The sequence below is a fragment of the Caulobacter sp. FG121 genome, assembly GCF_057809815.1.
In genome coordinates this window covers 1-225,483 of sequence record NZ_JBMDKR010000005.1, presented here as the reverse complement: position 1 = coordinate 225,483, position 225,483 = coordinate 1, and the positions used below count along the sequence as shown (strand labels likewise).

General features: G+C 68.1%; 215 protein-coding genes, 2 tRNA genes and 2 pseudogenes (1 of these 219 only partly in view). 106 read left to right on the top strand and 113 right to left on the bottom strand.

From position 1 onward, the window contains the following. Together ACODSL_RS14380 and ACODSL_RS14375 are read right to left on the bottom strand one after the other, a co-directional pair. Positions 1-721, bottom strand: partial view of a flavin-containing monooxygenase gene (locus ACODSL_RS14380; protein WP_488901385.1) — the beginning only. It extends 1,073 nt beyond the left edge of the window; the window shows 721 of its 1,794 coding nt (coding positions 1-721); it begins with the start codon at positions 719-721; its stop codon lies off the left edge, out of view. A 73-nt stretch (positions 722-794) separates the two neighbouring features. Continuing rightward, on the bottom strand, positions 795-2,429 hold the full coding sequence (locus ACODSL_RS14375) for a GMC family oxidoreductase (protein WP_488901384.1): 1,635 nt from the start codon (positions 2,427-2,429) through the stop codon (positions 795-797). 237 nt (positions 2,430-2,666) lie between these two features. Between ACODSL_RS14375 and ACODSL_RS14370 the strand changes: the two genes are divergently transcribed. After that, complete coding sequence (locus tag ACODSL_RS14370) at positions 2,667-3,461, top strand: hypothetical protein (RefSeq protein ID WP_488901383.1); 795 nt, start codon at positions 2,667-2,669, stop codon at positions 3,459-3,461. A 151-nt stretch (positions 3,462-3,612) separates the two neighbouring features. Here ACODSL_RS14370 and ACODSL_RS14365 read toward each other — a convergent pair whose 3' ends face one another. The 5 genes from ACODSL_RS14365 to ACODSL_RS14345 all read right to left on the bottom strand — a co-directional run bounded on the left by ACODSL_RS14365 (position 3,613) and on the right by ACODSL_RS14345 (position 8,332). Then, a complete protein-coding gene (locus tag ACODSL_RS14365) occupies positions 3,613-4,509 on the bottom strand; it encodes a DsbA family oxidoreductase (protein ID WP_488901382.1) in 897 nt (298 codons plus the stop codon). A gap of 14 nt (positions 4,510-4,523) precedes the next feature. Further along, positions 4,524-5,690 carry an acyl-CoA dehydrogenase family protein gene (locus ACODSL_RS14360; RefSeq protein WP_488901381.1) on the bottom strand — a complete coding sequence of 389 codons (1,167 nt, stop codon included), beginning with the start codon at positions 5,688-5,690 and terminating at the stop codon, positions 4,524-4,526. Positions 5,691-5,699: 9 nt separating this feature from the next. Beyond that, the gene (locus ACODSL_RS14355; protein ID WP_488901380.1) at positions 5,700-6,554 is read right to left on the bottom strand and encodes a TauD/TfdA dioxygenase family protein; all 855 of its coding nucleotides are present in this window, start codon (positions 6,552-6,554) and stop codon (positions 5,700-5,702) included. Positions 6,555-6,731: 177 nt separating this feature from the next. After that, positions 6,732-7,562: an enoyl-CoA hydratase/isomerase family protein gene (locus ACODSL_RS14350; RefSeq protein WP_488901379.1), complete on the bottom strand. Its 831-nt coding sequence runs from the start codon at positions 7,560-7,562 to the stop codon at positions 6,732-6,734. Further along, positions 7,559-8,332: an SDR family NAD(P)-dependent oxidoreductase gene (locus ACODSL_RS14345; protein ID WP_488901378.1), complete on the bottom strand. Its 774-nt coding sequence runs from the start codon at positions 8,330-8,332 to the stop codon at positions 7,559-7,561. The genes ACODSL_RS14350 and ACODSL_RS14345 overlap by 4 nt, the downstream gene beginning before the upstream one ends. A gap of 121 nt (positions 8,333-8,453) precedes the next feature. Here ACODSL_RS14345 and ACODSL_RS14340 point away from each other — a divergent pair, with 121 nt between their 5' ends. The 3 genes from ACODSL_RS14340 to ACODSL_RS14330 are packed head-to-tail and all read left to right on the top strand — an operon-like array spanning position 8,454 to position 11,397. Beyond that, positions 8,454-9,578, top strand: a complete 1,125-nt coding sequence (locus tag ACODSL_RS14340; RefSeq protein ID WP_488901377.1) for an acyl-CoA dehydrogenase family protein — start codon at positions 8,454-8,456, stop codon at positions 9,576-9,578. A gap of 14 nt (positions 9,579-9,592) precedes the next feature. Further along, a complete protein-coding gene (locus ACODSL_RS14335) occupies positions 9,593-10,849 on the top strand; it encodes an acyl-CoA dehydrogenase family protein (RefSeq protein ID WP_488901376.1) in 1,257 nt (418 codons plus the stop codon). An 11-nt stretch (positions 10,850-10,860) separates the two neighbouring features. Further along, complete coding sequence (locus ACODSL_RS14330) at positions 10,861-11,397, top strand: GNAT family N-acetyltransferase (protein WP_488901375.1); 537 nt, start codon at positions 10,861-10,863, stop codon at positions 11,395-11,397. A 1-nt stretch (position 11,398) separates the two neighbouring features. Here the strand turns inward: ACODSL_RS14330 and ACODSL_RS14325 are convergent, their stop codons facing one another. Genes ACODSL_RS14325 through ACODSL_RS14315 form a run of 3 tightly spaced genes read right to left on the bottom strand, consistent with a single transcriptional unit; the run spans position 11,399 to position 13,776 of the window. Continuing rightward, positions 11,399-12,166 carry a DUF6065 family protein gene (locus ACODSL_RS14325; protein ID WP_488901374.1) on the bottom strand — a complete coding sequence of 256 codons (768 nt, stop codon included), beginning with the start codon at positions 12,164-12,166 and terminating at the stop codon, positions 11,399-11,401. Then, a complete protein-coding gene (locus ACODSL_RS14320; protein ID WP_488901373.1) occupies positions 12,163-12,558 on the bottom strand; it encodes an OsmC family protein in 396 nt (131 codons plus the stop codon). The genes ACODSL_RS14325 and ACODSL_RS14320 overlap by 4 nt, the downstream gene beginning before the upstream one ends. Before the next feature lie 15 nt (positions 12,559-12,573). Then, the gene (locus ACODSL_RS14315) at positions 12,574-13,776 is read right to left on the bottom strand and encodes an acyl-CoA dehydrogenase family protein (RefSeq protein ID WP_488901372.1); all 1,203 of its coding nucleotides are present in this window, start codon (positions 13,774-13,776) and stop codon (positions 12,574-12,576) included. A 150-nt stretch (positions 13,777-13,926) separates the two neighbouring features. Here ACODSL_RS14315 and guaD point away from each other — a divergent pair, with 150 nt between their 5' ends. The 7 genes from guaD to ACODSL_RS14280 all read left to right on the top strand — a co-directional run bounded on the left by guaD (position 13,927) and on the right by ACODSL_RS14280 (position 22,295). Further along, the gene (gene guaD / locus ACODSL_RS14310; protein ID WP_488901371.1) at positions 13,927-15,225 is read left to right on the top strand and encodes a guanine deaminase; all 1,299 of its coding nucleotides are present in this window, start codon (positions 13,927-13,929) and stop codon (positions 15,223-15,225) included. A gap of 182 nt (positions 15,226-15,407) precedes the next feature. Beyond that, positions 15,408-16,346 (top strand): Flp pilus assembly protein CpaB, encoded by a 939-nt coding sequence (gene cpaB / locus ACODSL_RS14305; RefSeq protein ID WP_488901370.1) that lies wholly within the window; start codon positions 15,408-15,410, stop codon positions 16,344-16,346. 4 nt (positions 16,347-16,350) lie between these two features. Further along, positions 16,351-17,697, top strand: coding sequence for a type II and III secretion system protein family protein (locus ACODSL_RS14300; protein ID WP_488901369.1), 1,347 nt, complete (start codon positions 16,351-16,353; stop codon positions 17,695-17,697). Positions 17,698-17,706: 9 nt separating this feature from the next. Then, a complete protein-coding gene (locus ACODSL_RS14295) occupies positions 17,707-18,867 on the top strand; it encodes a hypothetical protein (RefSeq protein ID WP_488901368.1) in 1,161 nt (386 codons plus the stop codon). After that, the gene (locus ACODSL_RS14290; protein ID WP_488901367.1) at positions 18,867-20,252 is read left to right on the top strand and encodes a TadA family conjugal transfer-associated ATPase; all 1,386 of its coding nucleotides are present in this window, start codon (positions 18,867-18,869) and stop codon (positions 20,250-20,252) included. The genes ACODSL_RS14295 and ACODSL_RS14290 overlap by 1 nt, the downstream gene beginning before the upstream one ends. A 130-nt stretch (positions 20,253-20,382) precedes the next feature. Next, positions 20,383-21,345 carry a type II secretion system F family protein gene (locus ACODSL_RS14285; RefSeq protein ID WP_488901366.1) on the top strand — a complete coding sequence of 321 codons (963 nt, stop codon included), beginning with the start codon at positions 20,383-20,385 and terminating at the stop codon, positions 21,343-21,345. Between the two features lie 5 nt (positions 21,346-21,350). Beyond that, a complete protein-coding gene (locus tag ACODSL_RS14280) occupies positions 21,351-22,295 on the top strand; it encodes a type II secretion system F family protein (RefSeq protein WP_488901365.1) in 945 nt (314 codons plus the stop codon). Positions 22,296-22,469: 174 nt separating this feature from the next. On the opposite strand, the gene ACODSL_RS14275 is transcribed toward ACODSL_RS14280, so the two are convergent. Together ACODSL_RS14275 and hutI are read right to left on the bottom strand one after the other, a co-directional pair. Then, positions 22,470-22,949, bottom strand: a complete 480-nt coding sequence (locus ACODSL_RS14275; protein ID WP_488901364.1) for a hypothetical protein — start codon at positions 22,947-22,949, stop codon at positions 22,470-22,472. Between the two features lie 111 nt (positions 22,950-23,060). After that, positions 23,061-24,269: an imidazolonepropionase gene (gene hutI / locus ACODSL_RS14270; protein ID WP_488901363.1), complete on the bottom strand. Its 1,209-nt coding sequence runs from the start codon at positions 24,267-24,269 to the stop codon at positions 23,061-23,063. 66 nt (positions 24,270-24,335) lie between these two features. Here hutI and ACODSL_RS14265 point away from each other — a divergent pair, with 66 nt between their 5' ends. The 6 genes from ACODSL_RS14265 (at position 24,336) to ACODSL_RS14240 (ending at position 30,745) form a co-directional block, all read left to right on the top strand. After that, positions 24,336-25,664, top strand: a complete 1,329-nt coding sequence (locus tag ACODSL_RS14265; protein WP_488901362.1) for a formimidoylglutamate deiminase — start codon at positions 24,336-24,338, stop codon at positions 25,662-25,664. Then, a complete protein-coding gene (hutC, locus tag ACODSL_RS14260; protein ID WP_488901361.1) occupies positions 25,661-26,380 on the top strand; it encodes a histidine utilization transcriptional repressor HutC in 720 nt (239 codons plus the stop codon). The genes ACODSL_RS14265 and hutC overlap by 4 nt, the downstream gene beginning before the upstream one ends. Then, on the top strand, positions 26,377-28,047 hold the full coding sequence (gene hutU / locus ACODSL_RS14255) for a urocanate hydratase (RefSeq protein WP_488901360.1): 1,671 nt from the start codon (positions 26,377-26,379) through the stop codon (positions 28,045-28,047). Before hutC ends, hutU begins: the two co-directional genes overlap by 4 nt. After that, positions 28,044-29,552 carry a histidine ammonia-lyase gene (hutH, locus tag ACODSL_RS14250; protein WP_488901359.1) on the top strand — a complete coding sequence of 503 codons (1,509 nt, stop codon included), beginning with the start codon at positions 28,044-28,046 and terminating at the stop codon, positions 29,550-29,552. Before hutU ends, hutH begins: the two co-directional genes overlap by 4 nt. Next, positions 29,549-30,325, top strand: coding sequence for an N-formylglutamate deformylase (hutG, locus tag ACODSL_RS14245; protein ID WP_488901358.1), 777 nt, complete (start codon positions 29,549-29,551; stop codon positions 30,323-30,325). The genes hutH and hutG overlap by 4 nt, the downstream gene beginning before the upstream one ends. 81 nt (positions 30,326-30,406) lie before the next feature. Then, on the top strand, positions 30,407-30,745 hold the full coding sequence (locus ACODSL_RS14240) for a hypothetical protein (RefSeq protein WP_488901357.1): 339 nt from the start codon (positions 30,407-30,409) through the stop codon (positions 30,743-30,745). On the opposite strand, the gene ACODSL_RS14235 is transcribed toward ACODSL_RS14240, so the two are convergent. Beyond that, positions 30,684-32,096, bottom strand: a complete 1,413-nt coding sequence (locus ACODSL_RS14235; protein ID WP_488901356.1) for an amino acid permease — start codon at positions 32,094-32,096, stop codon at positions 30,684-30,686. The two genes, ACODSL_RS14240 and ACODSL_RS14235, sit on opposite strands and share 62 nt — an antisense overlap. A gap of 119 nt (positions 32,097-32,215) precedes the next feature. On the opposite strand from ACODSL_RS14235, the gene ACODSL_RS14230 reads away from it, so the two are divergent. Then, positions 32,216-33,979 carry a DUF885 domain-containing protein gene (locus ACODSL_RS14230; protein ID WP_488901355.1) on the top strand — a complete coding sequence of 588 codons (1,764 nt, stop codon included), beginning with the start codon at positions 32,216-32,218 and terminating at the stop codon, positions 33,977-33,979. A gap of 22 nt (positions 33,980-34,001) precedes the next feature. On the opposite strand, the gene ACODSL_RS14225 is transcribed toward ACODSL_RS14230, so the two are convergent. From ACODSL_RS14225 to ACODSL_RS14215, 3 genes are all read right to left on the bottom strand, one after another. Continuing rightward, on the bottom strand, positions 34,002-35,066 hold the full coding sequence (locus ACODSL_RS14225; RefSeq protein ID WP_488901354.1) for a sensor histidine kinase: 1,065 nt from the start codon (positions 35,064-35,066) through the stop codon (positions 34,002-34,004). A gap of 248 nt (positions 35,067-35,314) precedes the next feature. Next, positions 35,315-35,554 (bottom strand): DUF6356 family protein, encoded by a 240-nt coding sequence (locus tag ACODSL_RS14220; RefSeq protein ID WP_488901353.1) that lies wholly within the window; start codon positions 35,552-35,554, stop codon positions 35,315-35,317. Positions 35,555-35,618: 64 nt separating this feature from the next. Further along, the gene (locus tag ACODSL_RS14215) at positions 35,619-36,251 is read right to left on the bottom strand and encodes a TetR/AcrR family transcriptional regulator (RefSeq protein ID WP_488901352.1); all 633 of its coding nucleotides are present in this window, start codon (positions 36,249-36,251) and stop codon (positions 35,619-35,621) included. Between the two features lie 115 nt (positions 36,252-36,366). On the opposite strand from ACODSL_RS14215, the gene ACODSL_RS14210 reads away from it, so the two are divergent. Next, positions 36,367-37,179 carry a UDP-2,3-diacylglucosamine diphosphatase gene (locus tag ACODSL_RS14210; RefSeq protein WP_488901351.1) on the top strand — a complete coding sequence of 271 codons (813 nt, stop codon included), beginning with the start codon at positions 36,367-36,369 and terminating at the stop codon, positions 37,177-37,179. Continuing rightward, positions 37,179-38,273, top strand: coding sequence for a glycosyltransferase family 4 protein (locus ACODSL_RS14205; RefSeq protein WP_488901350.1), 1,095 nt, complete (start codon positions 37,179-37,181; stop codon positions 38,271-38,273). Before ACODSL_RS14210 ends, ACODSL_RS14205 begins: the two co-directional genes overlap by 1 nt. A gap of 237 nt (positions 38,274-38,510) precedes the next feature. Here the strand turns inward: ACODSL_RS14205 and ACODSL_RS14200 are convergent, their stop codons facing one another. The 5 genes from ACODSL_RS14200 to phnC all read right to left on the bottom strand — a co-directional run bounded on the left by ACODSL_RS14200 (position 38,511) and on the right by phnC (position 43,728). Next, positions 38,511-39,548, bottom strand: a complete 1,038-nt coding sequence (locus tag ACODSL_RS14200; protein ID WP_488901349.1) for a substrate-binding domain-containing protein — start codon at positions 39,546-39,548, stop codon at positions 38,511-38,513. A gap of 32 nt (positions 39,549-39,580) precedes the next feature. Next, positions 39,581-40,876, bottom strand: coding sequence for an OprO/OprP family phosphate-selective porin (locus ACODSL_RS14195; protein ID WP_488901348.1), 1,296 nt, complete (start codon positions 40,874-40,876; stop codon positions 39,581-39,583). Positions 40,877-41,069: 193 nt separating this feature from the next. Continuing rightward, on the bottom strand, positions 41,070-41,906 hold the full coding sequence (gene phnE, locus ACODSL_RS14190; RefSeq protein WP_488901347.1) for a phosphonate ABC transporter, permease protein PhnE: 837 nt from the start codon (positions 41,904-41,906) through the stop codon (positions 41,070-41,072). 8 nt (positions 41,907-41,914) lie between these two features. Then, entirely contained in the window at positions 41,915-42,937 is a 1,023-nt protein-coding gene (gene phnD / locus ACODSL_RS14185; RefSeq protein ID WP_488901346.1) for a phosphate/phosphite/phosphonate ABC transporter substrate-binding protein, read from the bottom strand. Beyond that, entirely contained in the window at positions 42,934-43,728 is a 795-nt protein-coding gene (gene phnC, locus ACODSL_RS14180; RefSeq protein ID WP_488901345.1) for a phosphonate ABC transporter ATP-binding protein, read from the bottom strand. The genes phnD and phnC overlap by 4 nt, the downstream gene beginning before the upstream one ends. Positions 43,729-44,005: 277 nt before the next feature. Between phnC and ACODSL_RS14175 the strand changes: the two genes are divergently transcribed. The 6 genes from ACODSL_RS14175 (at position 44,006) to ACODSL_RS14150 (ending at position 49,300) form a co-directional block, all read left to right on the top strand. Further along, positions 44,006-45,268, top strand: a complete 1,263-nt coding sequence (locus ACODSL_RS14175; protein WP_488901344.1) for a type III PLP-dependent enzyme — start codon at positions 44,006-44,008, stop codon at positions 45,266-45,268. Positions 45,269-45,384: 116 nt separating this feature from the next. Next, complete coding sequence (locus tag ACODSL_RS14170) at positions 45,385-46,431, top strand: 1,9-bis(guanidino)-5-aza-nonane synthase (RefSeq protein ID WP_488901343.1); 1,047 nt, start codon at positions 45,385-45,387, stop codon at positions 46,429-46,431. 77 nt (positions 46,432-46,508) lie between these two features. Next, positions 46,509-47,030, top strand: a complete 522-nt coding sequence (locus ACODSL_RS14165; protein WP_488901342.1) for a hypothetical protein — start codon at positions 46,509-46,511, stop codon at positions 47,028-47,030. Then, positions 47,027-47,833: an acid phosphatase gene (locus ACODSL_RS14160; protein ID WP_488901341.1), complete on the top strand. Its 807-nt coding sequence runs from the start codon at positions 47,027-47,029 to the stop codon at positions 47,831-47,833. The genes ACODSL_RS14165 and ACODSL_RS14160 overlap by 4 nt, the downstream gene beginning before the upstream one ends. Positions 47,834-47,876: 43 nt before the next feature. Beyond that, entirely contained in the window at positions 47,877-48,362 is a 486-nt protein-coding gene (locus tag ACODSL_RS14155; RefSeq protein ID WP_488901340.1) for a Fur family transcriptional regulator, read from the top strand. A gap of 5 nt (positions 48,363-48,367) precedes the next feature. After that, positions 48,368-49,300 carry a thioesterase family protein gene (locus tag ACODSL_RS14150; protein WP_488901339.1) on the top strand — a complete coding sequence of 311 codons (933 nt, stop codon included), beginning with the start codon at positions 48,368-48,370 and terminating at the stop codon, positions 49,298-49,300. Positions 49,301-49,418: 118 nt separating this feature from the next. On the opposite strand, the gene ACODSL_RS14145 is transcribed toward ACODSL_RS14150, so the two are convergent. Further along, on the bottom strand, positions 49,419-50,303 hold the full coding sequence (locus tag ACODSL_RS14145) for an alpha/beta fold hydrolase (protein ID WP_488901338.1): 885 nt from the start codon (positions 50,301-50,303) through the stop codon (positions 49,419-49,421). Between the two features lie 43 nt (positions 50,304-50,346). After that, positions 50,347-51,006 (bottom strand): glycine zipper domain-containing protein, encoded by a 660-nt coding sequence (locus ACODSL_RS14140; protein ID WP_488901337.1) that lies wholly within the window; start codon positions 51,004-51,006, stop codon positions 50,347-50,349. Between the two features lie 131 nt (positions 51,007-51,137). Between ACODSL_RS14140 and ACODSL_RS14135 the strand changes: the two genes are divergently transcribed. Then, positions 51,138-51,998, top strand: a complete 861-nt coding sequence (locus tag ACODSL_RS14135) for a crotonase/enoyl-CoA hydratase family protein (protein WP_488901336.1) — start codon at positions 51,138-51,140, stop codon at positions 51,996-51,998. Positions 51,999-52,044: 46 nt separating this feature from the next. Here the strand turns inward: ACODSL_RS14135 and ACODSL_RS14130 are convergent, their stop codons facing one another. The 4 genes from ACODSL_RS14130 to ACODSL_RS14115 all read right to left on the bottom strand — a co-directional run bounded on the left by ACODSL_RS14130 (position 52,045) and on the right by ACODSL_RS14115 (position 56,219). Beyond that, on the bottom strand, positions 52,045-53,256 hold the full coding sequence (locus ACODSL_RS14130) for a pentapeptide repeat-containing protein (RefSeq protein ID WP_488901335.1): 1,212 nt from the start codon (positions 53,254-53,256) through the stop codon (positions 52,045-52,047). Between the two features lie 79 nt (positions 53,257-53,335). Further along, positions 53,336-54,295, bottom strand: coding sequence for a magnesium transporter CorA family protein (locus ACODSL_RS14125; RefSeq protein ID WP_488901334.1), 960 nt, complete (start codon positions 54,293-54,295; stop codon positions 53,336-53,338). A 68-nt stretch (positions 54,296-54,363) separates the two neighbouring features. Continuing rightward, positions 54,364-55,053, bottom strand: coding sequence for a CHAP domain-containing protein (locus tag ACODSL_RS14120; protein ID WP_488901333.1), 690 nt, complete (start codon positions 55,051-55,053; stop codon positions 54,364-54,366). Positions 55,054-55,121: 68 nt separating this feature from the next. Next, complete coding sequence (locus tag ACODSL_RS14115; protein WP_488901332.1) at positions 55,122-56,219, bottom strand: acyltransferase family protein; 1,098 nt, start codon at positions 56,217-56,219, stop codon at positions 55,122-55,124. Between the two features lie 156 nt (positions 56,220-56,375). On the opposite strand from ACODSL_RS14115, the gene ACODSL_RS14110 reads away from it, so the two are divergent. The 3 genes from ACODSL_RS14110 (at position 56,376) to ACODSL_RS14100 (ending at position 59,307) form a co-directional block, all read left to right on the top strand. Continuing rightward, complete coding sequence (locus ACODSL_RS14110) at positions 56,376-57,179, top strand: TerC family protein (protein ID WP_488901331.1); 804 nt, start codon at positions 56,376-56,378, stop codon at positions 57,177-57,179. Positions 57,180-57,258: 79 nt separating this feature from the next. After that, positions 57,259-57,618, top strand: coding sequence for a hypothetical protein (locus ACODSL_RS14105; RefSeq protein ID WP_488901330.1), 360 nt, complete (start codon positions 57,259-57,261; stop codon positions 57,616-57,618). A gap of 93 nt (positions 57,619-57,711) precedes the next feature. Then, a complete protein-coding gene (locus ACODSL_RS14100) occupies positions 57,712-59,307 on the top strand; it encodes an MDR family MFS transporter (RefSeq protein ID WP_488901329.1) in 1,596 nt (531 codons plus the stop codon). 1 nt (position 59,308) lies between these two features. On the opposite strand, the gene ACODSL_RS14095 is transcribed toward ACODSL_RS14100, so the two are convergent. Beyond that, complete coding sequence (locus tag ACODSL_RS14095) at positions 59,309-61,471, bottom strand: primosomal protein N' (protein ID WP_488901328.1); 2,163 nt, start codon at positions 61,469-61,471, stop codon at positions 59,309-59,311. Between the two features lie 39 nt (positions 61,472-61,510). Here ACODSL_RS14095 and fsa point away from each other — a divergent pair, with 39 nt between their 5' ends. Genes fsa through ACODSL_RS14080 form a run of 3 tightly spaced genes read left to right on the top strand, consistent with a single transcriptional unit; the run spans position 61,511 to position 63,802 of the window. Beyond that, a complete protein-coding gene (gene fsa, locus ACODSL_RS14090; protein WP_488901327.1) occupies positions 61,511-62,164 on the top strand; it encodes a fructose-6-phosphate aldolase in 654 nt (217 codons plus the stop codon). A 55-nt stretch (positions 62,165-62,219) separates the two neighbouring features. Continuing rightward, positions 62,220-62,888, top strand: coding sequence for a DUF484 family protein (locus ACODSL_RS14085; protein ID WP_488901326.1), 669 nt, complete (start codon positions 62,220-62,222; stop codon positions 62,886-62,888). Beyond that, positions 62,873-63,802, top strand: a complete 930-nt coding sequence (locus tag ACODSL_RS14080; RefSeq protein ID WP_488901325.1) for a tyrosine recombinase XerC — start codon at positions 62,873-62,875, stop codon at positions 63,800-63,802. Before ACODSL_RS14085 ends, ACODSL_RS14080 begins: the two co-directional genes overlap by 16 nt. Here the strand turns inward: ACODSL_RS14080 and ACODSL_RS14075 are convergent. The 12 genes from ACODSL_RS14075 to ACODSL_RS14020 all read right to left on the bottom strand — a co-directional run bounded on the left by ACODSL_RS14075 (position 63,799) and on the right by ACODSL_RS14020 (position 82,327). Further along, entirely contained in the window at positions 63,799-64,713 is a 915-nt protein-coding gene (locus ACODSL_RS14075; protein ID WP_488901324.1) for an alpha/beta hydrolase, read from the bottom strand. The genes ACODSL_RS14080 and ACODSL_RS14075 overlap by 4 nt on opposite strands. Before the next feature lie 36 nt (positions 64,714-64,749). Next, on the bottom strand, positions 64,750-66,150 hold the full coding sequence (gene lpdA, locus ACODSL_RS14070; protein WP_488901323.1) for a dihydrolipoyl dehydrogenase: 1,401 nt from the start codon (positions 66,148-66,150) through the stop codon (positions 64,750-64,752). 257 nt (positions 66,151-66,407) lie between these two features. Then, positions 66,408-67,616: a 2-oxoglutarate dehydrogenase complex dihydrolipoyllysine-residue succinyltransferase gene (gene odhB, locus ACODSL_RS14065; protein WP_488901322.1), complete on the bottom strand. Its 1,209-nt coding sequence runs from the start codon at positions 67,614-67,616 to the stop codon at positions 66,408-66,410. A 40-nt stretch (positions 67,617-67,656) separates the two neighbouring features. Further along, positions 67,657-70,611, bottom strand: a complete 2,955-nt coding sequence (locus tag ACODSL_RS14060; protein ID WP_488901321.1) for a 2-oxoglutarate dehydrogenase E1 component — start codon at positions 70,609-70,611, stop codon at positions 67,657-67,659. Between the two features lie 258 nt (positions 70,612-70,869). Next, a complete protein-coding gene (gene sucD, locus ACODSL_RS14055; RefSeq protein WP_488901320.1) occupies positions 70,870-71,754 on the bottom strand; it encodes a succinate--CoA ligase subunit alpha in 885 nt (294 codons plus the stop codon). After that, a complete protein-coding gene (gene sucC, locus ACODSL_RS14050) occupies positions 71,755-72,954 on the bottom strand; it encodes an ADP-forming succinate--CoA ligase subunit beta (protein ID WP_488901319.1) in 1,200 nt (399 codons plus the stop codon). It lies immediately after the preceding gene. Positions 72,955-73,099: 145 nt separating this feature from the next. Next, positions 73,100-76,444, bottom strand: coding sequence for a trifunctional glycoside hydrolase family 18/polysaccharide deacetylase/glycosyltransferase family 2 protein (locus tag ACODSL_RS14045; RefSeq protein WP_488901318.1), 3,345 nt, complete (start codon positions 76,442-76,444; stop codon positions 73,100-73,102). Positions 76,445-76,585: 141 nt separating this feature from the next. Further along, the gene (locus ACODSL_RS14040; RefSeq protein WP_488901317.1) at positions 76,586-78,841 is read right to left on the bottom strand and encodes a TonB-dependent receptor; all 2,256 of its coding nucleotides are present in this window, start codon (positions 78,839-78,841) and stop codon (positions 76,586-76,588) included. 206 nt (positions 78,842-79,047) lie between these two features. Beyond that, positions 79,048-79,743 carry a TetR/AcrR family transcriptional regulator gene (locus ACODSL_RS14035; RefSeq protein WP_488901316.1) on the bottom strand — a complete coding sequence of 232 codons (696 nt, stop codon included), beginning with the start codon at positions 79,741-79,743 and terminating at the stop codon, positions 79,048-79,050. 81 nt (positions 79,744-79,824) lie between these two features. Beyond that, positions 79,825-80,358: a DUF2306 domain-containing protein gene (locus ACODSL_RS14030; protein ID WP_488901315.1), complete on the bottom strand. Its 534-nt coding sequence runs from the start codon at positions 80,356-80,358 to the stop codon at positions 79,825-79,827. A gap of 2 nt (positions 80,359-80,360) precedes the next feature. Further along, positions 80,361-81,818 (bottom strand): carotenoid oxygenase family protein, encoded by a 1,458-nt coding sequence (locus ACODSL_RS14025; protein WP_488901314.1) that lies wholly within the window; start codon positions 81,816-81,818, stop codon positions 80,361-80,363. A gap of 35 nt (positions 81,819-81,853) precedes the next feature. Continuing rightward, entirely contained in the window at positions 81,854-82,327 is a 474-nt protein-coding gene (locus tag ACODSL_RS14020) for a DUF2141 domain-containing protein (protein WP_488901313.1), read from the bottom strand. A gap of 56 nt (positions 82,328-82,383) precedes the next feature. On the opposite strand from ACODSL_RS14020, the gene ACODSL_RS14015 reads away from it, so the two are divergent. Then, a complete protein-coding gene (locus tag ACODSL_RS14015) occupies positions 82,384-83,205 on the top strand; it encodes a LytTR family DNA-binding domain-containing protein (RefSeq protein ID WP_488901312.1) in 822 nt (273 codons plus the stop codon). A gap of 3 nt (positions 83,206-83,208) precedes the next feature. On the opposite strand, the gene ACODSL_RS14010 is transcribed toward ACODSL_RS14015, so the two are convergent. Continuing rightward, complete coding sequence (locus tag ACODSL_RS14010; protein ID WP_488901311.1) at positions 83,209-83,760, bottom strand: GNAT family N-acetyltransferase; 552 nt, start codon at positions 83,758-83,760, stop codon at positions 83,209-83,211. A gap of 124 nt (positions 83,761-83,884) precedes the next feature. On the opposite strand from ACODSL_RS14010, the gene ACODSL_RS14005 reads away from it, so the two are divergent. Further along, positions 83,885-84,631, top strand: coding sequence for a 2OG-Fe(II) oxygenase (locus tag ACODSL_RS14005; RefSeq protein ID WP_488901310.1), 747 nt, complete (start codon positions 83,885-83,887; stop codon positions 84,629-84,631). Between the two features lie 104 nt (positions 84,632-84,735). Here ACODSL_RS14005 and mdh read toward each other — a convergent pair whose 3' ends face one another. Beyond that, entirely contained in the window at positions 84,736-85,698 is a 963-nt protein-coding gene (mdh, locus tag ACODSL_RS14000) for a malate dehydrogenase (protein WP_488901309.1), read from the bottom strand. Between the two features lie 225 nt (positions 85,699-85,923). On the opposite strand from mdh, the gene ACODSL_RS13995 reads away from it, so the two are divergent. Both ACODSL_RS13995 and ACODSL_RS13990 read left to right on the top strand, forming a co-directional pair. After that, positions 85,924-86,973, top strand: a complete 1,050-nt coding sequence (locus ACODSL_RS13995) for a MaoC family dehydratase (protein ID WP_488901308.1) — start codon at positions 85,924-85,926, stop codon at positions 86,971-86,973. Next, complete coding sequence (locus tag ACODSL_RS13990; protein ID WP_488901307.1) at positions 86,966-87,391, top strand: HIT domain-containing protein; 426 nt, start codon at positions 86,966-86,968, stop codon at positions 87,389-87,391. Before ACODSL_RS13995 ends, ACODSL_RS13990 begins: the two co-directional genes overlap by 8 nt. Positions 87,392-87,543: 152 nt before the next feature. Here the strand turns inward: ACODSL_RS13990 and ACODSL_RS13985 are convergent, their stop codons facing one another. Further along, a complete protein-coding gene (locus ACODSL_RS13985) occupies positions 87,544-88,281 on the bottom strand; it encodes a hypothetical protein (protein ID WP_488901306.1) in 738 nt (245 codons plus the stop codon). After that, entirely contained in the window at positions 88,278-89,141 is an 864-nt protein-coding gene (locus tag ACODSL_RS13980; protein ID WP_488901305.1) for an HpcH/HpaI aldolase/citrate lyase family protein, read from the bottom strand. The genes ACODSL_RS13985 and ACODSL_RS13980 overlap by 4 nt, the downstream gene beginning before the upstream one ends. Positions 89,142-89,606: 465 nt before the next feature. On the opposite strand from ACODSL_RS13980, the pseudogene mtaB reads away from it, so the two are divergent. Further along, positions 89,607-90,934: pseudogene (gene mtaB / locus ACODSL_RS13975) on the top strand (tRNA (N(6)-L-threonylcarbamoyladenosine(37)-C(2))-methylthiotransferase MtaB). A 199-nt stretch (positions 90,935-91,133) separates the two neighbouring features. Continuing rightward, entirely contained in the window at positions 91,134-91,820 is a 687-nt protein-coding gene (locus tag ACODSL_RS13970) for a hypothetical protein (protein ID WP_488901304.1), read from the top strand. Between the two features lie 3 nt (positions 91,821-91,823). Here the strand turns inward: ACODSL_RS13970 and ACODSL_RS13965 are convergent, their stop codons facing one another. Both ACODSL_RS13965 and ACODSL_RS13960 read right to left on the bottom strand, forming a co-directional pair. Beyond that, positions 91,824-92,057 (bottom strand): pentapeptide repeat-containing protein, encoded by a 234-nt coding sequence (locus tag ACODSL_RS13965; protein WP_488901303.1) that lies wholly within the window; start codon positions 92,055-92,057, stop codon positions 91,824-91,826. Further along, on the bottom strand, positions 92,050-92,688 hold the full coding sequence (locus ACODSL_RS13960; RefSeq protein WP_488901302.1) for a trimeric intracellular cation channel family protein: 639 nt from the start codon (positions 92,686-92,688) through the stop codon (positions 92,050-92,052). Before ACODSL_RS13960 ends, ACODSL_RS13965 begins: the two co-directional genes overlap by 8 nt. Before the next feature lie 199 nt (positions 92,689-92,887). On the opposite strand from ACODSL_RS13960, the gene ftsY reads away from it, so the two are divergent. From ftsY to ACODSL_RS13945, 3 genes are all read left to right on the top strand, one after another. After that, complete coding sequence (ftsY, locus tag ACODSL_RS13955; RefSeq protein WP_488901301.1) at positions 92,888-93,820, top strand: signal recognition particle-docking protein FtsY; 933 nt, start codon at positions 92,888-92,890, stop codon at positions 93,818-93,820. Between the two features lie 5 nt (positions 93,821-93,825). Then, positions 93,826-94,434, top strand: coding sequence for an inner membrane-spanning protein YciB (locus tag ACODSL_RS13950; protein ID WP_488901300.1), 609 nt, complete (start codon positions 93,826-93,828; stop codon positions 94,432-94,434). A gap of 244 nt (positions 94,435-94,678) precedes the next feature. Beyond that, positions 94,679-95,242, top strand: coding sequence for a MarR family winged helix-turn-helix transcriptional regulator (locus ACODSL_RS13945; protein WP_488901299.1), 564 nt, complete (start codon positions 94,679-94,681; stop codon positions 95,240-95,242). 125 nt (positions 95,243-95,367) lie between these two features. On the opposite strand, the gene ACODSL_RS13940 is transcribed toward ACODSL_RS13945, so the two are convergent. The 7 genes from ACODSL_RS13940 to ccmA all read right to left on the bottom strand — a co-directional run bounded on the left by ACODSL_RS13940 (position 95,368) and on the right by ccmA (position 99,207). Then, complete coding sequence (locus ACODSL_RS13940; RefSeq protein ID WP_488901298.1) at positions 95,368-95,646, bottom strand: hypothetical protein; 279 nt, start codon at positions 95,644-95,646, stop codon at positions 95,368-95,370. Between the two features lie 49 nt (positions 95,647-95,695). Continuing rightward, a complete protein-coding gene (locus ACODSL_RS13935; protein ID WP_488901297.1) occupies positions 95,696-96,211 on the bottom strand; it encodes a DsbE family thiol:disulfide interchange protein in 516 nt (171 codons plus the stop codon). Continuing rightward, positions 96,208-96,360 carry a heme exporter protein CcmD gene (ccmD, locus tag ACODSL_RS13930; protein WP_488901296.1) on the bottom strand — a complete coding sequence of 51 codons (153 nt, stop codon included), beginning with the start codon at positions 96,358-96,360 and terminating at the stop codon, positions 96,208-96,210. Before ccmD ends, ACODSL_RS13935 begins: the two co-directional genes overlap by 4 nt. A 5-nt stretch (positions 96,361-96,365) precedes the next feature. Further along, positions 96,366-97,088, bottom strand: a complete 723-nt coding sequence (locus tag ACODSL_RS13925; RefSeq protein WP_488901295.1) for a heme ABC transporter permease — start codon at positions 97,086-97,088, stop codon at positions 96,366-96,368. A 45-nt stretch (positions 97,089-97,133) separates the two neighbouring features. After that, positions 97,134-97,838 (bottom strand): Spy/CpxP family protein refolding chaperone, encoded by a 705-nt coding sequence (locus ACODSL_RS13920; RefSeq protein WP_488901294.1) that lies wholly within the window; start codon positions 97,836-97,838, stop codon positions 97,134-97,136. 101 nt (positions 97,839-97,939) lie between these two features. Continuing rightward, positions 97,940-98,605: a heme exporter protein CcmB gene (gene ccmB / locus ACODSL_RS13915; protein ID WP_488901293.1), complete on the bottom strand. Its 666-nt coding sequence runs from the start codon at positions 98,603-98,605 to the stop codon at positions 97,940-97,942. After that, positions 98,602-99,207: a heme ABC exporter ATP-binding protein CcmA gene (gene ccmA, locus ACODSL_RS13910; protein ID WP_488901292.1), complete on the bottom strand. Its 606-nt coding sequence runs from the start codon at positions 99,205-99,207 to the stop codon at positions 98,602-98,604. Before ccmA ends, ccmB begins: the two co-directional genes overlap by 4 nt. Before the next feature lie 201 nt (positions 99,208-99,408). Between ccmA and acnA the strand changes: the two genes are divergently transcribed. Together acnA and ACODSL_RS13900 are read left to right on the top strand one after the other, a co-directional pair. Next, positions 99,409-102,108: an aconitate hydratase AcnA gene (gene acnA, locus ACODSL_RS13905; protein WP_488901291.1), complete on the top strand. Its 2,700-nt coding sequence runs from the start codon at positions 99,409-99,411 to the stop codon at positions 102,106-102,108. A 214-nt stretch (positions 102,109-102,322) separates the two neighbouring features. Then, a complete protein-coding gene (locus ACODSL_RS13900; protein WP_488901290.1) occupies positions 102,323-103,021 on the top strand; it encodes a DUF1223 domain-containing protein in 699 nt (232 codons plus the stop codon). 130 nt (positions 103,022-103,151) lie between these two features. Here the strand turns inward: ACODSL_RS13900 and ACODSL_RS13895 are convergent, their stop codons facing one another. Further along, the gene (locus ACODSL_RS13895) at positions 103,152-103,886 is read right to left on the bottom strand and encodes an SDR family NAD(P)-dependent oxidoreductase (RefSeq protein ID WP_488901289.1); all 735 of its coding nucleotides are present in this window, start codon (positions 103,884-103,886) and stop codon (positions 103,152-103,154) included. 335 nt (positions 103,887-104,221) lie between these two features. Between ACODSL_RS13895 and ACODSL_RS13890 the strand changes: the two genes are divergently transcribed. Further along, positions 104,222-104,557 carry a DUF2794 domain-containing protein gene (locus tag ACODSL_RS13890; protein WP_488901288.1) on the top strand — a complete coding sequence of 112 codons (336 nt, stop codon included), beginning with the start codon at positions 104,222-104,224 and terminating at the stop codon, positions 104,555-104,557. A gap of 61 nt (positions 104,558-104,618) precedes the next feature. Here ACODSL_RS13890 and ACODSL_RS13885 read toward each other — a convergent pair whose 3' ends face one another. The 3 genes from ACODSL_RS13885 to ACODSL_RS13875 all read right to left on the bottom strand — a co-directional run bounded on the left by ACODSL_RS13885 (position 104,619) and on the right by ACODSL_RS13875 (position 108,684). Continuing rightward, positions 104,619-105,371 (bottom strand): Bax inhibitor-1/YccA family protein, encoded by a 753-nt coding sequence (locus tag ACODSL_RS13885; protein ID WP_488901287.1) that lies wholly within the window; start codon positions 105,369-105,371, stop codon positions 104,619-104,621. A 101-nt stretch (positions 105,372-105,472) separates the two neighbouring features. Further along, the gene (locus ACODSL_RS13880; protein ID WP_488901286.1) at positions 105,473-107,992 is read right to left on the bottom strand and encodes an ABC transporter permease; all 2,520 of its coding nucleotides are present in this window, start codon (positions 107,990-107,992) and stop codon (positions 105,473-105,475) included. After that, positions 107,992-108,684: an ABC transporter ATP-binding protein gene (locus ACODSL_RS13875; RefSeq protein WP_488901285.1), complete on the bottom strand. Its 693-nt coding sequence runs from the start codon at positions 108,682-108,684 to the stop codon at positions 107,992-107,994. Before ACODSL_RS13875 ends, ACODSL_RS13880 begins: the two co-directional genes overlap by 1 nt. An 82-nt stretch (positions 108,685-108,766) precedes the next feature. Between ACODSL_RS13875 and ACODSL_RS13870 the strand changes: the two genes are divergently transcribed. The 3 genes and pseudogenes from ACODSL_RS13870 to thpR all read left to right on the top strand — a co-directional run bounded on the left by ACODSL_RS13870 (position 108,767) and on the right by thpR (position 110,405). Then, positions 108,767-109,414, top strand: coding sequence for an arylesterase (locus ACODSL_RS13870; RefSeq protein ID WP_488901284.1), 648 nt, complete (start codon positions 108,767-108,769; stop codon positions 109,412-109,414). 277 nt (positions 109,415-109,691) lie between these two features. Further along, positions 109,692-109,875, top strand: a pseudogene (locus ACODSL_RS13865) (aldo/keto reductase); the annotation flags it as partial. Beyond that, positions 109,872-110,405 (top strand): RNA 2',3'-cyclic phosphodiesterase, encoded by a 534-nt coding sequence (gene thpR, locus ACODSL_RS13860; RefSeq protein ID WP_488901283.1) that lies wholly within the window; start codon positions 109,872-109,874, stop codon positions 110,403-110,405. The pseudogene ACODSL_RS13865 and the gene thpR, both read left to right, overlap by 4 nt. 7 nt (positions 110,406-110,412) lie before the next feature. On the opposite strand, the gene ACODSL_RS13855 is transcribed toward thpR, so the two are convergent. After that, the gene (locus ACODSL_RS13855) at positions 110,413-110,841 is read right to left on the bottom strand and encodes a hypothetical protein (protein WP_488901282.1); all 429 of its coding nucleotides are present in this window, start codon (positions 110,839-110,841) and stop codon (positions 110,413-110,415) included. A gap of 17 nt (positions 110,842-110,858) precedes the next feature. Further along, positions 110,859-111,359, bottom strand: a complete 501-nt coding sequence (locus ACODSL_RS13850; protein WP_488901281.1) for a hypothetical protein — start codon at positions 111,357-111,359, stop codon at positions 110,859-110,861. A gap of 194 nt (positions 111,360-111,553) precedes the next feature. Between ACODSL_RS13850 and ACODSL_RS13845 the strand changes: the two genes are divergently transcribed. Next, on the top strand, positions 111,554-111,934 hold the full coding sequence (locus tag ACODSL_RS13845) for a VOC family protein (RefSeq protein WP_488901280.1): 381 nt from the start codon (positions 111,554-111,556) through the stop codon (positions 111,932-111,934). Here ACODSL_RS13845 and dapF read toward each other — a convergent pair. Then, positions 111,931-112,761 carry a diaminopimelate epimerase gene (dapF, locus tag ACODSL_RS13840; protein ID WP_488901279.1) on the bottom strand — a complete coding sequence of 277 codons (831 nt, stop codon included), beginning with the start codon at positions 112,759-112,761 and terminating at the stop codon, positions 111,931-111,933. The two genes, ACODSL_RS13845 and dapF, sit on opposite strands and share 4 nt — an antisense overlap. 136 nt (positions 112,762-112,897) lie before the next feature. Here dapF and ACODSL_RS13835 point away from each other — a divergent pair, with 136 nt between their 5' ends. Then, positions 112,898-115,027: a prolyl oligopeptidase family serine peptidase gene (locus ACODSL_RS13835; protein ID WP_488901278.1), complete on the top strand. Its 2,130-nt coding sequence runs from the start codon at positions 112,898-112,900 to the stop codon at positions 115,025-115,027. A 2-nt stretch (positions 115,028-115,029) separates the two neighbouring features. Beyond that, positions 115,030-117,126 (top strand): prolyl oligopeptidase family serine peptidase, encoded by a 2,097-nt coding sequence (locus ACODSL_RS13830; protein ID WP_488901277.1) that lies wholly within the window; start codon positions 115,030-115,032, stop codon positions 117,124-117,126. A 145-nt stretch (positions 117,127-117,271) separates the two neighbouring features. Here the strand turns inward: ACODSL_RS13830 and ACODSL_RS13825 are convergent, their stop codons facing one another. Both ACODSL_RS13825 and ACODSL_RS13820 read right to left on the bottom strand, forming a co-directional pair. Next, positions 117,272-117,829 (bottom strand): PadR family transcriptional regulator, encoded by a 558-nt coding sequence (locus ACODSL_RS13825; protein WP_488901276.1) that lies wholly within the window; start codon positions 117,827-117,829, stop codon positions 117,272-117,274. Positions 117,830-117,918: 89 nt separating this feature from the next. Then, positions 117,919-118,503 (bottom strand): TetR/AcrR family transcriptional regulator, encoded by a 585-nt coding sequence (locus ACODSL_RS13820; RefSeq protein ID WP_488901275.1) that lies wholly within the window; start codon positions 118,501-118,503, stop codon positions 117,919-117,921. 50 nt (positions 118,504-118,553) lie between these two features. On the opposite strand from ACODSL_RS13820, the gene ACODSL_RS13815 reads away from it, so the two are divergent. Next, entirely contained in the window at positions 118,554-119,582 is a 1,029-nt protein-coding gene (locus ACODSL_RS13815) for an SDR family oxidoreductase (protein ID WP_488901274.1), read from the top strand. Between the two features lie 2 nt (positions 119,583-119,584). On the opposite strand, the gene ACODSL_RS13810 is transcribed toward ACODSL_RS13815, so the two are convergent. Then, positions 119,585-120,478 carry a hydrogen peroxide-inducible genes activator gene (locus ACODSL_RS13810; protein WP_488901273.1) on the bottom strand — a complete coding sequence of 298 codons (894 nt, stop codon included), beginning with the start codon at positions 120,476-120,478 and terminating at the stop codon, positions 119,585-119,587. Between the two features lie 145 nt (positions 120,479-120,623). Here ACODSL_RS13810 and ACODSL_RS13805 point away from each other — a divergent pair, with 145 nt between their 5' ends. Together ACODSL_RS13805 and ahpD are read left to right on the top strand one after the other, a co-directional pair. Further along, entirely contained in the window at positions 120,624-121,184 is a 561-nt protein-coding gene (locus ACODSL_RS13805; RefSeq protein WP_488901272.1) for a peroxiredoxin, read from the top strand. A 123-nt stretch (positions 121,185-121,307) separates the two neighbouring features. After that, positions 121,308-121,844: an alkylhydroperoxidase, AhpD family gene (ahpD, locus tag ACODSL_RS13800; RefSeq protein ID WP_488901271.1), complete on the top strand. Its 537-nt coding sequence runs from the start codon at positions 121,308-121,310 to the stop codon at positions 121,842-121,844. 124 nt (positions 121,845-121,968) lie between these two features. Here ahpD and ACODSL_RS13795 read toward each other — a convergent pair whose 3' ends face one another. Further along, positions 121,969-122,505: an SRPBCC family protein gene (locus ACODSL_RS13795; protein WP_488901270.1), complete on the bottom strand. Its 537-nt coding sequence runs from the start codon at positions 122,503-122,505 to the stop codon at positions 121,969-121,971. Positions 122,506-122,572: 67 nt separating this feature from the next. Beyond that, a complete protein-coding gene (locus ACODSL_RS13790) occupies positions 122,573-123,424 on the bottom strand; it encodes a glutamate racemase (protein ID WP_488901269.1) in 852 nt (283 codons plus the stop codon). Positions 123,425-123,545: 121 nt separating this feature from the next. Here ACODSL_RS13790 and ACODSL_RS13785 point away from each other — a divergent pair, with 121 nt between their 5' ends. After that, positions 123,546-125,663, top strand: a complete 2,118-nt coding sequence (locus ACODSL_RS13785; protein WP_488901268.1) for a M3 family metallopeptidase — start codon at positions 123,546-123,548, stop codon at positions 125,661-125,663. Between the two features lie 106 nt (positions 125,664-125,769). Here ACODSL_RS13785 and ACODSL_RS13780 read toward each other — a convergent pair whose 3' ends face one another. Continuing rightward, on the bottom strand, positions 125,770-126,354 hold the full coding sequence (locus ACODSL_RS13780; protein WP_488901267.1) for a hypothetical protein: 585 nt from the start codon (positions 126,352-126,354) through the stop codon (positions 125,770-125,772). A 275-nt stretch (positions 126,355-126,629) separates the two neighbouring features. On the opposite strand from ACODSL_RS13780, the gene ffh reads away from it, so the two are divergent. The 4 genes from ffh (at position 126,630) to ACODSL_RS13760 (ending at position 130,088) form a co-directional block, all read left to right on the top strand. Beyond that, the gene (gene ffh / locus ACODSL_RS13775; RefSeq protein WP_488901266.1) at positions 126,630-128,150 is read left to right on the top strand and encodes a signal recognition particle protein; all 1,521 of its coding nucleotides are present in this window, start codon (positions 126,630-126,632) and stop codon (positions 128,148-128,150) included. 24 nt (positions 128,151-128,174) lie between these two features. Beyond that, a complete protein-coding gene (gene rpsP / locus ACODSL_RS13770) occupies positions 128,175-128,738 on the top strand; it encodes a 30S ribosomal protein S16 (protein WP_488901265.1) in 564 nt (187 codons plus the stop codon). A 142-nt stretch (positions 128,739-128,880) separates the two neighbouring features. Further along, positions 128,881-129,402 (top strand): ribosome maturation factor RimM, encoded by a 522-nt coding sequence (rimM, locus tag ACODSL_RS13765; RefSeq protein WP_488901264.1) that lies wholly within the window; start codon positions 128,881-128,883, stop codon positions 129,400-129,402. Positions 129,403-129,524: 122 nt separating this feature from the next. Next, entirely contained in the window at positions 129,525-130,088 is a 564-nt protein-coding gene (locus ACODSL_RS13760; RefSeq protein WP_488901263.1) for a S41 family peptidase, read from the top strand. A gap of 37 nt (positions 130,089-130,125) precedes the next feature. Here the strand turns inward: ACODSL_RS13760 and ACODSL_RS13755 are convergent, their stop codons facing one another. Then, the gene (locus tag ACODSL_RS13755; RefSeq protein ID WP_488901262.1) at positions 130,126-130,977 is read right to left on the bottom strand and encodes an acyl-CoA thioesterase; all 852 of its coding nucleotides are present in this window, start codon (positions 130,975-130,977) and stop codon (positions 130,126-130,128) included. A 104-nt stretch (positions 130,978-131,081) separates the two neighbouring features. Here ACODSL_RS13755 and ACODSL_RS13750 point away from each other — a divergent pair, with 104 nt between their 5' ends. From ACODSL_RS13750 to ACODSL_RS13690, 13 genes are all read left to right on the top strand, one after another. Further along, positions 131,082-131,483 carry a hypothetical protein gene (locus ACODSL_RS13750; protein ID WP_488901261.1) on the top strand — a complete coding sequence of 134 codons (402 nt, stop codon included), beginning with the start codon at positions 131,082-131,084 and terminating at the stop codon, positions 131,481-131,483. 59 nt (positions 131,484-131,542) lie between these two features. Beyond that, positions 131,543-132,262 (top strand): tRNA (guanosine(37)-N1)-methyltransferase TrmD, encoded by a 720-nt coding sequence (gene trmD / locus ACODSL_RS13745; RefSeq protein WP_488901260.1) that lies wholly within the window; start codon positions 131,543-131,545, stop codon positions 132,260-132,262. 31 nt (positions 132,263-132,293) lie between these two features. Beyond that, on the top strand, positions 132,294-132,692 hold the full coding sequence (gene rplS, locus ACODSL_RS13740) for a 50S ribosomal protein L19 (protein ID WP_488901259.1): 399 nt from the start codon (positions 132,294-132,296) through the stop codon (positions 132,690-132,692). A gap of 297 nt (positions 132,693-132,989) precedes the next feature. Next, positions 132,990-133,370: a limonene-1,2-epoxide hydrolase family protein gene (locus ACODSL_RS13735; RefSeq protein ID WP_488901258.1), complete on the top strand. Its 381-nt coding sequence runs from the start codon at positions 132,990-132,992 to the stop codon at positions 133,368-133,370. Positions 133,371-133,452: 82 nt separating this feature from the next. Beyond that, a complete protein-coding gene (gene leuC / locus ACODSL_RS13730) occupies positions 133,453-134,877 on the top strand; it encodes a 3-isopropylmalate dehydratase large subunit (protein ID WP_488901257.1) in 1,425 nt (474 codons plus the stop codon). Beyond that, positions 134,874-135,719, top strand: coding sequence for a VOC family protein (locus ACODSL_RS13725; protein WP_488901256.1), 846 nt, complete (start codon positions 134,874-134,876; stop codon positions 135,717-135,719). The genes leuC and ACODSL_RS13725 overlap by 4 nt, the downstream gene beginning before the upstream one ends. Then, the gene (gene leuD / locus ACODSL_RS13720; protein WP_488901255.1) at positions 135,716-136,327 is read left to right on the top strand and encodes a 3-isopropylmalate dehydratase small subunit; all 612 of its coding nucleotides are present in this window, start codon (positions 135,716-135,718) and stop codon (positions 136,325-136,327) included. Before ACODSL_RS13725 ends, leuD begins: the two co-directional genes overlap by 4 nt. Further along, positions 136,324-136,623: a putative quinol monooxygenase gene (locus ACODSL_RS13715; RefSeq protein WP_488901254.1), complete on the top strand. Its 300-nt coding sequence runs from the start codon at positions 136,324-136,326 to the stop codon at positions 136,621-136,623. Before leuD ends, ACODSL_RS13715 begins: the two co-directional genes overlap by 4 nt. 7 nt (positions 136,624-136,630) lie before the next feature. Then, positions 136,631-137,686 (top strand): 3-isopropylmalate dehydrogenase, encoded by a 1,056-nt coding sequence (leuB, locus tag ACODSL_RS13710; RefSeq protein WP_488901253.1) that lies wholly within the window; start codon positions 136,631-136,633, stop codon positions 137,684-137,686. A gap of 9 nt (positions 137,687-137,695) precedes the next feature. Then, on the top strand, positions 137,696-138,412 hold the full coding sequence (locus ACODSL_RS13705) for an EcsC family protein (protein WP_488901252.1): 717 nt from the start codon (positions 137,696-137,698) through the stop codon (positions 138,410-138,412). Between the two features lie 51 nt (positions 138,413-138,463). Next, positions 138,464-139,036 carry a hypothetical protein gene (locus ACODSL_RS13700; protein WP_488901251.1) on the top strand — a complete coding sequence of 191 codons (573 nt, stop codon included), beginning with the start codon at positions 138,464-138,466 and terminating at the stop codon, positions 139,034-139,036. Positions 139,037-139,097: 61 nt separating this feature from the next. Beyond that, positions 139,098-140,327 carry an NAD(P)/FAD-dependent oxidoreductase gene (locus tag ACODSL_RS13695; RefSeq protein ID WP_488901250.1) on the top strand — a complete coding sequence of 410 codons (1,230 nt, stop codon included), beginning with the start codon at positions 139,098-139,100 and terminating at the stop codon, positions 140,325-140,327. 32 nt (positions 140,328-140,359) lie between these two features. Beyond that, the gene (locus ACODSL_RS13690; protein ID WP_488901249.1) at positions 140,360-140,680 is read left to right on the top strand and encodes a 2Fe-2S iron-sulfur cluster-binding protein; all 321 of its coding nucleotides are present in this window, start codon (positions 140,360-140,362) and stop codon (positions 140,678-140,680) included. A gap of 98 nt (positions 140,681-140,778) precedes the next feature. On the opposite strand, the gene ACODSL_RS13685 is transcribed toward ACODSL_RS13690, so the two are convergent. Continuing rightward, positions 140,779-143,100, bottom strand: coding sequence for a sensor histidine kinase (locus tag ACODSL_RS13685; protein ID WP_488901248.1), 2,322 nt, complete (start codon positions 143,098-143,100; stop codon positions 140,779-140,781). 94 nt (positions 143,101-143,194) lie between these two features. On the opposite strand from ACODSL_RS13685, the gene ACODSL_RS13680 reads away from it, so the two are divergent. The 4 genes from ACODSL_RS13680 to mmcB all read left to right on the top strand — a co-directional run bounded on the left by ACODSL_RS13680 (position 143,195) and on the right by mmcB (position 145,881). After that, entirely contained in the window at positions 143,195-143,599 is a 405-nt protein-coding gene (locus ACODSL_RS13680; RefSeq protein ID WP_488901247.1) for a metallopeptidase family protein, read from the top strand. Between the two features lie 22 nt (positions 143,600-143,621). After that, a complete protein-coding gene (locus ACODSL_RS13675; RefSeq protein ID WP_488901246.1) occupies positions 143,622-144,053 on the top strand; it encodes an SWIM zinc finger family protein in 432 nt (143 codons plus the stop codon). A 158-nt stretch (positions 144,054-144,211) separates the two neighbouring features. Continuing rightward, entirely contained in the window at positions 144,212-145,339 is a 1,128-nt protein-coding gene (locus tag ACODSL_RS13670; RefSeq protein ID WP_488901245.1) for a ferritin-like domain-containing protein, read from the top strand. A 110-nt stretch (positions 145,340-145,449) separates the two neighbouring features. Next, positions 145,450-145,881: a DNA repair putative endonuclease MmcB gene (gene mmcB, locus ACODSL_RS13665; protein WP_488901244.1), complete on the top strand. Its 432-nt coding sequence runs from the start codon at positions 145,450-145,452 to the stop codon at positions 145,879-145,881. Here mmcB and ACODSL_RS13660 read toward each other — a convergent pair. Both ACODSL_RS13660 and ACODSL_RS13655 read right to left on the bottom strand, forming a co-directional pair. After that, the gene (locus ACODSL_RS13660; protein WP_488901243.1) at positions 145,878-146,435 is read right to left on the bottom strand and encodes an ActR/PrrA/RegA family redox response regulator transcription factor; all 558 of its coding nucleotides are present in this window, start codon (positions 146,433-146,435) and stop codon (positions 145,878-145,880) included. The genes mmcB and ACODSL_RS13660 overlap by 4 nt on opposite strands. A gap of 84 nt (positions 146,436-146,519) precedes the next feature. Beyond that, the gene (locus ACODSL_RS13655; RefSeq protein WP_488901242.1) at positions 146,520-147,923 is read right to left on the bottom strand and encodes an ActS/PrrB/RegB family redox-sensitive histidine kinase; all 1,404 of its coding nucleotides are present in this window, start codon (positions 147,921-147,923) and stop codon (positions 146,520-146,522) included. Between the two features lie 54 nt (positions 147,924-147,977). Here ACODSL_RS13655 and ACODSL_RS13650 point away from each other — a divergent pair, with 54 nt between their 5' ends. From ACODSL_RS13650 to ACODSL_RS13640, 3 genes are all read left to right on the top strand, one after another. Beyond that, a complete protein-coding gene (locus ACODSL_RS13650; RefSeq protein WP_488901241.1) occupies positions 147,978-148,571 on the top strand; it encodes an SCO family protein in 594 nt (197 codons plus the stop codon). A 70-nt stretch (positions 148,572-148,641) separates the two neighbouring features. Then, positions 148,642-149,892 (top strand): polyhydroxyalkanoate depolymerase, encoded by a 1,251-nt coding sequence (locus tag ACODSL_RS13645; protein WP_488901240.1) that lies wholly within the window; start codon positions 148,642-148,644, stop codon positions 149,890-149,892. Positions 149,893-149,932: 40 nt separating this feature from the next. After that, complete coding sequence (locus tag ACODSL_RS13640; protein ID WP_488901239.1) at positions 149,933-150,676, top strand: M48 family metallopeptidase; 744 nt, start codon at positions 149,933-149,935, stop codon at positions 150,674-150,676. Positions 150,677-150,682: 6 nt separating this feature from the next. Here ACODSL_RS13640 and ACODSL_RS13635 read toward each other — a convergent pair whose 3' ends face one another. Further along, positions 150,683-152,629: a transglycosylase domain-containing protein gene (locus ACODSL_RS13635; protein ID WP_488901238.1), complete on the bottom strand. Its 1,947-nt coding sequence runs from the start codon at positions 152,627-152,629 to the stop codon at positions 150,683-150,685. 238 nt (positions 152,630-152,867) lie between these two features. On the opposite strand from ACODSL_RS13635, the gene recQ reads away from it, so the two are divergent. Further along, positions 152,868-154,628 (top strand): DNA helicase RecQ, encoded by a 1,761-nt coding sequence (gene recQ / locus ACODSL_RS13630; protein WP_488901474.1) that lies wholly within the window; start codon positions 152,868-152,870, stop codon positions 154,626-154,628. Here recQ and ACODSL_RS13625 read toward each other — a convergent pair. The 4 genes from ACODSL_RS13625 to ACODSL_RS13610 form a co-directional block, all read right to left on the bottom strand. Continuing rightward, a complete protein-coding gene (locus ACODSL_RS13625; protein WP_488901237.1) occupies positions 154,625-156,115 on the bottom strand; it encodes a tetratricopeptide repeat-containing sulfotransferase family protein in 1,491 nt (496 codons plus the stop codon). The genes recQ and ACODSL_RS13625 overlap by 4 nt on opposite strands. A gap of 27 nt (positions 156,116-156,142) precedes the next feature. Then, on the bottom strand, positions 156,143-158,569 hold the full coding sequence (gene gyrB, locus ACODSL_RS13620; protein ID WP_488901236.1) for a DNA topoisomerase (ATP-hydrolyzing) subunit B: 2,427 nt from the start codon (positions 158,567-158,569) through the stop codon (positions 156,143-156,145). Next, positions 158,570-159,715: a DNA replication/repair protein RecF gene (gene recF / locus ACODSL_RS13615; protein WP_488901235.1), complete on the bottom strand. Its 1,146-nt coding sequence runs from the start codon at positions 159,713-159,715 to the stop codon at positions 158,570-158,572. Positions 159,716-159,792: 77 nt separating this feature from the next. Next, positions 159,793-160,104 (bottom strand): DUF6665 family protein, encoded by a 312-nt coding sequence (locus ACODSL_RS13610; protein ID WP_488901234.1) that lies wholly within the window; start codon positions 160,102-160,104, stop codon positions 159,793-159,795. Positions 160,105-160,251: 147 nt separating this feature from the next. On the opposite strand from ACODSL_RS13610, the gene ACODSL_RS13605 reads away from it, so the two are divergent. Beyond that, positions 160,252-160,722, top strand: coding sequence for a VOC family protein (locus tag ACODSL_RS13605; RefSeq protein ID WP_488901233.1), 471 nt, complete (start codon positions 160,252-160,254; stop codon positions 160,720-160,722). 9 nt (positions 160,723-160,731) lie between these two features. Here ACODSL_RS13605 and dnaN read toward each other — a convergent pair whose 3' ends face one another. The 3 genes from dnaN to hrcA form a co-directional block, all read right to left on the bottom strand. Continuing rightward, a complete protein-coding gene (dnaN, locus tag ACODSL_RS13600) occupies positions 160,732-161,850 on the bottom strand; it encodes a DNA polymerase III subunit beta (RefSeq protein WP_488901232.1) in 1,119 nt (372 codons plus the stop codon). Between the two features lie 169 nt (positions 161,851-162,019). Continuing rightward, positions 162,020-162,652: a nucleotide exchange factor GrpE gene (grpE, locus tag ACODSL_RS13595; RefSeq protein ID WP_488901231.1), complete on the bottom strand. Its 633-nt coding sequence runs from the start codon at positions 162,650-162,652 to the stop codon at positions 162,020-162,022. Positions 162,653-162,658: 6 nt separating this feature from the next. Continuing rightward, complete coding sequence (hrcA, locus tag ACODSL_RS13590) at positions 162,659-163,735, bottom strand: heat-inducible transcriptional repressor HrcA (RefSeq protein ID WP_488901230.1); 1,077 nt, start codon at positions 163,733-163,735, stop codon at positions 162,659-162,661. 95 nt (positions 163,736-163,830) lie between these two features. On the opposite strand from hrcA, the gene rph reads away from it, so the two are divergent. Beyond that, the gene (rph, locus tag ACODSL_RS13585) at positions 163,831-164,544 is read left to right on the top strand and encodes a ribonuclease PH (RefSeq protein WP_488901229.1); all 714 of its coding nucleotides are present in this window, start codon (positions 163,831-163,833) and stop codon (positions 164,542-164,544) included. Positions 164,545-164,628: 84 nt separating this feature from the next. Here the strand turns inward: rph and ACODSL_RS13580 are convergent, their stop codons facing one another. Both ACODSL_RS13580 and ACODSL_RS13575 read right to left on the bottom strand, forming a co-directional pair. After that, positions 164,629-164,880, bottom strand: coding sequence for a helix-turn-helix domain-containing protein (locus ACODSL_RS13580; protein ID WP_488901228.1), 252 nt, complete (start codon positions 164,878-164,880; stop codon positions 164,629-164,631). A 15-nt stretch (positions 164,881-164,895) separates the two neighbouring features. Continuing rightward, positions 164,896-165,432 (bottom strand): DUF2975 domain-containing protein, encoded by a 537-nt coding sequence (locus ACODSL_RS13575; protein ID WP_488901227.1) that lies wholly within the window; start codon positions 165,430-165,432, stop codon positions 164,896-164,898. Positions 165,433-165,964: 532 nt separating this feature from the next. Here ACODSL_RS13575 and ACODSL_RS13570 point away from each other — a divergent pair. Together ACODSL_RS13570 and hemW are read left to right on the top strand one after the other, a co-directional pair. Next, positions 165,965-166,564: a non-canonical purine NTP pyrophosphatase gene (locus tag ACODSL_RS13570; protein WP_488901226.1), complete on the top strand. Its 600-nt coding sequence runs from the start codon at positions 165,965-165,967 to the stop codon at positions 166,562-166,564. Then, complete coding sequence (gene hemW, locus ACODSL_RS13565; RefSeq protein WP_488901225.1) at positions 166,561-167,715, top strand: radical SAM family heme chaperone HemW; 1,155 nt, start codon at positions 166,561-166,563, stop codon at positions 167,713-167,715. Before ACODSL_RS13570 ends, hemW begins: the two co-directional genes overlap by 4 nt. Before the next feature lie 142 nt (positions 167,716-167,857). Here the strand turns inward: hemW and ACODSL_RS13560 are convergent, their stop codons facing one another. Beyond that, positions 167,858-169,354, bottom strand: coding sequence for a CoA-acylating methylmalonate-semialdehyde dehydrogenase (locus ACODSL_RS13560; RefSeq protein WP_488901224.1), 1,497 nt, complete (start codon positions 169,352-169,354; stop codon positions 167,858-167,860). A 103-nt stretch (positions 169,355-169,457) separates the two neighbouring features. On the opposite strand from ACODSL_RS13560, the gene ACODSL_RS13555 reads away from it, so the two are divergent. The 7 genes from ACODSL_RS13555 to trxA all read left to right on the top strand — a co-directional run bounded on the left by ACODSL_RS13555 (position 169,458) and on the right by trxA (position 179,455). Further along, positions 169,458-170,333 carry a 1-acyl-sn-glycerol-3-phosphate acyltransferase gene (locus ACODSL_RS13555; RefSeq protein ID WP_488901223.1) on the top strand — a complete coding sequence of 292 codons (876 nt, stop codon included), beginning with the start codon at positions 169,458-169,460 and terminating at the stop codon, positions 170,331-170,333. Then, positions 170,333-170,791, top strand: coding sequence for a tRNA (adenosine(37)-N6)-threonylcarbamoyltransferase complex ATPase subunit type 1 TsaE (gene tsaE, locus ACODSL_RS13550; RefSeq protein WP_488901473.1), 459 nt, complete (start codon positions 170,333-170,335; stop codon positions 170,789-170,791). The genes ACODSL_RS13555 and tsaE overlap by 1 nt, the downstream gene beginning before the upstream one ends. Continuing rightward, complete coding sequence (amgK, locus tag ACODSL_RS13545; protein ID WP_488901222.1) at positions 170,757-171,872, top strand: N-acetylmuramate/N-acetylglucosamine kinase AmgK; 1,116 nt, start codon at positions 170,757-170,759, stop codon at positions 171,870-171,872. The genes tsaE and amgK overlap by 35 nt, the downstream gene beginning before the upstream one ends. After that, positions 171,869-172,591: an N-acetylmuramate alpha-1-phosphate uridylyltransferase MurU gene (gene murU / locus ACODSL_RS13540; protein ID WP_488901221.1), complete on the top strand. Its 723-nt coding sequence runs from the start codon at positions 171,869-171,871 to the stop codon at positions 172,589-172,591. Before amgK ends, murU begins: the two co-directional genes overlap by 4 nt. Next, a complete protein-coding gene (gene addB / locus ACODSL_RS13535) occupies positions 172,588-175,581 on the top strand; it encodes a double-strand break repair protein AddB (RefSeq protein ID WP_488901220.1) in 2,994 nt (997 codons plus the stop codon). Before murU ends, addB begins: the two co-directional genes overlap by 4 nt. Beyond that, the gene (addA, locus tag ACODSL_RS13530) at positions 175,578-179,045 is read left to right on the top strand and encodes a double-strand break repair helicase AddA (protein WP_488901219.1); all 3,468 of its coding nucleotides are present in this window, start codon (positions 175,578-175,580) and stop codon (positions 179,043-179,045) included. Before addB ends, addA begins: the two co-directional genes overlap by 4 nt. 74 nt (positions 179,046-179,119) lie before the next feature. Continuing rightward, positions 179,120-179,455, top strand: coding sequence for a thioredoxin (trxA, locus tag ACODSL_RS13525; protein WP_488901218.1), 336 nt, complete (start codon positions 179,120-179,122; stop codon positions 179,453-179,455). On the opposite strand, the gene ACODSL_RS13520 is transcribed toward trxA, so the two are convergent. From ACODSL_RS13520 to aroA, 10 genes are all read right to left on the bottom strand, one after another. Then, positions 179,452-180,771 (bottom strand): bifunctional folylpolyglutamate synthase/dihydrofolate synthase, encoded by a 1,320-nt coding sequence (locus tag ACODSL_RS13520; RefSeq protein WP_488901217.1) that lies wholly within the window; start codon positions 180,769-180,771, stop codon positions 179,452-179,454. The genes trxA and ACODSL_RS13520 overlap by 4 nt on opposite strands. 24 nt (positions 180,772-180,795) lie before the next feature. Next, positions 180,796-181,716, bottom strand: a complete 921-nt coding sequence (locus ACODSL_RS13515; protein ID WP_488901216.1) for an acetyl-CoA carboxylase carboxyltransferase subunit beta — start codon at positions 181,714-181,716, stop codon at positions 180,796-180,798. A gap of 4 nt (positions 181,717-181,720) precedes the next feature. Continuing rightward, a complete protein-coding gene (trpA, locus tag ACODSL_RS13510; RefSeq protein WP_488901215.1) occupies positions 181,721-182,554 on the bottom strand; it encodes a tryptophan synthase subunit alpha in 834 nt (277 codons plus the stop codon). Further along, complete coding sequence (gene trpB / locus ACODSL_RS13505; RefSeq protein ID WP_488901472.1) at positions 182,551-183,771, bottom strand: tryptophan synthase subunit beta; 1,221 nt, start codon at positions 183,769-183,771, stop codon at positions 182,551-182,553. Before trpB ends, trpA begins: the two co-directional genes overlap by 4 nt. Before the next feature lie 12 nt (positions 183,772-183,783). Next, positions 183,784-184,422, bottom strand: a complete 639-nt coding sequence (locus ACODSL_RS13500; RefSeq protein WP_488901214.1) for a phosphoribosylanthranilate isomerase — start codon at positions 184,420-184,422, stop codon at positions 183,784-183,786. After that, complete coding sequence (gene mscL / locus ACODSL_RS13495; RefSeq protein ID WP_488901213.1) at positions 184,422-184,877, bottom strand: large-conductance mechanosensitive channel protein MscL; 456 nt, start codon at positions 184,875-184,877, stop codon at positions 184,422-184,424. The genes ACODSL_RS13500 and mscL overlap by 1 nt, the downstream gene beginning before the upstream one ends. 16 nt (positions 184,878-184,893) lie before the next feature. Continuing rightward, positions 184,894-185,175, bottom strand: a complete 282-nt coding sequence (locus tag ACODSL_RS13490) for an integration host factor subunit beta (protein WP_488901212.1) — start codon at positions 185,173-185,175, stop codon at positions 184,894-184,896. 252 nt (positions 185,176-185,427) lie between these two features. Beyond that, positions 185,428-187,143 (bottom strand): 30S ribosomal protein S1, encoded by a 1,716-nt coding sequence (rpsA, locus tag ACODSL_RS13485; protein ID WP_488901211.1) that lies wholly within the window; start codon positions 187,141-187,143, stop codon positions 185,428-185,430. A gap of 122 nt (positions 187,144-187,265) precedes the next feature. After that, entirely contained in the window at positions 187,266-187,916 is a 651-nt protein-coding gene (gene cmk, locus ACODSL_RS13480; RefSeq protein WP_488901210.1) for a (d)CMP kinase, read from the bottom strand. 3 nt (positions 187,917-187,919) lie between these two features. Beyond that, on the bottom strand, positions 187,920-189,239 hold the full coding sequence (aroA, locus tag ACODSL_RS13475; RefSeq protein WP_488901209.1) for a 3-phosphoshikimate 1-carboxyvinyltransferase: 1,320 nt from the start codon (positions 189,237-189,239) through the stop codon (positions 187,920-187,922). A gap of 114 nt (positions 189,240-189,353) precedes the next feature. Here aroA and ACODSL_RS13470 point away from each other — a divergent pair, with 114 nt between their 5' ends. Continuing rightward, positions 189,354-189,833, top strand: a complete 480-nt coding sequence (locus ACODSL_RS13470) for a TIGR02300 family protein (RefSeq protein ID WP_488901471.1) — start codon at positions 189,354-189,356, stop codon at positions 189,831-189,833. 98 nt (positions 189,834-189,931) lie between these two features. Beyond that, positions 189,932-190,007, top strand: a tRNA-Ala gene (locus tag ACODSL_RS13465). Between the two features lie 50 nt (positions 190,008-190,057). On the opposite strand, the gene ACODSL_RS13460 is transcribed toward ACODSL_RS13465, so the two are convergent. Next, positions 190,058-190,363 carry a hypothetical protein gene (locus ACODSL_RS13460; protein WP_488901208.1) on the bottom strand — a complete coding sequence of 102 codons (306 nt, stop codon included), beginning with the start codon at positions 190,361-190,363 and terminating at the stop codon, positions 190,058-190,060. Positions 190,364-190,758: 395 nt separating this feature from the next. Here ACODSL_RS13460 and ACODSL_RS13455 point away from each other — a divergent pair, with 395 nt between their 5' ends. Both ACODSL_RS13455 and ACODSL_RS13450 read left to right on the top strand, forming a co-directional pair. After that, on the top strand, positions 190,759-191,184 hold the full coding sequence (locus tag ACODSL_RS13455) for an Hsp20 family protein (RefSeq protein ID WP_488901207.1): 426 nt from the start codon (positions 190,759-190,761) through the stop codon (positions 191,182-191,184). Between the two features lie 78 nt (positions 191,185-191,262). Beyond that, the gene (locus ACODSL_RS13450; RefSeq protein WP_488901206.1) at positions 191,263-191,520 is read left to right on the top strand and encodes a DUF1150 family protein; all 258 of its coding nucleotides are present in this window, start codon (positions 191,263-191,265) and stop codon (positions 191,518-191,520) included. Between the two features lie 129 nt (positions 191,521-191,649). On the opposite strand, the gene ACODSL_RS13445 is transcribed toward ACODSL_RS13450, so the two are convergent. From ACODSL_RS13445 to ACODSL_RS13410, 8 genes are all read right to left on the bottom strand, one after another. After that, complete coding sequence (locus ACODSL_RS13445) at positions 191,650-192,114, bottom strand: PTS sugar transporter subunit IIA (RefSeq protein ID WP_488901205.1); 465 nt, start codon at positions 192,112-192,114, stop codon at positions 191,650-191,652. A 54-nt stretch (positions 192,115-192,168) separates the two neighbouring features. Continuing rightward, on the bottom strand, positions 192,169-192,789 hold the full coding sequence (hpf, locus tag ACODSL_RS13440; RefSeq protein ID WP_488901204.1) for a ribosome hibernation-promoting factor, HPF/YfiA family: 621 nt from the start codon (positions 192,787-192,789) through the stop codon (positions 192,169-192,171). Between the two features lie 75 nt (positions 192,790-192,864). Beyond that, positions 192,865-193,485: an exopolysaccharide biosynthesis protein gene (locus ACODSL_RS13435; RefSeq protein WP_488901203.1), complete on the bottom strand. Its 621-nt coding sequence runs from the start codon at positions 193,483-193,485 to the stop codon at positions 192,865-192,867. Between the two features lie 54 nt (positions 193,486-193,539). After that, positions 193,540-195,036, bottom strand: coding sequence for an RNA polymerase factor sigma-54 (gene rpoN, locus ACODSL_RS13430; RefSeq protein ID WP_488901202.1), 1,497 nt, complete (start codon positions 195,034-195,036; stop codon positions 193,540-193,542). Between the two features lie 105 nt (positions 195,037-195,141). Continuing rightward, entirely contained in the window at positions 195,142-195,885 is a 744-nt protein-coding gene (gene lptB / locus ACODSL_RS13425; RefSeq protein WP_488901201.1) for an LPS export ABC transporter ATP-binding protein, read from the bottom strand. Next, on the bottom strand, positions 195,886-196,407 hold the full coding sequence (locus ACODSL_RS13420) for an LptA/OstA family protein (RefSeq protein WP_488901200.1): 522 nt from the start codon (positions 196,405-196,407) through the stop codon (positions 195,886-195,888). Positions 196,408-196,436: 29 nt separating this feature from the next. Further along, entirely contained in the window at positions 196,437-197,060 is a 624-nt protein-coding gene (gene lptC / locus ACODSL_RS13415; protein ID WP_488901199.1) for an LPS export ABC transporter periplasmic protein LptC, read from the bottom strand. 7 nt (positions 197,061-197,067) lie between these two features. Then, positions 197,068-197,685: a ribonuclease D gene (locus ACODSL_RS13410; protein ID WP_488901198.1), complete on the bottom strand. Its 618-nt coding sequence runs from the start codon at positions 197,683-197,685 to the stop codon at positions 197,068-197,070. A gap of 339 nt (positions 197,686-198,024) precedes the next feature. On the opposite strand from ACODSL_RS13410, the gene ACODSL_RS13405 reads away from it, so the two are divergent. Beyond that, positions 198,025-199,119, top strand: a complete 1,095-nt coding sequence (locus tag ACODSL_RS13405) for a hypothetical protein (RefSeq protein WP_488901197.1) — start codon at positions 198,025-198,027, stop codon at positions 199,117-199,119. A 34-nt stretch (positions 199,120-199,153) separates the two neighbouring features. Here the strand turns inward: ACODSL_RS13405 and ACODSL_RS13400 are convergent. Next, positions 199,154-199,240 (bottom strand) — tRNA-Leu (locus tag ACODSL_RS13400). A gap of 138 nt (positions 199,241-199,378) precedes the next feature. On the opposite strand from ACODSL_RS13400, the gene ACODSL_RS13395 reads away from it, so the two are divergent. Then, positions 199,379-200,344 carry a complex I NDUFA9 subunit family protein gene (locus tag ACODSL_RS13395; RefSeq protein WP_488901196.1) on the top strand — a complete coding sequence of 322 codons (966 nt, stop codon included), beginning with the start codon at positions 199,379-199,381 and terminating at the stop codon, positions 200,342-200,344. A 1-nt stretch (position 200,345) separates the two neighbouring features. Here ACODSL_RS13395 and ACODSL_RS13390 read toward each other — a convergent pair whose 3' ends face one another. Further along, positions 200,346-201,149, bottom strand: coding sequence for an undecaprenyl-diphosphate phosphatase (locus tag ACODSL_RS13390; protein ID WP_488901195.1), 804 nt, complete (start codon positions 201,147-201,149; stop codon positions 200,346-200,348). A 188-nt stretch (positions 201,150-201,337) separates the two neighbouring features. Between ACODSL_RS13390 and ACODSL_RS13385 the strand changes: the two genes are divergently transcribed. After that, positions 201,338-202,786, top strand: a complete 1,449-nt coding sequence (locus tag ACODSL_RS13385; protein WP_488901194.1) for an NAD(P)-dependent oxidoreductase — start codon at positions 201,338-201,340, stop codon at positions 202,784-202,786. A 5-nt stretch (positions 202,787-202,791) separates the two neighbouring features. Then, entirely contained in the window at positions 202,792-207,330 is a 4,539-nt protein-coding gene (gene gltB, locus ACODSL_RS13380) for a glutamate synthase large subunit (RefSeq protein WP_488901193.1), read from the top strand. Here the strand turns inward: gltB and ACODSL_RS13375 are convergent. Then, entirely contained in the window at positions 207,327-208,475 is a 1,149-nt protein-coding gene (locus ACODSL_RS13375; RefSeq protein ID WP_488901192.1) for a citrate/2-methylcitrate synthase, read from the bottom strand. The genes gltB and ACODSL_RS13375 overlap by 4 nt on opposite strands. 82 nt (positions 208,476-208,557) lie before the next feature. Here ACODSL_RS13375 and ACODSL_RS13370 point away from each other — a divergent pair, with 82 nt between their 5' ends. The 4 genes from ACODSL_RS13370 to queG are packed head-to-tail and all read left to right on the top strand — an operon-like array spanning position 208,558 to position 212,413. Continuing rightward, a complete protein-coding gene (locus ACODSL_RS13370) occupies positions 208,558-209,643 on the top strand; it encodes a citrate synthase/methylcitrate synthase (RefSeq protein ID WP_488901191.1) in 1,086 nt (361 codons plus the stop codon). 53 nt (positions 209,644-209,696) lie between these two features. Further along, on the top strand, positions 209,697-210,635 hold the full coding sequence (locus ACODSL_RS13365) for a cation diffusion facilitator family transporter (RefSeq protein ID WP_488901190.1): 939 nt from the start codon (positions 209,697-209,699) through the stop codon (positions 210,633-210,635). A 55-nt stretch (positions 210,636-210,690) separates the two neighbouring features. Beyond that, entirely contained in the window at positions 210,691-211,377 is a 687-nt protein-coding gene (gene fzlA / locus ACODSL_RS13360; protein WP_488901189.1) for an FtsZ-binding protein FzlA, read from the top strand. Beyond that, complete coding sequence (gene queG, locus ACODSL_RS13355) at positions 211,358-212,413, top strand: tRNA epoxyqueuosine(34) reductase QueG (RefSeq protein WP_488901470.1); 1,056 nt, start codon at positions 211,358-211,360, stop codon at positions 212,411-212,413. Before fzlA ends, queG begins: the two co-directional genes overlap by 20 nt. A 111-nt stretch (positions 212,414-212,524) precedes the next feature. Here the strand turns inward: queG and argE are convergent, their stop codons facing one another. Next, positions 212,525-213,694, bottom strand: a complete 1,170-nt coding sequence (gene argE, locus ACODSL_RS13350; RefSeq protein WP_488901188.1) for an acetylornithine deacetylase — start codon at positions 213,692-213,694, stop codon at positions 212,525-212,527. A gap of 129 nt (positions 213,695-213,823) precedes the next feature. Between argE and purU the strand changes: the two genes are divergently transcribed. After that, positions 213,824-214,666: a formyltetrahydrofolate deformylase gene (purU, locus tag ACODSL_RS13345; protein WP_488901469.1), complete on the top strand. Its 843-nt coding sequence runs from the start codon at positions 213,824-213,826 to the stop codon at positions 214,664-214,666. Positions 214,667-214,670: 4 nt separating this feature from the next. On the opposite strand, the gene ACODSL_RS13340 is transcribed toward purU, so the two are convergent. Beyond that, a complete protein-coding gene (locus ACODSL_RS13340; protein WP_488901187.1) occupies positions 214,671-215,369 on the bottom strand; it encodes a winged helix-turn-helix transcriptional regulator in 699 nt (232 codons plus the stop codon). Between the two features lie 168 nt (positions 215,370-215,537). On the opposite strand from ACODSL_RS13340, the gene ACODSL_RS13335 reads away from it, so the two are divergent. Then, a complete protein-coding gene (locus ACODSL_RS13335; RefSeq protein ID WP_488901186.1) occupies positions 215,538-216,683 on the top strand; it encodes an acyl-CoA dehydrogenase family protein in 1,146 nt (381 codons plus the stop codon). A 7-nt stretch (positions 216,684-216,690) separates the two neighbouring features. On the opposite strand, the gene ACODSL_RS13330 is transcribed toward ACODSL_RS13335, so the two are convergent. From ACODSL_RS13330 to ACODSL_RS13320, 3 genes are read right to left on the bottom strand one after another with little or no spacing between them, the layout of a single operon-like run. Beyond that, positions 216,691-217,206 (bottom strand): FKBP-type peptidyl-prolyl cis-trans isomerase, encoded by a 516-nt coding sequence (locus ACODSL_RS13330; protein WP_488901185.1) that lies wholly within the window; start codon positions 217,204-217,206, stop codon positions 216,691-216,693. A gap of 10 nt (positions 217,207-217,216) precedes the next feature. After that, entirely contained in the window at positions 217,217-218,419 is a 1,203-nt protein-coding gene (locus ACODSL_RS13325; protein WP_488901184.1) for a threonine ammonia-lyase, read from the bottom strand. Between the two features lie 29 nt (positions 218,420-218,448). Further along, positions 218,449-219,537, bottom strand: coding sequence for a GNAT family N-acetyltransferase (locus tag ACODSL_RS13320; protein ID WP_488901183.1), 1,089 nt, complete (start codon positions 219,535-219,537; stop codon positions 218,449-218,451). Positions 219,538-219,683: 146 nt separating this feature from the next. On the opposite strand from ACODSL_RS13320, the gene ACODSL_RS13315 reads away from it, so the two are divergent. After that, positions 219,684-220,958, top strand: coding sequence for a Xaa-Pro dipeptidase (locus tag ACODSL_RS13315; protein ID WP_488901182.1), 1,275 nt, complete (start codon positions 219,684-219,686; stop codon positions 220,956-220,958). 114 nt (positions 220,959-221,072) lie between these two features. Here the strand turns inward: ACODSL_RS13315 and yihA are convergent, their stop codons facing one another. The 5 genes from yihA to ACODSL_RS13290 form a co-directional block, all read right to left on the bottom strand. Further along, on the bottom strand, positions 221,073-221,642 hold the full coding sequence (gene yihA / locus ACODSL_RS13310; protein WP_488901468.1) for a ribosome biogenesis GTP-binding protein YihA/YsxC: 570 nt from the start codon (positions 221,640-221,642) through the stop codon (positions 221,073-221,075). 65 nt (positions 221,643-221,707) lie between these two features. After that, positions 221,708-223,636, bottom strand: coding sequence for a membrane protein insertase YidC (yidC, locus tag ACODSL_RS13305; protein ID WP_488901181.1), 1,929 nt, complete (start codon positions 223,634-223,636; stop codon positions 221,708-221,710). Positions 223,637-223,643: 7 nt separating this feature from the next. Continuing rightward, positions 223,644-224,045 carry a ribonuclease P protein component gene (locus tag ACODSL_RS13300; protein ID WP_488901180.1) on the bottom strand — a complete coding sequence of 134 codons (402 nt, stop codon included), beginning with the start codon at positions 224,043-224,045 and terminating at the stop codon, positions 223,644-223,646. Between the two features lie 63 nt (positions 224,046-224,108). Further along, positions 224,109-224,246, bottom strand: a complete 138-nt coding sequence (rpmH, locus tag ACODSL_RS13295) for a 50S ribosomal protein L34 (RefSeq protein WP_488901179.1) — start codon at positions 224,244-224,246, stop codon at positions 224,109-224,111. 101 nt (positions 224,247-224,347) lie between these two features. Beyond that, complete coding sequence (locus ACODSL_RS13290) at positions 224,348-225,331, bottom strand: NADPH:quinone oxidoreductase family protein (protein ID WP_488901178.1); 984 nt, start codon at positions 225,329-225,331, stop codon at positions 224,348-224,350. Positions 225,332-225,483: the final 152 nt, after the last annotated feature.

Sequence of the window (225,483 nt, the reverse complement as noted above, 5' to 3'; positions counted from 1 at the left end):
CGACCCGCTTGTCGGCCAGTCCGGTGAGGTTCCCGAAGGAGTCGCCGCCGGTGTAGGCATAGTCCCAGCGGCTGGTGTGGAAGCTGTGGCCCTTGAAAGTCTCCACACCGGGAATGCCGGGCAGTTTGGGCCGGTGCAGCGGGCCATTGGCCATGATGACGAACTTCGCCTTCATGGCGTCGCCGCGGTTGGTTCTGATGATCCAGCGCGAGGACGCCTCGTCCCAGCTCATGTCGGTGATTTCGGTCTGGAAACAGACGTCGCGGTAGAGGTCGAAGTGCTCGCCGATCCGGCGGCAGTGGGCGAGGATCTCGGGCGCGCGGGTGTACTTCTCGACCGGCAGGTAGCCGAGCTCCTCGAGTAGCGGCAGGTAGATGTAGGATTCCACGTCGCAGGCCGCGCCGGGATACCGGTTCCAGTACCAGGTGCCGCCGAAGTCGCCGCCCTTTTCGATCATGCGCAGATCCTGGACGCCCGCCTCGCGCAACCGCGCGCCGGCGAGCAGGCCGCCGAAACCGCCGCCGATCACGACGACCTCGATCTCGTCCGTCAAAGGCTCGCGGGTGAAGCCCGGCTCCACATAAGGATCGTCGAGGTAATGGGCGAAATCGCCCTTGATCTCCTGGTACTGCTCGTTGGCGTCATCGCGGAGCCGCTTGTCGCGCTCGAAGCGGTACTTTTCGCGCAGCGCCTGCGGGTCAAATCCGAGATCGTCGGCCATCGTCATCTCCCAGCGCGCCTGTTGTCCGTACCGGCGTTTCGAAAAGACTCTTCACCGGTGGACGCGAGGGAAATCAAGAGGTCCGCCGCGCCAAAATGTCGGACCTCCGTCGATCCTCGATCATCATTCGCGCGGCCTTTTCGGCGATCATCATGGTCGGCGAATTGGTGTTGCCCGAGGTGATGCGCGGCATGACCGAGGCGTCGGAGATCCGCAAACCCGCGACGCCGAACACGCGGAGGCGTTCGTCGACGACGGCCGCCGGGTCCGAGGCCAGGCCCATCTTCGCCGTGCCCACGGGGTGGAAGATGGTCGTGCCCAGATCGCGGGCGGCTGCCAGCAGTCCGGCTTCGTCCTCGACGCTGAAGCCGGGCTTCATCTCTTCGGGTCCGAAACGCTTCAGCGGCGGCTGTCCGATGATCCGGCGCACCAGTCGCATCGAGTCTACGGCCACGCGACCGTCCTCTGGCGTGGCGAGATAGTTGGGCTGGATCGCCGGCGCGGCGTCAGGATCCGGACTGGCCGCATGGATCGAGCCCCGACTGGTCGGTCGCAGATTGCAGACGCTGATGGTGATGGCCGGGAACGGGTGCAGCGGGTCGCCGAAGCGGTCCAGCGACAACGGCTGGACATGGAACTGCAGGTTCGCGGTCGCCTGGTCTGCCGATGATTTCGCGAAGGCTCCCATCTGCGACGGCGCCATCGACATCGGCCCGCGCCGCAAGGCCGCGTACTCCAGCGCCATCAGCGGGCGACGCCAGAGAGAGGCGTAAAGAGCGTTCATCGTCGGTACGCCGCTGACCCGGTAGATCGGCCGGATCTGCAGATGGTCCTGCAGGTTTTCACCTACGCCGGGCAGGTGGCGGACGGCGTCCACGCCCAGGGCGCGAAGCCGCTCGCCGTCGCCGATGCCGGAGCGTTCCAGCAGCACCGGCGTGGCCACCGCGCCGGAGGACAGCACAACCTCGCCGTCGGTCCGGGATTCGACCGTTCGGCCGTCGCGGGTCCAGACCACGCCGACGGCCCGGCCGTCCTCGATCAGCACCCGGTCGACCCGTGCGCGGGTCTCCAGCGTCAGATTGGGTCGCTTCAACGCCGGCTTGAGAAAGCCCCGCGCCGCGCTCCAGCGGACGCCGGCCTTCTGGTTGACCTGGAAGTAGCCGCTGCCCGCATTGTCGCCGCCGTTGAAGTCCGGGACCGCCGCCACGCCCTCCAGGGCCGCCGCCTCGGCGAAGGCGTCGAGCACGGACCAGCGCATGCGCGGGTGCTCGACCCGCCACTCGCCGCCAGACCGGTGATGCTCCGTGGGCGGCGCGATATGGTCTTCCTGGTCGAGAAACAGCGGCAGCACATCGTCCCAGCCCCAGCCGGTCAGGCCCAGCTGACGCCAGCCGTCATAGTCGGCCGCCTGGCCGCGCATGTAGATCATGGCGTTGATCGCCGACGACCCGCCGATCACCTTGCCCCGCGGGTATTTCAGGCTTCGGTCGTTGAGCCCGGGTACGGGCTGGGTCTCATACATCCAGTCCGCGCGCGGGTTGCCAATCGAGAACAGGTAGCCGACCGGGATGTGGAACCAGATCCAGTCGTCCTTGCCGCCGGCCTCGAGCACCAGCACCCGGGTCTTCGGGTCGGCCGACAACCGGTTGGCCAGCACGCAGCCTGCCGATCCGGCGCCGACGATGATGTAGTCGAAGGTTTCGGCCATTCCGGCGATGCCTGCCCCAAGCGGTCCTTGCCCCTTTAAATCCGCTCATCCTCGCGAAAGCGAGGACCCAGGTGTTTTTGAAACAGCGGCTCACCTTTCGGGTTGGCCAGGCGCTCCACCTGAACCGTGAGCCGAAGCTCGGAAAAAACCTGGGTCCTCGCTTTCGCGAGGATGAGCGGAAGGGTGGGGCGCTACGGTCAGGATTGCACAGTCCGTATCCTCCGATACCCTCCTCCCATGACCCATGCTCGCACCCTGACCGCCTTCAACACCGCAACCGCCAGCGAGAACCGGATCCATGCCGACGATGTCGCCAGCCGGTTCGGTTTCACCGGCGGGCTGGTGCCGGGTGTCGATGTGTTTGCCTACATGGCCCATGCCCCCGTCGCTCTTTGGGGGCGAGACTGGCTGAGCCAGGGCCGGATCCGGGCGAAGTTCGGCAAGCCGGTCTATGACGGCGACGCGACCACGGTGACCGCCGGGGAACAGACGGACGGCTCACTGGCCATCGCCGTGTCGGCGCGCGGCTTGGACTGCGCCAGCGGGACGGCCTGGCGGTCGGACGATGCCATCGCGCCCGCGATCCTGCCCGTGGCCGACCTGCCCCGCCCGGAAGATCGCCCGCCGGCCTCAATGGACAGTCTGCCGGTAGGCCGAGTGCTGGGCACGCTGAACGAGATCTACTTCGCCGACGTCGGCCTCTCGCACCTGCAGAACACCCGCGAGGACCCGGCCCTGTTCGACGGCGGTGACATCGCCAACCCCGCCTACATGTTGCGCCGGGCCAACTATGTGCTGGCCCAGTCGGTCCGCCTGGGTCCGTGGATTCACCTGGAAAGCGACGCCCGACTGCACGGCCTGATCCGCGACGGAGAACAGCTCGAGACGCGGGGCGTGGTCGTGGCCAACGAGGAGAAGAACGGCCACCTGATCGTGACCCTGGACTTCACCGTGTCATCGCGGGACCGGCTCGCCATGTCGGGACGACACTGGGCGATCTATGAGCCGAGGCAGGTCCGGGAGAAGGGGTAAGGGCGACTGCCACACCCGTCATCGTCGGACTTGTTCCGACGACCCATGCGCGGGGTGGCGGCCGATCGTCCGCGTAAAAAATCATATGCCGAGAACTTGGGTCGTCGGAACAAGTCCGACGATGACGGGAAATTTGGAGGAGCAGTCTGGGTTACGCCACCCGCTCCGCCATCCCTCGCGCCGCCGCCTCAGACGGCGAAAACCACACCATGCCATCGCCCCAGTCGTGGCCGACCGCGTCAGCAGGCGCGACCGCCTCCTCGCCGCAGAGGAAGGTCAGTTCCTGTCCGGTCAGCACGCCCCACCGCGCCAACGCCTCGGCCGGCGTCGGGTCGGGCCGCGGGTCGGCGGTGGCGCCGGGCATCGCCGCCTCCAGCGCCGCTTCATACTCGTCATAGCGCACCCAGCCCGCCGCCGTGTGCTCCCCGCCCGGTCCCCGGAAGATCAGGGTCGGCAGGGCGTAGCGGTCGTGGCCCTCGGAGTGTTTCAGCTCCCCGTTCATCGGGCTGTCGTGCTTGAGATTGCGCACGAAGTCGTTGGGGTCGCGTGTCTCGGCCCAGTCGGCCCTGTAGGCGGCCGCCACCGTCGGCAGGGCCTGATCCGCGCGCCAGCGGGCCTGATCGAGGCCGGGCACGCCCACCGTGGCGGCGGCGAATTCGTCTGGCGTCTGCGGCCCGACACCGAAGATGAAGATCTGCTCGCGGAATCGGCGCAGCACCCGGTCGGCCACGTCCTGGCCCTGCAGCTCGGCCGCCTTGACCGCCGCGCCCATCGGATCGGTCGACTGCAGCATCAGGTGCATGGGGTTGGGATAGGGCATGCCGGTCAGTTTCCAGACCCGCTTCCAGTACTCTCGCATCGGCTCGGCGGCGCTGACCCGGTCCCAGCTCTCCTTGCCCGTGGCTGCGTCGCCGACCAGCCCGCCCATGACCTTGCGCCAGGTGAGGTGATGGCCATGCCGCCACTCCAGCCGTCGCAGCAGCGGCTCGGCGCCCCAGGCGGTGGAACAGACGGCGTCCGTGTACTCGACGACCTCGACTTTCGGCATGGCGTTCGCCTTCCCTATCGTTTCAGACCCAGCTTATCGCGGGCGATGACCCAGCGGTGCACTTCTGACGGGCCGTCGTAGATCCGCATGGTCCGCATCTGGCCGGCCATCATCTGCAGCGGCAGCTCCTTGGTCATGCCCATGGCGCCGAAGGCCTGCATGGCCTGGTCGATGACCTCCCAGCCCAGCTCGGTGCCGAACACCTTGAGCATGGAGATCTCGACGCGGACGTCGCGGCCCTGGTCGAGCTTCCAGGCGATGTCGTAAGCCATCAGCCGCGCGGCGTGGATCTTGGTCGAGGCGTCGGCGACCCACCACTGGATGGCTTGGCGGTCCGCCAGTTTTGCGCCGAAGGTTTCACGCTGGCCGGCATGCTCGATCATCATGTCCAGCGCCCGCTGGGCGAGGGTGTAGCCCCAGATGCCCATCTGCAGCCGGCGCGTCGACAGCCGCGTCTGCATCGGCGCGAAGCCCTGCCCCTCCTTGCCGAGCAGCTTGGAGGCCGGCACCCGGCAATCTTCGTAGACCACCTCGTAGGTCACCTGCCCCCCGATCATCGGGATGGCCCGAAGGACGTTGAAGCCGGGCGTTCCCTTGTCGACAAGGAAGGCCGAGATGCCGCCGCGCGCGCCCTTGGCCGGGTCGGTGACCGCCATGGTAACGGTGAAGTCGGCTTCCTTGGCCTTGCTGATCCAGATCTTGCGGCCGTTGATCACCCAGCCGTCGCCGTCACGGACGGCCTTGGTGATCATGCCGGCCGGGTCAGCGCCGGCGCCGGGTTCTGAGATAGCGATCGCCGAGATCGCCTCCCCGGCCACGTAGGGCGCGAGATACTGGATCCGCTGCTCCTCGTTGACCGTGGCCATCAGCATTCGGAGGTTCGGCGAGTCCGGCGGCAGGACGTAGGGGGTAATGGTCTTGCCCATCTCCTCGTAGACCCCGACCATGGCGACCATCGGCAGGTCGGCCCCGCCGACATCCTCCGGCGCGTCGAGGCCCCAGAGGCCCAGATCCTTGCTGACCTTGTCGATGGGTTCGCGCTCGGCAGCGGTCAGGGCGATCGACTCCCCGGCGGCGTCACGCGCCAGTACGGCGGGCTCCAGGGGAATCAATTGATCGCGAACGAACTTCGCGACCAGGTCCTTGAGCATCTGGTGCTCTTCGGCGAGTTGGAAATCCAAGTCAGGTCCTCAGGCAAAGACGGGAATGGGCTGTTCGCCCGCGACGGTGGTTCTGTGCATCACCCGCCGATGGCCGTCATAGCCGCCCGTGGCGTTGTGCAGACAGCAGCGGTTGTCCCACAGGATCAACATGTCTGGCCGCCATTTGTGGCGATAGACGAACTGGTCCTGCAGCATGTGGCGGTAGAGGAAGGTCAGCAGGTTTTCGCTCTCCGCCTCGGTCATGCCGGCGACGCCGAGGGTGTAGATCGGGTTGACGAAAAGCGCCTTGCGACCGCTCACGGGATGAATGCGGACCAGCGGATGCTCCTGCTGGCTGTCGGCCTCCACGCAGTTGATGATCTGCATGGAGCGCCCGGGCTTCTCGTTGGCGTAGACGCCGTTGGCGCCATAGGGCCGGGTCGCCGAATGGATCGTCGTCAGGCCGTCGAGGAAGCCACGCATCACCGGGCTGAGCGCCTCGTAGGCGCGGCAGCCGTCCGCGAACTCGGTGTCGCCGCCGACCGGCGGGATGACCTTGGAGTGCAGAATGGTCCCGGCGGGCGGGGCGGTCTGGAAGCTCCAGTCGCTGTGCCAGGCGCCGCCGAACACGCTGTTGGTCTCGTCCGGCTCGCGGCGCACCTCGAGGATGTGTGGCCGGTCGGCGAGCGGCTTCACATAGGGATCGAGGCCGAAGTCGCCGAACTGCAGGGTGAAGGCCTCGAGCTGATCATGGTCGAGCGGCTGGTCGGGGAACCAGACGACGCCATGCTTCGCCCACGCCGCCTTGACCGCCGCCAGCTGGTCAGCGGGCAGCGGCTTGCCGATGTCGAGGCCGGTGATCTCGGCCCCGAAGCCGGAGGCGTTGGGTGTGACGGTGACCATGTGTGCCTCCCCTTTTGTTTTACAGTCGGCCTGATGCGGTCGCAGGGCAAGATTGCGTGGTTCGAGACGCTCGGCCGGGGCCTCGCTCCTCACCATGACGATCAGAGGTGATGGCGCAGAAGCCCGTCATCCTGAGGAGCGAGCCTCAAGCGAGCGTCTCGAAGGACGCACCCAAAGCTAACCCTTCGTCTTCGTGTAATCCGGCTCGCGCTTCTCCAGGAAGGCCCGCACCCCCTCGGCGAAGTCGCCGTCGCTGCTGGCCAGGATCTGGTTCCGGTCTTCCATGGCGATCGTCGCCTCTAGACCGTTGGCGTCGATGGCGTGGTTCAGCGCCTCCTTGGTCAGGCGCAGGCCGAGCGGCGTCGCGTGCAGCATGTCCTTCACGAATCCGCGGGCCTCGGCCTCGACCTGGTCGGGCGCGACGACACAGCTCGCGAGTCCGAGCTGACAGGCGCGGTCGGCGCTGATGAACCGGCCAGTCAACATGAACTCGGCCGCCACCGAACTTCCGACCATGCGCGGCAGGAAGTAGCTGACCCCGATGTCGCAGGCCGACAGGCCGATGCGGATGAAGGCGGCGTTCATGCGCGTCCGCGGGGTGACGATGCGGACATCGCTGGCCAGGGCCAGGGCGAAGCCGCCGCCGGCCGCCGCGCCGTCCACGCAAGCGATGATGGGTTGCGGACAGCGGCGCATGGCGATGACGATCTCGGCGATGCTGCGCTGGGAGTCCAGGCCGTCGGCGATGCGGCGCGGACCGTTGCTTTCCGTGCGCTCCTTCAGATCGAGGCCGGCGCAGAAGGCGGGGCCGGCGCCGGACAGCACGACCACGCGAACGTCCCGTCGCCAGTAGAGGTTCACGAACAGGTCGCGCAGCTCGGCCGTCAGACGACGGTTGAGGGCGTTCAGGCTGTCAGGGCGATTCATCGTCACCCAGAGGGCGTCGCCCTCCTGGCGCAGCGCCAGATGCTCATAGGGCTCGGACGCCATGGTGATGGTCACGCTCATCGGGTCTGTCCTCCATCGACGGGCACGACGGTCCCGTGAACAAAACTGGCTTTGGGGCTCATCAGGAAGGCGGCGACCGAGCCGATTTCCTCGGGCAGGCCGTAGCGCCTCATCGCCACCTCGCGGTTGATCCAGCGCTGCCAGTTGGCGGCGCGCGGGCCGTCCATCCGCTCCTGCCAGGTCCCGCCCGGAAAGATGATGTTGCCCGGCGCGATGGCGTTGACCCGCACGCCTGCCGCGCCGGTGATCTTGGCCAGTTCCTTGGTCAGGTGGTTCATGCCGGCCTTGGCCGTGCCGTAGGTCAGCGGCGTGCCGAGGGCGCCCAGGCCCGCGATCGAGCTGATGAACAGGATCGAGCCCTCGCCGCGCGGCGTCATCATGCGGTTGGCCGCCCGCGCGAGGCGCCAGGCCGAGGTGAGGTTCTGGGTGAATCCCGCGTCCCAGGTCTCATCATCGACCTCGGCGCCCGCAGGGCAGGGATGCAGGCCGACATTGGCCACGGCGCCGTAGATCGGGCCGAGCGCCGCTTCAGCGCCCGCGAGGGCCGCCTCGATGACCTCGGTCTTGCGCAGGTCGCCGGTCATGGCCCAGAGATTCCCCTCGCCGTACTGCGCGGCGAGACGGGCGCGGGTCTCTTCCAGCGCCTCGGCGCCGCGCGCGGTGATCGCGACCTTCGCCCCCTCGGCCAGACAGGCCTCGACGATGCCCAGGCCGATGCCACGGCTCGCGCCGGCGACAAAGATGGTCCTGCCCTTAAGTCCCAGATCCACGACGTTCTCCCTTTTCGTTGCTGCCATCTGACGCCCTCGCCGCAACGTCATGCAAGCGGGGCTTGGCTGTCGTTGGGTGAAGGGGTTCAAGTAGCCGCCAAACCGGGTCCGGGAGGCGCGTATGAACTTCGATTTCTCCGACGAGCAGAAGCAACTACAGGATCAGGCGCGACGGTTCCTCGCCGACAAATGTCCGCCGTCTGCGGTCCGCGCGGTGCTCGAAGGCGGACAGACCTATGACCGCGACCTGTGGATCGAGCTGGGCGAGATGGGCTTCCTCGGCGCGGCGATTCCGGAGGAATACGGCGGTGTTGGCCTGGGCCATCTCGAGCTCTGCGTCATCGCCGAGGAACTGGGTCGCGCCATCGCGCCCGTGCCCGTGTCGTCGTCCATCTACCTTGCCGCCGAGTTCCTTCTGGCCGCCGGCAATGACGCGCAGAAGCAGGCGTGGCTGCCCAAGCTGGCCAGCGGCGAGACCATCGGGACCTTCGCCTATGGGGAGGGCCTGGGCCGCGTCACCGAGTCGTCAATCAAGGCGACCGTCGCCGGCGGCAAGCTGAGCGGGACGAAGTCCCCGGTTCCGGATGGCGAGATCGCCGACCTGGCGGTTGTCGCCGCGCGCGAGGGCGGCAAGGTTTCCCTCTACCTTGTCGACCTCAACGGTCCGGGCGTGACCCGCGAGACGGTCGAGAGCATCGACCCGACGCGCGGACAGTCGGTCCTGACGTTCAAGGACGCTCCCGCCGAGCTTCTGGGCCCGGCGGGTGAAGGCTGGCGACTGGCGGCCGAGGTCATGGACCGCGCGGCCATCCTGCTGGCCTTTGAACAGGTGGGCGGGTCCGACCGCGCGCTCGAGATGGGCCGCGACTATGCCCTCGACCGGATGGCCTTCGGCCGGCCGATCGGCTCGTTCCAGGCGGTCAAGCACTTGCTGGCCGACATGTATGTCTCCGCCACCCTGGCCCGCTCCAACGCCTACTACGGCGCCTGGGCGCTCTCGACAGGCTCGTCCGAGCTGCCTGTCGCGGCCGCAACCGCGCGGGTTTCGGCGACCCAGGCCTTCCAGCACTGCTCGAAGAACAACATCCAGGTGCATGGCGGGATGGGCTTCACCTGGGCCTTTGACTGCCACCTCTATTACCGTCGGTCGAACAACCTCGCCCTGACCCTGGGCTCGCAATCGACCTGGGAAGACCTGCTGATCGACCGCCTGCGCCAGCGCAACGACGCTCCGGCCGCGGCTTAAGAGGGATTGGGATCATGAACTTCGACGATACACCCGAAGAAGCCGCCTTCCGCGCTGTCGCCCGCGACTGGATCCAGGCCAACGCGCCCAGGGAACTGGAAGCCGAGCTCAAGAGCGGCGGCTTCGGCAACAATGGCCTCAAGAGTGTCGATCCGATCCAGGTCGCCAAGGCCTGGCAGAAGAAGAAGGCCGACGCCGGCTGGGCCTGCCTGCACTGGCCAAAGGAATACGGCGGCCGCGGCGCCTCGCCCATTGAACGCGTGATCTGGGGCCAGGAAGAGGGCGTCTATGGCGCGCTCAGCGGCCTGTTCATCATCGGCCACGGCATGTGCGGTCCGACGGTGATGGCCTGGGCCGACGAAGCGACCAAGGAGCGGCTGTTGCCGCCGCTGGCCTCCGGCGAACACATCTGGTGCCAGCTGTTCAGCGAACCGGCCGGCGGCTCCGATCTGGCTGGACTGCGCACCGCCGCCGTGCAGGCCACCGATGGATCCGGCGACTGGATCATCAACGGCCAGAAGATCTGGACCAGCGGCGCCCAGCACAGCGACTATGGCATCGTCATCACCCGCACCGACGCGACCGTGCCCAAGCACAAGGGCCTGACGATGTTCTGGCTCGACATGAAGACGCCCGGCATCGACGTGCGGCCGATCAAGCAGGCCAACGGCCAGTCGGGCTTCAACGAGGTCTACTTCACCGACGTCCGCCTCAAGGACAGCCAGCGCCTGGGCGCCGTTGGCCAGGGCTGGAGCGTGTCGCTGACCACGCTGATGAACGAGCGCCTGTCGATCGGCTCGGGCATGCCGACCGGCTTCCCGGAACTGTTCGACTTCTGCATGAACCTGCGCACCGAGGACGGCCTGGCCATCGACGACCGGTCCGTGCGCTCGCGTCTGGCCGGCTACGCGGTCAAGGCCAGCGGCCTGAAGTACACCGGGATGCGGGCCATCTCGGCCCTCTCGAAGGGTGAGACCCCCGGGCCGGAAAATTCGATCGGCAAGCTGGTCGCCGGCGCGACCATGCAGGAGCTGGCGATGTACGCGCTGGACCTGCAGGGCCAGGCCGGGCTGTTGTCCGACCCGACCCAGGCGGCGGCCGGCGCGCGGTTCCAGCAGATGCTTCTGCGCTCGCCCGCGACCCGCGTCGAGGGCGGCACCGACGAGATCCTGCGCAACATCATCGCCGAGCGCGTTCTGGGACTGCCCGGTGACATCCGCGTGGACAAGGACGTGCCCTTCAAGGACATTCCAACCTCCGGGCGAGGCTAGGAGCAGGTCACATGGCTGGCGAACACGCGGGCCTCACGGTCAGCGTGACGCCGGCCGGCGAGGCTGAGCGGGCCCTGATCGAGGGCCTGTTCCAGTTCTACCTCTATGACTTCTCCGAAATGGAGCCGCCCGAGGACGCCAATCTGGCGTTCGAGGAAGACGGCCGCTACCGGCCGTTTCCGCCGCTGGCGACCTACTGGGACGAGGCGGACCGCTGGCCGCTGCTGATCCGCGTCGGCGGCCGACCGGCCGGATTCGCCCTGATCAACGCCCACTCCCACAAGGGCGGTCCTGTCGGCCGCAACATGGGCGAGTTCTTCGTGGCGCGGAAATATCGGGGCGGCGGCATCGCCACCGAGGCGCTTCGACAGGTGTTGGCCCTGCATCCCGGCCAGTGGGAAGTCGCCGTCGTGGCCCGCAACGCCCGCGCCAAGGCCTTCTGGCCACGCGCGATCGCCGCGGCCGGCGTGCGAGATCTCGTGCTCGAAGAACGCAATGATGAGCACTGGCAAGGCCCAATCTGGTCGTTCCGCGTTTGCCCGGACTGACTTACTTCGCCTTGCGAAACGGTTTGACGCGCAGCCGCGTGCGGTGGTCGTCGGCAGCGGCCACCTGGCCGGTTTCGGTCTGGCCTCGCAGGTAGACCTTCTGCCATTTCTCCGCCTGGGCCGTTGAGCCCGGCGTCTTCAGATCGGCGTTGAAGGTGTTCCGGCTGGCCGACCAGGTGTCGTATTCGGCTTTCAGCACCGGATCTGACGACAGCGCCCTCACCTCGGGAGTCAGAGCTTCGATCTCGCCCCGTTTGACCGGGAAGATGTGGCAGATCGGCTCGTCCTTCTCGAACCGAAGCAGGACGTTGGGCCTCGTGAAGACCCAGTTCATCGTGAAGCTGAAAGGCATCCAGTCGGTTTCGACCACGCCGGTGAGCGGATAGATGCCGTCCTTGGGCCGGTTGACGGGTCCCTGAACCACGAGGTCGTAGCCCGGTTCGGTCCGGAACAGCGCGGGGATGTGGAACGTCAGGATGCCGTGGCCAAAGTGGCTGACCGCCGGCGCGGTCGTCCCCGTATCGGCGCCGACGACCACGGCATCCAGGCCGGGCTGCCCCGTCCATCCGGCGGCGAAGCCCGACGGCGACAGCATCTCCCAGCCGTGGCCATTGGCGATGTTCAGCGGGAGGCAGCGATAGGCGAACCGCTCGTGGGTCTGCTGCATCCACTCCCGCTCGAGCGGCGCGGGCCGGATGATCAGCGGCGCGTCGCCGATGACAAAGGCGGTGATCTTGCCGGGGTCTTTGGCCGCCGTGTCGTCGCTCACGCGGCCCCCGCGAGGCTGGTGGAGATGTCGGCGCCGCCCTTGAGAGTCAGGGTCACAGGGGTGCGTTCGGCGATGTCGGCGAGCCGCGCGCGCTGCTCGGGATCGAGAGTCCCGGTCAGGTGAAGCACCCGCTCGATCTTCGAGCGGTCACCGTCCTTGTAGTGTTTCAGGTCAACCTCGACTCCGGTCAGCGGCCAGCCCTTCCGCTCGGCATACATCCGCAGGGTGATGGCCGTGCAGGCGCCGAGACTGGCAAGAAGAACGTCGTACGGCGCCGGCCCCGCGCCCTGGCCGCCGAGCGCCGCCGGCTCATCGACGATCAGACTGTCCTGTCCCATCACGACCTGCGTCGCCCAGTTCGTCGTTCCGATCGTCGCGACCGCGTGCGCCATGAAAGCCTCTTCCGGCTAGAGCCTCAAAACCAGCTTGGCCATGATGTCACGCTGGATCTGGTTCGAGCCACCGTAGATCGAAGCCGCGCGATTGTTGAGATAGCGGGCCATGGCGATCAGACTCTGATCCGGACCAACCGCCGTCTGGTTCGAACCGGGTTCGCGCGCGCCGGGCTGATCGACCGCCGCGTAGTGGTTGGCGATCTCGATAGCCAGTTCGTCCAGCCGCTGGGTGCATTCCGTGGACTGGGTCTTGAGCATCGACGACGCAGGACCCGGGTTCTTGCCGCCGGCGAGGGCCGACATGACGCGGTGTTCGGTGATCTCGATCGACTCCACGAGGATCTCGGCCTCGGCGAGACGGACGCGGAAATCGGGGTCATCGATCAGGGGCGAGCCCTCGTCCGACACCTCGTTGGCCGCCATGGCCTTCAGCTTGGCGACCCCGCCGCGCAGACCCGGGGCCGAGCTGCCGCCGCGCTCGAATTCCAGCAGATACTTGGCGACCGTCCAGCCGTCGTTCTCCTCGCCCAGACGGCCGGATTTCGGGACGCGAACGTTGTCGAAGAACACCTGGTTGACCTCGTGCTCGCCGGCCAGGGTGATGATCGGCTTCACCTCGATGCCGGGCGAGTCCATTTCCAGCAGCAGGAAGGTGATCCCCTGCTGCGGCTTGCCGCCGGACCAGGTGCGGACCAGACAGAACATGCGGTTGGCGAAATGGGCGTGCGTCGTCCAGATCTTCGAGCCGTTGAGCACATAGTCGTCGCCATCGGACTCGGCCCGCATCTGGAGAGAGGCGAGATCCGACCCCGAGCCCGGCTCGGAGTAGCCCTGACACCAGTAGTCTTCGCCCGCGAGGATGCGCGGCAGGTAGAAGGCCTTCTGCTCTGGCGTGCCGTACTTCTGGATGCAGGGACCGACCATGCGCAGGCCCATCGGCGACAGCGGCGGCGCGCCGGCGCGCGTGCATTCAGCGGCGAAGATGTAGCGCTGCATCTCGTTCCAGCCACAGCCGCCGTACTCGACCGGCCAGCTCGGCGCGACCCAGCCCTTTGCGTGGAGAATTTTCTGCCAGGGGATCGAATACTGCTTCTCGATGAAGACGCTGGTGACCATCCTGCCGGCCTGACGCAGTTCGGGCGTCAGGGACTCGTCCAGAAAGGCGCGGACTTCGTCGCGGAAGGCCAGCTCTTCGGCGGTCAGTTCGAGATTCATCGTCGCGGATCCCTTGTTTTCCGCACCTGATCAGAGTGCTCGCCGTTCGCCTAGACCGGTGGACGTCGCGTGACGCAAACGGTTTTGTCGGCTCCCCGTCGCGAGGCTTTTTCTTGCCAGCCCGGGCGGCTCAGGGTCCAACCTGTCGCCATGTCCGACATTCGCGCCTGGCGCGCCGCCATAGTTCACTGCCTCGACGATCCCCGCCACGCCGGGCCAGGAGCGGTCGTGCATCACGACGACGGTCTGCTGCTGATCGAGGACGGTCACGTCGCGGCCTGTGGTCCGTGGGCGGAGCTTGCGCCCGACCTGGCCGCCGATGTGCCGGTCGAGCACCTGCGCGGGCGGATCCTGACGCCGGGATTTGTCGACACGCACATTCACTTCCCGCAGATCGACATGATCGCGGCCTTCAGCGGGCAGCTGCTGGACTGGCTGGACGAGAAGACCTTCCCCGCCGAGCGGGCTTTCGCCGACCGGTCCCATGCGGATGACGCGGCCCAGGCGTTCCTCGACGCGCTTTTGCGCAACGGTACGACAACGGCGATGGTCTTCGGCTCGGTTCACAGATCGTCGGTGGACGCGCTGTTCGAAGCCGCGCTGGCGCGCAACATGCGTCTCATCGCCGGCAAGTCGCTGATGGACCTCGGCCCGGATGGCCTGAGCGATACGGCAGCGGGCGGCCGCGCCGAAACCGAGGCCCTGATCCGCGACTGGAGCCGGCGCGGGCGGCTGGGCTACGCCGTCACGCCGCGGTTCGCGCTGTCTTCGTCCCCGGAGCAACTGGCGACCGCCGGCGAGATCCTGCGGACTCACGACCATGTCTGGATGCAGACCCACCTCGCCGAGAACGCGCGGGAGGTGGACGCGGTGGCGCGCGCTTTTCCGGACTCCCGCGACTACCTCGACGCCTATGACCGGTTTGGTCTGGTCACGGACCGTTCGGTGTTCGCCCATGCGATCCATACGACCGACAGATCTCTGCACCGCATGGCAGACGCGGGCGCGGCGATCGCGCACTGCCCGACCTCGAACCTGTTCCTCGGCAGCGGCCTCTTCGATCTGGCCCGGGCCGATGCTCACGGCGTGCGTGTCGGCCTGGGCACCGACGTTGGCGCGGGAACGAGCTTCTCGCTGCTGACCACCGCCGCGTCGGCCTGCCATGTCGCGCAGATGAAGGGCAGTCCCCTCGACCCGCTGCGCGCCTTCTACCTGGCGACCCTGGGCGGCGCCCGCGCGCTTGGACTGGAGGGCCGGATCGGCAGTTTCCGTACGGGATGCGAAGCCGACTTCGTCGCGCTCGACCCGGCGGCCACGCCGCTGCTGGCGCGCCGCCTGTCCGGCGTGAGCGACATCCGCGAGATCCTGTTCGCCCTGATGGTGCTGGGCGACGACCGCGTGGTCGCCCGGACCTGGGTGGCGGGCGCTGTCGCGCACGATCGCGGCTGACGCCCGGCTCCGCGCGGCCATTATGGTTGCCGCCCGTTAGGGCTAATACTTGCCCTCTGAACGAGGTTTACGCCTATTCATTGTATTCGTTGAATATATTTCAAGCCCTGATCTGTAATCCTGATTTCAGTATCGGGGAGAGCGCCGAAAAATCGGCTGCTCGATTACGGGGGTTCCGCAGCATGCGAGTCGCCACCATCGCCAGTCTTGGCGCGTCCGCTCTTCTGGGAGTCGGCGCGCTCTTCGTGGCCAAGGTCTGGCTGCCCAATTCGACGCCTGGCGCATCCCGGGCAGGGGCGGCGGAGCTGCCGGCGGAAGCCCTCAAGCCCGTGGTCGCGGCGTCAGGCGCCGTGGCCTTCGGCCAGAAGCTCGAAGCCAAGAACCTGACCATCATCCGGATGCCGGCAGGGTCGGTCCCCGAGGGGGCCTACAGCAGCCTGCAGCAGGTCATCGGTCTCGACGGCGGCGCGCCGGTAACCCTGACCGCGCTCGTCAACCACGAGCCGATCCTGCCGACCAAGGTCAGCGGGGGCGGTGCGCGCGCCTCGGTCGCCGCGACCATTTCGCAGGGCATGCGCGCCTACACCATCAAGGTTGACGACGTCGCCGGCGGCGGCGGTCACATCCTGCCCGGCGACCGCGTCGACGTCATCCTGGTGCAGGAGATCGTCAGGAGCGGCGCGGTCGAGGGCGCGGCCACAACCAAGAACGTCATCGCCACCCTGGTTCTCCAGAACGTCCGTGTTCTGGGCATGGACCTGGTCGCTGATCCGGCGGCGACGGAAAAGTCGCCCCCCAAGACCGCCACGCTGGAGGTCACCGCGCTCGATGCCGGCAAGCTGTCGGCGGCCGGGCAGGCCGGCACGCTGTCGCTGGCCCTGCGCCGCAGCGGGTCAACCGATGTGGCGCAGCTGCAGCCGATGACCCTTCCGGAGCTGCTGCGCACGCCGGACGGGATCGGCGCTTCGCCCATCGTCGCGACGCCCGCCCCGGCGCGGAAAATCCAGGTGCGTCGCCGCGCGCCTTCCGTCCCGGCGGCGACCGCCGCGCGCGGCCTCGTGATTACCCAGGGCGGCAAGCGGGAAACCGTGTCCGTGCCGACAGAGCGCTTCGGGAGCTGACCTCATGCGTCGTATCGCCATCGTCTGCGCGGCGGCTCTCGCCTGCGCGCCTGTCGGCCCGGCCTGGGCCCAGGCCGTCGTCGCCAGCTCGCTCGTCGGCGAACTGGCTCCCAGTCGCGTCATCACCTTGTCCAAGGACAAGTCGACCGCATTCCGGTTGATGACCAACGCCGGCGAAATCGTCGTGGCCCAGCCCGACATCGCCGAGATCGTCGCCAACACCGACCGCAGCGTCTACGTCCGGGGCAAGACGCTCGGGACGACGAACATCCTGATCTACGACCCGGCCCACCGCCTGATCGAGGTGATCGACGTGCGCGTGGCGCAGGACGTCGAGTCGCTGCAGGCGGATCTGCGCAACGCGCTTCCCGGCGAGCCCATCCGGGTCATCCCCATGGCCGGAGGCGTGTTGCTGTCAGGCCGCGTCTCGACGAGCTCGGTCGCCGCCCGGGCCAAAGCCATCGCCGAGCGCTACGCTCCGGGCGGCGTCACCTCGGACCTGACCGTCGAGGCCGCGCAGCAGGTGATGCTTGAGGTGCGGATCATCGAGGCCAGCCGCAGCTCCCTGAAGGACTTCGGCATCAACCTCGATATCCAGAACAGCTCGGGCATCGTGTTCGGTTCGGGAACCGGCCTGATCGGGCTCAATGCGCCGCAAGGCACGCTGACCCTGTCGACCAATATCGGCCCCACCACCATCGAGGCGACGCTTCGGGCGCTGGAAGAGCGGGGCGTGATCCGCACCCTGGCCCGACCGAACCTGGCCGCCATCTCCGGCCAGGAGGCCACCTTCCTCGCCGGCGGCGAGTTCCCTTATCCGGTCCCGACCGGCCAGGGCGACATCACCATCGAGTTCAAGCCGTTCGGGGTGAACCTGAAGTTCACGCCGGTGGTCCAGGACGGCGGGCTGATCAATCTGAAGGTCGCGCCGGAGGTCAGTCAGCTCGACTATCGGCAGAGCCTGCGTCTCTCCAACGTCGAGGTGCCCAGCATCCTCGTGCGTCGCGCCGCCACGACCATTGAACTGAAGGACGGCGAGACCTTCGCCATCGCCGGCCTGTTCCAGCAGGACTACGCCAACACCGCGCGACAGATCCCCTGGGCCGGCGATGTGCCTGTCCTTGGCTCGCTGTTCCGCTCCTCGCGCTGGAAGAAGCAGGAGACGGAGCTGCTGATCCTGGTCACGCCGCGGCTTGTCACCGCCTCGGAGAGCCGGGCCCTGGCGCCCGATCCCTTCAAGGGATCGATCGAGCCGAGCGCCATCGACCTGATCCTCAACGGCCTGAGCCTGGATCGCGCCATGGCGCCTGCCGGCCCGTCCTACCCTGACTCCGCGTCGACCGGCTCCTGAGGTGATGTGATGAGTTTCGCCGGACGACGTGTACTGATCATTGGAGCCGCGCTGGTCGATCTGGCCGCCCGGGCGCTGGGGGGCGCGGTCATCGAGACCGTCGTCGCCGAGACGCTGAACGGGCGCGCTCTGCAGAACGCCCCGCCCGATCTGGTGCTGATCAACGCCGATGAGGCGACCGCGGAGGCCCTCGCCTCGGCGATCGCCACCCTGGGTCGGGTGCCCGCGCCGCCGCCGACCCTGCTGGTGGGCGGCAATCTGCCCATCGCCCTCGTGAGGGCCCTGCTGAGACTGCCTCACTCGGACGTGCTTGAGTCGCCGTTCACCGCCGACGATCTGGTCCATGCGGCCTCGCCCTTGCTTTCGGCCCGGGTCGCACCGGTCCAGAGCGCGCCGTCGCGCTGCTGGACCGTGATGGGCGCGGTCGGCGGCGCCGGTGCGACGACGGTCGCCATCGAGATCGCCTGCGCCCTGGCCGAACGCCTGCCTGGCCCTCGACGCGTGTGCCTGATCGACCTGAACCTCGCTGATGGCGCGGCGGCGGCCTATCTCGCCGCGCCGGCCAACATGCTGCTCAGTCGCGCGTCGCAGGCGCCCGAGCGGATCGACCCGTCGCTGCTCGACGCCTTCGTTTCGCAGGCGCCGGGCGGCATCGATCTGCTGGCGGCGGCCCGCGACTGCCATGCGTTCGACACCACTTCCGCGGAGGCCGTCCTGCGCATCCTCGATGTCGCCTGCCAGGTCTATGACGCCGTGGTCGTTGATGCGCCTCGCCATCGACGCACCTGGACGCTCGACGTCCTGTCAGGCTCGGACGAACTGCTGGTCGTCTCCGAGCTGACCGTGCCCGCCCTGCTGGCGGCGCGATCGCTGGCAGGCGAGATCGAGGCGGAACTGCCCGACGGCCCGCCGCCGCGCATCGTGCTCAACCGTCTGGCCAAGCGCGTGTTTGGCCCCGCCCCTTCGATGGTCGAAGCGGAGAAGGCGCTGCAACGGCGCGCCGTCGGCGGGATCACCTCCGACTGGGAGGCCGCCGCCGCCTCGGCCAATCTGGGCGGCCCCATCGCCCAACACCGGCCCAAGTCGCGCATCGTCAAGGACGTCGGCGACCTGGTCGACCGGCTGATGGCCTCGCCCGCCATGCGCGGCGACCAGGCGAGGGTCGCCTGATGAGCCGGTTCTCCCTGCGCCGGGCCGTGCGCGCCGAGCCGTCCGCCGCGCCGGCCGAAATTCCGGTCCTGATCGTCGAGACCCCGGCGCCTGCCCCGGCCGCGCCGCATGTGTCGGACGAACAGCTCGACATGCGCCTGCGCCTCCACGCCCGACTGATCGAGGAGATCGACCTCTCCAAGCTGGGCGAGCTGGACGAGGGCGAGATGCGCCGTCAGGTGCGCCGCCTGGTCGGCGACTTCGCTCGCGACAGCCGCCTGGCCCTCAACACCGCCGAACTCGACCAGATGGGCGAGGAGGTGTTCGACGAGATGGTCGGCCTCGGCCCCATCGAGCCTCTGCTCAAGGACGAGTCGATCAACGACATCCTGATCAACGGGCCGTTCCAGGTTTACGTCGAGCGGCGGGGCGAGCTGGAGCTGACGCCGATCCGCTTCCGCGACAACGATCACCTGCTGCGCATCGTCAATCGGATCGTCGCCGCCGTCGGCCGACGCATCGACGAGTCGAGCCCGATGGTCGACGCCCGCCTGGCCGACGGCAGCCGGGTCAACGCCGCCATCGCCCCGATCGCCATCGACGGGGCCTGCGTCTCGATCCGGAAGTTCTCCAAGAAACCACTGAGCTTCGAGCGGCTGGTCGCCGTCGGCGCCATGCCGGCCTGTGTCGCCGAGTTCCTCGCCGGGGCGGTCAAGTCGCGCGTCTCGACGGTCATCAGCGGCGGCACCGGCTCGGGCAAGACCACCCTTCTCAACGCCTGTTCAGCGGCCATCAGCGAGAAGGAACGTCTGATCACCATCGAGGACGCGGCCGAACTGCAGCTGCAGCAGCCGCATGTCGTGCGCATGGAGACGCGGCCGCCGAACATCGAGGGCAAGGGCGAGATCCGTCAGCGGGAGCTGGTCAAGAACGCCCTGCGCATGCGACCCGACCGGGTCATCCTGGGGGAAGTGCGAGGCGAGGAAGCCTTCGACATGCTCCAGGCCATGAACACCGGCCACGAAGGCTCTATGGCCACAATTCACTCGAACTCCGCCCGGGAGGCGATCACCCGCCTGGAGCAGATGGTCGCCATGGGCGGCATGACCCTGAGCGCCGAAGCCGTCCGTGGGCAGATCGCCGCCGCCGTCGGCATGGTCGTTCAGGTCATGCGTCTGTCGGACGGCAAGCGGAAGGTGATGAGCGTCACCGAGATCACGGGCATGGAAGGCAATGTCGTGCAGATGCAGGACATCTTTGTCTTCAACCGTCTGCGGACGGAGCCCGACGGCACGGTCATCGGCGAGTTCCGCGCCACCGGCCTTCGCCCCAAATGTCTCGACGAGATGATCCGCAAGGGCATTCATTTCGACACCGCCAACTTCGATCCGGCGCGGGTGCTGTGATGGGGAGTGTGCGTCCTTCGACACGCAGCCTGCGGCTGCTGCTCAGGATGACGTGCCTTTGCGTACGTCATGGTGAGCAGCCGGCGAAGCCGGCGTGTCGAACCACGCACCATGCCGGGAGCGCGTTCTGATGCCCGAGGTCGATCCCCGCGTCGTGTTCATGATCCTGATCGGGGCAGCCGTGTTCACGGCGGCGCAAGCCGTCTGGGGGCTGGCGCGGGTCGCGGGGACCAAGCGCAAGGTCAACAAACGGCTGGCCGTAGCCCAGTCAGTGACGAACCTCGCCGATCTGGTCGTCGAACTGCGCAAGCAGCGCGGGCTCGACGAACACGGAAACAGCCGCATTCTCGTGCGCTGGTTCTCCGACCTGGTGATCAGGTCCGGCGTCAGCTACCAGCCGCGCGCTTGGGCCTTGACCGCCGCGGGTCTGGGTTTGGGAGCCTACCTGCTGGTGTTCCTGTGGACGAGGAACCCGCTGCTCGGCCTTGCCGCCGCGCCCGTGGTCGCGCTGGGCCTGCCGTTGCTGTGGCTCAAGTTCAAGGCCGGCGCACGGGCCAAGGCCGTGGGCCTGCAGCTGCCCAACGCTCTGGAGATCATCGTCCGCAGTCTGGAAGCCGGACACCCGGTGCCGACGGCCGTGGCTCTGGTCGGCCGTGAGATGCCCGACCCGCTCGGCAGTGAGTTCGGCATGGCCGGCGACGAGATCGCCTATGGCGCCACGCTGGAACAGGCCGTCGGCCGCGTCGCGGACCGTTGTCGTCATCCGGACGTCGATCTGTTCGCTGCGACCATCCGTCTGCAGGAACGGTCAGGCGGGAACCTGACGGGGCTGCTGAAGATGAACGCCAAGGCCGTCCGTGAGCGGCACAAGATGCGGCTGAAGATCAAGGCGGCGTCGGGCGAGGGCCGCGCTTCGGCGATCATCCTGACGTCGGCGCCGTTCGCGGTGTTCGCCATCCTGCAGGTGGCCAGCCCGCACTTCTATGGCGACGTGATCCATGAGCGGACCATCCAGATGGGCCTGGGCGCCCTCGGCTGCTGGATGTTCATCGGCAACATGGTCATGCGCAAGATGATCGACATGAGGATCTGAAGCCCATGGACCCGATCCTGCTCCAGACCCTGCTCACAGGATTCGCCGTGGCGCTGATCAGCCTGGGCGTCGGCGGCGCGGCCGTGATCGGGCTGCGCGAGGCGCGGGTCGGCGCCCGAAGGCGGGCCCGGCTCTCGGGCGACACGGTTGTTGTCGGCGGCGCAGGAGGCGGCGCCGCCGCTCTTGCGGGCGTTGTCAGTGGCGTGAAGCGCCTGGGCGACCGGATGGCCATTCAGGATCCCGCGCAAATCTCGACCATCCGCGCCAAGCTGATCCAGGCCGGCTGGTTCAGCCGGGAATCCGTGGCCGTCTATCTCGGCGCCAAGGCCGTCGCCCTGCTGCTGGCGACCGTGGCGACCGTCTTCACCGTGCCCTGGGCCATCACGGGCGGGGGCGGCATGGGCGCGATTCTCCTGGCCGGGACGTTCGCCGTCGCCGCCATTCTGGGTCCCGAGCAGGTGATCAAGGCGCGGCGGCGCAAGCTTGAGCTGGAGTACATGGATGGCTTTCCCGACCTGCTCGACCTTCTGGTCGCCTCGGTCGAAGCCGGCCTGTCGCTGGACGCAGCCGTGACCCGCGTCGGCGAGGAACTGAGCCGCCGCTACGTGCACCTGGGCGAACACCTGCGGTTCCTGACGCTGGAACTGCGGGCCGGCCGGTCACGCCGCGATGCCTGGTCAAGCTTCGCTGAACGGCTCGGCATCGATGATGCGCGCGCCCTGGCGACCATGCTGCGTCAGTCCGAAGAGATGGGCACAAGCCTGGGCGACACCCTGACCGTCTTCTCCGAGGACATGCGCGCCAAACGCATGCTGCGCGCGGAGGAGAAGGCCATGAGCCTGCCCGCCAAGCTGATGGTGCCGCTGATCCTGTTCATCTTCCCCTGTCTGATGGGGGTGCTGATCCTGCCGGCGGCCTATCGCATCAGCCAGACGCTGATGGCGAACTGACGATCTCCTGCGATCGCTCCCCTTCGTCCGTCATCCTCGCGCTTGTCGCGAGAACCCATGCACATTGCGATGAACGGAAGGACGCGGCGCCATCCGCTGAACGCCATCCGGCAGAGTGTTCATGGGTCGTCGGAACAAGTCCGACGATGACGGGAAGGGCGTGACGTCCCGTCGCTAGAGCGCCAGCACCAGAATCGGCAGGACCGTCCCCGCAGCCAGCAGGGCCAGCGCGACCGGCCGCTGACGCGTGTTGCTCATCGCCATCCAGATGCCGAGGATGCTGGACAGGGCCATGCCCGCGGCCATGACCAGGAAGGCCCATTTGACCAGGGTCTCGCCGAGTGGCGCACCCTCTTCCTCGGCTTCAGGCTTTACGATGACCGGCTTCGCGGCGGCCTGCGGCGGGCGGGCCCGGACGGGCCGCAGGGCGAATTTCTGGTGAATGTGCACCTGGCCCAGCTTCTCGATCACGGGCAGCGGCTTGTATCCGCCTTCGGCTTCATGCAGCCCGAACAGTTGCAACATGCCGGTCATCGCGAACAGCAGCAGGCTGGGCGCGACGAACACCGCGACCCAGAAGTGCAGCTGGCGGATGAAGCGCAGCCGCACGGCGCGGGCGCTGTGGGCGATCTGTTCGGGGGACTTGTCGGACAAGGAAGAACTCCTGGACGGCGGCTGATCGCCGCGATGACATGACTCGCCCCACTGTCCGATGGGCCCGGACGGGCCACCGCGCCATGACACCGATCAATCTGGGACGCGCGGTCAGGCCACCACGGGCACGCCCGCGCGCCAGGAACGGTGCAACAGGCCGCCGCCCAGCCAGTAGCTGAGCTCGGCCGGGCGCTCGATGTCCCAGACCGCGAGGTCGGCCAGCTTTCCGGCCTCCAGCGTGCCGGTCTCGTCGCCCAGGCCCAGCGCCCGGGCCGCGACCCGCGTTGTCCCGGCCAGGGCTTCCTCCGGGGTCAGACGAAACTGGCTGCAGGCGAGGTTCATCGCCGCCCGCAGGGAGAGCATCGGCGAGGTGCCGGGGTTGCAGTCGCTGGCCACGGCCATCGCAACGCCCTCGGCGCGCAGGGCGGCGACCGGCGGCTTCCGGGTCTCGGCCAGGGCCACGAAGGCGCCGGGCAGCAGGACGGCGACCGTGCCCGCCCGGGCGAGCGCCTCGACCCCAGCCTGCGACGTGAACTCCAGATGGTCAGCCGAGAGGGCGCCATAGAAGGCCGCCAAGGACGCGCCGCCGCCGTCGGACAGCTGGTCCGCATGCAGACGGACGGGCAGGCCGAGCGACGCGGCCTTGTCGAACAGGCGCGAGACCTCGGCCGTCGTGAAGGCGATGCCTTCCAGATAGGCATCGACGATATCGACCAGTCCGGCCGCGTGGGCGGCCGGCAGGGCTTCGTCGATGATCATGGCGACATAGGCGTCACGGTCCTGGTCCTTTGGAACCGCGTGCAGGCCGAGGAAGCTGGTCATCACGCGCACATCGCCATCGAGGTAGCGGGCGGCGCGGAGCATCTTCAGCTCGGTCTCCTGGTCCAGGCCGTAGCCGGACTTGATCTCGATCGTGGTCACGCCTTCGGCCATGAAGGCTCCAAGCCTCTTGCGTGCCGCCCGGATCAACCCGGCCTCGGTCGCCGCCCGTGTGGCCGCCACGGACGACCGGATGCCGCCTCCCGCGTTGGCGATCTCCTCGTAGGTCGCCCCGCCGAGCCGGGCCTCGTACTCGCCGATACGGTCCCCGCCGAAGACCAGATGGGTGTGGCAGTCGATCAGGCCGGGCGTGACCCAGCGGCCGTCGAGTTTCACCGTGCTGACGGCCTGGAAATCCGGCGCATCGGCTCGCGGACCCAGCCAGACGATATGGCCATCACGCACCGCGATGACGGCGTCCTCCAGCGCGCCATAAGGCGAGCCGTCGACCGTCATGGTCGCCGCGCGGCATCCGGTGAGGAGGAGATCGATGCGCTCCATCGGCCTGTCTTGCCACCCGTCACTGTTCGTGGATAGTCTGCACCTGTCTAGACAGGATTAGACAACTTGACCAACACCTTCCATCTCGACCTGGCCCGGTTGCCTGACGGCTGGACGCGCGACGTGCGGATCACTGTCGAAAACGGGGTGATCACAGGGCTGACGAGCGGCGCGGAGCCGATCGACGAGCGACTGAAAGGCGCGGTCGTCCCGGCCGTCACCAACCTGCACAGCCACGCCTTTCAGCGGGCCATGGCCGGTCTGGCCGAGCGGGCCCGCGCCGGCGTCGAGGACTTCTGGGCCTGGCGCGAGGCGATGTACCGCTTTCTCGACCGGCTGACGCCCGACCAGACGGAGGCCATCGCCGCCATGCTCTACGCCGAGCTGGCCGAGGGCGGCTATGCTGGCGTCGTCGAGTTTCACTATCTGCACAATGACCCGGACGGGCGGGCCTACGCCGACCCCGCCGAGACCGCCCACGCCCATCGCCGCGCGGCCGCCACCGCCGGCTTCGGCCTGACGCTGGCGCCAGTCCTCTACAGCCATTCGAGCTTCGGCGGCCTTGCGCCGAAACACGGCCAGCGGCGGTTCATCAAGTCCACGGACCAGTTCCTGCGCCTGCTGGAGGCCAGCGGAGCCGACGCCATGGCCTTCCACAGCCTGCGCGCCGTAACGCCCGAGCAGATCCGCGAGGTGCTGGCCGCCGTCGATACGTCCATGCCGATCCACATTCACGCAGCCGAGCAAACCGGCGAGGTCGACGATTGCGTGGCCTGGTCCGGCGCGAGGCCAGTGGAATGGCTGCTGGCCAACACGCCGGTCAATGACCGCTGGACCCTGGTGCACGCCACCCACATGACAGACGCCGAAGCCGCAGGCCTCGCCCGCAGTGGCGCAACTGTGGCCCTCTGTCCGTCGACGGAGGGAAACCTCGGCGACGGCTTCTTCAACGCCGACGCCTTTCTCGGCGCGGGCGGCGCGTTCGGCATCGGCTCGGACAGCCATGTGACGACCAACGCCGCCGAGGAGCTTCGCTGGTTCGAGTACGGCCGGCGACTGCAGGCGCGCAAACGGACAATGAGCGGCGGGACCGGCGAGCATGTCGGCGCGGGCCTCTGGCTCTCGGCGGCCCGGGCAGGGTCCCGGCCCACCGGCCGCAAGACCGGCGCGATCGCCATCGGCGCCCGCTGTGACCTCGTTGTGCTGGATACCGACCATCCGACGCTGACCGGCCGGAACGGCGACCTGATCCTCGACAGCCTGGTGTTCGCCGGGGCCGGCGCCATCGACCAGGTCTGGTCCGGCGGCAAACGCATCGTCGAGGGCGGGCGGCATGTCCACCGCGACGCCATCGCGGCTGCCTATCGCAAGGCCGTCGCAGAGCTCGCCGCGTGACCGCCGCCCGCGCCGCCCGCTACCAGACGGTCAAACGCCATGTGCTGGGCGCCATCCGCACCGGCCGCTGGCGGGTCGGCGACCGCATCGCCTCTGAGCACGACCTGGTCCGGGAGCTGGGCGTCGCCCGCATGACCGTCCGCCGGGCGCTGGACGAGCTGACCCGCGAGGGGCTGATCGTCCGCCGCGCCGGGGTCGGGGCCTTCGTCGCCGGCGAGCCGTTGGCCGAAAGCCATCCTCTGGAGATCCGCGACATCGCCGCCGAGGTCGCCTCGCGCGGCCATGTCTGGCGGGCCGAGGTCGTGGCGCTGGAGGCCGTAACCGCCGACGCGGACCTGGCCCTGCGCTTCGGCGTCACCGTCGGCGCGCCGTTGTTCCGCTCCGAGATCATCCACTGGGAGGGCGAGACGCCGATCCAGCTGGAACAGCGCTGGGTCACCCCGGCCATCGCGCCCGACTACCTTGCGCAGGACTTCACGACCGGCACGCCCGCCGCCCATCTGCTGGCCACGGCGCCGATCGCCGCCGGCGAACAGATCGTCCGGGCTGAAGCCGCCGACGCCCGCACCGCCGGTTTGCTGCGCATACCGGCCGACGCGCCGGTGCTGACCGTCGCCCGCCGCACCTGGAGTCGGGGGCAGGTCGCCTCCGCCGCCCGCCTGATCCACCCCGGCCACGCCTTCCAGCTGGCCGGACGCTTCGGAGACCGCCCATGACCACCAGCAACAGCCGCATCGTCCGCGCGCCTCGCGGGACTGAAATGTCCTGCAAGTCGTGGCTGACCGAGGCAGCGCTCCGCATGCTGATAAACAACCTCGACCCGGACGTGGCCGAACGGCCGGAGGACCTGGTCGTCTACGGCGGCATCGGCAAGGCCGCCCGCGACTGGGCCAGTTTCGACGCCATCGTCGCGACCCTTCGCCGGTTGAACGACGACGAGACCCTGCTGGTCCAGTCGGGCAAGCCGGTCGGGGTGTTCCGCACCCATGCCGATGCGCCGCGGGTGCTGATCGCCAACTCCAATCTGGTGCCCAAATGGGCGACCTGGGAGCATTTCCACGAGCTCGATCGCAAGGGGCTGATGATGTACGGCCAGATGACGGCCGGTTCGTGGATCTACATCGGCAGCCAGGGCATCGTTCAGGGCACCTACGAGACCTTCGTCGAGGTCGGCCGGCAGCATTTCGGCGGCGACCTGACCGGCAAATGGATTCTGACCGGCGGCCTCGGCGGCATGGGCGGCGCCCAGCCGCTGGCGGCGACCATGGCCGGCGCCTCGATGCTGGCCGTCGAATGCCAGGCCCGCTGCATCCAGCGGCGACTCGAAACCCGCTATCTCGACGAGGCGACCGAGGACCTCGATGACGCCCTGGCGCGCATCGAGCGGGCGACGAAGGAGGGCCGCGCGATCTCTGTCGGCCTGCTGGGCAACGCCGCCGACGTGTTCCCCGAACTGGTCCGGCGCGGCGTGCGCCCCGACGTGGTCACCGACCAGACCAGCGCCCACGACACCATCAACGGCTATCTGCCCCGCGGATGGTCGGTGGAACGCTGGGAGCAGGCGCGGCTGAGCGATCCGGCCGGTGTCGACCGGGCGGCCCGGGAGTCCATCGTGCCCCATGTCCAGGCCATGCTCGACTTCCACGCCATGGGCGTGCCGACGCTCGACTACGGCAACAACATTCGCCAGGTGGCGAAGGACGAGGGACTGGAGAACGCCTTCGACTTCCCCGGCTTCGTGCCGGCCTACATCCGCCCGCTGTTCTGCCGGGGCATCGGCCCGTTCCGCTGGGCGGCCCTGTCTGGGGACCCCGAGGACATCTACAAAACCGACGCGGCGATGAAGCGTCTGTTCCCGGACAATGTGCATCTGCATCGCTGGCTGGACATGGCGAAGGAGCGGATCGCCTTCCAGGGCCTGCCGGCGCGGATCTGCTGGATCGGGCTCGGCGAACGCCACCGGGCCGGTCTGATGTTCAACGAAATGGTCGCCAGCGGCGAGTTGAAAGCGCCGATCGTCATCGGCCGCGATCACCTCGACAGCGGGTCGGTGGCCAGCCCCAACCGCGAGACCGAGAGCATGATGGACGGCTCGGATGCGGTCAGCGACTGGCCGCTGCTCAACGCGCTGCTCAACACCGCCGGCGGCGCAACCTGGGTCTCCCTGCACCACGGCGGCGGGGTCGGCATGGGCTACAGCCAGCATGCCGGAGTGGTCATTGTCGCCGACGGCACACCGGAAGCGGCGAAACGGCTGGAGCGTGTCCTGTGGAATGATCCGGGCACGGGCGTGATGCGCCACGCCGACGCCGGCTATGACATCGCCATAGACTGCGCCCGGGAGCAGGGCCTCGACCTGCCATCGCTGGAGGCCGCACGATGAGCGCCATCATGCTCGGTCACGCCGACGTCGGACTTGCCGTCGTCGAGTCCGCCCTTGCCGGGCCCGTGACCGTCGGTCTGACCGATGACGCCCGGACGGCTGTCGCGGCTTCCGCCGCCGCCATCGACGCGATTCTCGCCGATGGTCGCACGGTCTATGGCGTGAACACCGGCTTTGGCCTGCTGGCGAAGAAGACCATCGCCCCCGACCATCTTACCGAGCTCCAGCGCAATCTTATCCTGTCCCACTGCTGCGGCGTCGGCGCGCCTCTGCCCGACGATGTCGTGCGGGTGATCCTGCTGCTGAAGATCGCGGGCCTGTCGCGCGGATTTTCGGGCGTGAGGCCAGAGCTCATCGCCATGCTCATCCGGCTGCTTGAGCGCGACATCCTGCCGGTGATCCCGGAAAAGGGCTCGGTCGGCGCCTCCGGCGACCTGGCGCCACTCGCACATTTGGCCTCGACCCTGATCGGGGTTGGCGACCTGAAGCTCGGCGGGAAGATCGTTCCGGCGGTGGCGGGTCTGAAGGCCGCCGGGCTGGAGCCCATCCTCCTGCGGGCCAAGGAGGGGCTCGCCCTGATCAACGGCACCCAGGTGTCGACGGCTCTGGCGCTGAAGGGGCTGGTGCTGGCGCGTCGGACGTTCAGCGCGGCGCTGGTCGCCGGCGCCCTCAGCGTCGACGCCCTCGCCGGCAGCGATGTTCCGTTCGATGCGCGCATCCACGCCGCGCGCGGACAGCCTGGCCAGATCGAGGTGGCCCGCCTTCTGCGCGGCCTGCTGGCCGGAAGCCGGATCCGGGCCAGCCATGCGGACTGTGATCGGGTGCAGGACCCCTACAGCCTGCGGTGTCAGCCGCAGGTCATGGGCGCCGTGCTCGACCTGCTCGACAACGCGCAACGCACGCTTCTGATCGAGGCGGGCGCCGTGACTGACAATCCGCTGGTGTTCGCCGACACCGGAGAGGCCCTGTCCGGCGGCAATTTCCACGCCGAGCCCGTGGCCTTCGCCGCCGACACGCTAGCCTTGGCGATTGCCGAAATCGGGGCGCTCAGTGAGCGGAGAACCGCCCTGTTGGTGGATCCGAACATGAGCAGTCTGCCGGCCTTTCTGGTTCGCGACCCGGGTGTCAATTCCGGCTTTATGATCGCCCAGGTCACCGCCGCCGCACTGGCCTCGGAGAACAAGAGCCTCAGCCACCCTTCAAGCACCGACAGCCTGCCGACCAGCGCCAACCAGGAGGACCATGTCTCGATGGCCACCTATGCGGCCCGGCGACTGACGGCCATGGCGGAGAACAGCGCCGCCATCGTCGCCATCGAACTGCTGGCCGCCGCCCAGGGGATCGAGTTTCGCCGGCCCTTGCAGTCCTCGCCGTCGCTGGAAAAGGCATTCGGCGCCATCCGCTCGGTGGCCGCCGCCTATGATCGCGACCGATACTTCGCCCCCGACATCGCCGCCGTGACGACGCTGGTCCTCGAGGGCGCGTTCGACGGGATCCCCGCATGACCGACGTCTTCGTCTCCCTAGGCGCGTCGCCGCTGATCATCAGCTTCCCGCATGTCGGGACCGATATTCCCGACGCCATCGCGGCGCGGATGACGGCGGCGGCGCTGCAGCTGGACGACACCGACTTCGAACAGCCGGCGCTCTACGACTTCGCCGCTGAACTGGACGCCACAACGATCACCGCGCGCTGGTCGCGCCTCGTCATCGACGTCAACCGCCCGCCGGACAATACACCGCTCTATCCTGGGCAATGGGGCGCGGGACTGGTCCCCGAAGAGACGTTCCTGGGGGAAGCGATCTACCGCGACAGCGCGCCGGACGAGGCCGAGATCGCCGACCGGCGCGAGTGTTACTGGCGCCCCTATCATCAGGCCCTGGCCATGGCGGTCGCAACGGCGCTCGACCGCCATGGCCACGCCATTCTCTGGGACGCCCATTCGATCAGCGCCGTCGTCCCGCGGCTCTTTGAAGGGACCTTGCCCGACCTGAACATGGGCACCGCCGCCGGCGCGGCCTGCGCCGCAGCCGTCAGCGCCGCAGCCTTCGCGGTCTGCAAGGACAGTCCCTATTCGGCGGTTCTCAATGGACGCTTCAAGGGCGGATACATCACCCGCACGTATGGAACACCGGAGACGGGCGTCCACGCCATCCAGATGGAGCTGGCCAAGTCGACCCATCTGGGCCCCGACAACCGCGTTGACGAGGTGCGCGCCGCGGAACTGCGGCCGGTTCTGCGAGGGGCCATCAAGGCCGCGCAAGGCGCACTGGGCTGATCGTTCGCGATTGACCCTCATCAAAGCGATCAGCTGAGGCGCACGCTACCTTGGGGCGAAGATCAGGCTCCAGGTTCAGTGATGAAGTTCTCGGTCAAAGTCTCTCCGCTCAATATCGACCTTCTGCGCCGCGTCGGCATCGGCGTGGCCATGAGCGAACTGGCCTATCTGGCCTACTGGATGAGCCGGGACCTCGGGCTGCTGGCGCCCGCGGCGTTCGTCAGGGCGTCGACGGGAGGGCAGGACGCGCTGGCGCAACTCGTCGGAGGCATGATCATGGCTGCGGCGATCGGGGCGACCTGCGGACTGGTCACGGCGATCGCCGTTCGCATAGCCGGCAAACCCATCGCCATCCCCGTCAGGCTTTCGCCAGATCACTCGTCGTCCGGAACCAGACCAGGTAGGCCGCAAGGCCGATGACGTTCCAGATCACGAACACGATCATGGTGAAGGTGCTCAGACCCGCGAACAGATAGGCGCAACCCAGCACGGCGAACGGTCCGACCAGCCACCAGAGTGGTGTCTTGAAGCGACGCGGTCGCGCCGGCTGCTGCATCCGCAGGATCATCATCGACAGGGCCGTGGCGATGAACGCCGCGAGAGTTCCGGCGTTGGCCACCGAGACAATCCGGCTGAGCGGCAGGGCCCCGCCGAGCACCGCGGCGATGAACCCGGTGAACAACGTCACCGCCACGGGCGTGCCGAGGCGGCTGTGCACCTTTGACAACCCCTTGGGCAGCAGGCCGTCCCGGGCCATGGCGAAGAACACCCGCGTCTGGCCGTACATGAACACCATGATCACGGTCGGCATGGCGATCACCGCCGCGAGCGCGATCAGGCTGGCCGCCTGCGGGTGGCCGAGACTGCGGATGATGAAGGACAGCGGCTCGGGGCTCTTGGCGAACTCGGCCGGGGCCATGGCGCCGATCGCCGCCGCGGCGACGCCCATGTAGATCAGCGTACAGAGCAGCATCGAGCCAACGATCCCGATGGTCAGGTCGCGGGCCGGGTTCTTCGTCTCCTCCGAGGCCGTCGAGATGGCGTCGAAGCCGTAGAAGGCGAAGAAGATGATCGAGGCGGCGCCCATGACTCCCATCTTCACGCCATCGACCTCATGGGCCCAGAAGCCCTGCGGCATGAAAGGCGTGAAGTGGGCGGCGTTGAACGCCGGCAGGGCGAGGATGATGAAACCGGCCAGGGCGATCAGCTTTACGATGACCAGCACGAAGTTGACCCGGGCGCTCTCGCGTGTGCCCAGGGCCAGCAGCCCGGCGACCAGCAGGGCGATGACCACCGCCGGCAGGTTGACGATTCCGCCCGCCTCGGGGCCCTTGAGCAGGGCCTGGGGCGCATCCGGCCACCAGCTGAGGATCAGGGCGCCGGCATAGCCCGCCCAGCCGACCGACACGGCGGCGCAGACAACGGTATATTCGAGGATCAGGCTCCAGCCGACGATCCAGGCCACCGTCTCGCCCATCACCGCGTAGCTGTAGGTGTAGGCGCTGCCCGCACGGGGCATCAGGGTGGCCATCTCGGCGTAGCAGAGGGCGGCGGCGGCGCAGACCGCGCCGGCGATCAGGAAGCTGAGCATCGCGCCCGGTCCCGCGAGACCTGCGGCCTCACCGGTCAGGGTGTAGATGCCGGTGCCGACAATGGCCCCGACACCGAGCGCCACCAGATGCTGCCAGCCCAGCGTGGCCTTCAGGCCCGTGTGGCCTTCGACATGACCGATCTCACGGTCGATGGCGATGCGTCGCGTCAGGAAGCTCATCGGCCCCTCCCCCCAATTTGAAGGGGGACCATGACCCGCTCCGGGCCGGTTCGCCAAGCCCCGGGTTGCGGGCGGACGCGGGCGGCGCCAGCTTGGCGGCCGTTCCAGAGGACCTCGTCATGTTGAAACGCCTAGTGCTCGCCGCCCTGCTGCTCTTCCTGCCGGCCGCCGCCTGGGCGGGTCCCGCCGACGAGGCCGCCTTGACCGGTCTGGTCAACGACTACGAAGCCTGGAACGTCGCCCAGAACCCGATCAGCGCGGGCCAGAATGGCGACCGCGCCGCACTGCGCCTTTTGCCGGACGTCACGCCGGCCGCCGACGCGGCGCGCAAGAAAGCCCTCGAGGGCTTCGAAGCGCGGCTGAAGGCCATTCCCGCGGCGGGCCTTTCCGTCGACTCGCAACTGAACCGCGCGTTCCTTGACCGCCTGATTCGCGACAATCTCGGCTTCATCGCCTTCGACACAGCGCGGTTCGCCTTCACCGGCGACGACGGCTTCAACCAGACCGCCGGCTATCTGGCGGGCTCGACACCGGTCAATTCGGTCGACGATGCGGAGGCCTGGATCGCCCGGCTGGAAGCGCTGCCGAAATACTACGACGACAACATCGCCAACGCCCGGCGCGGGGTGAAGACCGGCTGGGTTCAGCCACGCATGATCAGCGACATCGTGCTGGGACAGGCACGCGCCGTGCTGACCGTGGCCCCGGAGGCCGACCCGCTGCTGGCGCCTCTGAAGGTCATGCCGGCGACGATTCCCGCCGCGACGCAGGCCGCGCTCAGGGCCCGCGCCATCGCCGTGATCGCCACTAAGATCCGCCCGGCCCAGCAGCGCTTCGCGACCTTCATGGCGTCGGAATATCTGCCGAAGTCGAAGGCCGCGCTCGGCGTCGGGGGTCTGCCCGGCGGCCGGGACTACTACGCCTTCCTCGCCCGGCGTTTCACGACCACGGACCTGACGCCGGACCAGATCCACCAGCTGGGCCTGAGCGAGGTCGCCCGCATCCGCGCCGAGATGGACGCCGTGCGCGCGGCGTCCGGCTTCAAGGGCACGCATGCCGAGTTCCTTGCCTTCCTGCGCAGCGATCCGCAGTTCTACGCCACGAGCCGGGAGGAGCTGCTGGAGAAGGCCAGCACCCTGGCCAAGCGCATCGACGACCAGCTGCCCCGGTTCTTCTGGACGCTGCCGCGCCTGACCTACGGCGTGCGGCCGGTGCCGTCAGAGATCGAGAAGACCTACACCAGCGCCCGCTATTTCCCCGGCAGCGCCAGCCAGGGCATCGCCGGCGGCTTCATGGTCAACACCTACGCGCTCGACCAGCGTGGCCTGTATGAGCTGCCGGCCCTGGCGCTGCACGAGGCGGTGCCCGGGCACCATCTGCAGATCGCCCTGGCCCAGGAGCTTCAGGGTGTGCCGGCCTTCCGCCGCGACGCGGACATGACCGCCTTCGTCGAGGGCTGGGCCCTCTATTCCGAGAGCCTGGGGACCGAGATGGGCATCTACCGCACGCCCTACGAAGACTTCGGCCGGCTCTCGATGGAGATGTGGCGGGCCTGCCGGCTGGTGTCGGACACCGGCATCCACTGGCTGGGCTGGAGCCTCGAGGAGGCCCGCAAATGCTTCACCGACAACACGGCGCTGTCGTCGCTGAACATCGAGAACGAGCTGGCCCGCTACGTCGGCTGGCCGGGCCAGGCGCTGGGCTACAAGGTCGGCGAGTTGAAGATCAAGGCTCTGCGCAAACGCGCCGAGACGGCGCTGGGCCCGAAGTTCGACATCCGCCGGTTCCACGACGCCGTGCTGCTGGCAGGCCCGCTGCCGATGGACCTGCTGGAAATCCGCGTCGACCAGTGGATCGCGGCGGTGAAGGCGAAGGGCGGCTGATCCGCCGCCGCCCGGAACGCCCCTACAGCGCCGCGTAGTTCGGCGACATTATCGACACCGCGAAGCCCTCCGGGCCGCTGGAAACGGTCATGCGCGCGTCGAGCTGTTTCACCAGGTCATTGACGATGGTCCGGGCCAGGGTCCCACGGGTCCGGGCGGCCTCGCCGGCGCCGTTGCCCACGCCGTTGTCGGACACCAGCAGCTTCCAGGTCTCGCCGCGAGTCTCGTAGTCGACGCAGATCTGCGCGTCGGCCTTGTGAACCGGGAAGGCGAACTTGATGGAGTTGATCACCAACTCGGTGACGGCCAGGCCGATTCTGACGGCCCGGGTCGAGGCGAGCGGACCGCTGGCGGCTCTCGCCGTGATCTGGATGGGCTGACGGTCGCTGACCATCGAATCCCTGAGTCCGCCGGCGATATCCGACAGGTAGCTGCTGACCTCGACGACATCGAGACGCGCTGCGTCGCAAAGATGGGCCTGCACCTGGCCTACGGACAGCACGCGCAGATAGGCGTCGCGCAGGTGGTACCGGACTTCCTCGGACTCCACGTTCCGGCTCTGGATCCGGAGCAGAGCGGCGAGCATCTGCATGTTGTTGCCGAGGCGGTGCTGAACTTCCCGGAGCAGGATGTCCTTGTCCTTGAGGCGACGGCCCGTCTGCATCAGCAGGTAAGTCTTGTCCTGATCCAGTTCGCGCTGGACCGTGATGTCCGTGAACGTGACGACCAGAGTCGGCCGCCCGTCGTCGCTGCGCGGCAACATCCGCGCGGAGAGCGCCAGCACGTGCCGGCTGCCTGACGCGAAGGTCTGCTCGACCTGTATGCCGTCCGCGGCGACGGCGCGGTTCCCGCCAATCATCGACAGGAACAGGCGAATCTCGGGCCGGTCCAGCTGACCATCGCCCAGCGCGTAGATCGGCCGCCCTTCGGACAGCGCGCGATCAAAGCCGAACAGGTCGAAGAAGGTCTGGCTGGCCGTGATCAGGCAGAGCCGGTCATCCAGAACGACCACCGGTTCAGGCGCGCTATCCATGACAGCGAAAGCAAGAGCCCGGTACTTCTCGGGGCTTTGTGGAACGAAAAGCATGACCGTTTGTCCGGCAGCGGCGCTGGGACTTTCAATGTTCAGGCGATTTCGAAGTCCCCGGTAAACCTTTGATTTACCATGGTTAACAAAGGATTAACGGCGAGAATGCGAGAAATATTCGCCGCGATTAAACGCCTCATATTGGCGAGACAAATTGTCGCGCCCAAGATTCATGAACGTCTACGATTTCGCCGGCGAATACATCGAGCGATCTATGCTCTGACGATCCAGACGAAAATAACGCCACTTCAGACTCCCGCCCCTTCCCAGTCGCCGTAGCCGGCTTCGGCGGGACCGCGACCGGTAAGACGGTTGTAGAGTTTCTTGATCGTACGGCTTCCCGTGGTCGGAAACAGCCAGGGGCAGAGGCCGTGGATCACCGAGGCCAGACCGCCGAGAATCATCGCGAACCCGAAGCTCGTCGCCACGCCCAGATGCTTGCCGTAGCTCTCGCCGACGGAATGGGGGTGATCGGTGAAGGGATTCATGACCGGCTCCGGGCGATGCGGTGTGGCTCAGTGATGGCCTGAGCCGTGCCGCAGGGTCAACCGGCTACTCCGGCCAGAGGTCCGTCACACCGCCCTTGCGGTTGAGCATGTGGGTGGCCCGCTTGATCACCGTCAGCAGACGCTCGACCCGGTCTTCCTTGTCGTAGGTGACCTGTGCGCGCGCCATGCCTTCCAGCATGAAGCGGGCAAGGTCCCGGCTGGCCTGGAAGCGCGGACCGGCGCCGGCGTGCAGCATCTTGAGAAAATGGTCGCCGATCTGGGCGCGGTCGAAGTCCGCCAGCGACGGCGCCAGCAGCTCACGGACCAGCGGGTCGGTGCGCGAGGCGGCCTCAAGCTCGGCGAAGGCGACGAACGGCGTGCGGTGGAGCAGGTCCCAGTAGGTCTCGATCGCATGTTCGGTGACGTCGGCCCCGGGCGGCAGGCTGTCGGCGGCGTCGCGAAACAGCGCCGCGCGTTGACCCTGAATGTGGTCGATCGCCGCCTCGAGGAGGATCTCGCGGGTGGGAAAATGGTAGAGCATCGCGCCGCGCGTGATGCCGGCGGCTTCGGCCACCGCCGCGTTGGTCGTCGCGGCGTAGCCCTGCTCGGCGATAACCCGCACCGCCTCATCAAGGATCCGCGCCCGGGTGCGACGGGACTTTGGAGTATCACGCTGAACTGGAGACGCCTCGGACATGCCGCCCATCTAGGCGCTGGAATGTTGCGTCGCAACGGACTGATCCCCCACTTCACGAGACTGACATGCAATCAGCCTAGCAGCGTCGCAATCACCGCCTGTTTCAGGAGCAGGGATGACCGACGACGACCAGGTTTTCAGCTGCCGGGCGGTGTTCATCAGCGACGTGCACCTCGGCACGCGCGGATGCCAGGCCGAGATGCTGCTCGACTTCATCCGGCATCTGGAGTGCGAGCAACTCTATCTCGTCGGGGACATCATCGACGGCTGGAAGCTGAAGAGCGGCTGGCACTGGCCGCAGAGCCACAACGATGTGGTGCAGAAGGTGCTGCGCATGGCCCGAAAGGGCGTGAAGGTGACCTACGTGCCGGGGAACCACGATGAGGTCGCCCGCGACTTCTGCGGCGTGCACTTTGGCGGCGTGGTCGTCGTGCGAGACGCGATCCATGAGACCGCCGACGGCCGGCGATTCCTGGTCGTTCACGGCGACGAATTCGACGGCATCGTGCAGCATGCGCGCTGGCTCGCCTTCCTCGGCGATTGGTCCTATAGAACGCTCCTGCTGCTGAACACTTTGGTGGCGCGCGTGCGCCACCGGATGGGTTTGGGGTACTGGAGCTTTTCGGCCTATCTGAAGGTCAAGGTGAAGAACGCCCTGCAGTTCATCGAGAATTTCGAGGAAGCCGTGACCGACGAAGCGCGTCGGCGCGGTGTGGATGGCGTCATTTGCGGCCACATCCACAAGGCGGAAATGCGCGATCTCGGCGGCATCCTGTACGTCAATGACGGGGACTGGGTCGAAAGCTGCACCGCCCTGGTCGAGCATCACGACGGCCGGCTCGAAATCGTGGAGTGGGCGAAGCGGCGTTCCTGGTCCAGTATCACCCGCAGCGACCCTGTCGCCCTGCCGGAGCCCGCCGCCGCCTGATGCGTATCCTCGTCGCCACTGATGCCTGGGAGCCCCAGGTCAACGGCGTTGTCCGTACGCTGACGCGTACCGTCGCCGAAATGCGCGCCATGGGTCACGAGGTCGAGGTCATCAGCCCCGACCAGTTCAACACCGTGCCCCTGCCGACCTATTCCGAGATCAAGCTGGCCGTCGGCGCCTATGAGCCGATCCAGGAGCGGTTCAAGTCGTTCGAGCCCGAGGCGATCCACATCGCCACCGAAGGCCCCGTGGGTCTGGCCGCCCGGCGCGTCTGCCTGGAATGGAAGCTGCCGTTCACAACCAGCTACCACACGCGGTTTCCCGAGTACGTCTCGGCCCGCCTGCCCGTGCCGCTGGCGGCCGGCTACGCCTACATGAAGTGGTTCCACAAGCCGTCCGGCCGGATGATGGTGGCGACCGACACCATGCGGGACGAGCTGGAACGTCACGGCTTCCGCAACATCTCGTCCTGGTCCCGCGGCGTGGACACGGACATCTTTCATCCGCGGCGGGACGATGAGCCTGACGTGTACGCCGGGCTGAAGCGGCCGATCTTCCTCAACGTCGGCCGCGTGGCCGTCGAGAAGAACATCGAAGCCTTCGCCAGCCTCGACCTGCCGGGAACCAAGGTCGTCGTTGGCGACGGACCGCAGCGGGCCGAGCTTGAAGAGAGCTATCCGGACGTGAAGTTCGTCGGCGCGAAGTATGGCGATGAGCTGGCGGCCTATTTCGGCTGCGCCGATGTGTTTGTCTTTCCGTCGCTGACCGACACCTTCGGGCTGGTGATTCTGGAAGCCATGGCCGCAGGGCTTCCGGTGGCGGGGTTCAATGCTCCGGGACCGGCGGACCTTATCCCGGGCTCCAACGCCGGCGTGCTGGCGCCGGGACGCACCGACGGTCTGGCCGAAGCCGCCATCGCCTGTCTCGACCTCGACAGGACCGCCGTGCGCGCCTTCGCCGAAAAGTTCAGCTGGCGGTCCTGCGCCGAGCAGTTCGTGCGCAATCTGGATCCCTATCCCGAGCCCGAAAAGACGCGCTTCTGGCGGCGTCTGCGACGGCTGGCGCGGCTGCGGCGCGGTCCCAAGGCGGCTTAGAGATTACGGATCCTCCCCTCGAAGAGGGGAGGGGGACCAGCCGGAGGCTGGTGGAGGGGGCAGCGCGGATACGAACAGCCCCATCCTGAATTCCGGTCTTTCCGGGGAGCCCAGCGCCGCCCCTCCACCATGCTCCGCATGGTCCCCCTCCCCGCTCCGCGGAGAGGTCATTCATTCAACGAAAAACGCCGCGGCCCTTTCGAGCCGCGGCGCAATTCTCTGGACCGAAGTTGGTCCTTAGGAGGTCGGGCGCGCCATGGGCGTTCCGGCCTTGAAGGTCGCCTTGCCGGCTTCGTGGGCGGCGGGCGGCAGCGGGATCAGGCCACGGCCCTGGAGATAGCCGCCACGACCCGAAGCGGCGTCAGAGAGAAACTCCTCCACGAACTCGCGCAGACCCGGCGTCACGCCGATGTTGGACTTCTTGATGTAGATGAACAGCGAGCGCGACAGCGGGTAGCTGCCGTTGGCGATGGTCGTGGCGTTCGGGAAGATGCCGTTGACCGAAGCGCCCTTCACCTTGTCGGCGTTCTCTTCGAGGAACGAGTAGCCGAAGATGCCCAGCGAGCCCGGGGTGCGGGTCAGGGTCTGGACGATGGCGTTGTCGTTTTCACCAGCGTCGATCCAGCCATCCGCGCGCAGCGGGTCGACCAGCGCCTTGAAGCCCTTTTCGTTGTTCGAGCGCATCTCGTCGAGGATCGGGAACTTGCGCGCGCCGGCCTCGATGCCGAGCTCGACGAACGCGTCACGGGTGCCGGACGTGGGCGGCGGACCGTAGACCACGATGCGGTTGCCCGGCAGGCCGGTGCCGACGTCGTCCCAGGCGGTGTAGGGGTTGGGAACGAACTTGCCGTAGCGCAACACCTTGGCCGACAGGCCGAGGTACAGGTACTCAAGCTTGAAGTTGTAGTCCGCGCCGTCCTTGTCGGTGGCGATGACGATGCCGTCGAAGCCGATCTTCAGGGCGATGATGTCCTTCACGCCCTTGGCGGCGCAGGCGTCGAATTCCGACTTCTTCATCGGACGCGAAGCGTTGGCGATGTCGGGGAAGCCTTCACCGGTGCCGCCGCAAAACGCCTTGAAGCCGCCGCCGGTGCCCAGGGATTCAATCTTGGGCGCCTTGGAGCCGGTCTTGCGGGCGTAGTTCTCCGCGACGCGGGTGCTGAACGGGAAGACGGTCGAGGAACCGGCGGCCCAGACGTAGTCCCGGGCCGCGTGGGCCTGGGAGGCGATGGTCATGACCGCGGCCGCGGCGACCGTTCCGAGAATTTTCTTCATGGGATGATCTCTGATCTCGAGGTGACGGCTGACTAGAAGTCGATCTGGGCGCGGAGCTGGAACTGGTCCACATCCACGTCGCGGCCGACGACCGGGTTGTCGTTGGTAGCCTTGGTGTAGTTGGCCTGGAAGCGAACGTACGGCACGGGGTAGTAGTTCACGCCCGCCGTCCAGCTCGTATATTCGCCTGAGTCGCGGGCCGCTGTACGCGCTGCGGCGTTGCCCGCCGTGTTGTAGACGTCCGTGGCGTCGGCCCAGTCGTAGCGCAGGCCGAGTTCAACACCGCCGAAGCCGCCGGCGGTGACCGGGTTCAGGATCTTCGGACGACCGAACTCGCCCTTCTTCGGGTCGTAGTTGCGCATTTCGCCGGTCGGCCAGAAGCTGACGAAGGCGTAGCCAACCTTGACGTTGGGGTCGCCGCCGACGGTCGCGCCCGTGCCCGTCGTGAGGCGGGTCACGGCGATGTCGGCGTATTCGGCCTGGACCGAGAGGCTGTTGTGGACCCAGGCGAATTCACCGCCCCAGGTGGTGTCGGTGTCGCCCATGGCGCCCGACGTCAGGTAACGACCGCCGAAGTTGGTCATCGGGCGGGTCTGGTAGCTGAAGGCAGCTTCATTGCCGTGGTCGCGGTAGCGACCGAACAGGGCGAGGTGAACCTTGTCCGTGTCCGTCAGGATCGGGGCGTAGCTGGCGCGGGCGGTGAAGCCGAGGCGCTCCTGCAGGTCCGGCTTCAGGGCAATGGAGGGCGCGCCGGTGACGGCCGTGGTCAGGTCGGCGTTGTTGATCGAGTCGCCCTGGACGGCGCCCGTCAGGGTCCAGTCTTCACCGTTCATCTTGACGACGGCGCTGACGAGGTAGCTGTCGGGACCGATTTCCCCGTAAGGCCCGCGGTCCATGAAGGTCGTGAAACGGGTCGAGGTGAGGTTCTCGAGGCCGGCGGCCTTGATGTTGCCGAACAGGATCGAGGTGTTGTCGTTCGGCTTGTATTCGATGACCACGTCATCCCAGGCCCAAGCCCCGCCGTTCACGGCGCCGCCTTCGGCCTTGTAGGCGAAGTAGTTGTTGATCTGACCTTCGACGCCCAGGAACACCTGGCGGCCGCGGAAAGCGCGGGTGGTGAAGTCGGCGCCCACTTCGCGGTCGACGTCCTGGAAGACCGCGTCGATCAGGATCCGGCCACGGACCTTGAAGGAGACGCCATCGTTGGTGAATTGCGGAGCGCCCTTCCAGGCGGTCGTGGTTTCTTGCGCGGTAGCGCCCGACACGAGGGCCAGCGCCATGAGCGCGCCCAGTGCAGACCCGCAGGCCAGCGAGGTCTTGGTCATCATAGTGGGATCCTTGTCGATCTCACCCGACGCCCCTCGCGTCAGGTCGGCGGACTCCTAGGCGGGCCCCGCGACGGTCAGGCGACAGCATCAGGAAGGTTCGACGACAGCCGCGCGTCAGTTGTGTGACAGACAGTCTCTATACGGACGATTACTCGCCGTGAAACTACGCTGAAAAATCTTCGTTTTCAGGAAGTTAGAGAAGACGACTGCGGATCGCCGATGACAGCAGGTCGATGCCCGACACCGCGACAACGATGACAAGGACGATGCAGCCGGTCTCGTCGTATTTGAACGACTGGGTGGAATCCAGCAACACCTGCCCGATGCCGCCCGCGCCGATCAGGCCGAGGACGGTGGCCGCCCGGCTGCTCGATTCGAAGCGGTACAGCGCATAGCTGACCCACAGCGGCGCGACCTGGGGAATGACGCCCCAGACGATTTCATGCAGGCGGCCGGCGCCCGTGGCGCGGACGCCCTCAACCGGTCCCTTGTCGATGGCTTCGACGGCTTCGGAGAACAGCTTCGCCAGCACGCCGCCGGTGTTGAACATCATCGCCATGACGCCGGCGAACGGACCCAGGCCCACGGCCGTGATGAAGATCAGGGCGACGACGAGATCGGGGATCGAGCGGACAAGATCCAGAACCCGGCGGACCGGCTGCTGGATCCAGGAGGGGGTGATGTTCTTCGATGCAAGCAGGCCCAAGGGAATGGCGACGATGATCGCCAGCGCCGTGCCCCACAGCGCCATCTGGATCGTCTGCCACATCTTGCCGGTGTAGAGACCCCATTCCTTGTCCATGAAGTCGCTGGGCGTCCAGGCCGGGTCCCAGAAGCGGAACGGCGCGAAGAAGCCGCCGACGAACTCGCCCATGCGGCTCTCGCTGCTGAACAGCATCGGGAACTTGTCGATCTCGGCCGGATGGAAACTGATGACCAGCAGCAGGCCGACCCCGCCCCAGAGGAGGAGGTCGAACATCTGCGCGCTGAGCGGCCGGCGCGGCGGAGTCAGATCGACGGTCTCGGTCATGCCTGGTCTCAGTTCGCGGCGGGGGCCGCGGCGCCGGCCTTGGCGACGATGGCGGCCTGCTTTGCCTTCAGGGCGTCGAGCGCGGACTGGGCAGCGGCGATCTTGGCCTTGTCACCGGCTTCCTCGGCCTCGCCCAGGTTTTCGGCGGCTTCCCAGATCTCAACCGGAATCAGGTGCGAGCCATCGGCGGGCTTGAAGCCGCCGATGCTCAGCTTGGCCATGTTGGCGCGCTGGCGCTCGGCGTCCGGACCCGTGCCCTGGCCATAGGTCAGGAAGAACTGGCGCAGCTTTTCCTTGACCACCGGATCAAGGTCCTTGCGCCAGACCATCGGATCTTCCGGCAGCGTCGGCGACTCCCAGATGACCCGCACACGATCGGCCTGGCCTTCGCCACGGTCCTTGTTCAGACGCAGGGCAGTAGAGTTGTTGGTCGCGGCGTCGAGCCGCCCGTTGGCCACCGCGAACAGGTTCGCGGCGTGGTTGGCCGACAAGACCGTCTTGAAGCAGGTCTCGGGCTTGACCCCGCGCGGCAGGAAAACCTCGACCATCGGCACGAGCGTGCCGGACGTCGACTTCTTGTCGCCCATGCCGAAGTTCAGCGTGCGATCACACTTGAACAGGTCGTCCAGCGTCCGGATCTTGCTGTTGGCCGGGACGATGATCAGGGACTTGTAGCCGTCGGTGCCCGACGGATCGAAGGTGCGCGCGAAGACCTCGCCATTGGACCGGCGAACGGCTTCCAGGCCGGACTGGTTCGAAAACCAGCCCACATCCGTCTGCTTGAAGCGCATCGCCTCGATCAGGGCGCTGTAGCTGCCCGAGAAGAACGGCTTCACCTTGAGACCGGTCTGCTTCTCCATGTCGGCCAGGATCGGCGCCCAGTAGGACTCCATGTTCTGGGCGGACTCGGTCGACAGGATCGAGAAGGTGACGGTGTCCGGGGTCCCGGTGGTAGCGGCCTTTGGACCGCAGCCGGCCAGCGCGAGCGCCGCGACGGCCCCCAGGGCCAGGAATGAGCGGCGAAGAATCATGAGGGGGCTCCTTCCCAGAAGACGTCTTCGAATTCCGGGCCGTAGATATCGATGAGTTTGTCGCGTTTCAGACCGGACGCCGGGCCGTCATAGACCATCTTGCCGGCTTTCAGCGCGACGACGCGGTCGCAGTATTTCAGGGCGTAGTCGACCTGGTGCAGGGTGACGATGACCGTCAGCCCGTCCTTCTGGTTCAGCTCGCGCAGGATCTCCATGACCTTCCGCGCCGACACCGGGTCGAGCGATGCGACCGGTTCGTCGGCGAGAATGATCTTGGCCTTCTGGACCAGCGCGCGGGCGATGGCGCCGCGCTGCTGCTGCCCGCCCGACAGCGTGTTGGCCCGCTGGCCGGCATAGTCTGAGACACCCACCCGGTGCAGCGCCTGCATCGCGGCAGCCTTTGTCTCCTCCGGCCAGCGGCCGAACAGACCCTGGGCGAAGCCGATGCGACCCAGCGATCCGAGCGCCACGTTGGTGAACAGGCTGAGACGGCCGACGAGATTGAACTGCTGGGCGATGAAGCCGATGCGGATGCGCGCGTCGCGCACCTTGTCGCTGAGCTTGCCCTTGACCTGAACCTTGCCGCCGAAGGCCTCGATGACACCGGCGCCGGCGTCGATGGTCTGGAGGCCGTCCACGGACCGCAACAGGGTCGACTTGCCCGAACCGGACGGTCCGATCAGCGCGACCATTTCCCCGCGGGCGACGTCCAGCGAGACCCCGTCGAGCGCGCGGCGGGAACCAAAGGTCTTGGAGACCGAGCGGATCGAGAGGACGGCGTCTGTCGTCATGGTTTCGGCAGGAGTCCTAACACACAAGCCCAACTGTCATGGAAGGGGCATGCAAAAGTTTCGTGACGGCAAGGCATATCCTTCCACGGGACCGGCTGCAAAGTCCCGTGACGTCCCCCGATGCGGGAAATGCGCTCGCCGCCCCCATCGGGAGCAGCAGAAAAGTCTCTTTACATCGCGACCAAGCGACTCTACATCGCGCGCTCCCGGCGGACCCCGTGTCCATCTGCGCTGCTAACGCCGGGCTAGGTTCAACAATCTTTGGGGGTTACGTGAATTGCACACGTACCATAAGCCCCTGGACCTGGTCCGTGAGCGGTCACCGGAACGTCCTGTCGCCCTTGTGCGACAAGGCACCGTTGCCGTAGCGGCGCGCTGGTTCCAGGAGAATTTCAAGGGCGACGTCCTCTACGCGGTGAAGGCCAATCCTTCGCCGTGGGTCATCAGGACCCTCGTGGAAAATGGCGTTACGGGCTTTGACGTAGCATCGATCCCCGAGATCGAGCTTGTGGCGGAGCATGCCCCGGGATCACGCATGGCCTTCATGCACCCGGTGAAGAGCCGCGCCTCGATTTCGGCCGCCTACTTCGATCATGGCGTTCGGACCTTCTCGTTCGACACCCAGGACGAGCTGGACAAGATCCTCGACGCCACCGGCAACGCCAGGGACCTGAACCTCATCGTCCGCATGGGCGTGTCGACCGAAGGCGCGGCCTACAGCCTGTCGGGCAAGTTCGGCGTCGACAGCTTCAAGGCTCCGTCCCTGATGCTGGCCGCCCGCCGCGCGACCCAGGACATGATGGGCGTGTCGTTCCACGTCGGCAGCCAGTGCATGCGTCCGACCGCCTTCCAGGCGGCCATGGCCCAGACGGGCCGGGCGCTGGTGCGGGCCGGCGTGTTCGCCGATGTCATCGACATCGGCGGCGGCTTCCCGTCGATCTACCCGGGCATGATTCCACCGGACATGAGCGATTACATCGCGGCCATCGATCGCGGCTTCAACGAGATGCCGGTGTCGGAAACGACCGAGCTGTGGTGCGAGCCCGGCAGGGCGCTGGTCGCTGAATCGACTTCGCTGCTGACCCGAGTCGAGCTGCGCAAGGGCGACGCCCTCTATCTGAACGACGGAGCCTATGGCTCGCTGTTCGACGCCGCGCACGCCAAATGGCCCTTCCCGGTCAAGAGCTATCGCGGCGGCGCGGACGCCCGCGAACTGGAGGGCAATCTGAAGCCGTTCCAGTTCTATGGCCCGACCTGCGATTCCATCGACCACATGCCCGGGCCGTTCTGGCTGCCCGAGGATGTGCAGGAAGGCGATTTCGTCGAGATCGGCATGCTGGGCGCCTACGGCGTGGCCATGTCCACGCGGTTCAACGGCTTCGGCGCCGTCGAGACGGTGGCCGTGGACGATGACGCGCCGATGGCCTCGATGTTCGGCCTCGCCCGTCGCTCGATCCCCGTGCCGCGCACGGAGAATACAAACGTCGTCAGGCTGTCGCGCCCGAAGGGTAAGGCCGGCCAACGGAAGCGGAAGAAGTAGGTCGCATCCATCCGCCCACGAGGCGGTTTCACCTGATCAGCGCCAGCCCGTCGCTCCGTCCGGGCTGGCGCCAATTTCCATTGGACGGGCGCTCAAACCTTGGGGAAACCAAAGCGATGAACGCTCCCGTTTCGAACACCAAAGCCCAGCTGCTCGCCAACGTCGTCGAGCACATCGACATCACCAGCTTCGACGCCCGTCCCATCATCGATGCGATGCGCAAGATGAGCTTCAGCTCGCGTGACACGGCGCGGGCGGCGGACATCTTCAACATGGCCCTCGAAGACAAGGCCTGTTCGCCCTGGCTGATCCTCGCCGGATCGACCAGCGCCGGCGGCTGCATGCACGTCTACCGGGACATGGTGAAGTTCGGCATGGTCGACGCCATCGTCGCCACCGGCGCCTCGATCGTCGACATGGATTTCTTCGAGGCCCTCGGCTTCAAGCACTACCAGGCCGCCGGCCCGGTCGACGACAACGTGCTGCGCGACAACTACATCGACCGCATCTACGACACCTACATCGACGAGGAAGAGCTCCAGAACTGCGATCACACGATCCTGGAGATCTGCAACCGCCTGGAGCCCCGCGCCTATTCCTCGCGCGAGTTCATCTGGGAAATGGGCAAGTGGCTGAGCGAGGGCAATGCAAAGAAGCCCGGCAGCCTGATCCAGACCGCCTACGAGGAAGGCGTGCCGATCTTCTGCCCGGCCTTCGTCGACAGCTCCGCCGGCTTCGGCCTGGTCAAGCACCAGAAGGAGCGGATCGCCGCCAAACAGCCCTACCTGATGATCGACGCGGTCGCGGACTTCCGTGAGTTGACGGATATCAAGATCGCCGCCGGCGTCACCGGCCTGTTCATGGTCGGCGGCGGGGTGCCGAAGAACTTCGCCCAGGACACGGTCGTGTGCGCCGAAATCCTCGGCATCGAGGCGGAGATGCACCGCTACGCCGTGCAGATCACCGTCGCCGACGTGCGCGACGGCGCCTGCTCGTCCTCGACGCTCAAGGAAGCGGCCAGCTGGGGCAAGGTCCAGACCACCCATGAGCAGATGGTCTTCGCCGAAGCCACCACGGTGGTGCCCCTGATCGGCTCGGACGCCTATCACCGCGGGGCGTGGAAGAACCGGGTCAAGCCGCGCTGGCAGAAGCTGTTCGCCTGATCCGGCGGCTATTGCCAGGATTGAAGGACCGCGCGAGGCTTTCCGCTTCGCGCGGTTTTTCGTTTGGGGGTTCAGACTTGCGTCTCGTGATCATCACCGCGGCCATCGCGGCCGTCTCGCTGTCAGCTTGCAGCCGGAAGGAAGAGAAGACGTCCACCACTTCTGACGGCTTCCACATGGAAACGACGCGGGAAGAAAGCTCGACGACCGTCCAGGTCACGATTCCGCCGCCTGCACCCCCAACCAATGCGCCCGGCGCGCCACCGGCGCCGCCCGCCCCGCCCATAAAGGTCACGACGCCGGACTTCGCGCCGCTCTATCCGGGAGCGACGCTGAAGGCGACCAGCACGACGGTGACGAACGGACACCAGGTGGGGTCGGTGACCTATCTGACCACGGCCTCGCCGAAGGCCGTCATCGACTTCTACAAGCCTCGCGCGGCCGCCGCCGGTTTCACGACGAGCGCCGACGCCAACATCGGCGTAGGCCTGATGTACGCGGCGACCGGGGCGTCGAAAGACCAGACGCTGCAGGTGATCGCCACCGCCGAGAAGAGCGGAACCGCCGTGGTCCTGTCGTGGACCGGACCGAGGTCGTGAGCCGCCGCCCGGAGGCGCCTCGCGTGGACCGCGCGCGGATTTCGGCCATAGCCGGCCTCGCCCTCCTGATCGCGGCCGGCGCCGGCGCGGCCTCGGCGGGGCTGCCCTGGAAGGGCTATCTCGGGGCGGCCGGGCCGGACACCGTGGCCATCCTGCCGCCAGCGCCAGCGGCGGGCTCACCCGTCGCCGAGGCTGACCGGGCCATCTTCCTCTCAACGCGATCTCTTCAGGGGACGCCGCGCTGGGATCTGGCCGTCAATGATCTGTCCGAACGTCGCATTGTCAGCGACCTGAGCTGCGCCGTCGGCGTTGAACTTCGGGAACAGGACCTGCCTGCCCTGCGCGGCCTCTTGTTGAAGATGGCCCCGGACGTCGGCCGCGCCGTCAGTCGGCCCAAGAAGGTCTGGGGTCGTCCCCGCCCCTATCTGGCCAACGAGGGGCCCATCTGCACGGACCGGACGGCCGGGCTGGCCCACAGCCCGGACTACCCGTCGGGCCATGCCACCTGGGGCTGGGCGGTCGGGCTGGTGATGGCCGAACTGGTTCCGGACCGGTCTGGCGCGATCCTGGCGCGCAGCAAGGCCTTCGGCGAGAGCCGCCTGGTGTGTGGCGTGCACAACGCCAGTTCCGTCGCCGCGGGCCGGACCAACGCGGAAATCCTGGTGGCGGCGCTGCACACGTCGCCCGCGTTCCGCGCGGACATGGACAAGGCCCGCGTCGAGCTGGCCGGCGTGATCGCTGACGGCCGCCCTGCAAGCAACTGCGCCGCCGAGGCGGCGGCGATGGCGACCCCGTTGCCCTAGCCGCCGCTTGCTCTCCGGCGCGCGGCTCTCTACCTCTCGGTGGATGGCCCATTCCCACGCCTGTGACCACGACCACCATGAGCACGGCCTGACCGGCGACGCCCTGTCGCGCGGACTGACGGCGGCCGAGGCGCGGTGCGCCGCCGCCGGCCAGCGCATGACGCCGCCCCGTCGGCGCGTGCTGGAACTGCTGCTCGAGGCCGGCCAACCCGTGAAGGCCTACGACCTGATCGCCGCCTTCGGCGCTGACGGCGCGCCCGCAAAGCCGCCGACGGTCTATCGAGCGCTGGATTTCCTGTCGAAACAGGGCCTGGCCCACCGCATCGAAAGCCTGAACGCCTTCATCGCCTGTGGCGGCGGGGGCGAAGGACACGCGGCGGCGTTCCTGATCTGCGACTGCTGCGGCGCCACGCGTGAAATCGCCCCGTCCGGCGTGGGCGAGATCGAGAGCACGGCCGCCGCCCAGGGCTTCAACCTGACCAGTCTGATGGTCGAGGCGCACGGCCTTTGCAGCGACTGCCGGGCCTGACCGATATGACTGACGGCATCGAGCTCTGGCGGGGCGGCGTCAACACATGGGAATGTGACGAGATGGGGCACATGAATGTGCGCTTCTACGTCACCAAGGCTGTCGAGGGACTGGTCGGTCTGGCGGCGGCGCTCGGGCTGCCGCATGCCTTTGCAGCCCACGCCGGTTCGACCCTGATGATCCGCGAGCAGCACATCCGCTTCCTCAAGGAGGCCCATGCGGGGGTCGCTCTGCACATGACCGGCGGCATGCTGGAGATGGGCGAGGACACCGCGCGGGTGCTGATGCTGCTGTGGCATTCGGATTCCGGCGCCCTCGCCGCCAGCTTCCAGACCGTCATCGCCCATGTGACTCCGGCCGAGGGGCGCGCCTTCCCCTGGACCGCCGGGACGCGGGCGCTGGCGGAAACCCTGACGATCGACCTGCCCGACCAGGCGGCCGCCCGCAGCGTGTCGCTGGGGCCCGTCGAGTCCACGGCCAGTCTTGCCCGCGCCGACGACCTCGATCTGGTGCGTATCGCCCAGGGCGCCATCGCGCCGGCCGACTGCGACCTCTATGGCCGCATGCGACCCGAACTGTTCATCGGCCGGGTGTCGGACGGCATTCCGCGTCTGATCCGCAGCTTCCGCGAAGCGGTGGTGGGCGGGGCGGTGGAAAAGCCGAAACGCGTGGGCGGGGCTGTTCTGGAATACCGGCTGATCCACCTCGACTGGCCGCGCGCAGGAGACAGGTTCGAGATTCGCTCCGGGCTGAAGGATGCCGATACCCGCACCAAGCGCATGGTCCACTGGATGATCGATCCCGACAGCGGGCGGCCATGGGGCGTTTCGGAAGCGGTGGCGGTGACATTCGACCTCGACTCCCGCAAGATCGTGCCGATCACCGATGCTGCCCGCGCCGAGCTCATGAAGTACGCGAAAGCCGGGCTGGCGCTGTAAATCCTCCCCCATCGGGGGAGGTGGATCGCCGTCAGGCGAGACGGAGGGGGTCCGCTCAGATCGCGGGTGACCCCCTCAGTCAGACCTGCGGCCTGACAGCTCCCCCGATGGGGAGCAACTACGCGGCCGCCTCGAGCAGCGCGGCCCGCACGAGCTCCGGACGTTCCATCGGCAGGAAGTGGCTCGTACCAGGGATGACCTCCAGCCGGACATGGCCGTCGCCCAGCACCTGGTTCTCATAGCCCTCGATCCCGCAGGTCGAGCCGATCTCGGCCTTGAGGATGCGGATCGGCTGACGGGCGGCGGTGAAAGCGCCGATCGGGTCGTGGTGATCGGCGCTGAAATTGGCGGCCTCCCAGGCCGGGCGACAGGACAGGTGGACCAGTCCGTCGTCGCCCTCGATCAATCCGTCGACAAGGTAGCCGCGCAGGGACGCTTCGGACCAGCTCCTGAAGGCGCCGCGGCCGTTGTAGGCCTGAAAGGCCTCCTCGCGACTGGCGAAGCTGGACCGGCGGCGACGGGCGCCCATCGCCAGCGGCGAGTTCTTCATGCCGTCCGGCCCGGCGGCGGCGACGCGTTCGCGGGTCACGACCACCGGATCGAACAGGACCAGCCGTCGGGCCGCGTCCGGACGCATCGCGGCGGCGTGCAGGCTGACGGTGCCGCCCATCGAATGACCTGAAAGCACCGTCGGCGTCTCGCCGAGCGCATCGAGCAGCGCCAGCAGGTCATCGCGGAACACCATCCAGGCGTCATGCCCCTCGGGATCCGCCGGCAAGGTCGTTCGGCCATGCCCTCGCTGATCGACGGCGAGAATGCGCAGCCGGGCGGCCAGCGGCGACAAGATGTCGGCGTAGGTCCCGGCGTTGAAGCCATTGGCATGGAGAAAAAGGACATCGAGCGGCCGGTCGGCCGGGCCGAACTCGTAGCCGGCGATGGTTCCCTCGGGAACCGCGATGTCACGGCGGCGGGCGGCGGGGAAAGGCGAGGCGGGGACAGTCATCCCCGCCTGCCTAGCGTCATCACCCAGCGTCAGTCGAGAGACGTCAGATCTTGCGCACGTCCCAGGCGCCGCCCGGCTTGCGGCAGGCGCGGTAGCGTTCGGTCTCGCGGCCGTATTTCTTGGTGTAGGCGGTCTGCTCAAGGGTTTCGCAGCCGTCCTGGCGCGGCGCGGCGCGCACCACGGAGCGGGACACATAGCCGCTCTGGACCTTCAGCCAGCCCGAATTGTAGATCACGCCGCCAAAGGTCTCGCCGGCGGCCAGCTGCCCGATCACCCGACCCGTCGTTGACGGGCGCGCGCGGATGTTGACGTTGCCGGGCGCATACCAGGAGCCGCTGTTGGCGGTCGGCAGGACCCGGATTTCCCCATAGGCGCCCGAATTGGGATTGCGCCAGCTCGCCGGACGGCCGGTGGCGAGGGCCTCGTTGAGCGCCTCTTCGGCGCGGCGCTGGTCCTCCTCCTGCATCTTGCAGCCGATCGACGAGCCGATCGCCGCGCCGATGCCGGCCCCGACAACAGTCCCCGCTCCACGTTCGCGCTTGGCGACCTGGTTGCCGATGACGCCGCCGATAATGGCGCCGATGACGGCTCCGCCTTCCTGCTTGCCGCCCGCGGCGTCGCAGCTGAAGACGCCGGCGTTGGCGATGCCCGGTGCGCCGGCAAGGGCCAGAACGGCGACGGCGGCGGTGATGGCTGTGCGCATGATAATCTCCCGATTGATGCCAGACGTGCCAGGATAGCAGTCTAGCGCCGGTTCGCCCCTTGTTACGTCCGGGCTTGGCTTTCCCGACGTCATCTCACGACAATGTGTCAAATCCTGCGAGGACTGGACCCATGAACGCCCACACCACCGAGACCGCCGCCTGGACCTGCTTCAACGTTTCCATCGAAGACGGAGTTGCTCACCTCCAGATGAAGCGCCCCGAAGCCATGAACACCATGAACAAGGCGTTCTGGGCGGAATTGCCGGTCATTATTCGGGACATCAACGACAACGCGCGCGCGCGCTGCATCGTGATTTCCTCGACCGGAAAGCACTTCTGCGCCGGCATGGACCTGTCCGTGTTCGCCAACGTCGGCGAGAGCGGCGGCCAGACCGACCGGCACGTGGCCGGCGAGAGCTTCCGCAAACATGTGCACGCGCTCCAGGACACGTTCAGCTGCCTGGACGAAGCCCGCATGCCCGTCATCGCGGCGATCCAGGGCGGCTGCATCGGCGGGGCGGTCGACTTCACCAGCGCCTGCGATATTCGCTACTGCTCGGCCGACGCCTTCTTCACGATCATGGAGATCAACATCGGCATGACCGCCGATGTCGGCACCTTCCCGCGTCTGTGCAAGCTGATCCCGGAGGGCTGGGTGCGCGAACTGGCCTATACCGGCCGCCGCCTGCCGGCACAGCGCGCGCGCGATATCGGCCTGGTCAACGAGGTGTTCGACACCCACGAGGACGTCATCGCCCACGCCCTGGCCACCGCGCGTGAGATCGCCAGCAAATCGCCGCTAGCCGTCGCCGGCAGCAAGGTCATGATCAACTACGCCCGCGACCACACCATCAAGGACGGCCTCGACTACATCGCGGTCTGGCAGACGGGCATGTTCTCCGGCCCGCATATGGCCGAGACTTTCGCCGCCAAGCAGGAAGGCCGCGAGCCGGTGTTCCCGGATCTGCTGCCGCTTCGGAAGGGGCTGTAGAATTCAGCGGTGATGCTCCCCGCCCTGCGGGGAGGATCAACAGGGGCTAGGTCTCGAGTTCGGCCCCGACCAGATCCGCGCCGTCGAACCGCACGCCGTGGAGGTCCGCCTCGAGGAAGCGGGCTCGCCGGGCGTGGCAGTCCCGCAAGTCGGCCCCGCGAAGAATGGCGCGGGTCAGGTCGGTGCGGATATGGCGGCCCTCGGCGATCATGAGCGGACCCAGCCGGGCGCCGCGCAGGTCTGCCTTGTTGAGTTTGGCGCCGACCAGTTTGGTCCCGCGAAGATCCGCGTCCTTCAGGCTGACGCCGCGCAGGTCCGCGCCGGTGAGGTCGCAGCCCTGCAACTGAGCGCCCTCCATGTCGAGACCGAAGAAGACAGAGCGCGGCGCCGCCATGCCGGTCAGCATCCGACGACGAAGCTGGCGCAGCGGCCGGAAATCTACCCGCGACACCTTCATCGCCGCGCCGTCCGCCCCGCTCGATTTGCAGTACCGCTCATGCTCGCCGATCAGGTCGCCTAGCGGTCGGTCATCGACGTAGACAATTGGCGGCGGCGCGCGCAGCGTTTCGCTCAGATCGACCCGTTCGAAGCTGGCGTCGTCGAGATTGACCCCAGCGATCACGGCGTCCTGCATCCGGGCTCCGGAGAAGTCGGCCTGAAAGACCTGGGCGCCCGTCAGGTTGGCGCCATCGAACACGGCGTTGATCAACCGGGCGCCATTCAGGCAGGCGCCTGACAGATCGGCGTCGGAAAAGTCGGCCGCGATCGCATGCGCGCCGGTCATCTGGACGCCGGCGAGATTGGCCCCCTGGAGCACGGCGTAATCGAGTTCCCCGACGCGGCGCTCGTGCTTGAGAATATGAAAGCCCTGGCCGGCCGTCTGAAGGGCGATCTGGCCCTCGCGCAGATCGCAGCCCGCCATGTTGGCGTCGGCGAGGTTGGCGCCCCGGAGGCAGGCTCCCCGCAGGTCGGCCTGGGTCAGATCGGCATGGCGCAGGTCCGCCTCACGAAGGTCGCAGCCAAACATGATGGCCCGCGTGAGGTTGGATCCGTTTAGAGTGGCGCCGGCGAGCCGCGCGCCCGTCAGATCGGCATCGCTCAGATCGATACCGCCAAGGTTCATGTTCGACAGGTCGGCATGGGTGAAGCTGGCGCGCTTGCCGCCGCTCCGGCCGCTCAGATACCGGCCGTGCGCCTCGATCATCGCCTTGACGACGCTGAAGTCGAGCGCGTGGATGAGGCTGGGAGCGGCGGCCATTCAGAACCTGATTCCAAGGGTCAGGGAGCTTGCCGCCTATCGGCTTAATGAACGGTTGTTTCTGAACGCCCCGCGACGATCAGAGCCACCCCCGTTTGCGGAACCACCACAGCGGCAGAAGCATGGTCGCGGCCATAAGTCCGAGCGCCAGCGGATATCCCCAGGGCTGCGCGAGTTCCGGCATGTGCTGGAAGTTCATGCCGTACACTGACCCGATCAGCGTCGGCGGCATCAGCACGACCGCCCAGACCGAGAAGACCTTCATGATCTCGTTCTGGTCGGTGTTGATCAGACCGACGGCCGAATCGAGCAGGAAGGTCACATTTTCCGTCAGATAGGCGGAGTGGTCGGTCAGGGACTGGGCGTCGCGCTGCAGGGAGCGCAGACGGTCGCGGTGCTCCTTGCTGTCGGCGATCTCGTCGGAAAGGGCCGCGAACGACAGCAGGCGAGCCAGGCTGACGAGGCTGCTGCGCGCCTTCGCGGCAATCGACTGCGCGCGACCAAGCCGCCGCAGGATCGGCTTGAACGGCGCCTTGTGTGACGGCCGGAAAATCTCGGCGGAGATGACCTCAACGTCGGCTGAGGTCTTCTCGAGGATATCGGCCACCCGGTCGATCAGGGCGTCGAGCAGGCCGAGGAAGGCCTCCACGCCACCCCGGCAGAAGTCGGCGTCACGGTCCGCCTGGGCCGCATAGGCGACGAAGGCGCGGGGGTCGACATAACGGATGGTGATCAGCCGGCCGCGCGCCAGCACGAAGGTCACGGGCTCCAGCGCCGGATCGTCGCCGTCCGCGCCGACCAGCACGAAGGCGGTCATGAAGCTGGCCCCGTCTTCCTGGTAGAGACGCGAGGAGACCTCGATCTCGGCCATCTCCTCCCGCGTCGGCAAGAGCACGCCCAGCGCCTTCTCGGCGATGAGCTCCTCGGCCCGCTCGGGGTTGGTCAGGTCAATCCAGGCGACGTCGTCGGGCAGAACCCAGTCAGGACCAGCCTCGACGGGCGCGAGACCGCCTCCACCGCAACGAAGCACCCTGAGCATGGACGTGAGATCTCCGGACCCGCCCTCGAATGGCGCGGCCGGCGGGCAGCGTCAACCGGCGAGGCCGATCAGTTGCCGGGATCGTCCTGGGACTGGCCCTGTCCGGTCGCGGCCGCGATGAGCGCGGCGATGCGGTCGGTGGCGTCGGCGGCCTGGTTGATGACGCCCAGCGGGGACGGAATCGGGCCGACGGTCGAGGCCGTCTGGGTCGCGGCGGTCCGGGCCATGGTCACGCCCTGGGCGCTCCAGTAGCGGGGATCGGTCTGGGCCAGCTGAACGGCCTGGCGGTTCTGATAGATGAAGCCATAGGTCGGATAGACCGAGGTGCCGAGGTCGCGGATCGGGTCGTACCAGACCTTGACCATGCTCCAGTCGCCGACGGGTGAGACGTCGATGACGGTGACATCGGTCTCGATCTGACCGCGCGCGCCGCCGATCTGGGACCAGTTGGCGTGGGTGATCTGGATGACGCGGTCCGTGACGAGGCGGCTGACCACGGCGACGTGGCCCAGCTGCATGCGGGCGGTCGGCTTGAAGCAGAGAACGGACCCCATCCGCGGCAGACGACCGGTGTCGTACGTGCCCACGGCCTGACCCCACCAGGTCCTGGCGTCGCCATAGATCTGGATCCCCGACAGAAGTCGGGCGAACGGCACACACTGCCAATAGATGTCAGCCAGGGCGTTCGCCGTGGGCGAAAGGCTGATCACCACCGCAGCGGCCAGGGAACCAAGATAGGTTTTGGTCCGTTGGCGCATTCAGGAGGTCTCCCCCGTCACTGGAAGTGAGGGGATAACCATCTCACGCGAGAATGAAAAGAGTCTTTTCAGGCGCCGGCCGCGACAACTCGTCGTGTCCGCCATGAGTCGGCCATGAGTTTCATGCGCTCGCGGGCAGGCTTCTCGATCAGATGATAGGACGCCGCCGACAGTGGAACGAGCGCCCCGATGAACACAAGCCACAGGCCCAATGGCAGTTTTTCATCGGTCAAATTTAGAACTCGCGCGGCGGCATTCACAAAGATGATCTTCCACGGCACGCAGATCATATAGGTCGAATAGCTTATCTCACCGAGATACACGAAGGCTGGCCAGGTTCCGAAAGACGAACCGTGTTGCGCGAGGCCCGCGAGGCTCAGGATCAGGCCCCCGAACGTCGCCACGGTAACCATGTCCGGAGCGCCAAGGCCGGCCGACGCGAACAGGGCGGCGCCTGAAAAAAGGGCGCCGGCGGCGGCCATGCGGACGCCGCGGACCGCGCCGGACCGCCACAGGCCGTGCATCGCGCAGCCAAGCGCGAAACACGGGACGATTCTCAGAGCGCCCCAGGCGATGGTCGCTTCGTTGAGCGACTCACCGGTCAGGGCCTGGAACGTCGGATAGAGCACGGCGATGCCGGCCAGGGTCCCTGCGGCATACAGCCAGGGCCGGTTGCGCATCGACCAGGCCAGGGCGGCGAAGGCGGGGAAGCTCAGGTAGGCGAACCACTCGGCCGAAATGGACCAGGAAGGGTGATTGAAGGCCGCCGCCGGCGCGAAGCCCCAGGCCTGGACCATCAGCAGGTTCGCCGGCAGGGCGTCCCAGCGCAGGATGTCTGAATCGATCGACAGCCCAGCCATTCCGGCGCCAACGCCGAGCGCGATCATGCCGGCGAGCGTCGCCAGATGCAGCGGATAGACCCGGGCCAGCCGGTTCCACAGGAAGGCGCCATATCTGAACCGGCCCTCCCCGAAGGCCGTCAGATAGACGTGGCAGAGGATGAAGCCGCTCAGCACGAAGAACAGTTCGACGCCCAGATAGCCCTTGCTGACCAGGGCGGGCGTGAAATCGACCGCCAGCTTCGGCCAGTAATGAAACAGCACGACCCAAAGCGCCGCGAAGAAGCGAAGTGAGGTCAGAGGCCGGATGTTGGCGGCGTCCTGCATGTCCGTATCCCGTTCCGGTTCGGCGCTGGAGCTCAGCGCGTCAGAAGCGATTTCTGCCCGCACGGTCGGAGAATCGATCAACAGCGGTTCAACCGGGCGTGCGACTTGCTATGTAGACAGCATCAGGTTCACCAGTCGTGAAAGGCCCGCTCCCCGATGGACAGTCTCCTTCAGCTTGCCGCTGATCCTTCCGCCTGGGCGGCCCTCGTCACCCTGGTGGTCATGGAGATCGTGCTCGGGATCGACAATCTCGTCTTCATCTCGATCCTGTCGAACAAGCTGCCGGAGGCGCAGCGGGCGCGGGCGCGGAGCATCGGCCTGTCACTCGCCCTGCTGATGCGCATCGCGCTGCTGTTCGGCATCGCCTGGCTGGTGGCGCTGACCCAGCCCGTCTTCGACCTCGGCATTACCGGTCCGCTGAACGAGGACGGGCACGCGACATTCGAGACCGCCTTCTCCTGGCGCGATCTGATCCTGATTGCCGGTGGTCTGTTCCTGTTGTGGAAAGCGACCAAGGAGATCCACCATTCGGTCGACCCGGCGCCGACCGGCGACGTGATGGACGCCAAGAACACGGCCATCAGCAACTTCGGTGCGGCGATCGTACAGATCCTGATGCTCGACCTGGTCTTCTCGATCGATTCGATCCTGACCGCCGTGGGCATGACCCATCACGTGCCGATCATGATCGTGGCGGTGACCATCGCCGTGGGAGCGATGTTCTTCGCCTCCGGGCCGCTCGCCAACTTCATCAACAAGAACCCGACCATCGTCATGCTGGCCCTGGGCTTCCTGCTGATGATCGGCTCGGTGCTGATCGCCGACGGCTTCGGCATCCACGTGCCCAAGGGCTACATCTACGCTGCCATGGCGTTCTCGGGCCTCGTCGAGGGACTGAACATGGTCGCGCGCAAGAGCCGGGCGAAAGGCTCGTCCGACGAACCGCCGACCGTGCACTGACGGCCTTACCCCCTTTCCGGGGACGACACCCCTGGTCGCAGATGGCTAGCCTCCAGTCACTTCGCGGCTGGAGGGTTCGATGCGCAAAACTGTCCTGGCGGGCTTTGCTGTCCTGATGACGGGGGTCGGACTTTCAGGTCCGGCGGCCGCGGACCAGGTGGTGGGCGACTACCGGCAGACCCCGGTCTATGGCGAATGCCGGCGGCAGACCATCAACGACAACCAGTGCTACTGCGTGACACAGTGGGTCTACGGAAACGGCTGGGGTCTGGACAAGACCATCGTCGTGAAGGTCATGCAGGCCTACCCGCTGACCAGCCAGCAGACCGTCGGCGACGAGATCTATCGACGGATTGACGCCGACGGCGACGCCATCGACCGGGCGGTCTCCCTGATGGTCGACGCCACGAACTACTGCTCGAAGTTCGAGGCGCGCTAGTCCCGCGACGGACTGCCAACTGGATTGGAGGCAAAGGCTTCTGTAGAAGCCCCGGACGTCCACCGTTCGGGCGTTTCACCGATTGCCCCGACCGTGTCCCAGACCCAGACCTTCACCGCCGACGAACGTCGCATCACCCTGATCGGCGTGATGATCGTCTTCCTGTTGTCGGCGCTCGACCAGACGATCGTGGCCACGGCCATGCCGCGGATCATCGCCGAGCTGGACGGACTGTCGCTCTATTCCTGGGTCACCACGGCCTATCTGCTGACCTCGACGGTCATGGTGCCGATCTGGGGCAAGCTAGGCGACCTCTACGGCCGCAAGCCCGTGCTGCTGGCCGGGATCAGCATCTTCCTCGTCGGGTCCTGGCTGTCCGGCCTGTCCGGCGAGTTCGGCGACATGCCCCTGCTCGGCGGCGGCATGACCCAGCTGATCGTCTTCCGCGCCCTGCAAGGCATCGGCGGCGGGGCGCTGTTCACGACCGCTTTCGCCATCATCGCCGACCTGTTCCCGCCGCGTGAGCGCGGAAGGTTCGCCGGCCTGTTCGGCGCGGTGTTCGGCCTTTCGAGTGTGATCGGGCCGGTGGTTGGAGGCTATTTCACCGACCACGGGACCTTCCATATCGGCGCCCATGTGGTCGCCGGCTGGCGCTGGGTGTTCTACCTCAACCTGCCGCTCAGCCTGCTGTCGCTGTTCATGATCATCGTGAAGATGCCGCGCCTGAGTCACCGGGCGTCCGGCGCCATCGACTGGATCGGGGCGGGCCTGATCATCACGACCTTCGCTCCATTGCTGTTGGCGCTGAGCCTCGGGGGCCACAGCCTTGGCTGGAGCTCGCCGACGATCCTGGGTCTCTTCGCCCTGTCGGCCGTGGCCTTCGTGCTGTTCCTGCAGGCCGAACGCCGGGCCAGCTCTCCGATCCTGCCGCTGTCGCTGTTCAGCAACCGCGTGTTCGCCCTGTCGAACCTGGCCGGATTTCTGATCGCCATGGCGTTCCTCGGCGTGGTGACCTTCCTGCCGCTTTACCTACAGCTCGGCCGCGGGCTTCCCGCGACCGCCAGCGGCCTGCTGATCCTGCCGCTGATGGGCGGCCTGATCGTCTCCAGCACCCTGTCGGGACGCATGGTCACGCGCACGGGTCGCTACAAGCCGTTCATGCTGGCCGGAGTGTCGATGCTGCTGGTCGGGGTCACCCTTCTGAGCTTCGTCGGCCCGCACACGCCGTCCTGGGACCTCAGCCTGCGGCTGGTGCTGGTCGGGTTGGGACTCGGCCCGGGCCAGAGCCTGTTCAGCGTCGCGGCCCAGAACGCCGCCCCGCCGACCCAGATCGGCGTGGTCACCAGCGCAAACCAGTTCTTCCGCCAGATCGGCTCGACCCTCGGCGTGGCGATCTTCGGCGCCCTGCTGACCCACAATCTCGGCAAGAGCATGGGCGGCGCCAGCGTCGACATCGGCGCGCTGGAGGGGCTGGCGCTGAAGGCCCAGGCCGCCGGTCAGTCAGCGGGCGTCGACCCGGCCCTGCGCGAAACCCTCTCCCATGCCATCACCGGCGTGTTCAGCGCGAGCCTGCTGGTCATCTTCGCCGGACTGGTCGTGGTGTTGTTCATCCCGGAAATCCCGATGCGCAGCCGCCAGGTCCCCGGAGAACCGGTGCTGGCCGAGGAGCCTGCCCCGGCGCAGGCCTGAACTACAGGAAGCTGTAGGGGTCCACGTCGATCACCACCCGCACCGAGTTCGGCGGTCGGACCCGCGCGCGCCATGCCGACAGGAATCCCTGCAGGTCGACACTGCGATCAGCGCGGATGAGGAAGCGCTTGCGCCGCCGCCCGCGCACCAGCGCCAGCGGGGCGTCGGCGGGCCCGTAGATATCCACGCCGTCGACATTGGGGACAGCGGCCGCCAGGGCCCTGACGTAGGCCTCCAGCGCGACCGGATCGGGGCCTGAACAGATGATCGCCGCCAGCCGGCCGAACGGCGGCAGACCGGCCAGCTCGCGGCCCGACATCTCGGCGGCGAGGAACGCGTCGCGATCCTGGGCCGCCAGCGCCTGCATCACCGCATGGTCGGGCGCATAGGTCTGCAGCATGGCCCGCCCGGGCCGCTCCCGACGCCCCGCTCGACCGCTGGCCTGGGCCAGCAGCTGGAAGGTCCGCTCCCCGGCGCGCAGGTCGCCGCCACGCAGGCCGAGATCGGCGTCGACGACACCGACCAGTGTCAGCAAAGGAAAGTCGTGACCCTTGGCGGCGGCCTGGGTGGCCACCAGCACGTCGATTTCACCGTCAGTCATCGCCTTGACGATCGAGCGGGCCCCCTCGGCGTCGTATACCGTGTCCGAGGAAAACACCGCCACGCGGGCTTCGGGGAACAGGAAGCGCACCTCTTCCTCGACCCGCTCCACCCCGGGGCCGATCGAGACCAGACTGTCCTGCGCCCCGCAATGGGGGCAGCGGTCGGGCTTGGGCATCGAAAAGCCCGTCAGATGACAGACCAGCCGACCCGTGTAGCGATGCTCGACCAGCCAGCTGTCGGTGTCCGGCGCCTTCATCCGCTCGCCACAGGCGCGGCAGAGCACCAGCGGCGCATAGCCCCGGCGGTTAAGGAACAGCAGGGTCTGTTCGCTGCGGCCGTAGGTCTCCTTCATCGCCTCAATAAGCGGCGGCGACAACCAGCGGCCGGGCTCGGGCGGGGTCTCGCGCATGTCGATCAGCGAAACGTCCGGCAGTTCGGAGGCGCCGTGGCGCGAGGCCAGCTTGAGCCAGCGGTAGCGGCCCTGCTCGGCGTTCCACAGACTCTCCAGCGAGGGCGTTGCCGAAGCCAGCACCACCGCGCATTTCTCGAGGCTGGCGCGGGCCACGGCGAGGTCGCGGGCCTGGTAGATGAAGCCCTCTTCCTGCTTGAACGAGCCGTCGTGCTCCTCGTCGACGACGATCAGGCGCAGGTTCGGGAACGGCAGGAACAGCGCCGACCGGGCGCCGACGACGATGCGCGCCCTGCCTCTTGCGACACCTTCCCACACCTGACGACGGCGGGGCGGCGGTACGGCGGAATGCCACTCCGCGGGCTGAACGCCGAAGCGGTCCTCGAACCGCGCGATGACGGCCTGGGTCAGGGCGATTTCGGGCAGCAGCACCAGCACCTGCGCCGCCGGGTCGGCGTCGAGCGCGGCGGCGACCGCCTCGAGATACACTTCGGTCTTGCCTGATCCGGTGACGCCGTCGAGCAGGGCCGCCTGGAACCCGCCCTCGGCCACCATGCCAGCCAAAACCCTGGCCGCGGCCTTCTGGCTGGCGTTCAGCGTCGGTCCCGGAAGCGTCGTGTCCGGTTCGGGGAAAACGGTTTCAGGCGTGAACAGCCGGATCTCGAGACAGCCCTCGTCCAGCAGCCCCTTGACCACCCCGGCGCCGACCCCGGCCTTCGCCGCGAGTTCCGGACCCGGCAGGGGTCCTTCGGCGGCGGCGGCCAACACCTTTTCCCGGGCCGGCGTCATCCGCGCGGGCTCGGTCCCGGTCGGCGCCAGCAGTTTGATCGGCTTCGGCTTCGGCGGGCGCAGGCCGCGCAGGGCCATGGCAAGCGGCTGGCCCGGCAGGTCGACCGAATAGCGCGCCGCCCATTCCACGAAGCGCAGGGTGGCTTCAGGCATCGGCGGGTCATCGAGCCGCTCCGTCACCGGCTTGAGCGGACGGTTTCCGCCGGCCGCCTCTCGAAGCGCCGTCACCACGCCCCGCACCGCGCGCGGCCCCAGCGGCACCGCGACATGGTCGCCGACGGCCAGATCGAACCCTTCGGGCTCGTCATAATCGAACGCCTCGGGCAGCGGCATCGGCAGCAGAACGGACGCGATTCGGCTCACGGGTGGCGCCCCGCGTTCCGGCTCGCTAAAAGCCCGCTCATGCAACTGTTCCTCGACACCACCGACACCGCCGTCCTCAAGGACCTCGTCACCACCGGCCTCGTGGACGGGGTGACCACCAATCCTACCCTGATCGCCAAATCCGGTCGGCCCATGGCGGAGGTCATCGCCGAGATATGCGGTCTCGTCGAGGGCCCAGTGAGCGCCGAGGTCGCGGCGATGGATGTCGAGGGCATGCTGGCAGAAGGCCGCAAGCTGGCCGCCATCGCCCCCAACGTGGTCGTCAAGGTCCCGCTGACCCGCAACGGCCTGATCGCCACAGCCGAATTCGCGGTCGAAGGCATCCAGACCAACGTCACCCTGTGCTTCTCGGCCAGCCAGGCCCTGCTCGCGGCCAAGGCCGGCGCCTCCTACATCTCGCCCTTCATCGGTCGCCTCGACGACCATGGCGCCGACGGCATGGAGCTGATCAGCGAGATCCGCGCCATCTACGACAACTACGGCTACGACACCGAAATCCTCGCCGCCTCGATCCGCACGCCGGCCCATGTGACGGCCGCGGCGCTGGCGGGATCTGACTGCGCGACAATCCCGCCCGCGACGTTCGAGGCCCTGTTCAAGCATCCGCTCACCGACAAGGGCCTGGAGCAGTTCATGGCCGACTGGGCCAAGACCGGGCAGTCGATCCTCTGAACGGATTGGTAGGAGGTCGGCGCTAGCGTCTCCCCGGTTGAACCGGGGAAAGACCATGAGCACGGCCAGACAGTTGGATTCGGCGGCGGAAGAGTTGCGCCAGGTCCTGCGATCCCACCCCGAGCTGATTCGCGACGACGCGGCGCTGTTGGCCGATCTGGGCCTGCGTGTGGATTCGGCCAACATCGTCGACTTCGGCCCGGCCGCCCTGGCCAAGGTCAGCGCCGCGCACAAACGCGAGACGACCGTCCGTCGCAAGCTGGAGGCCATGGCGCGGGCCAACTTCTCCGCCCAGGCCCAGACCCATGCCGCGGTGATCGACATTCTGGAGTCGCGCAATCACTCCGATCTGGCGCGACGGGTCGACGAGTTGGCCAGCCTGCGCTTCGGACTGGTCGCAGCGACCATCGCCGTTGAGGGCCCGGGCCGCACGCCGGCCGGCTGGTATGAACTGGTCGAGGGGCAGACCGACCTGATCCTCGGGCCGCAGCGACTCGCCCGCATGGGCTTCCATGCCCCGGCGCTGGGCCTGTTCGGCGACAAGGCCGAGCAGGTCCATTCGATGGCCATGGTGCGGGTGGCGTTCTGGGAGCCGGGCCGTGAGGGCGTGCTCGCCTTCGGCTCGCCGGACGCACAGGGCTTCACGGCCGACATGGGCGCCGAGCTGGTGGCCTTCCTGGCGCGGGTGGTCGAGCGGACGGCCGAGCGATGGCCGGTGCTGTGACCAGCGCCCGCGAGGCCATGACGGCCTGGCTGGGCCATCTGGCCAACGAACGGCGGGTCTCGCCGCGCACTATCGAGGCCTATCTGGGCGCGGTCTCGCCTTGGCTGACCTTTCTCGAACACCATCGCGCCGAGAGCCTGTCGGCCGCCGATATGGGATCAGTCACGCCGGCCGAGCTGCGCGCATATCTGGCCCATCGCCGCGACGGCGATCGGCCGTTGTCGGCGCGGTCGGTGTCGCAGGCCCTGTCGGCCGTGCGCTCGTTCCACGGCTTTCTTGATCGGCGGCTGGGTATTCCCAATGCGGCGCTGGCGCTGGTGAAGGGGCCTCGCGTCAAGCCGTCCGCCCCCCGCCCCGTGACCGAGGACCAGGCGCGCGGCCTGATCGAGGAGGCCGCCTGCGACCCTGAACGCGAGGGTTGGGCCGCCCTGCGCGACGAGGCGGTGCTGACCCTGCTGTGGGGCTGCGGCCTGCGGATCAGCGAGGCCCTGTCGCTGAAGCGGTCGGACGCGCCTCTGGGCGACAGTCTGCGCATCCTCGGCAAGGGCTCGAAGACGCGCATCGCGCCCGTGCTGCCGGCCGTACGCGAGGCGGTCGACGCCTATCTGGCCGCCCTGCCCTTCGCGCTGGATCCGGACGAGCTGCTGTTCAGGGCCGCCCGGGGAGGCCCGCTAAGTCCTCGCCACGTCCAGGCGACCATGCAGTTGCTGCGCGGACGCCTCGGCCTCTCCGACCGCGCCACGCCTCACGCCCTGCGTCACAGCTTCGCCACCCATCTGCTGGGCGCCGGCGCCGACCTGCGCTCGATCCAGGAGTTGTTGGGTCACGCTTCGCTGTCGACGACGCAGAAGTACACCGCCGTCGACGCCGCGGGCCTGCTGGCGGCCTATGGCAAGGCGCATCCGCGCGCCTAGCCGAGTTTCGCCTTCATCCAGGCGCCGGCTTCGTTGATCGCGCGCCAGCTGGTGGCCATCTGGTCGGCGAAGGCGTGCCAGACGTGGATCATCTCCGGCCAGATCTCCAGCCGCACATCCACGCCAGCCAGGCCCGCTTTCTCAGCGACCGCGCAGGCGTCGGACAGCAACACCTCGGCGCCGCCGACATGGATCAGTAGCGGCGCGAGGCCCGTGTAGTCACCGAGCGCCGGCGAGGCGAGCGGGTCGGCCGGATCGTGGCCATTGAGGTAGGCGGCGGCGAATTCGTCGAGGCCGGCCTTGCTGAGCATGGCATCGACCGGCTCCAGCGCCGCATAGGCCGCACCGACCTGGCGCAGGTCGGCCCAGGGGCTGATGACGAACAGGCAGCCCGGCTGCGGCAGGCCGGCGTCACGGATAGCCAGCGCCAGCGCCAGGGTCAGGCCGCCGCCGGCCGAGTCGCCGGCGATGGCGATGCCTTCGGGGGCTACGCCCTCCAGCAGGTGGCGATAGGCCTTCAGCGCGTCATCGACCGCCGCGGGAAAGGGATGCTCCGGCCCGAGGCGATAGTTCGGCACGATAGCCGGCACGCCCATGACGGCGGCGAAGCGGGAGACCATGACGCCGTGGCTCAGCGGGCTGCCGATGCAGTAGCCGCCTCCGTGCAGATAGAGCAGCGCCTTGCTCTCATCCGCGCCGGGCGGGGTCAGGCGTTCGCTGTGCAGGCCGTCGATGTCGATGCCGACGCGGACCGTCCCTTCGGCGAGCGGGCGCAGGCCGAAGGCGTCCATGCCCATGCGGCGTTCCTCCCAGCTCTGGGCCGGCGCGCCCACCGGACGGGCCATCGCCAGCAGCTGGCGGACCATGCCGATATCAGGGTCTTTCCAGACCGGTTCGCTGGTGTTGGACATATGCGCCTCCCCTTGTTGGCAGGGAGGCTAGAGGCCCTACGCCTGCATCGTCCAGCCCTCAACGCCCATCGCCGCCTGGCGCAGGGCCTCGGAGCGGGTCGGGTGGGGATGGCAGGTGCGAGCGACGTCCTCGGACGAGGCCGAGAACTCCATCGCCACGCAGTATTCGCCGATCATGTCGCCGACGTTGGGGCCGATCATGTGCACGCCGAGAATTCGGTCCGTCTTCGCGTCGGCCAGCACCTTCACGAAGCCCTCGCCCTCGTGGTTGATCTTGGCGCGGCTGTTGGCGGTGAAGGGGAACTTGCCGACCTTGTAGGCGACGCCCGCGGCCTTCAGTTCCTCCTCGGTCTTGCCGACCGTGGCCACTTCCGGGGCGGTGTAGATGACGCCGGGGATCAGGTCGTAGTTCACGTGGCCGGCCTTGCCAGCGATCAGCTCGACGCAGGCGACGCCCTCGTCCTCGGCCTTGTGGGCCAGCATCGGGCCGCTGGTCACGTCGCCGACCACCCAGACGCCGCCCACGCCGGTCTTGAAGTGGTCGTTGGCGATGACGCCGCGCTTGTCCGACGTGATGCCGACCGTCTCCAGGCCGAGACCCTCGGTGAACGGCCGGCGGCCGATGGCCACCAGAACGTAGTTGGCCGCCAGGGTCTGGGCGTCCCCCCCCTTGACCGGTTCCATGGTTATCTCGACGCCGCTGGCGCTGGCCACAGCGCCGGTGACCTTCTGGCCCAGCTGGAACTTGAAGCCTTGTTTGGTCAGCGAGCGCTGGAAGGTCTTGGCGGTCTCCTCGTCCATGCCGGGGCAGACGCGGTCCAGGTATTCGACCACCGTCACCTCGGCGCCCAGGCGACGCCAAACGCTGCCCAGCTCAAGGCCGATGACGCCGGCGCCGATGACCACCAGGTGTCCGGGCACTTCCGGCAATGACAGGGCGCCGGTGGAATCGACGATGCGCTTGTTGTCCACCGCCACGCCGGGCAGCGGGGTGGGCTCCGAGCCCGTGGCGATGATGATGTTCTTGGCCTCGAGGGTGGTCTCGGCGCCGTCGACGGCCTTGACCACCACCTTGCCGGGTCCGTCGATGCGGCCCCAGCCCTTGATCCACTCGACCTTGTTCTTCTTGAACAGGAACTCGATGCCCTTGGTCAGGGCCGTCACGCTATCGGCCTTCTGGGCCATCATCTGGGGCAGGTTCAGCTTCGGCTTGACCTCGATGCCGAGCGTCGCGAATTCCGGGCCGGCGGCGGCGGCGTAGAGCTCGGAGGCGTGCAGCAGGGCCTTGGAGGGCATGCATCCGACGTTCAGGCAGGTGCCGCCGAGGGTCTCGCGGCCCTCCACAAGGGCGACCTTCAGGCCCAGCTGGCCGGCGCGGATCGCCGCGTTGTAGCCGCCGGGGCCGCCGCCGATGATGATGACGTCGTATTGGGCCATGAATGGAGCCGCCTGTTGATTGTGCGCACAACATATGGGGCCTGCTCGCCCCTTGCGCGAGGCGGTTTAAGGCCCTGACGCCCTAGGTCAACATCGCGGCGACAAAAACAGCGGAGGCGGCGCGGATATCATCCGCGCGCCCCTCCGTTGCACCAGGCGCTGACCATCTGCGGCGCGGGTCAGAACCGGAAATGCCGCCGTCGACGCGCCTTCTGACTGCGCGCGCTGCCCGCGACCATGACGGAGGCGGACAGCGATCAGACGTCCAGCAGCAACCTCTGCGGGTCTTCGATGGCTTCCTTGACCTTGACCAGGAAGGTCACCGCGCCCTGGCCGTCGACCACGCGGTGGTCGTAGCTGAGGGCCAGGTACATCATCGGGCGGACCACGACCTGGCCGTTCACGACCATCGCCCGGTCCTTGATCGCGTGCATGCCGAGGATGCCCGACTGCGGCGCGTTGAGGATCGGGGTCGACATCAGCGAGCCGTAGATGCCGCCGTTGGTGATCGAGAAGGTGCCGCCCTGCATGTCCTCGATGGCCAGATGGCCGTCGCGAGCCTTTTTGCCGAGGGCGCCGATGGCCTTTTCGATCTCGGCCAGACCCATGGCCTCGGCGTCGCGGACGACGGGGACCACAAGGCCCTTCTCGGTGCCGACGGCGATGCCGATGTCGTAGTGGTTCTTGTAGACGATGTCTGTGCCATCGATCTCGGCATTGACGTCCGGCACCGCCTGCAGGGCCGCGACGCAGGCCTTCACGAAGAAGCTCATGAAGCCGAGTTTCACGCCGTGCTTCTTCTCGAAGCTGTCCTTGTACTGGTTCCGCAGCGCCATGACCGCGCTCATGTCGACCTCGTTGAAGGTCGTCAGCATGGCGGCGTTGTTCTGGGCTTCCTTCAGCCGGCGCGCGATGGTCTGGCGCAGGCGGGTCATCTTCACCCGCTCCTCGCGCTCATGCAGGGGGCGCGGCGCGGACGGAGCGGCGGCCGGAGCCGGGGCGGCTGCGCGGGCTTCCAGCGCGGCCAGGGCGTCGCCCTTGGTGATGCGGCCATCCTTGCCTGTGCCGGGCACGGCGGCGGGGTTCAGGCCGGTTTCGGTGACGATGCGCTGAACCGACGGGGCCAGCGGAGCGGCGGCGGCCGGTGCGGCCACGGGAGCCGGCGCAGGCGCCGCGGCGGGCGCGGGAGCCGCTGCCGGGGCAGCCGCTGGCGCGGACGGTGCGGCCGCGGCGCCGGCGGCGACAACGCCGAGCAGGGCGCCGGGCGTCACCGTCTCGCCGTCGGCGGCGGCGATCGATTCCAGCACGCCGTCCGTGGGCGAGGCGACCTCAAGGCTGACCTTGTCGGTTTCGAGCTCAACGAGGATCTCGTCTTTCCGCACCGCGTCGCCGGGCTTCTTCGTCCAGCGGGCGACCGTCGCTTCGGTGACGGATTCGCCCAGGGCGGGAGTCATGATGTCGGCCATCGTCAGGTCTTTCGTATCTCGTCAGGTCGTCAGGGCGGCGTCAGGCGAAGGCTTCGGCCAGGAAGGTCTCGAGTTCTTTCAGGTGCCGGCTCATCTGGCCGGCCGCCGTCGAGGCGGAGGCGGGGCGACCGACATAACGGGCGCGCTTGGCCTTGATCGACAGGCGATCGAGCGTCAGTTCCAGCCACGGGTCGACGAACGTCCAGCCGCCCATGTTCTTCGGCTCTTCCTGGCACCAGACCAGCTCGGCGTTGGCGAAGCGCGCCATCACCTGCATCACCGACTTCATGGGCCAGGGATAGAACTGCTCCAGACGCAGGATGTAGACGTCGTCGCGACCGGTCTTCGCCCGGGCGTCGATCAGGTCGAAGTAGACCTTGCCCGAGCAGATGATCACGCGGGTGATCTTGTCGTCGGGCTTGAGCGTGATCCCGCCCACGTCGCAGCCGGCTTCGGCCCCGTCGACCATCACACGGTGGAACGACGAGCCCTCGGCGAGGTCGGACAGATTGCTGACCGCCTTCTTGTGCCGCAGCAGGCTCTTGGGGGTCATGACCACCAGAGGCTTGCGGAACTCGCGGTGCATCTGGCGGCGCAGGGCGTGGAAGTAGTTGGCCGGCGTCGAGCAGTTGAGGACCTGCATGTTGTCCTCGGCGCAGGACTGCAGGAAGCGCTCGAGACGGGCCGAGCTGTGCTCGGGGCCCTGGCCTTCGTAGCCGTGCGGCAGGAGCATCACGAGGCCGCTCATCCGCAGCCACTTGCGTTCGCCCGAGCTGATGAACTGGTCGATGACCACCTGGGCGCCGTTCACGAAGTCGCCGAACTGGGCCTCCCAGAGGGTCAGCGTGTTCGGGTCGGCAAGGCTGAAGCCATACTCGAAGCCGAGCACCGCTTCCTCGGACAGGGCCGAGTCGATGACCTCGAAGTTGGCCTGACCCGGACGCAGATTGTTGAGGAAGGTGTAGTGCTCCTCCGTCGTCTGGTCGATCAGGTCGCAGTGCCGCTGGGTGAAGGTGCCGCGCACGCTGTCCTGACCGGACAGACGCACGGGAATGCCTTCGTCGAGCAGGGTGGCGAAGGCCAGATGCTCGGCCGTGCCCCAGTCGAGGCCTTCGCCGGCGTCGATGGCCGCGCGGCGGCCCTCGATGACGCGGCGGACCGTCTTGTGGGCGTCGATACGCTCCGGAATCGTGGTGATGGCCCGGCCGAGATCGACCAGCTTCTGCATCGCCACGCCGGTCTGGCCACGACGATCCTCGTCGCCGTGCTGGGCGAGGCCCGCCCACTTGCCGTCGAGCCAGTCGGCCTTGTCGGCCTTGTAGGTCTTGCCGGCGTCGAACTCGGCATCGAGGAAGGCGTCGAACTCGGCGATCCAGCCGGCCACGTCGGCCTCGGTCGCCACGCCCTCGGCGATCAGCCGGCGGGAATAGAGTTCGCGGGTCGATGGGTGGTCCTTGATCTTCGCGTACATCAGCGGCTGGGTCATCGTGGGGTCATCCCCCTCGTTGTGACCGAAGCGCCGGTAGCAGAACATGTCGACGACCACGTCCTTGCCGAACTTCTGGCGGTACTCGGTGGCCACCTTGGCGGCGTAGACCACCGCTTCGGGGTCATCGCCGTTGGCGTGGAAGATCGGCGCCTCGACCATCAGCGCCACATCCGAGGGATAGGGGCTGGTGCGCGAGTAGCGCGGGTCGGTGGTGAAGCCGATCTGGTTGTTGACGATGAAGTGGATCGTGCCGCCGGTGCGGAAGCCGCGCAGGCCTGACAGGGTGAAGCACTCGGCGACCACACCCTGGCCGGCGAAGGCCGCGTCGCCGTGCATCAGCAGCGGCAGGACGTGAGTGCGGCCGGCGTCCGGCGTCTCGCGCAGGGTGAAGGCCTGCTTCGCCCGGGCCTTGCCCAGCACCACCGGATTGACGATCTCGAGGTGTGACGGGTTGGCGGTCAGCGACAGGTGGACGTTGTTGTCGTCGAACGAGCGGTCGGACGACGCGCCCATGTGGTACTTCACGTCGCCCGAGCCCTCGATGTCAGAAGGCAGGGTCGAACCGCCCTGAAACTCGTGGAAGATGACGTGGTAGGGCTTGCCCATCACGGCGGCCAGGACGTTCAGGCGGCCGCGGTGCGGCATGCCCAGCACGATGTCCTTCACGCCCAGGGCGCCGCCGCGCTTGATGATCTGTTCGAGGGCCGGAATGGCCGCCTCGCCGCCGTCCAGACCGAAGCGCTTGGTGCCCGGGAAGCGGCGATGGAGGAATTTCTCGAAGCCCTCGGCCTCGATCAGCTTCTTGAGGATCGCCACCTTGCCCTGGGGCGTGAAGACGATCTCCTTGTCGCGCCCCTCGATGCGCTCCTGCAGCCAGCCCTTCTCCTGCGGATTGGAGATGTGCATGTACTGCACGCCGACCGCGCCGCAGTAGGTGCGGCGGACGATGGCGAGGATCTCGCGCAGGGTCGAGGTTTCAAGACCCAGTACGTAGTCGAGGAAGATCGGGCGGTCGTAGTCGGCCTCGGTGAAGCCGTAGGTCGTCGGGTCCAGCTCGGTGGCGTCGCCCGGCGGCATGGCGATGCCCAGCGGGTCGAGGTTCGCCCGAAGGTGGCCGCGCATCCGGTAGTTCCGGATCATCATGATGGCGCGCAGGGAATCCAGCGTGGCGGCGCGGACGTCGGCGGCGGGCGCCGCCGGCTGGCGGGCCTCGATGGCCTTGCCGAGCTTTGCCTCTACCGACGGCCACAGACCGTCGAGCGCCGACAGCCAGTCCGGCCGCGCGGCGGGGGTCGGGTTGCTGGTCCAGCTGGGCTTGGCGGCGGACGCCTGGATCGACTCGGTCCGGTCGGACAGCGAGGCGAAGAAGGCCTGCCAGGAAGGATCGACCGAGCCCGGATTCTCGGCCCAGCGGGCCTGGAGGTCTTCCACGAAGGCGGCGTTGCCGCCGTACAGGAAGGAGGTTTCGGTCAGAACCTGATTGATGATGCCTGCGTCGTCCGCCATCGGTCTCGCGCCTTCAGCCCTCGGGGGTCAGGGCTGTGTATCTGCGGGGTATATAGTCTCTGTTAACCCCGGGTGGACCCCGGGAAATTCCCGTGAGGGATGTTTTTTGGGTGCAGAGCACAAATAATCCTCCCCATCGGGGGAGGTGGCTCGCCAAGGGCGAGACGGAGGGGGTCCGCTCCGGTCTCGGGTGACCCCCTCAGTCGCCCCGGACCAAGTCCGGGGCGACAGCTCCCCCGAAGGGGAGCATCTATGGAATCAGCCCTTGAGCACTTCCAGCAGAGTCTCGCCGAGACGCGCGGGCGAGGACGACACGCGGATGCCGGCGGCTTCCATGGCCGCGATCTTGTCTTCGGCGCCGCCCTTGCCGCCCGACACGATGGCGCCGGCGTGGCCCATGTGACGGCCGGGAGGGGCCGTACGGCCGGCGATGAAGCCGACCATCGGCTTCTTGCGGCCGCGCTTGGCTTCGTCAATCAGGAACTGCGCCGCGTCTTCCTCGGCCGCGCCGCCGATTTCACCGATCATGACGATCGACTTGGTGGCTTCGTCAGCGAGGAACAGCTCCAGCACGTCGATGAACTCGGTGCCCTTGACCGGGTCGCCGCCGATGCCGACGGCCGTGGTCTGGCCGAGGCCCGCGTTGGTGGTCTGGAACACTGCTTCATAGGTCAGGGTGCCGGAGCGCGAGACGACGCCCACGGTGCCCTTGGAGAAGATCGAGCCCGGCATGATGCCGATCTTGCACTCGCCCGGCGTCAGGACGCCCGGGCAGTTCGGACCGATCAGGCGGGACTTGGAGCCCTGCAGCGCCTTCTTGACCTTGACCATGTCCAGCACCGGGATGCCCTCGGTGATGCAGACGATCAGGCCGATCTCCGCGTCGATGGCTTCCAGGATGGCGTCGGCCGCGAAGGGCGGCGGGACGTAGATCACCGAGGCGTCGGCGCCCGTGGCGTCCTTGGCTTCGCCGACCGTGTCGAACATCGGCAGGCCCACGTGGACCGTACCGCCCTTGCCGGGCGTCACGCCGCCGACCATCCTGGTGCCGTAGGCGATCGCCTGTTCGGTGTGGAAGGTGCCCTGGGCGCCGGTGACGCCCTGGCAGATGACCTTGGTGTTGGAACCGATGAGAACCGACATCTAGCGAGCACCCTTCACGGCCGCGACAATCTTTTCCGCGCCGTCCGACAGATCGTTGGCGGCGATGACGTTCAGGCCGCTTTCGTTGATGATTTTCTTGCCCAGTTCGACGTTGGTGCCTTCGAGGCGAACGACGAGCGGAACCTTCAGACCGACTTCCTTGACCGCGGCCACCACGCCTTCGGCGATGATGTCACAGCGCATGATGCCGCCGAAGATGTTGACCAGGATGCCTTTGACGGCGGGGTCGGCGGTGATGATCTTGAAGGCCGCGATGACCTTCTCCTTGGAGGCGCCGCCGCCGACATCGAGGAAGTTGGCCGGCTCGGCGCCGTACAGCTTGATGATGTCCATGGTCGCCATGGCCAGACCGGCGCCGTTGACCATGCAGCCGATTTCGCCGTCCAGGGCGATGTAGGCGAGGTCATGCTTGCTGGCTTCGATTTCCTTGGAGTCTTCCTCGGTCTCGTCGCGCAGGGCCTTGATGTCCGGGTGGCGGTAGAGGGCGTTGCCGTCGAACGACAGCTTGGCGTCCAGAACCCGCAGGTGGTCGTCAGCGGTGACGATCAGCGGGTTGATCTCCAGCATGGCCATGTCCTTGGCCAGGAACGCCGTATAGAGCTGGCCGAGCAGCGTGGCCGCCTCCTTGGCGAGGCTGCCGGTCAGGCCGAGGGCCTTGGCCAGCGCGCGCTGGTGGGTCGGCCAGACGCCGGTGGCGGGGTCGATTGAGAAGGTGTGGATCTTCTCGGGCGTGGAATGCGCCACATCTTCGATGTCCATGCCGCCTTCGGTCGAGGCGACAACCGAGACCATGCTCGACTGACGATCGACCAGCAGCGACAGGTAGAATTCCTTGGCGATGGCCGCGCCCTCTTCGATGTAGAGGCGGTTGACCTGCTTGCCCTTGGGGCCCGTCTGGTGGGTCACGAGCACGCGGCCGAGCATCTCGGCGGCGTTGCCGCGGACCTCGTCGACCGACTTGACCACACGGACGCCGCCCTTGGCGTCGGGGCCGAGCCCTTCGAACTTGCCCTTGCCGCGCCCGCCGGCGTGGATCTGGCTCTTCACGACGAAGACCGGCGTGCCGAGCGTCTCGGCGGCCTTGGCGGCTTCATCGGGAGTGAAGGCGGCAAAGCCGCGCGGAACGGGGACGCCGAATTCGGCCAGAACGGCCTTGGCCTGGTGTTCGTGAATGTTCATCGAGAATCCGGTCGCGGGACATGTCGGGAAACCCACCGGACGGCAGGTGGCGGCGGTTATAGGCGCCCCGTGCTGACGCCGCAACCGCGCGCGCGTGATTGGCAAGGCTCTGGCGCGGATCGGCGAATTCGAGCCTGAACCTTGCTCAGAGAGGGCCCGAGACCGAAACAGTCGCCTTCCGTTCCAGACGGCCCCAGCCGACTCGCGCGCCCCGCACCGCCGTCGCCAGCGACTTGACGACGACATAGTACATCAACTGTCGGTAGCCGAACCGCTGGGCGGGCAGCAGCCAGAAGTCCTTCCAGGGCGCACGGCGCTCGAGCGCCATGCCCAGCGCCCCGGCCGACAGGTCGACCATGATGAAGGCGGCCCAGTAGAACAGGTTCCGCCAGCTGTCGTCCGGGGACCAGTCCACGTGCCGGAACACGGCGCCGAATATCGCGCTGCCGAGACTCCAGACGACCGCCAGATCGACGACCGGCGCGACGACGGCCAGCAGGATCTGGAACAGCCAGATTTGCGGCAGGGCGACGAAGCCGAGCACCGGATGCTTCGTGCTGAACATGGCGCTGCGGTGTTTCCACAGACACTGCAGGGTGCCGAATGACCAGCGGAAGCGCTGTTTGAGCAGGCCGCGGACGGTGTCGGGCGCCTCGGTCCAGGCCAGCGCCTCAGGATCGAAGGCGACCTTCCAGCCTGCCCGCTGGGCGGCGATCGTCAGGTCCTGGTCCTCGGCGAGCGTGTCGGCCGGATAGCCGCCGAGGTCGATCAGGGCCTGACGCCGCCAGCCGCCGACCGCGCCCGGCACCACCGTCACGGCGCCGAGCGTCGCCAGCGCCCGGCGTTCGAGGTTCTGGGCCGTCACGTATTCCAGCGCCTGCCAGCGGGTTACGAGGTTCAGACGGTTGCCGACAAGGGCGTTGCCGGCCACGGCGCCGATCTTCGGATCCTGGAACCAGCGGACCAGCTTGCCGATCGTCGGCGGCGGGAACTGGGTGTCGGCGTCCAGGGCGATGACGATCTCGCCCTTCGCCATCGTCAGTCCGCGGTTCAGGGCCCTCGCCTTGCCGCCATTGGGGAAGCTCATCAGCGTCACGCGCGGCTCTGCGCCGAAGGCCTCGCGGACCCGGTCGGCGGTCGCGTCGCCGCTGCCGTCATCGAGAACCAGCACCTCGAGCGACGTCCAGTCCGATTCGAGTATCCGCGAGATCGCGCTGACGATCACCTTCTCCTCGTTGAAACAGGGGATCAGAACGCTGACCAGCGGCCCGGACTTCGGATCGATGTCCGCCGGCGCCCGCCGGGTGCGGCCGTGGGTCAGCGCCAGACCCGCGAGAAATACCAGCCGGGCCATGCCCAGCACGATGGCGCTGAGGAACAGCACGGTCATGGTGGTCTGAGCCGCGCGGAAGAAGCCGAAGCCCATGCGGTCGAGGGTCAGTTCAACAGGGTCGCGTGTCGCGGCAGGCATGGCCTGGGCCGACGTCATGCCGGCCAGCTCACCGACGGTGGTCAACCGGTAGCCGTGTGCCCGGATCGCGTCGATCAGGCCCGGCAGGGCGGCGACGGTGCGGCTGCGGTTGCCGCCCGAGTCGTGCAGCAGGACCACCTGACCCGGCCGGTCGCCCGGATGATCGAGCCGGTCGAGCACGCGTTGGATGATCTGGTCGGAGGTGGGCTTCTGCCAGTCATCAGGGTCGATGCGCAGGCCGACCGTCAGGTAGCCGAGCCTCTGGGCCGTCACCAGCGGCATGACCTCGGCCGGGGTCGAGGGTTCGGCGTCGCCGAAATAGGGCGGCCGGAACAGACGCATCGATCGTCCGGTGATCACCTCGAACAGCCGCTGGGTCGCGTTCAGTTCGACCGCCGTCTCCGCCAGCGGCGTCTCAGCGATGTTGGGATGGGTCCAGGTGTGCCCGCCGACCTCGTGGCCCTCACGCACCTCGCGGGCCACCAGACCCGGGCTGCGCTGCATGTTTTCGCCGATGACGAAGAAGGTCGCGGGCGCCTGTTTGGCCTTGAGGATGTCGAGGATCCTGCCGGTCCAGCGTGGGTCAGGCCCGTCGTCAAAGGTCAGGGCGACCGGGCCGCGCGGACGGCCGAAGCGCTCGATGATGTAACCGGTCGGGATGGCGTCGTAGTGCTCGCGCGCGATCAGGCCGGTGTCCGGATCGAACGTCAGGGTGCGCCGACCGGCGGTCGGCCGGCGGCCGACGCGGAGCACCTCGCCTTCACCATGGAAGTCGACAGTCTGCCCGGCAGCCAGGCGCCTCAAGCCACTGGCGCTGGCCTCGCCCGGCGGATGGCCCAGCACCGTCCAGACGCCAGGATCCTCCATGCCCATGCGCCAGATGGCGTAGCCGCGCGGCCGCCAGGAGTCCGAGGCCTTGACCGCGTTGAACACGGTCGTGGCGTCGAGGAACCAGACGACGTGGGCCAGACCCGCGTCGTCCTGGTAGCGAAAGGTCGGGTTGAGGCTGTCGTCGTCGGTGGCGATGTCGACGCCGGAATCGGCGGCCAGCTGCAGCGCCTCGTGGAAGGTCACCGCCGCGCCGGGCGCGTTGTCCTGTCCGACCGGCCAGTCGTAGCCATAGGCGCCAAGGGCCAGAATCGTCTTCGCCGGATCCAGGGTCCGGCCCCGCCGGTCGAGTTCAATCTGGAACCAGTCCTGCCCGGCGTTGGGACCCGGGTCGCCGCGTCCATAGTGCTCGTCATAGGCCATCAGCACGAGGGCGTCGGATGCCCGCTGCAGCCTGCGCAGCGGCCAGCCTTCGCCGTCGAACGGCGCCGTCACCCAGACCTCGCGGCCGATTGGCTTCAGCGCCGCGCGAACCTGCGTCACAAACCCGGGATAGGCGCGCAGGGAGACCTCGGAAAGATCCTCAAGGTCGAGCACATAGCCGCCGTAGCCGCGCGTCTGGGCCAGAGCGGTCAGCCGGGCGATCAGCCGCGAGCGCGCGGCGGGGCTGGCTAGAAGGCGGTCCCCATCACGGCCATTGAAGCTGCCGTTGGCCGAGTTGTGCACGAGCGGCAGGACGGCCGGATGGTTGGGCGCGGCAGCGATGCGGGCCACGGCCTGGGGGTCTCCGGTGACCACGACCTCACCCGCAGGACCACGCATCTGGATCCACTGTGGCGAGACCACATCGAGCCGCCCGATGTTGGCCCGCAGCGATGCGCGGGACGCTTCGTCCCACGAGACATAGAAGCCTACGGTCAGAGGCTTGGCGCGTCCGGATGTCTTCGATGTCGCCAGCCGGGGCACCCTGCGCCAGGCCGGCCGGCCGCGGATCCGACGGGCGGTCTCGACGTGCAGCGCCCGCAGCACCTGCGGGTCCTTGAGCGCCAGGTCGGGCAGTCGCGGGGCAAAGGCGAAGGTGACGAAGAAGCCGGCCACGACGGCGGCGGTGAGCGACAGGACGATCCCGAGCACGACCCCTGCGCGCCTGGCCCTGCGGCCGGTCGGATCGTGGAAGATGTCCTTGTGCATGTGGTCCGACGTCCTGACAGGAGCCCGGACGCGGCATTGGCTCAAATTGTGGTCGGATGAAGGACGGAGCCGGACACGAAAACGGCGGCGGTCCGGATGGACCGCCGCCGCTGTCACGACCCTCGGGGGGTCAGGTCGAGACTAGTACTTCGCGGAGATGCGGAAGGTCCAGGTCTGCGGCGCGCCGTAATAGGCGGTGCGGATGCCGCCGACCGAGGAGAACTCCTGGGCGTCGGTCTTGTAGAGCTCGTCGGTCAGGTTCTGGCCGTAGAGGCCGGCCGAGAAGCGGCGGTCAGCGCTGTCCCACACGAGGCGGGCGTCCATGATCCAATGGTTTTCATCCCACATGCCCGGCAGGTGGACACGGCTGTTGGTCGCGGTGTTGTCGACCGACAGCGCCATGGCGGACCGGTAACGGGCCTGGCCGCCGAGCGTGACCGAACCGGCGTCGCCGAGATTCCACTCATACTGGGCGCCGTAGCGGGCGGTCCAGCGCGGCGCGAAGGCCGGCTCCTGGAAGGCCCGGCTACCGCCAGTAGCGGTGAAACGCACGTCGGCGAACTCGTCATAGCGGGCGTCGAGCAGGCCGAGCTGGGCATCGAGGCGAAGCCCCGAGACCGGCAGCACGATCAGTTCGAGTTCCGCGCCTTCGATCTTCATGGCGCCGGCGTTGATGACGGTCAGTTCCGGGCTGGGCAGACCGGTGCCGGGATCGGTGACCGTTCCCGAGACGCGGGCCTGGAAGTCCTTGTAGTCGTTGTGGAAGACCGCGAAGTTGGCGAGGACGCGGTTGTCGTAGAAGGTCGTCTTGAGGCCGGCCTCGATGCTGGTCACTTCTTCCGGATTGTAGGGAGCCTGTTCGCCCGGGTTGTTGGCGCGGCCGTTGAAGCCGCCCGACTTGAAGCCCTTGGAGTAGCGGACGTAGCCCATCACGTTGTCGGCCGGCTTCCAGTCCAGCGAGACCATCGGCGACACGTCGTCCCAGGTTTCGTTCAGATTGTTGAAGGCGAAGGCCGGGTTGGCCGTGAAGATGGGGTTCGACGAGAAGGTCGAGGTGGTCCGCGAGTAGGTCTTCTCTTCCGAGGTGTAGCGCAGGCCGCCCGACAGGTTGACCGTGTCGGTCAGGGCGTAGGTGGCGTTGAGATAGATGGCCTGGCTGGTGGTCTCCAGGTCGTCGTTGACCGTCCGCGTGAACGTCGGGTTGGCGAACAGCGGGCCGATCAGGTTGTCGGCGAAGGCCGCCTGTTCGGAGGTGATGTTCTCCTTCATCCAGAACACGCCGCCCACGAACGTCAGCGGACCGCCGGCGTCATAGGCCAGCTGGAATTCCTGGCTGGTCTGGTTCTGGTCGACGCCGACGAAGACGTCGCCGAGTTCGAACTGGGTGGCGTCGATGTCGATGTAGTCGTCGGTCTTGAGGTTGCGGTAGGCGGTGATCGACTTCAGCGTGAGGGCGTCGGAGATCTCCCAGGTCACGTTGGCGGCGTAGCCGTAGTGGGTCAGCTTGGTCGAGTTGGGCAGGCCGGGCGTCGTGCGGGTCTTGAAATTGTAGGTCGGCGGCGGGTTCGGGATCGCCAGAATGACGCCGCCGAACAGGGTCGTCAGCGTGCTGGTGGGCTGACCAACCGTCATCGCCGCGTCGTCACGGCTGTAGTCGGCGGACAGATCGACACGCACGGAGTCGGTCGGGGTCCAGGACGCCTGGCCGCGGATGGCCATGGTGTCCTTGTCGTTGTACTCGGCGTGCGTGACCGGGTCCGTGACGTAGCCGTCGCGCTTCGAGATCAGGCCCGAGACGCCGAGCGCCAGGGTGTCGCTGACCGGACCGGAGACCGAAGCCTTCACTTCCTGCTGGTTGTAGCTGCCGAAGCCGGCGGCGATGCCGGCGCGGAACTGGTCGCCGGGACGCTGGGTGACCACCTTGAGGGCGCCGCCGATGGTGTTCTTGCCGTACAGCGTGCCTTGCGGGCCGCGCAGGACTTCGATGCGCTCGATGTCGAACAGGTCGAACTGGGTGCCGCGAATACGGCTGTAGTAGACGTCATCGACGTAGACGCCGACGGCCGGGTCGAAGGTCTGCAGCGCGTCCGGCTGGCCGATGCCGCGGATGAAGATGTTGGTCGCGTTCGAGGAACCACGGCCCTGGCCGAGCACCAGGTTCGGCACCGAGCCGGTCAGGCCGGTGACGTCGGTCGCCTGGACGCGGTCGAGCGCCTTGGCGTCGAAGGCGGTGACGGCCGCCGGAACGTCCTGCAGACGCTCTTCGGTGCGGCGGGCGGTGACGACGATCTCGCCAACGGTCGTGTCACCGGTATTGGCGTCCTGCGCCACGGCCACGCCGCTTACGGCCGTCCAGGCCGCACCGGCCAGCAGCATGCTCTTCCACATGGTCTTCATTCCTGTCGCCCTCCCAATTGGCGTCGCCACGACCGCAGTCGCCAGGCCGGTCCGTTAGCGGACGCAGTTGATTGTTAATTTCACCAGATCGCGAATTGTGCTGACCATCGGGCACGAGGGCGGCGCGCGGAAGGGCCCGCGCGCACCGTCGCCCTAGTTTTTCACCATGTGATGAATTGGCGCCACAGAGGCGCCGACGTCGCCCGTCAGCCGGCGCGGTTGCGAACCACGGCCTCAAATCCGGCGGCGCAATAGGCGTAGAGCCGGCGACGGGCCGACTCCAGATCGCTCGAATGACAGAGTCCGTCGGACAGCTGGTCGATGCGGCCGGTCTCCGCGACGGTCAGCATCATCGACCCGGTCAGGAACTGGTAGCACCAGTAGAGATCGCGCACGTCGGCGCCCGGCAGGGCCTTGCCGAGCAGGTCTATCAGCTGGCGCACGACCGGGTCGAAGAAGCGGTGCATGACCTCCCCGCCCCAGGCCGGCGTCGTGTTGATCTGGGCCACCAGGTTCAGGAAGTTCTTCCAGCCCGGACCGCCGTTGAGGGCGCGCTCGGCGAGCGGATCGATGAAGGCGGCGATGACGCCCTCGGCCGTCATGGTTCCTGGATGAGCCGCCTCGTAGGCGGTCATCGCGTCAGCACGGGCCTGGTTGATGACCTCGGCCCGCCGCAGGAGGACGGCGTCGAACAGCTCGCGCTTGGCCCCGAAGTAGTAGTGGATCAGGGCCGTATCCACGCCCGCTTCCGTCGCGACCTGGCGCGTCGTGACGCCGTAGAAGCCATGTCGCGCGAACAGGCCTTCCGCCGAATCCAGGATCACTTCCTTGAGGTCGACCTTGGCGCCCTTGGACGGACGACCCCGTCCGATATTGCGCGCGCGCGGCTTGGCGGAGGTCATCGCGAAGCGGATCCAGACGGGCTCACCGGTCGTGAGCGCCTTCTGCGATACGCCGCCGCCTCGCCCGCTGGCAAGGCCGGTTCAGCCGAAGAACAGCTTCCACATCAGCCGGCCGGGCAGGAAGGTGAAGGCGCCCGCGACGATCGAGGCGCCCCAGAACAGACTGGTCATGGCCCGGCGGTGGACATTCACATTGTGCTTGCGGGCGGCCCAGACGGCGAAGGGCAGCGTCACCAGGGTCCAGCCGCTGAGCAGGTGGATCAGGGACCAGTAGTCGCCGTTCAGGCCGACGATGAACAGCGAACTGGCCGCCGTCGCGCCCATGAACAGGGTCCATGTCCAGCCGAGCGTGCGGTGCAGGGTGTTGCCCTTGCGAAGGGTCAGGATCGTCGCGCCGAGCCCCACCCCGAAGACCGCCGCCAGCATGTGGACCTTGATCACGGCGGGCTGGGCCATGAACAGCGGAATGTCCGGACCGTGCGGCGTGGCGTGCAGGGCGGCGCGCAGCAGCTGGGGTCCGAACAGGACCACGGCGGTCACGCCGGCGGCCAGCGTCAGCAGGGTTCCCGCGAAACGGCTCGCGGGCAGGGTCTTGGCGAAGAGGTTCAGGCTCATGGTCAGGCTCCCGTAAACAGGCCGTGCAGGCTCATCGGCAAGGCGACGTCGGCCCGCCAGGTACAGATCGGTCCGGCCGATACCCGGTGCGCGTCGAAGACATGCAGCTCGGTGGCCTTGGCGTCGAGGTTGATGCCCGTCCCGACCAGCCAGCCGTCGAACTCGGCGGAGCCATCCGGGCGCGGCACGAACAGGACTTCCTCGACGAGGTGGCGAGCGCCGAAGTCGAAGCTGTCGATGCGGTCATGCTTCCAGTCGCGCACGGCGACGGACTGGAACAGCGGACTGTCCCCGCGTCCGCCGCCGAGACAGGCCGTCTTCGTGCGGGTCAGGCCGGCGAAGCGGGGATCAGCCTTGGGAAACTCGGCCATCAGACCGGCGCGTTCGACCCTGGCCTTTCCGTCGGGGTGGAGGCTGATCAGGCGCATGTCGGGGCGCGCTGTCGCGGTCGGCTTGCGACCCGCCACCATGTCCCGGGCGCCCTGCATGGCGAAGGTCGGATCTGCGTCGGCGCAGATGTCGAACCGGATCGTTCCATCCGCCTCTTCCCAGGCGTCGCCCATGTGGAAGAACGAGAAGGCTTCGGTTTCGTAGATCCGGCGTTTCGTCAGGTCCGCCTTGTCGACGACCAGGATCTGGGCGCCGGTCTCCGGCTGCCAGGCGTAGCTATCGACGATCGGGGCGACAAAGCGGGTCTGCACCCAGGGCTGCAGCACGATCACCAGATGCCGGGCCGTGGCGGTGAAATCGTGCAGATAGCTGGCGCGCGGCAGGTCGATGAGACTCGCCATCCGCAGGGAGGCGTCGGCGCCCAGATGCCAGACCAGCGCCTTGTTCCCGCTGACGCCGAGGTTCCACACCGTTCCATCCGGTTCGAACCGCGGGTGCGCCAGGAAGGGCATGCCCTTGAGATCCGGCCGCAAGGTCTTGAGGCCCTTCGTCTCGAGCGTCGTCGCATCCATCAGCGTCGGCGAACCGGCTTCCCAGAGGGCCCAGAGATCGCCGCCGGCCATCATCACCGAGATGTTGGCCGCGTTGACGTCGTCCGGGCCGCCAACCGCCGCGCCCTTGCCGCCCATGGTGCCGAAGCCTGGCGTGATCACAGCGTCCGCGGCGGTGTCGACGCGGCGCTTCCGGGTATCGACGAAACGGGCCGACAGCGTGACCTGCCCGTCGTTGATCGCGTAGCGACGAACGAGGCCGTCGCCATCGAACCAGTGCCCGACCGAACCGCCCGGCCGGTGGAACTTCGCCGGTCCATTGCGGAACAGACGGCCCTGCAGGCCCGCCGGCGCCTTGCCGTCGACCAGGGTCATGGCGCGCGGCGCGATATCGGCCTCTATATCGGTCACGGCCAGGGTCCAGTCCCCGATCCCCGCCGTAGCGGCGTAAAGGACGTCCGGGTTCAGGGCGACGGCGGCGAGGCCGGCGGTGGCGGTCAGGAAGGCGCGGCGGTTCATGGCGGGTCTCCGGTCAGGCGGTCAGAGGGCGCAGGTCAGTCGATGGTGATCGACTGGGCGTTCTCGCCGGCCGTCACCTCGAACACCGCGTCGGCCCAGGCGGGCGGCGCCATGTGACCCTGCGCGTTGTTGGACGCCGCATAGGGCTCGAGCGGAATGCCGAAGGGGTTGGTGTTCATCCGGCCGTCGCCGTCGACGTCGTGGTAGGCCTTGATGGCGTAGCGGCCGGGCGTGAGCCCGGTGATCGTCGCGCTGGCGTCGGCGCCCGATACGGCGATGCGGACGCCCTGGACGGGCTTGCCGCCGGAGAAGGCCCCCTCGCTGTCGAAGACGCCCGCCATGATCGCACCGGTCGGGGTCTGGATGCCGGTGAAGGTGACGGTGATGCTGGCGGCCGGCGCCGCGTCCTGGGCTCGCGCCGCATTCAGCGGAAGGAAGGTGAAGGCCGCGGCCTGCAGGCTGGCGATTGACAGGAAGAGAGCGGCGGTCTTGATCCGGGGGGAGGTCATCTGGGCTGCCTTCGTTTGGCGGGTTGCGATGACGACGGCTTAGACGGGGCGGCCGGATGGCGCAGTCGGACATGCGTGGAGAACAGCCTTCCGTTCGCGAACGGACAGGCGGCGCCGTTCACGCTTCGTGGATCGACGGCTTCGTCCAGGCGCGGCACCTGCGGGGCCTAGGGCTCGCCGCGCTGGCCGGCGGCTTCCTGGCGGCGGCCGGCGCCTTCCAGACGGGCGACGCGCCGGTGCTGGCGCGATTCCTCTACTGGATTCCGGTCATGCTGATCGGCGCCGTGGGCGGGATCATCGTGTCCGTGCTCGTCGATCAGGGCGGCTGGTTCGATGACAATCCGCCGCTGCAGGGCGCCGTGATCGCCGTGAGCCTGAGCGTGCCGCTGACCGGGGTGATCTGGGCGGTAACAAGCCTGGCCTTCCATGACGGCCGTCTGGTTCCCGCCCAGGCGGTGATGTTCGCCGGTCCGGTGTTCATCGTCACCTCCGTGATGACGGCGCTGAACTACTTCACCCAGAAGGAGCCGCCCGCGACCCATGCGGCGCCTTCCGGGGCCGCGCCGCCGCGGTTTCTCGAACGCCTGCCGAGCAAGCTGCGCGGCGCCGAGATCTTCGCCATCGAGGCCGAGGACCACTATCTGCGGCTGCACACCAGCAAGGGTCAGGATCTGATCCTGATGCGCCTGTCAGACGCGGTCGCCGAACTGGAGGGCCTGGAGGGCGCACAGGTCCATCGGTCCTGGTGGGTGGCGAAATCGGCCGTCGCCGACGCCCGTCGCGGGGATGGTCGGGCGACCCTGACTTTGAACGACGGCGCGACCGTGCCGGTCAGCCGCGCCTATGCCCGCGCCCTGCGGGAGAGCGGCTGGATCTGACGGTCAGGCCCGGCGACGGGCCTGCCACTGCTCGCGGCTCTGGCCCCAGATGTCGATCGGCAGCTCGTGATAGGGCGGCGGCATGGCCATGACGTTGGCCTGCATCAGGTAGGATCCGAGACGCCGCGCGACCTTCTGCGAGCTGAAGTTGCCCGGATCGATGCTGTGGATGACCTCCGTCCAGCCGAGATTGTCGAACGCCCAGTCGATCGTCTTCTCGGCGGCTTCGAGCGCGTAGCCCTTGCCCCAGAAGGCCCGCCGGAGGCCCCAGCCGACCTCAGTGCCCGGCCACTCCTCCGGTTGCCAGGGACCGACGCGGCCGACCCAGTCGCCGCTGGACTTCTCGATCACCGAGAACATGCCGTAGCCCAGGATGGCCCATGACCCCGCCATCGAGGCCAGGCCCCGCCAGCTCTGGGCCCGCCCCTGCAGGCCGCCGATGAAGCGCGACGCCTCCTCGTCCCCCATCAGCTCGACCCAGCCCTCCAGGTCCTCCTGACCCGGCGGGCGAAGGATCAGACGGTCGGTTTCGAGGGTCGGGCCGGGAGCGATCATGACGTCGTCTCTAGCGCAGCTCCGGGAAAAAGGGCGCCGCCTTTGTGGTTTGGCCGACGGCCCGCCCCGCTTGACATATCCCGAGGCCGGCCCGAGCTAGGCGCCTTCCCCCTCAGGAGGCGTCATGGCCAACGACCTGCAGCTTCGGCTCAATCCGGCCCTGGACGCCGAGGTTTTCGCGGAGATCTATCGCCGCGACCGGCTGGTGCAGATTCCGGATGTGTTCGAGCCGGAGGTGGCCGCCTCGATCCGCGAGCTGCTGGTGCGTCACACACCCTGGCGTCTCGTGCACGGGGCAGAAGAAGGGCCGACCTTTCTGACCGGCGATCAGATCAAGGCCATGGGCCAGCCGGCTTTCGGCGCGATCATGCAGCGGGTGATGCAGCGGGCCGCCGAGAACCACGGCTACCTCTACAACGTCTATCCGATGATCAAGGCCCATCTCGAGGGCTGGGATCCCGGCCATCCGCTGCATCAGCTGACCGAGTTCCTGCAGTCAGACGAGATGCGCGAGTTCGGACGGAAGGTGATCGGCGCGGACCGGATCACCAAGCTCGACGCCCAGGCCACCTGCTACGGCCGCGGACACTTCCTGACGCGGCACATCGACGAAGGCGACCGGCTCGAACGCCGCGCCGCCTATACGCTCGGCTTCAGCAAGGGCTGGCAGCCGGACTGGGGCGGTCTTCTGGCCTTTCTGACGCCGGACCTGAATATCGAGAGCGGCTGGACGCCCGGCTACAACGTGCTGACGCTGTTTGACGGACTGCGGGTCCATTCGGTCACGGCCGTCTCGCCGTTCGCGCCCGAGGCCCGCTACTCGATTACCGGCTGGCTGAGGGATGACCCGCCGGCGGGCGCGGGACGATAGGACAGTGGGGCGGCGTTGAAATCAAACCGGCGGAGCAATGAAGGCAAGAAAAAGGGCGGCCGCCTTTCGGCGACCGCCCTCTCGGATATCGAAGCGCGAAGGAATCAGACCAGCGAGGGGTCGATGACCTTGCAGGCTTCCATCAGGCCCTGAACCGAGGCGACGGAGGCGGCGAACATGGCCTTCTCTTCGTCGTTGGTTTCGAACTCGATGACGCGTTCCGCGCCGCCGGCGCCGATGACCACGGGCACGCCCACGTATAGATCCTTGAGGCCGTACTGGCCGGTCAGGAAGGTGGCGCAGGGCAGGACGCGCTTCTTGTCCTTCAGGTAGCTGGTGGCCATGGCGATGGCGCTTTCGGCCGGGGCGTAGAAGGCCGAACCGGTCTTCAGCAGGGCGACGATCTCGCCGCCGCCGCCGCGGGTGCGCTTGACGATGCCGTCGAGCTCTTCCTGGGTCATCCAGCCCTGCTTGACCAGTTCCGGCAGCGGCAGGCCGCCGACCGTCGAGTGGCGCACCATCGGCACCATGTCGTCGCCGTGGCCGCCGAGCGTCCAGGCGTGGATGTCTTCCACCGACACGCCGGTCTTTTCAGCGAGGAAGTAAGCGAAGCGCGCCGAGTCGAGGACGCCGGCCATGCCGATGACCTTTTCCTTGGGCAGGCCCGAGAACTGCTGCAGCGCCCAGACCATCGCGTCGAGCGGGTTGGTGATGCAGATGACGAAGGCGTTCGGGGCATGAGCCTTGATGCCCTCGCCGACGGCCTTCATGACCTTCAGGTTGATGCCCAGCAGGTCGTCGCGGCTCATGCCCGGCTTGCGCGGCACGCCGGCGGTGACGATGCAGACATCGGCCCCGGCGATGTCCTCGTACGAATTGGCGCCCTTGAGGGCCACGTCCTTGCCGAAGACGGCCGAGCCTTCGGCGATGTCGAGCGCCTTGCCCTGGGGCGTGCCCTCGGCGATGTCGAACAGGATCACGTCGCCCAGCTCCTCGCGGGCGGCGATGTGAGCCAGGGTGCCGCCGATCATGCCGGCGCCGATAAGGGCGATCTTCGCGCGAGCCATCTGTGGCGTCTCCGAATTGGGAAAAAGGATCGCGCGGGGTCTAGACCCGGGCGGGTTCCGCCTCAAGCCCCCTTTCGCGGATGCGAAGAGCGCGGCAATAGGACCTTGCGTGGTTCGAGACGCTTGCCCGTGCTCGCTCTTCACAATGACGACCTTTGAAGTTCGTCATCCTGAGGAGCCCGAAGGGCGTGTCGAAGGACGCAGGATGGCGCAGCGGAGCACCCCATGTCCAAGACCGATCCCGGCAACTACTTCGAGGACTTCCGGCTGGGGCAGGTGCTGACCCACGCCACGCCGCGCACGGTCACGGTCGGGGATGTGGCGCTGTACAACGCCCTCTACGGGCCGCGGTTCGCGCTGTTCTCGTCGGACGAATTCGCCAGGTCCTGCGGCCTGCGCGGATCGCCGGTCGATCCGCTGATCGCGTTCCACATGGTCTTCGGCAAGACGGTGCCGGACATCAGCCTCAACGCCGTGGCCAACCTGGGCTACGCCGAGGGGCTGTTCCTCAAGGCGCTGTATCCCGGCGACACGGTGACCGCGACCAGCGAGGTCATCGGGCTGAAGGAGAACTCCAACCGCAAGACCGGCGTCGTCTATGTGCGCACCACCGGCGAGAACCAGCACGGCGAGACGGTGCTGAGCTATGTGCGCTGGGTGATGGTGCGCAAGCGCAGCGAGGCCGCCGCTGTCCCTGAGCAGGCGACGCCGACGCTGTCCGTAGCCGTGGCGGCGAGGGATCTTGTCCTGCCCCTGGGCATCGACTTCAGCCGCTACGACTTTCCTCTGGCCGGCGCGCCGCACGCCTTCGAGGACTACGCCATCGGCGAAAAGATCGACCACGTCGACGGCATGGCCATCGAAGAGGCCGAGCACCAGATGGCCACGCGGCTCTACCAGAACACCGCCAAGGTCCACTTCAACCAGTATGAACGCGCCAAGGACCCGACGGGCCGGCGACTGGTCTATGGCGGGGTGGTGATCTCCACGGCGAAGGCGCTGAGCTACAACGGGCTGCAGAACGCCGGGCTGATGCTGGCGATCAACGGCGGGCGGCATGTGAACCCCTATTTCGCCGGGGCGACGGTGTTCGCCTGGAGCGAGGTGCTCGACAAGGCTGATCTCGGCAAGGGCGTTGGGGCGCTGCGGCTGCGGCTGGTGGCGACGAAGGACCGGCCCTGCGCGGACTTCCCGGACAAGGATTCGGCCGGCGCCTATCCGCCCGAGGTGATCCTCGACTTCGACTACTGGGCGGCGGTTCCCAAGCGTGGCTGAGTTCGCGCCCGATCCGGCCTTCGAAGGCGGCTCGGTCGCGGTCGGCGACCTGCCGCTCTGTCATGTCCGCCTTCAGACCGACGCGCGCTGGCCGTGGCTGATCCTGATCCCCCGCCTGCCCGGCTTGCGCGAGATCGAGGACCTGCTCGCCGCCGATCGTGCGCGGCTGATCGAGGAGTCCGTGCTGGCCGGGCAGGCCGTCCGGGCGATGGGTGAGGCGCTGGGCCGGCCGGTCGAGAAGCTGAATCTCGGCGCCCTGGGCAACGTCACGCCCCAACTGCATGTGCATCTGGTGGGACGCCGGGCCGGCGACGCTGCCTGGCCGGGGCCGGTGTGGGGCGTTGGGATGGCTGAGGCTTATAGCGCCGACGCGCTGGAGCTTGCGATAGGCACCGCGGGCAACGCCTTGAACTTCTAGATCCGCTCATCCCGGCGAAGGCCGGGACCCAGGCGTTTTTGAAACCGCAGCTCACCTTTGCAGCTAGCCACAGACCTTGCCTAAACCGTGAGCCGAAGCTCTGAAAAAACCTGGGTCCCGGCCTTCGCCGGGATGAGCGGAATTATCGAACCCTAGTTCCGCTTCATCACCACCGAGTGCACGCCGGCCTCGTCCATCAGGTCGCCGCGCCAGGTTCCGTCGGCAGCGGGGGTCAGGCTGAGGACGGCGGTAGGCCTGCCCGGCGCCCGGGTGATGCGGATGGTCAGGACGGTCGGCTGGCGATCGAGGCTGTCGATCAGGCCGACACGGCTGACCGGGACGTCGAGGCTGCGCCAGGCGCCCTCGAGCTGGCCGTAGCCCTGGCCGCGATCGACGAGCTGCAGCGACAGGACCGGCGCGCCGGCGGCCGTGCGGATGGTCCAGCCGCCATCGAGCGGGCCCTGCAGGCCCTGGGAGGCGGCGGCCGAGCCGCGGATGCGGCTCTCGTAGGTCAGGTCGAGCACCGTCGGCGGGCCATCGGGGCTCTTGCCGACCTCGTCGATCATTACCGGCTGGCCGGGATCGGGACGCCGCGCGGGCGACGTGACCAGCGGTCGGGCCAGCAAATAGGTCGTCGAGGGCGCGGGCGGAGGCGCATAGCCAGGGGGCAGCGGCGCGGGCCGGTCCGCGGGCATCGCGTCCGCCTCTTCATCGGTCGTCTGGTCCGGCGGCAGGGCGGCGGAAATGGCGTCGCCGATCGGATCGGTAGCGGGAGGCTGCGCGTCCGGCCCGACCGGAGACGACGTCGGCGCCGGCCCTGTCGGGGGTTGGGCCGCCGCCCCGCCGGCGCCCAGCGCCAGCGTCAGAACAAGGGCGAGGCCGAGCCTCAAGCGGCTTCCGCCAGGGCGATGGCCTCGGCCACGGCGACCAGCCGCTCGGCCTGGGCCAGGTGCAGCAGCTCGGCCATCTTGCCGTCGACACGGATGGCGCCCTTGCCCTGGTTGTCCGGCAGGGCAAAGGCGGCGATCACCGCCCGGGCCCAGTCGACCTCGGCCGGGGCCGGCGAGAAGACAGTGTTGCAGACGTCGATCTGTTTGGGGTGGATCAGGGTCTTGCCATCGAAGCCGAAGTCGACGCCCTGGCGACAGACGGCTTCCAGCGACGCCTGGTCCTCGATGTCGTTGTGCACGCCGTCGAGGATGGTCAGGCCGTGAATCCGCGCCGCGGCGACCGCCATCGACAGGGCGGCGAAGAACGGCTCCCGACCCGCCGTCAGGCGATAGCGCATCTCCTTGGCCAGATCATTGGTGCCCATGACGAAGGTGGTCAGCTGGGTCGAAGCCGCCGCTTCGGCGATGCTGTCGAGCGCGAACAGCGAGCGGCCGGTCTCGATCATCGCCCACAGGGCCGTGTCGGCGTGCAGTGGGCCGGAGTAGGCGGCGACGTCCGCGGCGGAATTGACCTTGGGAACCAATATGGCGTCCGGCCGGGCCTCGGAGGCGGCGCGCAGGTCGTCGGCGCCCCAGGGGGTGTCGGAGCCGTTGACCCGGATGACCAGCTCGCGCCGGCCGAAGCCGCCGTCGCGCACGGCCTGGACCGCCTGTTCGCGGGCCATCTCCTTGGCCTCCGGCGCCACCGCGTCTTCGAGGTCGAGGATGACCACGTCGCAGGGCAGCGTCTTCGCCTTCTCGATCGCCTTGGCGTTGGAGGCGGGCATGTAGAGGGCGCTGCGGCGGGGACGGGAGGTCATGGGTCGGTTCTGCGTCTCAGGCTGGGGTCTGCTGCTTCTCTACTGTCATCCCGGACGGGCTGGAAGGCCGATCCGGGACTGGGAGGAGGTGTGATGCAAAACCGGGCCCGAAGTGGGGCCGTCATCTCCCGGAGGGCGTCCACGACAGACCCCCTTCCCCCTCGATGGGGGAAGGGTCGGGGATGGGGGTGTGGCTACGGCGTTGCGGGAAGGCCGTTGTTTCGGCGCCGGCGCCAACGTCTGCCCTTCGCCTGGCAGAGCGGCCACACCTCCACCCAACCCTCCTCCATCGAGGAGGAGGGCTTTTCGAGGGTGAACGTTGAAACAGGCGATGATGAAGGATAGCCCTTGCGTCTTGATGGAATCGGCGCGCGGAGCGGAGCGCCTAGTCAAGGACGCCCGTCCGCGCCATGCTCCGCCAAGGCATCAGGGCGGGTGTGCAATCGGGTTTAGAGAGCTCACTCAATCTGCTACACAACCCACCAAGGGCGGCCGCATCGGCCGCCCGCTGTGTTTGCGCCATGACCTCTCCCGCCCCCCTCGCCGCTGACGCCGACGACGTCCAGGTCGTGACGTTCGGCTGCCGGCTGAACGCCTATGAGAGCGAGGCCCTGCGCGCGCGGGCGCAGGCGGACGGGCTGGAGAACGCGGTGGTGTTCAACACCTGCGCCGTTACCAACGAGGCCGTCCGGCAGGCGCGGCAAGCCATCCGCAAGGCGCGGCGCGAGCGGCCGGACGCCCGGCTGATCGTCACCGGCTGCGCGGCCCAGATCGATCCGGCCGGCTTCGCCGCCATGCCGGAAGTCGACCTGGTGCTGGGCAACGCCGAAAAGGCGCAGCCCGGCGCGCTGGCCGATACGTCGGCGCGGGTGCGGGTCAACGACATCATGTCGGTGCGGGAGACGGCCGGCCATCTGATCGACGGGCTGCGCGACCGGGCGCGAGCCTTCGTCGAGGTGCAGAACGGCTGCGACCACCGCTGCACCTTCTGCATCATCCCGTTTGGTCGGGGCAATTCACGCAGCGCCGCCGCCGGCGAGGTGGTCGAGCAGGTGCGCCGGCTGACCGCCGAGGGCTATCGCGAGGTGGTGCTGACCGGGGTCGACATCACCAGCTGGGGCGCCGACCTGCCGGGCCAGCCGACGCTGGGCCAGCTGGTGTCGCGGATCCTGAAGCTCGTGCCCGACCTACCCCGCCTGCGGCTGAGCTCGATCGACGCGGCCGAGATCGATCCGGACCTGATGCGCTGCCTGGCCGAGGAGCCGCGGCTGATGCCGTATCTGCACCTCAGCCTGCAGGCCGGGGACGATCTGATCCTCAAGCGGATGAAGCGCCGCCATCTGCGGGCAGACGCGTTGAAGCTGATCGCCGACGTGCGCGCCGTGCGGCCGGATACCGCCTTCGGGGCCGACCTGATCGCCGGCTTCCCGACCGAGAGCGACGCGGCGTTCGAGAACACCCTTGCCCTGGTCGAGGAGGCAGGGCTGTCGTTCCTGCACGTCTTCCCCTACAGCGCCCGCCCCGGCACACCTGCGGCGAAGATGCCGCCCGTGAAGGGCACGGTGATCAAGGACCGCGCCCGCCGCCTGCGCGAAGCCGGCGAGGCGGCGCTGCAGCGGCATCTGGAACGACAGGTGGGCCGGGTGCTGAACGGGTTGGTGGAGAAACCCGGCGTGGCGCGGGCGGATGATTTCACGGAGATCGCGTTTGTCGGCGAGGCGCCGGTGGGCGAGATCGTGCCGATGCGGGTGACGGGGGTGACCGGCGGGAAGGTCCTGGCGGCGCTCCTCTGATGTTCCTCCCCCGGAGGGGGAGGGGGACCATGCGGAGCATGGTGGAGAGGGAGACGCCCGCGACGGATCATCCCGCGCGACGCTTTCAGGCTGCTGATCCTCCCTCTCCGACCCGGCGCTGCCGGGCCACCTCTCCCTCTGGGAGAGGAGGAAATTCAGGCGTAACCTCCCTGCCAAGTCACCCTGGGGAGGGACGATCATGACCACCATCAACAGCCGCCTCTGGCCGGCGCTGACGGCCATAACGGGCGTCGGCGCGCTGGCGATCACTGTCGCCTTCCGCATGCTGACCGAGGTCAAGGCGGCGGGAGCCTGCGCCGCCGGGGATGCGGTGCTGAAGTTCGAACTGGCGACGAAGATGTCGGACCTCGACGCCATCTTCGGCGGCCCGGCCTGTTCGTCGAAGGTCATCGCCGCCATGGACGCGGTGAACCACCTCGATATCGCGGCCTACATCCCGGCCTACACCGCCTTCGGCATCTGCGCGGCGATCTGGCTGGGCGGGCGCCTGTGGGAGCCGCTGGTCCAGGCGGCCGTCGCCCTGGCGCTGCTCGCCTTCGCCGCCGACATGGTCGAAACCACCGGCCTGTTGCGGATGACGCGGGACCTGGGCGCCGCCGAGCCGCTGCTTGGGCGGGTATCGACCGCGGCCTGGATCAAGTTCGCGGCTCTGGCGGCGCATGCCTTCATGCTGGCGCTGGTCTGCCTGAGGTCAACGCCCCGCAGGCGAATTCTGGCGGTGTTGCTGGTGCTTCCGGCCATCGGCGTGGTCGCGGCAAGGATCGATCCAGGCAGCCTCGGCCTGATGACCCTCGGCTTCGTCCTCAGCTGGACGCCGATGCTGCTGGTGGCGCTGAAGGAAACCGTCTGGCCGCGGAAGATCTGACGGTCAGCCCTTGCGGTCAGTCTTCGCCAGCTCCGCCTGCAGCAGGGCGTGAATGTCGTAGCCGTAGATCGTCAGCCCCTCGACGTTGGCGTTGTCGATGGTCACGCCCGACAGATTGACGTCGTTCAGTCGCGCGCCGCGCAGGTTGACGTTTGTGAACTCGGCCCCGGACAGGTTCACGTCGTCGAACACGGCGCCGGCCAGGTTGCGGTTCTGGAAGCGGACAGGCTCACTCATCAGCATCGTCTCCCGTGGATGCGCCGCCGAAGCCGGGCAAGCTCCAGCCGAATTGAAGGGCGCCGCCGCGGATGGCCAGGGCGACAACGAAGCCCGCGCCGGCCGCGAACAGCCGGTCCGCACCGATGCTGGCGAGGGTGACAAACACCGCCGCGCCCAGCAGGGCGGCGGTCACGTAGATCTCCCGGCGCAGCAGCACGGACGGCTCGTTCGCGAGAATGTCGCGCAAGACGCCGCCGAAACAGGCGGTCAACACGCCCATGACCACGGCCGATATGGGGTGGACGCCGAGGCTGAGCGCCTTGGCCGCCCCGACCACGCCGTAGGCGGCCATGCCGATGGCGTCGAGCCAGAGCAGAAGGCCCATCCGCCAGGTCCGCGTCCCCAGCAGCCAGACGGCGATGGCGGCTCCAAGGCAGACGACGAGATAGCCCGGCCGGGCGACCCAGAAGACCGGCGCGCCGATCAGCAGGTCGCGCAGGGTCCCGCCGCCGACGCCGGTGATCGCCGCGAAGAAGGCGAAGGTGATGATGTCGTGCCTGCGCCGCGCGGCCGCCAGCGCGCCGGTAGCGCCGAACACGGCTACGGCGGCGTAGTCGAACAGGATGAAGCCGAGATCGAGCGGGGACATGGTGGCCGTTCTGCCACGAGTGGGCGCGCCGCCAAACTCCCTCGTCATCCTCGCCCTTGTGGCGAGGACCCCTCTCGAAGCGCAACGAACCTGTCACGCTGGAACACCCCGGGTGCAGCGGAACGAGGGATCCTCGCCACAAGGGCGAGGATGACGGCAGGGGTGGAGCCCGCGCCCGCTAACCGCTAAGAGCCCGCCCATGGCAGAGCAGAAACAGGGCTGGTTCCAGCGCCTCACGTCGGGGCTGTCGCGGACGACCCGCGAGATGACCGAGCAGGTCACCAGCGTGCTGGTGAAGAAGCCGCTCGACCAGGAACAGCTGGACGCGCTGGAAGAGATGCTGATCGAGGCTGACCTCGGTCCGCACGCGGCCGCGCGTATCACAGAGGCCTTCGGCAAGGCCCGCTTCGGCAAGTCCTCCACCGAGGACGAGGTCAAGGAGGCCCTGGCCGAGGCCGTGGCCGCCGAGCTGGTCCCGCGCCAGGGCGTGTTCGATCCGCTCTCGGGGCCCCGGCCCTATGTGGTGCTGTTCGTCGGGGTCAACGGCTCGGGCAAGACCACCACGCTGGGCAAGATCGCCCAGGACCTGCGGCTGAAGGGCGCCAAGGTGCTGATCGCCGCCGGCGACACCTTCCGCGCCGCGGCCGTCGAGCAGCTGAAGATCTGGGCCGACCGCTCGGGCGCGGCCTTCCTGTCGGCGCCCATCGGCGCGGACTCGGCCAGCCTGGCGTTCGACGCCGTCGAAAAGGCCCAGGCCGAGAACTTCGACGTGGTGCTCATCGACACCGCCGGCCGCCTGCAGAACAAGCAGGACCTGATGAACGAGCTGCTGAAGGTCATCCGGGTGATCAAGAAGGTCGACCCTGAGGCGCCGCACGAGACGCTGCTGGTGCTGGACGCCACGGTCGGGCGCAATGCGCTGGCCCAGGAGAAGATCTTCGGCAACCAGGTCGGCGTGTCGGGCATCGTCATGACCAAGCTGGACGGCACCGCGCGCGGCGGGGTTCTGGTGCCTGTCGCCCAGGCCTCGGACTCGCCGATCAAGCTGATCGGGGTGGGCGAGGCCATCGAAGACCTGCAACCTTTCGACGCCCGGGCCTTTTCACGCTCGCTGGTCGGCCTGGAGAGCTGAGAAAAATGAACGACATGCAGCCTGTCAAGCCGAAGCGGAAGGGCCCCGCGTGGGTTCGCCACGCGGTCGATTACGGCCCACTGCTGGGATTTTTGATCGGCTTCCTGGTCACGCATGACCTTCAGAAGGCGACCTGGGTTCTGGTGCCAGCGTCCGCTGTTGCGTTGGCCATCGGTCTCGCCGTAGAGCGCCGGATCGCTCCTGTTCCACTATTCGCCGGCGGCGCAGCGTTGGTGTTTGGCAGCCTTGCTCTGATCTTTCAGGACAACAGGCTGCTGATGATCAAGCCGACAGTCGTGAATGGCATTTTCGCGGTGCTCCTGTTCGGCGGCCTGCTGATGAGGAAAACGCCCTTGAAGCTGCTGATGGGCGAGGCGGTGTCGATGTCCGACGCCGGCTGGAGAACCCTTTCGATTCACTACGGCCTGTTTTTCCTCGCAGTCGCCATTCTGAACGAAGTCGTCTGGCGTACTCAGCCAGAGACCGCTTGGGTCTGGTTCAAATTTCCCGGCATTGCGATCCTGACGCTCTTGTTTTCCCTGACCCAGGTGCCGTTCATGATGAAGCACATGCATGTGCCAGCGGACGCCGACACACCCAATCCTGAGACCTAGCCCACTCTCAATCCTCTCCCGTAGGGAGAGGTGGCCCGGCGGAGCCGGGTCGGAGAGGGAAGCGCCGCTGTTCGGTGATCCTCCGCGCCATCTTCCGCTACCCCTCGCAACTCCCTCTCCACCATGCTCCGCATGGTCCCCCTCCCCCTCCGGGGGAGGAATGAGACTGATACGGATCGTCTGTCGTCAAACCGACGTGTAGGGTGATTATGGTCCGTCCGCGGTTGGACCCGGGAGACAGACGATGGGCAAGGACAAGGCCGGCAAGCGCGGCGTGGCGACGGAGGCCTCCGTTGGCCACCTTCTTCATCGCGCGGCGCAGCGCGCACTCGATTTCTATGCGGAAGAAGGCGGCGCCGGCGGCGTGACACAGCGTCAGCACGCGGTGCTGATGGCGGTCGCCGCCAAGGAAGGCGCGGCCCAGGCCGACCTGGTCGCCGCGACCGGCGTCGACCGCTCGACCCTCGCCGACATGATCGCCCGGATGCTCGACAAGGGCCTGCTGGCCCGCGAGCGCTCCGCCGCCGACGCCCGGGCCAACGCGGTCCACCTGACCGACGCGGGCCGGGCGGCGCTGGCCGAGATCGGGCCCCGCGCCGACGCCGCTGACGCCCGCCTGCTGGCCCTGCTGCCCAAGGGCAAGCGCGCCGCCTTCCTCGAGGCGCTGGCCGCGCTGTCGTCCGACGCTCCGCCCAAGCCGAAAAAGGTCAAGGCGCCGAAGGCCGACAAGCCGGTGAAGGCCCCGAAAGCGGCCAAACCCGAGAAGAAGAAAAAGAAGAAGAAGGGCGAAGCGGTCGCGCCGGAATAGGGCGTTGCGCTCATAGGTCGTCATCGTCGGACTTGTTCCGACGACCCAAGGCCTTGTCAGGGACAGTTTCCCTCCTGCACCACCGAGATCATGGGTCCTCGCGACAAGCGCGAGGATGACGGTGCTTAAACCCGGATATCCAGCAACGAGCCGGGGCGCAGAATGCGTGTCGGTTGCTCGGACGGCTGGGCCGTCGGCATGCGCTGGACCGGCTGCGGCGCAGCCTGGGTCTGGGCAGCCGCGGCACGCACCGGGGTCGTCGGCGCCTGGGCCTGCTGCGGCGCCCCCGTGGCCTTGCCGAGGGCCGCGTCGAAGAAGGCCCGCTGTGCGCCCGACTTGGCAGGCCCACCGCCCTGACCGGGCGGCGGAATGTTGGCCCATACGTTGGGGCGGACAGGATTCACGGGCGTCTCGGCGCTATGGTTAACGAGACCGTAAAATGCCCCGTCGTGGTTAACGCCGCGTTGCCGCGATGATCGCCAGCTCGGCGTCCGGCGTAAGCTGGCCCGTGTATTTGGCGGTGATCAGGCCCGTCGCATCGACGAGATAGCTCTCCGGCACGCCGGTCAGGCCGAACTCGAGTCCCGCGCGGCCGTCGCGATCGAGCAGATGGACCGCGAACGGATCGCCGACCCGTCCGAGGAAGGCGCGATTGTTGTCCGGCGCATCCTTGTAGCCGACGCCGATGATCGTGACGCCCTGGGCCTTGAGCCGCATCAGGGCCGGGGCCTCCAGCTCGCAGGGCGCGCACCAGGAGGCGTAGAAGTTGATCAGCACCGGACCCGGCGCGGCCTGACGGATCGGGACCGTCTGACCGGTCTCCAGGCGCGGCAGGCTGACGTCCGGTGCGGGCCGGCCGACGAGCGCGGCCGGCTGGACATGCGGATCGCGCTTGAGCGAGTAGCTGACGAACAGCACCGCCAGCAGCGCCAGCACCACCAGCGGCGCGAAGGCGAGGACGCGTTTCACGACTTCGCCCGGGTGCGCGCCTCGACCTCGCGCTTCCACCGACGAGCGCGGGCGAGGCTGTCGGCGATCATCCAGCCGAACGCCAGGGCGGTGATCGCGAAGGCCGGCCAGACGTAGGCGGCGTATTTTCCGGCGTCGAAATCAAACATGGCCGTCAGCTCTCCGCCGCCTGCAGGGCCAGCACCGCCGCGCGGCGACGCCAGACCTCGGCCCGGATGCGCACCAGCCACAGCGACCCGAAGGCCGAGGTGTAGCCGAGCGCCATCAGCGCCATGGGAATGAGATAGGACGGCGGCAGGCGGTTCTCGGCCTTGGCCGCGAACACCGTCGCACCCTGGTGCAGGCTGTTCCACCATTCGACCGAGAAGTGGATCACCGGCAGGTTCACGAGACCCACGAGGGCCAGGATGGCGGCCGCGCGGCCGGCCTTGGTCTCGTCGTCGATCGCCGCGCGCAGGGCCATGTAGCCGAGCCAGAACAGGAACAGCACCAGCACCGAGGTCAGACGGGCGTCCCAGACCCACCAGGTTCCCCACATCGGCTTGCCCCACAGGGAGCCGGTGACCAGGGCGAGCGCGGTGAAGGCGGCGCCCAGCGGGGCGCAGGCGCGTGCGGCGGCGTCGGCCAGGGCGTGTCGGTAGACGAGCGAAAGGAAACTGGCGACGCCTAGGCAGAGGTAGCTGAACATGGCCATGTAGGCGGCCGGAACATGGATGAACATGATCCGGACGGTATCGCCCTGCTGGTAGTCCTCAGGGGCGATGAAGGTGAACCAGAGACCTGCCGCGACCAGCAGGGCCGCCAGCGCGCCAAACGCCGGCGCGGCCCTTCGCGAGAAGGCCATGAACCGGTCCGGGTTGGCGAGAAAGGCGAACATGCCCGCCGACTACTCTTCGCGAGGCCGGCGGGCAAGCTGTGGCGACTACTGACCGCCGTCGTCGTCGCCGTCGACTTCGATCTCGAAGCCCTCATCGTCGTCCTGGCCGTCGATGATGAAGACACCACCGCCCGGCGCGCCGGCCGCCCCGGGGCCGCCCGGATGCATGACGCGCACCCGGCGCTCCATGCCCGGGCCGCGCATGCCGCCCATCCGGCCCATTCGCATGCCTGGACCATGCATCGGGCCCATGCCCTGATGCAGGGCGTCGAACGCCGTCTTCTGCGAGGGCGTCAGCTGGCCGTAGAAGGCGCGGATGGCGTCGTTGTGCTTTTTGAACATCGCCTGATGCTCGGCCATCATCTTCTCGGCCATGGCCAGACGTTCCGGCGTGGTCTTCGGCATGTCCATCGGCTTGGGCGGGGCGGCGCCTTCGGCCGGCGGCGCCGGGGGCGTCATGGCGGCGAGGAACGCCTTCAGCGCGCCTTCCTGATCCGGGCGCAGCTGCAGGATGTCGCGCATGTGCTGGGCGTGCTTCTCCGGGTCCATCGGACCGTGCATGCCAGGCATGCCGCCCATCCCGGGTCCGTGCATGCCGGGACCGCCCGGGCCGCCCATGACCACGACGCGACGCTCGACCTGGGGCGCGTCATGGTCGTGGGCAGGCGGCGTCTGCGCCGAGGCGGCGGCGGTCAGGCCGAGGGTCAGGACGCCGGCCATCAGGGCGACGCGGGTGAAGTTCGAAGTCATGGGATTGCTCTCCAATCCGGTTGGTGCAGCCCGCTGTATGGATGCGTCGTGTGGCCGGCGTTTGTCTGAAGAACACCGGTTTGTTTCAGACCTGTCGCAGATCAGTCCAGCGCATTGCGGCAGGCGGCGGCCATCGCCAGCGGGCTGAGGGCCACGGCGGCTGCCGCCCAGCCGCAAAGCAGCAGCAGCCCGGAGGTTCCGCCCGTCGCCGAAGCGGCCTGGGCCAGAGCCCCGCCGCCGAAGATCACCGGCGGCGCGAACAGGGGCAGGACGATCACGGCGATCAACACCCCGCCCCGACGGCTGCCCAGGGTCAGGGCCGCGCCCATGCCGCCGACGAAGGCGAACGCCAGTCCACCGACAAGCGCGCAGAGCAGGATGACCGGCGCCAACGCGGCCGGAGCCCCGAGCATCAGGGCCGCGACAGGCGCCGCGAACGCCAGCGGCAGACCCGTCGCCAGCCATTGGGCCAGCGCCTTGACCGCGCAGACGGCTTCCAGCCCGGGCTCGCCGAGCGCCAGCAGGTCCAGCGCGCCGTCCTCGAAGTCGCGCTCGAACAGGCGCTCGAGCGAGAGCAGCGAGGCCAGGGCCAGGGCCAGCCAGGCGATCCCGGGGGCTATGACCGCCAGCCGGGCCGGTTCGGGTCCAATCGCCAACGGCAGGAGAGTCGTCACGCCGGCGTAGAAGGCCAGCGCCGGCAAGGGGCCACCACCGCGACCCCAGGCCAGCGCCAGCTCGCGACGCAGCAGGACGATGAGCGGGCTCAAGCGCCGATCTCCACCGCTCGCGCCGGCACCGGCAGAGGATCGTGCACGGCCGCCAGCAGCATGCCGCCGCCGGCCAGATGATCCTTCAGCAGGCCGCCGATGCGTTCGCGCCAGACGCTGTCCAGCGGGGCCAGCGGTTCATCGAGCAGCCACAGGGCGCGCGGCGCCGCGATCAGCCGGGCCAGACCGACGCGGCGCCGCTGGCCGGCTGAGAGCTTGCGGACTTCCAGATCGAGCAGACGGCCAAGATCCAGGGCTTCGGCGGCGCGGGCCAGGCCGGCGTTGCCGCCGCCCGACCAACGGGCGGCGAACGCCAGTTCCTCTCGCGCGGTCCGGCCGCCCTTGAGGCCGTCGTAATGGCCGATCAGGTGCAGGTCCCGCGCCCGCGCCTCGTCAGCGTCGGCCGAGCCTTCGAACCGCACGGTACCTGCTTCCGGACGCAACAGGCCCGCGACCGCGCGCAGCAGACTGGTCTTGCCCGCGCCGTTGCGACCGACCAGGGCGATGGCCTCGCCGGCAGAGGCCCTGAACGACAGATGTTCGAACAGGAGACGCTCGCCGCGGCGGATCGCAAGGTCTTCGACAGCCAGTCCTGAAATCATCGCAAGTCCCCGGGACGGGTCGAAAAGTCCCTGACGCGGGCATGGACGGATGGCGCGACCGGGCGTATGCAGCGCGCCATCGGCCCCGCGCGTCCGCGCGCGGAGATACGCCGCGCCGGGGGGGACGCTGTGAGTCCTTTCCGAGCGCGCGATCCCGGAAGTGGTTTTCGGGCGGCCGAGAACAGGAAAGGACTCCCCCACATGGCGTCTATCGACAGCTTGCATACCCGCCGGACCCTCGCGGTCGGCGGCACGAGTTACGTCTACTACAGCCTGAGCGCGGCGGAAGACGCCGGTCTGAAAGGCGTGAGCCGCCTGCCCGTGTCAATGAAGGTTCTGCTCGAGAACCTGCTGCGCAACGAAAACGGCGGCGACACCACCGAAGGCGACCTGAAGGCCGTCGCGGCCTGGGTCGACAACAAGGGCAGCGTCGAACACGAGATCAGCTTCCGCCCGGCGCGGGTGCTGATGCAGGACTTCACCGGCGTGCCGGCCGTCGTCGACCTGGCCGCCATGCGTGACGCCATGAACGTGCTGGGCGCGGACCCGACCAAGATCAACCCGCTGATCCCTGTCGATCTGGTCATCGACCACTCGGTGATGGTGGACTTCTTCGGCACCGCCAAGAGCTACGGCGAGAACGTCGACCGCGAGTACGAGCGCAACATCGAGCGCTACCGTTTCCTGCGCTGGGGCTCCTCGGCGTTCAACAACTTCCGCGTGGTGCCCCCGGGCACCGGCATCTGCCACCAGGTGAACCTGGAATACCTGGCCCAGACCGTCTGGACCGCGCCGGACGCCGGCCATCCCGAACATGACGTCGCCTATCCCGACACCGTGGTCGGCACCGACTCGCACACGACCATGGTCAACGGCCTGTCGGTTCTGGGCTGGGGCGTCGGCGGCATCGAAGCCGAGGCCGCCATGCTCGGCCAGGCCATCCCGATGCTGATCCCGGAAGTGATCGGCTTCCGCCTGACCGGCGCCCTGCCGGAAGGCGCGACCGCCACCGACCTGGTGCTGACCGTCACCCAGATGCTGCGCAAGAAGGGCGTCGTCGGCAAGTTCGTCGAGTTCTTCGGCAACGGTCTGGCCAACCTGACCATCGAGGACCAGGCGACCATCGCCAACATGGCCCCCGAATACGGCGCCACCTGCGGCTTCTTCCCGATCAGCCAGTCGACGATCGACTATCTGCGCGCCACCAACCGTGACGCCCAGCGCGTCAATCTGGTGGAAGCCTACGCCAAGGCCCAGGGCCTGTGGTTCGACCCGGAAGCCGAAGAGCCCGTCTTCACCGACGTCCTGGAACTGGCGCTGGACGACGTGCTGCCCTCGCTGGCCGGCCCCAAGCGTCCGCAGGACCGCGTGCTGCTCAGCGACTCCGCAGCCGCCTTTGAAACCGCGCTCGGCGACGAGTTCGGCAAGAAGGAACAGACCGACCGCCGCGTGGCTGTCGCCGGCGAGACCTTCGACGTCGGCCACGGCGACGTGGTCATCGCGGCCATCACCAGCTGCACCAACACCTCCAACCCCAGCGTCCTGATCGCCGCCGGCCTGCTGGCCAAGAACGCGGTGGCCAAGGGCCTGAAGGTGAAGCCCTGGGTAAAGACCTCGCTGGCCCCCGGCTCGCAGGTCGTCACCGACTACCTGGCCAAGGCCGGTCTGACCAAGTCGCTCGACGCGCTCGGTTTCAACCTGGTCGGCTACGGCTGCACGACCTGCATCGGCAACTCCGGCCCGCTGCCCGACGCGATCAGCGCCGCGGTCAACGAGGGCGATCTGGTCGCCTGCTCGGTGCTGTCCGGCAACCGCAACTTCGAAGGCCGGGTGAACCCGGACGTGCGCGCCAACTACCTGGCCTCGCCCCCGCTGGTCGTGGCCTACGCGCTTGCCGGTACGATGCGTATCGACCTGACCAAGGAGCCGATCGGTCAGGACAAGAAGGGCAATGACGTCTTCCTGAAGGACATCTGGCCGACCTCGAAGGACATCGCCGACCTGCAGCGCAAGTCGGTGACCAGCGAGATGTTCGCCAAACGCTACGGCGACGTGTTCAAGGGCGACAAGAACTGGCAGGCCATCAAGGTCGAGGGCGGCCAGACCTACGCCTGGGACATGGGCTCGACCTACGTCCAGAACCCGCCCTACTTCGAGGGCATGTCGATGACGCCTTCGGCGGTGAAGGACATCATCGAGGCCCGCGTGCTCGGCGTGTTCGGCGACTCCATCACGACCGACCACATCAGCCCGGCCGGCTCGATCAAGAAGACCTCGCCCGCCGGCGAGTATCTGCTGCAGCGTCAGGTCCGCTTCGAGGACTTCAACGGCTACGGCAGCCGTCGCGGCAACCACGAGGTGATGATGCGCGGCACGTTCGCCAACATCCGCATCCGCAACAAGATCACGCCGGACATCGAAGGCGGCGTGACCAAGCACTTCCCGTCGGGCGAGGTCATGTCGATCTATGACGCCGCCATGCGCTACGAGAGCGAGGGCCGTCCGGCCGTCGTCTTCGCGGGCAAGGAATACGGCACCGGTTCGTCGCGCGACTGGGCGGCCAAGGGCGCCAAGCTACTCGGCGTTCGCGCCGTCATCGCCGAGACCTTCGAGCGCATCCACCGCTCGAACCTCGTTCAGATGGGCGTGCTGCCGCTGCAGTTCCTGTCGGACGGCTGGCAGCGCCTGGGCCTGACGGGCGAGGAGATCGTCTCGATCCGCGGCCTGCAGGACCTGTCGCCGCGCAAGCAGCTGATCGTCGAGCTCTATCGTCCGTCGGACGGCCGCATCGCCCGCTTCCCGGTGCGCTGCCGCATCGATGGCCCGACCGAGCTGGAATACTTCCAGAACGGCGGCGTGCTGAACTACGTGCTACGCAACCTCGCCGGCCCGACGGGTTAAGACCTGTGGATGCTCCCCCCTTGGGGGAGCTGTCCGCCCCCGGGTCCGGCCTTTGGCCGGCCGGAGGATAAACTCCACGGACTGAGGGGGTCCTCCCAGACCTGCGCGGACCCCCTCCGTCTCGCCTCCGGCGAGCCACCTCCCCCGATGGGGAGGATCACTTCACGGCCTCGTGAAACGCGCGGCCGGTCCATCTCCGATTAAGTGCGCCGCGATGCGGAAAGCTTTTCTCGCCCTCCTTTTGTTGCTGCTGTCGCCGACGGCCTCGCCTGCCCAGGCGCGGCCGGCTGTCGTCGTCGAGCTGTTCACGGCCCAGGGCTGCTCGTCCTGCGTGGCCGCCAACGCCATGGTCGGCGAGCTGGCGGAGCGACCCGACGTCCTGGCCCTGACGTTCGCGGTCGACTACTGGGACTATCTCGGCTGGCCCGACACCTTCGCCAAACCTGAGTTCACAGATCGCCAGAGGGCCTATGCCCGCAAACTGGCCCTGCGTGAGGTCTATACGCCACAGGTGGTCGTCGGCGGTCGTGCGCAGGCCTCCGCCGTCAAGAGCGACGCCGTCGATGTGCTGCTGGCGGCGGCCCTGAAGTCTCCAGGCCATCCCCCCGACATGCTGTTCATCGGCAACCGACGCGTCGCGGTCGGCTCCGGCCCCGCGCCGCGCACCGGAGCCGACGTCTGGCTGGTGCGCTATGATCCGCGTTCGCTGGAGATCACCCCCAAGCGCGGCGACAACAAGGGTCAGGCCCTGGTCCAGCGCAATGTCGTCCGCGAGATCGTCCGCATCGGCGGCTGGCGCGGCCGACCGACCGCCTATCGCATCCCGGCGACAAAGCTGGAGGGCCTGGCCATGGCCGTGATCGTCCAGGCCCCGAAGGGCGGGAAGATCCTCGGCGTGGCGGTGAAGCAATAGGCCGGGTTGCGTCCTTCGAGACGCGATCCTGAGGGATCGCTCCTCAGGATGACGAACACCTTAACCCGTCATGGTGAGGAGCGAGGCCCCAGCCGACCCCGGACCTGATCCGGGGCTCGAACCATGCAAACTACACCCGCAGCATCAGCCCGCCATCGACGCCCAGCGCCTGACCGGTGACGAAACCGCCGTCATCGGACGCAAGAAACAGCGCCGCGCGGGCGATGTCGATCGGCTGGCCGAGACGCTTCAGCGCGGCCTTCTTCGCCCACAGGGCGGCGATCTCGTCGTGCTGGAAGCTGGCCGCCGTCATTCCGGTGGCGATGGCCCCCGGCAGAATGGCGTTGGCGGTCACGCCCTGACGGCCGAGTTCGAGGGCGAAGGTTCGCATCATCCCGACCACCCCGGCCTTGGAGGCGGAATAGGCCACCAGGCCGTTGTCGGTGTGCCTGGCCATGATCGAGGCGGTGAAGATCAGCCGGCCGACGCCCGACTTCACCAGATGCGGCACGGCCTCACGACTGATGCGGAAGGCGGCGCGCAGGTTGACGGATATCTGGCGGTCGAACGCCTCGTCGCTGGTCTCACCCACCGGCGTGGAGCCTGAGACCCCGGCATTGTTGTAGACGATGTCCAGCCCGCCGAAGGCGTCGACGGCCTTCGCCACGATGGCGCCCGGCGCGGCGTCCTCGCTGATGTCCTGGCCGAAGGGGACGATGGCCGGGTTGTCGAAGGTCAGGTCAGCGGTGGGCCGGTCGACGGCAAGGACCCGGGCGCCCTCGCTGGCGAACAGTTCGGCGCTGGCCCGGCCGATGCCGCTGGCCGCGCCGGTGACGATGGCCCGACGGCCTTCAAGTCTGCCCATGGTCGATCCGCCCTGTCCGTTGTGCTTTGGACAAAAGGAAACCCCCGCTGCCGGAGGGGAAGGCAACGGGGGTTCATTCAGGAGAGGGGTTTAGAGTGTCGGCCGATCCGAAGCCCGCGATCCAGGGGGGGCTGGGGGGGCTGTTCAGGATCCGGGACCTGCGAGGCTTCTGACCGGCCGACAGTCAGAACTTGATGCCCGTTACAGGCGGGCCCGCGTCCGAAATGAGGTCATTTAAGGGCGCTGCGTGACCGACGTTCCACAATCCGGCGAACCGTGGCCATTCGGCGACGCCTCTCGCCAAACCGGCCGGTTTGGGTCTAGCCTGACGGGGCATGGCGTTCGATCCGACATATGCGCAACCGTCCGCCGCCGTCGTGTTTTTCGAGCGGCGCGAACTGGAGCGGCTGCTGCGGCTTTATGGGCGAATGGTCGCCGCCGGGGAGTGGCGCGACTACGCCATCGCCGGTCTATCGGAGAGCTGTGTGTTCAGCGTTTTCCGCCGCGCCTCGGAACAGCCGCTCTATCGCATCGAGAAGCGTCCGGCGCTGGCGCGCAAACAGGGTCAGTGGGCCGTGCTGACCCAGTCGGGCCATATCCTGAAGCGCGGCCACGAGCTGGAGCAGGTGCTCAAGGTGTTCGACAAGGGCCGCTTCACGGTCGTCGAGTAGGCAAGAAAAAGGCCCCGCCGGGTTCCCGACGGGGCCTGATCGATTCGGTTCTCAGCGATCGCTAGCTGCGACGGCCGCCCATGAAGGCGAGCAGGAACTGGAACAGGTTGATGAAGTCCAGATACAGGCTCAGCGCGCCCATATTGGTCGCAACGGCCATGCCCTCGCCACTGTCCTTGACCTGGTAGTAGGTCATCTTCAGCCGCTGGGTGTCGTAGGCGGTCAGGCCGGCGAAGATCAGCACGCCGACGACGTTGATGATCCAGTAGATGGCCGGCAGGTGCAGGAACATGTTGACCAGGCTGGCGATCACCAGGCCCCAGACGCCCATGATCAGGAAGCTGCCGAAGCCCGACAGGTCCTTCTTGGTCGTGTAGCCGACCAGGCTCAGCGCGCCGAAGGCGGTTGCCGTGATCAGGAAGGTCATGAACACCGAGGCGCCGGTATAGATCAGCAGCCAGATGCCCAGGCCCGCGCCGATCGCCGTGACGATCGACCAGTAGTAGATGCCTGAGCTGCGGGCGGTCATGTTGCGCATGCCGAACATGGCGACCAGCACCATGGCCAGCGGCGCGAAACGCACGATGTTGCCGAGCAGGGTGAAGCCGGCCAGCGCGCCTGTCGGCGTGGTGATATACAGCAGGCTGGTGATCGCGGGGATGCTCGACGTCGCGTAGGCCAGCACCGCCGACAGCAGCAGGCCCAGCGCCATCTTGTTGTAGACGCCGAGCATGAAGGCGCGGAGACCCGCGTCCATGGCCATGTCGGTCGCCTGCGGGATCGAGCGCGCAGGTCCGCGTCCGAAGTCGCTCATTGAAGTTGCCCTTTCCGTCGCGCCCATCGTGGACGCTTGCTGAATATCGGGAGTGCGAGCGCCGGGCGCAAGCGGTGAAGGCATAACGGTTCCGTCAGGCCCTATTCCGCCCGCAACACCGGAGCGGGGCGCTTCGACAGGGCCTGCATGGCTGCCAGCAATCCGCCCAGCGTGGCGAGGCCGACCGCGGCGCCCAGCAGGGTTCCGACGCCGGCCCAGTCAACGCTCCATTTTGCCTCGAACACCTTGACCACCACCGGCCAGGCGGCGGCGTAGCCGAGGGCCACCCCCGCCAGGCCAGCGATCAGCCCGACCGCGCCGTACTCGACACCGTAGGCCGTCAGGATCTGCAGGCGGGAGCCACCGAGCACCTTGAGCGTGGCGGCTTCGCGCGCCCGCGCCCTCGCTCCGGCGGCGATGGCTCCGGCCAGCACCAGCAGACCGGCGAGGGCCGCGACCGAGGCAGCGCCCTGGATGGCCAGCACCAGCCGGCCGAGCATTTCGGTGGCCGCCTCCAGCTGCTCGCGCACGCTGATCACATTGACCATCGGAAAGTCCTGGCCGAGCGCGCGGGTCACGGCGGCTCCCTGTGTGCGGTCGCCCTTGGCGATGGCGACTTGCGGCAGGACGGCGCCTTCCAGCGCTGCAGGATCGATGATGATCGGGAAGGCCGGCCCGAAACCGCCCCAGTCGACCTTGCGCAACGCGGCGACCTTCACGTCGAGCTCGCGCCCGAGGACATTGAGGGTGACGCTGTCGCCGACCTTCAGGCCCGCGCCGCGGGCGGCGTCGGCCTCCATGGCGATGACCGGTTCGCCGGCGTAGTCGGCGGGCCACCAGCGGCCTTCGAGGACGCCGGACTCCTTCGGCTCGGGACCGATGACGGAGATCTGGATGTCGTTGTCATAGGCCCAGCGCTCGCTGTCCTTGATTGCCTTGAGGTCGACCAGCTCGCCCTTCACGCGGGTGATGCGGCCGGTGGTGAAGGGCGCGCGCAGCCAGTTGCGGTCAGTCAGGGGAACACCGAAGGCCCTGCCGACGGCGGTGTCGAACTCGGCGGCGCGGTCGCCTGGAATCTCGGTGAAGACCATGGCCGGGGCGGTTTTCGGCGCCACTTCGCTGACCTGGGCCAGCAGGCTGGACTGGATCAGCACGACGGCCGCCAGCAGGGCGACGCCGAGGCCAATGGCCGGAGCCGCCGTGCGGGCCGCGGAGCGGGGTCCGGCGAGGTTGGCGATGCCGATGCGCACAGCGCCGCTCGCGATGCCCCGCAGTCGTCCGGCCAGCAGGGCCGCGCCGCGTCCCAACGCCCAGAGCAGACCAAAAGCGAAGGCCACGCCGGCGATCATGATCCCGGCCGCCATCGGCGTGGGAGCCGTGACGATGGCCAGGGCGGCCAGACCGGCGCCGGCCAGCAGGGCGACGACCACCTCGGGTCCGAACGCCAGTCGGCCGGTCAGGTCGCGGCGGAACAGCGATGACGGCGGCGTCGCCCGCGCACGGGCCAGCGGGGCCAGGCTAAAGGCGGCGGCGGCGAGCAGGCCGAACAGCGCGGCCTTGAGCAGCGGCATCGGATAGACGGCGAACAGGGCCGGGACCGGCAACTGGTTCTTCGCAAGCTCGCCCAGCACCAGCGGCGCGACGGCGCCGACCGCGAGCCCGATCGCTACTCCCAGCGCCGACAGCACGGCGATCTGGATCAGGTAGAGGTTGCGGATCAGCGCGCCCTCCGCCCCCAACGCCTTGAGCACGGCGATCGAGGGCTTGCGCTGTTCGAGATAGGCCGAAACCGCGCCGGCCACGCCCAGTCCACCCGCAACCAGCGAGGCCAGGCCGATGAAGCCGAGGAAGTATTCCAGCTGGTCGATCAGCCGCTTGATGCCGCCGCCGGCGTCGTTGCGACCGCGCGCCTCGAAGCCGTCGGTCTTGAGGGTCTTTATCAGGCCGTCGATGCCGGCGTTGGTCGCGTACTGCGGTTTGAGCGCGATGCGCACCGCCTCGTTGGTGTTGGGCATGCCCGGCTGCAGAAAGCCGCCGTTCTGGACCGCCGCGAGCGTGGTCAGGACGCGCGGACCGAGGCCGAAGCCGCGTCCCAGCCGGTCGGGCTCCTGGACCAGGACCGCGCGGGCGATGAACGGGGCCTCGCCGATCAAGAACCGGTCGCCGAGCTTCAGGTGCAGCCGGTCGAGCAGGGCCTGTTCGACCACCGCGCCGGTGGCGTCGCCATCAGGCGCGAACGCCGCGGCCAGCGAGGGTGCGCCTCGCAGCTCGACCTTGCCGGCGAGCGGGTAGGTGTCAGAGACGCCGCGCAGTTCGACCAGCCGGCGGTCTCCGGACGGGGCCTCGGCCATGGCGGAGGCGGCGGCGGAGAAGGCGGTCTTGCCCAGCCCGTTGAAGCGCGACACCTCGGCCGGGGTGAACATCCGCCGGTCGATCGTCACACGCAGGTCGCCGCCGAGGATCTCGCGGGCCTGGACGGCGAGGCCGGCGCGAAAGGCCTCGGCCGTCGAGCCGGCGGCGGCGATGGCCGCGACGCCGAGCGCCAGACAGGCGAGGAAGATGCGGAAGCCGGCGACGCCGGACCGCAGTTCGCGCAGGGCGAAACGCAGCGAGAGGGGCATCAGGCGTCGCCGACGATCTGGCCGGCGGCCATGGTCACCTGACGGTCGGCGCGGGCGGCCAGGGCCGCGTCATGGGTCACCAGCACGAGGGCGGCGCGGGTCTCGGCGACGAGGTCGAACATCATGTCGGCGACGCCGGCGGCGTTGGCGGCGTCGAGGTTGCCGGTGGGCTCGTCGGCGAACAGCAGGGCGGGCTCGATGGCCAGGGCCCGGGCCAGGGCTACGCGCTGCTGCTCGCCGCCTGACAGCTGGGTCGGGTAGTGGCGCAGCCGTTCGCTGAGGCCCACGCGGGCCAGCCAGTCGCGGGCCGTCTTCGCGGCGCCGGCGATCCCGGCCAGCTCCAGCGGCGCGGCGACATTTTCCTCGGCGGTCATGTTGGGCAGCAGGTGGAAGGCCTGGAACACCAGCGAGACCTTGCCGCGCCGAAGCCGGGCCCGACCATCCTCACCCAGCGTCGCCAGGTCCTGGCCGAACAGCCGGACAACGCCGGATGTGGGCCGCTCGAGCCCGGCCGCCACCGCGATCAGCGACGACTTGCCCGAGCCTGACGGCCCGACCACCGCGACCCGCTCGCCGGCCGCGACCGACAGGCTGACGCCGCGCAGGATTTCCACCGGACCCGCAACGGACGGCAGCGTCAGGGTCACCGTTTCAAGCGTCAGCGGCGGGGGCGTCGGGGTGGCGTCAAACATGGCAGCGGGGGTCTTCTTCCGGAGGAGAAATGGCGCAGGGGCTGTTGGAGCTTGCCTCGTTCACCCTACATAGGGCGTAGCCATGGCCAGCACACCTTACGGACCCGTCACACGCCGCGTTTTCGGCGCCCTGATCCTCGGGGCCGCCGCCGCGCCCGCGCTGGCGGCCGGCAAGCCGCGCATCGTCACCATGCTCGGCGACTCGATCACCGCCGGCTATGGCCTGCCGGCCCGCGACGCCCTGCCCGCGCGGCTGGAGGCTGATCTGGCCAGACTGGCGCCGGGGACCCGCGTCCGCGCTGCCGGGGTCAGCGGTGACACCAGCGCCGGCGGCGCGGCCCGCGTCGACTTCAGCGTTCAGGCCGACACGGCCGTCTGCGTCGTGGCGCTCGGCGGCAACGATCTGCTGCAGGGGCTCGACCCGAAACAGACCAAGGCCAATCTCGACCGCATCATTCGCCGCCTTCAGGCGCGCAAGATCACCGTGGTTCTCGCCGGCCTGACCGCGCCGACGGCCATCGGCAGGAGCTATGCCCGCGAGTTCGGCGCCGTCTATCCGGCGCTGGCGGCGCAGCATCACGTGGCGCTCTATCCGAACCTGCTGGAAGGCGTGGCCGGCATTCCGCGTCTCAATCAGCGGGACGGCATCCATCCGAACGCCACGGGCGTCACCATCATCGCCGCCCGGCTCGCGCCGGTCGTGGCCAAGGCGCTGGCGGCCCGGAGATAAATTCAGGCGCATTGCGTGGTTCGAGACTCGATCCTGAAGGATCGCTCCTCACCATGACGGACATTTTGCAACACGGTTCGTCATCCTGAGGAGCGAGCCTCGCGAGAGTCTCGAAGGACACACCAACGGGGGATCCATGCAGTATTCGAAACTGGGCCGGACCGGCCTCGATGTCAGTCGCGTGTGCCTGGGCGCCATGACTTGGGGCTCGCAGAACACCGAGGCCGAGGCGCATGCCCAGATGGACTACGCGCTCGAGCGGGGCGTGACCTTCCGGGACCCGACCCAGTTGGCCCTGAAGTTCTGCGACAGCCGCCCGTTCGTCACCGCGACCATCATCGGCGCGACGTCGATGGCGCAGCTGAAGACCGACATCGACGCCTTCGACCTGACGTGGACGGAAAAGGCTCGACAAGGCCGTTGACGCGATCCACGTGCGGCGGCCCAATCCCTGCCCATGATCCGCCTGTTCGCCGCCATCGCCGTGCCCGAGGAGATCGGTGAGCCCCTGCTGCGCCGACAGCACGGTCTTCCCGGCGCGCGGTGGCGGCCGCTGGAAGCCCTGCACATCACGCTGCGGTTCTTCGGCGATGTGCAGGAGCGGGACGCCGAGGACCTCGATCTTGAGATAGAACGGATCACCAGCAGCCCGTTCGGCGTGACGCTGGAAAGCGTCGGCGCCTTCGGGGAGGGTTCGGACATTCATGCGGTCTGGGCCGGGGTGGCCAAGAGCGCGCCGCTGCGGATGCTGGCCGGACGCTGCGAGACCGCCGCGCGACGGGCGAAGCTGACCGCCGACAGCCGCGCCTATCGCCCGCATGTGACGCTGGCCTATCTGCGCCGGCCAGATCCGGCCGACGTGGCGAGCTGGATTCAGGCCAACAGCCTGCTGCGGTCGCCGGCCTTCGCCGTCGATCGCTTCGGCCTCTACTCAAGCCATCTGACCGGCGAAGGGTCGCGCTACGTGCTCGAGCGGGAATACCGGCTCTAGCGCGAGATCAGTTGGCGCCGTTCCAGATTTCCACGGTCGGGTTCTGCAGCACCCCGTCGCCGCCGGGCACGCCGGTGACCTTGTAGCCGAAGTTGCCGCTGCCGCCGCCGTTGTCGACCAGCAGGAAGACGATCTTGTTGGGCGGGACCGAGGTCAGCATCTTCACCTGGGTGAAGCCGCCGTCCGCGCCATTCACGAGGGGCTGGGTGTAGACCGTCCATCCCCCGGCGTTCGGCGCCGGAATGTCAGCCGCCGGCCGGCAGCCGAAGAACTTGATCGGGGCCTGGGTCGGATCGACTTCCCATGCGGACTCCGACAGGCACTTCGGATCGAGGATCACGCCCGCCGCGCCCATGGCCATGCCGGACTGGGCGGTCGAGACGGCGGGGGCGGCGCAGACCAGCGCGGCGACCGCGGCGAAAATCGGAAACTTCATGACTGTCTCTCCGAACCTCAGGACGCCGACATGACGCTGAGCGTGATGGTGTAGAGCTTCTGGGCCGGCGTCGGGTGGCAGCTGGCGTCAGGCTCATCGGCGTTGCAGACGCCGGCGGCGGTGTCGTAGCTGACGCTGACCGCCACAAGCTGGCCGTCCTTCTTGTAGCCCGCAGCGGTTCCGGTGGAGCCGTCAGCGTCCGCGCCCGGATCGCGGGTCCAGCCGGCGCCCAGCATCATCGCGTCGAGCTTGGCGGCGATCGCCTGGAATGAGCCGGGGAACACCGTGCCATCGCCGTTGAAGGCGATCTGGCAGCCCTGGACGTTGGCCATGCCGGGGTAGCCGACACTCGCCGGGCCGACCATGGCGCTGGTCCCGAGGACGGCGGTTGACGACGTGTAGAGCGAATTGCAGGTGGCCGAGACCGCCGCGCTCTGGGCGAGAGCCGCGGTCGGCGCGACCACCGGCAGGGTGAGGGCAAGCGCCGCGCAGGCGGCGAGGACGGCGATTGAGCGCATGGCAGTCTCCGGGTCAGGGCTTCCACAACGCGACCGGGATCGGTCGCCCTGTCGAAATCGGAGGCAGCCTAGACCGCTCCCGGGTTTCGCGGAACGGTGGTTTCCTCAATTCGGGTTACTTGAGACTGATGGCTTCCCAACCCGCTCGACCCTGCTATTGGTACATTTTGAAAAGCAACTGACTGGAGAGCATCATGGCCAGCGTCAGCTACATCACCGTTGGATCCAACGATCTTGAGACCGCCAAGGGCTTTTATGACGCCCTGCTTGGCTCCATCGGCATGAGGGGGGTGTTCGAGCACCCGAGCGGAGGGCGGCTCTATCGCGGCAAGGACGGCTGCCTGTTCGGCGTGCTGGGCCCTTATGACGGCGGGGCCGCGAGCGTCGGCAACGGCATGATGGGCGGATTCAGCTTCGACACCCGCGACGAGGTCTCTTCGTTTCACGCGAAAGCTCTGGAGCTGGGCGGCGCCTGCGAGGGGCCTCCCGGCGAGCGTATGGGCGGGTCGTGGTTCGCCTATTTCCGCGATCCGGACGGCAACAAGCTGTGCGGATTTACCTTCGCGAAGGGCTAAAGCCGGCCCGTGAACTCCAGCGTCACCGGGCCGGTCATGATCACGTGGCCGTCGGACTCGCGCCAGTCGATGTGCAGTTCGCCGCCGTCCATCTCGATGGTGGCTGAGCGGCCGGTCAGGCCGCGGCGGGCGCAGGCGACGAGGGCGGCGCAGGCGCCGGTGCCGCAGGCGAGGGTCATGCCCGCCCCGCGTTCCCAGACCCGCAGACGGATGCGGTCCGGGGCCTTCACGTAGGCAAAGCCGACGTTGACCCCTTCCGGAAACATGGGGTGGTGCTCGATCAGGCTGCCCGAGCCCTTGACCAGGGCCTCGCTCGGCTCCTCGTCGACGAAAAAGACCACGTGCGGATTGCCCATGTTGACCGCGCCCGGCGTGTGCAGGTGCGGCGCGTCGATCGGGCCGACCTGCAGCTCGATGCCCTTCGTATCCATCTCCTCGGCCAGGGGGATGTGATCCCAGCGGAGTTCCGGCGGCCCCATGTCGACAGAGACGCGCCTGTCTCCCAAGGCGCGGGTCGCGGCCAGAAGGCCGGCCCCGGTCTCGATGACGACATCATCGCGGCCAGCCGCCTCCATCAGCAGCCAGGCCACGCAGCGGGTGGCGTTGCCACAGGCGTCGACCTCGCCGCCGTCGGCGTTCCAGATGCGCATGAAGGCATCCGCGCGGGTGGTCGGCTCGATGCCGATCAGCTGGTCACAGCCGACGCCGTTGACCCGGTCCGCGATGGCGCGCGCCTCGTCCGGCGTCGGCCGGAAGGCTTCCCCACGCGCCTCGACCACGACGAAGTCGTTGCCAAGGCCGTTCATCTTGAGAAAGGGGCGGGACATGTCAGGGGAGATATAAGGGGCAAACGCCGCTGCCGCACCGTTGAATTCCATTCTTACAGACCGGTAATGTGCGCGGGGGTTGCCTGCCCCCGGCGTCAACCTATGCTCGCGCACTGTCTTGCCTGCGGGGTCTCCGATGAAGTTTTCAGCCTTTCTCGCGGCGGCCGCCGTGCTGGTGGCGGCCCCGGTGCTGGCCGCGACCGAAGCGCCGTTCGAGTGGCTTGAGCAGGTCGACAGCGCGCGATCGATGGACTGGGTGAAGGCCGAGAACGCCAGGACCCTGCCGGTGCTGACCGGAGATGCGCGGTTCGCGCCGCTGCAGGCGGACGCGCTGAAAATCCTGTCCGCCAAGGACCGCATCGCGATGCCGACCTTCATCGGCGATCAGGTGTTCAACTTCTGGCAGGACGCCGGCCATGTGCGCGGGATCTGGCGGCGGACGTCGCTGGCCAGCTACCGGACAGCTGACCCGCAGTGGGAGACCGTGCTCGATCTGGACGCCCTGGCGACCGACGAACACGCCAACTGGATCTGGAAGGGCGCCGACTGCCGCCCGGTGACCCATGACCGCTGCCTCGTGGAACTCTCCAACGGCGGCAAGGACGCCGTCGAGATCCGCGAGTTTGACCTGAAATCGAAGGCCTTCGTCGAGGGCGGATTCCGGCTGCCCGAGAGCAAGCAGACGGTCGCGTGGCTTGACCCCGACACCCTGATCCTGACCCGGAACTGGGGACCGGGCACGACGACCGAGTCCGGCTATGGCTTCGTCATCAAGACGTTGAAGCGCGGCCAGACACTGGACCAGGCCGTCGAGGTGTTCCGCGGCGATGGGAAGGACGTCAGCGCCAGCCCGCGTGTCCTGCGCGACGGCAGCGGTCGACAGGTCGTTCTGCTGGAGCGGGGAACGGACTTCTTCCACACCCAGTATTCGCAGCTTGACGCCAACGGCGTGACGCCGCTGTCGCTGCCGCAACGGTCACGCCTCTACGGCCTTGTCGACGGCGACCTGATCTTCTCCATCGAGGAGGACTGGACCCGTCCTCGCTGGAAAGGCGACGACAAGCCGGTGACATTCACGGCCGGCTCCCTGGTGTCGGCGACTCCGTCGGCTCTCAAGCCTCTCAAGGCGAACGAGATTTTCGGCAACGACTGCGACCCCTGCCTGTTGCTGGCCAGCGGGCCGCGGCGGTCGATCGATCAGGTGGCCGTAACGGACCATCGCGTGATCGCCGTCGTCTATGAAAACGTCCGCGCCTCGGTCATGACGTTCGTCGATCGCGGCGAATGGGGCTGGCGGGGCGCCGCCCTGCCGACCATCGAGAATGCCTCTGCCGCCCTGGTGGCGACATCCGACTCGGGCGACCAGCTCTTCTATTCGGTCGATGGCTTCACCACCCCGACGTCGCTGAAGCTGGCCGACGCCGTCGCGGCGACAGCCGAAACGGTGAAAGCCCTGCCCGCCCGGTTCGACGCCTCCGGGTTGATGGTCGAACAACATGAAGCGACGTCGAAGGACGGGACGAAGATCCCCTACTTCATCGTCACGAAGAAGGGTCACAAGCACGACGGCTCCAACCCGACACTGTTGCACGCCTACGGCGGCTTCCAGCTCAGCAAGCTGCCGGTCTACGACCCGATCGTCGGCAAGCTGTGGCTGGAGCGCGGCGGCACCTACGTGGTGGCCAACATCCGCGGCGGCGGCGAGTTCGGTCCCGCCTGGCACGAGGCGGCGCTGAAGGCCAACCGCCAGCGCGCCTATGACGACTACTTCGCGGTCGCCGAGGATCTGATCAGGCGTGGCCTGACCTCACCCCGGCGCCTGGGCGCCTATGGCCGCTCCAACGGCGGCCTGCTGATGGGCGTGGCCATGACCCAGCGACCGGACCTGTGGAACGCGGTGGTCGTGGAGAGCCCGCTTCTGGACATGATGCGCTATCATCTGCTGCCGGCCGGCGCGTCCTGGATCGGCGAATACGGCGACCCGACCATTCCCGAGGAGGCGGCCTGGATTGCGAAATACTCGCCGTTCCAGAACCTCAAGGCCGGGGTGAAATACCCGCTGGCCTACATCACTTGCTCGACCAAGGATGACCGCGTCCATCCGGGTCATGCCCGCAAGTTCGCCGCCATGCTGGCGCAGCTGGGCAGCCCCTATCTCTACTACGAGAACACCGATGGCGGTCACGCCAACGGGGCCGATCCCACCGCCAACGCCCGGCGCTGGGGGATGCACTACACCTATCTCACCCGCCAGTTGATGGACTGAGTATGCGCACCTTTCTGATGGCCCTGACCATGACCGCCGCCGCCTTTACCGCTTCCGCCGCCCCCGCGCCCACGCCCGAGGATCCCTTTACCTGGATGGAGGAGATCGAGGGGACCCGCGCGCTGGACTGGGCCCGGGCCGAGAACGCCCGGTCCCTGCCGGTGCTGGAGTCCGACGCGCGATACGCCGGTCTGCACCAGGCGGCGCTGGACATCGTCAACGCCAAGGACCGCATCCCGGGCGTCGGTTTCAGCGGCGACGGCACGCTGGGCAACTTCTGGCAGGACGCAACCCATGTGCGGGGCATCTGGCGCCGCACCTCGCTGGACAGCTTCCGCAAGGACGAGCCGGTCTGGGAGACGGTGCTGGACTTCGACGCCCTGGCGAAGGCCGAGGGCAAGAACTGGGTCTACAAGGGCTCGACCTGCCTGGCGCCCGACGACCGCTACTGCCTCGTCCAGCTGTCCGACGGCGGCAAGGACGCGGTGACGCTGCGCGAGTTCGATACCGTGACCAGGACCTTCGTCGACGGCGGCTTTGCCTCGCCGGACGGCAAGCAGAACGTCACCTGGCTGGACAAGGACACCCTGCTGATCGCCCGCGACTGGGGCGAGGGCACGATGACCAAATCGAGCTACCCCTATGTGCTCAAGGCCTGGAAGCGCGGCACGCCGCTGGCCTCGGCGACCGAGGTATTCCGCGGCACGGTTGACGATGTGGCCGTCTCCGCGTTCGTTCTCCGCGACGCCGACGGCGTGGCCCAGGCAACGATGATCTCGCGGGGCGTCAGCTTCTTCGAGAGCGAGACCTATCTGCTGACCGACAAGGGGCCGGTCCGGCTGCCCTTCCCGCTGAAGAGCTCGATCCAGGGTCTGGTCGGCGGCAAGCTGGTGTTCTCCGTCGAGGAGGACTGGGCCGCCCAGGGCCTGAAGCAGGGCGATCTGGCAGCGTTCGATCTGGCGGCCTTCAAGGCTGACCCGAACGCGGCGCGCGCAACGCTGATCCTGCGACCGACAAAGGCCCAGGCAATCGAGGACGTCGGCATCACCCGCAACCGGCTGGTTGTCGGCCTGCTGGAAAACGTTACCGGCAAGGCGCTGGTCTTCACCCCGGGCGACAAGGGCTGGACCAGCCGGCCGCTCGACCTGCCCGCCAATGTGACCATCGCGGTCGGCTCGGCCTCGGACCGTGACGACAAGGTCTTCTTCAGCGTCGCGGGCTATCTGACCCCGAGCACCCTGTGGCTGGCCGACGCCGCCACCGGCAAGCTGGAGACGCTCAAGTCCCTGCCGCCCAAGTTCGACGCCAGCAAGGACGTCGTCGAACAGTTCTGGGCCACGTCGAAGGACGGGACCAAGGTCCCCTACTTCGTGGTGCGGCCAAAGGACCTGAAGTTCGACGGAACCGCCCCGACCCTGCAGTACGCCTATGGCGGCTTCCAGGTGTCGCAGCGGCCCGGCTATTCGGCGACGGTCGGCAAGCTGTGGCTTGAGCGCGGCGGCGTCTATGTCGTGGCCAACATCCGCGGCGGCGGCGAGTTCGGTCCGGCCTGGCACGAGGCGGCGCTGAAGGCCAACCGCCAGCGCGCCTACGATGACTTCTTCGCCGTGTCCGAAGACCTGATCGCCCGCAAGATCACCAGCCCACGCCATCTGGGCATCGTGGGTGGGTCAAACGGCGGCCTGCTGATGGGCGTGGCCCTGACGCAGCGGCCCGAGCTGTACAACGCCGTGGTCATCCAGGTGCCGCTGTTCGACATGCTGAACTACACCCACATCGGCGCGGGCGCGTCGTGGGTCGGCGAATATGGCGACCCGGCGATCCCGGCCGAGCGCGCCTGGATCGCCGCCTACGACCCCTACAGCAACCTGAAGGCCGGCAAGCCCTACCCGCAGGTGTTCATCGAGACCTCGACCAAGGATGACCGGGTGCACCCGGCTCACGCCCGCAAGGCCGGGGCGCGGCTGGAAGCGCTGGGCTACAGCTTCCTCTATTACGAGAACATCGACGGCGGGCACTCGGCGGCCGCCAACCTCGGCGAGACGGCGAGGCGGGTGGCGCTGGAGTACACGTACCTCAGCCAGCGGCTGATGGACTGAGGTCTTCAAGATGCTCCCACTTCGGGGGAGCTGTCGGCGAAGCCGACTGAGGGGGTCCGCTCAGACGCCGACCTCGGGCGACCCCCTCCGTCCCTCCTTCGCCCTGCGGGCTTCGGAGGGCCACCTCCCCCGATGGGGAGGATTTCTAGGCCCGGTCCACCGCCGCCGCGGCGGCGTCCAGTGCATCACAGATCGACTCGATCTGTTGCTTGGTCAGCGCGCCGCCCGTGGTCTTGAGCTTGAGCGCGTTGCGCAGGTTGTCCCGCGCCCGCAGGATCTGCGGCGAGAAGGCGGTGCTGGCCGCGGCGGCCTCGGCCATGCGCTGGAAGATGCCGGCCGTCTGGCCCTCGTTGGACCGCAGGTGCGCTTCGCCCTCCGGGGTGATGGTGTAGAGTTTGCGCCCGCCGGCCGCGTCGGCGGCGGTGACGAAGCCCATTTCCTCAAGCCAGGTCAGGGTCGGGTAGACCACGCCGGGGCTGGGCGAATAGGCCCCGCCGGCGCGTTCCTCGACTTCCTTGATCAGTTCGTAGCCGTGGCGCGGCTGGTCGGCGATCATCCGCAGGATGACCAGCTTGAGGTCCCCATGGTCGAAGAACCGGCCGAAGCGGCCGCCGCGACCCATGTGACGCCCGTGGTGTCCGCCGAAGCCGTGACGGCCGAAGCGTTCGTGTTTGTGGTGGTGAAAGCCAAAGTGGCGATGCATATCTGATCCTTTCTAGATATATCGGAATCTTAGATATATCGGATCGGCGCGGAGTCAATACCGATATATCGAATTGTATCTGAAAAGATCTAGCGGCGCAGAACCGCGCGGGCGGTCATTCTGCAGAGCGCCTTGACGCTGTCGCGCCAGGCGGCCTCGCTGCGGACCTCATGCTTGAGGCCGCTGGCCAGCAGCGCCAGGGTCCTGCCGAAGTCCGCCGCGTCTTCAAACGCCGCCAGATCGATCTGGCCGGCCGCCGCCGCTTCGGAGGCGCGGGCCGCAAGCGTCGCGGCAAACCCGGCGTCCAGCTCGGCGACCATGCTGGCGGTCAGGGCCGCGTCGACCGACATGAGTTCCGCCCCGTGCGGCGAGGCGTGGAGCAGTGTGTAGAAGGTCAGATCCTTGGCCAGGATGGTGGCCTCGAGGTTGGCGGCGAAGTCGACGTCCGGCGACCATGCGGCCTGGGCGCCGTTCAGCGCCTCGACCTTCAGGTGGTCGGCGAGCGCATTGAACAGGGCCGGCTTGTTCTCGAACCACAGATAGAGCGAAGGCCGGGACACCCCGGCCTCCCTGGCGATGTCGGCCATGCTGGCGCGCTGGTAGCCGTAGCGCGCAAAGACCACGAGCGCGGCATCGAGCGCCCGGATCCGGTTCAGGTCTGACAAATTAGACATTTAATGCACAATATGTCAGATTGCGAACCTGCTGGATAGGGAGATGAACCATGGCGGATCGTGGACTCGTGCTGGTGACAGGCGGCTCAGGCTATATCGCCGGCTTCTGTATCGCACAGCTTCTCAATGAGGGCTGGCGGGTGCGGACGACCGTTCGGTCGCTGACGCGCGAGGCGGGGGTTCGGGAAGCCCTGACGGCCATCTGCCGACCCGACGAACGACTGACCTTCGCGGCCGCCGATCTAAATTCGGACGCCGGCTGGCCGGAGGCCGTCGCCGGATGCGACTACGTCCTGCATGTCGCTTCGCCGCTTCCGACCAGCAATCCGAAGGACGACGACGAGCTGGTCCGACCGGCCCGGGACGGCGCGCTGCGCGTGCTCAAGGCGGCCCGCGACGCCGGCGTAAAGCGTGTGGTGATGACCGCCTCGACGGCGGCGGTCTGCTACGGCTACGGCAGCCGCGACAAGCCCTACACCGAGGAAGACTGGTCCGATGAGACCAACCGCAAGGATACCTCGGCCTATGAGCGGTCCAAGACCATCGCCGAACGCGCCGCCTGGGCATGGCACAAGGCCGAGGGCGACAAGCTCGAGCTGACGACCATCTGCCCGGGCGCGGTGCTGGGACCCGTTCTGGGCTCCGACTTCTCGGCCTCGATCGAGATCGTGCGCAAGCTGCTGAAAGGAGAGCTTCCGGGTCTGCCGCGCTTCGGCTGGCCGCTGGTCGATGTCCGGGACATCGCCGACCTGCACGTCCGCGCCATGACCAGCGCCGCCGCGCCGGGCCAGCGTTACCTCGGCGCCGGTGACTTCCTGTGGATGCGCGACATCGCGAAGATCCTGAAGGACAACCTGCCGAAGGACTCGAAGAAGGTCCCGACCAACGCCGTGCCCAACTGGGTTATCCGGATGGCGGCGATGTTCGATCCGCTGGTGCGCGACCGACTGTTCGAACTGGACAAGCACCGGCCGGTGTCATCCGCCAAGGCGATCTCGCAGCTGGGCTGGTCGCCAAGATCCAACGAGGCAATGATTCTGGACACGGCCCGCAGCCTGATCGGCCACGGACTGGTTTAACGTCACACGCCGCGCAGCACTTCCGCCAGCATCCGGCCTTCGTTGGCCCGGCTGCTGCCCGCGCGCCAGGCGACGACGATCTCGCGGGTGGGGTGATCGGCCTGCAACGGCCGGGTGGTGACGCCGACGTGCTCGGTCAGGCCGGCGTTCACCGCCATCGCGGGAAGGAAGGAGACGCCCAGCCCCGAGCCGACCATCTGCACCAGCGTCGGCAGGGAGGTGGCGGCGAAGGTCTCCTCGTTGGTCGACTTGGGCGGCTCCAGCCCGCAGGCGGCCAGGGCATGGTCGCGCAGGCAATGGCCGTCCTCGAGCAGGATCAGGTCGCGGGGCGCGAGGTCCTCGGGATTGACCCGGGTCTGTTTCAGGATCGGATGGCCGTCCGGTGCGGCGGCCAGCAGTTCGTCATCTTCGACATGGGCCCAGGCGAGGCCGGTCATGTCATAGGGCAGCGCGATCAGGGCCGCGTCCAGGGCGCCGGCCTTGAGGGCGGCGATCAGCCGGTGGGTCAGGTCTTCGCGCAGGAACAGCCGCAACCTGGGGAACTGCTCGCGCAGCACCGGCAGCGCCCGCGGAAGCAGGAAGGGCGCGACCGTGGGAATGACGCCGAGCCGGAACCGGCCCGTCAGGGGCTGGCCGGCGCCCTGGGCGGCCTGCACCAGATCATCGGCCTGTTCGAGGATCACCCGCGCGCGGCGCACGGCCTCCTCGCCGGCGGCGGTGAACAGGACTCCTGACCGGGCGCGGTCGACGACCGGCGCGCCGAGAATCTTTTCCAGTTCGGCGATGCCGGCCGACAGGGTCGGCTGGGTGACATGGGCCGCCTCGGCCGCCCGGCTGAACGAGCCATGGTCGGAGAGGAGCTTGAGATACTGCAGCTGTCGGATCGTCGGGAGCATGACGACAAGATAGCTCCGCTCTATCGACTCGGAAAGAACAATCAATTGGCCCTATAGCGAGGCCGCGCCTATCTCTCCCTCACAGCCGGACGACATCCCGCCTCCCCGCGGCGTCCGGTCCCATTCGATCCAGGAGAGACACAGTATGTACGGCGTTGGTCAGAAGCTTCCCGAGTTCAAGATCGTCGGCGTGAAGCCCGGCTTCATGCGTCACGAGGAGAACGGCGAGAGCGCGTTCGAAACCCTCACCAACGCCAGCTTCGACGGCAAGTGGAAGGTCATCTTCTTCTACCCGAAGGACTTCACCTTCGTCTGCCCGACCGAGATCGCCGAGTTCGCCCGCCTGGGCAAGGAATTCGCCGACCGCGACGCGGTGGTGCTGGGCGGCTCGACCGACAACGAGCACAGCAAGCTCGGCTGGCGCCGCGAGCACCCCGATCTGCACAAGCTGCCGATCTGGAGCTTCGCCGACAACAGCGGCAAGTTCGCCCGCGCCCTGGGCGTGCTCGATGAAGAGGAAGGCGTGGCCCAGCGCGCGACCTTCGTCGTCGACCCGCACGGCACGATCCAGCACGTCTATGTCACCAACCTGAACGTGGGCCGCGCGCCGGCCGACACCCTGCGGGTGCTCGACGCGCTGCAAACCGACGAGCTGTGCCCCTGCAACCGCGCGGTCGGCGGCGACACCCTCGACCTGGCCGCCTAGGCCAGCCCCCACACGCGGCCCCTGCCCCCCAGGGCCGCGTCGACCGGGAGCTCCGCGCGCGTTCAGTCCCTCCGGCTGGCGCGGGGCTCCCGGCCCTTCCTCCTCCGACATTGCGAGACCATCATGTCCCTCGACGCCCTGCGTGAGGCGCTGCCCGCCTACGCCAAGGATATCAGCCTGAACCTGTCCTCGCTGGCCGGCGAGACCCTGCTGACCGACCAGCAGAAGTGGGGCGCGTTTGTCGCCTCGGCCCATGCGGTGGGCGTGCCCGCCGTCGTGCGCAACATCGAAGCCGCCGCCCGCGCCGCCGGGCTGGGCGACGAGGCCCTGAACGCCGCCAGGGGCGCCGCGGCCATCATGGCGATGAACAACGTCTACTACCGGTCGCTGCACCTGATGAAGAACAAGGAGTACGCGACCCTGCCCGCGCGGCTGCGCATGAACCTGCTGGCCAATCCGGGCGTGGACAAGGTCGACTTCGAGCTCTGGTCGACGGCCGTCTCGGCGGTCAACGGCTGCGGCATGTGCCTCGACGCCCACGAGGCCGAGCTGAAGAAGCACGGCGTTCCGAACACAGCCGTTCAGGCGGCGCTGCGGATCGCGGCGGCGGTCAACGCGGCCAGCCGCGTGATCGCGGGCGAGATGGCGGCGGCGGCCTGATCCGGGATGCTCCCCCCTTGGGGGAGCTGGCAGGCCAAAGGCCTGTCTGAGGGGGTCACCCGGGACCGGAGCGGACCCCCTCCACCACGCTGCGCGTGGTGCCCCTCCCCCGGTGGGGGAGGATCTAGGGAGCTGGCTTCCCCGTCTCCACATAGGCCTTGAGCCGGCCAAGCTGTTCGCCGACGACGCCGTCGATGCCGGCCGCGTAGCCGACGATCTCCGGCCGGGCGCCGCCGACGTTGAAGGTCTCCACCACCTCGGTCTTGCCGTCGGCGGTCGCCTTCAGCGTGAAGGTCAGGGCCGCCGAGACACCTTCGCCCTGCAAGGGTCCGAGGGGCGCGCTGACGCGAAGCGTCTGGCCCGGCATGACCATCACGACCTCGCCATGCTTGACGCCGCCGCCCTTGGGCAGGACCTCGCAGAAGCAGCCGCCCGGCGTCAGCGGCATGGTCATGTTGGCGCTGTCGCCGGAATAGCTGTGCTCGCCGTTCCACCATTTGCCGACCTGACCGAGCGCGGCCCAGACCTTGTCCGGCGAGGCGGCGATGGTCGCGCGGTTCTCCAGCCGGAAGCCGGCGGCCCAGGTCTGTTTGACCTCGGCCTGGGCCGGCGCGGCGGCAAACAGCGCGAAGGCGGCGACACCAGCGAGTGCGAATTTCATTAGATGGTCCCCCAAGTCGGCGATCAGCCTATCGGGCGGAACGGCGGTCTCTCAAGTTAACTCGCGGTCAGGCCGCCTCGAACGCCAGCGGCTCGCCCCAGAAGGTCGCGACCAGGCCATTCTGCGGTCCCGGCGCGCCGGTGGTCAGGAAGCGGCGCAGGCCGGTTCCGCCGGCGATGTATTCCGGATGACGTTCCATGTAGCGGCCGAGCGCCTCGGCGGTCGCGCCGGGCTGATGGATCAGAGGCGTGCCGGGCGGCAGGGCGTCACGGAACAGGTCGGCGACGATCTCGTAGTGGGTGCAGCCCAGCACGGCCCGGTCCGGATGACGACCGATGCGCCGCCGCAGGGCGTCGACGTGGCCGGCGATCACGGTCGCCAGGTCGGCATGGTCGGCATTGTCCTCGATCATGCGGGCAAGGTTCGGACAGGGTTCCGAGAAGACGGCCAGGTCCTGTTTGCGCTTGTCGATCTCGATCTCGAAGACCCGGCTGCTCGCCGTCCCCGGGGTCGAGAAGACCCCCAGGACGTCGACCTTGGTCACCTGCTCGCCGCGACGCTCGGCCTCATGTTCCCAGGGCAGACCGGTGGCCGCCTCGATGGTCGGGACGATGATGCCCAGCACGTTCAGCGCCCGACCCGTCTCGCGGCGATAGCCCGGCAGCCAGGTCTGCTGCAGGCGGCGCAGGGCGATGGCCGAGGCCGTGTTGCAGGCCAGCACGACCAGGCTCGCGCCCTCGTCGAACAGGCGAATACAGCCGGCCCGGGTCAGGTCGACGATCTCCTCGCCGGGCCGCCCGCCGTAGGGCGCGTTGGCCTGGTCGGCGAGATAGACGAAGTCGGCCGAGGGGAACCGCTCGACGAGCGCACGGTGGACGGTGAGGCCGCCCACGCCGGAATCGAAGACGCCAATGGACATGGAATCGCCTTTAGCGCTCCGCCCGCGAGGCGTCCATGCGGCGCATTACAGCCCGTTCATGTGACGGATGGGCAAAAAGGGGGATAGGGTCCCCGCAAACCGGACTTCGGGAGAACCCTCCGTGCATCGTCGTACCTTTCTCGCCACCACCGCGGCCGCCGCGGCGATGAGCTCTGTCTCGGGCAGCGCGCTCGCCGCCACGGGCAATCCGTTGTTGCCGCCCTTCGCCGGACCGCACGGCGGCGTCCCGCCTTTCGACCGCATCAAGACCACGGATTTCGCCCCGGCGCTCGACGAGGCCATCGCCATCAACCGCAAGGAAATCGCTGCGATCGTGGCCAACCCGGCGGCCCCGAACTTCGCCAACACCATTCTGGCGATGGAGAACGCCGGCCGTGAGCTGACCCGCACCGCCGTGATCATGGGCGTCTACACCTCGACCATGAGCGACAAGCCGATGCAGGCGGTCGAGCAGGAACTGACTCCGAAACTGGCCGGCTACGGCGACGAGGTGACCCAGAACCAGGCCCTCTTCAACCGGGTGAAGGCGGTCTACGCGACCCGGGAGACCGCCGGCCTGACGGCCGAGCAGCAGCGGCTGGTGTGGCGCTACTACCAGAACTTCGCCCGCCAGGGCGCGGCCCTGAGCCCAGCGGCCAAGACCCGTCTCGGCGCGATCAATCAGCGGCTGGCGACCCTCTACACGACCTTCAGCCAGAACGAGCTGGCCGATGAGGAAAACTACACGCTGGTGCTGGGCGAGGGCGACCTGGCCGGCCTGCCGGACTCGATCAAGGCCAACGCCGCCAGCGCGGCCGAGGAAAAGGGCCTCAAGGGCAAGTGGGTGATCACCAACACGCGCTCCTCGATGGAGCCCTTCATCACCTATTCCAGCAACCGCGCCCTGCGTGAGAAGGGCTGGCGGATGTGGATGATGCGCGGCGACAACGGCGACGCGCACGACAACAACGCGGTGATGACCGAGATCCTCAAGCTGCGCGCCGAGAAGGCCGGGTTGCTCGGCTACAAGACCCACGCTCACTGGATCACCGCCGACCAGATGGCCGGCACGCCTGACAAGGCGATGGACCTGATGCTGCGCGTCTGGAAGCCGGCCGTGGCCCGCGTCCATGAGGAAGTGGCGATGATGCAGAAGGTGGCCGACGCCGAGGGCGCGGGCATCACCATCGAGGCCTGGGACTACCGCTATTACCTCGAGAAGGTCCGCCTTGCCGAGTACGACCTCGACCAGAACGAGGTGAAGCCCTACCTGCAGCTGGAGAAGATGCGCGAGGCCATGCACTGGGCCGCGGGCCAGCTCTACGGCTTCAAGTTCACCCAGGTCAGCGGCGTGCCGGTCGTTCATCCCGACGTTCGCGTCTGGGAAGTGACCCGCGGCGGCCAGCGGGTCGGCCTGTGGTACTTCGACCCCTACGCCCGCGCCGGCAAGCAGTCGGGTGCCTGGATGAACGAGTACCGGACGCAGGAGAATTTCGCCGGGAATGTCACGGCGATCGTCTCCAACAACTGCAATTTCATCAAGGGCAAGCCCGGCGAGCCGGTGCTGATCAGCTGGGACGACGCCTCGACGCTGTTCCACGAGTTCGGCCACGCCCTGCACGGCCTGAACTCGGCGGTGCATTACCCGACACTCGCCGGCACGAACGTGGCGCGCGACTTCGTCGAGTTCCCCAGCCAGCTCAACGAGCACTGGCTGCCCACCAAGGAAGTGCTCAACCGTTTCGCGCTGCACTACAAGACCGGCAAGCCGATCCCCGCCGCCCTGGTGGCCAAGATCGACCGCGCCAGCAAGTTCGGTCAGGGCTTCGGCACCGTCGAGTATCTGGCCAGCGCCCTGGTCGACATGAAGGCCCACCTCGCCGGCAGCACGCCGATCGAGCCCCGCGCCTTCGAGAAGGCCACGCTCGCCGAGATCGGCATGCCGAAGGAGATGATCATGCGTCACCGCATGCCGCACTTCGGGCACATCTTCTCGGGCGACGGCTATTCGGCCGGCTACTACGACTACATCTGGGCCGACACCCTGACCGCCGACGCGGCCGAGGCGTTCGCCGAGGCGCCGGGTGGCTTCTACGACAAGGCGACCGCCAAGCGGCTGCACGACAGCATCATGAGCGTGGGCAACACCATCGACGCGGGCGAGGCCTTCCGCCGCTTCCGCGGCCGGGACGTCGACACCAGCGCCCTGATGCGCGACCGGGGCTTCCCGGTCGCCTGATTGCGTGGTTCGAGACGCGCCCCCGGTCGGGGGCGCTCCTCACCATGACGGGCCCTGGCGTTCGTCATCCTGAGGAGCGGCGAAAGCCGCGTCTCGAAGGACGCACTCAGCCCGAAGTCGCTCTGCTCTTCATCCCGAGGATGGCCGCTATCACCGCCCCGGCGACCGTGTAGCCCACCAGCTGGATGATGATCGCCGCGTGGGTGAAGGCCGGCGGGTAACCGTACCAGATCAGGTTCGAGCCATTGGTCGCGACCGCGACCAGCCCCCCGACCGCCACGGCCGCCGCGACGCGCGCGCCGAAATTCGACACCGCCAGGATCGAGATCAGCCAGGCCAGGACCAGAGTCTGGAAAATCTCCAGCGCCAGTTCCTTGCCGATGTAGGGCCCCATCGCCGTGTCACGGCCGGGTGGGTGGTAGACCAGCAGGCCCGAGGCTTCCTTGGCGGTGCGCTCTTCCATCGTCTTGCGGGCGGCCGCGTCCTCGGACTTGGTCCCGTTGCCCGAGCCCGGGAAGATATAGAGGCCGTCCTTGTCACCCAGCGCACCTTGAAGCGTGGCGATGACGGGCGCGTCGTTCGGAATTTCCTGAACTCCCATCTGGCCCAACGGCAGGGCGGTGTGGGCCAGCGATGTCCAGATAAACATGGCGATGCCGCCCAGCAGGCCGGCGATAAGCAGTCTTCCCATAGTCGGATCTCCCCCAGAGATTGAAAACGGTACTGGGCGGGAGGCTATGCCCATGGCGCGGGGCCGTCGAGCCGGACTCGCGCGGCTTGATTTCCCACCCTTTTCCGCCCATAAGGCCGGCCTTCCGGCGCAGATGCAGTTCAGCGCCCTCTACCGTCACGACCCCTGACAGACGCAAGTCGGGACGAGGACGGCGAGGCCCCCCGTCGACGTGATCGTCCACGGGGGCGAATTGCGTTTGGGCTTCACGACCTGGGACGACGGTTCAGAACACGATGTTCGAAGGCCTTACAGAACGACTTGGCACTGTCTTCGACCGGCTCTCCGGTCGCGGGGTGCTGGGCGAAAAGGACATCGACGAGGCGCTGCGCGAGGTTCGCGTCGCCCTGCTCGAGGCCGACGTCGCCCTGCCGGTGGTCAAGGACTTCATCAGCAAGGCTCGCGAGGACGCGCTGGGCGAGGCGGTCATCCGCTCGATCCGCCCGGCCGACCAGGTGGTCAAGATCGTCTATGACGGTCTGGTCGAGATGCTCGGCGGCGAGGAGCCGACCGGCCTGCAGCTGGCGCTGAACCCGCCGTCGGTCATCCTGATGGCTGGTCTGCAGGGCTCGGGCAAGACGACCACCTCGGCCAAGCTGGCCCTGCGCCTGACGAAGATGGACCGCCAGAAGGTCCTGATGGCCTCGCTGGACACCCGCCGCCCGGCCGCCATGGAGCAGCTGGCGACGCTGGGGACCCAGATCGGCGTCGACACCCTGCCGATCGTGGCCGGCCAGTCGGCCGTCGACATCGCCAAGCGCGCGCTGCAGGTGGCGAAGCTCAGCGGCTACGACGTGGTCATCCTCGACACCGCCGGCCGTACGACGCTGGACGAACAGATGATGAGCGAGGCGGCGCAGATCGCGCAGATCGCCTCGCCGACCGAGACCCTGCTGGTCGCCGACAGCCTGACCGGTCAGGACGCCGTGCGCACGGCCAAGGCCTTCCACGACCGCCTGCCGCTGACCGGCCTGATCCTGACCCGCGCCGACGGCGACGGGCGCGGCGGCGCGGCCCTGTCGATGCGGGCCGTCACCGGCCTGCCGATCAAGTTCCTCGGCGCCGGCGAAAAGGTCGAGGCGCTCGACGTGTTCGACGCCCGTCGCGTGGCCGGCCGCATCCTCGGCCAGGGCGACATCATCGCCCTCGTCGAGAAGGCCGCCACCGAGCTGGACCAGGCCAAGGCGGAGGCCACGGCCCGCAAGCTGGCCAAGGGCCAGTTCGACCTGGAGATGATGTCCGACCAGCTGGCCCAGATGGAGCGGATGGGCGGCCTGCAGGGCGTGATGGGCATGCTGCCCGGCGTCGGCAAGATGAAGCAGCAGATCGCCGAAGCGGGCATGGACGACAGGATGATCAAGCGCCAGCGCGCGATCATCGGCTCGATGACCAAGACCGAGCGCAAGAAGCCCGACATCCTGGCCGCCTCGCGCAAGCGTCGCATCGCGGCCGGCGCCGGGGTGGATGTGGCCGAGGTCAATCGCCTGCTCAAGCAGCACCGCCAGATGGCCGACGCCATGAAGATGATGACCCGCAACGGCGGCGCCGGCTTCGCGCGCATGGCCCAGATGCTGGGTGGCGGCGGCATGGACCACCTCAAGAGCATGGGCGGCGGCAAGGCCGCCCAGCCCGATCCAGAACAGCTGCGTCAGCAGCTGGAGAAACTCCAGGGCGGCCTCGGCGGCTCCGGAACCGGCATTCCGGGACTCGGCGGCGGCCCCGCCCTGCCCCCCGGCTTCAATCCCTTCAAGAAATAAGATCAGACCAGAGGACTACCGATAATGCTGAAGATCCGTCTCGCCCGTGGCGGCGCCAAGAAGCGCCCCTACTACTCGATCGTCGTCGCCGACAGCCACTCGCCCCGCGACGGCCGCTTCATCGAGAAGGTCGGCACCTACAACCCGCTGCTGCCGAAGGACGGCCCGACGCCGCGCGTCACGCTGAAGCTCGAGTCGATCCAGGCCTGGATCGCCAAGGGCGCCCAGCCGACCGACCGCGTCGCGCGCTTCCTCGCCGCCGAAGGCATCGGCCAGTGGGCCCACGGCAACAACCCGAACAAGGGCAAGCCGGGCAAGAAGTCCGAAGAACGCGCCGCCGAGCGCGCCCAGCGTGAAGTCGACCGCGCCGCCGCCGCCGCCGAGCTGGCCGCCAACCCGCCGGCCCCCGAGCCCGAGCCTGAAGTCGAAGCTCCGGTCGAGGCCGCTGCCGAGGAAGCCGCGCCTGAAGCTGCTGCCGAAGAAGCCCCCGCCGCTGAAGCTGCTCCTGCTGAAGAAGCCGCTCCGGAAGCCGCCGCTGAAGAGGCTCCGGCCGATGAAGCCGCCGCTGAAGAAACGGCCGAAGGCTAGCCCAAACCTCGTCATCCTCGCCCTTGTGGCGAGGATCCCTTGTTCAGCCGCAACAGCGACTCTTCAGCTTGACGCGTTCGGAACGCGTCGAGAGGGATCCCGGGCACGAGGCCCAGGATGACGACGGTGGTGAAAGGCGACCATGAGCACTGACCGCATGATCGCTGTCGGCCGCGTCGCGGGCGCCTTTGGCGTCCGGGGCGAGGTGCGGATCACCGCTTTTACCGAAGAGCCCCTGGCGCTGGCCCGCTTCCGCGAGCTCAGGCGCCAGGACGGCTCGGCAGCCCTGACCATCCTGTCGGGCCGCGACGCCAAGGGCAGCCTCATCTGTCGCTGCGCCGGCGTCGAGACCAAGGACCAGGCCGACGCCCTGCGCGGCCTGGTCCTGTTCATCCCGCGCGAGGCCCTGCCCGCGCCCGATGAAGACGAATTCTATCTGGCGGACCTGATCGGTCTGACCGTGCTCACGCCCGAGGGAGAGACCCTGGGTCTGATCAAGTCTGTGCAGGACTTCGGCGCCGGCGACATCCTCGAGATCACCCCCGCCGAGGGCGGCCCGACCTGGTACCTCGCCTTCACCCGCGACACCGTGCCGACGGTGGACATCGCCGGGGGCCGGGTAATGGTCGTGCGGCCCACCGAGGTCGTGGCCGAGGAAGAGTAGCGGGGACACCTACCTTCGGTACATGCCCCCGTCCCTCTCCAACATGAAGCCCAGACAACAACGGTCTCCGAACCCGTTCAGAAAGCGCGGCCTAGCGTGTTTCCAACGAGAGGAGACACGCCGTGCAACGCCACGTTCTCATGGACTTCGCCGCTTCAGGCTTGATGGCCGGCACGTCGGCCATGGCGCTCGCGGCCCCGCCGGTTCCGGCCTTCGCGCCGCCGGCCGCCTGGAGCCCGCCCGCCGTTGAGGCCGGGGTCGCGCTCCGCCAGTTGCCAGGCGGCATCGGCTATCTGAACCCCGAGACCCTCTGCGCCTCAGGGCTGGTGGAGGCCCTGATGGACCTGGCCGACAGCCATGCGCTGATCCTCGATCTGCGGACCCACGCCGGCGACCCGGCCGATGCGTTGCTGCTCGGCCACCTCGCCTGGCGGCCGATGCCGATGGCGACCCTTCAAAGACTGCCTGACGGGGCAGCCCTGACCAGCTGGACGGGTCGGGCGACCGTGCCGGACGGTGGCCCGCACTTTCCGGAAGCGCCCCTGTTCGTGCTGATCGACGAGACCTCGCCGCTGCCGGCCCAGGCCTTGGCCTATGACCTGCGGATGGCCGGACGGGCGGTGATCATCACAGGCGAGGACGCCCTGACGCTGGCCTGGCGGCAGGCGCTGAGAAGCAGGGCGTAGAGCGGGGACACGTACCTTCGGTACATGTCCCCGTCTTTCAGACCTTCACCCGCATCAGGCATTCCTGCGCCACCGAGGCCGCGAGCACGCCGTCCTGGGTATACATCTCGCCGCGGATGAAACCCCGGCCCTGGGAGGTCGAGGGGCAGTCCTGGTCGAACAGGTGCCAGTCGTTGAAGTTGGTCGGGCGGTGGAACCACATGGCGTGGTCCAGGCTGGCCGACTGCATGCCCCTGGTCCGCCATGTCAGGCCGTGGACCCGCAGGGCGGTCTCCATGAAGGCCATGTCCGAGGCGTAGGCCAGCGCCGCCTGCTGAAGCTTGATCGAGTCGCCGATCGGGGCCTTGGCCCGCAGCCAGACCTGCTTGCGCGGCGGCTTTGCCACGGGCTTGAACATGTTCTGGGGATCGGGCCAGCGCACCTCGACCGGGCGGCGCTTCATGTGCTCGATCATCGCGGCAGGCATATCCCGGTTCTCGGCCAGGGCCTGTTCCATCTCGGTGGCCACCGAGTCCGGCGACGGGTGGGCCGGCATCGGCGACTGGTATTCAAAGCCCTCCTCGGCCACCTGGAAGGAGGCCGCGAGGTTGAAGATCTGCTCGCCGTTCTGGATCGCCACCACCCGGCGGGTGGTGAAGCTGCCGCCGTCGCGGGCGCGGTCGACCTGATAGAGCACCGGAATGCGCACATCGCCCGGCCGGATGAAGTAGGCGTGCAGGCTGTGGCAGACCCGGTCCTCGACCGTTTCGTAGGCGGCCATCAGCGCCTGGGCGATGACCAGGCCGCCGAAGATCCTCGGGAAGCCGTCGTTGGGCGACCGCCCCCGGAACAGATTCAGCTCGATTGGCTCAAGGGCCAGGGTCTCGATGAGGTTTTCGCTCTCTTCCATGGACCCGGAATAGGCCGGTGGCGACGGGCGGGCAAGTCACCCGCCCCCGCCTTGTCGCCGCCATAAGGGACGGTGCACTCTGGCGTCCTCGTGGAGACCCGCCCGTGTACCTGATCCTTGCCGCCGCCTCGTCCGTGTTGCTCGCCCCGGCCCCTCCGCAGGCGGCCGGCCTGGCCTATTCCGAGGCCTATGCCCGCGCCGAGCGCTACGAGCAGACGGACAACGGCGCCGAGCTGTACCGGACCAGGGTGCTTCACCCCTGGCTGATGCCGAACCTGCCCCGGGTTCTCGGCCTCTGCGCGCCGCGCCCCAGACCCGCCGACCTTCCGCTCTTCACCATCGTGCTCAGCTTCAAGAACGGGAAGCTCGACGCCCTGCTGCCGGACAGCGACCACCCGATCGCGCAGTGCCTGGTCAAACAGATGACGCCGATGCTCTGGCCCGCGCCGCCATTCGACGACTTCGCGGAAGAACTGCATTTCGATCTGAGGGATGAGGCGCAGTAAACCTGACGGCCCCGTCCGCGCGGTAGGCAATCGGGGCGTCAACGGCTAAGACGCGCGCCATGCCGTTCACCGCCACCGTCCTGACCATGTTTCCGGAGGCTTTCCCCGGGCCGCTCGGCGTGTCGCTGATCGGCACGGCCTGGCGCGAGCAGGACCTGTGGCGCCTTGAAACAGTGGACATTCGCGCCTTTTCCAAGGATAAGCGCGGCTTCCTCGACGACACCCCCGCGGGTGGCGGTCCTGGACAGGTGATGAAGGCGGACGTGATCGCGGCGGCTCTCGACAGTGTCGACGTCGCGGGACGGCCGCTTTTGTACATGAGCGCCCGGGGTCGGCCCCTGACCCAGGCGCGGGTGAAACAGTGGGCCGAGGCGCCGGGGATCATCGTCCTCTGCGGCCGGTTCGAGGGGGTGGACCAGCGGGTGCTCGACGCCCGGGGGTTCGAGGAGGTCTCCGTCGGAGACGCGGTGCTCGCCGGTGGCGAGGCGGCGGCGATGGTGGCGATCGAGGCGTGCGTTCGTCTGGTTCCGGGAGTGCTCGGTCAGGCGGCCTCACTGAGTGAAGAGAGTTTCGAGGACGACCTCCTCGAGCATCCGCAGTTCACCAGACCGCGGACGTTCGAGGGCCGGGACATCCCCGAAGTGTTGCTGGGCGGCGACCACAGGAAGGTCGCGGCGTGGCGGCAGGAAATGCGTGAGACGACGACCCGCGAGCGGCGGCCCGACCTCTGGGACCGCTACCTCGCCAACCGACAACCAAAGGGCATCCCCAGCAAGTAGGGGGCAAGCCCAACGAAAAAAGGACTGACCAATGGCCGCGAACATCATCAAGGAATTGGAGAAGGCCGAGAGCGAACGCCTCGCCGCCCTCCGCACCACCCCCGATTTCCAGCCGGGCGACACCGTCCGGGTGAACGTGAAGATCAAGGAAGGCGAGCGCGAGCGCGTCCAGGCCTACGAAGGCGTCTGCATCGCCCGTCAGGGCTCGGGCCTCCACGAGAGCTTCACCGTCCGCAAGATCAGCTTCGGCGAAGGCGTTGAGCGGGTGTTCCCGACCATGTCGCCGATGATTGAAAGCATCGAAGTGAAGCGTCGCGGCGTCGTCCGTCGCGCCAAGCTCTATTACCTGCGCGATCGTCGCGGCAAGTCGGCGCGCATCGCCGAACGCCAGACCGCCCGCAAGGAAGCCGGCCCGGCCGTCGAGGAATAGTCTCCTCCGGCGCCTGCTGACTGGATTGAGCCCCGGATCGCAAGGTCCGGGGCTTTTTCGTTGTGGGATCGTGCGTCCTTCGAGACGCGGACCTGAGGGTCCGCTCCTCAGGATGACGGGTAGGGGTGACCTGGCCTTCTCTACGTCATGGTGAGGAGCGAGCCCTCGGGCGAGCGTCTCGAACCACGCAATCTGTGACCGCCTGCTCATCCCTATGTCCCCCTCGATAACCCCCCAGGTAATTGCGGCGCTGACCGCGACGCCAGACTCTGCGGCCATCGCCCAGAGGAGATGCCCGTGGCCCAGTCACCCGCCGATACTGTCCGTCAGTTCCTCAAGGCCATGGAAGTTCTCGACTACGACGCCGGCCTCACGCTGGTGGCCGACAACTGCGCCTACACAAACCCGCCGCCACTGGGCACGGTGCATGGCCCGGCCGGCGTTCGCGCCGTGCTTGAGCCCTTCTTCGCGCCGACGCTCGAGAACGAGTTCAGGATCCTGCGCGAGTCCTCGGCCGGAAACGTGGTCTTCATGGAGCGGCTCGATCGCCATCGCCTGGCGGAAAAGTGGGTCGAGCTGCCGGTGACCGGCGTGCTCGAGGTCCACGATGGCAGGATCACCTACTGGCGCGACTACTTCGACGCGGAGACGATCCTGTCCCAATGGCCGGCCAACTGAGCGTCGGCGCGGCCGCAAGATCATGCCCGCCGCCGGGTCGGTGGACTAGACGAAGGGGCAAGCCTCGCCCTACATGCCGCCCATGGCTGGCAAGACGCTCTACGACAAGATCTGGGACGCTCACCGGGTGGCGGAGAACGCCGGCGAGACGATCCTCTACATCGACCTGCATCTCATCCATGAGGTGACCACGCCGCAGGCCTTCGCCGGGCTGCGCGCCGAGGGCCGCAAGGTGCGTCGGCCGGACCGGACGCTGGCGGTGGCCGACCACAATGTGCCGACCGAGGGCCAGGCCCTCGGCGTCGGCGCCGTGGCCGACGAGGAGGCCCGGCTGCAGCTGCAGACGCTGGCCCGCAACGTCGCCGAAGCCGCCATCGAGTTCTTCCCGATGGGCGACATCCGCAACGGCATCGTCCACGTGGTCGGGCCCGAGCAGGGCCGCACCCAGCCGGGCATGACCATCGTCTGCGGCGACAGCCACACCTCGACCCACGGCGCCTTCGGGGCCCTGGCCCAGGGCATCGGCACGAGCGAAGTCGAGCACGTGCTGGCCAGCCAGACCCTGCGCCAGCAGAAGTCGAAGAACATGAGGGTGACGATCAACGGCAAGCTGTCGCCCGGCGTCACGGCCAAGGACATGGCCCTGGCCATCATCGGCGTGATCGGTACGGCCGGCGGCACCGGCCATGTGATCGAGTTCGCCGGCGAGGCCGTGCGCGACCTGTCGATGGAGGGCCGCATGACCCTCTGCAACCTGACCATCGAGGGCGGCGCCCGCGCGGGTCTGGTGGCCCCGGACGAGAAGACCTTCGCCTATCTGATGGGCAAGCCCGCCGCGCCGAAGGGCGCCGCCTGGGACATGGCCGTAGGCTACTGGAAGACACTGTTCACCGAGGCCGACGCCGTCTTCGACCGCGAGGTGGTGCTGGACGGACCGTCGATCGCGCCGACCGTGACCTGGGGCACCAGCCCCGAGGACGTCGTGCCGATCACCGGCAACGTGCCCGACCCGTCGACCTATGACACGCCGGACAAGAAGGCCGCCGTCGAACGGGCGCTGGAGTACATGGGCCTGACCGCCGGCCAGCCGATCACCGACGCCCGCATCGACCGGGTCTTCATCGGCAGCTGCACCAACAGCCGCATCGAGGACCTGCGCGCCGCCGCCGCCGTGGCCCAGCAGGCCTTCCTCGAGGGCCGTCTGGTCGCCGACCATGTGAAGGCGATGGTCGTGCCGGGCTCGGGGCTGGTGAAAGAGCAAGCCGAGGAAGAGGGGCTGGACGCCATCTTCAAGGCCGTCGGTTTCGACTGGCGCGAGCCGGGCTGCTCCATGTGCCTCGGCATGAACCCTGACCGCCTGGCGCCGGGCGAACGCTGCGCCTCGACCAGCAACCGCAACTTCGAAGGCCGTCAGGGCCGGGGCGGCCGCACCCATCTGATGAGCCCGGCCATGGCCGCGGCGGCGGCGATCGCGGGCCATATCGTCGACGTGAGGGATTTCCTGTGACCATCAACGCCCTCGATCACATCGCCATGGTCGTGAACGACCTCGACGCGGCCGCGGCCGGCTACAGCCGTCTGTTCGGCCGCACGCCGAACTGGCGGGGGACCATGCACGGCGCCAGCCATGTCTGGTTCCAGCTGGGCAACACGGCGCTCGACGTCATCGCGCCAACCGGCGACGGCCCGGTCGGCGACGGCATCCGCGCCCGCATCGCCAGCCATGGCGAGGGGCTCTGGGCCCTGTCGCTAAGCACGCCGGAACTGGCGGCGGAGCGCAAGCGGCTCGAGCGGCTGGGCATTCCGACCTATGAGCGGACCGAGGTCTCGACCAACCCGGAGACCGGCGCGACCCGCGAATGGGTCACGGCGGCGATGCGCACCAAGTCGACCCACGGCGCCAACCTGATCCTCGTGGAGAACAAGCCCGACGCCGCGCCCTGGCCGGAAGCCGAGGCCGGCGACGCCGCCGTGACCGGCCTAGACCATGTGGTCGTCAACACGCCGGATCCCGAACGCGCCGCGGCTCTCTATGGCGCGCGGCTGGGTCTGGACATGAAGCTGGACCGCTCCAACCCCGACTGGGGCACGCGGCTGATGTTCTTCCGCCTCGGCGACCTGGTGGTCGAGGTAGCGCACAGCCTGAAGGCCGGCGTCTCCGACGGGCCGGACGCGCCGTGGGGTCTGACGTGGCGGGTCGCCGACGTGGCCGCCAGCCACGCGCGGCTTGTCGCCGCCGGCGGTCAGGTCTCGGAGGTCCGCGTGGGCCGCAAGCCCGGCACCTCAGTGTTCACAGTCAGGGACGCCCCGGGCGGTGTTCCCACCCTCGTCATCGGACCGCAGGCATGAAGCCCTTCACCCGCCTCGACGCCCGCGCCGCGCCGCTGGGCCTCGCCAACGTCGACACCGACCAGATCATCCCCAAGCAGTTCCTCAAGACGGTCGACCGCGAGGGGCTGGCCAAGGGGCTGTTCTACGACTTCCGCTTCGATGAGCAGGGCCGCGAGAAGAGCGGCTTCGTGCTCAACGACCCGGCCTACAAGGGCGCCCAGATCCTTATCGCGGGCGATAATTTCGGCTGCGGGAGCTCGCGCGAGCATGCGCCCTGGGCGCTGCAGGATTTCGGCATCCAGTGCGTGATCTCGACCAGTTTCGCCGACATCTTCCGTGGCAACTGCCTGAACAACGGTCTGCTGACCGTTGAGCTGAAGCCCGAGGAAATCCAGGCGCTGATGGACGAGGCCAAAGGCGGCAACCACCTGTTCTCGGTCGATCTGGAGACGCAGACGGTCACGGCCCCGTCGGGTGCGACGTTCAGCTTCGCCATCGACAAGGACCGCAAGCACAAGCTGCTCAAGGGCCTGGACGCCATCGGCGAGACCCTGCAGCACGGCGTGGATATCGACGTCTTTGAATCGAAGGCGGCCCTGAGCCGCCCCTGGCTGGAGCGCGCATGATCCTGATCGTCGGAACGGTCCGGCTGCCGCCGGAGAACATCGCCAAAGCCCGCCCGGCCATGGAGGCCATGGTCACGGCCAGCCGGGCCGAGGACGGCTGTCTCGAATACGCCTATTCCGAGGACCTGCTGGTTCCGGGCCTCGTCCGCGTGACCGAGGTCTGGCGGGACCGCGAGGTCCTGAAGGCCCACTTCCAGACCACCCACATGGCCGCCTGGCGCGCCGTGTTCCCCGACCTCAACATCACCGACCGCGACCTGTCCCTCTACGAGGCGGGTGAGCCCGAGCCGATCTAGAGTTTCCATGTCCCAGACCCTGCTCCTGCTGCCCGGCGACGGGATCGGCCCCGAGGTGATCGCCCAGGTGCGCCGCGTGGCGGCGGCCCTGACGCCCGACCTGGCGCTCGACGAGCGCGACTTCGGCGGCATCAGCTACGACCGCCACGGCGTCCCGATCACGGAAGAAGCCATCGTCACGGCCCTGGCCAGCGACGCGGTGCTGATGGGCGCCGTGGGCGGACCGCAGTGGGCCGGCAACCCGCGCGACAAGCGGCCGGAGATGGGCCTGCTCGGCCTTCGCAAGGCCATGGACGTCTACGCCAACCTCCGGCCGGCCCTCTGCTTCGACGCCCTTGCCGACGCCTCCAGCCTCAAGCGCGAGCTGGTCGCCGGGCTGGACATCATGTTCGTCCGTGAACTGACGGGCGGCGTCTACTTCGGCCAGCCTCGCGGCATCGAGACCCTGCCGGACGGCCAGCGCCGCGGCTTCGACACCCAGGTCTACACCACCAGCGAGATCGAGCGGGTCAGCCGGGTGGCGTTCGAACTGGCGCGCGGCCGTCGCAACAAGGTCCATTCGCTGGAGAAATCCAACGTCATGGAGTCCGGCCTGCTCTGGCGCGAGGTGGTTACCGACCTGCACAAGCGCGACTACGCCGACGTCCAGCTCGAGCACATGCTGGCCGACAACGCGGCCATGCAGCTGGTTCGCCAACCGACCCAGTTCGACGTCCTGCTGACCGATAATCTGTTCGGCGACGTGCTGTCCGATGCGGCGGCGCAGCTCACAGGGTCGCTCGGCATGCTGCCGTCGGCGGCGCTGGGCGCGGCCGGCGCACCGGGCCTGTACGAGCCGATCCACGGTTCGGCCCCCGACATCGCCGGCAAGGGCGTGGCCAATCCGCTGGCGGCCATCCTGTCGTTCGAGATGGCCTTGCGCTGGTCGTTGAACCGTCCGGCCGAAGCCGGCCGGCTGTTCGCCGCCGTCGAAGCGGCGCTGGCCGCAGGCGCCCGCACGCGGGATCTCGGCGGAACACTGTCGACCGTCGAGATGGGCGACGCGGTGCTGAAGGCGCTGTAGCCTGCGGGCATGACCACCGCCGACGCCGACTACGAGACCCGCGCCCGAAGCGAGCTTGAGGCCTGGCGGGCGGCGATGCTGGCCGAGCCTTCGAAGTTCGCCAGGGCGACCAAGGGCCTGCAGATGCAGGTCAACCGGATGATTCCGGAAAAGATCCACGCCGCCGTGACCACGGTCATCGAGCAGATGACCCGCGGCATCCTGGCCGGCTCGGACTTCACCGGCGGCGCGCCGCTGGCGTCCGGGTCGCTGGAGGACCGCGAGACGCGCGCGCGCCAGGCGATCAAGAGCTATCGCAACGTCGCCAGCGTCGAGGGCGGGGCCACCGGGGCCGGCGGCTTCCTGCTGGCGGCGGCGGACTTCCCGGCGCTGATCGCCATCAAGATCAAGCTGCTGTTCGAGATCGCCACGCTCTATGGCCACGACACCGGCGACTGGCGTGAGCGGCTCTACATCCTGTCGATCTTCCAGCTGGCCTTTTCAGGCGCCGACCACCGCAAGGACGTCTACGGCGCGATGGTCGAGGGTCGCGCCCCGGCCTCGCCGGAGGACTTCGACTGGCGCCGGTTCCAGCAGGAGTACCGCGACTACATCGACCTGGCGAAGCTGGCGCAGCTGTTGCCGGTCGTCGGCGCGCCGATCGGGGCGATCGTCAACTGGCGGCTGGTCGAACAGCTCGGCGAGACGGCGATGAACGCCTACCGCCTGCGCTGGTTCAGCCGCTGACGCTCCGATTTTCTTCGGCCCGATGCCGGGTCGATGTGGCAGAGTTCCTGCATGACCGACGAGGCGCGTGAAAAGATATGGATCTGGCCGACCGCCGCCCTGCTCTGGGGCGCGGCCGAGGGCTTCCTGTTCTTCATCGTGCCGGATGTACTGATCAGCTACGTCGCGCTGAAGCATGGGCTGAGGGCCGCCGCCGTCGCCTGTCTGCTGGCCGCCATTGGCGCGGGCCTCGGTGGGGCTGCGATGTACGGCTGGAGCGCCCGCGATCCTGGCGCGGCGCTGAAGGCCGTGAGCGCCGTACCGGCGGTCTCGACCAGCATGATCGTCCACGCCAGCGTCGACATGGACCGCGAGGGCTGGTTCGCCGCCGCCCTCAAGGGTCCGGTGACCAGCACGCCGTTCAAGGTCTATGCCCTGCTCGCCCCTTCAAAGGGCGCCGGCCTGCCCGGTTTCGCATTGGCGGCCCTGCCCATACGCCTGCCGCGCTTTCTCCTGGTCGCCTTGGGGTTCTCGATCCTGCGCTACTTCATCGGGGGCAGAATTGACGCGCGTTTCCTCATGTCGGGCTTCACGGGAGGGTGGCTGCTCTTCTATGTGTGGTTCTGGGCCAGTCATACAGGCTAAGGCCCTTGCAATAAGTTGACGCGGGCGTCATTTTCCTGCGCGGACCCCATGGGAGGGCGGCTTGTCCGATCCGAAGGCGAAGGTCGTGATCCTGGGCGCGGGCCACGCGGGTGGTTCCGCGGCGGCGTTCCTGCGTCAGTACGGACACCAGGGACCAATCGTCCTGATCGGCGACGAGCCGATTCCGCCCTATCAACGTCCGCCGCTCTCCAAGGCCTGGCTCAAGGGCGAGGCCGACGCCTCCAGCCTCGCGCTGAAGGATCTGGCCTGGTACGCCGAGAACGATTGCGACCTGCGGCTCGGCGTCACCGCCGTCTCGATCAACAGGGGTTCGAAGACCGTTCAGCTCTCGGTTGGCGGCGCGATCACCTATGACGACCTGGTCATCGCCACCGGCGCCCGGGCGCGCAAACTGCCGATCCCCGGCGCGGACCTGGACGGCGTGCTGGAACTGCGCACAGCGGCCGACGCCGAGCAGCTCAAGGCCGCGCTTGGCCCCGGCAAGCGGCTGGCGATCATCGGCGGCGGCTATATCGGGCTGGAAGCAGCCGCCTCGGCCCGCGCGCTCGGCGCCTGGGCCCTGATCATCGAGCGTGAGCCGCGCATCCTCGCCCGCGTGGCCTGCGAGGAGCTGTCGACCTTCTTCCAGGACTACCATCAGGCCAAGGGCGTCAACTTCGAGCTGTCGGCCGGGGTCGACGCGCTCGAGGGTGAAGGCGGCAAGGTCCGGCGCGTGCGCCTGACCGACGGCCGGGTCGTCGAATGCGACGCCGTTCTGGTCGGCGTCGGGGCCCTGCCGAACGAGGAGCTGGCCCGCGATGCGGGGCTCGATTGCGCCAACGGCATCGTCGTCGACCTGCAGGCCCGCACCTCCGATCCGTCGGTGTTCGCCATCGGCGACGTGACCCACCGGCCGCTGCCGCTCTACGACCGCCAGTTCCGCCTCGAGAGCGTGCCGAACGCCCTGGAACAGGCCAAGCAGGTCGCCAGCGCCATCACCGGTCACGCCCCGCCGAACCCGGAAGCGCCGTGGTTCTGGTCGGACCAGTATGATCTCAAGCTGCAGATCGCCGGCATCCCGTTCGACGCGGACAGCCGCATCATCCGCGGCGACGTGGCGGCGGCGAAGTTCGCCATCTTCCATCTGAAGGGCGACCAGGTGCAGGCGGTGGAGGCGGTCAACGCCCCGCCCGAGTTCATGATGGGCAAGATGCTCATCCTCAATCGCAAGCCGGTCTCACGCGAGAGACTTGCGGATTCATCAATTTCCATGAAAGAGGTCGCCGCGTAAGCGCGGGGCTCAGAAGAGGCGTCAGGGAGCGTATGGCCAAGATCACCTATATCGAGAACGACGGCACGGAACACGTGGTCGACGTGAAGACCGGCCTGTCTGTCATGGAAGGGGCGATCAAGAACAACATCCCCGGCATCGACGCCGACTGCGGCGGCGCCTGCGCCTGCGCGACCTGCCACGTCTATGTCGACGCCGCCTGGGCCGACAAGACCGGCGAGAAGTCGGCCATGGAAGAGTCGATGCTGGACTTCGCCGAGAACGTCGAATCCAACAGCCGCCTGTCCTGCCAGATCAAGGTGACCGACGCCCTGGAGGGCCTGGTCGTCCGCATGCCGGAAAGCCAGCACTAGGGTTGTTGGGGACATGTACCGAAGGTACGTGTCCCCTAAACCAACCGCCGCTGAATCTTGATTAGGGGACACGTACCTGCGGTACATGTCCCCTTCTCCTAAAACCCCAGTTCCTTCTGCCCGACCTCGACATGCGCGGCCTCCGGCAGGTGGCAGGTGAAGGTCGAGCCGTTGCCGGGTTCGCTTTCCAGCGCCACCCAGCCGCCGTGCAGTTCGACCAGCGCCTTGACCAGGGCGAGGCCGAGGCCCGGGCCGCCCCGGTCGCGGCCGACGAAGCGGTCGAAGATGTGGGCCTGGACGTGGAACGGCACGCCCCGGCCGGTGTCGCTGACGGCCAGACGCACCTCGCCCGCCGAACGCACGGCCGACAGGGTCACAGTCCCGCCGGGCGGGGTCTGGCGCAGGGCGTTCTCGACCAGATGATCGAGCGTCTGGACCAGACGTTTGGCGTCGCCGCGGATCAGGCCGGCGTCGTCGGCTCCCGCCCCCAGCACCAGCGCCACCTTTGACGTCTCGGCGGTCGCCGCCCAGCGGCCGGCGGTTTCCTGCAGCAGATCGCCGACCCGGACGTCGCCCAGGTCCAGCGCCATCTCGTCGGCGTCGATGGCGGCGATGTCGAGCACGTCGTCGATAGACCGGCCCAGCTGCACGGCGGCCTGGCGCACGGCGGCCAGATGGGACCGACCGCGCTCGGGGATCGCCTCGCCCATGCGGTCGAGCAGTTCGGAGTAGCCGACGATGGTCGTCAGCGGCGTGCGCAGTTCATAGGACACGTTACCGACGAACTCGCGCTTGAGCCGCTCGGCGCTGTCGAGCGCGGCCTCCTTGTCGGCGAGGGCGCCCTCCAGTTGGCGGGCGTCGGTGATGTCGGCGAAGGCGATCAGCGTCGCCCCGTCCGGCAGCGGCCGGGTCTGCCAAGCGACGACGCGGCCGAGCGCATTGCGGATTTCGCCGGCGGTCGGGGCGCGGGCCTCGGGGTCGGGATCGCCGACCCGGCCCTTGAGCTCGCCCCAGAAGGCCATGTCGTGCAGGCGGGGGACGCACAGCTCGACGACGCGCTCGAAGTTCACGCCCTCGACCAGGTCGTCCTCGCCGATGGCCCAGAAGCGGGCGAAGGCCTCGTTGTGCAGACGCAGGCGACCGTTGGAGCCGAACACCACGACCGCGTCGCTGAGCTTGTCGAGGGTCGCCTGCTGCACCTGGATCAGGGCGTTGTACTGGGCGCGCAGCCGCACCTCGCCGGTGATGTCCGAATAGAGCAGCAGCAGGCCGCCCATCGGATGCGGCTGGCGGATCAGGCGCAGCGTGCGGCCGTCCGGCAGCGTCCAGCGGTCGTCAGGCTGGGGCCCTAGGGTTTCGTAGCGCGCCAGTTCGGCGGCCTTCCATTTGGCGTAGTCAGGCGTCTCGGGCAGACGCTGGCGCTGACGCAGGCGGTCGAGGATCTCGCCGTGGGTCGGCCGCTCGGCCAGCCAGGCCGGGTCCAGGCCCCAGAGGTCGGCGAAGGCGGTGTTGTGGAACGACAGCCGGCGGGTCGGGCCGAAGATGGCCACCGCCTCGGCGATGTGGTTCAGCGTTTCGTCATGGGCGGCGACATGGCGCTTGAGGGCGTCCTGGATTTCCTCGGCCTGGGTGGCGTCGGAGGTCCACACCGCGACCCCGCCGCCCTCGAGCGGCTCGGCGGTGATCTTCAGCGCCCGGCGACGGCCGCCGACGGAGATCCAGCGGGTCGTCTCGCGGCGCTCCCCCAGATTGGCCGCCTCGCTGGCGATGGCGTCCGCGCCCTTGTCGAGCGACAGGCCGAGATTGGTCGCGTCGCCGGCGTCGCGGGCGCTGACGGCGGTCAGCCAGGCCTTGTTGGCCCACTGCACCGCGCCGTCTGCCCCGGCGATCCACGCGGGCTCGGGCCGGGCATCGAGGAAGGCGGCCAGGCGGGCGGCGCTGGGCAGGGCCGTTTCGTCCGTTGTCGCGGCGGTCAGTCGCAACCAGGCCAGGGCGCCGGCCGCCCGGCCCTCGACCGACACAACGCCCTTGGGCCCGCGGGCCTCGAAGGCGCAGGGCTCGCCGCGCTCGAACAGGGCCCGCAGGCGGGCCGCATGATCGGGGTCGGCGCGCATGATGGCGTTGACCATGCCCTGGGGATCGGCGACCGGCAGGCCGAAGGCGCCGGCGCAGGCTTCCAGATTCTCCTCGCCCGAGGCCAGCAGGGCCCGGCCGTCGTCGATGACCAGCAGGGTGCTGTCGAAGGCCTCGGCGGAGGCCTGGGCGGCGGCGGCGCGGCCTTCTACGGCCTCAAGCCGGTCCTGCATCTCGCGGACACGGCGGTCCATCGCCCGGCGCTGCACGAGCGCCCACAGCACCGCGCAGATCGCGAGGCAGACGGCGCCCGCCGTGGCGGCGGCGATCAATTGCATCTGCGTCATATGGAACCCGGCCGAATCATGGCTCGCCCACGATAAGCGAGCCGGGGCCGGGCGGCGACTGGCGAAGCGTCCTCGCGGGCGCCATCTTCGTCGCATGCGCTTTCCTCCGGCCTCCCTCGCCCCCTCCCTCGACGATTTCGCGGCCATCGCGCGGGCGGCCTTCGACGACCTGCCCGATCCGTTCCGTCGGCTGGCCGGCGACGCGGTCATCCGGATCGCTGATTTCGCCGAGGAGGCGGTGCTCAGCGAACTTGGCATCGAGGACGCGTTCGAGCTGACCGGCCTCTACCAGGGCGTCGACCTGTCACGGCGGTCGGTGCTCGATTCCGGCCTGCAGCCGTCGATGGTCTTCCTCTACCGCCGGCCGATCCTCGACGAATGGGCCGAACGGGGCGATGTCACGCTGGAAGAGCTGATCGCCCATGTGCTGGTGCACGAGATCGGGCATCATTTCGGTCTTTCCGATGACGACATCGACGCCATCGAAGACAAAGCGTGAACGAATCGGATAGGCAGACCCCATGATCGCGCCCGAGTTCGACTACGACGCCGTCTGCCGCGACATGCCCGAAGCCCGGGTCATGCGGGGCGAAGCCTATGCCGCCAAGGGCTGGGTCGATCTGGTCGAAGTCTCGCAGGCGGGCGTCGTCGCACATGTGACCGGCGAGCGCGATATCACCTATGTCGTCGAGGTCGCCGCGCCGAACGCGTCGGACGCTCGCTGCACCTGTCCGGATTTCGCCGACAGCGGCCTGCGCTGCAAGCATGTGGTCGCCACCGTGTTCACGGTGCTCGACACCGATGACGCCGGACTGGAGGCCGCCGCCGGCCGTCTCTCCCGCCTGGCCGACCTGCTTGAGATGGAGGGGCGCGACGACGCCCTTGACATGGTCGACCGCGCCCGCCGCGACCCGGCCCTGCTGCGCGAGCTCGAGGGCGATCCCGTAGCCTGAGACCCTCGCCGGGCGGCCAAAGGTTAATGTTCGTTCAGAACCTGACGCCCCCGTCACTTTTCAATTGACCCGCAATCGCAAAAGTGGACAGTGTTCACATTGCGCGAGGTCCGGCTGCAACGGGCCCGTTTTCCATGACTGGCCGGAGGACCGTTGCGATGAGCGACAAGAACATCACCAAGGACGCCATGTACGACGCGGTTGCGCCGGACGACTTCGAGTCGATGCTCGAGCTCGACCGCTACGGCAACCGTTCCACCGCGTTCGACAAGATCATTTCCGCGACCCACGACCACTTCTGGGATCCGCTGGACAAGGACTACATCGACTTCGACGAGCCCTTCGACATGGAGAACCAGGCCATCGTCCCCGAGGACATGGTCGTGGCCCTATCGACCGACTACGTGTCCAACCACCTGTCGGACCCCAAGACGCGCATCGCTTTCATCAACGAATCCACGCTGCGCAGCTTCTCCTCGATCCTGCACGGCGAGCAGGGCGCGCTGAACCTGTCGGCCAGCCTCTGCCACGTGCTGAAGGACCAGGGCGCGCAGGAATACGCCGCCAACCAGACCCGCGAGGAAGCCCGCCACGTCACGGCCTTCGCCAAGTACGTCAAGGCGCGCTGGGGCAAGCCGGTCGAGTGCGGTCCGACCCTGAAGGCCCTGCTGGTCGAGATCATCGGCGCGCCGGAGGTCTACAAGAAGATCATCGGCATGCAGATGCTGGTTGAGGGCCTGGCCATGGGCGCCTTCGCCACCTTCTACAACAAGCTCAACGACCCGGTCGGCAAGAAGCTGATGCAGCTGGTCATGACGGACGAGGCCTTCCACCACAAGTTCGGGAAGATCTGGGCCGATCGCACGATCCCCAAGCTGAGCCCCGAAGAACACGCGGTCATCGAGGACTGGGCGGCCCACTGCTTCCAGGCGGTGCTGTTCAACCTCGTCGGCCCCAATCAGCAGCGGGACCTGTACGAGAAATTCGGCCTCGACCCGGACAAGGTCATCGCCGAGTTCGCCCAGATCATGACTGACGACATCCGTCGCGAGAGCATGAAGGAACAGACCAACATCTTCCGCGTGCTGGTGAAGACGCTGCTCAACGCCGGCATCATCACCGACCGCACCAAGGCCTTCTACGGCATGTATGTCGACCTGGAAGAGCTGAAGATGGAAGGCGACCGGATGGTCGGCGACGACATCGCCGAGGACGGCATCCGTTACCTGCAGGCGATCAACTTCAAGGACCGCGAGCACAAGCCGGTCAGCATCGCCGCCGAATAAGGCCTCCGTTTCAACGGACCCGCGAACGCCCCGCCCGCAACGGCGGGGCGTTTTGCGTTTGCCGCCGCCGCCGTCTTGACTTCGAACGAAACCGGAACATGAATGCGGCGGTGGATGTCACCCTCACTCTTGTCACGGTTTCGCGGCCCGAGACGACCCTCGCCGTGACCCGCGGCGCGGCGCGGCTTCTGGGACAGATGGCCTATGCGCCTCTGGCCGAAGTCGGGCTGCCCAACGGCCGACGGGCGGACCTGATGGCGCTGGGCCCGAAGGGCGAGATCGTCATCGTCGAGGTCAAGTCGAGCGCCGAGGACTATCTGACCGACCGCAAATGGGCCGAGTACGCGCCCTATTGCGATGCCTTCTTCTTCGCCGTGTCGCCCGACTTTCCGCACGCCCTGATCGCGCCCGAGCCCGGGTTGATCGTGGCCGACGGCTTTGGCGGGGCGGTGGTGCGGGAGCCGGGCTGGACGCCGCTGGTCGCCGCCCGGCGCAAGGCGCTGACGCTGGCGTTCGCGAGGCTGGCTGTGTTCAGGACCTAACGCGGCGCGCGCTTGGCCAGGATGCGCTGCAGGGTCCGGCGGTGCATCGACAGCCGTCGCGCGGTCTCAGAGACGTTGTGCCCGCAGAGTTCGTAGACCCGCTGGATGTGTTCCCAGCGTACCCGGTCAGCGCTCATCGGATTCTCGGGCGGCGCGGCCGGCAGATTGCCGGCGGCCAGCAGGGCGCGGACCACGTCGTCAGCGTCGGCCGGCTTGGCCAGATAGTCCACCGCCCCGGCCTTCACGGCCGCGACGGCCGTGGCGATGTTGCCGTAGCCGGTCAGCATGACCACGCGCGATTCCGGACGGGCATCGCGGATCGCCTGGACGATCTTCAGACCGCTCCCGTCGTCGAGGCGCATATCAAGCACGGCGAACGCCGGCGCCGACACCTTCACCGCCTCAAGGGCCTCGGCGACGCTTCCGGCCGTACGGACGTCGAACCCGCGCTGTTCCAGCGCACGGCCAAGTCGCGTCCTGAGAGCCATGTCGTCATCCAGAACCAGCAGGCTGCGGTCCTGAAGGTCGGCAATGATCCTGGAAATTTCCGGCATTGCGACACCCCGTTCGCCGCTCACGCGACAGTTGAAAATCTCGCGTCATTCTGTCGCACCCGCATGGGGGTCTTCAAGCCCCGATTAGATTTCAGACGATGCGGCCGGCGCCGGGGCCTCGATGGACTCCCGCTGCCAGCGGGCGGTGATCACCGCCCCGCCGCGCCGGCCATTGCGAAAGTCGACGGTCGCGCCCGTCCGCTCGAGAAGTGTCTTGGCTATGAAGAAGCCCAGCCCGAGACCGACGTGCCCGCTGCGCATGCTCTCCGCGCCTGGTCGGCTGGTCACATAGGGCTCGCCCAGTTTGAGCAGGACTTCGGGTGAGAAGCCCGGCCCATCGTCTCGAACCTCCATGGCGATCTGCCGGGCGTCGAAGCGGGCGGTGACGAGAATTTCGGAGCGGGCGAAATCGACCGCGTTGTCCACGAAGGCGGTCAGGGCATGCAGAATGCCGGGAAGCCGCCAGATTTCAGGCGTCGCTTCCCCGTGAGGCCCGGAAACGACCGCCTCGACCCTGACATCCGGGCGGCGGGCATGGGGCGCGATCGACTCCTGGACGACCTGCAGCAGGGACATCCGTTCATGAACGGTGTCGTTCGCTTCCGGCGCACGGGTCAGCTGGCGAAGGATGTCGCGGCATCGTTCCGCCTGGCTGATCAGCAAATCCGCGTCCTCTTTCAGCGGACCATCCGGCGCGTTGCGGCCCAACTCCCTGGCGACGATGGAGATGGTCGCCAGAGGGGTGCCCAGCTCATGCGCCGCGGCGGCGGCCAGGGCGCCCAGGGCCGACAACCGCTGCTCGCGGGCCAGAACCGTATGGGCCGTATCCAGCGCCAGCTCCATGCGAGCGGCCTCCTGGGCCGCGTACCAGGCGTAGGCAGAGGTGAAAGCAATGCCGAGCACGCGGGCGATTACCGCGCCGATGAGATTCAACGTGGGCGGATTGAATGGTTCCGCGGTCGGTGAGGGAAGCGGCAGGGCTGCAAGGGCGAGAAGGACGCAGGCGCCGATGGCGAGCAGCGCGAGGCTCATCGCATGGCGCATGGGCAGGGTCGCCGCGGCCAGCGTCGCCGGACCAATCAGCAGCAGAGAGAAGGGATTGATGATCCCTCCGGTCAGGTAGAGGAGCCCGGAAAGCTGCAGGATGTCGAAAGCGATATGCGCCGCCGCCTCGTTGTCCGTCGCCAGCCGCTGGCCGGACGTCGCGAGACTGACCAGCACGTTGAGCCAGGCGGAAAGGGCGATCAGGGCGAGGCAGGCCGGTACGGGCGTCGGCAGCTTGAGACCGTAGGCCACCACGAGGACCGTGATCGTCTGCCCCACCACTGCGACCCAGCGCAGGTTGACCAGGGCGCGTACCCGCAGGCGCCCGCGGCGCGGCACACCGGCCGGCCAGAGGGCGTCCCAGCCTTGCGCCGCGGGGCGGCCGGGCCTATCGACGCCGGGCTCCGGCTCGGACAGGATGGCCGCGGTTGGGGTCAACGCCATGTCGCCAGATTGGCCCCAACTCGCGCCAAAAGGCGAGCCCTGATGGAGAGTCGCTTGTCCCGCCGAAACCTGCTCGTTCTCGTGCTTTGCGCCTTGGGTCTTCTGGTCGCCGGCGTGGCGGCCCTGAGCGCCGGCGCTTTCCGGCCCGCACCGACGGCCGATGTGGTCGGAGGGCCCTTCCAGCTGGTGGACCAGACCGGAAAGGCCGTCGACCAGACGGTGCTCAAGGGGAAATGGAACGTCGTCTTCTTCGGCTACACCTATTGCCCCGATGTCTGCCCGACGACCATGCAGGCGCTGCGCACGGCGGTCGACCAGCTTGGCCCCAAGGGCAAGGACCTGCGCATCGTGTTCATCTCGGTCGACGCCGGCCGCGACAACCCCGCCAAGATGAAGGAATGGCTCGAGGCCCAGGGCATGCCGGCGGGAACGCTCGGCCTGACGGGCACGCCCGCCCAGGTCGCCGTCGCCGCCAGGGCCTACCGCGCGGTCTACCAGATCGATGGCGACGGCCCCGACTATCAGGTCAACCACTCCACCGTGGCCTATCTGATGACCCCGCGTGGGCGGTTCAGCCGGGTTCTGGCCTATGGTCTCACGCCGGATCAGATGGCGGACCAGATTCGCAGGGCCATGCGCGGCGAGTAGGTCGCTATTTGAGGCTGGACTTCGTTAAGCCGCGTTGTGTTATGCTGCGTTGCACAACGAACGAGGTTCGATGCTTTACGCCCTGCACGAGGCGAACTACTACGCCGCATCACCCATGCGCGCCGCCGCGCGCATGACCCGCGACTGGTGGTCGTCGCCACTCAATCCCGCCCGCAACACCACGCTCGGCCGGCGCATGTCGGCCGGCGCCGATCTCTACGCCACCGTCACGCGTCGCTACGGCAAGCCGGACTGGATGATCGACGAGATCACCGTCAACGACCACAAGGTCCGCGTCCGCCCGACCGTCGTATGGGAAAGCCCCTGGTGCCGCCTGATCCAGTTCGACCGCGACATGGCCGACATGCGCCGCGCGGGGAAACTGCAGCTCGACCCGGCCGTCCTGATCGTCGCGCCGATGTCCGGCCACTACGCCACGCTGCTGCGCGGAACGGTCGAGGCCTTCGCTCCGGATCACGCCGTCTTCATCACCGACTGGTCGAACGCCCGGGACGTGCCGATGATGGAAGGCCGCTTCGAGTTCGACGATTATATCGACCACATCCAGCAGATGCTTGAGGCCCTGGGTCACCGCGCTCACGTTGTCGCCGTCTGCCAGCCGGGTCCGCCTGTTCTGGCCGCCGCCGCCCTGATGGCGGAAGACGGCAACCGGTACCGTCCGCGCAGCATGACCTTCATGGGCTCGCCGATCGACGCGCGCCTGTCGCCGACCGTGACCAACAAGCTGGCCGAGGAACGGCCCTTCACTTGGTTCCAGTCGAGCATGATCTACACGGTTCCGCCGCCCTATCCGGGCGCGGGCCGGCGCGTCTATCCGGGCTTCGTGCAGCTGGCCAGCTTCATGTCGATGAACATGGACCGTCACAAGGACGCCCATCGCCGCTACTTCGACAACCTCGTCGCCGGCGACGGTGACAGCGCCGACAAACACCTCGCCTTCTACGACGAGTACCTGGCCGTGATGGATCTGACCGAGGAGTTCTACCTCCAGACCATCGACAAGGTGTTCCAGTCCTACGCCCTGCCCAAGGGCGAGCTGCTGCATCGCGGCCGTCTGGTGAAGCCGGCGGCGATCACCGACATCGGCCTGATGACCGTCGAGGGCGAGCTGGACGATATCTCCGGTATCGGCCAGACCCAGGCGGCGCACGACCTCTGCCCGAATATCCCTGACGCCATGAAGCTGGATCACGTCCAGGAAGGCGTCGGCCACTACGGGGTGTTCAACGGGCGGCGGTTCAAGGAAGAAATCTTCCCGAAGGTGAGCGCCTTCATCCGGCAGATCGACCCCGACTTCTGAAACCGGCTTTTCCGGACAGTCGCGTCGTCCTAAGCACGGCATGATGAAGCTCTTCGGCAGGCCGAAATTCAGCCATGGCGACCGCATCGAGGCGGACGGCCACCCCGTGCGCCTGTCGGTCAATGCCCGCGCCCGCCGCATCAGCCTGCGCGTCGACCGGGTCAAGCGCGAGGCCATCGCCATCGCGCCCAGCGCACGCCGCCTGGACGAGGCGGTGGCCTTCGCCCACGAACGCAGCGACTGGATCGCCAGCCAGCTGGCCGACCTGCCCCAGACCACGCGGCTGCGGCCCGGGACCGAGATCAGCCTGTTCGGCGAGACCGTGCGACTGGTGGCCGGCGTCGGCCGTGCGCGGCTTCTCCCCGCGACCGAGACGGACGGCCCGGCCATCGCCGCGCCCGATGACGCGGCCTTCGGCGACCGGGTGCTGCGGCTGGTCAAGGCCGAGGCCCGGCGCTGGATGACCGAACGGACCGTGGTGCACAGCCGCGCCCTGAACCAGCCGCTGCCGAAGATCGCCATCACCGACGCGCGCGGCCGCTGGGGCTCCTGCCGCCCGGCCAGCGCGCGCGGCCCGGCCTCGATCCGCTACAGTTGGCGCCTGGCCCTGGCGCCGGCCGAGGTGGCCGACTATGTGGCCGCCCATGAGTGCGCTCACCTGATCGAGGCCAATCACGGCCCGAAGTTCTGGGCGTTGGTGCGCGAGCTGAACGGCGATCCCGCCCCCCATCGCGGCTGGCTCAAGCGCGAGGGTTCACGACTTCAGGCCGTTGGTCGGGGCTGATCGTCCCTAGTAGGGAATTTCGTCCGGCGTTTTCGGCGTGGGCGTCTGCGGTTGCGGCGTCGGCGGCTTTTCGGCGTCACTGCCCATGCCGAGTGTCGACAGGATGTCGCCGATGGCGTCGCGCGGCGCCTCGACCGCCACGTAGCCGCCGGGGATAGCCTGGGCCTTGAGCCGGGGCAGAGCCTGACCCATGAAGGCGCGCCAGATGGTCGCCGGCGCGCCGCCGCCCGTAACCCCCTTCATCGACTTGTTGTCGTCCTTGCCGGTCCAGACCGCCGTGACGAAGCCGCCAGTGTAGCCCACGAACCAGGCGTCACGGTAGTCGCTGGTCGTGCCGGTCTTGCCGGCGATATCGTAGTTCGGCACGCGGGCGCGCTTGCCCGTGCCGCTGATCACGACCTCGCGCATCATCTGGTTCATGTACTGCAGCGACGGCGAGGCGATCACCGACTTGCGGGGGCGTTTCTCGAGATTGCGGTCATACAGAACGCGGCCGTTGGCCGTGCGGATACGCTGGATGCCGTAGCCCCTGGCGAGGAAGCCGCCGTTGGAGAAGGCCGCGTAGGCCTGGGCCATTTCGAGTGGGCTGACCTCGACAGCGCCGAGGGCCATGGAGGGATCAAGCTGGATCTTGCTGCTGATGCCCAGACGTCTGGCCACGGCGGCGACGTTGCCGGTGCCGACCTCGTTGGCCAGCCGCGCGGCGACGGTGTTGACCGACTGGGCCAGCGCTGTCTGCAGGGTGATCGCGCCAAGGTATTTTCCGGAGTAGTTGCGCGGCTGCCAGCCGTTGATGCTCAGCGGTTCGTCGACCACGACGACGGCGGGATTCCGGCCCGCCTCCATCGCCGCGAGATAGACGAACGGCTTGAAAGCGGACCCGGCTTGCCGCCGCGCGCTGGTCGCGCGGTCGAACTGGCTCTCTGAATAGTCGGCTCCGCCGACATAGGCGCGGATGCGCCCCTCTCCGTCGATGGCCACCAGCGCCGCCTGCTGAACGCCCTGGGAACGGGCGCCGCTGACGCCGGCGCGCACGGCCGACTCCGCGGCGGCCTGGATCGGCAGGTCCAGCGTGGTTTCAACGATCAGGTCCTCGGTCGGCTCCCCGACCAGCGCCCGCACCTGGGCGTCGATCCAGTCGGTGAAATACTGGGCCCGCTGATTGGCCAGGATCGATGAGACCCGCACCGGACTGCGGAAGGCTTCCGCCCGCTCCGCCTTGGTGATGGCCTTGGTGCGAACCATCTCGTCGAGCACGATGGTCGCCCGGCGCGCGGCGCGCTCGGTGGCCGAGACCGGGCTGTAGCGGGACGGCCCCTTCATCATCCCGGCCAGCAGGGCCGCTTCGCCAAGCGTCAGGCGCGAGGCCGGCTTGTTGAAGTAGCGTTGGGCGGCGGCCTCGATCCCGTAGGCGCCCGCGCCGAAATAGACCCGGTTCAGATAGAGGGCGAGGATCTGCTTCTTGCTGAATTTCATCTCCAGCCAGATGGCCAGGATCAACTCCTGGGCCTTTCGGCGGGGAGTCTGGTCCAGCGTCAGGAACAGATTGCGCGCCAACTGCTGGGTGATGGTCGACCCGCCGGCGGCGAAGCACCAGCAGGAGACATCCTTGACGATCGCCCGGCTGATGCCGAGCGGGTCAAATCCGGGATGGTAGTAGAAGCGGCGGTCCTCGATGGCGATGAAGGCCTTCGGCACATAGTCCGGCAGCTTGTCCAGATCGACCGGCGGCGCGTACTGGCTGCCGCGCACGGCGATCAGGGCGCCGGACCTGTCGAGGTAGGAGATCGAGGGCTGACGGGTGACCGAATTCAGCTTCGACACGTCCGGCAGATCGGTGGCGAACACCGCGAAGAAGGCGACCAGGAAGATAAGCCCCCAGACGCCGGCGACCGCTCCCCAGTAGAGAAACGCCTGAAGGGGTGTCCGTGAGACGCCCTGTTGGTTCGCCATGTCGCCGTCGCTACCTTGGGGGAATTGTCGTCGACGCCCGGTGGAAGCGTCGCAGTCCTGATGCCTTGAGCATGGTTGATGGGCAATGAACACGCCCTTTTCGCGGCCTGTCCATGCAGAACTTGCGCAGGGGGTTAGCAAGGTCGCGCGCAGCCGCCATAAGCGGGCCGTGACCGATTCCCTCAGCCCTGCCCACGAGATCCTGCGCCGCGTCTTCGGCCATGCCGAGTTTCGCGGAATGCAGGCGCAGGTGATCAGCGAGATTCTCGCCGGCCGCAGCGCCATGGCGGTGCTGCCGACCGGCGGCGGCAAGAGCCTCTGCTACCAGATCCCGGCCATGCTGCGGCCGGGCCTGGGCCTGGTGGTCTCGCCGCTGATCGCGCTGATGGCCGACCAGGTCGAGGGGCTGAAGCAGTCGGGCGTGGCCGCCGAACGGCTGGACGCCAACCACTCTCTGGACGAGCGGGCGGAGGTCTGGCGGCGGGCCGAGCGCGGAGAGCTGGATCTGCTGTACCTGTCGCCGGAAGGTCTGATGCAGGGCGCGACGCTGGATCGGCTGCGCCGCATTCCGCTGGCCATCGCCGCCATCGACGAAGCCCACTGCGTCAGCCAGTGGGGTCACGACTTTCGGCCCGAGTACCGCATGCTCGGCCGGCTGGCGGAGATCTTCCCCAATGTGCCCCGGCTGGCGGTCACCGCCACCGCCGACGCCCGAACCCGTGATGACATCCGCGCCGAACTCAAGCTGCTGGACAGCGCGGAGTTCGTCGACAGCTTCGCCCGGCCCGAACTGGCGCTGGCGGCCGAGCGCAAGCGCGGTCAGGGCCATGCCCGGGTCGAGGAGCTGGTGGCCGCTCGACCCAACCGCTCGGGGGTCGTCTATGTTGGCTCGCGGGATGGCGCCGACAAGCTGGCGGAACGGCTCGTCGCGGCGGGCGTCCCGGCCCTCGCCTATCACGCGGGCCTCGACCGAAACCTGCGCACGGAGCGGCTGGAGAAGTTTCTAGAGGCCGACGCGGCCGTAATGGTCGCCACGATCGCCTTCGGCATGGGGGTCGACAAGCCGGACGTGCGGTTCGTGATCCACGCGGACCCGCCGGCATCAATCGAGGCCTACTGGCAGGAGATCGGCCGCGCCGGCCGCGACGGTCAACCGGCCGAGGGCATCACCCTCTACGGGGCCGCTGACATGGCCTGGGCCCTTCGCCGCACGGCCGGCCGCGAGGTCAGCGAGGAGGTGCGACAGGTCCAGAACCGCAAACTGCGCCAGCTCTATGCCATGCTCGACGGAGTCTCCTGCCGCGCCGCCGCCGTTCGCCGGTACTTCGGCGAAGGCGGCGTCGAGGCCTGCGGCGTCTGCGACCTGTGTCTGGCCCCGCCGGAATCGGTCGACGCCACGGTGCCGGCGCAGAAAGCCCTTGCGGCGGTTCACCGCCTCGGCGGTCGGTTCGGGCGCGGACGGCTGATCGACCACCTGCTCGGCAAGACCAAGGACGTCCACGAGAGCGAGGCGGCGCTGTCGACCTACGGCGTGGGCCAGGAGCTCAGCGCCGCCGCCTGGCGGGACCTGGTCGACCAGCTGTTGTTCGACGGCCTGCTGAAGGAAGATCCCAATGACGGCAGGCCGCTGATCGGCCTGGGAGACCCGGACGGGGTCAAGGCCGTCTATCGTGGCGAGCAGCGGATCGCCGTGCGCAAGCAGCCGGCGGCGGTTGAAACCCTCGGACGGACCGGCCGCGCGCGGCGCCGGACGCGCGACGACATGCCTGAGCTGACCGGCGACGACCTGGTGCTGTTCGACGCCCTGCGCGCCTGGCGGCGCGACGAAGCCCACGAACAGCACGTGCCGCCCTACGTGATCTTCGGCGACAAGACGCTGCAGGACATCGTCCGGCTACGGCCGCGGTCACCGGCCGAGCTGCTGCTGGCCACAGGCGTCGGCGACAGCAAGCTGCAGCGGTACGGTGTCGCCGTGCTGAAGGTCGTGAAGGAAAACTAGGAGGCGGAGACGCCCCCGTCCGCAAGGCGACCCTCGGCCCGGAGCACCGCGAGGGCGGGTTCAAGCCCCGCCCCATAACGTCGCCAGACGCCGATATTCCGGCGGTGCAGCGGCTCGCGTACCTGGACGGCCGACGCCGTCGCGACCGCCGCGCGGTTCTCGTGAAACGACAGACAGGCCGGATCCCAGTCCAACTCGCAGAAGGCAAGAGCCGAGCGGATCTCCCGCTCGGGCTCGGCGATCAGGTCCGCATAGTCGATGACCTTGTAGCGATCGGCGGGCAGGCGCGCGGCCCAGGCTTCGCTGAGGGTCTCCATTCCCGCCACGTAGCGAGCCGTGTCTTCCAGACCGTAAGCGTAGTCGTGGAACAGCGACTGGCTATTGAAGAACTGACGGTAGTTGCCGACGACCGTGTCCGCCGGATCGCGGCGCATGCGCAGGATGCGGGCGTTCGGCAGAATGCGCGAAATCAACCCCGCGAGGATCAGGTTGAACGGCCGTTTGTCGATGAACCGCTTTGGCGCCCCTATCACCTGGGCCGCCGCCCGTAGATAGCCGGCGCCCATCTGGTCAGCAGGCGCCGCCGAAGCCGCGCGAAGGACCTCCGCCGTGAGGCGGCCGCCCGGCGCCTGGCGGGCGGCCATCCGGGCCAGCGCCGGCATGACCGTCAGTTCGCCGGCCGAAACAACGTCACGGTGGCTGGACAGTATCCGGTCGAGCAGGGTTGTGCCCGAACGCGGCGGGCCGACGACGAAGATCGGCGCGTCCGAGGCGGCGCCGATCCCGCGGGGCCCCGACTCCCAGGCCGCCGCTGCGGCGTCGAACGTCGCGAGATCAGCCTGAACGTCATAGCGGCGCTCCGCGCGGCGGAGCGCCTTGGCGCGATTGAGCGCTTCAAGCGCGGCCGGGAAATCGCCTCGAAGTTCGTAGGCCGTGGCCAGGGCATGACCGACCGCCAGACTGACCTCCGGATCACGTCCCGCATTGCGCGCGAGGGCGTCGAGCGCCGTGACATCTGTAGGGGTTGGCGCCCAGTCCGGCAGGCCCGACAGGCTGTACCAGGCCTGGGCGTCGTCCGGGGCGATGGCGAGGGCTCGGTGCAGCGCGCTGCTCGCCTCTTCAAGAGCGCCGACGTACTTCGCCCCCCAGGCCAGGTTGCGCAGGAAGGCTGGCTCCGACGGAGCCTGCGCCACGGCGCGCCGGTACAGGGCCACGCCCTGCTCGTAGTCCTGTGTGCGGCACAGGGTTGTGCCCAGTCGGTCCAGCGCGGGCGCGCCGATGCGGGGAGACCTGCTGGTCGTCAAAGCCTCGCTGCGTGCGCCGGCGATATCTCCGGCGAACAACCGGGCCTGGGCGAGGCGGGACCGGATATCCGGATCGTCACCCAGCGACAGCGCCTGTTCAAGCGCCTGGACCGCCGCGCGATGATCACCCCGGGACGCCGCCGCGAACGCCTGTTGTCGCAGAGAGTCGACGGAGGCTGACATGATCCGGCGCGCCGCCCTGTGTGCCGGCTACACGTCGACTTCGGCGTCGAGCGCGTTGGCCTGGATGAACTCGCGGCGCGGCTCGACCAGTTCGCCCATCAGACGGGCGAACATGTCGTCGGCTTCGTCGGCGTGGTTGACCTTGACCTGCAGCAGGGTGCGAGCCTCGGAATCGAGGGTCGTCTCCCACAACTGCTCGGGGTTCATCTCGCCCAGACCCTTGTAGCGCTGGATCGACAGGCCCTTGCGGCCGGCGTCCATGACCGCGGCGACCAGGTCGAGCGGACCGCGCACCGTGGTCGACTTGTCCTTGCGACGGAACACGGCCTGACCCTGGAAGGTCTCGGCAAGGGCGGCGGACCGCTCGGCCAGGCGGCGGGCGTCGGCGGCCTGCAGCAGGGCGTCTTCCAGCACGATCTTTTCCGACACGCTGCGCTTGATGCGGCTGAACACGAAGCCGGTGGCCCCGCGTTCGCCGGACCAGGGGCCGTCGCCTTCCTGGGCGTAGAGGTTCAGACGGCGCGCCGCCTCCGACGGATCAGGCGTTTCGCCCATCAGCCCCGCCAGGGCCGACTGTTCGATGGCGAAGGCCGGGGCGCGGCTCGACAGGCGGTCGATGTTGGCCTTGGCGGCCCGGGCCGCCTGCACCAGCGCCAGCAGGTCCTGGCCCGTCATCCGCTCGCCGCTGGACAGGTCCAGTTCGGCGCCGTCCACGCCCTCGTCGATCAGGAAGGCCTCGTACTCCGTGTCATCCTTGAGGTAGCGCGAGGACTTGCCCTTGGCTGCTTTGTAGAGCGGCGGCTGGGCGATGTAGAGGTAGCCGCGCTCGATCACCTGCGGCATCTGCCGGTAGAAGAAGGTCAGCAGCAGCGTGCGGATGTGGGCGCCGTCGACGTCGGCGTCGGTCATGATGACGATGCGGTGGTAGCGCATCTTCTCGATGTCGAACTCGTCGCGGCCGATGCCGGCGCCCAGCGCCATGATCAGTGTGCCGACCTGCTCGGACGACAGCATCTTGTCGAAGCGGGCCCGTTCGACGTTGAGGATCTTGCCGCGCAGGGGCAGCACGGCCTGGTTCTCGCGGTTGCGCGCCTGTTTGGCCGAGCCGCCGGCGGAGTCACCCTCGACGATGAACAGTTCGGACTTGGCCGGGTCGCGTTCCTGACAGTCGGCCAGCTTGCCGGGCAGGCTGGTGATGTCGAGCGCGCTCTTGCGACGGGTCAGTTCGCGGGCCTTGCGGGCCGCCTCGCGGGCGGAGGCCGCCTCGGCGATTTTCATGACGATGGCCTTGGCCTCGATCGGGTGTTCCTCGAACCAGGTGGCGAGGCCTTCCTGGACCAGACCCTCGACGGCCGGGCGCACTTCCGACGAGACCAGCTTGTCCTTGGTCTGGGACGAGAACTTGGGGTCCGGAACCTTGACCGACAGCACGCAGGTCAGGCCTTCACGGGCGTCCTCGCCGGTGACCGAGACCTTCTCCTTCTTGGCCATGCCGGAGCTCTCGGCATAGCCGGTGATGACCCGGGTCAGGGCCGCGCGGAAGGCCGACAGGTGGGTGCCGCCGTCCTTCTGCGGGATGTTGTTGGTGAAGCACAGCATGTGCTCGTGGTAGCTGTCGTTCCACTGCAGGGAGAGGTCGATCTCGACCTTCTCGCGCACGCCGCGGACCGAGATCGGCGCGTTGATCAGCGCGGTCTTGGCCTTGTCGAGGTGGCGGACGAAGGCCTCGATGCCGCCCTCGTAGTGCAGGATCTCTTCCCACGGCTCGGCGTCCCGCAGGTCGCGGAAGTGGATCGTCACGCCGCTGTTGAGGAAGGCCAGCTCGCGCAGCCGGTGCTCGAGCGTCTTCCGGTCGAAGTCGATGAAGGCGAAGGTCGTGACCGACGGATAGAAGGTCACATTGGTGCCGGTCAGCGGCTTGCCGTTCTCGCGCAGCGGCGAGTCGCCGGTGATCTTCAGCGAGGACACCGCGTCGCCGCGCTCGAAGCGCATCTGGTGGCTCTTGCCGTTGCGGTGGATCTTCAGCTCCAGCCAGTCGCTGAGCGCATTGACCACCGAAACGCCGACGCCGTGCAGGCCGCCGGAGACCTTGTAGCTGTTCTGGTCGAATTTCCCGCCCGCGTGCAGCTGGGTCATGATGACCTCGGCCGCGCTGACGCCCTCGCCCTCGTGCATGTCCACGGGAATGCCGCGGCCGTCGTCGGTGACCGTGCAGCTGCCGTCGGCGTTGAGGATCACCTCGACCTTGGTCGCGTGGCCGGCCAGGGCCTCGTCGATGGCGTTGTCGACCACCTCGTAGACCATGTGGTGCAGGCCGGAGCCGTCATCGGTGTCGCCGATGTACATCCCCGGGCGCTTGCGAACGGCGTCGAGGCCCTTCAGCACCTTGATGGAATCGGCGTCGTAAGCGCCGTTGGCCTGCGGCTCGCCCTGGTCTTCGGTTTCGTCGGTCATTCAGTGGTCCAGAACGGTCAGACCCGAGGCTTCCACACGGACGCCCAGGGCCCGACCCTTGAAGGGGTCGAACAGCGACTCGTCCGTCCCCGTCAGGAATGCCTGGAGGTCGAGCGCCGCGATTTCATCCGCCAGCGCGGCCCGCCGGAGCGGGTCGAGATGGGCGGCGACTTCGTCCAGCAATAATACAGGAGCCGGCGCTGATTCTGCAGCGGAAAGTCGCGCCGCCTGGGCCAAAACCAGGTTCAGAATCAAGGCTTTCTGCTCTCCGGTCGAACATTCGGCGGCAGGCCGGTCCTTTTCAGCGTGAATGACCCCGAGATCACCCCTGTGAGGCCCTGTCAGGGCCCGTCCGGCCGCCGAATCGCGGCTGCGCGCGGCGGCCAGGGCGGCGAGCAGCCGGGCCTCGATGTCGCCCGTTTCAACCCCTTCGCCGGCCAGCTTTTCCCACTCGCCGGCGAGGCTCAGGCGCGCCTGGGGAAAGGGCCGCTCGCCCCGGCTGTCGATCTCGGCCTGGAGCGCCGTCAAGGTCCGGGCCCGGGCGGAGGCCATCAGGGCGCCGGCCTCGCCCATGCGGGCCTCCAGCGCCGACAGCCAGACGGGGTCGGGCCGCGCCGTCTCGTCGGTCAGCAGCCGCATGCGCTCGCGCAGGGCCTTGTCATAGGCGGCGGCGTGGGCTGCGTGAGCCGGCTCGGCGGCGAACACCAGCCGGTCGAAGAACCGTCGACGGTCGCCGGCGGCCTCGAGAAACAGCCGGTCCTGCGCCGGGGTCAGCCAGATCGGCCGGATGTGATCGGCCAGCCGGCCCGGCGGAACGGTCTCACCTTCCAGCCGCACCAGCCGCCGCGCCGCGCCGGCCGTTTCCGTTCCGGTTCCCAGCTGGACCTCGTCCTCACCGTTGACGATCCGCGCGGACACGGCCCAGGCCCGACCGCCGGTCTCGCCGGGCAACCGCCGGCCGACCTCGGCGATACTCGACCCGCGCAGCCCCCGCCCCGGCGACAGCAGACTGATGGCCTCCAGCAAATTAGTCTTGCCCGCCCCGTTTGGCCCAAACAGGAACACCGTGCGCCCATCGGCGCGCAGCTCCGCCCGCTCGTAGGATCGGAAGTTCGTCAGGGTCAGGGCGGCGAGCGCGGACTGCATCGGGTTTCGTTTAGCCTGCGCCGGGGCTGCGGGGAACGCGCGCTGCTATCCGGGCCCGTGAGAGGAAGGTAGATCCGCTACCGCGCCCCTAGCCGGACCAGCACTTCCTTCGGGATGCCGTAGATCTCGATGACCGGCTTCTGGTCGCGCTGGCCGCAGATCTCGCGCTGGACGAACAGGCTCCAGACCGCGTCGGCGGCGGCCTTCAGGGCGGCGGGGCTGTCGTCGGCGGGGGCCTCCCGCAGCGCCGCCAGCGTCGCCTCGACGCGCTTGCCGGCCCGCCCGAGCGAGGCGGCCTTCTCGGCCATCAGCTCGCTCTGCAGGCCCGCGTCGAAGATCTCGGCCGAGGACGCACTGGAGGTCAGGGTCTGTGGCAGGCGCAGGGACATGAAGGCACTGTAGGACGATGATGCGGGTTGTCTAACCTGTCCCCAGGGGATTTTTCGGCGACCTTGTCGGCCCGGCGCATCGCCGTTCGTCCTTCGGACGGAACAGCGGCCGCGCCCGGGCCGCGTCAACGACAAGGGAGATCGACGATGAAGGTGACCCAGCATCTGTGGTTCGAGAAGGACATGATGGCGGCGCTGCGCCTCTACACGTCACTCATCCCGGGCTCGAGCATCGGGACGACCTCGGCGGTCATGGGCGACAATCCGTCCGGCCCGGCCGGCAGCGTGATGACCGCCTGGTTCACCCTCGGCGACCAGCGCTACGCGGCCATCCAGGCCGGGCCGCTGGACCCGTTCAACCATGCCTTCTCGATCATGGTCGAGGTCGAGACCCAGGAAGAGCTCGACCGGCTTTGGGATGCGCTCAAGGAGGGCGGCGGCGTCGAGCAGTGCGGCTGGCTGAAGGACCGCTGGGGTCTCAACTGGCAGATCACGCCGCGGCGCATGGGGGAGCTGATGAGCGACCCCGACCCGGCGGTGGTCAAGCGGGTCACCGAGCAGATGCTGAAGATGGTCAAGCTCGATATCGCACCGCTGGAGGCGGCGGCGCGGGGGTAAGGCAGGAGCCTACACCCGCAGCGGCATCAGCACGTACTTCACGCCCGCGTCCGTCGGATCCAGCACCAGCGTCGGCGAGGCCGGATCGGCGAAGCGGAATTCGGCCGTCTCGCCGCCGATCTGGCCGGTGACGTCGAGCAGGTAGCGGGCGTTGAAGCCGATCTCGAACGACTCGCCGTCGTAGTCGACCTCGACCTCTTCGACGGCCTGGCCGGCTTCCATATTGCGCACCGTCAGGGTCACGCGCCCCGGCTCGATGGCCAGTTTCACCGAGCGGCTCTTTTCCGCCGAGATGGTCGCCACGCGGTCGACGGCCTGGGCGAACAGGGCGTTGTCGACGGTCATGACCTTCTGGTTGTCGCGCGGGATGACCCGCATGTAGTCCGGGAACGAGCCATCGATGACCTTGGAGGTCAGGGCGGCCTGGCCGAACTCGAAACGGACCTTCTGGGCGCTGACCTGGAAGTCGACAGTCTCGCCGGCATCCTCCAGCAGGCGGCGCGCCTCGTTGATGGTCTTGCGCGGGATGATCACGCCGGGCTGGCCGGCGGCGCCCTCAGGGGCCGGCATCTCGGCCAGGGCCAGGCGGTGGCCGTCGGTGGCCACGCAGCGCAGCATCGGCTGGCCGTTCTCGACCACCGTGTGGACGTACAGGCCGTTCAGATAGTAGCGCGTCTCCTCGGTGGAGATGGCGAAGCGGGTCTTGTCGATCAGCCGCATCAGGTCATTGGCGTCGACAGGGATGCGGGCCGACAGGCCGTCCGAGCTCATGACCGGGAAGTCGCCGGCCGGAAGGACCGGCAGGTTGAACTTCGAGCGGCCGGCCGCGACCTGCAGGCGGGGATCGTCGCCCGACAGGGTCAGCGAGACGTCCGCGCCCTCCGGCAGCTTGCGGACGATCTCGTACAGCGTGTGGGCCGGCGCGGTGATCTGGCCCGGCACGTCGACCTGGGCCACGCCGCCGTCGATGATCTCCATGTCCAGATCGGTCGCGGAGAAGCCGACCCGCTCGCGCTCGGCGGTCAGCAGCACGTTCGACAGGATCGGGATGGTGTTGCGGCGCTCGACGACGCTCTGCACGTGGCCAAGAGCCTTCAGCAGCGCCGCCCGCTCGATCGTAAGCTTCATGTCTCGTCCGAAATCCGGAAATCGCAGGCGAATCGTCGAGGCCCCCGCCGGTTCGCCTGTCAGGGGACTATGGACATTAGCGGAAACAGCGGCTTGCGGAAGGGGGCGCGGCGTTAGTTTGACCTTATCCTCCCCGCCTTTCGCGAGGAGGAATGTAGAATCAAGCGGATCAGGCCTTCGTATCCACAGAACCGCCGGCGCTGTCGCCATCGGCGTCGGCGTAGGGATTGGCGGCCGTGGCCGCCGCGGGCTCGGCGGCAGCGCCCTTGGCCGCCACCACGACCATCGCCGGACGCACGATCCGGCCGTGCAGTTCATAGCCGGCCTGCAGGGTCCGGATCACCGCGCCGGGAGCGACGCCTTCGCCGGGCGCCTCCATCATCGCCTGGTGCTGGTGCGGGTCGAACTTGCCGCCCTTTTCCGGCTCGATGCGCTTGAGGCCGTTGCGCTCGAACGCGGACTGCAGCTCCTTCTGGGTCATCTCGACGCCGACGACGAAGTTCTTGACCACCTGGTCGTCGAAGTCGCGCGGCGCATGCGTCGTGGCGGCCGAGAGGTGGTCGGCGACGGCGAACAGGTCGCGGGCGAACTTCTGGATGGCGAAGGCGCGCGTGTCGTTGGCCTCGCGCTCGGCGCGGCGGCGAACGTTGTCGGCCTCGGCGGCGTAGCGCAGGATCTGGTCCTTCAGCGCGGCGACCTCGACCTTGAGGGCCTCGACGTCGGCTTCGGCGGCTTCCTCGGCGGTTTCGATCTCGAGTTCGTGGTCGTGATCGTGGCCGTTGGCGGCGGTTTCGTCAGTCATACTCGTCTATCCGTCCAGCATGCGGCCCAGGACCCGCGCGGTGTAGTCCACCAGCGGGATGACCCGGGCATAGTTGAGGCGGGCGGGCCCGATCACGCCGATCGCGCCCAGCACCTTCTGTCGGCCCGTCATATAGGGCGCCGCGATCACGGCGGAACCCGAAAGCGAGAAAAGACGCGTTTCGGCGCCGATGAAAATCCGCACACCCTGGGCGTCCCGGACCCCGTCCAGCAAACCGATCAGCTGCTCTTTCTGTTCCAGGTCGTCGAACAGCTTCTGCACCCTGGCCAGATCGCCGGCCGTGGCGGGGTCGTTCAGCAGATTGGCGCGACCCCGGACAATCAGGGCGCGGTCGGCGTCGTCGCCGCCGCCCCAGGCGGCCAGCCCGTCCTCGACAAGGCGAGCGGCTGTCTTGTCCAGCTCGGTGCGGGCCTGGTCCAGTTCGGCGCGGATCTCGGTCCCGGCCTGGGCCAGGGTGCGGCCCTTGAGCCGGGCGGCGAGGAAATTGGACGCCTCCTGCAGCGCCGACGGCGTCAGGCCCGGCGACAGGCGCATCAGCCGGTTCTCGACCTGGCCGTCCTCGAAGACCATCACGGCCAGGGCGCGGTCGGCGTCGAGCGCGACGAACTCGACATGCTTGACCCCGGCCTCGCGCACGGGGCTGACGACCATGCCCGCCCCGCCGGCGAGTCCCGACAGGATGGAACTGGCCTCGTTCAGCGCCTCTTCGAAGTTGCGGCCGTGGGCCGACAGTCGGGCGTCGATCTCGCGCCGCTCGCCTTCGCCGACGTCGCCGACCTCCAGCAGGCCGTCGACGAACAGCCTCAGGCCGGCGTGGGTCGGCATGCGGCCGGCGCTGGTATGCGGCGAGTCCAGCAGGCCCAGGCTCGCAAGGTCCTGCATGGTGTTGCGGATCGACGCCGGCGACAGCTGCACCCCGCCCTTCGACAGGGTGCGGGAGCCGACCGGATCGCCGGTCTCGAGATAGCTCTCCACGATCCGCCGGAAGATGTCCCGGGCGCGGGCATCCAGGTCGGTCAGGCTGGCGGTGCGTGAGGGGCCGCTGGTGAAGATCGGGGTCATGGGTCCTGCCGCAGGCCGGTGGACGACCTGTCGGCCAATAGGATAAGCGGCGCCTGCCCGTGCGCAACCCGTGCGCCGTTTCCAGGGACTTGACCATGCGACCTTCTGAACGCGCCGCTGACCAGATGCGCGCCGTGACCCTCGAAACCGGCGTCAACCGCTATGCGGAGGGCTCGTGCCTTGTGACGTTCGGCCACACCAAGGTGCTGGTGACCGCCAGCGTCGACGAGGGCGTGCCGGGCTGGATGCGCGGCAAGGGCGCGGGCTGGGTCACGGCCGAGTACGGCATGCTGCCCCGGGCCACCCACACCCGCGGCCGACGCGAAGCCGCCCAGGGCAAGCAATCCGGCCGCACCCAGGAAATCCAGCGGCTGATCGGCCGCTCCCTGCGGGCGGTTGTCGACATGAAGGCGCTCGGCGAGCGTCAGATCCAGATCGACTGCGACGTGGTCCAGGCTGACGGCGGCACCCGCACCGCGGCCATCACCGGCGCCTGGGTCGCCATGCGGCTGGCCACCCGCTATCTGCTGGAAGAGGGGGTCATCAAGACCGATCCGATCCTCGACCAGGTGGCGGCGGTATCCTGCGGCGTGCACCAGAACCTGGCGGTGCTCGACCTCGACTACGAAGAGGATTCGTCGGCTGAGGCAGACTCCAACTTCGTGCTGACCGGCAATGGCGACATCGTCGAGATCCAGGCCACCGGCGAGAAGCGCGGCTTCACCCGCGCCGAGTTCGAGGCGCTGTTCGGTTTGGCCGAAAAGGGCATCGGCGAGCTGTTCGCGTTGCAACGGGCGGCGGTGGGGTAGCTCGACCGGGGACATGTACCGAAGATACCTGTCCCCTAAACCAGGAAGCTCGATTGGGGGACACGTACCTTCGGTACATGTCCCCTAGGCCCCGCCGTAGGCGTCCTCGTCATCCTCCAGCTCCATGCCGGGGCCGGGTTCGAAGACGACGATGTCGCCGGGCTGGCATTGTAGCTCGCGGCACAGCGCGTCGAGCGTCGAGAAGCGCAGGGCGCGGGCCTTGCCGGTCTTGAGGATCGATAGATTGGCGATCGTCACGCCGACACGGTCGGCCAGTTCGGTCAGCGACATGCGTCGCTCCTGCAGCATGCGATCGAGGGTGCAGCGAATGGCCATGATACGCGCCCGCCCCTAGATCGTCAGTTCGGCTTCGTTGCGCAGGCGCGCGCCTTCACGGAACACCTCCGCCAGCACGAAGATCACCAGCACCGCGAACCAGGTCGTCAGGTTGAGCGATGCCTCGATCGTGCGGATCTCGCCCGGCGCGACCAGCTTCATGATCGCCGCGACGAGGAAGCGGCCGACCTCAAGACCGCCAAAGATGACGCCGACGAGGCGCAGGCGGCGTACGTTCTCGGGGTGGAAGGGGTCGCCCGCCGTCAGGGTGACGAAGATGCGCCGCAGGATGTCGACGATGGCCAGCACGCCGCCCATGTAGGCGGCGCCGGCGACCAGCACCGTCGCGAAGGACGGGCCGCGCTCGACCACGCGCGCCAGGCGCTCGCTGAAGGGAATCCAGCCGGCCAGCAGGCCGGGGTTGAAGCTGAACAGGAGGGTCACCAGCGCGAACGTCAGCGCGCCGCCGATGAGCACCCACAAGGCATAATAGACCACATCGAGAATGGTCTTCAGGAAGCTCGATACCGAGCCCGGCCCCAAAGCGCGCATGGCGCGATCCCCCTGTTACTCTTTCCGGTCCAGTCGTCCGGATCCCGCCGGCCGCTTCAGCCCGGGCTCGCCTCGCCGAACGGATGCGCAAGGCATCGGTTGGGAGAGGCGAGCCGCGGAGCGGCCGGCGAGGATGCCCTGATCGGGGCCCTCATAAAAGGGCGCCGATCAGAGCGAGTGGGAAACGAACAGCACCGCCGCCATGGGCAGAGCGGCGAGCAGGGCGGCGTTGACAAAGGTCATCGCGATCTTGTCGACGATGTTCGTGAGTTTTTGTGCGGACATGAGTCCCTCCTGTTTGTTGCGGTGCAATATGAATGTGGACCCCTCCACATCCAGCGGACCGACGTTGTGTCCCGTCCGCATCCCCAAACTAGGTATTTGCCGTTCTTCGATCAAGGGAATTATCGATAAACGATATTAAACTTGCGTAACATCATTACGCAGCCGTAATGCACTGCAGCATAAACGGACCGTGGCTTGCGCGGCGCGGGCATCGGCGCGAGGAAGGCGGCAGCAAAAGGACACTCCCATGCCGCTGATCCTCCAGCCTGGAACCACCCTGGTCGCCGCGACCCACAACCCCGGCAAGGCGAAGGAACTGGTCGCCCTGCTCGACGGCCGGTTCGAGATCCTCGCCGCCGGAAGTCTCGGCCTGCCCGAGCCCGACGAGACCGAATCGACGTTCACCGGCAACGCGCTGCTCAAGGCTCGGCATGCGGCGCAGCTCAGCGGCAGGATCGCCCTGGCCGACGACTCGGGCCTGTCCGTGGCGGCGCTGGACGGCTCACCCGGAATCTTCTCCGCCCGCTGGGCCGGCCCGGGCAAGGACTTCGGCGTGGCCATGGCCAAGGTTGAGGAGCGGCTGATCGAAACGGGCTCGGCCGACCGGTCGGCCTGGTTCACCAGCGCCCTGGCCGTGGCCTGGCCGGACGGCCCCGCCGTGGTCGTCGAGGGCCGCGTCGACGGTCAGCTGGTGTTCCCGGGACGCGGCGATCGGGGCTTCGGCTACGATCCGATCTTCGTGCCCGACGGCCACAGCGAAACGTTCGGCGAAATGGACCCGGCGCAGAAGGACGCCATGAGCCACCGCGCCCGCGCCTTCGAATTGCTGAAAGCCGCCCTGTTTTGACCGGGCCTGAGCCGCTGGGCGTCTACATCCACTGGCCCTACTGCGCGAAGATCTGCCCCTACTGCGACTTCAACGTCGTGCGCGACCGCAAGCAGGCCGAGCAGGCCGATCTGGCGGCCGCCATCCTGAGGGATCTCGAGGCGCAGCGTGCCCTGACCGGGCCACGACGGCTGGCCTCGGTGTTTCTCGGCGGCGGCACACCCTCGTTGATGGATCCCGCTTGGGCGGCCGACATCGTCGCCACCGCACGCCGGCTTTGGGACGCGGAGCCGGACCTCGAAGTCAGCCTTGAGGCCAACCCCACAGACGCCGAGTCCGGACGGTTCGCCGGCTTCGCCGACGCCGGCGTGACACGTCTGTCGCTGGGCCTGCAGTCGTTCGACGACGACGCGCTCCGGTTCCTGGGCCGCAACCACGACGCCGCAGAAGCCCGTCGCGCCGCCGCGCTGGCGGCGATGACGTTTCCGCGCCTGTCGGTCGACATGATCTACGCCCTGCCCGGCCAGACCGTCGACGCCTGGCGCGAGCAGCTGACCCGGGCCATCGCGCTCGGAGCCGAGCACATCTCGCCCTACCAGCTGACCATCGAGGCGGGCACGGCCTTTGACCGCGCTGTCGGGCGCGGGCTGTTCAGGCCGGCCGACGACGAAACGGGCGCGGCGCTTTACGACACGACCCAGACAGTGCTCGAAGCGGCCGGATTTGATGCTTACGAGGTGTCCAACCACGCCCGCGGAGAGGCGGCACGGTCGCGTCACAACCTGATCTACTGGCGCGGCCAGGACTACGTCGGCGTCGGCCCCGGCGCCCATGGCCGGCTGGTCCTGCACGGCGCGCGAACGGCGACGGAGGCGGCGTCGAAAGTCGGCGACTACATCCGCGATGTCGCCGAGACGGGCCTCGGCTTCCGCGAACCGGAAGCGCTGTCGCCGGTCGACCGCGCCGAGGAGCGACTGTTGATGGGCCTGCGGACGGATGAAGGCGTCGGGTTTGAAGAGCTGACCGCGCTCGGGCTGACGGCCGCGCATCCTGCGGTGACGGGGCTCGTCGCCGAAGGCCTGCTGGCGCCAGACCCGGACCGGTTGAGGGCGACCCGAGCCGGCCGTGTCATGCTCGACGGCGTGACGCGGGAGTTGATCCTGAAAAGCTAGTCTCAATTCCTCTCCCCGAGGGAGAGGTGGCCTGGCGGAGCCAGGTCGGAGAGGGAGTCGCCGGGACGGATCTTTGATCACCGGCTTCTCCCTCTCAGTCACCGCTCCGCGGCGACAGCTCTCCCTCCGGGAGAGCGGAGACCTAGCCCATCGTCGGGATGACGAAGCTCGAATCCCCGACCTCGCCTTCGGGCCAGCGCGCCGTGATGGTCTTGACCTTGGTCCAGAACTTCACGCCTTCCATGCCGTGCTGGTTGGTGTCGCCGAAAGCGCTGCGCTTCCAGCCGCCGAAGGTGTGATAGGCGACCGGCACGGGGATCGGCACATTGATGCCGACCATGCCGACCTGGACGCGGTTGGCGAACTCACGGGCGGCGCGGCCACTGCGGGTGAAGATGGCCACCCCGTTGCCGTACTGGTGCTTGCTGGGGAGCTCGACCGCTTCCTCGAACGTCTCGGCGCGAACCATCTGCAGCACCGGACCAAAGATTTCCTCGTGATAGGTCTTCATGCCGGGCTTCACCCCGTCGAAGAAGCTCGGGCCGATGAAGAAGCCCTGCTCATAGCCCTGCAGCTTGAAGTCGCGACCGTCGACGACCAGTTCGGCGCCTTCGTCCTTACCGATCTGGATGTAGTCGGCGATCTTCTGGCGGTGGGCGGCGGAGACCACCGGGCCATACTGGGCGTCGGTGTCGTTGGAGAGGCCGACCTTGAGGCTGTCGATCTCGGCGACCATCCGCTCGCGCAGTTCGTCGGCGATCTTCTTGCCGACCGGGACCACCACCGGCAGCGCCATGCAGCGCTCGCCGGCCGATCCGAAGGCGGCGCCAGACAGATCCTTGACCACCTGATCGAGGTCGGCGTCGGGCATTATGATGCCGTGGTTCTTGGCCCCGCCCATGGCCTGGACGCGCTTGTTGTGCAGCGTGCCCTGGGAATAGACGTAGTGGGCGATGTCGCTGCTGCCGACGAAGCTGACGGCCTTGATGTCGGGATGCTGCAGGATGGCGTCGACGCTGACCTTGTCGCCGTGGACTACATTCAGCACGCCGGCCGGAGCGCCGGCCTCCATCATCAGCTCGGCCAGACGGACCGGCACGGACGGGTCCTTCTCCGAGGGCTTGAGGATGAACGTGTTGCCCACGGCGATGGCCACGCCGAACATCCACATCGGGATCATGGCGGGGAAGTTGAACGGGGTGATGCCGGCGACCACGCCCAGCGCCTGGCGCATGGAATAGACGTCGATGCCCGGGCCGGCTCCCTCGGTGTATTCGCCCTTCAGGGCGTGGGGGATGCCGCAGGCGAACTCGATGACTTCGAGGCCGCGCTGGATGTCGCCCTTGCTGTCGGCGATGACCTTGCCGTGCTCGCTGGACAGCAGCTCGGCCAGGTCCTGCATGTTGGCCTCGACCAGCCGCTTGAACTCGAACATCACCCGCGCGCGGCGCTGGGGATTGGTCGCTGACCAGGCGGAGAAGGCGGCCTGGGCCGCCGCGACCGCCGTGTCGAGCTCGGCCGGCGTGGCCAGCTGGACCCGCGCCTGGATTTCGCCGGTGTTGGGATTGAACACGTCGCCGAAGCGGCCGGAGGCGCCCTCGAAGGTCGAACCGTTCACGAAATGGCGGATATCCCGCATGGTGATCTCCCGGGGGCTCAGATGAGGCGGGCGTTTTATGCCCTCTCGTCCTGGTCGGCTAGGCCGGATTGCGCAATGACGTCGGGCCGCTAAAGTTCCGCTCATGTCCGACGCCGCGATGTCCCGCCCAGAGTCGCTCGCCCCGGCCCGTCCGGGGCACATCGTCGACGTGCTGATCGAGGAGCGGGCGCCGAAGCTGTCGCAGTCGGCCCTCTGGCCTGTCATGCGGCCCCTGCTCTACACCTTACTGGGCTATCGCAAGGCGCGGGCCATGGCGGACGCCATCGCGCCGATGGGTGGCAAGGCGGCGCTGGATTTCGTCTCGGACCTGCTGGGCATCGACGTCGCGGTGACCGGACTGCATCGGCTGCCCCGCGAGGGCCGGCTGGTCATCGTCGCCAACCACCCCACCGGCATCGCGGACGGGGTCGCGGTCTATGACGCCCTCAAGGCCGTGCGGCCGGACATCATCTTCTACGCCAACTCCGACGCTCACCGGGTGTGCGCGCAGTTCGACGAGACCCTGATCCCGGTGGAGTGGGTCGCCGCCAAACGCACGCGCGACCGCACCCGCCTGACCCTGACGATGACCCGGGAGGTGCTGGAAGCGGAGCGTGCGCTGATGGTGTTTCCGGCGGGCAGACTGGCGCGTCGCGACGCCAACGGCGTGCTCACCGACCCGGCCTGGATGCCGACGGCGATCTCCGTGGCGGTCAAGTACGGCGCGCCCATTGTGCCGATCCATGTGGAGGGACCCTGGGCGACCCTGTTCCACTTCTTCGACCGGTTCTCGCCGGAGCTGCGGGACATCACCCTGTTCCACGAACTGCTCAACAAGTCCGGACGGAGGTTCCGGCTTACGATCGGCCGTCCCATAGCGCCGGACAGGCTGAATTCCGACGCGGCCGTCGCCAGCGCGGCCATCAAGGCCTATGTGGAGCGAACCCTGCCGTTCGAGCCCGATCGCCCCTTCGCATGATGCTTCCCGCCGAGATCGACCTGCCTGACGAGGCGGCGACGTCGCGTCTCGGCGCGGCGCTGGCCGGCGTGCTGCGCGATGGCGAGGCCATCTGCCTGTCCGGGCCGCTGGGGGCCGGGAAGTCGACGCTCGCCCGCGCGCTCGTGAGAACCCTGACGACGCCTGACGAAGACGTCCCCAGCCCGACCTTTACCCTGGTCCAGTTCTACGAAGCCGCCGCCTTCCCGCTGGCGCACTTTGATCTTTACCGGCTGACCAGTCCCGATGAGGCCTTCGAGATCGGTCTGGACGAGGCGCTTGATGAGGGTGCGGCGCTGATCGAATGGCCGCAACGGCTTGAGGGGCGGCTGCCGCCCGACCGACTCGATATAGAGATTGGCCTCGAGGACGGGGGTGAAGCGCGCAGGGCGCGGCTGACCCCTCATGGCGCATGGAAGGGACGGACGCTTGAGTTCTGAGCGGGAGGCCGCCAAGGCCGCTTTTCTGAAGGCCCACGGTTTCGGCGACGCGCGCCGTGAGCTGATGAGCGGCGACGCCTCCACCCGGGTCTACGAGCGACTGCACCTGCCGGATGGCTCCAGCCGCATCTTCATGGACCAGCCGCCGAGGGCCGAGACCGCGCCCTGCCCGCCCGGTGCGACCCGGGACGAGCGCCTCGCCCTTGGCTTCAACGCGGCCTACCGGCTGGCGTCGGGCCGGGTCGACGCCTTCGTCGCCTGCGCCCGCTATCTGAAATCGCTCGGCCTTTCCGCCCCCGAGGTCGAGGCCTTCGACGCGGTCCAGGGTCTGGCCGTGCTCGAGGACCTCGGCGACGACCTCTATGCCGACCATATCGCCCGTCAGGGCGACGAGGCCCCGCTCTACGACGCCGCCATCGACGCCCTGACAGTGCTGCACGCAGCCCGGCCGCCGGAGGTGCTCGCATTCGACGGCGTCAGCTGGCCTCTGCTGGCCTACGACGACCTGGCCCTGGTCAGCGCGGCCGATCTGTTCACCGAATGGCTGCCGAAGTTGCGGCCGGCCTTCGCGCCCGACGCGGCGGCGCTGGCCGAGTGGGACACGCTGTGGACGCCGATCCGCGCCCGGGCCGAGGCTTCGGCGGAGGTCTTCTGCCACCGCGACTATCACGCCGAGAATCTGATCTGGCTGCCGGACCGCCAGGGCGCCGCGCGGGTCGGGCTGATCGACTTCCAGGACGCCGTCCGGGCGAACTGCATGTGGGACCTGTCGATGCTGTTGCATGACGCGCGCCGCGACGTCTCGCCGGAGCGGGAAGCGGCGGCGCTGGAGCGCTATTTCGCCGCCCATCCGGGGCTCGACCGTCAGCAGCTGCTGAGCGACTACCACGCCCTGGGGGCCCTGAATGTCGCCCGGATCATCGGCATCTTCGCCCGACTGGTGACGCGCGACGGCAAGCCGAAATACGAGAGCTTCCTGCCCCGGCTGTGGCGCTATCTGGACAGCTGCCTGGCGGACCCGTCGATGACCGGCATGAAGGCCTGGTTCGACCGCCATGTGCCGGCGGAGGCAAGGGCATGACCGTTCCGAAGACCGCCATGGTTCTGGCCGCGGGCCTTGGCACCCGCATGCGCCCGCTGACCAACGACCGGCCCAAGGCGCTGGTCGAGGTCGGCGGCCGGGCCCTGATCGATCACATGCTCGACCGGCTGGCCGAGGTCGGGGTCGAGACGGCCGTGGTCAATGTGCACGCCTTCGCCGACCGGCTGGAGGCGCACCTCAGGGCTCGCAACGCCACGGGCGTCATGCCGCGCCTGATCATCTCCGACGAGCGGGCGGAGCCGCTGGAGACCGGCGGCGGCATCAAGCATGCCCTGCATCTGTTGCCGGACACGCCGTTCTGGGTCGCCAACATCGACTCCGTCTGGATCGATGACGACGGGCAGGCGCTGGCGGCCGTGGCCGCCGCCTGGGACCCGGACCGCATGGACGTCTGCCTGCTGACCGCCTCGACGGCGGAGTCGATGGGCTTTCACGCGACCGGCGACCTGTTCATCTCGGAGACTGGCGAGGTTCGCTTCAAGGATCCCGGTGAGTCCGCGCCGCTGGTCTATGTCGGCGTCCATATCGCCAAGCCCTCCGTGGTCGCCGATGGCCCGGACGGGCCTTTCGGCCTGCTGCCGATCTGGAAAACCCTGACCGGGTCAGGCCGCGTGCATGGCCTCGCTCCGAAGGGTCTGTGGATGCACGTCGGCGACCCCCAGGCGCGGGACCAGGCTGAAGCCCGGTTATCGGGATGAGCGCGCTGTTCGAGGGTCCGGCTCCGCGCTGGTTCTCGATCCCGGCCCACCGGCCCTTTCTCGACGACCTCGCCGCAGGTCTGCTCGCGGCGCTTCCCGAGCCGGAAGCCCTGGCGGGCGCGGTGGTTTTCACGCCAACCCGGCGCGGCGCGCGCGCCCTGGCCGAGGCCTTCGTCGGCGCGGCCGAGGGGCGTGCCGTGCTGCTGCCGCAGATCCGCGCCATCGGCGACCTGGACGAAGGCGAGCCGCCGTTCGAGCCGGGCGATCTGTCGCTCGACATTCCGCCGGCGATCGATCCGCTGCGCCGCCGTTTCGAGCTGGCGCGGCTGGTCGCGGGCCACCGGGCGCTGGGCCGTGACCTTGACGCCGCGGGCGCGCTGGAGATGGCCGACGCGCTCGGCCGATTTCTCGACGGCCTGCAGATCGAGGAGGTCGAGGACCCGGCGAGCAAGCTCGAAAGCCTCGTGGACTTCGACATGGCCGCCCACTGGCGCCGGTCCGCCGAAGTGCTTCGGGTGGCGCTGGAGGCCTGGCCCGCGCGACTGGCCGAGATGGGGCTGGTCGACGTCACCTGGCGACGGGTCCAGCTGCTGCGGGCGCTGGCCGCCCAATGGCGCAACCATCCGCCTGCGCATCCGCTGATCGCCGCTGGCTCGACCGGCACCGCGCCGGCCACCGCCGACCTGCTGACCGTCATCGCCGGCTGCCCGAAGGGCGCGGTGATCCTGCCCGGCCTCGACGAGGGCCTGGCCGATGACGCCTGGGACAAGGTCGACGACCAGCATCCGCAGGGCGCGATGAAGCGGCTGCTGGAAAAGGCCGGGGTCTCCCGCGCCGACGTGTCTGTCTGGCGGCCGGACGCCGACAGCGCCGGGCGCTGGCGTCGTCGTCTGATCAACGAAGCGCTGCGTCCCGCCGAAGCCACGGCCGACTGGCGCGACGTGCTGTCCAGCCTGCGCCGGGAGGGCGAGGCGGCCGGCGTCGATCCCCTGGCAGAGGGGCTCAAGGGCCTGTCCGTCATCCCGGCGCGCCACGAGGAAGAAGCCGCCGACGTCTGCGCGCTGCTGTTGCGCGAGACGCTGGAGACGCCCGGCCGCACTGCCGCGCTGGTGACACCGGACCTGGCCCTGGCCCGCCGGGTCAGCGCCCGGCTGGCGCAGTTCGGTGTTGCGGCCGACTCCTCGGCGGGCGAGCCCTTGTCCGGATTCCCCGTCGGCGTGCTGGCGCGACTGATCGCCGACTGGATGGTCGATCCGCTGTCGCCGGTTCTGCTGCTGGCGATCCTGAAGCATTCGCTGGTCACGCTGGGTCGCGAGGCCGAGACGTTGGGACCGCTGGTCACCGCGCTCGAGACGCCACGGGGTGCAGAGAACCAGCGCCTGCGCGGCGCCCGGGCGGCGGATCGCACGATCCTGCTGAACCGGTTCGCTGATCTGCCCGACGCCGGCGCCTTGCTGGACGATCTGCTGGCCGCGCTGGACCTGGCCGCCTTCCCGTTCGCAGACGGCCCGGCCGAGGTCGACGCCGCGACCCACGCGCTCGTCGAGGCCCTCGAAGCCCTGGCCGGACAGATGGTCTGGTCCGGCGGCGCAGGCGAAGCGGCCTCGATGCTGCTGTCCGGCCTGATCGCCAATGGCCGCGACCTGCCGCCGGTGACGGCGCGTGATTTCGCCGACCTGATCGGCGGCCTGCTCAATGAGGCCAGTATTCGTGCCGCGGGCGAAACCCATCCGCGGATCCGGATTCTCGGTGCGCTGGAGGCGCGGCTGATCCGTTCCGACAGGCTGGTTCTGGCCGGGCTGGAGGACGGCGTCTGGCCGCAGGGCGCGCCGGTCGACCCCTTCCTGTCGCGGCCGATGCGCGAGCGGCTGGGCGTACCCGCGCCCGAGCGGCGGCTGGGTCTGACAGCCCACGACTTCGCCCAGGCCGCCTGCGCGCCGGACGTGGCGCTGGTGCACAGCCTGCGCCGTGAAGGGTCCCCCGCCGTGGAATCCCGCTGGCTGTGGCGGCTGCGGACCCTGGCGCGCGGCGCGGGGATGGATCTGCCCGGCCGGCCAGAGGTGCTGGACTGGGCGCGGGCGTTGGATGCCTCGGGCGACTATGCGCCGGTTCCCCGGCCTGCGCCGGTTCCGCCACTCGCGGCCCGGCCGAAGGAATTCGCCGTCACCCGCATCGAAACCCTGACCCGCGATCCCTACGCCATCTGGGCGCGGGATATCCTCAAGCTCTATCCGCTTGAACGACCCGACGAGCCGGTCGAGGTCAAGGCGCGCGGCAGCGCAATCCATAAAGCGTTTGAGGACTTCGCCGAGGCCTGGACGACCGGCGAGCCTGACGATGCGCCGGGTCTGTTCCAGCACCTCTACGAAACAGCCCTGGTCGAGAAGGGTTTGCCGCGCGCGTCGCTGGCCCGCGAACGGGCGCTGGCCCGGGAGGCCGGCGTCTGGGCGACCCAGCTCGAGCGTGACTGCCGCGCCGACGGCCGCGCGATCCATGTCGAAAGGAAGGGCGTGCTGCCGCTCGACATCGGCGGCCGGGTGATCACCCTCACCGCCCGCGCCGACAGGATCGAGGTCACCGCCGACGGCCGCGGTCATGTGCTCGACTTCAAGACCGGCGGCGCGCCGTCCAAGGCCCAGATCGACGCCGGCTTCTCGCCGCAGCTGACCCTGACCGCCGCCATCCTGCAACGCGGCGGGTTCGGCGACTTCACGGCCGAGCCGGGCGACCTGACCTATCTGCGCGTGACCGGCCGCAAGCCGCCGGGCGAAGTGATCATCCGCAAGGCCTCCGGGCCCGACAGCGAGGAAGCCGTGGCCAAGGCGCTGAACGGCGTCGTCGAGCTGCTGACCCTCTACGAGGACCCAAAGCGCGGCTACCCGTCGAAGGTCGCGCCACAGTGGGTCAAGGAATACCCGGGCGACTACGACCACCTGGCCCGCGTGTTCGAGTGGTCGACCGGCGGCGAAAGCGAAGGCGGCGACGAATGAGCCTGCTCAATCAGACGCTCGCCGCCGATCCGACGATCAATGCTTTCGTCACGGCCAATGCCGGCACCGGCAAGACCAAGACCCTGATTGACCGGGTGGCGCGACTGCTGCTGCGCAAGGTGCGGCCCGAGGCCATCCTGTGTGTGACCTACACCCGGGCGGCCGCGGCGGAGATGCAGCACCGCCTGTTCCGCCGGCTCGGCGACTGGTCGGTCATGGACAACGACAAGCTGCGTGAAGAGCTGACCGCGCTCGCCGGGGCGGGCGAGGCGCCGGCCGATGACCTGCAGCTGTCCGAGGCTCGCAAGCTGTTCGCCAAGGCGCTTGAGACACCGGGCGGACTGAAGATCCAGACCATCCACGCCTTCTGCGAAAAGCTGCTGCGGCGCTTCCCGGTCGAGGCCGCGCTGTCGCCGGGCTTTTCCATCATGGACGAGGCGGAGGCCGCGCTGATCGCGCGCGAGGCGCGCGCCAAACTGGCCCACCGCGCGCTCGACGAGGAGGGCCTGGTCGCGGACGCCTATTCCCGGCTGGCGGTCGCGCTCGATATCGAGCGGTTCGAGTCCATGTTCCGCGCGTTCGAGGAACGCCGGGCGGCGCTGGCCGGCTATGTCGCGCGCTGCGGCGGCCTGGAAGGGCTGCCGGCGGCGATCGCGGCGGCCTGCGGTCTCGACGGGCTGGAGGACCCCGAGGTCATCGAGCGGGAAGCGCTGTCGCCGCCGGCGATCGACGCGACCGCGTGGAAACGCGCGGCCGTGACGCTCAGCCTGCGCAATGGCGTCACGGACGTCGCCTACGGCCGCCTATGCGCGGAGGTCGGCGAGTCTGCGGCGCTCAGACAAAGCCTGCCGGACGTCGTGAAGGCGCTGTTCTTCACCAAGGAGGGCGAGCCGCGGAAGAAGCTGTCGACCAAGGGCGTTGATGAGGCTGTTGCCGAGTGGCTGATCGCCGAGCAAGCCCGCGTTCACGACGCGCTCACCCGTGCGAAATCCGCTCGCGTGGCCCAGGACACCGTCATGGTGCTGGCCCTGGCCGCCGTCTACGCCCGCGAGTACGAGACCGCCAAGGCGGCCCGGCGGGCGCTGGATTTCGCTGACCTCGTGGAGCGCACCCGCGACCTCGTGGCCCAACGGCCCGACGCGGCCTGGGTGCTCTACAAGCTGGACGGCGGCATCGATCACATCCTCGTCGACGAGGCCCAGGATACCGCTCCTGAACAATGGGACATCCTCAACCGTCTGACCGCCGAGTTCTTCGCCGGCGATGGCCTGCCCAACACCCAGGTGTTGCCGCGCAGCCTGTTCGTCGTCGGCGACGAGAAGCAGTCGATCTACAGCTTCCAGGGCGCGGACCCTGACCGGCTGATCAGCGAAACGCGGCGCTACGACAGGCTGATCCGGGATGCGGGGCTCGACTCCCGCGTCGTGCCGCTGACCCTTTCGTTCCGCTCGACGAAACAGGTTCTGACCTACGTCGACGCCGTTTTCGCCGATCCCGAAACGCGCCGGGGCGTACCCGCGCCGCAGAACCAGGACGTCATCGTCCATGAGCCGTTCCGGGATCACGAGGGCTGCGTCGACCTCTGGCCGCTCGAGCGGGACGAGGGCCGCGAGGAACGCGACGCCTGGACCGACCCTCTCGACGCGGCCTCCACCACCAGCGCCAACAAGCGTCTGGCGCAGAAGATAGCCTCGGAGATCGAGGAACTCGTCCGGCGGGGCGACGCCGTTTTCGACAAGGACCTCAAGGCCTGGCGACCGGCCCGCTTCGGCGATGTGCTGATCCTGGTGCGGCGTCGCAAGGTGCTGTTCGAGGAGATCCTGCGCGAGCTGAAACAGCGCGGGGTTCCCGTGGCGGGCGCCGACCGTTTGTCCCTGTCGGCCCATATCGCTTTTGACGACCTGATCGCGCTGGCGCGGTTCACCCTGTTCCCGCAGGACGACCTGACCCTCGCATCCCTGCTCAAGAGCCCGTTCTGCGGTCTGGGCGACGATGACCTCTTCGCCCTCGCCTTCGGACGGGGCCGGGCGACCCTTTGGTCCGTGTTGCGTGAGCGGGCCGCCGAGCAACAGGCGTGGGCCACGGTGCTCGCACGGCTGGAGACTTTCCGCGACCTCGCTCGCGCCCACCGGCCATTCGACTTCTATCGCAGGGTGCTTGGGCTGACCGACAGCGAGGGCCGGTCGATGCGCGCGCGGATCACCACCCGCCTGGGGTCCGAAGCCGGCGATGTGCTGGATGAATTCCTCGCCCGCACGCTGGCGGCGGAAAAGCGCGGCCTGTTCGATCTGGAGCGGCTGGTGGCGGCCTTCGCCGACCTCGATGTCAGCGTGAAGCGGGAACTGGAAAGCGGCGCTGACGAGGTTCGGGTCATGACCGCCCACGGCTCGAAGGGCCTGGAGGCGCCGATCGTCTTCCTGCCGGAGACGACGGTGAAGTCCGGCGCTCACGGTTCCCCGCTGATGACCACGGCGGACGAGGGCTTCCTGTGGTGCGCGCGCACCGCCGATGACTGCCCCGCCAGCGCCGCCGCCCGCCAGCTGCGCAAGGACCGCGACGAGGACGAGGCCTGGCGTCTGCTCTATGTGGCCCTGACCCGCGCCCGCGACCGGCTGGTGCTCTGCGGCCGCATCGACGCCCGGACGAAGGACGAGAGCATCCGGGGCTGGTACGGCGCCATGCGCAACGCCTTTTCAAGGCCGGAGGTCGCGGACGCCGTCCGGCAGGTGCGTGCCGGAGACATGGAGATCCTGCGACTCGGGCCCGATCCCGTTCAGGTGGACGGCGCGACGCCGCTGATCGCGCCGCCAGCCCCCCTGCCCGACTGGGCGCTGCGGCCCGCGCCCGTCGAGTCCGCCGTCATGCGCTATGCCTCGCCGTCGCAGGTGGCCGAGCGTGAGCGGGGGCCCGCCCCTTCGCCGCTGGACATGTTGCAGGGCCTCGGCCGGTTCCGTCGAGGGGACCTGATCCACCGGCTGCTGCAGCTGCTGCCGGACGTTGAGCCGGCGGACCGCCGGGCCGCCGCCGCGCGCCTGCTTGACCGCGAACCGGACCTGACGCTAGTCCAGCGCGCTGAAATGACCACCGCCGCCTTCGGCGTGCTGGAGGATCCGGTGTTCGCCGATGTGTTCGGACCGGGCAGCCGGGCCGAAGCGGCCATCGCCGGGACCTCGCCGCGCCTGCCAGCAGGGCTGGGTGTATCCGGCCGGGTCGACCGGCTGTTGGTCCTGCCCGACCGGGTGCTGGTGGTCGACTACAAGACCAACCGCCCTGCCCCGGCCCGCATCGAGGAGGCCGACTTTGCCTATCGCGTGCAAATGGCGCTGTACGCCGCCGTGCTGGCGGAGATCTTCCCCGGGCGGCGCATCGAGGCGGCGCTGGTCTGGACCGATGGACCCCGTCTGATGCCGGTTCCAGAAAACATGATCGCCCGAACCCTCGACCAGCTGGTCGGTGGACATTGATAGGGAACGGCCCCGGGCCTACATCATTTGCTGAATGACGCGCGCCGCGTGGCGCCGCGAACAGGAGACTACCGATGAGCACCGTCAAGGTGACCGACGAATCCTTCGAGCGCGATGTGCTCCAGTCCGAAAAGCCGGTCCTGGTGGACTTCTGGGCGGAGTGGTGCGGGCCCTGCAAGCAGATCGCCCCCGCCCTGGACCAGATCTCCGAGGAACTGGCCGACCACGTCGTGATCGCAAAGGTCAACATCGAGGAAAGCCCGACGACGCCCTCGCGCTACGGCGTGCGCGGCATTCCGACGATGATGCTGTTCCGCGGCGGACAGATGGCCTCGATGAAGGTCGGCGCCATGCCCAAGCAGAAGATCCTCGAATGGCTGCTTGAAGCCGGCGTTCAACCCGCGGCCTAGATCGGCCAGGTCTCTTCTGTGGCCGCGAGCACCTCGCCGGCCAGATAGAGCGACCCGCAGATGACGATGTGCGGCGGGGGGCCGTCCCCCGCCAGCACGGTCTCCAGCGCCGCCAGGGCGCTTTCTCCCAGTTCGGCCTGAAGCCCAGCCCGCAGCGCCGCCGCCACCAGCCGGTCCGGCGGGCTGGCCGCGTCGGCCTCGAACGGCACGCAGACGATGCGCGGCTTCAGGTCCGCAAAGGCGGCGAAGAAGCCGTCGGCGTCCTTGTTGGCCAGCAGGCCGCAGATGATCGCCACCGGCCGGCCGTCGCGGGCGGCCATGTCGCCGACCGTGCGGGCCAGGGCCAGGGCCGCGTGCGGATTGTGCCCGCCGTCCAGCCACAGGTCCGCGCCCGCCGCCTGGGCGAGTGCGCCATAGGGGCCTTTCGTCAGCCGCTGGAAACGCGCGGGCCAGACAGCCGAGGCGAGGCCCCTGCCGATGGCCGTCTCGTCGATGCGCGCCTCGCGCAGCTGCAGCGCGGCGACCACGGCCAGGGCGGCGTTGTCGATCTGGTGAGGGCCCGCCAGTGCGGGCAAGGGCAGGTCGAGCAGGCGGTCCTCCATCTGCACCACCAGCCGGCCCCGCTCGGCCCAGGCGTCGAAATCGACGCCCAGCGCGGTCAGCGGCGCGCCGAGCGCCCGCGCCCGCGCCTCGATCACGGCGAAGGCTTCCCCGGACTGGCGGCCGACCACGACGGGGGGGCCGCGCTTGATGATTCCGGCCTTCTCGCCGGCGATGCCGGCTATCGTGTCGCCGAGGAACTCGTGATGGTCGTGGTCCACCGGCGCGATGACGCTGACGGCCGGAGGGTCGATCACGTTCGTGGCGTCAAGCGAGCCGCCAAGGCCCACTTCCAGCAGGCACAGATCGGCTTCGACCTCGGAAAAGGCCTGGAAGGCCGCCGCGGCTGTGATCTCGAAGAAGGTGATCGCCTCGCCCGCGTTGGCCCGTTCGACCCGTTCGAGCACGTCGGCCAGATGGGCCTCTGTGATCAACGTCCCGGCCAGCCGGATGCGTTCGGCGAACCGCACCAGATGGGGGGAGGTGAACACGTGCACGCGCAGACCGGCAGCCTCTGCGATGGCGCGCAGGAAGGCGACCGTCGAGCCCTTGCCGTTGGTGCCGGCCACATGGATGACCGGGGGCAGCCTGCGCTGCGGATCGCCCAGCGCCGCGCACAGCCGCTGCATCCGGCCCAGCGACAGGTCGATCAGTTTGGGATGCAGCAGGCGCAGCCGCTCAAGCGCGGCGTCGTGCGCTCGGAGGTGATCGCTCATGACCGGTGTTCCGTGCGGAAGGGGTCAGGCCGCTTTCGAACCGTTGCGCCCCATCATCAGGGTCTTGAGGATCGAGCCGAGCACGACCGGCAGTTCGTGGCGGGCCACGACGCGGTCGACCATGCCCTTTTCGACCAGATACTCGGCGCGCTGGAAGCCCGGCGGCAGGGTCTCGCGGATGGTCTGCTCGATCACACGCTGGCCGGCGAAGCCGATCAGGGCGCCCGGCTCGGCGATCTGGATGTCGCCCAGCATGGCGTAGCTGGCGGTCACCCCGCCCGTGGTCGGGTCGGTCAGCACGACGATGTAGGGCAGGCGCGCGCGCTTCAGCTCCTGGATCGCCAGGGTCGAGCGGGCCATCTGCATCAGGGAAAGCGTGCCTTCCTGCATCCGCGCGCCGCCGGCGGCCGTATATACGACCAACGGGGCCTCACGGCTGATGGCCAGCCGGGCGGCGGCGATGAAGGCCTCGCCGGCAGCCATGCCGAGCGACCCGCCCATGAAGGCGAAGTCCTGAACCAGCACAACGGTGTCGGTACCACCGATCGGGCCGGCGCCGATGGCCATGGCGTCCGGTTCGCCGGTCGCCTTGCGGGCAGCGGCCAGACGATCCTTGTAGGGACGCCCGTCGGTGAAGTGCAGCGGATCTTCGGGCACCTTCGGCGTGTCGAAGGCTTCGAACGCGCCGTCATCGAAGGTGTACCTGAAGCGCAGTTCCGGTCCGATGCGCATGTGGCGGCCGGCGGGCGTGACCCACCAGGCGGCTTCCAGGTCGGGCCGGTAGATCATCTCCCCGGTGTCGGGGCATTTGACCCAGAGGTTTTCGGGCGTCTCGCGCTTTACAAACGCGCCGCGTACGCCGGGCGCGATGCGGGCAAGCCAGCCCTGGCGCTCACGCGCATTCCCTCGGATCGGTTTGTCGTTCTTGGGGTCAGCCATCGCCATTGCTTCAAGCATCCCTGACTCGCGCCAAGCGCACAGCCTTAGCCAGCTCTGCCGCCTTGGAAAGAACTCTTTCAGTCACGTTTTCGTTCGCTCCGCCGTTCAGGGCGCCTTCGATTTCATCGACGAGGGCCGAACCGACCACGACGCCGTCGGCGACGCGGGCGACTTCGGCGGCCCCTTCAGGCGTCCGGATGCCGAATCCCACGGCGACCGGCAGGCCGGACGCCTGACGCAGTATCTGCACAGGCTGGGCCACCGAGGCGGCGACGGCTGACTTCACGCCGGTCACGCCGGCGACGGAGACATAATAGACAAAGCCCGAGGTGCGGCGGACCACGGCGGGCAGGCGCGCGGCGTCGGTGGTCGGGGCGGCCAGGCGGATCAGCGACACGCCGACGGCGTCAAGCGCATCGGCCAGGGGATCAGCCTCTTCCGGCGGACAGTCGACGATGATCAGACCATCCACCCCCGCGGCCGCGGCCTCGGCGGCGAAGACGTCAAAGCCCCGGAACAGCACCGGATTGAGATAGCCCATAAGGACGATCGGCGTGTCCGCGTCCTGCTGCCGGAAACGCGCGACCAGACCGAACACGTCGGCCATCTTCGTCTTCGCGGCCAGCGAGCGTTGCGCGGCGCGCTGGATGGTCGGTCCCTCGGCCATCGGATCGGAGAACGGCATGCCCAGCTCGATGATGTCGGCCCCGACGGCCGGCAGCTTCGACAGGATTTCGAACGAGGCCTCCAGGCCGGGGTCGCCGGCCATGATGTAGGTCACGAAGGCGGCGCGATCCTGCGCTGCCAGGGCCGCGAAGCGGGTCGTCAGACGATTGATGGTCAAATCGACATCCCCAGGGCGTCGGCGACGGTGTTGACGTCCTTGTCGCCCCGGCCAGACAGGGTCATGACGATGATGCCGCCCTTGCCGACCTCCTTCGCCACTTCCGGGAGCTTGGCGATGGCGTGCGCGCTTTCCAGAGCGGGGATGATGCCTTCAAGCTGGGCGCAGAGCTGAAACGCCTCAAGCGCCTCGTCGTCGGTGCAGGTCAGGTACCGCGCCCGACCGACGTCATGCAGCCAGCTGTGCTCCGGCCCGATGCCCGGATAGTCGAGGCCGGCGCTGATCGAATGGGCGTCGAGGATCTGGCCGTCGTCGTCCTGCAGCAGATAGGTCTTGTTGCCGTGCAGGACACCCGGCTTGCCGCCGGTCAGGGACGCGGCATGCTTGTCAGTCATCAGGCCATGGCCCGAGGCCTCGACCCCGAAGATCTTCACGCTCTCGTCGCCGAGGAACGGGTGGAAGGTGCCGATCGCGTTGGAGCCGCCGCCGACGCAGGCGACCAGGGCGTCGGGCAACCGGCCCTCGGCTTCCAGAATCTGCGTACGGATTTCCTTGCCGATGACCGACTGGAAGTCGCGAACCATGGCCGGATAGGGGTGCGGACCGGCGGCTGTGCCGATCATGTAGTAGGTGTCCTCAACGTTGGTCACCCAGTCGCGCATCGCCTCGTTCATGGCGTCCTTGAGCGTGCCCGCGCCCGAGGTGACCGGTCGCACTTCGGCACCCAGCAGATTCATGCGGAAGACGTTGGGCTTCTGACGTTCGACGTCGACCGCGCCCATGTAGACGATGCAGGGCAGGCCAAAGCGGGCGCAGACGGTGGCGCTGGCCACGCCATGCTGGCCGGCGCCGGTTTCGGCGATGATGCGGGTCTTGCCCATCCGCTGGGCCAGCAGGATCTGGCCCATGCAGTTGTTGATCTTGTGCGCGCCGGTGTGATTCAGCTCCTCGCGCTTGAAGTAGATCTTGGCCCCGCCGATGTGGGCGGTCAGCCGCTCGGCGAAATAGAGCGGATTGGGGCGGCCGACATAGTGCTTGAGGAAGCCGTTCAGCTCGCCGTGGAAGGCGGGATCGGCGTCGGCCGCCGCGTAGGCCTTCTCCAGCTCGAGCACGAGCGGCATCAGGGTCTCGGCCACATAGCGTCCGCCGTAGTCGCCGAAGCGGCCCTGGGCGTCCGGGAAGGCGGACCAGTCGTTAGGCTTGGATTGGGCGTTCACAGCGTCAGACACTCAGGCGCGGCGCACCGCCTCCAGAAAGGCCGAAATCAGGCCGGGGTCCTTTATCCCCGGGCCGCGCTCCACGCCAGAGGAAACGTCCGCGAACGGTGCGCCGGAGAGCCGCAGGGCTACGCCGACATTCCAAGGATCGAGGCCGCCCGCGAGGAGGTAGGGCCGCGCGAAGCGACGTCCAGCGAGAATCGTCCAGTCGAAGGAAGAGCCGAGCCCGCCCGGCATCGCGGCGTCCGCGGGCGGCTTTGCGTCGAACATCAGGTGGTCGACCACGGTCTCGAACGCCCGGGCGGCTTCCAGGTCGGCGGACTCCGAGACCGGCAGGGCCTTGATCACCCCGACCCCCGCCCGCGCGGCGATCTCGCGGGCCCGGGAGGGCGTCTCCTTGCCGTGCAGCTGGATGAGGTCCGGCGCCAGCGTGGTCGTCAGCCGATCGACCAGATCATCATCGGGATCGACCGTCACGGCCACGATCGTCGCCTTGCCACGGGCGGGCGGCGCCAAACGGGCGGCGGCGTCCGGCTCCACATAGCGGGGACTGGCCGGAAAGAAGTTGAACCCGAGGAAGGCCGCGCCGCCGTCGAGGGCGGCGGCCACCGTCTCAGGCGTGGACAGGCCGCAGATCTTGACCCCGGCCATCAGGCCTTCTTGGCGCCCGCGACGGGCTTCGCGGCGGGCGGCGTGCCCTGCGCCTTGAGCAGATCGCGAATCTCGGCCAGCAGCGCCTCGGTCGGCGGCGGGGCCGCGGGTTTGGCCGGTTCGACGGGCTTTTCGCGGCGGGCCGCATTGATCGCCTTGACCAACACGAACACGGACATGGCGACGATCAGAAACTGGATGACGGTGTTGATGAACGCGCCGTAGCCGATCGCGACCTTTTCGATCGCCTCGGTGGCCGGATTCTCGGGGCGCAAAACCCACTCGAGCTTGGAGAAGTCGATCCCGCCCGTGATCAGACCGATCGGGGGCATAACCACCTGATCGACTAGGCTTTTGACGATCGCGCCGAACGAGCCGCCGATGATCACGCCGACGGCGAGATCGACCACGTTGCCGCGGGCGATGAACTCGCGGAATTCCTTGAACACGCTCATGGCGACCTTCCGTGGACTAGTCGGCGTTCAGCCGCTCGCGCAGTTCCTTGCCGCTCTTGAAGAAAGGCACATGCTTGCCCTTGACCGACACGGGCTCGCCCGTTCGCGGATTGCGTCCGGCGCGGGCGGGACGGGAGCGGACCGAGAAGGCGCCGAAGCCACGCAGCTCGACACGACCGCCGCCTTCGAGCGCAACGGTCATCTTTTCCAGGATCACACCGACCACGCGCTCAATGTCGCGTTGCGTCAGATGCGGATTCTCGGCGGCGAGCATCGCGATCAGCTCGGACTTGATCATTTCGCTTCCCCGGCCCCGACTTCGGCCGTTGGACCTTTGCCCAATCATTCCTGAGTCTTCAAGAGGTTGTCGGCCAAAGACCGCTCAAGTGCGCGCAACCTTTCAGCGGTGGGCGCCGATTGGACTGAAATCGGGCCCCGGAATTCACGGGCGAGCCGGGTCGGTCCGGATGCCCCGCATGCCCACATACGAAAACGGCGGCCGGGGAAACCCCGGCCGCCGAATGACTTCGTTAGCGGTGAAGGTCGAAGGTTAGTCCTTCGAGGCCTTTTCGCGCAGGGCCGCGCCGAGGATGTCCCCCAGCGAGGCGCCGGAGTCCGAGGACCCGAACTGCTCGATGGCTTCCTTCTCTTCGGCCATTTCCAGCGACTTGATCGAGACGGACACCCGACGGGCGGCCTTGTCGATGTTGGTCACCTGGGCGTCCACGCGGTCGCCGACGGCGTAGCGCTCGGGGCGCTGCTCCTGGCGGTCGCGCGACAGGTCCGACTTGCGGATGAAGGCCGTCATTGGCGCGTCGTCTTCGCCGAACTTGACCTCGATGCCGCCCGTGGTGACCTCGGTCACCGTGACGGTCACCGTCTGACCCTTGCGGAAGGTGTCGCCGGTCATCGGATCGCCGCCCAGCTGCTTGACGCCGAGGCTGATGCGTTCCTTCTCGACGTCGACGTCGAGGACCTTGGCCTTGATCATGTCGCCCTTCTTGAACTTCGCCATGGCTTCTTCGCCAGACGCGTTCCAGTCGAGGTCGGACAGGTGGACCATGCCGTCGATGTCGCCGTCCAGGCCGACGAACAGGCCGAACTCGGTGGCGTTCTTGACTTCGCCCTCGACGGTCGAGCCGATCGGGTGCGCCGACAGGAAGGCGTCCCACGGGTTCGCCATGGCCTGCTTGAGGCCCAGCGACACGCGGCGCTTGGAGCTGTCGACGTCGAGCACGATGACGTCCACTTCCTGCGAGGTGGAGACGATCTTGCCAGGGTGGACGTTCTTCTTGGTCCAGGACATTTCCGAGACGTGGACCAGGCCTTCAACGCCGGCTTCCAGCTCAACAAACGCGCCGTAGTCGGTGATGTTGGTGATGCGGCCGGTGTATTTGGCGCCGACCGGGTACTTGGCTTCAACGCCATCCCACGGATCGGACTGCAGCTGCTTCATGCCGAGGCTGATGCGCTGGGTGTCCGGGTTGATCTTGATGATCTGCACCTTGACGGTGTCGCCGACCGCCAGGACCTGCGACGGATGCGAGACGCGCTTCCAGCTCATGTCGGTGACGTGCAGCAGGCCGTCGATGCCGCCCAGGTCCACGAACGCACCGTAGTCGGTGATGTTCTTGACCACGCCTTCGCGGACTTCGCCCTCGAGCAGCTGGCTGACCAGTTCGGTGCGCTGTTCGGCGCGGGCTTCTTCCAGGATGGCGCGACGCGAGACGACGATGTTGCCGCGCGGACGGTCCATCTTGAGGATGGCGAAGGGCTGTTCCTTGCCCATCAGCGGACCGACGTCGCGGACCGGACGGATGTCGACCTGCGAACCCGGCAGGAAGGCGCTCGCGCCGCCCAGGTCGACGGTGAAGCCGCCCTTCACGCGACCGACGATGGAGCCCATGACCGGCTCCTGCTTGGCGAACACCACTTCGAGGCGGGTCCAGGCTTCTTCGCGCTTGGCCTTTTCACGGCTGATGACCGCTTCGCCCAGGGCGTTCTCGAGGCGCTCGAGGAAGACTTCGACGTCGTCGCCGATCTTCAGCGTGGGCTTGCCGGCGTCGTCGACGCCGAATTCCTTGATCAGGATGCGGCCCTCGGTCTTGAGGCCCACGTCGATGATGGCGAAGTCCTTTTCGATGCCCACGACCTTGCCCTTGATGACAGTGCCTTCGGCGAAGTCGCCGCCGGCGCCGCCCATCGAGGCGTCAAGGAGGGCCGCGAAATCGTCGCGGCTGGGGTTCAGGCTCATATCGTCGGCCATTGGGTGTTTCAGTCTCTTGGTTGCGGATCGCGGACAGGCGGCGGGATGCCGGCGGAGTCCGGGCGGTCCATGGGTTTCAGGTGGATTTGTGCGCCCGCGGCCGTTCGGGTCGGCGCGTTGGATTAGCCTTTGGCGGTTTCCCGCCGGCTGCGCGCCGCCTCGACGATACGGCGGGCCGCATCGAAGGCCGCGTCTATAGTCATTTCGGTCGTGTCGAGCAAGACCGCGTCGGGCGCGGCCACCATCGGCGAGTCGGCGCGGGCCGAGTCGCGGGCGTCGCGCGTATGGATGTCCGCGAGGATCTCCTCGTAGGTGACCGCCTCGCCCTGGCCGACCAGCTGCTTCCAGCGGCGCGTCGCACGGGCCTCGGGCGTGGCCGTCACATAGAGCTTGGCCGGGGCGTCCGGGGCGATGACGGTGCCGATGTCCCGGCCATCAATCACCGCGCCAGGTTCCTGCAGGGCGAACGTGCGCTGGAAGTCCCGCAGCACCCGGCGGACCGGCGTGTAGATGGCCACGCGGCTGGCCGCCTCGCCGGCGGCGCGGGTGCGCACGACGGGCCCCTCGAGCTCGGATGGCTCCAGCGATCGGGCAGCGGCCGTGGCGGCGGCCTCGTCCGACAGATCGCCCCCCTCGGACAGCACCTTCATGCCCACCGCGCGATAGAGCAGGCCGGAGTCCAGCACGGGAAAGCCGTAGAGCGCGCCCAGCCTGACGGCGATCGTGCCCTTGCCGGAGGCCGCCGGGCCGTCGACGGCGATTGTGAAGCCCATCCCTCAGTCCTCCGCGATGTCGGCGCCGAGGCCGCGCATCATGTCGGCGAAGGTCGGGAAGCTGGTGGCGATCATGCCCGGCTGGTCAGCGCGGACCGGTTCGCGAGCGGCGAGGCCGAGGATCAGATGGCTCATGGCGATGCGGTGATCGCCATGGGTCTCGACCAGGCCGCCGCCGCGCGGCGTCTCTCCCGATCCATGGACGATGAAGCCCTCGGGTTCTTCCTCGACATCGACGCCGCAGGATTCGAGGCCCGCCGCCATCAGGGCGATACGGTCGCTTTCCTTGACCCGCATTTCGCCCACGCCGCGCATCACCGTGTCGCCGGTCGCGAACGCTGCGGCGATGGCGAGGATCGGATACTCGTCGATCATGCTGGGCGCGCGGCCCGGCGGCACGACGACGCCTCGCAGGGTCGAATGGCGGGCGGTGATGTCGCCGACCTCCTCGCCGCTGGCGTCACGACGGTTGCTGATGGTCAGATCCGCGCCCATCTCGCGCAGTGTGTCGAACAGACCGGTCCGCTGCGGATTGAGCATGACACCCGTCACCGTGACCTCCGAGCCCGGCGTGATCAGGGCCGCGACGATAGGGAAGGCCGCCGACGACGGGTCGCCCGGCACCGCTACATGACTGCCGGCCAGTTTCGCGCCCGGCTGCAGGGTGATGACCCGGCGATCGTTGTGATCGGTCATGGTAACCGTGGCCCCGAAGGCGCGCAGCATCCGTTCCGTATGGTCCCTCGTCGCCTCGGGCTCGACGACCGTCACCGGTCCATCGGCCTGCAGGCCGGCCAGCAACACCGCCGACTTCACCTGGGCCGAGGCCATCGGCAGGGTGTAGTCGAGTCCCGCAAGGGTCCCGCCCCGCAACGTCAGGGGAAGGCGCCCGCCGTCTCGCGCCAGCCAGGTCGCGCCCATGCGGCCAAGGGGCTCCAGCACGCGACCCATTGGGCGCTTTCGCAGGGAACCGTCCCCGGTAAACGTGGCAGTGATCGGATAGCCCGCCATGGCGCCCATGATCAGCCGTACGCCCGTGCCGGCGTTGCCGCAGTCAATGATGTCGGCCGGTTCCGAAAATCCGCCCTGCCCGTCGACGGTCCAGGCGCCCTCGCCTGTCCGGACCACGGTCGCGCCGAAGGCCCGCATGGCGCGGGCCGTCGCCAGGACGTCATCGCCCTCCAGCAACCCCTCGATCGTCGTGCGGCCCGTCGCCATGGCGCCGAGGATCAGCGCGCGGTGCGAAATCGACTTGTCGCCGGGGACCTGGACGGTTCCTGTGAGGGGCGCGCCGGGGCGGGCCGAAAGCACGGCGGCGGTCATGCCGGGCGCAAGCTCCTGAAAGGCTTTGGAAAGGCGGGGATTGCTTTTGACAGCGCCCCCGCCCCGTGGCAAGTGAGCCGCCGCTTCCGCACCAAGACCTACGAGGATCGCCCCTTGGCCAATCCGGAACTGGGCGCAAAACAGATTTGCCCCAATTGCCAATCCAAATTCTACGATCTGGGCCGCCGCCCGGCTGCCTGCCCCAAATGCGGCGAGACCTTCGATCCCGAAGAGGCCGTCCGTAACCGTCGGGTTCGCGCCCGCACGGCCGTGCCGGACTACGAGGACGCCGAAGACAAGCCCGTCAAGGCGGTCGATCCCGATGCCGACGGCTTCGAGGAAGAACCCGATCAGACGCCGGAAATCGACGACGAGGCCGCGGTCGAGCCGATCGAGACCGATGAGGAATCCGATGACCCCGTCGTGGCGCCCGCGCCTGCCGACGATCTGGGCGTCGATTTCGCCGAAGATGAAGAGCTGGCCGACGACGAAGAAGCCGACGGCGTGCCCTTCCTCGAGGACGAGGATGACGATGACTTCCCGGAGGACGAAATCGACGGTCTGCCGGGTGAAGACGACACCGAGGACCGTTGATCGGAAAAACCGATAAGCGGTACTTGATCGGCGAGGGATGACGGCCTAGAACCGCGCCCTCGCCGCCGGCCCGCCGGATGCGGGAAACCCGAGACCTCGGGGCTTTAGCTCAGCTGGTAGAGCGCTTGCATGGCATGCAAGAGGTCAGCGGTTCGACTCCGCTAAGCTCCACCAATGAAAGCCCGCCGGTAACCCCGGCGGGCTTTCGCCTTTTCAGGCCCTGGTCAGCGCGCCGCGCCGCGCATCAGGCGGCCGGCCGCCGCGATCAGGACGGCGTTGATCGCCATCGCGCCGCAGGACAGCGACAGCATCATGACCGGCGTCGGGGCCAAGGTCGGCGTGATGGCCAGGCTCCAGGGCAGACCGAGCAGCTGTGCGGGCTCGACGGCGACCGGATCGACCGGGCCGGCGAAGCCGAACAGGCCGAGCGCCGCGACGCCGGCCGAAATAAGCGCGATCAGACAGTAGAGGATGCTCGCGACCGCGAACACGCGTGAGGCGCGCTCCCGCCCGACGGACGCGTCGGACATCGGATGCATTGCCAAAGTCATGGTGCGTTTTCCCTTCAGAGTCGGCCCGGCGTCTGAAAGCGCCAGTTTCCGATTTTTGGCGAATTTCGCCTCGAAACCACCGTCACCCGGCGGGCGGCAGAGCGATTTCGCCTGAAAGGTGCGCCTTTCCGGTTCAAAATTCAATCAAATGGGGAATTGTCCGAAATTCCGGAAAATGGTCGGTCGCCATTTTCGACCGGGCCAACCTCGACCTGGCCCTCGACCGACGCAATTGTCGCCGATGGATTCCCGCGGGACTGGTCATGACCGACTTGCGGCGCGGGCGATCAATCGCCACCTGTTCCTCAATGCCGTTCGACGGACGCCTTCGGGGCCGGCGGACGGGAGTCGCTTGTGCGAGGACTCCTGGACCCATGACGATACGACCCGTGCTTTTCGACAGCCCCTTCCTGCTGGGCTTCGACCATACCCGCGCCCTGATCGAACGGGCCGCCAAGGCCGCCGCCGAAGGCTATCCGCCCTACAATGTTGAAGCCCGCGAAGACGGCGAGGTGCGAATCACCCTGGCCGTGGCCGGGTTCTCGCCGGACCAGCTGGAGATCCAGGTCGAGGGCAACCAGCTGACTGTCGCCGGACGCCGTGGCGACGGGGCCGAGGGGCCGGACAAGGCCTATCTGCATCGTGGCATCGCGGCCCGGGGCTTCGTCCGCACGTTCGTGCTCGCGGACGGCATGGCGGTGCAGGGCGCCCTGCTCGAGCACGGCCTGCTGCACGTCGATCTGATCCGCCCCGAGCCCGAGCGACTGATTCAGCGGATCCCGATCCGCACGGCTGATTAGACCCTGTAACCCGATCGCGGGCCGGCCGGCTGAACCGGCGGCCGTTCACCGCGTTCATTCTGTGAAGGAGGTGGTCCCATGACACCCCAATTGCTTACCAAGGAAGCCTTTGCCGCCCTCGGCGGCCCCGACCTGGTCTATGTCCGGCCGGTCACCGCGGCGGAAATCATCGCCGACACGCCGGTCGCCGCGCTCACCGGATTTGACCTCAAGCCCGAGCAGACCCTGTACGCCGTCCACCGCGCCGACGGCGAGCGGCTGGCCGTGCTCGGCGACCGTGATTCAGCAATGGCCGCCGCCCTGGCGCACGAGCTCGCGCCCGTCTCGGTCCACTAGGTTCAATCGACATTCAACCGATCTGACGTCATGGCCCGACTTGCTCGGGCCATGACGGATATATTTGAGCAGCGCAGCGCGGGGCATCGGCCTTTGCAGGACTTGATGTCGATTGGCCCCGGGAAGGGCTCAGGCCGCCGTCGACTGGGGCTCGCGGGCCAGCAGGGCGTGGATCGCCTCGCCGGTCCGCGCCAGACGAAGCTGCTGACGCAGCTCGCGTTGACGCAGGAGACGCGAGACCCGAGCCAGGGTCCGCAAGTGTTCCGTGTCGGACTCCAGCGGCGCGAACAGGGCGAACACCAGATCCACGGGCTGGTCGTCCACCGACTCGAACGGAGTCGGCTGGTCCAGACGCATGAACACACCCCGCATGCGGGTCAGGCCTGGCAGGCGTGCGTGAGGCACGGCTACGCCATGGCCCACGCCCGTCGACCCGGCCGCCTCGCGCTCGAGCAGGGCGTCCAGCACCTGATCGGCATCGAAGCCGAAATTGCGGGCGGCGATATCGGCGACAGCCGACAGAACCTGACGCTTGCCGCTGGCTCCGGCGCGCGGCGCAATGGCGCGCGTCTCCAGCAGATCTCCAATATTCATTCGCTCAGAACTCGCGAAAATCAGACCGGTTGCCGAAGGGCTGGCCGCGCCGTGTCAGGCGACTACCCGCTTTCCGTTTCCGCTCTGTGACTGTGTGCGTTCAGGATCGATCCAGCCGATATTTCCGTCCGGACGCCGATACACCACGGACAATCCCCCGTGGGCGGCATTCCTGAACACGATTGTGCGAGATTCGGTCAAGTCCAGTTCCATGACCGCCATCGAAACGGTCATTGTTTTCAGCGCCTCCTCGGACTCGGCGATGATCATGCCGGTCGGCGGCGCATGGTCGTCCACGCCGTCCCATTCATCGACGTCGTCGTCCGAGGCCTTCAGGACATAAAACGCGGCGGTTTCGTCGCGGCGGGCCTCGGCCTGGACCGAGTGGCTCTTGAGTCGTCGCTTGTAACGGCGGACCCGCTTTTCAATCTTGTCCAGCGCCGTGCTGAAGGCGGCGTGGGCGTCGCCGGCCTCGCCATGGCTTTGCAACATCTGTCCGGAATTCAAGCGGATCGAACAATCCACCCGAAAGGCATAGCCCTCCTTGGAGACCACGACATCGGCGGAACCGCCGCGATCGAAGTACTTGCTGATGGTGGTGGTGAGGTCGTCCGAAACCCGCGTGCGCAGGGCTTCCCCGACGTCGACATGCTTGCCGGATACGTGCACTTGCATGGCAATAGAACGCGCCTGACGGACATAGGTGTCAAGCGATCGACGGCCGGCTCGCTTTCTTGTGAGCGAATGGCGTCACGACAGTCCGGCGACCCGCGCGAGGTGATTGACGAACGCCACGGCCACATTCCAGCCGAGCGCCACCAGAGCGATGCTCAGCCCCGTGATGGCGTAGCCGATCAGAGCAAGAACGCCGTCGCGCTGGACCAGGGCGAGACCGAACACAGCGATGGCCGCGCCCGGCGCCATGTTGCCCAGCCAGATCGGCAGGAGCAGGACCAGCGCCAGAAGAGTCACCGTCAGGCCTATGACCCGGTCACCGACCGGCCCGAACAGGAACACCAGCCGCGGCGCGGAGACTTTTTCGATACGCTCGAGGATCGGAACCAGTTTGCGCAGGGCCCCGGCCAGCCTGGCGCGCTCCATCTGCTTCCCGTCGACGAACCGGGGCAGCCACGGCCGGTGAATCCCGAGCGCGATCTGGGGGCCGAAGAACAGCAGCGGCGCGGCGAGAAAGGTCGACGACCCCGGCGGCAACGGCAGCCAGTTGGGCGCGGCGAAGATGAACAGCAGCGCGCCGAAGGATCGCCGGCCGAGGCGATGCACGATCTCGCCGACCGTCACCGTCGCAGACGGGTCGTCGGCGATGTCGATCAGCAGCTCGGAGAGCGGTCGGCGACGGTCAACGGGATCCATGGGCGGGCTCTGCATCGGGTGCGAAACGCGCGAGCCCCTGATCGGTCTCGCGCATCACACCGCCGCGCGTAGCATCCGTCTGCGTTCAACGGATGACGGAATTCGCATCGCCTCGCGGTATTTTGCGACGGTACGGCGGGCGATATCGACGCCCGCCTCCTTCAGGATGTCGACAATGGCGTCGTCGGAATGGACGTCAGCCTCCGCGCGTTCCGCGTCGATCAGCTGGCGGATCTTGTGCCGCACGGACTCGGCCGAGTGCGCCTCGCCGCCCGAGGATGAGGCGATCGACGAAGTGAAGAAGAACTTCAGCTCGAACACGCCGCGCGGGGTGGCGATGTACTTGTTCGAGGTGACCCGGCTGACGGTGCTCTCGTGCATGCCGATGGCGTCGGCGACGGTCTTCAGGTTCAGCGGCCGCAGGTGCTCGACCCCGTGGGCCAGGAAGCCGTCCTGCTGCCGGACGATCTCGCTCGACACCTTCAGAATCGTGCGGGCCCGCTGGTCCAGACTCTTCACCAGCCAGTTGGCGCTGGCCAGGCAATCCTGGACGAAGGTCTTTTCCTGATCCGTCCATGCGCCGCCGGCGACTTTCGCGTGGTAGCGACGGTCGATCAGCACCTTGGGCAGGGTGTCGGTATTGAGTTCGACGTTCCACAGGCCGCCGGCGCCCTCACGCACGAATACGTCCGGCACCACCGGCTGAGACGGCTCACCGCCAAAGGCCGCGCCCGGGCGGGGCGTCAGGGCCTTCAGCTCACTGATCATCTCTCGCAGGTCTTCGTCGTCGACGCCGCAGGCCTTGCGCAGCCCGCTCATGTCGCGGCGCGCCAGCAGCTCGAGATTGTCGAGCAGCGCGGCCATTGCCGGATCGAACCGGTTACGGTCCCTGAGCTGGATCGCCAGGCATTCACGCACGTCGCGGGCCATGATTCCGACGGGCTCAAAGCCCTGCAGGACGGCCAGGACCTCTTCAATGAAGTCCAGCTCGCAGCCCAGGCGGTCGGACATGTCGACCAGATCGGCGCGCATATAGCCGCCGTCGTCGACCGCATCGATAAGGACGGCGGCCACGACCCGCTGGGGCTCGCTCAGGCGGGCCACGGCGAGCTGGTCGTGCAGGTGTTCACTGAGGGTCTTGTCGCGGGTCAGACGCCCTTCAAGGCTGTCCTCCCCCTCGAACGTCGCGCCGCGGCCGGCGCGAGACCAGTCGATGTCGCCGCCGGCCTGGCCCGGTTCGCGGGTGTCGGCGTCGCCCGCGTCGCGCTCGCCGGGCGAAAGATCGGAAGGGCCGGCATCCATGTCCGCCTGGGCCGCGCCGTCGGGCACCTGGTCAGCGGAATAGTCGGGCGTCTCGGTGCGGACCTGTTCGGTCTCCGGCTCGTTGTCGCGGTCATCGCGCTGCAGCAACGGATTCCGCTCAAGCTCGCCCTCGACATAGGCCTCGAGCTCGAGGTTCGTCAGCTGCAGCAGCTTGATCGCCTGCTGCAGTTGCGGCGTGATGACGAGGCCCTGGCCCTGTCTCAGCTCAAGTCTTGGACCGAGCGCCACGCGCTTCCCCCACCCGTTCAAACCAACCGGAGGACAGCTTCGCAGGCGGACAGTTAACGCGGCCCTTAAGCGGCGCGGTTCTTGCAGGTCGCCGGAACGGCGGGTTCAGGTGAACCGGTCGCCCAGGTAGACGCGGCGGACGTCGGGATTGTCGACGATCTCCTGCGGCGCGCCTTCGAACAAAACCTCGCCCGCGTGAATGATCGAGGCGCGGTCGATGATGTCGAGCGTCTCGCGCACATTGTGGTCGGTGATCAGGATGCCGATGCCGCGGCCCTTCAGGTAGCCGATCACATCCCGGATGTCGGCGATGGCCAGGGGGTCGATGCCGGCGAACGGCTCGTCGAGCAGCATGAAGCTGGGCTCGCTGGCCAGGGCCCGGGCAATTTCCACGCGACGGCGCTCGCCACCCGACAGGGAAACGGCGGGCGCGGACTTCAGATGGCTGATGCGCAGTTCTTCAAGCAGGGCGGCGGTCGCATCGCGGGCGCGGCCGGTTTCCTTTTCACGCATCTCGACGACAGACAGGACGTTTTCCTCGACCGTCATGCCGCGAAAGATCGAGGCTTCCTGTGGCAGGTAGCCGAGGCCCATCCGCGCGCGCTGGTACATCGGCAGGGCGGTGATGTCGCGGCCGTCGAGCAGGATGGTCCCCTGGTCGACCGGGATCAGGCCGGTGATCATGTAGAAGCAGGTCGTCTTGCCGGCGCCGTTGGGGCCCAGCAGGCCGACGACCTCGCCCCGCTTGAGGCGCAGGCTCACGCCATGCACGACCTGTCGCTCGCCGAACGACTTGAACAGCCGGTCGACGACGAGACCTTCTCCGCTCTGGTCGAGGTCGGCCGCCACCTAGTTGGTGGTTCCCTGGTTGGGATAGAAGACGCCCCGAACGCGCCCGGCCTTGCCGCGGCCGGTGGCGCTCGATGACATCTGCGCCTGACCGGTGCGGGTATTGATGACCAGCCGATCACCGCGCACGACGCTCTTGCCCTGCACCACGATGACATTGCCGGACAGGGTGATCGTTTCGCCGGTGAAGGTGTAGACGGCATTGTCGGCCCGCACGGTGCGTTCCGGGGTCACGAAATAGACCTGACCGTCCGCTTCCATCCGTTCGCTGGCGCCGCAGCCATCGCCCTTCTTCTGGCTGTACATGCGCACGCTGTTCGCGCGCAGCCGCGTGCGGGCCTGAAGCGCCTCCACCGAGCCGCTCCAGGTCGACTGGCACTGACTCTGAATGACTTCAGACGAGTCCGCCGTGATGTCGATGGGCGCGCGCGGATCAAGCTGCGCCAGGGCGCCGCCCGCTCCGAACAGCACGCTGGCGGCGGCGATGGCCGCCCACTGAAATTTTGCAACCGCGCTCTGCATGCGCGCTCCCGACCTGTTCATGACCCGTCTTATTCCGGATTGACCCGCGTGCGAACCCTGCCTCGGAACTCGATGCGGTCGCCCTTGTCCTTGACGCTGTAGGAATCGGCCGAAACCTGGCCGACTGGACCATCGCCCTCGATCCCCCGCTGGCCTACAGCGGCGCCCGTGCGTGTGTCGATGGTGATGTCGTTGGAAGCAATCTTGTTGCCCAGGCCGTCGTCAATGCGCACCTCGCCGGTCAGGCGTAGCAGGCGGGTCTGCTCATCGTAGACGCCCATCCGCGCCATCAGCCGGCGCGGCGTGGCGGTTTCGGCGCCGACGACCATGATCGGCTCGATCAGGCTGACCCGGTTCGGCTGACGCTCGTCGCGGGCCGCCTGCTGGGCGCCGATCAGGAAACTCCGGCCGTCCTCGACCCGCCCCTGGAAGCGCGCGCCGACCATCCGGATGATCGGGTCGTCATTCTTGACCGGATGCGGCGCCTTGACGGCGCTGATGGTGACCATGACCGCGAGGCAAAGAGCGATTACCGCCATCAGGGCCGGCAGGGCGCGGCGCAGCACGGTGATCAGCGACAGGCGACGCTCCCACCGCGAGAAGGCGGCGTCGCGGTCGACCGGCGGTGTCACGAAATCTGCCGTTCCGCTCATGACCTGCTCAGCTGTGGGCGAAGATGTCGACGTCTTCCCAGCCGGCGAGGTCGAGCCGCGCGCGCTGGGGAAGAAAGTCGAAACAGGCCTGGGCCAGCCCGGCGCGGCCTTCGCGGTCGAGCATCGCCTGCAACCGGTTCATCACGCCGTGGAGATGCAGGACGTCGGAAGCGGCGTAAGCCAGCTGTTCGGGCGAAAGCACCGCCGCACCCCAGTCGGAGCTCTGCTGCGCCTTGCTCAGGTCGACGCCCATCAGTTCCTTGACCACGTCCTTGAGGCCGTGGCGATCAGTGTAGGTCCGGGCGAGCTTGGAGGCGATCTTGGTGCACCAGACGGGGTTGGTGGTGACCTTCAGATAGTGCTCGAACATGGCGATATCAAAGCGGCCGAAGTGGAAGATCTTCAGCACCGAGGGATCGGTCAGCAGGGCCTTCAGGTTCGGACAATCGTAGGTCGGCCGGTCCAGCCGCACGATATGGGCATTCCCGTCGCCGGCCGAGATCTGCACGACGCACAACGGGTCGCGCTGCAGGCTCAGCCCCATGGTTTCAGAGTCGATGGCGACCGAGGTCACGCCCGCGAACAGGCCTGCCGGAATATCACCTTCATGGAGATGGTTGGCCAAGGTCTGACCGCTCCTCAAGTTTCGCGTCTGTCACCGGACAGGGGGCTGTTCTGGTCGCCGGAGACAGGCCGCCCGCGCCGATGCGGTGCGCGCGCCGTCGCCGCGCCTCTTCATAGCGACAAATACGCAAGCGGGTCGCCAAATCCAGCGTCGCCGCGTGTTTTTGTCGTGAAAGTTCCTGCTGGGACAGGAATCAATGGTCACCTCGACTGACCGTGAACGAAGTTTAATTCAGATAACCGAAGTTTAACGCCGTTCGACCCGAAGACCCGGCTAGCCATTGTCTGAAGTGGTGGGTGGGCGATGCGTATCAGCGAGACGTCATCTGGAGCCGGGTTTTTGCGGGCTGACGGCGCCGGGCGTCGAAGCGCATCGGCGCTCGCGGAGATCCTGCGTGATCCCGCCTACTTCCCGGATCGCATCGACCCCGCTTCGGGCCTCATGCGCTTTGTCGCGACGAGCCGGGGTGTCCTGAACCACAGCAGTTTTCTTGACGGCCGCACCGCGCTCGGAACAAGCGCCTTCGTCGCCGACATCGAGGAGGTCGTGGCGCTGACCCCTGCGGCGGCGGATCCGGTGCGCTGGATCTTTCACACCGCATTCTGCGGCTCGACCCTGCTGGCCCGGATGTGCGACGTCCCTGGCAAGGTCCTGTGTCTGCGCGAACCGCAGGTGCTGGTCGACCTCGACTCCTGGCGGTCCCGGATCGGGGACGGCGAGTCGGCGCTGCTTTCCGCCGCCACGGCCGTGGTCATCGGCCATCTGGGCAAACTGCGTCTGGCCGATGAGACGCTGCTGATCAAGCCGTCGAACTGGATCAACGGCGCGCTGGACGACTTCCTTCAGCCTGCCCGGGGCGACCGGGCGATGGTGATCACCAGCGACCCGGCGGCTTTCCTTGTGGCGGTGCTTCGCGGTGGGCGACCGAGGATCGAGTACACGCTGCGTCTGGCCGACCATGTTCTGCAGTCCAGACCGGCCCTACAGGAGGCCGCTTCGCGCTACTTGCCGACCAGCGGCGAGCCGATGGTGCGGGCCCTGCGATTGGCGCTGCTGGTCCACTGGGCGCAACTCTGCCTGTTCGCGGCGCGGTTTCGGACGCCGGGAGAGACCCTGTACGCCGCCCGCCTCGACTATGATCGGCTGGTCGAGGACGGAAACGGCGCCCTGGCCTACGTCAGCGACCGCCTGTCGCTGGACCTGAGCGCCGCGGAAGTCACCGCGAGCGTGGCTCACAATCGTGGACGACACGCCAAGAACGCTGACGGCGAAATGGAATGGCGCGGCAATGCGGAGGCTGACCGGGCGGTGATCGGTCTCTACGGCCAGGCCCTCAAGGAGGCTCTGACCATCGTTCCTGTGCTGCGGGCGGCGAACCTGGAGATGGTCTCGTCACTGGCGGCGCCCCCTGGGGGGACGCAACGCGGGAGGTAAATCCGCGGTCCAGCCATCATCAATTCGGGATGAGTGGTGCCCAGGAGAGGACTCGAACCTCCACGGCCGTTAAGCCACTGGCACCTGAAGCCAGCGCGTCTACCAATTCCGCCACCTGGGCTCGCATACCTTTCCGGAACCCCGGATCAGCGCGAAGGCGAGCCTCATAGGGCGCCGCCCTCATGCGGTCAATGGTGCGTTGCGCATGAACCCCGGCTCGTCTATCCGGGCGCTATCGTACAAGGGAAAAGGCGTCGTCATGCGTGGGCTCGTCACCGTTTTCGGGGGAACCGGCTTTGTCGGCCGGCAGGTCGTGCGGTCGTTGGCCAGGGACGGCTGGCGGGTGCGCGTCGCCGCGCGCAACGTCGGACGCGGCTACCGGCTGCGCATGCTGGGCGACGTCGGACAGATCGAGGTGGTTCAGGCCAACGTCCGCGACGCCGCGTCGGTCGCCCGCGCGCTGGATGGCGCGGAAGCCTGCGTGAACCTCGTCGGTGTGCTCTATGAGAGCGGTCGCCAGGGCTTCGAGACCCTGCATACCGCCGGCGCCAGGGCCATCGCCGAGGCCGCCGCCGCACGAGGCGTCGCCCGATTCGTCCAGATCTCCGCCATCGGTGCGGATGCCGCCTCGCCGGCGAAGTACGCGCGTTCGAAGGCTGAAGGCGAGGCCGCCGTGCGCGCCGCCATTCCCTCGGCCGTGATCCTGCGTCCGTCGGTGGTGTTCGGACCGGAAGACGATTTCTTCAACCGCTTCGCCGCCATGGCCAATATCAGCCCAGCCCTGCCGCTGCCGGGCGGCGGCGCGACCCGCTTCCAGCCGGTCTACGTCGGCGATGTCGCCGCCGCGGTGGCGAAGGTGATCAGCGATCCCGCCTGCGCCGGAAAGACCTATGAACTGGGCGGCCCCGGCGTGTTCACGTTCCGCGAGTTGATGGCGTTCGTGCTGCGCGAGACCGGCAAGGCCCGGGTCCTGGCGCCGTTGCCCTGGCCGATCGCCGGCCTGGTCGGCAAGGTCGCGGCCCTGACAGCCATCGTCGGGATTCCGCCGGTGTTGACCGACGATCAGGTCGAGATGCTGCGCAGCGACAACGTCGTCGCCGACGGCGCCGACGGCCTCGAGACGCTCGGGATCACGCCGCGCAGTGTCGAGGCGATCGCCCCGACCTATCTCTATCGCTTCCGCAAGGGCGGCCAGTACGCGGCCGCCCCCGACGGGGCCTTCTGAACTAGGTCAGGTAGATCCAGGCCAGGCCCGCGCCGCCGACCAGGATCCGCCACCAGCCGAACGGCGCGAGGCCGCGTTTGCTCACGAAATCGAGCAGCACCTTCACGACCACGAGGCCCGAGAGGAACGAGACGACAAAGCCGACGGCCAGAAGGCCGAGGTTGTCGCCCTGCATCAGGCTCTCGCGGCTTTCCCAGAAGTCCTTCGCAAACGCGCCGACCATGGTCGGGATGGCGAGGAAGAAGCTGAACTCGGCCGCCGCCCGCTTGTCGACGCCCAGCAGAACGCCGCCGACGATGGTCGCGCCGGACCGCGACACACCCGGGATCATCGCCAGACACTGGACAAGGCCGATGCCGAGCGAGGTCAGCAAGGGCAGCGTCATCGCATCGTGCTGCTTCGGCGCGGGGCTCCAGCGGTCGATGGCCAGCAGGACGACGCCGCCGATGATCAGCGACCAGCAGATCAGCTGCGGGCTGTCGAACAGCACCGTCTTGATGAAGTCATAGAGCAGGAAGCCGAACACCACGGCAGGCAGGAAGGCGACCAGCACCGACAGGGTGAAGCGTCGCGCCTCCGGTTTCGTCGGCAGGCCGATCAGCACCTTCCACAGGCGGCCGAAATACAGGGTCACTACCGCCAGGATCGCGCCGAGCTGGATCAGGACGATGAAGTCGTTCCACGCCTGGCCCTGAAGCCCGAGCGCCAGCTTGGCGAGCAGAAGATGTCCCGTCGACGAGACGGGGATGAACTCGGTGAGCCCTTCGACAATCCCGAGAATGACGGCGGCCAGGAGATCGCTCATGAGAGCCCTTTTTGGATATTGTCTACAAACGAGACTAAAGTTGCAGCGGCGGAGGCGGTTTGACGCTCGGGCAGTCCGGATTCATCCCAAAACCGGTCCTAAAAGTAGACGACCGCATTTTCATGCGCTTTCCAACCCGTAGAACCCGACTGGAACATTGTTTTTCTTCATGAAGGCTGGAGCACGGCATGGCCGAGCGGATGCTGAAATTCACGACCATCGACCGCCGCACTCCGGAAAAGCGGGAGGCGCGGACGCGCGACCGCGACTTCCATGAAATCTATGCCGACTTTATCGACGCGAAGGCCGCAGAACAGGCCTCCCGCTGTTCACAGTGCGGCGTCCCCTTCTGCCAGACCCACTGCCCGCTGCACAACAACATCCCCGACTGGCTGCGGATGACCGCGGCCGGCCGGCTGGAAGAGGCCTATCAACTCTCTCAGGCGACCAATTCCATGCCCGAGATCTGCGGTCGCATCTGCCCGCAGGACCGCCTGTGCGAAGGCAACTGCGTCATCGAACAGTCGGGCCACGGCACGGTCACGATCGGCGCGGTGGAGCGATACCTCAGCGACAAGGCCTGGGAAGAGGGCTGGGTGAAGCCGCTCGTTTCCCGGGCCACGCTGGGGCAGTCGGTCGGCATCGTCGGCGCCGGACCCGCCGGCCTCGCCGCCGCCGAGGTGCTGCGTGAGCTGGGCTACGCCGTCACCGTCTATGATCGCCACGACCGGGCCGGCGGCCTGCTGATCTACGGCATCCCCGGCTTCAAGCTGGAGAAGGACGTCGTCGAGCGTCGCACGCGGCGGCTGGCCGAGGGCGGCATCGTGTTCAGGCTGAACTTCGAGGTCGGCCGCGACGCCACCCTGCCCCAACTGCGTGAGCGCCATGACGCGGTGCTGCTGGCCACGGGCGTCTATGCCGCGCGTGAGCTGGAAATGCCCGGAACCGGATCCCGCGGCGTGGTCCCCGCGCTGGACTACCTGATCGCATCGAACCGCAACGGCATGGGCGACGTGGTCGCTGACTTCGAGTCCGGCGCGCTCGACGCCGAAGGCAAGGACGTCGTCGTCGTCGGCGGCGGCGACACGGCCATGGACTGTGTCCGCACCGCGATCCGTCAGGGCGCGAAGTCGGTCACCTGCCTCTACCGTCGCGACAAGGAAAACATGCCGGGCTCCCTGCGCGAGGTCGCCAACGCCGAGGAAGAGGGTGTTGTTTTCGAATGGCTGGCCGCCCCGCGCGGCCTGCTTGGCGGCGCCGAGGGCGTCACCGGCGTACGCGCGGTCCGCATGCGCCTTGGCCCGCCGGACAGCTCGGGTCGTCGCGCGCCGGAAGCCGTCGACGGCTCGGACTTCGACCTGCCGGCCCAGCTGGTGATCAAGGCGCTCGGCTTTGACCCCGAAGACCTGCCCACGACCCTCTCGGCGCCGGACCTTTCGGTCAGCCGCTGGGGCACGGTGAAGATCGACCGCAGGACCCAGGCCGCCAGTCTCGACGGCGTGTTCGCCGCCGGCGACATCGCCCGGGGCGCCTCGCTGGTGGTCTGGGCCATCCGCGACGGCCGCGACGCCGCCGACTCCATCCACAGCTACCTGCGCGCGAAGGCGGACTCTCCCGCCCTCGTCGCGGCCGAGTGACCGACATGAGCGCCGAACTCACCCGCTACCTCGCCAACCGTCAGCTGCTGATCGACGGTCACGCCTATGACCCAACGTCGGAGCGCGACAACTGCGGCGTCGGCCTGGTCTGCGCGATCGACGGCAAGCCGCGCCGCGAGGTGGTCGAGCTGGCCATCAAGGCGCTGAAGGCCGTCTGGCACCGGGGCGCGGTCGACGCCGACGGCAAGACCGGCGACGGCGCCGGCATCCTGCTGTCCGTGCCGCAGGACTTCTTCATCGACCAGGTGCGCAACACCGGCCACAAGCTGCGTCCCGGCGCCATCGCCGTGGGCCAGATCTTCCTGCCGCGCACAGACCTCGGCGCCCAGGAAGCCGCGCGGACGATCGTCGAAAGCGAGGCGCTGCGCTTCGGCTTCTACATCTACGGCTGGCGCCAGGTGCCGGTCGACACCTCGGTGATCGGCGAAAAGGCCAACGCCACCCGGCCCGAGATCGAGCAGATCATGCTCTCGCCGCCGGCGGGCCTCGAAGGCGAGGCGCTCGAGCGCGCCCTGTTCCTCTGCCGCAAGCGGATCGAGAAGAAGGTGGCCGCCTCGGCGATCAACGACTTCTACATCTGCTCGCTGTCGGCCCGGTCGCTGATCTACAAGGGCATGTTCCTCGCCCAGAACATCGACGACTTCTATCCCGACCTGCGGGACGACCGGTTCGCCGCGGCCGTGGCCATCTTCCACCAGCGCTATTCGACCAACACCTTCCCCCAGTGGCGGCTGGCCCAGCCGTTCCGGATGCTGGCCCACAACGGCGAGATCAACACGCTGAAGGGCAACACCAACTGGATGAAGAGCCATGAGATCCGCATGGCCGCCCAGGCCTTCGGTGAATTCGGCGACGACATCAAACCGGTCATCCAGCCGAGCGGGTCGGACTCCGCAGCGCTGGACAACACCTTCGAGGTGCTGGTCCGCGCCGGCCGCGACGCACCGATGGCCAAGGCCCTGCTGATCCCCGAAGCCTGGGCCAGCAAGAACGACGAGCAGATGAAGCCCGAACACCGGGCGCTCTACTCCTACTGCAACGCCGTGATGGAGCCCTGGGACGGTCCGGCCGCCCTGTGCGCCACCGACGGCCGCTGGGTCGTGGCCGGCAAGGACCGCAATGGCCTTCGCCCCCTCCGCGTGGCCTACACCGACGACGGCCTGGTCATCATGGGCTCGGAAGCGGGCATGTGCGGGGTTGCCGAGGAGCGGATCGTCCGTAAGCTGAACATCTCGCCGGGGCGGATGATCGCCATCGATCTCGTGGAAGGCCGACTCTATGACGAGGAGGCGATCATTGACCGGCTGGCCGAGGCGCACCCCTACACCGACTGGCTCGGCAACATGGTCAATCTGGAGGAGCGGATCGCGCCGGGACCCGAGCCGCGCCGCTGCCATGGCGAGGAACTGGCGCGCCGCCAGGCCGCCGCCGGGATGACGCTGGAAGACCTCGAGCTGGTGCTCGCGCCGATGGTCGAGGACGGCAAGGAGGCCGTCGGCTCGATGGGCGACGACACGCCGCTGGCCGTGCTGTCCGACAACTACCGGCCGCTGAGCCACTTCTTCCGCCAGAACTTCAGCCAGGTGACCAACCCGCCGATCGACCCGCTCCGCGAGACGGGGGTCATGAGCCTGAAGACCCGCTTCAAGAACCTCGGCAACATCCTCGTCGAGGATGAGGCCCAGACCGACGTCTATGTGCTGGAAAGCCCTGTCCTGACGACCGGCATGTACGAGCGGATCCTGGGCTACATCGGCGACAAGGCGCTGGCGGTCATCGACTGCACCATGCCGATCCCGGCCGACGAGGCGCGGCCCGGCGACGCCCTGCGGGCCAATCTCGACCGGGTTCGCGCCGAAGCCGAGGACGCCGCCCTGCGCGGCTGCGCCACCATCGTCCTGACCGACGAGCACAGCGGCCAGGGCCGGGTCGCCCTGCCGATGATCCTCGCGACCGGCGGCGTCCACGCCCACCTGGTGGAACGCGGACTGCGCTCCTACGTCTCGATCATCGTGCGCTCGGCCGAGTGCATGGACACCCACTATTTCGCCGTGCTGGTCGGCGTCGGGGCCACGGCGGTCAATGCCTGGCTGGCGCAGGAGAGTTTCCAGGACCGGCTCGACCGGGGCCTGCTGGGCGACATGACGCTCCGGCAGACCTGCCTGAACTTCAAGACGTCCATCGAGCAGGGCCTGCTGAAAATCATCTCCAAGATGGGCATCGCGGTGATCTCGTCCTACCGCGGTGGCTACAACTTCGAGGCCGTCGGCCTGTCGCGATCGCTGGTTGCAGAGTTCTTCCCCGGCATGCCGTCGCGCATCTCCGGCATCGGCTTCGCCGGTCTGGAGAAGCGGGCCGTCGAGCTGCACCAGCGCGCCTGGGACCCGGCCTTCGTCGCCCTGCCCGTCGGCGGCTTCTACAAGGCTCGCCGGTCGGGCGAAGCGCACGCCTTCGAGGCGCGCATGATCCATACGCTGCAACACGCCTGCGATACCGGGGACTATGAGTCCTACAAGCGCTTCTCGGACGGCATGCGGTCCCTGCCGCAGATCCAGCTGCGCGACCTGCTCGACTGGCGTAGCGACCGCAAGCCGCTGATCCCGGACGACGTCGAGAGCGTCAACGAGATCCGCAAGCGCTTCCTGACGCCGGGCATGAGCCTGGGCGCGCTCGGCCCGGAAGCGCACGGCGCGCTGAACATCGCCATGAACCGCATCGGCGCCAAGTCGGTCAGCGGTGAAGGCGGCGAGGATCGCGCCCGCTATCGCCCTCTGCCGAACGGCGACAATCCCAACAGCGCGGTCAAGCAGGTCGCCTCCGGCCGGTTCGGCGTCACCGCCGAATACCTGAACGAATGCCGCGAGATCGAGATCAAGGTCGCCCAGGGCGCCAAGCCCGGCGAGGGCGGCCAGCTGCCCGGCTTCAAGGTCACCGAGATGATCGCGCGGCTGCGTCACGCCACGCCTGGCGTGATGCTGATCAGTCCGCCGCCACACCACGACATCTACTCGATCGAGGATCTGGCCCAGCTCATCTACGACCTGAAGCAGATCAATCCCGACGCCCGGGTGACTGTGAAGCTGGTGTCGATGACAGGCATCGGCGCCATCGCGGCCGGCGTGGCCAAGGCCAAGGCCGACGTGATCCTGATCTCCGGCAACGTCGGCGGCACAGGGGCCAGCCCGCAGACCTCGATCAAGTACGCCGGATCGCCCTGGGAGATGGGCCTTTCCGAGGCCAACCAGGTTTTGACGCTGAACAACCTGCGTCACTCCGTCCGCCTACGGACGGATGGCGGTATCCGTACCGGCCGTGACGTGGTCATCGCCGCCATGCTGGGCGCCGAGGAATTCGGGATCGGCACGGCCAGCCTGATCGCCATGGGCTGCATCATGGTGCGGCAGTGTCATTCGAACACCTGTCCGGTGGGCGTCTGCACCCAGGATGAGGCCCTGCGCGCGCGCTTCACCGGCACGCCGGACAAGGTCGTGAACCTGTTCACCTTCATCGCCGAGGAGGTGCGCGGCATCCTCGCCGACCTCGGCTTCCGCTCGATCCAGGAGATCGTCGGCCGCACCGATCTGCTGACCCAGGTCAGCCGCGGCGGCGAACACCTCGACGATCTCGATCTCAACCCGCTGCTGGTCCGCGCCGATCCGGGGAGCAACAAGCCCTACTGCACGGTCGAGGGTCGCAACGAGGTGCCGGATACCCTGGACGCCCAGATCGTGCGCGACGCGGCGCCCCTGCTCCAGCGCGGCGAGAAGATGCAGCTGACCTACACCGTGCGAAACACCGCCCGGGCCATCGGCGCGCGGATCTCCAGCCACATCACCCGCAAGTTCGGCATGAGCGCCCTGCCCTCGGGCCACCTGACCGTCGAACTGAAGGGGTCGGCCGGCCAGAGTCTCGGAGCCTTCGCGGTCCGTGGGCTGCGCATCGTCCTGACCGGCGAGTCGAACGACTATGTCGGCAAGGGCCTCTCCGGGGCGACCATCGTGGTGCGGCCCTCGCCCCACCTGGTCTCGCCGGAGTCCAACGTCATCATCGGCAACACCTGTCTCTATGGCGCGACGGCCGGAAAGCTGTTCGCGGCCGGTCAGGCCGGCGAGCGGTTCGCCGTGCGCAACTCCGGGGCCGTCACCGTGGTCGAGGGCTGCGGCGCCAATGGCTGCGAATACATGACCGGCGGGGCGGCGGTGATCCTCGGCTCCACGGGCGGCAACTTCGGCGCGGGCATGACCGGGGGGATGGCCTATGTCCTCGACCTGGCGGGCCGGTTTGAGGGACGGGTCAACACCGACAGCGTCATCGTCCAGCGCCTCGCCTCGCCGCATTGGGAAGAACAGCTCCGCAAGCTGATCGGCGAGCATGCCCATGAGACAGGCTCCGCCTTCGCCAGAAGTATCCTGCGCGACTGGGACCGCATGCGCTGCCAGTTCTGGCAGGTCTGCCCGAAAGAGATGGTCGGACGCCTCGATCATCCGCTTCAGGCGGATGAAGCCGCGGTCGAACGAGCCTAGAGCGGCGGCGCCTCTCCGATGTAGCGGGCGCGGGGGCGGATCAGCGTGCCCGTCTGCACCTGCTCGACGGCATGGGCGAGCCAGCCGGCGGTCCGCGCTACGGCGAACAGGGCGAACGGCGCGTCTGACGGCAGACCGAACCGCGCACAGAGGGCGGTGACCGCGAAATCGACGTTGGCCGCCTCGCCAGTCATGGTCTCCACGGCCGTCTGCAGCGCCGCGTACTCCGTCGGCGGATCGAAGGTCGCCAGGAGGGCGGCGGCACGTGGATCGCCGTCCGGATAGAGCGGATGGCCAAATCCCGGCGTCGGTCCCGCGCGGGCGATGCGGCCGGCGACCGTCGCCTCTGCGCCGATGCGGCGAGACTCCTCCACGAGGTTGATCACCCGTCCGGCCATGCCGCCATGCAAGGGTCCCGACAGGGCGCAGAGACCGGACAACGCCGATGCCGCCAGTGAAGCACCTGTGCTTGCCGTGACCCGCGCGGCGAAGGTCGAGGCGTTCAGCTCGTGGTCGGCCAGCAGCACCAGTTGCCGCCGGATGAAGTCCGCCGCGTCGGGCCGGCCCCAGGCCTCCGCGATGCGCCGGTGGATCGGCCCCTCGCCCGGCCCGCCCGCTGCGGCGTCCGCCACCAGATCCAGCAGTCCCACGGCCTCCACCGCCAGGGCCAACGCCGCGCGACCGCGAGACGGCGGATCCTGGCCGGCCCGGTTAGACAGGGCGTTGAACAGGCGCTCTCGCAGGGAGGCGCCGGCCGCCGCCATGGGCGCCGGGGCGATCTTTAGCGCCGCGCCATGACCGCCCCGCAGCAGGCGGGCGACCGATTCCAGCGTCTCCGTTTCCGCCAATACGACCGCGTCGCGTCCCCGGTAGAACAGCCGTCCGCCGGCGACCGTGGTGATCGCCGACGCCAGCACGGGCTCGCCCCAGGCGATGGCCCCGGCCGCGACTTCCGATGCCTTGCGGCCGCGCTTCTTGCGCTCGGCCAGGCCGTCGACGTCAGCCAGACGATAGCGGCTGCGGCGCGGGTCCGCCGGGTCGGGCCGGGCCTCGATCCGGCCCCGGCTGACATAGGCGTAGAGCGTCTGCGACCGAACCCCCAGCCGCTCCAACGCCTCCTCGGCGGATATCCAGTCGCGGTCCATGGCCACATATTGATTATATTGATCAAGATTGACGATAGCACGATCCGGGCGGATTTGTCTCCCCGTGAAAAGGAGACAAGACATGAGTGACGGACTGGAAGGCGTGATCGCCGCCAACACGGTGCTGTCGGATGTGGACGGACTCGCCGGCCACCTGATCATCCGCGGCTACAGCCTCGACGACCTCGCGGGACGGACCCGCTTCGAGGACGTCGCCCACCTGCTGTTCGACGGCTTCTTCGATGACATGCCGTCGGACCTGACCGCCGCGCTCGGCGCCGCGAGGGTCGCGGTCTTCGCCGAGACGGCCGCGCTAGACGCCGGCCTGCTCAAACTGACGCCGGTCGAGGCCATGCGCGCCCTGACGGCCCGGCTGGCCGACGGCGACGGCCTGGACACCGCCCTGAAGCTTCTGGCCGCGCCGGCCGTGTTCATCCCCGCCGTCGTGCGCGCCCAGGCCGGCCAGTCGTTGGTCCCACCGGATGCCTCGCTGCGACACAGCGCCGACATCCTGCGCATGCTGCGCGGTCGCCCCGCCAGTGAAGCTGAGGCCGACGCGCTGGACGCCTATCTGGTGACCGTCAGCGATCACGGGCTCAACGCCTCGACGTTCGCGGCCCGGGTCGTGTCATCGACCCAGGCGGGCCTGACCTCGGCCGTTCTGGCCGGCATCTCGGCGCTGAAAGGCCCGCTTCACGGCGGCGCGCCCGGCCCGGTGATCGACATGCTCGACGGCATCGGCCGGCCGGAGAATGCCCGCGCCTGGCTGGAGGCGGCGCTGGACCGGGGCGAGCGACTGATGGGCTTCGGCCACCGCGTCTACCGCGTCCGCGATCCCCGCGCCGACGTGCTCAAGGCGGCCGTGCGGCGCATGAGCGAGGGCTCAAACGTCCTGCCCGGACGCGTCGCCTTCGCCGAAGCGGTCGAGAAGGCCGCCCTCGCCATCCTCAAGGACCGCAAACCCGACCGGCCGCTGGACATCAACGTCGAGTTCTACACGGCGCTGCTGCTGGAGGCCCTCGCCTTCCCGCCCTCGACCTTCACCGGCGTGTTCGCGATGGGCCGGGTGGCCGGGTGGATCGCCCACGCCCGCGAGCAGCTGGTTGGCGGACGCCTGATCCGCCCGGCGTCGCACTACATCGGCCCGCAGCCACGCCAGGCCGCCTGAAACGCGACTCGTTCGCGCTGGGGTCCCGAGCGGGACCGGGCTAGAAGGGCGTCATGAGCACCAAGCCCCTGACCTCGGCCCAGATGGCCGTCCTGACCCGCCGGGTCACCACCCTGTCGGTCGCGACGGCCGTGGTCCTGGTGACGGCCAAGGCGGTCGCCTGGTGGTTCAGCGGGTCGGTGGCGCTGCTGGCGTCGCTGGCCGACTCCGGTCTCGACCTGCTGGCGTCGCTGATCACCCTTTATGCGGTGCGTTACGCCGTCGAACCGCCGGACGCCGAGCACCGCTTCGGTCACGGCAAGGCCGAGGCCTTCGCCAGCCTGATGCAGGCGGGCCTGGTGTTCGCCTCCGCCGCCCTGATCGGCCGCGAGGCGTTCGCGGGCCTGCTCAAGCCGCAGCCGATCGACGCCGGCGGCTGGGCCATCGCGGTGATGGGCCTCTCGGTCGTCATGACCTTCGGTCTGATCACGGTGCAGTCCTGGGTGCTCAAACGGACGCGATCGGTGGCCGTTACCGGCGACCGGGCCCACTACGCCGCAGACCTGGTCTCCAACATCGCCGCCATGGCCGGGATCGCGGGAGCGTCCCTGCTCGGCATCCACTGGCTGGACGCCGCCGCGGGCCTGCTGGTCGCGGTCTGGCTGCTGTGGGGCGCGATCGGCGTGTTCCGCGAGGCCGGAAACCAGCTGATGGACCATGAGCTGCCCGAGGAAGAGCGCGCCAGGATCATCGCCCTCATGATCGAGGACCACCGCATCCAGGACGTCCACCAGCTGCGCACCCGCGCGTCGGGGCCGTGGATCCACATCCAGATGCACGCCGATCTCGATCCGGACTGCAGTCTGGCCGCCGCGCACGAGGCGATGGTCGCGGCGGAAAACCGCGTGCTGGCGGCCTTCCCGGGCGCTGACATCATCATTCACCCTGACCCCCACGGCCGGGCCGAACCGCACGGCGGCGCCTTCGGCGAGGTCGAGCACGCCGCGCGGTAAACGCGCCCTTAACGCGCCCGTGCGTTATGTCTGGTGAGAATCACCCGGACCCCCGATGAGCGTCGAACGCACCCTCCACCACTTCCCGCTCGATCCAGCCTCGCGGCAGGTGCGGCTGGCGCTGGGCGAGAAGCGGCTGTCCTTCACCGAGGTGCAGGTCCGCTGGTGGGAAAGCCCGGCCGACTTCCTGTTGCTCAACCCGTCCGGCGTGCCGCCGGTTCTGGTCGAGCTCGACGGCGGCAAGCGGGTGGTGGTCTGCGAGACGCGGGCCATTCTCGAACATATCGAGGAACAGAATCCCGAGCCCGCCCTGCTCGGCCGCGAGCCGGGCGAACGGGCCGAGGCCCGCCGCCTGCTGCAGTGGTTCGACCGCAAGTTCGACGCCGAGGTCTCGGGCTATCTTCTGCACGAGAAGATGGAGAAGCGGCTCCTCGGTCTCGGGGCGCCCGCCCTGGCAAACATCCGGGCCGGCCGCGACGCCCTGAAGCTGCACATGCAGTACATCGAGGGCCTGCTGGCCGATCGCGACTGGCTGGCCGGCAAGCGCATCTCGCTGGCCGACATGGCCGCCGCAGCGCACCTGTCGGTGATCGACTACTTCGGCGATGTGCCGTGGAACGACTTCACCACCGCCCGCACCTGGTACATGAAAATCAAGTCGCGGCCCTGTTTCCGGCCGCTGCTGGCCGACCGCTGGCCCGGTCTGGCGCCCTCCCCCCACTATCACGACCTTGATTTCTGACGCCGACAGAGCCCGCATCCGCGCCGAGGCCCTGAGCCTCGGCTTCGATGTCTGCGGGTTCGCTTCGGCCGCGGACGCCTGGCCAGCGGGGGAGCGGCTGAAGACCTTCGTCGCCGAAGGCCTGCACGGGACCATGGGCTGGATGGCCGAGACCCTGCCGCGGCGCGCTCACCCCACCCGCATGTGGCCGGAGGCGCGCAGCGCTGTCGTCCTCGGCCTCAACTATGGCCCCGACAGCGATCCGCTCGAGGCGCTCAAGGCCCGCTCGACCGGCGCGATCTCCGTCTACGCCCAGGGCGGCGATTATCACGAGCTGATCAAGGGCCGGCTCAAGACCCTCGCCGGCAAGATCGTCGCCCGAGCCGGCGGCGCGGTGAAGGTGTTCGTCGACACCGCGCCCCTGATGGAAAAGCCGCTGGCCCAGCGGGCAGGGCTCGGCTGGCAGGGCAAGCACACGAACCTGGTTTCGCGCGAGCTCGGGTCCTGGCTGTTTCTCGGCTCGGTCCTGACGACGCTGGAGATAGAACCGGACGCCGCCGAGGTCGACCATTGCGGGTCCTGCCGCGCCTGCCTCGACATCTGTCCGACGAACGCCTTTCCGGCGCCCTACCGGCTCGATGCGCGGCGCTGCATCTCCTATCTGACCATCGAGCACGCCGGGCCCGTACCGGAGGATCTGCGCGCGGCGATGGGCAACCGCATCTACGGATGCGACGACTGCCTGGCCGTCTGTCCGTGGAACAAGTTCGCCGCTACGGCGCGGGAAAGCGCCTTCCATGCGCGGGACGAATTGCGCTCGCCCTCGCTGGCCAGTCTCGCGGCCCTCGATGACGCCGCCTTCCGCGCGATGTTCCGCAAGAGCCCGGTCAAGCGCATCGGCCGCGACCGGTTCGTACGCAACGTGCTCTACGCCATCGGCAACAGCGGGGATCCGGCGCTGGCGGCGTCCGCCGAGGCGCCGACCGGCGATCCGTCGGAGGTCGTGCGCGATGCGGCCGGGTGGGCGCTGGCAAGGTTGAAACGGGCGCCACGATAGATGCTCCCCATCGGGGGAGCTGTCCGCGAAGCGGACTGAGGGGGTCACCCGAGATCTGAGCAGACCCCCTCCGGCCCGCCTTTGGCGGTCCACCTCCCCCGATGGGGAGGATCAAGTGGCTCGCAACGTCTCCGCCAGCCGCACCATGAAGGCCGCGCCCTGGCGCATCTGGTCGATCTCGACGTACTCGTCCGGCTGGTGAGCCTGGTCGATGGCGCCAGGACCGCAGATGACGGTCGAGAAGCCTGCGCCCTGGAACTGGCCGCCCTCTGCGGCGTAGGGCACGGCGCGTACCGGACCGTTGTCGCCGGTCAGGCCGCGCACGAAGGCCTCCGCCGCGCCGTTGTCGGGAGCCATTGACGGCACATTGGCCAGCATCTCGAACACCGCGCCGCAATCGGGATCGCGGGCCTTCAACCGCGCGTCGAGGTCGGCGACCCGGGCGATGAAGGGCGCCAGCACCACCAGCGGGTCATCGCCCGGCTCGGCGCGAACGTCGAAGACGATCTCGCAGCGGCGGGCGAGGATATTGGCCGCCGTGCCGCCGTCGATCCGGCCGATGGTCAGGCTGGTCCCCTTCGGTTCGAACGGGGAGGCGGGATCGGCCTTCGCCGACAGATCATCGGCCAGGGCCGACAGGGCGCTGATCAGCTCAACCGCCGCCATATTGGCCGAAACGCCAAGATGGGTCTGGCTGGAGTGGGCTTCGCGGCCGCTGACCACCACGCGGAAGAAGGCCGCGCCCTTGTGGCCGCCGACCGCCTTCATCAGTGACGGCTCGCCGACGATGGCCAGTGCAGGGCGAGGCAAGTCGCGGGCGATTGTCGCGATCATCTCCGGCGCGCCGAAACAGCCGACTTCCTCGTCGTAGGAGAATGCCAGGTGGACCGGGCGCTTCAGCCCCTCGCGGAACAGGGGAACCGCCGCCAGCGCAAGGGCGATGAACCCCTTCATGTCCGAGGAGCCTCGCCCGTAGAGCTTCCCGTCTCGCTCGGTCAGGGCGAAGGGATCGCTGGTCCAGGGCTGGCCGTCGACGGGCACCACGTCGGTATGCCCCGACAGGATCACGCCGCCCTCGACCGCCGGACCGACGCTGGCGAGCAGGTTGGCCTTGTCGCCGTCAGCGCTGGCGATCCGGCGGCTCGGTACGCCCAGGTCCGCCAGATACGTCTCGACCCAGTCGATCAGGGCGAGGTTCGACAGGCGTGAGGTGGTGTCGAAGCTGACGAGCTTGCCCAGGATGGCGATGGCGTCGTCGGCGAGGGCGGAGGCGTCGGGCATGGGGAATGTGTACGAGTGATCCCTCCACGCGCCAATCCTCTCCTGGAGGGAGAGGATCGCGTCGTATGCGCCGACCCTTGCCCTGTCGGGGTCCCGCCCTTATGCCCCTCGCTCATGTCGACCCAAGGCCTGATCCTCACCCTGTCCTGCCCCGACCGCCGCGGCATCGTGGCGGCCGTGTCCGCGTTTCTGGCGGAGCGGGACTGCAACATTCTCGACGCCCAGCAGTACGATGACGCCGAGACCGGCCGGTTCTTCATGCGGGTGGTGTTCGCGCCGGACAGCCATGGCGCCGATGCCCTGCGGACCGCGTTCACGCCCATCGCCGACGGCTTCGCCATGGACTGGAGCCTGCGCGACCCGAAGGTGCGCAAGAAGGTCATGATCCTGGCCAGCAAGTCGGACCACTGCCTGTCGGACTTGCTCTACCGCTGGCGCATCGGTGAGCTGCCGATGGATATCGCCGGCGTGATCTCCAACCACCCGTCCGAGACCTATCGCAACGTCGACCTCTCGGACCTGCCGTTCCACCACCTGCCGGTCAGCAAGGACACCAAGCTGGAGCAGGAGGCGCAGGTCTGGGCGCTGATCCGCGACTCGGACGCCGACCTTGTGGTGCTTGCCCGCTACATGCAGGTCCTGTCCGATGGTCTCGCGGCCAAGCTGGAGGGGCGCTGCATCAACATCCACCACTCCTTCCTGCCGGGCTTCAAGGGCGCCAAGCCCTACCATCAGGCCCACGCCCGGGGCGTGAAGGTCATCGGCGCCAGCGCCCACTTCGTCACGGGCGATCTGGATGAAGGCCCGATCATCGAGCAGGACGTCGAACGGATCAGCCACCGCGACACGCCCGACGATCTGATCCGCAAGGGCCGTGACATCGAGCGCCGCGTGCTGGCCCGCGCCCTGCGCTGGTCCCTGGAGGACCGGGTGCTGCTGAACGGTCGCAAGACCGTGGTTTTCACGGACTAGCTCGTCAGCCCGCGATCTTGCGCTCTTTGGCGAACGGGCTCAGGCCGAGCCAGGTCTGCATGTTGCCGGCGAGCGCGCGATCGCCGGTCAGGATCAGCCGTTGCGCCGCCTGGGCGACGCGCACGGTGTCGAGGCCCATCCAGATCGCGGTCATGGTACGTAGGTCCGAGGTCACATAGAGGTCCACCTCGAACCCCGGATCGACCGAGCAGAGGTCGACCTCTTCGCCCGGTTTGACGATCAGCCACCAGGACCGGTCCGTGGACCTGAGTTCCGGATAGCGAAACTGGATCACGCTGCGGCCAGCGGGCATGGGCGTCGGGACGAGGTTTCGGCGCATGTCCCACATCAGCAGGGACGCATCCAGATGCTGCAGCGACAGTTCCGTGGCCACCCAGCGCTGGCCCCAGACGCCGAAAGCCTCCACCAGAGGCGCGAGCTCCCGGCCGGATTCGGTGAGGTGGTACTCCAGAACGCCCGGATCGTCGGCCGAGGGCGCGCGACGCAGGATGCCCGCGGCTTCCAGGCTCTTGAGCCGCTGCGAGAGCAGGCCGGGCGACATGCGGGGCACGCCCCGACGCAACTGGTTGAACCGCGTCGAGCCGGCGAAAAACTCCCGCAACACCACCACGGTCCAGCGCGAACAGAGCACTTCGGCGGCCATCGCGACGGGGCAGAACTGACGATAGTTATGCTCGGTCATCGCGCGCTCCGGAACAAAAGGTCCCCATAATAGGCCGATGGGACGACCGGTGACGAGTTCAGTATCTGCACTAACGAAATTCATTTGCTGAACTGGAGAACGCCACCCGGTGACGGCAGGATTGCGGCACCTCAGGCGCCCCGCCGCCGATGTTCACCGGAGAATTCAATGTCGCTCGCCCTCGCGCCGGCCGACCACTCGACCCGTTCCGAATGGCTCGAACGCGCCGACCGCATCGCCGATGCGATCGCCGTCCATGCCGCCGCGCACGACGCAGACGACAGCTTTGTTGAGGAAGCTTATGCCCTGCTGAAGGCGGAGGGCTTCTTCAAGGCGCTGGTCCCGGTCGAATTCGGCGGCGGCGGGGCTGAGATCGAGGATATCTGCCACGCCATCCGTCGCCTGGGCGCGGCCTGCGGTTCGACGGCGCTGGCCGCCGCCATGCACAGCCACCTTGTCGCCGTGGCGGCATGGCGCTGGCGGCACCAGGGCGCGCCGACCGAGGGCCTGCTCAAGCGCGTCGCCGCGGAAGACCTGATCCTGGTGTCCAGTGGCGGCTCGGACTGGCTGGACAGTGGCGGGACGGCGGTCAAGGTCGACGGCGGTTTCAGGGTCACCGCCCGGAAGCCCTTCTCCAGCGGCTCGCCGGCCGGCGACCTGCTGTCGACCAGCGCGGTGTGGGACGATCCCGAGGGTGGCCCGACGGTCCTGCATTTCGCCGTGTCGCTGAAGGCGGAGGGCGTCAGCGTGGAGGACACCTGGCATACACTGGGCATGCGCGGAACGGGATCGCACGACATCATCCTGACCGACGCGTTTATCCCGGATGCGGCCGTGTCCGGACGGCGCCCGAAGGGGGTCTGGCATCCCCTGTTCCACACCATCAGCATGATCGCCTTCGCGCTGATCTATTCCGCCTATGTCGGGGTGGCCGAGGGCGCGCGGACAACGGCGCTGACGTTCGCCGGTCGCAGGCCCGAGGACGAGGCCATGTCCCTGAGGGTCGGCGAGATGGAGAACGCCTTCGCCATGGCCGAGATGGCGCTGGAACGGATGATCGCCCTGGCGCAGTCGGGGCGGCCCGGGCCGGATGCGACGGGACGGGCGATGATCGGGCGGACGATCGCCGGCCGCGCGGCCATCTCGACGGTGGAACGGGCGATGGAAGTCGTCGGCGGCGCTTCGTTCTATCGGTCAACCGGGCTGGAGCGCACCTTCCGCGACATCCAGGGCGCGCGGTTCCACCCCCTGCAGGAGAAGCCCCAGCAGCGCTACAGCGGTCGCCTGGCGCTCGGGTGGGACATCGACGGGTAGGGTCGCCCTACCCCAGCCGGGACGATCCCGCCGCCGGCAGCACGCCGATCAACCGGATCCGGAAGATCAAGGCGCTGTTGGGCGGAATGGGGCCGCCCGGCGTGCCGGTTTCGCCGTAGCCCTGCGACGGCGGCACATAGAGGATCCACTCGTCGCCCGGCTTCATCTTCTGCAGGGCCTCGGTCCATGCGGGGATCAGGCGGCGCAGGCCCATGACCGCCGGCGCGCCGCGCTCGAACGAACTGTCGAACACCTCGCCCGAGGTCAGCTTGCCTTCGTAGTGGACCTTGACCTCGTCCTGCAGAAACGGCGCGACGCCGTCGGCCGGACCGCTGGCGACCACCTTGTAGAGCACGCCGGACGGCAGCTTCTGGATGCCGGCTTCCTTGGCGGTCGTGGCCATGAAGGCGGCGGCGGCCGTGGCGTTGGCTTCCAGCAGCGCCGGGTCGGGCCTCTTCGGGCCGCATCCAGCGAGCGCGACGGACGCCAGCGCGGCGGCCACGATGAAGGTGCGGCGAAGCATTGTCTGTCTCCTAGACGAAGCGGGGCGGGTAACCGCTCTGGCGCAGGGCGTCCATGATTTCCTGGGTATGCTGGGCATCGCGGGTTTCGATCATGATGTCGAACTCCGCGCCCTTGGCCGGCACGTCGAGGGCGAGGCGGTTGTGCGCCACCTCGATGATGTTGCCGCCCATCTCGCCGATCACACGACTGACCGTGGCCAGCAGGCCCGGGCGATCGTCGCCGATGATGCGCAGGGAGACCAGTCGCTGGGCCCGGACCAGCTCGCGGGTCAGCACCGAGGCCAGCAGGCGCGTGTCGATGTTGCCACCGCACAGGATCAGGCCGCACTTCTTGCCGCGGAACCGCTCCGGATAGGCCAGCAACGCCGCCAGCGAGGCCGCGCCGGCGCCCTCGGCGATGGTCTTCTCGACGTTGCAGTAGAGGGCCACCGCCCGCTCGATATAGGGCTCTTCCAGCAGCAGGACGTCGTCGATCAGCGGCCGGGCGACGGCATAGGTCCTGGTCCCGACTTCCTTGACCGCGATGCCCTCGGCGATGGTTTGCCCGCCGGCCTCGGCGTTCAGGCCGCGCATGCGGGCGGTGAAGCTGGGGAACATCGCCGGCTCGCAGCCGATGATGCGGATGTTCGGATTGATCGCCTTGGCGGCCGTGGCGACGCCGCTGATCAGCCCACCGCCGCCGATCGGCACCGGCAGCACCTCGAGGTCCGGCACGTCTTCCAGCATTTCCAGGGCGATCGTGCCCTGGCCCGCCATCACGTCATAGTCGTCGAAGGGGTGAACGAAGGTCAGGTCGCGCTCTTCGCGGAGCTGCTGGGCGTGGGCGGCGGCCTCGTCATAGGTGTCGCCGAAGATGACCACATTGGCCCCGTGCTGGCGGGTGTGTTCGACCTTCACGAACGGCGTGCCCTTGGGCATGACGATAGTCACAGGAACGCCGAGGCGGGCGCCGTGGTAGGCCAGGCCCTGGGCATGGTTGCCGGCGCTGGCGGCGATCACGCCGCGCGATCGTTCCTCATCGGTCAGCAGCATCAGCTTGTTCAGCGCGCCGCGCTCCTTGTAGGCGGCAGTGAACTGCAGGTTCTCGAACTTGACCCACACCTGGGCGCCGGTGATCTCCGACAGCGTGCGGGAATAGCGGCAGGGGGTCCGCTCGACATGGCCGGCGATACGGCCGGCGGCGGCCTTGATGTCTTCGAGGGTAAGGGTCATGGGCGTTCAGGCGGGCGGGGCGCCAGCCTTCACCGCAAACCCCGCATGAGGTCAAGCCGCCGCATAGCCTTTCCGGGCAGTTCGGAGACCCGGCCGAGCGGAAGTGATTCCGCCGCCTTGCGCAGGGCATAGGCAGTTTCCCGCATCAGCGCCGCCGCCGACGGCGCGCCGATGAAGCCGTGGGTCACGCCGACCCGGACATTCGAGAGCTCCCGCTTGAACCGGTAGTCGCCCGCGCCAAGGTCGAGGCGGCTGTAGGGCGTGTCATCCATCCAGCGCAGGATCTCCTGGAACAGGAGCATGCCCGGTGAGTAGCGCTCGAACTGCGGGTCGTGGCTTATGATCCAGCTGTGGATATTGCGCCCGCCCCGGAGATCCATCTGGGCCGCCGCGAGCGTCTCGCCGATGTGAAGCGTGAACATGACCCCGCCGAAGTCAGGATCACGGCTCTGAAACAGGTTTTGCACCAGCCGAAGCGGCCATCCGGCGGCGAACAGGTCAGTCTGGCCGGTCGCCTGCCATTGGGCCTGCTTCCAGGCGACCAGCTGGTCGAAGTCAGCGCGAGAGCGGGAAAAGGCGGTGAAGGTCACCGGGCCCAGCTCGCGCTCGACCTTGCGACGCTTCTTGTCGGTGTCCTTCAGGGCGGAGACGCCGGCGGCCTTCCGCTCCGCCTCATAGGCCGCATAACCGTCGCCCACATCGATGACGAACGAGTCCTCGCGCCCCCGGGCCAGCGGCGCGAACGGCGTCTGGTCCTCGAGCATGTGGGAAAAGTCGAACCGCCCCACGCCGAACGCCTCGGCGATCGCGCGCGGATCAACCTGCAGCCCGGGCTCGCCCACCAGGCCCTGATAGTCGCACATCGGCGCCCCGGCCGGCATCGCGGTAAAGGCGCCGACCCGCGCGGCGATGAAACCCCTGGGATCGTTCAGCCCGCCCAGAACCGCCACCCGAAGACCGCGGTCGGCATTCTCCGGGCTATGCGCCCGCGCCACGGCCCGGGGCCAGTGCGGTGACAGAAAGGGGCTGTCCAGGCTCGGGTCGGCCGCCTGCAGCGCCGCCCAGCGCTCGACGGCGAACGCGGTCAGCTCCCAGGGTCTGACGACATCAATCTTCACGAAGAGGCTCCCCGGCGGGTCTGGACGCCCGCAACCCTAGCGCCCAACCCTTGCGGGAGCGTTTAGACTCTCGGGCAGACTTCCGGCTGGCGAGACGGCCCGAAGCGGCGCTATGACGGGGGTCTGTTTTCCCGGGAGTTCCCTTCATGCGTCGCGCGATTGTCGCCTTCACCCTGGCCATGGCCACGTTTTCCGCCGGCGTCGCCCAGGCCAAGACGGTGGTCGTGACCGCCGCGCGCCTGCTCGATGTCGTTACCGGCAAATATGTCGAGCAGCCCATGGTGGTGATCACGGACGGGCGTATCACGGCCGTTGGAACGCCCGCCACGATGACGGTCCCGGCCGACGCCCAGAAGATCGACCTGCCCGGTCAGACCCTGCTGCCCGGCCTGATCGACATGCATGTCCACCTGGACTCGACGCCGAAGTACGGCGGCTACACGGGTCTGGCCTTCACTGACAGTTTCTGGGCCGTTGTGGCCGTACCCAGCGCGGCGGCGACGCTGAACGCCGGTTTCACCTCGGTGCGCAACGTCGGGTCGGATCGCTACAATGATGTTGCCCTGATGGAGGCGATCAACGAGGGCATCATTCCCGGCCCGCGGATCACGCCCGCCGGCTATGCCCTCGGCGCGACCGGCGGCCACTGCGACACGACCTATTTCCCGCCGTCGGTGAACATGACCTCGCCGGGCGTGTTCGACGGCCCCGATGAGGCCCGGAAGCTGGTCCGGACGATGAAGAAGTATGGCGCGAAGGTGATCAAGATCTGCGCGACCGGCGGCGTCTTCTCCAACGACGCGGTCGGCGTCCAGCAGCTGTCGGTCGAGGAGATAAAGGCCATCGTCGACGAGGCCCACATGGACGGCATGAAGGTCGCCGCCCACGCCCATGGTCCCGAAGGCATCCGCGCCGCCATCCAGGGCGGAGTCGACACCATCGAACACGCCAGCCTCGTCGACGACGAGGGCATCAAACTGGCGCTGAAGTACGGCGCTTTCTTCGGCATGGACATCTACAACACCGACTACACCCAGGCTGAAGGCCGGGCGAACGGCGTGCGTGAGAGCGAGATCAAGAAGGACGCCGACATCGGCGAGGCCCAGCGGCAGAACTTCTGCAAGGCCGTGAAGGCCGGCGTGAAGCAGATCTACTCGACCGACGCCGGCATCTATCCGCATGGCTGGAACGCGAAGCAGTTCGCCGTAATGGTCCGCTACTGCGCCACGCCGCTGCAGGCCATCCAGGCCGCCACGATCAACGCCGCCGCCGCCCTGGGCCAATCCGGCGACGTGGGTCAGGTCGCCGTCGGTCGCTGGGGCGACCTGATCGCCGTCGCGGGCGACCCGCTGGCGGACGTGACGCAGCTTGAGCACGTGACCTTCGTCATGAAGGGCGGGGTCGTGGTTCGGGGGCAGTAGCTGCTCCCCCCCTTGGGGGAGCTGTCGGCGAAGCCGACTGAGGGGGTCCGCTCAGATCCAGGGCGACCCCCTCCGCCTCGCCTTTGGCGAGCCACCTCCCCCGATGGGGAGGATTTAGACCTCGCAGGTCGCCATGATCTCGGCGCGGAGCAGGGGCATGTTGGTCCCCTTCTCCGACGAAGTGGCCAGAACGCGCGGGAACGCGGCCGGACGCTTGGCGATCTGGGCTGTCGTTTTGGCCACGACCGCCTCGACCTCGGCCGGTTTGATCTTGTCGGCCTTGGTCAGGATGATCTGGTAGGACACCGCCGCCGTGTCGAGCGCGTCGAGCGCCTCGGTGTCGGGCTCCTTGAGGCCGTGCCGTGAGTCGATCAGCAGATAGACCCGCTTCAGGTTCGGCCGGCCGCGCAGATACTGGCGGCCGAGGTTCTGGAACTTGTCCTTGGACGTGCGCGAGACCCGGGCGAAGCCGTAGCCGGGCAGATCGACCAGCCGCAGCTTCTCGTCCAGCAGGAAGAAGTTGATCTCCCGCGTGCGGCCCGGCTCGTTCGAAGCCCGGGCGAGGTACTTCTGGCCGACCAGGGCGTTGATCAGGCTCGACTTGCCGACGTTGGAGCGGCCGGCGAAGGCCACCTCGGGCAGGTCCGCCGGCGGCAGACCGTCCATCTTCACCGCCCCCATCATGAAGGTGGCGGGATGGGCGAAGAGGACGCGGGCGGCCTCGATCTGCTCGTCGTCGAAGAGCTCGGTCACGCCGTGGCCTTATCCTCCCCGCGGAGGCGGGCGATGAAGGTGTCGATCGGGTTCTCGGTCTTGAGCCGGTGCATGATCACGTACTGCTGGAAGATCGAGAACACGTTCGAGAAGGTCCAGTAGACCAGCAGGCCGGCCGGGAAAGCGGCCATAATGAAGGTGAACATGATCGGCATCAGCTGGAAGATGCGCTGCTGCATGGGGTCCGGCGCCGGCGGGTTCATCGAGGTGACGAGCCACATGGTGAAGCCGTAGAGCAGCGGCAGGACGCCGATGTGCAGGTACTGGTCCACCAGGCCGCCGATCACCGGAATGTGGGCCGGATCGAACGGCAGCAGCCCGAACAGGTTTACGAAGGTCGTCGGATCCTGGGCCGACAGGTCATGCAGCCAGCCGAAGAACGGCGCGTGGCGCATCTCGATGGTCACCGACAGCACCTTGTAGAAGGCCAGGAACACCGGGAACTGCACGAGGATCGGCAGACAGCCGGCCATCGGGTTGACCTTCTCCCGCTGCATCAGGGCCATGGTTTCCTGCTGCGATTTGACCGGGTCGTCCTTGTAGCGAGCCTTGATCTCGGCCATCGGCTCCTGGAGCTTCTTCATCCGGGCCATCGACTCGGAGCTCTTCTGGGCCAGCGGGAAGACCAGCAGCCGCACGCAGACGGTCATGGCCAGGATGGCCAGGCCGAAGTTGGCCAGGTGGTTGAAGAAGAACTCCAGCAGCATGAAGAAGGGCTTGGTGAGGAAGCTCAGCAGGCCCCAGTCGACGGCGTTCTCGAACATCGGGATGCCGTAGGACTTCTGGTAGCCCTTCAGGGTCTGGACCACCTTGGCGCCGGCGAACAGGCGGGTGGTGGTGGCGACCTGGCGGCCGGGATTGATGATGCGGGGCGTGCCGCCGAAGTGGGCGTCATAGATGTTCACGCCGCCGCTGGTGACGGAGCCGTATTCGCCGGTGATCTTTTCCGACTGGGCCGGCACGAGCGCGGCCAGCCAGTACTTGTCGGTCAGGCCGAGCCAGCCGCCGGTCGAGTTGAAGCTGTTGACGATCACCTCGGCGTTCGGATCCCAGGCCTGGCCGGCCTTGGCGGCGTCCTTCTGGGCGCGCTCGGCGGCGTCGGCCGCCTTCTTTTTCCAGGCGGTGAACTTCAGCAGGCGCAGTTCCGGCGCGGCCTTCTCGGGAAGGGAGCCCAGCGCGCCGACAGCGCCTTCATGGACGTTCTGCGCCTTGCCGTGGTGGGGCGGCAGACCCTGGCGCTGTATGGAGGCGTAGGGGCGGATGGTGACGGGCGCGGCGCCCAGGTTGGCGACCGTGTCGGTCACCGTGAACATGAACTTGTCATCGACCGAGATAGTGCGGGTGAACACCAGCCGGTTGGGGGCCACATAGGTCAGCTCGACCGGCTTGCCCGGGGCCAGAACGGTGTTGGCCGAGGAGACAGTCCAGATCGTGTCGGCCGAGGGCAGGCCGGGCACCTTGGGGGTCGGCACGCCCGGGGCGATGTTGTCGGTCCAGCCGAAGTCGGCGAACCAGGGATGCTCCGCGCCCTCGGGGCGCAGCAGCTCGACCGGGGGCGAGCCCTTGTCCAGCGTCTCGCCGTACTTGTAGCCCTTGGGGCCCCGCTCGGTGAGGAACAGGTCGTCGATGCGCGCGCCCTGCAGGCGCAGCGAGCCCTTCAGCGCTGGCGTTTCGATCGCGACACGCGGGCTGCGGGCGACGGCCTCGGCGCGGGACACCGTCACCGTCGGACCGCTGGTCGGCTTGGGCGCGCCGACCTGGGCCGCCGCGACGGCCTGGTCGTGCTTGAGCGCCGCCTGCTTTTTCTTGTTCGCGGGATCCAGGACCAGGGCCTGGTAGCCGATGAGGATAACGAACGCGATCACCATGAAGGCGATCATGTTCCGGGATTCGTTCTGCGGCATGTCGCGCTTAACCGGTGCGGGAGGGATCGGACGTCGCGGCGGGTTGCGCGGACGCAGGGTCTGGATCGGCGGCGAGCCTTAACAGCGCGCTTTTCACATCGTCAAGGAGCCGGTCCCAGGCGCGCGTCGTCGTGCCGCCCCGGGCGATGAACACATAGTCGGATCCGGGGCGTCCCGCCTGAGGCAGCAGCAGGCGCGCGGCCTCGCGCAGCCGTCGCCGGGCCCGGTTGCGGACCACCGATCCGCCGACTCTTTTTGTCGCGGTGAAACCCGCGCGGATGCGGGAGTCGCCATCGGCGCGGTCACGGCGCTGCACGACCACGGCGCCGCGGGCGCATGACGGAGCCTTGGCGGCCGACAGAAAGTCCGGCCGTTTCGTCAGGCGTTCAAGAATGGGTGTCTGGTCCAACGGTCCCGGCCCCTACCCAAATTTCCGGGCGTGCGAGGCAAATGGGGACGCGCGCGACGAAAACTAGGCCGTCAGGCGCTTGCGGCCCTTGGCGCGGCGACGCGCAACGATCTTCTGACCGCTCTTGGTGGCCATCCGCGCACGGTAGCCATGACGGCGCGCGCGCACGAGACGCGAAGGCTGAAAGGTCCGCTTGCTCACGGGATGGCTCCAAAGTCTAAAGGTCTGTCCGCGCCAAGCGAGGCCCGTCGCGATGAGCGGGGGTGGATAAGGGAAGGCCGGGGCCGAGTCAACCCGAGCCCTTACAGGTCCGGGCGGATCACGGCCTTGCCGACGACCTTTCGGTCGGTCAGCAGGTCGAACGCCTCGCGCCAGCGGTCCAGCGGCAACTCGGCGTGGACGCGGGGGCGGATTCGTCCCTCCGCGGCCAACGCCCAGACAGCGTCCATGTTCTCGCGACCGCGCTCGGGGAACTGGCGGCCGTATTCGCCGGCCCGCACGCCGATGACCGAGAAGCCCTTGATCAGGGGCATGTTGACCGAGATCGTCGGGATGCGGCCGGAGGTGAAGCCGATGACCAGCAGCCGACCGTCGAAGGCGATACAGCGCGTGCTTTCGTCGAACACGTCGCCGCCGACCGGGTCGTAGATCACGTCCGCCCCCGCGCCACCGGTGATCGCCTTGACCTGTTCACGGAAACCCTCCGTGACGTTGAGCGTCGCGTCCGGGGCATACTCATCAGCGACGATCTTCAGCTTCGCGTCCGAGGCCGAGGCCGCGATGACCCGGGCGCCCAGGGCTTTTGCGAGGTCCACTGCGGCCAGACCGACCCCGCCGGCGGCGCCATGCACCAGAACCCACTCGCCGGGCTCCAGTCGCGCCCTGCGCACCAGAGCAACCCAGGCTGTCAGATAGGCCGCGCCGACGGCGGCGGCCTGGGAGAAGCCCAGGTTGTCCGGCTTGCGGCGGATCGTGGCGGCCGGCAGCACCGCGAACTCGGCGAACCCGCCCAGCTTGGCCCCGCCGACGACAGCGTCGCCGACCGCGAACTGTGTCACGCCCTCGCCGAGCGCCGTGACCTCGCCGGCCAGCTCCATGCCGCCGATGAACGGCAGCGGCGGCTTGAGCTGGTACTCGCCCTTGGTCATCAGGATATCGGGGAAATTGACACTGGCCGCTCGGACCCTGACCAGCACCTCGCCGGGGCGCGGCGTGGGTACAGGGATGTCCTTCAGGGACACGCCCTCGTAGGTCGGGCCAAGGCTGTCGACGACAAGCGCACGCATTGTCTTCTCCGATTTCGGCTGGATTCTTGCGGCGTTTCCGCTGCGGGAGTCACCCCCGAACTTCCTGCCCAGGCTCTTCTCCCTCCCCTTCATGGGGAGGGAAAGACCGCGAAGCGGTCAGGGTGGGGCCGGGGGGGGGGGGGGGGGGGGGG

Coding starts and splice junctions, on each gene's coding strand:
- ACODSL_RS14375 (WP_488901384.1), bottom strand. CDS start 2,429: ATGGCCGAAACCTTCGACTACATCATCGTCGGCGCCGGATCGGCAGGC.
- ACODSL_RS14370 (WP_488901383.1), top strand. CDS start 2,667: ATGACCCATGCTCGCACCCTGACCGCCTTCAACACCGCAACCGCCAGC.
- ACODSL_RS14365 (WP_488901382.1), bottom strand. CDS start 4,509: ATGCCGAAAGTCGAGGTCGTCGAGTACACGGACGCCGTCTGTTCCACC.
- ACODSL_RS14355 (WP_488901380.1), bottom strand. CDS start 6,554: ATGGTCACCGTCACACCCAACGCCTCCGGCTTCGGGGCCGAGATCACC.
- ACODSL_RS14350 (WP_488901379.1), bottom strand. CDS start 7,562: ATGAGCGTGACCATCACCATGGCGTCCGAGCCCTATGAGCATCTGGCG.
- ACODSL_RS14340 (WP_488901377.1), top strand. CDS start 8,454: ATGAACTTCGATTTCTCCGACGAGCAGAAGCAACTACAGGATCAGGCG.
- ACODSL_RS14335 (WP_488901376.1), top strand. CDS start 9,593: ATGAACTTCGACGATACACCCGAAGAAGCCGCCTTCCGCGCTGTCGCC.
- ACODSL_RS14330 (WP_488901375.1), top strand. CDS start 10,861: ATGGCTGGCGAACACGCGGGCCTCACGGTCAGCGTGACGCCGGCCGGC.
- ACODSL_RS14320 (WP_488901373.1), bottom strand. CDS start 12,558: ATGGCGCACGCGGTCGCGACGATCGGAACGACGAACTGGGCGACGCAG.
- ACODSL_RS14315 (WP_488901372.1), bottom strand. CDS start 13,776: ATGAATCTCGAACTGACCGCCGAAGAGCTGGCCTTCCGCGACGAAGTC.
- guaD (WP_488901371.1), top strand. CDS start 13,927: ATGTCCGACATTCGCGCCTGGCGCGCCGCCATAGTTCACTGCCTCGAC.
- cpaB (WP_488901370.1), top strand. CDS start 15,408: ATGCGAGTCGCCACCATCGCCAGTCTTGGCGCGTCCGCTCTTCTGGGA.
- ACODSL_RS14300 (WP_488901369.1), top strand. CDS start 16,351: ATGCGTCGTATCGCCATCGTCTGCGCGGCGGCTCTCGCCTGCGCGCCT.
- ACODSL_RS14295 (WP_488901368.1), top strand. CDS start 17,707: ATGAGTTTCGCCGGACGACGTGTACTGATCATTGGAGCCGCGCTGGTC.
- ACODSL_RS14290 (WP_488901367.1), top strand. CDS start 18,867: ATGAGCCGGTTCTCCCTGCGCCGGGCCGTGCGCGCCGAGCCGTCCGCC.
- ACODSL_RS14285 (WP_488901366.1), top strand. CDS start 20,383: ATGCCCGAGGTCGATCCCCGCGTCGTGTTCATGATCCTGATCGGGGCA.
- ACODSL_RS14280 (WP_488901365.1), top strand. CDS start 21,351: ATGGACCCGATCCTGCTCCAGACCCTGCTCACAGGATTCGCCGTGGCG.
- hutI (WP_488901363.1), bottom strand. CDS start 24,269: ATGGAGCGCATCGATCTCCTCCTCACCGGATGCCGCGCGGCGACCATG.
- hutU (WP_488901360.1), top strand. CDS start 26,377: ATGACCACCAGCAACAGCCGCATCGTCCGCGCGCCTCGCGGGACTGAA.
- hutH (WP_488901359.1), top strand. CDS start 28,044: ATGAGCGCCATCATGCTCGGTCACGCCGACGTCGGACTTGCCGTCGTC.
- hutG (WP_488901358.1), top strand. CDS start 29,549: ATGACCGACGTCTTCGTCTCCCTAGGCGCGTCGCCGCTGATCATCAGC.
- ACODSL_RS14240 (WP_488901357.1), top strand. CDS start 30,407: ATGAAGTTCTCGGTCAAAGTCTCTCCGCTCAATATCGACCTTCTGCGC.
- ACODSL_RS14235 (WP_488901356.1), bottom strand. CDS start 32,096: ATGAGCTTCCTGACGCGACGCATCGCCATCGACCGTGAGATCGGTCAT.
- ACODSL_RS14230 (WP_488901355.1), top strand. CDS start 32,216: ATGTTGAAACGCCTAGTGCTCGCCGCCCTGCTGCTCTTCCTGCCGGCC.
- ACODSL_RS14225 (WP_488901354.1), bottom strand. CDS start 35,066: ATGCTTTTCGTTCCACAAAGCCCCGAGAAGTACCGGGCTCTTGCTTTC.
- ACODSL_RS14220 (WP_488901353.1), bottom strand. CDS start 35,554: ATGAATCCCTTCACCGATCACCCCCATTCCGTCGGCGAGAGCTACGGC.
- ACODSL_RS14215 (WP_488901352.1), bottom strand. CDS start 36,251: ATGTCCGAGGCGTCTCCAGTTCAGCGTGATACTCCAAAGTCCCGTCGC.
- ACODSL_RS14210 (WP_488901351.1), top strand. CDS start 36,367: ATGACCGACGACGACCAGGTTTTCAGCTGCCGGGCGGTGTTCATCAGC.
- ACODSL_RS14205 (WP_488901350.1), top strand. CDS start 37,179: ATGCGTATCCTCGTCGCCACTGATGCCTGGGAGCCCCAGGTCAACGGC.
- ACODSL_RS14200 (WP_488901349.1), bottom strand. CDS start 39,548: ATGAAGAAAATTCTCGGAACGGTCGCCGCGGCCGCGGTCATGACCATC.
- ACODSL_RS14195 (WP_488901348.1), bottom strand. CDS start 40,876: ATGATGACCAAGACCTCGCTGGCCTGCGGGTCTGCACTGGGCGCGCTC.
- phnE (WP_488901347.1), bottom strand. CDS start 41,906: ATGACCGAGACCGTCGATCTGACTCCGCCGCGCCGGCCGCTCAGCGCG.
- phnD (WP_488901346.1), bottom strand. CDS start 42,937: ATGATTCTTCGCCGCTCATTCCTGGCCCTGGGGGCCGTCGCGGCGCTC.
- phnC (WP_488901345.1), bottom strand. CDS start 43,728: ATGACGACAGACGCCGTCCTCTCGATCCGCTCGGTCTCCAAGACCTTT.
- ACODSL_RS14170 (WP_488901343.1), top strand. CDS start 45,385: ATGAACGCTCCCGTTTCGAACACCAAAGCCCAGCTGCTCGCCAACGTC.
- ACODSL_RS14155 (WP_488901340.1), top strand. CDS start 47,877: ATGGCCCATTCCCACGCCTGTGACCACGACCACCATGAGCACGGCCTG.
- ACODSL_RS14150 (WP_488901339.1), top strand. CDS start 48,368: ATGACTGACGGCATCGAGCTCTGGCGGGGCGGCGTCAACACATGGGAA.
- ACODSL_RS14145 (WP_488901338.1), bottom strand. CDS start 50,303: ATGACTGTCCCCGCCTCGCCTTTCCCCGCCGCCCGCCGCCGTGACATC.
- ACODSL_RS14140 (WP_488901337.1), bottom strand. CDS start 51,006: ATGCGCACAGCCATCACCGCCGCCGTCGCCGTTCTGGCCCTTGCCGGC.
- ACODSL_RS14135 (WP_488901336.1), top strand. CDS start 51,138: ATGAACGCCCACACCACCGAGACCGCCGCCTGGACCTGCTTCAACGTT.
- ACODSL_RS14130 (WP_488901335.1), bottom strand. CDS start 53,256: ATGGCCGCCGCTCCCAGCCTCATCCACGCGCTCGACTTCAGCGTCGTC.
- ACODSL_RS14125 (WP_488901334.1), bottom strand. CDS start 54,295: ATGCTCAGGGTGCTTCGTTGCGGTGGAGGCGGTCTCGCGCCCGTCGAG.
- ACODSL_RS14120 (WP_488901333.1), bottom strand. CDS start 55,053: ATGCGCCAACGGACCAAAACCTATCTTGGTTCCCTGGCCGCTGCGGTG.
- ACODSL_RS14115 (WP_488901332.1), bottom strand. CDS start 56,219: ATGCAGGACGCCGCCAACATCCGGCCTCTGACCTCACTTCGCTTCTTC.
- ACODSL_RS14110 (WP_488901331.1), top strand. CDS start 56,376: ATGGACAGTCTCCTTCAGCTTGCCGCTGATCCTTCCGCCTGGGCGGCC.
- ACODSL_RS14105 (WP_488901330.1), top strand. CDS start 57,259: ATGCGCAAAACTGTCCTGGCGGGCTTTGCTGTCCTGATGACGGGGGTC.
- fsa (WP_488901327.1), top strand. CDS start 61,511: ATGCAACTGTTCCTCGACACCACCGACACCGCCGTCCTCAAGGACCTC.
- ACODSL_RS14085 (WP_488901326.1), top strand. CDS start 62,220: ATGAGCACGGCCAGACAGTTGGATTCGGCGGCGGAAGAGTTGCGCCAG.
- ACODSL_RS14080 (WP_488901325.1), top strand. CDS start 62,873: ATGGCCGGTGCTGTGACCAGCGCCCGCGAGGCCATGACGGCCTGGCTG.
- ACODSL_RS14075 (WP_488901324.1), bottom strand. CDS start 64,713: ATGTCCAACACCAGCGAACCGGTCTGGAAAGACCCTGATATCGGCATG.
- lpdA (WP_488901323.1), bottom strand. CDS start 66,150: ATGGCCCAATACGACGTCATCATCATCGGCGGCGGCCCCGGCGGCTAC.
- odhB (WP_488901322.1), bottom strand. CDS start 67,616: ATGGCCGACATCATGACTCCCGCCCTGGGCGAATCCGTCACCGAAGCG.
- ACODSL_RS14060 (WP_488901321.1), bottom strand. CDS start 70,611: ATGGCGGACGACGCAGGCATCATCAATCAGGTTCTGACCGAAACCTCC.
- sucD (WP_488901320.1), bottom strand. CDS start 71,754: ATGTCGGTTCTCATCGGTTCCAACACCAAGGTCATCTGCCAGGGCGTC.
- sucC (WP_488901319.1), bottom strand. CDS start 72,954: ATGAACATTCACGAACACCAGGCCAAGGCCGTTCTGGCCGAATTCGGC.
- ACODSL_RS14045 (WP_488901318.1), bottom strand. CDS start 76,444: ATGCACAAGGACATCTTCCACGATCCGACCGGCCGCAGGGCCAGGCGC.
- ACODSL_RS14040 (WP_488901317.1), bottom strand. CDS start 78,841: ATGAAGACCATGTGGAAGAGCATGCTGCTGGCCGGTGCGGCCTGGACG.
- ACODSL_RS14035 (WP_488901316.1), bottom strand. CDS start 79,743: ATGACCTCCGCCAAGCCGCGCGCGCGCAATATCGGACGGGGTCGTCCG.
- ACODSL_RS14030 (WP_488901315.1), bottom strand. CDS start 80,358: ATGAGCCTGAACCTCTTCGCCAAGACCCTGCCCGCGAGCCGTTTCGCG.
- ACODSL_RS14025 (WP_488901314.1), bottom strand. CDS start 81,818: ATGAACCGCCGCGCCTTCCTGACCGCCACCGCCGGCCTCGCCGCCGTC.
- ACODSL_RS14020 (WP_488901313.1), bottom strand. CDS start 82,327: ATGACCTCCCCCCGGATCAAGACCGCCGCTCTCTTCCTGTCAATCGCC.
- ACODSL_RS14015 (WP_488901312.1), top strand. CDS start 82,384: ATGGCGCAGTCGGACATGCGTGGAGAACAGCCTTCCGTTCGCGAACGG.
- ACODSL_RS14010 (WP_488901311.1), bottom strand. CDS start 83,760: ATGATCGCTCCCGGCCCGACCCTCGAAACCGACCGTCTGATCCTTCGC.
- ACODSL_RS14005 (WP_488901310.1), top strand. CDS start 83,885: ATGGCCAACGACCTGCAGCTTCGGCTCAATCCGGCCCTGGACGCCGAG.
- mdh (WP_488901309.1), bottom strand. CDS start 85,698: ATGGCTCGCGCGAAGATCGCCCTTATCGGCGCCGGCATGATCGGCGGC.
- ACODSL_RS13995 (WP_488901308.1), top strand. CDS start 85,924: ATGTCCAAGACCGATCCCGGCAACTACTTCGAGGACTTCCGGCTGGGG.
- ACODSL_RS13980 (WP_488901305.1), bottom strand. CDS start 89,141: ATGACCTCCCGTCCCCGCCGCAGCGCCCTCTACATGCCCGCCTCCAAC.
- ACODSL_RS13970 (WP_488901304.1), top strand. CDS start 91,134: ATGACCACCATCAACAGCCGCCTCTGGCCGGCGCTGACGGCCATAACG.
- ACODSL_RS13965 (WP_488901303.1), bottom strand. CDS start 92,057: ATGAGTGAGCCTGTCCGCTTCCAGAACCGCAACCTGGCCGGCGCCGTG.
- ACODSL_RS13960 (WP_488901302.1), bottom strand. CDS start 92,688: ATGTCCCCGCTCGATCTCGGCTTCATCCTGTTCGACTACGCCGCCGTA.
- ftsY (WP_488901301.1), top strand. CDS start 92,888: ATGGCAGAGCAGAAACAGGGCTGGTTCCAGCGCCTCACGTCGGGGCTG.
- ACODSL_RS13950 (WP_488901300.1), top strand. CDS start 93,826: ATGAACGACATGCAGCCTGTCAAGCCGAAGCGGAAGGGCCCCGCGTGG.
- ACODSL_RS13945 (WP_488901299.1), top strand. CDS start 94,679: ATGGGCAAGGACAAGGCCGGCAAGCGCGGCGTGGCGACGGAGGCCTCC.
- ccmD (WP_488901296.1), bottom strand. CDS start 96,360: ATGTTTGATTTCGACGCCGGAAAATACGCCGCCTACGTCTGGCCGGCC.
- ACODSL_RS13925 (WP_488901295.1), bottom strand. CDS start 97,088: ATGTTCGCCTTTCTCGCCAACCCGGACCGGTTCATGGCCTTCTCGCGA.
- ACODSL_RS13920 (WP_488901294.1), bottom strand. CDS start 97,838: ATGACTTCGAACTTCACCCGCGTCGCCCTGATGGCCGGCGTCCTGACC.
- ccmA (WP_488901292.1), bottom strand. CDS start 99,207: ATGATTTCAGGACTGGCTGTCGAAGACCTTGCGATCCGCCGCGGCGAG.
- acnA (WP_488901291.1), top strand. CDS start 99,409: ATGGCGTCTATCGACAGCTTGCATACCCGCCGGACCCTCGCGGTCGGC.
- ACODSL_RS13900 (WP_488901290.1), top strand. CDS start 102,323: ATGCGGAAAGCTTTTCTCGCCCTCCTTTTGTTGCTGCTGTCGCCGACG.
- ACODSL_RS13895 (WP_488901289.1), bottom strand. CDS start 103,886: ATGGGCAGACTTGAAGGCCGTCGGGCCATCGTCACCGGCGCGGCCAGC.
- ACODSL_RS13890 (WP_488901288.1), top strand. CDS start 104,222: ATGGCGTTCGATCCGACATATGCGCAACCGTCCGCCGCCGTCGTGTTT.
- ACODSL_RS13885 (WP_488901287.1), bottom strand. CDS start 105,371: ATGAGCGACTTCGGACGCGGACCTGCGCGCTCGATCCCGCAGGCGACC.
- ACODSL_RS13880 (WP_488901286.1), bottom strand. CDS start 107,992: ATGCCCCTCTCGCTGCGTTTCGCCCTGCGCGAACTGCGGTCCGGCGTC.
- ACODSL_RS13875 (WP_488901285.1), bottom strand. CDS start 108,684: ATGTTTGACGCCACCCCGACGCCCCCGCCGCTGACGCTTGAAACGGTG.
- ACODSL_RS13870 (WP_488901284.1), top strand. CDS start 108,767: ATGGCCAGCACACCTTACGGACCCGTCACACGCCGCGTTTTCGGCGCC.
- thpR (WP_488901283.1), top strand. CDS start 109,872: ATGATCCGCCTGTTCGCCGCCATCGCCGTGCCCGAGGAGATCGGTGAG.
- ACODSL_RS13855 (WP_488901282.1), bottom strand. CDS start 110,841: ATGAAGTTTCCGATTTTCGCCGCGGTCGCCGCGCTGGTCTGCGCCGCC.
- ACODSL_RS13850 (WP_488901281.1), bottom strand. CDS start 111,359: ATGCGCTCAATCGCCGTCCTCGCCGCCTGCGCGGCGCTTGCCCTCACC.
- ACODSL_RS13845 (WP_488901280.1), top strand. CDS start 111,554: ATGGCCAGCGTCAGCTACATCACCGTTGGATCCAACGATCTTGAGACC.
- dapF (WP_488901279.1), bottom strand. CDS start 112,761: ATGTCCCGCCCCTTTCTCAAGATGAACGGCCTTGGCAACGACTTCGTC.
- ACODSL_RS13835 (WP_488901278.1), top strand. CDS start 112,898: ATGAAGTTTTCAGCCTTTCTCGCGGCGGCCGCCGTGCTGGTGGCGGCC.
- ACODSL_RS13830 (WP_488901277.1), top strand. CDS start 115,030: ATGCGCACCTTTCTGATGGCCCTGACCATGACCGCCGCCGCCTTTACC.
- ACODSL_RS13825 (WP_488901276.1), bottom strand. CDS start 117,829: ATGCATCGCCACTTTGGCTTTCACCACCACAAACACGAACGCTTCGGC.
- ACODSL_RS13820 (WP_488901275.1), bottom strand. CDS start 118,503: ATGTCTAATTTGTCAGACCTGAACCGGATCCGGGCGCTCGATGCCGCG.
- ACODSL_RS13815 (WP_488901274.1), top strand. CDS start 118,554: ATGGCGGATCGTGGACTCGTGCTGGTGACAGGCGGCTCAGGCTATATC.
- ACODSL_RS13810 (WP_488901273.1), bottom strand. CDS start 120,478: ATGCTCCCGACGATCCGACAGCTGCAGTATCTCAAGCTCCTCTCCGAC.
- ACODSL_RS13805 (WP_488901272.1), top strand. CDS start 120,624: ATGTACGGCGTTGGTCAGAAGCTTCCCGAGTTCAAGATCGTCGGCGTG.
- ahpD (WP_488901271.1), top strand. CDS start 121,308: ATGTCCCTCGACGCCCTGCGTGAGGCGCTGCCCGCCTACGCCAAGGAT.
- ACODSL_RS13795 (WP_488901270.1), bottom strand. CDS start 122,505: ATGAAATTCGCACTCGCTGGTGTCGCCGCCTTCGCGCTGTTTGCCGCC.
- ACODSL_RS13790 (WP_488901269.1), bottom strand. CDS start 123,424: ATGTCCATTGGCGTCTTCGATTCCGGCGTGGGCGGCCTCACCGTCCAC.
- ACODSL_RS13780 (WP_488901267.1), bottom strand. CDS start 126,354: ATGGGAAGACTGCTTATCGCCGGCCTGCTGGGCGGCATCGCCATGTTT.
- ffh (WP_488901266.1), top strand. CDS start 126,630: ATGTTCGAAGGCCTTACAGAACGACTTGGCACTGTCTTCGACCGGCTC.
- rpsP (WP_488901265.1), top strand. CDS start 128,175: ATGCTGAAGATCCGTCTCGCCCGTGGCGGCGCCAAGAAGCGCCCCTAC.
- rimM (WP_488901264.1), top strand. CDS start 128,881: ATGAGCACTGACCGCATGATCGCTGTCGGCCGCGTCGCGGGCGCCTTT.
- ACODSL_RS13755 (WP_488901262.1), bottom strand. CDS start 130,977: ATGGAAGAGAGCGAAAACCTCATCGAGACCCTGGCCCTTGAGCCAATC.
- trmD (WP_488901260.1), top strand. CDS start 131,543: ATGCCGTTCACCGCCACCGTCCTGACCATGTTTCCGGAGGCTTTCCCC.
- rplS (WP_488901259.1), top strand. CDS start 132,294: ATGGCCGCGAACATCATCAAGGAATTGGAGAAGGCCGAGAGCGAACGC.
- leuC (WP_488901257.1), top strand. CDS start 133,453: ATGGCTGGCAAGACGCTCTACGACAAGATCTGGGACGCTCACCGGGTG.
- leuD (WP_488901255.1), top strand. CDS start 135,716: ATGAAGCCCTTCACCCGCCTCGACGCCCGCGCCGCGCCGCTGGGCCTC.
- ACODSL_RS13715 (WP_488901254.1), top strand. CDS start 136,324: ATGATCCTGATCGTCGGAACGGTCCGGCTGCCGCCGGAGAACATCGCC.
- leuB (WP_488901253.1), top strand. CDS start 136,631: ATGTCCCAGACCCTGCTCCTGCTGCCCGGCGACGGGATCGGCCCCGAG.
- ACODSL_RS13705 (WP_488901252.1), top strand. CDS start 137,696: ATGACCACCGCCGACGCCGACTACGAGACCCGCGCCCGAAGCGAGCTT.
- ACODSL_RS13700 (WP_488901251.1), top strand. CDS start 138,464: ATGACCGACGAGGCGCGTGAAAAGATATGGATCTGGCCGACCGCCGCC.
- ACODSL_RS13690 (WP_488901249.1), top strand. CDS start 140,360: ATGGCCAAGATCACCTATATCGAGAACGACGGCACGGAACACGTGGTC.
- ACODSL_RS13685 (WP_488901248.1), bottom strand. CDS start 143,100: ATGACGCAGATGCAATTGATCGCCGCCGCCACGGCGGGCGCCGTCTGC.
- ACODSL_RS13680 (WP_488901247.1), top strand. CDS start 143,195: ATGCGCTTTCCTCCGGCCTCCCTCGCCCCCTCCCTCGACGATTTCGCG.
- ACODSL_RS13675 (WP_488901246.1), top strand. CDS start 143,622: ATGATCGCGCCCGAGTTCGACTACGACGCCGTCTGCCGCGACATGCCC.
- ACODSL_RS13670 (WP_488901245.1), top strand. CDS start 144,212: ATGAGCGACAAGAACATCACCAAGGACGCCATGTACGACGCGGTTGCG.
- ACODSL_RS13660 (WP_488901243.1), bottom strand. CDS start 146,435: ATGCCGGAAATTTCCAGGATCATTGCCGACCTTCAGGACCGCAGCCTG.
- ACODSL_RS13655 (WP_488901242.1), bottom strand. CDS start 147,923: ATGGCGTTGACCCCAACCGCGGCCATCCTGTCCGAGCCGGAGCCCGGC.
- ACODSL_RS13645 (WP_488901240.1), top strand. CDS start 148,642: ATGCTTTACGCCCTGCACGAGGCGAACTACTACGCCGCATCACCCATG.
- ACODSL_RS13640 (WP_488901239.1), top strand. CDS start 149,933: ATGATGAAGCTCTTCGGCAGGCCGAAATTCAGCCATGGCGACCGCATC.
- ACODSL_RS13635 (WP_488901238.1), bottom strand. CDS start 152,629: ATGGCGAACCAACAGGGCGTCTCACGGACACCCCTTCAGGCGTTTCTC.
- recQ (WP_488901474.1), top strand. CDS start 152,868: ATGCAGGCGCAGGTGATCAGCGAGATTCTCGCCGGCCGCAGCGCCATG.
- ACODSL_RS13625 (WP_488901237.1), bottom strand. CDS start 156,115: ATGTCAGCCTCCGTCGACTCTCTGCGACAACAGGCGTTCGCGGCGGCG.
- gyrB (WP_488901236.1), bottom strand. CDS start 158,569: ATGACCGACGAAACCGAAGACCAGGGCGAGCCGCAGGCCAACGGCGCT.
- recF (WP_488901235.1), bottom strand. CDS start 159,715: ATGCAGTCCGCGCTCGCCGCCCTGACCCTGACGAACTTCCGATCCTAC.
- ACODSL_RS13610 (WP_488901234.1), bottom strand. CDS start 160,104: ATGTCCCTGCGCCTGCCACAGACCCTGACCTCCAGTGCGTCCTCGGCC.
- ACODSL_RS13605 (WP_488901233.1), top strand. CDS start 160,252: ATGAAGGTGACCCAGCATCTGTGGTTCGAGAAGGACATGATGGCGGCG.
- dnaN (WP_488901232.1), bottom strand. CDS start 161,850: ATGAAGCTTACGATCGAGCGGGCGGCGCTGCTGAAGGCTCTTGGCCAC.
- grpE (WP_488901231.1), bottom strand. CDS start 162,652: ATGACTGACGAAACCGCCGCCAACGGCCACGATCACGACCACGAACTC.
- hrcA (WP_488901230.1), bottom strand. CDS start 163,735: ATGACCCCGATCTTCACCAGCGGCCCCTCACGCACCGCCAGCCTGACC.
- rph (WP_488901229.1), top strand. CDS start 163,831: ATGCGACCTTCTGAACGCGCCGCTGACCAGATGCGCGCCGTGACCCTC.
- ACODSL_RS13580 (WP_488901228.1), bottom strand. CDS start 164,880: ATGGCCATTCGCTGCACCCTCGATCGCATGCTGCAGGAGCGACGCATG.
- ACODSL_RS13575 (WP_488901227.1), bottom strand. CDS start 165,432: ATGCGCGCTTTGGGGCCGGGCTCGGTATCGAGCTTCCTGAAGACCATT.
- ACODSL_RS13570 (WP_488901226.1), top strand. CDS start 165,965: ATGCCGCTGATCCTCCAGCCTGGAACCACCCTGGTCGCCGCGACCCAC.
- ACODSL_RS13560 (WP_488901224.1), bottom strand. CDS start 169,354: ATGCGGGATATCCGCCATTTCGTGAACGGTTCGACCTTCGAGGGCGCC.
- ACODSL_RS13555 (WP_488901223.1), top strand. CDS start 169,458: ATGTCCGACGCCGCGATGTCCCGCCCAGAGTCGCTCGCCCCGGCCCGT.
- tsaE (WP_488901473.1), top strand. CDS start 170,333: ATGCTTCCCGCCGAGATCGACCTGCCTGACGAGGCGGCGACGTCGCGT.
- amgK (WP_488901222.1), top strand. CDS start 170,757: ATGGCGCATGGAAGGGACGGACGCTTGAGTTCTGAGCGGGAGGCCGCC.
- murU (WP_488901221.1), top strand. CDS start 171,869: ATGACCGTTCCGAAGACCGCCATGGTTCTGGCCGCGGGCCTTGGCACC.
- addB (WP_488901220.1), top strand. CDS start 172,588: ATGAGCGCGCTGTTCGAGGGTCCGGCTCCGCGCTGGTTCTCGATCCCG.
- addA (WP_488901219.1), top strand. CDS start 175,578: ATGAGCCTGCTCAATCAGACGCTCGCCGCCGATCCGACGATCAATGCT.
- trxA (WP_488901218.1), top strand. CDS start 179,120: ATGAGCACCGTCAAGGTGACCGACGAATCCTTCGAGCGCGATGTGCTC.
- ACODSL_RS13520 (WP_488901217.1), bottom strand. CDS start 180,771: ATGAGCGATCACCTCCGAGCGCACGACGCCGCGCTTGAGCGGCTGCGC.
- ACODSL_RS13515 (WP_488901216.1), bottom strand. CDS start 181,716: ATGGCGATGGCTGACCCCAAGAACGACAAACCGATCCGAGGGAATGCG.
- ACODSL_RS13500 (WP_488901214.1), bottom strand. CDS start 184,422: ATGGCCGGGGTCAAGATCTGCGGCCTGTCCACGCCTGAGACGGTGGCC.
- mscL (WP_488901213.1), bottom strand. CDS start 184,877: ATGAGCGTGTTCAAGGAATTCCGCGAGTTCATCGCCCGCGGCAACGTG.
- ACODSL_RS13490 (WP_488901212.1), bottom strand. CDS start 185,175: ATGATCAAGTCCGAGCTGATCGCGATGCTCGCCGCCGAGAATCCGCAT.
- rpsA (WP_488901211.1), bottom strand. CDS start 187,143: ATGGCCGACGATATGAGCCTGAACCCCAGCCGCGACGATTTCGCGGCC.
- cmk (WP_488901210.1), bottom strand. CDS start 187,916: ATGGGCTTCACAATCGCCGTCGACGGCCCGGCGGCCTCCGGCAAGGGC.
- aroA (WP_488901209.1), bottom strand. CDS start 189,239: ATGACCGCCGCCGTGCTTTCGGCCCGCCCCGGCGCGCCCCTCACAGGA.
- ACODSL_RS13460 (WP_488901208.1), bottom strand. CDS start 190,363: ATGTCCGACGCGTCCGTCGGGCGGGAGCGCGCCTCACGCGTGTTCGCG.
- ACODSL_RS13455 (WP_488901207.1), top strand. CDS start 190,759: ATGACGATACGACCCGTGCTTTTCGACAGCCCCTTCCTGCTGGGCTTC.
- ACODSL_RS13450 (WP_488901206.1), top strand. CDS start 191,263: ATGACACCCCAATTGCTTACCAAGGAAGCCTTTGCCGCCCTCGGCGGC.
- ACODSL_RS13445 (WP_488901205.1), bottom strand. CDS start 192,114: ATGAATATTGGAGATCTGCTGGAGACGCGCGCCATTGCGCCGCGCGCC.
- hpf (WP_488901204.1), bottom strand. CDS start 192,789: ATGCAAGTGCACGTATCCGGCAAGCATGTCGACGTCGGGGAAGCCCTG.
- ACODSL_RS13435 (WP_488901203.1), bottom strand. CDS start 193,485: ATGGATCCCGTTGACCGTCGCCGACCGCTCTCCGAGCTGCTGATCGAC.
- ACODSL_RS13420 (WP_488901200.1), bottom strand. CDS start 196,407: ATGCAGAGCGCGGTTGCAAAATTTCAGTGGGCGGCCATCGCCGCCGCC.
- lptC (WP_488901199.1), bottom strand. CDS start 197,060: ATGAGCGGAACGGCAGATTTCGTGACACCGCCGGTCGACCGCGACGCC.
- ACODSL_RS13395 (WP_488901196.1), top strand. CDS start 199,379: ATGCGTGGGCTCGTCACCGTTTTCGGGGGAACCGGCTTTGTCGGCCGG.
- ACODSL_RS13390 (WP_488901195.1), bottom strand. CDS start 201,149: ATGAGCGATCTCCTGGCCGCCGTCATTCTCGGGATTGTCGAAGGGCTC.
- ACODSL_RS13385 (WP_488901194.1), top strand. CDS start 201,338: ATGGCCGAGCGGATGCTGAAATTCACGACCATCGACCGCCGCACTCCG.
- gltB (WP_488901193.1), top strand. CDS start 202,792: ATGAGCGCCGAACTCACCCGCTACCTCGCCAACCGTCAGCTGCTGATC.
- ACODSL_RS13375 (WP_488901192.1), bottom strand. CDS start 208,475: ATGGACCGCGACTGGATATCCGCCGAGGAGGCGTTGGAGCGGCTGGGG.
- ACODSL_RS13370 (WP_488901191.1), top strand. CDS start 208,558: ATGAGTGACGGACTGGAAGGCGTGATCGCCGCCAACACGGTGCTGTCG.
- ACODSL_RS13365 (WP_488901190.1), top strand. CDS start 209,697: ATGAGCACCAAGCCCCTGACCTCGGCCCAGATGGCCGTCCTGACCCGC.
- fzlA (WP_488901189.1), top strand. CDS start 210,691: ATGAGCGTCGAACGCACCCTCCACCACTTCCCGCTCGATCCAGCCTCG.
- argE (WP_488901188.1), bottom strand. CDS start 213,694: ATGCCCGACGCCTCCGCCCTCGCCGACGACGCCATCGCCATCCTGGGC.
- ACODSL_RS13340 (WP_488901187.1), bottom strand. CDS start 215,369: ATGACCGAGCATAACTATCGTCAGTTCTGCCCCGTCGCGATGGCCGCC.
- ACODSL_RS13335 (WP_488901186.1), top strand. CDS start 215,538: ATGTCGCTCGCCCTCGCGCCGGCCGACCACTCGACCCGTTCCGAATGG.
- ACODSL_RS13330 (WP_488901185.1), bottom strand. CDS start 217,206: ATGCTTCGCCGCACCTTCATCGTGGCCGCCGCGCTGGCGTCCGTCGCG.
- ACODSL_RS13325 (WP_488901184.1), bottom strand. CDS start 218,419: ATGACCCTTACCCTCGAAGACATCAAGGCCGCCGCCGGCCGTATCGCC.
- ACODSL_RS13315 (WP_488901182.1), top strand. CDS start 219,684: ATGCGTCGCGCGATTGTCGCCTTCACCCTGGCCATGGCCACGTTTTCC.
- yihA (WP_488901468.1), bottom strand. CDS start 221,642: ATGATGGGGGCGGTGAAGATGGACGGTCTGCCGCCGGCGGACCTGCCC.
- yidC (WP_488901181.1), bottom strand. CDS start 223,636: ATGCCGCAGAACGAATCCCGGAACATGATCGCCTTCATGGTGATCGCG.
- ACODSL_RS13290 (WP_488901178.1), bottom strand. CDS start 225,331: ATGCGTGCGCTTGTCGTCGACAGCCTTGGCCCGACCTACGAGGGCGTG.